Below are 219,606 nucleotides of genomic sequence, written 5' to 3'. Positions count from 1 at the left end.
ACCGTCGGCCGTAAGCCGCCACATCCGTGCGCTTGAACGAAATCTCGGCCAGGATCTGTTCGAGCGTGGCTTTCGCCAGATAACGCCGACCATCAGGGGGTCCTACTATGCGCGCGGCCTCTCCGAAGCATTCGAGGCGATCTGGCGCGCCACCGACGATGTCAGCGTCTCCGACGGCCCAAGCCACGGCAAGGCCCAACGTGTCAGGGTCTTGTGCGTACCGGCGGTTCTGAACCTTTGGCTGGCGGACCGGTTGCCAAACTTTCGCCGGCTGCATCCATCCGTGGATCTGGAGATTTCCACGTCCGGCAAGCGGGCCAACTTCGATTTGGCCATTGTCGACGAGTTCGTCTACAAGGCCGGCCCGGCGCTAACGCTGTTGATCCCGCTGTTGCTGACCCCGGTTTGCGCGCCCTCGCTGCTGGAGGGGCCGGTGCCGCTGCGGTCGCCCGCCGATCTGGTCAATCACCACCTGATCCATGAATGCGAGACCATGCGATGGAAGCGATGGCTGGAGCAGGAAGGCGTGTTGGACACCACGCCGAAATCGAGCACGACCCTTGATGACTGCACCTTGATCATGCGCGAGGCGATAAACGGCGCGGGTATAGCGCTGGCCGACACGATGATGGCGCAGGATCTTCTGCAGCAGGGAAAACTGATCGCCCCGTTCCGAGCCCGCCACACCTATCCGGCCGGCATCTATCTGCATCAGCGTCGCAGCATCGGCAACAAGCCGGGCACAGGCCTGTTCCAGGACTGGCTGTTCGCCGAGATCGACGATCACAAACGGACGATGGCTATCCCTTAGAACACCAGCAAAAAAGGCGGCGGCTATCCGAGCCACCGCCTTTCTCAATTCCCCGAAACGAAATCAGCCCTTGATGGCGGCAAGCACGTCGTCATAAGCCTTGCAGGCCTCGGCAGCCGTGGTGGCGCCGGAATATTTGGTGGTGACCGCCTGGACCTTGGCGGTGAGATCGGCCGCCTTGGACGGATCCTTCGTGATCGCCTCCTGCAGGGCGGTCGTCACATCCTGAGCCTTCTTGGTCAGCATTTCGGACGTGCACTCAGGCGCCTTCGAGCAGGCCGATGCGGCAAGCATGGCGACACCCACGCCAACGAGCAAAAACTTCTTCATGTCAGTCATCTCCTCACAAAGGCAGAACTTGATCGTCGCTGCCTTCCAACGGCCGAAGCCGAGCGTCCCTTAGCCGCCGATTGCGGCAAAACGCAACGCGCTCACCGCATAAACTTGTGTAACGCGGCTGCAACATCGCGGCGGCCCGGAGTTAGGCCGCCGCATAAGTTGAAGCAGGGTTCAGCTGCGAGGCTGCAGCAGCGCCAGCAAAGCTGTCGATGCGGCAAGGATGGCGGTCAGAGTCAAGGGCGCCGTGGCGCCGTAGTTATCCACGACAAAACCGCCGACAACCGCGCCGATGGTGATGGCGACCTGGAAAGAGACGACCATCAGGCTGCCCGCCGCTTCCAGCGCGTCAGGTGCCGCACGGGACAGATTGGTCGGCAGCACCACCGGTCCCATGCCGAAGGCCAAGCCCCAAAGCGTAACGAAGCCGAAGGCAGCGCCGATGTGCACACCCCAAAGCACCAAAGCGAGCGCCGCAAACGCCATCAACGCGGCAGTCACCACGAGAGCCATGCGGATATTGGCGTCGGCCAGGCGGCCGCCGGCAATATTGCCGACCACAGCGGCGATGCCAAATCCGAGCAGCGCGAGTGCAATCGGCCCGGTTGCAAGCAACGTCACGTGTTCGAGGAAGGGGCGCACATAGACCGAACCGGCGAAATGCCCGGTCATCAGCAAGACAATGGCAAGCATGCCGAGTTGAATGCCACGCCGCCGTGTCAGCCGAAATACGTCGGCAAGACTGTTGCTGGCTGCTGCAGGCAAGGTCGGCAGGCTAAGCAACTGCAGCAGCATGGCAACCACGGCCAGCCCCGCTGTCATGGCCATGGCGCTGCGCCATCCAAGCCAGTCGCTGATCAACGCACCCATCGACGGCGCGGCAATGGTGGCGAGCGAGACGCCGAGGGTGACGATGGCCATGCCTCGACCTGTCGCATTGGCGCCAACCAGCCTCGCGACGACGGCAACCGAAAGCGCCCAGAAAGCGCTGAGAGCGATGCCGAGCCCGGCCCGGCCTACCAGCAGCAGCCAGAAATTCGGCGCCAGCGCTGCAAGAATATTGGAAGCGACCGCCAGGGCCATGAGGCCAACCAGCACGGTCTTGCGGTTCAATCGGCCGATGAGAACATTGCTCAGCATGGCCGTCACGGCGCCGACCGAAGCGGTGGCGGTGACGACCTGCCCGGCCGTTCCCTCGCTGATGCCGAGATCGCGCGCCATTGGCGTCAACAGACCTGCCGGCAGGAATTCGGCGGACACCAGGGCAAAGCTGGTGGCCGCCAGTGAAATGACCGCGAACCAGGTGCCTGCGTTCCACGCGGTTGGCGCATCGGCGTCAAGGCCGATCGCGGCGTCTTCAAGCTGTAATGTTGTGTCAGTCACGGAAGGATCTCCAAAGTTTGGAGATCTTAGATAGGCGAGTCCGCTCGGATGATATGTACCTTAAAATCCGAAATTCATATCTATTCGTCCGGGAATTGTGCGACGCACAACACCTGGCGAAACATTGGTGATGCGCTTGAACGCGCGCGCGAAGGATGCCTCGGAATCATAGCCCAAACGGGTAGCCACTTCGGCAACCGACAAGCCGTTTTGCCCCAGCAACTCACGGGCAAGCTGCATGCGCATGCGGGCGAGATAGTGTGCGGCACCCTCGCCCAGGACAGCGCTGAAGCGCTCGGCGAAAATCGAGCGCGATTGGCCTGCCACGCCGGCCAGGCTTCCCAGCGTCCAGTTGTGGCCGGGGTCGCGGTGCATGGCTGCCAGAGCGCGGCCGATATGCGGGTCGCGGATGGCTGCGAGCCAACCGGTGGTCGAAGCGCCATTGCAGTTGACCCAGCAGCGGATGAGCCGAGCCGTCAGCAAGTCCGCCATACGCGACAGGATGGTGGCGCTGCCCATCTGCGGTTGCGCGGCCTCCACCGTCATGGCCGCCAGCAAAGGGCCGACGATCGGGTCATTGCCGGCCACGTCGCAACCCTTGATGATGGGCGGCATCAATGTGATCAATGGATTGAGCGCACAGGAGCCCAAGGCCATCGAGCCGCAGAAAAGCGTGCTCGTCGCGCCCGTTCCCTGCCTTACCACTTCGCAGACATTGCCGCCCAACTTGATCACCTGGCAACCCTCGAGCGAGTCGCCTTCAACGTCCGGCGCGCTCGCCAGGCGATGGGCGATGCCTTGCGGCAGCAGCACCAGATCGCCATCGCGCAACTCCTGCCAGCCTTGCACCTCGGTATGAATCCAGCATGGACCATGGCCGACAAAATGAAACCGGAGCAGCGGCTGTTGCGGAAAGTCTATGCTCCACGGATGCCGGAGCTCGCAGCGGCCATAGTTGACGCCACTCAAGCGAAAGTCCTGCAGAACTTCGCTGAGCGCATCCATCGGGATATGCGGCGGCGAAGACGGATGGGACGAATGGTCAAGCATTTGGCAAATATAGATGCCGAGCGTCCGACAGGCAAGCGGAGACCGTTGTTCCACCGGAGGAATCGCTGCAACGGCACCTACCCGTCCTGGCAGGCTTCCCACCCTTGCCTCTAGCTCCAACTGCATGCAAGGAGTGCTACTGAACACGGGGACAAGAGGCATGGCAGCGGAAGCATCGGGCAGCGATCTTATTCAGGTGGTGGCGCTGCTTGCCGCAGGCGTCGTCGCCGTTCCGATCTTCAAACGCATGGGCCTGGGCTCGATCCTCGGCTATCTCGCCGCAGGCGTAGTCATTGGCCCGTTCGGCATCCGCATCTTTTCCGAATCGGAAGCCATCCTGCATGTCGCCGAACTCGGCGTCGTCATGTTCCTGTTCATCATCGGGCTGGAGATGCAGCCGTCGCGGCTGTGGGGCCTGCGCCGCGAGATTTTCGGCCTCGGCGCGCTACAGGTCGGCGTCTGCGCGGTGCTTCTGACTCTCGTTGGACTAGCGGGCGGATTTCCGATCGCGCAGTCCTTCGTTGCCGGCGCCGGCTTCGTGCTGACCTCGACGGCGATCGTCATGCAACTGCTGGAAGAGCGCGGCGAGATGGCCAGCCCCAAGGGACAGCGCATCGTGTCCGTCCTGCTGCTCGAGGATCTGGCGATCGTGCCGCTGCTGGCGCTGGTCGCCTTCCTGGCGCCGGGCGGTGCCGAGATGACCCTGCAGCAAAGGCTGACCGAGGTCGGCATCGGCCTTGGCGCCATTGTCGGGCTGGTGGTGGCCGGCCGCTATCTGCTCAATCCGTTCTTCCGCATCCTGGCCGACGCCAAGGCGCGCGAAGTGATGACGGCGGCCGCACTTCTGGTCGTGCTGGGGTCGGCGCTGGTCATGCAGCTGTCCGGCCTGTCGATGGCGATGGGCGCCTTCCTGGCCGGCGTGCTTTTGTCCGAATCGACCTTCCGCCACCAGCTGGAAGCCGACATCGAACCGTTCCGCGGCATCCTGCTCGGCCTGTTCTTCCTCGCCGTCGGTATGTCGCTCGACCTGCATGTGGTGGTCGACAACTGGCGGCTCGTTGCCATCTATGTCGTCGCCTACATGGTGATGAAGGCGCTCGGCATCTATCTCGTTGCCCGCGTGCTGAAGAGCGGCCACCGCGAAGCGCTGGAGCGTGCCGTGTTCATGGCGCAGGGTGGCGAATTCGCCTTCGTGCTTTATTCCGCCGCGGCGGCGGTCGGCATCATCGATAGCCGGGCCAACGCCACGCTGACCGCGATCATCATCATCTCCATGGTGCTGACCCCGCTGGCCATCATTGCGCTCAAATATCTGACGCCGCGCGACGAGCAGTCGCTCGAAGGCGTCGACATCGCCGAAGGGCTGACCGGCAGCGTTCTGGTCATCGGCTTCGGTCGCTTCGGCCAGATTGCCAGCCAGCCGCTTTTGTTGCGCGGTATCGACGTGTCGATCATCGACAATGATGTCGAAATGATCCAGGCGGCCGCCGATTTCGGCTTCAAGGTCTATTATGGCGACGGCACACGGCTCGACATTTTGCGCGCCGCCGGTGCCGGGAGGGCACGCGCGGTGCTGATCTGCGTCGACAAGGCGGACGCTGCCGTTCGCATTGCCGAACTGATCAAGGCGGAGTTCCCGCTGCTGACGGTTCTGGCGCGCGCCTACGATCGCGGCACCGCGCTGTCGCTCATCCGCGTCGGCGTGGATTTCCAGCTGCGCGAAACCTTCGAATCGGCCCTCGTCTTCGGCGGCTCGGCGCTTGAAGCGCTTGGCGTCGAACCGGAAGACGTCGCCGACGTCATCGAGGATGTTCGGCGCCGCGACAACGACCGCTTCGAGACGCAGCTGGCGGAAGGCATACGGGCTGGCCGGCGCTTCCTCAGGGGCAATATCGGCACGCCTATACCGACGCCACTCGCCCCGCCACGCCGCCCCGGCCAGGCGCTGAATGAAGAAACAGCCGGTGTGTTGAACAAATCCGAACCCGCCCAGCCAGAGGAAGGCAGATGACCGCATTGGACGAGCGCGCACTCGCCGTCACAAAATTCTGGCGCGAAGCCGGCAAAGACGCCTGGTTCGAAAAGAATGACGCTTTCGATGCGGATTTTCGCGCCCGGTTTCTCGACCTGCATTATGCGGCCGCGCGGCGCGAATGCGACGCCTGGTCGGAGCATGCCGAGGGTTCGCTGGCGCTGATGATCCTGCTCGACCAGTTTCCGCGCAACTGCTTTCGCGGCAGCGGCCACATGTACGCCACCGATCCGCTGGCAAGGCATTTTGCCGCCAGGGCGATCGCCGCCGGCCACGACATGGCGCTGGAAGAGGACCTGCGCGTCTTCCTGTATTTGCCCTACGAACATTCGGAATCGCCCGCCGATCAGGACAGATCGGTCGAGCTCACAACCGCCAGCGCGCCGGAGTATATCAAATACGCGATCGAGCACCGCGACATCGTCGAGCGCTTCGGCCGCTTCCCGCATCGGAACAAGATGCTTGGCCGCGAGACGACGCCGGACGAACAGGCATTTCTCGATGGCGGCGGGTTTTCCGGTTAATTGAGCAAACGCGGATATTTGCCACATGGTTGAGCTAGCAGGACGGACCTATGCAGCCACCATTGGAAGCGATGTCCAACGCGACGGCATGTACCTGGAACTCGCGGACCAAGATGGTCACATCGTGGGCGAGATTTTCTTCTCGGATGTCGATGGGAAGATGACGGTTATCTTATCTCGGCCTGAAGTGCCCTTGGAAGTGGTTGAATGGATGATTGCCGCAGCCAAGGACCGTCTTCCACCAACAGATGGTGTTGTCGGCCAATCACAATAATCCGGTTAACCCAGCCACCAGTCGGGGCCGGAAGCCAGCCGCTCTATGCCTGACGTATCGACGGCGCTGAGCCGCTCGCTCACGCTGCGGCCGCCAACCGCCAGCTCCGGCGCGATCTCGGCCAGTGGCGCCAGCACGAAGGCGCGCTCCAGCATCCTGGGGTGTGGCACTTCCAACCCGGTCTCGTGGATGATGCGGTCGCCGAACACCAATATGTCGATGTCGATCAGGCGCGGCCCCCAGCGCTCCTCGCGCACCCGCTTCAGTTTGCGCTCGGCCTCGAGGCAGAGATCGAGCAGCGCCCTTGGCACCAGCGTGGTCGAGATTTCGGCGGCGGCATTCAAGAAATCCGGCTGGTCGAGCTTGCCCCAGGGCGGTGTGCGGTAAAGCGAGGAGACGGCGATGACGCGCGTGTTGTCGCCGGCGTCGAGCAGGCGCAGCGCCGTGGCCATCGAGGCCGCCGGATCGCCGAGATTGCCGCCAAGGCTGAGATAGACCTTGTTATTCGGGCCAGACAACGGTCACCTCGACATAATCGAGCACGCCGGGCACCGGCGCGTTCGGTTTGCGCACGGTGATCTCGGCCCTCCTGATCTGCGGGAACCGCGCCGTCAGCGCCTTCGCCACTTCGAGCGCCAGCGCCTCGATCAGGAACCGGCGATGTCCGGTGACGATCTTTTCAATCACCGTGAAGGCGATGCCGTAATTGACGGTGTCCTCGATGGAATCATCCTCCAGCGGGCGGCTGGGCTCGACCGTCAATTCGGCATCGACATAGAAACGCTGGCCAAGCGCCTCTTCCTCGTCCAGCACGCCGTGCCGGGCAAAGAAGGCGCAGTTCTTCATGCGGATGACGTACATTTCCTAGCTTCCTGGGCTCAGTGTCCCGGCTTTTCACGCGCCAGCATAGCATCCGCCATGGCCAGTGCGTCCACGTTGATTGCGACATCATGGACGCGAAAGAGATCGGCGCCCTTTAGCCTGAGGATGACGCTGGTGGCTGCCGTGCCGGCGCCACGCTCGGCGGCCTCGCGGCCGGTGACGGTGCCGATGAAGCGTTTTCTGGACGTGCCGGCCATCAGGGGAAAGCCCAGCGCCGTCAGTTCGGAAAACCGCGCCATCAGGTCGAGGTTTTCCTCCGCCGTCTCCTTGGCGAAGCCGAAGCCGGCATCGAGCACGATATGGTCGTTCTGGACGCCATTGCGCTTCGCGATTTCCAGCGAAGCCTTCAGGAAGAAAAACTGGTCTTCGATGACGTCGGGCAGTTTTTGCCGCTCGCGCCCTGTGTGCATGATGACCAGCCCGGCGCCGGTCTCGGCGGCGACGCGGGCAATGCCGGGTTCACGCTGCAAGCCCCAGACATCGTTGACGATATGCGCGCCGGCGGTAACGGCCAGGCGCGCAGTTTCCTCGCGATAGGTGTCGATAGAAATCAGGGCTTCATTGGTGGCGGCGAGCGTGGCGATCACCGGCAGGATGCGGGACTGCTCTTCTTCAGCGGTTACGGGAGAGGCGCCGGGGCGCGTCGATTCTCCGCCGATGTCGATGACGACAGCGCCCTCTTTCGCCATGCGGCGCGCCTGCGCGACCGCCTGGTCCGGCGTGACGAACTGCCCGCCATCGGAAAAACTGTCCGGCGTGACGTTGAGAATGCCGACCACTATGGCCTTCTCGCCAAGGTCGAGATGACGCCCATGCGCCAGTTGCCATCGCCTTGTCGTCATTGTCCTTCAACCATGTGGCTCATCGAGCACTTGCAATCCATCAACGATGCGTGATCGGTGGAAGATCAATTCCGTTGCGCCGGCAACGGCCGTAAAGCAAGGTGAGTGAAGAGGCAACATGATGAAACGACCCCTGCTCTGCGCCCTGATGCTGGCTTTGACCGTTTTGCCGGCGGGTGCTGCCAATCTGGTGAAGACCTACAGCTATTTTGGCATCGGCGGCAGCACGCTCGACGCCATCGAGACACAATTGTCGACACATGGACCCGAGGTGAAAAGCACCGGGATGCGGCATCCGGGCGCCACCCAGATGGCATTCACCACCCGCATCAGCTACGCGCAAACCGCCGATTCCTGCCGCATCGCCAAGGCCGCCGTCACCGTCAAGGTCAAGGTCATCCTTCCGCAGTGGCGCCGACCGCGCAAGGCCGACGCCGATGTCAGGCTGTTCTGGGATACGCTGTCAGCCGACATCAAGCGCCATGAGGAGCGCCATGTCGAGATCGCCAAGAACCACGGCCGTCTGCTCGAGGACGCGCTGAACGCCAGCTACCCGCAAAAGACCTGCGCCGACGCAAAGGCGAAGGCGGCTGAGATCACCGCGGCCGAACTCGCCAGGCACGACCAGGACCAGCTGCGCTTTGATCGCGTCGAAGGCGTCAACTTCGAAAGCCGCATCCTGCGGCTGCTGCGCTATCGTATGCAGCGCGTCGAAAACGGCCAGCTTCCGCCCGGCTGATCACAAGCCAAAATCGCCGAAGCATGAGGCCAGTCACGAAAAGTTTTCGGGCAAGGGTCGAAATCGGCCTATAGGAAACGACATATGTCAGGCTCGCACGACGCGAGCTTCGAGACACGAGATCAAGACCAATTGAGGCGGCGGACAGCGGAGCGGCCGTTTGGCGCTGCAGCCGCTCGCCAGGCATTGTGGATGAACTGATATGGACCAGGCTGTCGACAAGCCGGTGATGGCGGCGCCCGCCGCGCCGCTGACGGAGAGCGAGAAGAACGTCATCATCGCCGGCATCCTGCTGTCGATGCTGTTGGCGGCGCTCGACCAGACCATCGTCGCGCCGGCCATGCCGACCATCGGCCGTTCGCTCGGCCATGCCGACTATCTGCCGTGGATCGTGACCGGCTATCTCCTGACGGCGACCGCCATGGCGCCGCTCTACGGCAAGATCTCCGACGTCTATGGCCGCCGGCCGACCGTCTATGCGGCGATCCTGATCTTCCTCGCGGGATCGCTGGTCAGCGCCATGGCCCCCAACATGTTCGTGCTGGTCATCGGCCGGGCGATCCAGGGTGCGGGTGGCGGTGGCCTGTTCGCCCTGGCGCAGATCGTCATCGGCGACCTGGTGCCGCCGCGCGAACGGGCGCGCTATGCCGCCTGGATTTCGGGCACATGGGCCGTCGCCAGCATCGCCGGACCGCTGCTCGGCGGCGGTTTTGCCGAACATCTGCACTGGTCGCTGATCTTCTGGATCAACATCCCGCTTGGCTTGGTGGCCATGGCGATCATCAACAAGCCGCTGCGGAAACTGCCGGTCGCCTCTAAGCGGCATCGCATCGACGCCCTAGGCGCACTGCTTCTGGTGGTGGCGACGGCACTGCTGCTTCTGGCGCTCAACTGGGGCGGCAGCGCCTATCCTTGGGCTTCGCGCGAGATCCTCGGCCTGCTCGCGTGTTCGGCCGTCTTCTGGAGCGCGTTTGCACTGCGGCTGATGCGTGCGGCCGAGCCGCTGATCTCGCTTGAAGTGCTGAGCAATCCCATCGTGCTTGCCGGCACGGCGTCGATGTTCCTGCTGCAGGCCGCCAATATCGGCCTGTCCGTGTACCTGCCGGTCTATCTGCAGTCGATCATCGGCCTGTCGGTCAGCCAGTCGGGCCTTGCCATGCTCGGCCTGCTGCTCGGCACGGTCGCCGGCGCGACGTTCAGCGGCCGCACGATACCGCGCTTCTTCCACTACAAGCGCATCGCCATGATCGGCGTTCTTTTCGCCATCATCTGCCTTGGCGTGCTCAGCATGGTCGCCGGCCGCGCCTCGCTGCTGGTGGTCGAGCTCTTGACCATCTGCATCGGGCTTGGAAGCGGCACCACCTTCCCGGTCGCCACCGTGTCTGTGCAGAACGCCGTCGATCGCGCGCATCTCGGCGTCGCCACCGGCGTGCTGACCTTCCTGCGTTCGCTGGGCAGCGCGCTCGGCGTCGCGATGCTCGGCGCAGTCGCGCTCGGCTACGGCCTGCCGCTTGCCGGCGAAGGCGTGCCGGCCGCCGGACAGATCGTTTCGGCGACGCCCTTCATGATGATCTTCCTTGCCGCGGCTATCACGCTCGTCCTGGCGCTGATCACGCTGGCGCTGATGCCGGAGAAGTCGCTGCGCGGCCGCGACGAGGCCGAGGCGCCAGTCGTCCTGGTGGAGTGATCCGGAAAGCCCTGTAGGACCCTACTCGACGACGCCGAGCTTCTTCTGCAGGCTGGTGGAGGACGTGGTGTACTGGAAGACGATGCGCTCGCCGGGGCTGATGATGCGCTTGGCCGCCTGCGACATCAGCGCCACTTCATGAAAACCCGACAGGATCAGCTTCAGCTTGCCGGGGTACCAGTTGATGTCGCCGACGGCGAAGATGCCGGGCACCGAGGTCTGGAATTTCTCGGTGTCGACCGGAATGAGGTTCTCATGCAGGTTGAGCCCCCATTCGGCGATCGGGCCAAGTTTCATGGTCAGGCCGAAGAACGGCAGCATGCGCGTGCACGGCACCTCGATGTCGCCGTCAGGTCCGCCCTTGATGGTCGCTGACGCCAGCTGGCCGTCGGCGCCGGTCAGGCCGCTCACCTGGCCGACCCGGAAATCCAGCTGTTTCATCTCCTGCATGGCATACATCTTGTTGACGCTGTCGGGTGCCGCCCTGAATTCCGGGCGGCGGTGGACCAGCGTCACGCTTTTTGCCACCGGCTGCAGGTTCAGCGTCCAGTCGAGCGCGGAATCGCCGCCGCCGACGATGACGAGATCGTGGCCGCGGAAATCCTCCATGCGGCGCACCGAATAGAAGACGCTCTTGCCCTCATAGGCCTCGATGCCGGGAATGGGCGGCCGCTTGGGCTGGAACGAGCCGCCGCCGGCGGCGATCACCACCACCTTGGCCTCGAACACCTCGTTCTCGTCGGTGGTGAGGCGAAAGGAGCCGTCCTCCAGCTTTTCCAGGCTGGAGACCATGCGGTTGTAGGTGAAGTCAGGCTTGAACGGATGGATCTGCTCGATCAGCTTGTCGACCAGCCCTTGCGCCGAGATCAACGGCCAGCCCGGAATGTCGTAGATCGGTTTTTCCGGATAAAGCTCGGCGCACTGGCCGCCTGGCCTGTCGAGGATGTCGATCAAATGGCACTTCATGTCGAGGAGGCCGAGTTCGAACACGGCGAACAGGCCGACAGGCCCTGCCCCGACAATGAGTGCGTCCGTCTTGATTACATCGGTCATGCCAGGCGAGCCTCGTTGCCAGAATTGGGCCAAACTGCGGGCGAGACTGCATGAGCATTGGCCCGCTGCCAAGCGGCGGCGGCAAAAATCGGTTGGACCGGGAAATCAGCCCTGGCGGGCGGGCACGCGCACGACAAGACCGTCAAGGGCGTCGCGCACCTTGATCTGGCAGGACAGGCGCGAGTTCGGCTGGACGTCATAGGCGAAGTCCAGCATGTCCTCTTCCATCGCCTCAGGCTCGCCGACCTCCGCCGTCCAGGCTTCGTCGACATAGACATGGCAGGTTGCGCAAGCGCAGGCGCCGCCGCATTCGGCCTCGATGCCCGGCACCGCGTTGCGGATCGCATTCTCCATAACGGTCGAGCCGTTTTCGGCCTCGACATCGAAAGGAGTGCCGTCATGGGCGATGAAGGTCAGCTTGGTCATTTGTCACCTGAAGGGAGTCTCAGCCGAGATAATCACTCCGCCGGACAAGTCAACTGCGGCGCGAAAGCGCCGCTTTGTGACGTTTTTTCGGAAAGCTGGCTAAAGCGCGCCCTGGCCCGGCCGATTCATGCCGGTGGCCAACGACGAGCGGCCGCCATTACCGACTGATGGCGGCGATGAAATCGCGCACTTCCTCGATCAGGGCGCCGAGGCGCTTGAGGCTGCGCGTGTCTTCCGGCTGCTGTTCGATCAATGTGGCGCAGTCGGCGATGGCAAAAGCGCCGACGCCGCGCGCCGAACCCTTCAGCCCATGTGCCAGAAGCAGCCTCTCCCTGACATCGGCGTCGACTATTCTGTCGCGGACGGAAAGCGCGTGCTGTACGAACAGTGCCAATACCTCTTGTTCGAGGGCGCGATCGCCCATTGTCTGACGGGCCAGATGGGCCAGATCCACCGGCCGCGAACGGGCTGGACCCGACGCATCGCCACCCGGCATTGAGAAGGCAATGCCGCTTTCACCGCGTACCAATTTGAAACTCCCTTGTCCCGATCGCCAAAAAAACCTAGGCGATTTCCGTCGCCAACGCGTTAATGAATGGGCTGGAAAATTGTTGCCGTAGAGGCGGCGAAATCACGTTCTTGTTAACCTTATATTTAAAGTTTTACGTATCTCGCGGAATGCATGTTTTCTTTACCCCTGTGTGTCATTACGATACGAGGGTCCATTTTCAGCCTCCTGCGTGGGATAAGACAAGCCAGAATCAGGCCAAAATCATAATGTCCCTCGGCAGCTAGTACAGGGTAGCGAAGGCATGGCGAAGAAACCAACGACGACCAGAACTCTCGACAGCGACGTAGCCAGGGAACTCGAAAAGGCACTAGACCTAGACCTTAGCGGAGACGGCAGCGGCGATCTCGATATTGCGGCGTCGATGGAAGATCTGGAAGCGCAGATTTCACAGGCCGCGGACGAACTGGCGCGCGAAGGCCGCACCCAGAAACCCGCCCCCGCTCAAAGCGCACCCGTCCAACAAAATCAGAGTGCGACGCCGGCTGCCAAGCCCGCAGAGCTGCGCCCGGTTGAATCGCGCAACAGTTCCCAGCCTGCCGGTTTCAAGCCGGCCAACGACGACCGCCAGAAAGACTACAAGACGCTGTTGCACAGCCTCAACCGGCGTGCGTCGAGCACGATCTATTGGGTCGTGGCGTTCGTGTCGCTGGCCTGGATTGCCGGCGCCGGTGGCCTCGCCAATCTGCTGTTTGGCCCAAGCATCTGGAAAATCCGTACATTCGATCAACTCCTGGCCCGTCCCGAGCTGATCGGCCTCGCCATCGCGGCAATCATACCGGTTGTCCTGTTTTGGGCCTTCGCGGCGATGATCCGCCGCGCGCAGGAAATGCGCATCGCCGCCCAGTCGATGACGGAAGTGGCTTTCCGCCTGGCGGAACCGGAAAACCTCGCCCAGGACCGCGTCATGATGATCGGCCAGGCCGTTCGCCGCGAAGTGGCGGCGATGGGCGAAGGCATCGAGCGGACGCTGGCACGCGCCGTCGAGCTCGAAACGCTGGTTCACAGCGAGGTCAACCAGATCGAACGCTCCTATTCGGAGAACGAATCCCGCATCCGGCAGCTGGTCGACGGTCTGGGCAGCGAGCGCGAAGCCGTCGTCACCCATGCCGAGCGCGTGCGTGCCTCGATCACCGGCGCGCATGAGACGCTGAAGGACGAAATCGGCGCTGCCTCGGACATCATTCGCGACTCCATCCTCAACGCGTCGACCAAGCTGTCGATGACGATCACCAATTCCGGCGACACGCTGATCGACCGCATCAATGAAAGCTCGATGTCGATCTTCGACCAGGTGGAAGGCCGGCTCGATACGATCACCGACCGGCTGTCGACATCGGGCGAAGCCTTTGCGTCGCTGCTCGACACCCGCATCGCCAAGCTGACGGACACCACCGACGGCCTGACCCGCTCGCTGACCGACCTGCTCGACGACCGCACCACCGGCATGGTGTCGCTCTTGGGCGGTGCCGCGCGCACGCTGAGTTCGGAATTCGAATCCAGCCTCAACGGCATCGAGCGCACCTTGGCCGAACGCGGCCAGGCGCTGATCAGCGAATTCCAGACACGCGCCGAAGCGTTGGATACCGGCACGCAAAAACTCAACGCCGCGCTTGAGGCGCGTGCCCGCCAGATCAATGAAACACTGGTCGAGCGCGCCCGCGAGATCGCTCACACCTTTGCCGAGAGCAGGGACCATCTGTCGGCGATGATCGATCAGGGCAAGACCCAGATCGGCGCCGACATGGCCGACATCGTCTCGTCGACCTCGTCGATGCTCGAAGCCCGCGCCAGCGATTTCGCCGGCCGCATGGAAGCGGCCCGCCACGTCGTGTCGCGCTCCTTCGACACCGACATCCAGCGCCTCGCCGACGCCCGCGTCGGCATTGAGGACGCGGTCGAAAACCACAGCCGCAAGCTGTCCGAAAGCCGCGAGCGCATGGCGGCGGCCATGGAGGCCGACCTGGCGAAATTCGCCGAGGGCCGCGCCGGCATCGACGCCGCTGTGACCAACCAGGTGCAGAAGCTGGCCGAAGGTCGCAACCTGATTTCGCGCGCTCTGGAAGAGGATCTGCGCAAGGTCAACGAGTCGCGCGCCGCCATCGACGCGTCGGTCGGCAGCCATCTCGAGCGTCTCGAAGAGGGCCGGAACCGGCTCAACCAGGCCTTGCATGAAGACTCTGGAAAACTCGTGCAAGCCCGTACGATCATTGATGAAATGGTCGCCGGACATGTTGGGAAACTGGCTGAAGGCCGCAACATTCTGTCGCGCGCCCTCGAGGCCGACCTCGGCAAGCTGGCCGACAGCCGCGCCTCGATTGACGGGCTGGTCGCCGGCCAGGTCGAAAAGATCGCCGAAGGCCGTGCCGTCCTCACCAAGGCCTTGGAAAACGACATTATCGGCATCAAGGGCGTGATCGAGAACCACTCGGCGAAACTGGCCGAGGACCGGACCGAACTCAGCAAGGCGCTTGAGAATGACCTGTCCGGCATCAGGGGCCTGCTCTCCGACCATTCGAACCGGCTGGCCGATGATCGTGGCCTGTTGTCCCAAACACTTGAGGCCGACCTCGCCAAGCTGGCGGAAAGCCGGTCGAGCATCGACGGGCTGGTCGCCGGCCAGGTCGAGAAGCTGGCCGAGGGCCGCGATATCCTCAAGCGCGCGCTCGAAGCCGACATCAATACCATCAAGGGTGCCATCGTGGGTCATTCCGACCGGGTGGCGGAAGAGCGCAGCCAGCTTTCGAAGGCACTCGAAGCCGATCTGCAGAATGTGAACAGCCTGATCGCCGACCACACCAGCCGGCTTGTCCAGGATCGTTCGACGCTCTCCCAGGCGCTGCAAGATGATCTGCGCAATGTGAGCGGCATCATGGGCGACCATCAAAACAGGCTCGTCCAGGACCGTTCGGCCCTCTCAAAGGCACTGGAAGACGACATCGCCAAGCTGGCGGAAAGCCGCTCCAGCATCGATGGGCTGGTCGCCGGACAGGTCGAGAAGCTCGCCGAGGGCCGCGACATCCTCAAGCGGGCGCTCGAAGCCGATCTCAACACGATCAGGAGCGCCATTGTCGACCAGTCACAGAAGCTGAGCGAAAACCGTGGAGAGTTCGCACGGGTGCTGGAAGCCGATCTGGAAAATGTCAACAGCCTGCTCCAGGGTCACAGCGACAAGCTCGTCCAGGATCGTGCGACGCTGTCGAAGGCTCTCGTGGACGACCTCGCCAAGCTGGCCGAGAGCCGGTCGAGCATCGACGGACTGGTCGCCGGCCAGGTTGAGAAGCTGGCCGAAGGCCGCGACATCCTCAAGCGCGCGCTCGAAGCCGACCTCCAGAAGCTGTCGGCAAGCCGCGGCGAGGTCGACGACATCATCGCCGGCCATGTCGGCAAGCTGGCAGAAGGCCGCAACCTGCTGACCCAGGCGCTGGAAGACGATCTGTCGAAGCTCGCCGACACGCGCAAGGATGTCGACCGCTCGCTGTCGGGCCATATCGACCAGATCGCCGCCAGAAGCACCGATATCTCGGCCGCTATCGCAGCCGACGTCGAGAAGATCGAGCAGGCCTTCAGCAAGCAGACCGGCATCATCGAAGAGCGCGCCGGAACCATGGAGCGCGCGTTGTCGGTGGGTGTCGACAATGTCCGTAACGTGCTCGAAAAGAGCGCCGTCTTCGTTGCCGGCGCCCTGCGCGAGAAGGTGATGGAAGTCACCAGCGCCCTGCACGAACAGGCAGGTGCCGCCTTCAGCGATGCAGACCGCAAAATTGCCGAGCGCGCCGAACAGACCTCGGCCGCACTGCTGGCCCGGGCCGAGGACATCGCCCGCACCTTCGAGGATGCGGATCGCCGCCTGCACGCACGCGCCGAGGACACGACGAGCGCGCTGCTTGCTCGCACGGAGGACACGACGAACGCCTTGCTTGCTCGCGCCGAAGATACATCGAGCACGCTGCTTGCCCGGCATGACGAGACGTCTAGCTCGCTGCTCGCCCGCGCCGAAGAAACGGCCGGACGGCTGGCTGCCCGCGCCGGCGAAATCGCCGGCACGTTCGACGCCGCCGACCAGAAGCTCGTTGCCCGGGCGGTCGAGACGGCGCAGTCGCTCGCCGACCGCGCCGGCGACATCCTGCGCAACTTCGAGGGTGCCGACCAGCGGCTGAGCATGCGCATCGGCGAATCGGCCGAAGCGCTGGCCGCCCGCGCTTCCGACCTCGGCCGCATCTTCGATGCCGCCGACCAGCAGCTGATCTCGCGCATTGCCGAGGGTTCCGACGCCCTGTCGGCCCGCGCCACCGAGATCAGCCGCATCTTCGACGAGGCCGATCACCGCCTGGTGTCGCGCATCGCCGACTCCACCTCGACGATCGGCGAGCATGCCGACAACATCGTCGGCGCCTTCGCCAGCACCGAACAGCGGGTTGCCGAACGCGCACGCCAGACCGGCCAGGAACTTGCCGTCCACGCCCGCGAAATGGAGCAGGCTCTGGCCGGCGCCGACGAGCGGCTGGCGGCGAGTGTCGCGGCAGCAACCACCCGCGTCGAGGAACAGGTCGCCAATGTCGAGAACCGCCTCGTCTACACCACCGAGACGATGGGCCAGAAGCTCAACGAGCAGGTGTCCAGCGCGGAGGCTCAACTGATCTCGCGCGCCAACACGATTGCGGAGACCTTCACCGCAGTTGGCCAGCATATCGGCCAGAGCACCAACGACGCAGCCAAGACCATCGGCACCAACACCCGCGAGCTCAACACGATGCTGGCGGCGCGTTCGGCCGAGATGGCGAAGATCCTCGACGAAACCGCGCGGCCCTTGGTCGAGCGCTTCGCCCAGGGCGGCTCGGAACTGCAAAAGAGCATGGAAGACGTCACCGAACGCGCCACCGAGAAGCTGCGCAGCGAAAACGCCGCTCTCGTCAACGCGCTCGCCAGCCGCACGGCCGAAACGCTGTCGGCCGTCGAAGGCGCGCGCTCGTCGCTCGCCGACAGTGTCGCCGATCTCATCGGCCGCATGAGCGTCTCCTCTTCGCAGCTCGGTGAGCTGATCGAGCAGGCGGCGGTCAATCTCGGCCAGGTCGACGAACGTCTCAGCGGCAGCACGCAGAGCTTCGCGGCGACTACCGAAAAGGCCGCGCAGACTTTCGCAAGCTCGGCCCGCCTGGTCGATTCGAACACGACGCGGCTTACCGAACTGTCGTCTTCGACGCTGCGCGAAGTCGCCTCGATCGCCACCAAGTTCGACGAGCACAGCCGCTTGCTGTCGTCGGCTTCCGACCTGCTGAGCTCGGCGCAGAGCAATCTGGAACACACGCTGGAGCGGCAGTCGTCGCTGGAAGACCTCGCCGTCGGCCTGGTCAAGAAGTCGGAAGACCTCGAAAAGGTGATGCGTTCCTTCGAGAGCCTTGTCGGCCAGACGATGCAGAATGCCGAAGGCAGGACGCTGGCATCGGCCGACAAGATCCGTGTTGCCATTGCGGAAGTGGTCGATTCGGCAACCAACCGGTTCGCCGATGCGACCGAGGAGATGCGGCGCACCGCAAGCTCGATCAAGAGCGAGCTCGACCTCACCCGGGCCGAGCTCAAGAAGGGCGTCATCGAGATGCCGGAAGAGGCCAAGGAATCGACCTCGGCAATCCGCCGTGCCGTTTCCGAGCAGATCAACGCGCTCAAGGAACTTTCGGATATCGTTGCGAAATCGGGCCGCGGCGGTGGCGACAATTCCGAGCCGCGCAACCTGCGGCCGGCGCCCCAGGCGCCAGTCCAGCGCCCGGCCGAGCCTGTACGCCGCCCGCCGCCGGCACCGCAGGCCGAGCGTCCCGCTCCGCAGGCGCCGCTCGGCGGCCTGCGTGGCACGCTCGATATCGAACGCCCTGCCGAAGCACCGCGCCAGCGCGACGCCAACGCCCGCACGCCGCAAGGTGGTTGGGTGCGCGACCTGCTGACCGGCGCATCGCGCGAGGAGGAAGTCGCCGCCAAGCCGGCAGCGCCCGCGGAAGCACCGCGCGCGGCTCCCGCCCAGCGCTCGCCGCTGCATGTCATGGAGTCGCTCAACTCGCTGTCGGTCGATATTGCGCGGGCGATCGACCATGACGCCTCGATCGAGCTGTGGAACCGCTACCGGCGCGGCGAGCGTGACGTGTTCACGCGCCGTCTCTACACGCTCAAGGGCCAGCAGACCTTCGATGAAATCCGCCGCAAGTATCAGGGCGAAGCGGAGTTCCGCGCCGCCGTCGACCGCTATTGCGACGACTTCGAAAAGCTGCTCAAGGACGTCTCGCGCAATGACCGTGACAACATCATGGCGCAGACCTACCTGACTTCGGACACCGGCAAGGTCTACACCATGCTGGCCCACGCCAGCGGCCGGTTGCACTAAGTCCGATCCGCATGCGGGAGACCTCCGGGTCTTCCGCAGCGGACGCGGCAACGCAGCAAGCTGACCCCGGTGGAAGTCACATTCAACGGAATCTCTCGGGCGTACGAAGCCTTCGAAGAGTTTGCTCCAGCCTTGGGTCGCTTCGATCAGATTCCGCGGTTTGAGCTTTGGATCTCAGCCCCTGGTGGCCAGTCCATTTCCATGTTGCGAAATGGCGACAACGCCTGGCTCATGTATTTGCGCTTCGAAGGAGACAGCGGTTCGGTGACGCATGGGCCTCACCATGGAGATGAGACCTGCGCCTACACGCTCGCGAATGGTCAGGTCGACGAATACCCGCGCTCGTGGTGCGTCCCGATCGAGCAATGCTACGAGGCGATCGCGCACTTCTTTCGCAACGATGGTGCCCGATACGATTTGGTGGCGTGGCAGGATACTTGACGACCGATGCTCTGCTCGCCCGGACCAGCCGATTCTCTGATCGTCAGATAACCGAATCCGTCCAGCGCACGATATCCTTCGCCGCCTCGCCAAAGGCGCTGTCGAGCGCGCTGACATAGGCCGGATTGCCGCTGCCCGAGACGGGCGCGGATGCGATGAAGCTCTTGGAGGCGCGCACTTCACCATTCCGGTCGTTCAGGATGCGCACGAAGAGGTTGACCTCGGCATGCTCGCCGCCATTGACGCGGACTTCAAAGGAGCGGATCTCGACGATCACCTGATAGTCGATCGCCAGCCCCTCGCCCGGCTTGCCGACGCCGGCAAAGCTGCCCGAGCGCTGGAAGGTTTCGGCGAGCCTTGCCTGCACGATCAGCGGCAGGCGGTCGGCCCATTGCGCGCCCTTGAGGTACTGGATCGAGCGGTCGGACGGCTTGATGACGATGTTCTGGCTGTCCAGCGCCTTGAGCGCGGAAGGCTGGGCGATCAGGATCTGGCGGCGGCTGTGGCCATGCGCGTCGATCGACGGGGCGGACAGCTCGAACGTATCGAGCGGCGCCGGCTTGCCTCCCAATGCCGCGCAACCGGCAAGGGTCAAGCCAAGCAACACGACAGCAGATTTATACCCACCCAAACCGAACGTCACGCGCGATCCCCGTTGTCCCCGGATCGTAAGACCAACCCGCATTCGCGGTTCAACTTCTTGCGGCGGGCGGGAACGGAAGTCAACGCCGCGCCCTGCCATCGAACTGCCGAACCTCGCCGTCACCACCCGACAGGATGCGCTGCGGGTTGCGGCTGAGATCGGTCACCGCCTCTTCGATACGGCTGATCGAACGCCGGCTGTCCTGGACCAGCGCCTCGACATTCGACAGGCCCTGGCCGGAGAAGCGCGCCAGATTGTCGGTGATGGTGCCAAGCCGCGCGTTCAGCGTGTCGGCGACCTGCTTGAACGCCTTCAGCGTGTCCCGGGCATCGGCCATGACGCCGTCGGCCTGGCCAGAACCAAGCAGCGTGTCGACCCTTTTCAGGATGCCGTCCACGCGCACCGAGGCATCGTTGAGGCGTTGCGCCAGCTGTCTGGCGTACTTGATCGTCTGGTCGATATCGTCGGCCCGGTCGGCGAACTTGTCGGTCACCATGGCGATGTCGGCGGCGGCTTTGTTGGCGTTTTCGCTGGCCTTCTGGATGTTGGCGAGTGCGGTGCGCACCTGCGCCGGATCGATGCCGTCAAGCACATTGTCGACCTTGGCCAGCGTGCCTTGCGTGCGCGTGGCGAAATCATTGACCGAGCCGACCGCCGTATCGACATTCTTGATCACGCCGTCGAGCTGCTTCGAGGTTTCCTTGAGGTTCCCCGTAACCGTGTCGACATTGGCGACGATGCTCTTGATCTTGTCCTTGTCGACGGCATTGAGCAGGCCTTCGGCAGCCTTCAGCGTGCCGTCTAGCTTGCCGGAAACACCCTTCAACTCGTCAGACAGCGCGCTGACGGCGGTCAGGAACTTGTCGATGCCGTCGGCATTCTTGGCCAGCGCATCGGAAAATGTCTGGGCGTTCTTGACGGTCTGGGTCAGCGGCCCACGCACATCCCTGGTGAAACCTTCGAGTTCGGAAAGCACCTTGTCGGCACGGGTGAAGATGTTCTGCGCCGTTTGCAGCAGATTGTTGACCGCCGACGGGTTGGCGATGATCTCGGCGGTCTTGCCTTCCTTTTCCGCCTCTTCAAGCAACCTCGGCTCCTTGGGATCGGCGCCCTTCAGTTCGATGTTGACCTGGCCGGCAAGGCTGGCGATGCCGATATCGGCCTGCGTCGATTTGGTAAGCGGCGTTGTCTTGTCGATCTCGGTCGTGGCAATGGCAGCATTCAGATCGTTGCGGTCGAAAGCAACGCGCTTGACCACACCAACCTTGACGCCGTTGAACAGCACCAGACTGCCGGGGCCGAGGCCTGAGGCCGAACCCTGAATGCGCACGAGCAACAACGTCGTCTCGCCGCGATCGCCGATCGCGGCGGTCCAATAGACGAACCCGAAGGCCGCGAGGATCGCGACCAGGGTGAAAATGCCGACAATTACGTAGTTGGCTCTGGTTTCCATTGCCCCACTTATGGCTATGCGCGCGCTGCAAGATCAAGTTGCCGGGCGCGTTTTCCGCGGAAATAGGATTTCACCCACGGCTCCTCGCTCTTCAGCATGTCGTCGATCGTGCCCTCGACCAGGATTTTCTTGTTGCCGAGCACCGCCACCCGGTCGCAAGCGGTAAACAACGTGTCGAGATCGTGGGTGACCATATAGACTGTCAGATCCATCGTATCGCGCAGCTTCACCACCAATTCGTCGAACTCGGACGCACTGATCGGGTCAAGCCCGGAAGTTGGCTCGTCGAGGAAGACAATGTCGGGGTCGAGCGCCAGCGCGCGTGCCAGGGCGGCGCGCTTGATCATGCCGCCTGACAGTTCAGAGGGGAATTTTTGTGCGGCGTCGGGCGGCAGGCCGACCAGTTCGATCTTGAGCAAGGCCAGCTCGTCCATGAGCTTCCTCGGCAAATCGAGATATTCGCGCATCGGCACCTGCACGTTTTCCTGCACCGTCAGCGCCGAAAACAGCGCCCCGTGCTGGAAGAGCACACCAAGCCGCATATCGATGCGCAACCGCTCGATGTCGCTGGCCTTGTCGAGGTCGAGACCAAACAGTTTGATCGTGCCAGCCTGCTTGTGCAGCAGGCCGAGAATGGTGCGCAGCAGCACCGACTTGCCGGCGCCCGAGGCGCCGACGAAACCGAGGATCTCGCCGCGCTTGATGTCGAGCGCCAGTTTGTCGAGGATTAGCTTGTCGTCGAGGGAAACCGTGATGTCACGAACGGAGAGCACGATATCGCTCTCGTCCATTCCTTGCACAGCCGTTATCGCCTTCGAGTTCTTACCCATCATGTCAGAACTCGATCGAGGCATAGAAGATGGCGAAAAGGCCATCGAGGATGATGACGACGAAGATCGACTTCACCACCGAGGCGGTGACGTGCAGGCCCAGCGATTCGGCGCTGCCCCCGACCTTCATGCCTTCGACGGAAGCAATGGTGCCGATGATCATGGCCATGAACGGCGCCTTGATCAGCCCGGCAAAGATGGTGCTGATATCGATGGCGCCGCGCAGGCGGTCGATGAACGCGGACGGCGCAATGCCGGAATAGAGCCAGGCGGCGATGATGCCGCCGCCAAGGGCTGCAAAATTGGCGATGATGGTGAGACAGGGCAGCGCGATCACCAACGCCACCAGGCGCGGAAACACCAGCACGCCGATCGGGTTGAGGCCGATGACCTTCAGCGCGTCGACCTCCTCGCGCATCTTCATCGAGCCGATTTCGGCGGTGATGGCGCTGCCGGAGCGGCCGGCAATCATGATGGCGGTCATCAGCACGCCGAGCTCGCGCAGGATCAGCACGCCGACCAGGTCGACAACGAAAATGTTGGCTCCGAAATAGTTGAGCTGGTAGGCGCCCTGCTGGGCGACGATGGCGCCGACGATCGCCGACATCAGCACCACCACCGGTATGGCGCCGACACCCATGCGGTCGATCTGGTTGAAAATCGCCGCCGGGTTGATGGCATGGCCGCGCCCGAGCTTCATCTGCGCGCCGCCGATGGTGGCGCCCAGTATGTTCATCGAGGCGAGGAAATCGTCGCGCATCTCATAGACGCGGCGGCCGACTGCCTCCAGCCCGCGAAGGATGATGTTGGGGCGCCGGACACCACGCGATTCGGGCTCGCGCCGAACCGCTTCGCCGACGGCGCCAAGCAGGATGGAGGCAACATCGCTTTGCCCCTGCATCTTGATCTCGACGCCCTTCTTTTCGAAGACACTGACCAGGCGGTCGATTAGCCAGGCGCCGGCCGTATCGATCTTCTCGATGTGAGAAAGGTCCAAGGCCAGCGTCTGAAAGCCTTTGCGATGCTCGATCTTGCGCATCTCGGCGTCGATATGCGCCACGGTCGTTGTCGTCCAGATTCCGGAGAAAGCGCAGCCGAGGACCCCACCCTCCTCGCCGACCGCGACGCGGGGCTGGTGGTCGGCCTCCTTGGCGGCGTTGCCGCTTGCGTCGCGTTTGCCGATGGTCAACATGGCGTCCTGTTTAGCCTGACGGGTCGAACCTGTCGATTTGCCGACAGGCTGATGTTGCATAGCCGGAGCAGAAAAATATGGCGCGTGTCATTTCGGTTGAGGCCGAGCGTTTTCCCATCGCCGGCACCTTCACCATCTCACGCGGATCGAAGACCGAAGCCGAAGTCATCACCTGCACGATCAGCGATGGCGACAATCGCGGCTGGGGCGAATGCGTCCCCTACAAGCGCTATGGCGAGACCATGGACGGCGTGCGCGACGCCATCGAGGCGATGCGCCGGCAGATAGAAGGCGGCTTGAGCCGGAAGGACCTGCTCGATGCCATGCCGGCGGGTGCTGCCCGCAACGCCATCGACTGCGCCTTGTGGGACCTGGAAGCGAAGATGAGCGGCATGGCGGTGGCGGACGCCATCCACGCTGTGTCCTTGTCGGCGCTGGAGACGGCCTACACGCTGTCGCTGGGCGAGCCGGAGGCGATGGCGGCGCAGGCGCGTGCCAATGCCGGGCGGCCACTACTCAAAGTCAAGATCGGCGGCGACAATGACATAGCCCGCATCCGCGCCGTGACCGAAGCGGCGCCCGACAGCCGCATCATCCTCGACGCCAATGAAGGCTGGACCGATGCCAACATCGTCGAGAACCTCGCTTTCGCCGCCGAGCACGGCATCGCCCTGATCGAACAGCCGCTCCCCGCCGGCCATGATGCCATCCTGCGCCACATCGCGCATCCCGTGCCGATCTGCGCAGACGAGAGCGTGCACGAAGCGAAGGACCTTGAAGCGCTCGTCGGCCTCTATGACGCCGTCAACATCAAGCTCGACAAATCCGGCGGCCTGACGGCCGCGCTGACCCTGCGCGACCGCGCGCGTGAACTGGGTTTTGAGGTGATGGTCGGCTGCATGGTCGGGACGTCGCTGGCGATGGCGCCGGCGGTGCTGCTTGCGCAAGGCGCCGAGTTCGTCGATCTCGACGGTCCGCTGCTTTTGGCCCGCGACCGACACCCCGGCCTCGTTTACGAGGGTTCGCTGGTCTCACCGCCTGACAGGATGTTGTGGGGCTGAGCGCGCGGCGAGCCCAATCAGCGCCAGGCCGATGATGGCGATCGGGATCATCGCCAGGAAGCCGTCGACGCCGCAACGCTCGTAAAGCGGGCCGGAAGCAAGCGTCACCGCCGCCATGAAGAAGCCGTTGAAGAAATAGGCAATGCCTTGCGCGGCACCGGTGCGCTCTTCCGAAACGGTTTCGCCGATCATCTTCTGCAGGCCGATCAGCACCATCGCAACCGACACCGAATGCAAGGTCTGGACGCCGAAGAAGCCGGCAACGCCAAGCCCGAGCGGCCAGATCAGCGGAAAGGCGATCCAGCGCACGATGGAGCCGATGCCGGCGATCAGCATCACCTTGACGACCGAGACGGAGGCGAAAAGACGGTTGAAAAACAAAAACATGCAGACTTCGGCTACGACCCCCCAGGCCCACAGCAGCCCGATGACGGAGCCACTGATGCCGATCGACTTCCAGTAGATGGAGACGAAGCCGTAGAGAAAAGCATGGCTGGCGGTGATGATGCCAACGCCGAGGGTGAAGTAGAGAAAATAGGCATTGAACAGGCTCGGCGCCTGGTGCTGGATCTCAGTCGCCGAAAGCGGCGAGGCCTTGCGCGGCCGTCCCATCCGCGGCGCCAACAATCCGGCGACGAGGGCGACGGCAAGCGACACGAAAATGATCACCGGCACAGCCTGCACACTTGTCCAGTAGAGAATGAAGCCGCCAGCGGCATTGGCGCAGAGATAGGAGATCGAGCCCCATTTGCGCATCGCGGTGTAGTTGGAACCGAAGCGGCGCACGCCCGACAGAGCCAGCGAATCGGCGATCGGCGAATGCGGCGTCCACACCACCGTCAGCGCCAAGGATACGGCAAGCACCATGGCGTAGGTCGGCGAGAGGAAATAGCCGGCGGAAAGCACCATGGTCGCGGCCACCAGCGCGACATAGACATCGGCCCTGTCCTTGGCCCGGTCAGCGAGCGCGGTGAGCAGCGGCGTCGTCACCACACGCAAGAACATCGGCGCCGCCAGGATGATGGCGATCTGCTCGGCGTGAAACCCCTTGGCCTCGAGCCAAAGCGGAAAATACGGCAGATGCGTTCCCAGCGACACGAACAGTGTCGCGAAGATCAGGCTCATGCGCAGTTCGAAATGGCGTGGCTTGACGAGTTGTTCGGGCGAGAGCGGCGGCAGCGACATGAATCGATCCAATTACGCTGCACAAAGGGCTGCAACGCGCCTCGATCCCTTAACATGCAGGAAAGCGAGCCGAAACTGCTTGGCCTAACCGATTAACAGGGGTTCACGCAGCTTCGACGACCCGATCTTCGATCAGCATCGGGATGAAGGGTTCATCCGGCGCTTCGGGGAGGATTTTCGCCCAGTGGATGATCTCCATCCGGCCGTCGAAATGCTCGACCACCGCCGTGCAGCTCTCCACCCAGTCGCCGGTGTTGATGTACTGCACGTCCCCGTAATTCTCGATCGCGGCATGGTGGATGTGGCCGCAGATGACGCCGTCGACATGCGAGCGGCGCGCCTCCTCGGTGAGCACGGTCTGGAATGAGCCGATGAAGTTGACCGCCTTCTTGACCTTGACCTTGGCCCAGGACGAGAACGACCAGTAGGGAAGGCCGAGCAGATGGCGGAGCTTCGTCACCACGCGGTTCACCATCATGGCCGCGTCATAGGCGTAGTCGCCGAGATAGGCCAGCCAGCGCTGGTTGTGGACGACGGTATCGAACTGGTCGCCATGGATGACCAGCAAGCGCCTGCCGTCGGCAGTTTCATGGATGGCGCGGTCGGCGACGACGATGCCGCCGAAATGCACACCCTGGAACTGGCGCGCGAACTCGTCGTGATTGCCGGCGATGTAGGTGATCGAGGTGCCCTTGCGCGCCTTGCGCAGCAGTTTCTGGACAACGTCATTGTGGCTCTGCGGCCAATGCCAGCTGCGCCGCAGACGCCAGCCGTCGACGATATCGCCGACGAGATAGATGATATCGGCGTCGTGGTACCGCAGGAAATCGATCAGGAACTCGGCCTTGGCCGCCTTCGATCCGAGATGCAGGTCGGAGATGAACATGCTGCGGAAAGTGCGGGTTTCTGTGCTGGACATCAGATCGTCACCGTTGCTTTCGCGCAGGCTATGCCCCGATTCATGCAACAACCGTATGACGGTTGCGATTGGGCCAGCCAAAGGAGCTTTTTGCCTGACGCAATTCCGGACGGGAAACCGCTCACACTTTCCCTGGAATTGCTCTAGCGTGCCGCGCCAATCACAGGAGAAAATCGTCATGGATCTCGGTATCAGGGGCAAGAAGGCCATTGTCTGCGCTTCGAGCAAGGGGCTCGGCCGCGGCTGCGCCATGGCGCTGGCCGAAGCCGGCTGCGATCTCGTCGTCAACGGCCGCAACGCCGAGCTGGTGGCAAAAACCGCCGCCGAACTGCGCGAACGCTACGGCGTGAAGGTGACCGAGATCGTCGGTGACGTCTCGAAACCCGAGGTGCAGAAGGCGCTCCTGGCCGCCTGCCCCGACCCGGACATCCTGGTCAACAACAATGGCGGACCGCCCTTGCGCGATTTCCGCGAGCTCGACCGCGCAAAGATACTCGAGGGCGTGACGCAGAACATGGTGACGCCGATCGAACTGGTGCAGGCTGTCATAGACGGCATGGCCAAGCGCGGCTTCGGCCGCATCGTCAACATCACCTCGCTGTCGGTCTATGTCCCGATCCCCGGCCTCGACCTGTCGTCCGGCGCGCGCGCCGGCCTGACCTCGTTCCTGGCCGGGGTGGCGCGCACGGTGATCGACCGCAACGTCACCATCAACAGCCTGCTGCCGGGCAAGCTCGACACCGACCGGCTGCGCGGTCCGCACGAGGCCGGCACGACGGAAGATCCGGCTGCGGCCGCCGCCCGCAAGACGCGTATCAGTGCTGATGTTCCAGCCAAGCGGTTGGGCACGCCGGAAGAGTTTGGCCAGATCTGCGCCTTCCTGTGCTCGGTTCATGCCGGCTATCTCACAGGCCAGAACATCCCGGTCGATGGCGGCCTTTACGTCAGCGCCTTTTGATCGACGTTATACCAAAGCGGCAGGAGTCGTTTGCGAAAAAATCCATGTAAGCGTTTGATACGATACAACTTTCGACGCGCCGCGGTGTAAAGCTGCCGGCGCGTCATTTAGCGTCGCGAAAACCGTTGGCCGCATGCTAAAAGGACTCGAACACAGCAGGTTCGAGGGAGCGGCCGCATGGAAGGCGAGAACAAGAAAACGGCACGTTCGGACCTCGACGAAGCCGCCCTCTACTTCCACAAGCATCCAAGACCGGGAAAGCTCGAGATCCAGGCGACCAAGCCGCTCGGCAACCAGCGCGACCTGGCGCTGGCCTATTCGCCTGGTGTCGCCGCCCCTTGCCTTGAAATCCGAGACAATCCGGCGACCGCCGCCGACTATACGGCGCGCGCCAATCTGGTCGGCGTCGTCTCCAACGGTTCGGCGGTGCTCGGCCTCGGCAATATCGGACCTCTCGCCTCGAAGCCGGTGATGGAGGGCAAGGCGGTGCTGTTCAAGAAATTCGCCGGCATCGACGTCTTCGACATCGAGATCGACGCGCCCGGCATCGAGCGCATGGTCGAGACGATCTCGGCGCTGGAGCCGACCTTCGGTGGCATCAATCTCGAGGACATCAAGGCGCCGGAATGTTTCGAGGTCGAGGCGCAGCTGAAGGCCCGCATGGGCATACCGGTGTTCCACGACGACCAGCACGGCACCGCCATCATCGTCGCCGCCGCCGTGCTCAACGGGCTGGAATTCGCCGGCAAGACCATTTCCGACATCAAGATCGTCACCTCGGGTGCGGGTGCCGCCGCGCTCGCCTGCCTCAATTTGCTGGTCTCGCTCGGCGCCAAGGTCGAAAACATCTGGGTCACCGACCGCTTCGGCGTCGCCTACAAGGGCCGAACCGACGAGATGGATCGCTGGAAAGATCCCTATGTGAAGGACACCGAGGCGCGCACGCTGGCCGATGTGATCCCGGGCGCCGACGTCTTCCTCGGCCTGTCGGCCGCCGGCGTGCTGAAGCCGGAACTGTTGCAACACATGGCGCCGAAACCGCTGATCCTGGCGCTGGCCAATCCCAATCCCGAGATCATGCCGGAGGCGGCGCGCGCTGCCCGGCCGGACGCGATGATCTGCACCGGCCGTTCCGATTTCCCCAATCAAGTCAACAATGTGCTCTGCTTTCCTTACATCTTCCGTGGCGCGCTGGACTGCGGCGCCAGCGCCATCAACGAGGAGATGAAGATGGCTGCGGTCAGGGCGATCGCCGCCCTTGCCCGCGAAGAACCGTCCGACGTTGCCGCGCGCGCCTATTCCGGCGAGACACCGATCTTCGGGCCGGATTTCCTGATCCCCTCGCCCTTCGATCCGCGTCTGATCCTGCGCATTGCGCCGGCGGTGGCAAAGGCTGCCTGCGACACCGGCGTCGCGACGCGGCCGATCACCGATTTCGCCGCCTATATCGACCAGCTCAACCGCTTCGTCTTCCGCTCCGGCCTGGTGATGAAGCCGGTGTTTTCCTCGGCCAAGGCGTCGAGCGCCAAGCGCGTAATCTACGCCGATGGCGAGGACGAACGCGTGCTGCGCGCCGCCCAGGTGGTGCTGGAGGAAGGCATCGCCGAACCGATCCTCATCGGCCGCCCGCATGTCATCGAGGTCAGGCTGAAGCGCTACGGCCTGCGCATCAAGCCGGGCGTCGATTTCGGCCTTATCAACCCCGAGGACGATCCGCGCTACCGCCACTATGTCGACCTTTTGATCGAACTCGCCGGCCGGCGCGGCGTGACGACAGAGGCCGCGCGCACCATGGTGCGCACCGACAATACGGTGATTGCGGCTCTGGCGCTGAAGCGCGGCGACGCCGACGCCATGATCTGTGGCCTCGAAGGCCGGTTCGAGCGGCATTTGCGCAATGTGACCCTGGTCATCGGCGCTCGCCCCGGCGTCAAGGACCGCGATCTGTCGACGCTGTCGATGCTGATCTCGCAGCGCGGCATCATCTTCCTCACCGACACCCACGTCTCGGTCGATCCGACGGCGGAAGAGATCGCCGAAATGACCATTCTGGCCGCCGAGGAAATCCAGCGCTTCGGCATCGAGCCGAAGGCAGCATTGCTGTCGCATTCGGATTTCGGCTCGCGCGATTCTCCAAGCGCCCTGAAGATGCGGCAGGCGGCGGCGATCCTGGCGCGGGTGGCGCCCGATCTGCAATGCGACGGCGAGATGCATGCCGACACCGCCTTGTCGGAGCATCTGCGCCAGCGCGTCTATCCGCATTCACGGCTGAAGGGCGAAGCCAATCTGCTGGTGTTTCCGAATTTGGACTCCGCCAACATCACGCTGTCCGCGCTGCGGACGATGATGGACGCACTGCATGTCGGGCCGATCCTGCTCGGCACCGACAAGCCGGCGCATATTCTGACGCCATCGGTGACCTCGCGCGGCGTCGTCAATATGACGGCGCTGGCGGTGGTCGAGGCGGCGCACAAGGCGCAGGCGGTGGTCGATTTCGGTTGAGTTTCTCAGGCAGGCGCGAAGCGGTATCGCCCGGTCTGCCTGAAAGCGAACAGCGTGTCCTCTTGCCGGGCGCCCGCGCCGATATTGTGGATGACCAGCGGCCTTTCCGGCACGTCCGCAGAACGGTCGGACGAGACGATGACGATGTGCGGCAGGTTGCCGGGCAGCATCTGGGTGACGAGATCACCCGGTTGAAAGTCGGCAAGGTCCTCGCTGACGGCCAAGGAAACGCCCTTCCGCGCGAAAAAGGTCGCAAGGTTGCCGACCCGGCGGTGGTCGATGTTGCGGTCGGTCGCTTTCAGGCCCCAGGTCTTCGGATAGGCGGCGAAATTGGCCGCCATATCCTCGTGCACCAGCTTCTGCAGATCGAGATTGAAGGCGCGGCGATAGGCGCGCACGACGACGTCCGTGCACACGCCGCGATCCGGCGCGACATCGCCGCCCGGATAGTCGAGGCGGACATAGGTCGGGTCGTAGAAGGTGGTGACGCCGATCTGCTCACGGGCGGCTTCGACCAATTTGCTGCGCCAGTCCGGCGCGGCCGATGCCTCCTGCGCCAGGGCAGGTGCCGCCAGGCACAACAGACCGAATTGCAGGGCGGTTCGACGGCTAATCGCGGTCATGCAGGTCCCCCGGGCATTGCTGGATCGAGGGGATATTTCCCGAACGATTGCGCCTTTTTCATGCAGCGATGACGTCGCTCAGTTGCCGCCTTATCCGAGCGCCTCGTGCACCTCGTCTATGGGCTAAGACCATCTTTGGTTGTAGATTGAGGGAACGGTTAACCGCGAATCCGGTAGCATCGCGACAGGCAGGCAAGCGGGGTCTCTGGCAATGATGGGCGGAAGGTGGAAGCTGACGCACCTGGCTGCGCTGCTTGGCGCGCTGGTGCTTTCGGCCGTCACCACCACCGAGCCACAAGCCGCTTCGCGCGTTTGCCGGCAGCTGGAAGCCGAGCTCGCTTCTTCATCGAATGGCGGTGGCAAGTCCGGCATGGTGCGGAAATATGACAACGCCATCGCCCGCCAGATCGAACAGTTATCAAAGGTGCGCGGTCGTGCGAGCGATGCGAATTGCGGGTTTTCGCTGTTTTCGCGCAACGTCAGCCAATGTGCTGCGCTGAACAGCAGCATCGATCGCATGAATGCCAATCTCGACGCGCTGCAGGCCAAGCGCGCTCAACTTGCCGGCGGTGGCGGCTCGCGGCGCGACCGCGGCCGCATCCTGGCCGCGCTCGACGCCAATGGCTGCCGAGACGAGCCGTTTGCGCCACGCCGGCAGGAGCCGGTGCAGGAAGCCAGCCGCGAACCGGACGACGGCAATCTGTTCGACCAGCTTTTCGGCGGCAACCAGCCGGTCGACACGCTCGACGAGGCCGACGATGATCCCGGCGAGGAGGGCAATGTGCGCCGCGTGCTCAACCAGCCCGGCGTGCCGGATTTCCCGACGGTCGGCGGCGAGTTCCATACGAGCTGCGTGCGCACCTGCGACGGCTATTTCTTCCCGATGTCGAATTCGGCCTCGTTCGGCGATTTCGAGCGCGACCAGAAGAACTGCGAATCGAGCTGCCCCGGCACCGAGATGCAGGTGTTCTATTCGCGCGGCATGGATGATGACTCGGCCAACATGACCTCGTCGGTCACCGGCCAGCCCTACAGCGAACTGCCGACCGCCTATCTCTACAAACAGCCCAACATGTCGCGGCCGCCGGCCTGCGGCTGCAATGCGCAGGCCGGAAATTTCGAGATCATCGGCGGCAACCCGCCGCCCCCTGAACAGTCGCAGCCCGATGTTGAGACGACGCCGTTCATTCCGGTGCCGGCGGCAAAGCCCGATCCGGGCGCCGATCCGGAGACGCTGGCCAATATGCAAGGCGGGCTCGACCGCGCCGCCATCAAGCGCCTCGCCGTCAAACCGGTGGTGTCGCCGGTGTCGCTGATCCCGCCGGACCAGCGCAAGATCAGGGTCGTCGGGCCAGCGTTCCTTCCCGACCCAGCAGCGGCAATAGATCTGCAAGCTCCGGCCCGGAAGCAAGCCCGGTAAGCGCCAGCCTCAACGGCATGAACAGCGCCTTGCCCTTGCGGCCGCTGGCTTCCCTGATTTTGGCGGTCCAGTCTTTCCAGACCGTGCCGGTCCATGGTTCTTCCGGCAACAGGTCGAAGGCCTGCTGCAGGAAATCGCGATCCTCGTCGGAAAATTCCGGCGCGGGCTGCGGTCCGTCGGCAAGGATACGCCACCAGCCGACCGCGTCGCTCAGCAGGTCGATATTGCCGCGCACCGCCAGCCAGAAGGGCTCGGCCTTGTCGCCGGAGATACCGAGCACGATCAGCCGGTCCTGCGCCTCGGAAAACGGCATATGATGCATGAGCGCGCGGTTGAGCACGAACAGCTCGGCCGGGTCGAATTTGGCCGCCGATTTCGACGTCGCGGCGGGGTCGAAGTGCTCGGCCAGTGCCGGCATGTCATGCATGGCCGCAACATTTTCCGAGGTGCCGACAAGCACGGCCAGAGAAGCGACCGCCATCGGTTCGATGCCGTCCTCGCGCAGGCTCTCTATCGACAGCGCGCCGCTGCGCTTTGACAGGCCCTCGCCTGACGCCGTGGTCAACAGATTGTGGTGGCCGAAGACCGGCGGCTCGGCGCCCAGCGCCTTGAACAGCGCGATCTGCACGCCGGTGTTGGTGACGTGGTCGTCGCCGCGGATGACGTGACTGACCCCCATCTCGATGTCGTCGACCACCGAAGGCAGCGTGTAGAGATAGGTGCCGTCCTCGCGCCGCAGCACCGGATCGGACAGTGACGCCAAATCGACGGTTTCCTCGCCGCGCACCAGGTCGTTCCAGTGCACTTCGGTGCGCTCCGGCTGCAGCGGGTCGCTGGTGAAGTTGGGCAGCAGGAAGCGCCAGTGCGGCCGGCGGCCGTCCGACCGGTATTCGGCGATCTGCTGCTGCGACAGCGTCAGCGCCTCGCGGCCATAGACCGGCGGCAGACCGCGCGTGCGGCGTACCTTGCGGCGCAGGTCGAGTTCTTCAGGGGTTTCGTAGCAGGGATAGAGCACGCCGGCACTCTGCAGCCGTTCAACCACCTCGTCGTAAGCCTCGAAGCGCCGCGACTGGTATTCGGTGGCGTCGGGGAAAATCCCCAGCCAGTGCAGGTCATAGAGGATGGCGTCGGAAAATTCCTGCTTCGAGCGGGCGATGTCTGTGTCGTCGAAGCGCTGGATGAAACGGCCCTTGTTGTTCATGGCAAACAGCCAGTTGAACAAGGCGGTGCGGGCATTGCCAATATGAATGCGGCCGGTTGGTGAGGGGGCAAAACGGACGGTAACTGTCATGGGCGGGGCGTAACGGATGCTCTTAGGATTGACAAGACGCGCCCCCGCGCGACGCCAAAGACATAATGCACGCCAGCTAAAATGAAAAGGCTTCGAAACTATGGATTGGCGCGGCGCAGCAGCGCGGGCGATCAGCCCTCGCCGCGACGCCAGCCCAGGCGCGTCTCGATGCGGCTGGCGCTTTGCCTGACCAGGGCGGTCAAATCGGGGTCTTTCTGCCTGAGCTTCAGGTCGGGAACGACGATCGAGATCGTCGCCCGGCAGGCGCCCTGGCTGTCGCGGATCGGTGCGGCGATGCAGGCGACCGAAAAATCCGATTCGCCGGCCTGGATCGCCAGTCCCTGCGCCAGTGCTGCCTCCGATGCCTTGGCCAGCACATTCCTGTCGGTCTCGGCGCGCCCTGTCGGCGAAGCGGTGGCCGAGCGGGCAAAGATGGCGAGGCGGTCGGCCTCCGGCAGATGGCCGACGAGCAGCCGGCCCGACGCCGTCCAGTTGAGCGGCGTGCGCGTGCCGACACGCGAGGTCACCTGAAAATGATCCTTGCCCTCTTCCATGGCCAGCACGACCATATGGTCGCCGTCACGGCCGCAAACCTGGACGGTCTCCTTCGAGCCTTGCGCCAGTTCGTGCATCTCCTGTGTCGCCACATTGAGCAGGTCGAGCGTGCGGGCATAGGTCAGCCCATATTGGTAGAGGCGCGGCCCGAGCCAGAGCTGGCCGCTGTCCTTGCGGTCGAGCAGGTCCTTCTCGACCATGTCGTCGACGATGACGTAGACGGTCGACAGCGGCGCGCCGATGTCGCGCGCGATCTCATACGCGGTCGCCGGCCGACCCTGACGCTGCAGCGAGTCCAGTATCTGCAGCGCGCGGTCGATGCCGCTGGTGCGCGACCTCCGCGGTTCGGGGGCGACTTTTTCGCGGTTCAGCTCTTGATCAGGTGCGTCGGCTGTCATGAGACCTCAAGAGGTTGATCGCGATGATGTAAAGGGCAGCAGCATGGTGGCGGTCAACCTGATTTAATTTCATTGTGTCGGATGCAGGCCACGTGATGCCCGCCGCCGATCGGCTCGACGGGCGGAACGGTTTCAGCGCAGGCGGCAATCGCTTCCGGACAGCGGGTGCGGAAGACGCAACCGGAGGGCGGCGCGATCGGGCTCGGAATGTCGCCCTGCAAGGGGATGTGGGTGCGACGGCGCGTCGGATCCGGCACTGGAGCCGTTGCCAGTAGCGCCCTGGTATAAGGATGGCGCGGCGCGGCATAGACCAGCCGGCTCGGGCCGCGCTCCATGACGCGGCCGAGATACATGACCACCACCTCATCGCAGAGATATTCGACCACCGACAGATCGTGCGCGATGAACAGCAGGGTGAGCCCAAGCTTCTTCTGCAGGTCGCTGAACAGGTTGAGCACCTGCGCCTGCACCGAAACGTCGAGCGCCGAGACCGGCTCGTCGGCGACGATGAATTGCGGTTCGACGGCGAGCGCGCGGGCAATGCCGATGCGCTGGCGCTGGCCGCCGGAGAATTCGTGGGGATAGCGGCTGGCGTGATCCGGCGACAGGCCGACCAGCGTCAGCAGTTCAGCGACGCGCTCTGCGCGACGCTTGCCGCGGGGAAAGCCGCGCGCGTCGAGCGCCTCGCCGATGACGGCAGCAACCCGCATGCGCGGATTGAGGCTGGAGAACGGATCCTGAAAGACGATCTGCAGCTTCTGCCGGTAGGCGCGCATGTCGCGCGGCGACAGTGAAAACAGGTCGACGCCATCGAACAATGCCTTGCCGCCGGTGGGTTCGACTAGCCGCAGCAAGGCGCGGCCGGCGGTGGTCTTGCCGGAACCGGATTCGCCGACCAGCCCGACGGTCGCGCCGCGCTGGACGTCGAAACTGACGTCCTCGACCGCATGCACTATGCGGCCATTGCGGGCCGGGAAATGCTTGGTCAGGCCCTGGACGCTGAGCAGCGGCGCGCTCATAGCTCGGCACTCCTGATGCAGCGCGACGCGCCATGCGGGCCGGCCGGCACAAGTGCCGGCGGTGCGGCCCGGCACGGCGCGATAGCAAAATCGCAGCGCGGCTCGAAGGCGCAGCCCGGCGGCAGATCGGTGATCGGCGGCACGCTGCCACGGATCGAATAGAGCGAATGGCGCTCGCCGGCGGCATCGATGTCGCGCGCGGCTTTCGGCGTGCAGGCGAGCAGGCCCCTGGTGTAGGGATGACGCTGATGCGCGAAGAGATCGTTGACCGGCGCCTGTTCGACGACACGGCCGCCATACATGACGACGACATCATGGGCGATTTCGGCGACGACGCCGAGATTGTGGGTGATGAACAGGATCGACATGCCCATCTCGGCCTGCAGCCGGCGCAACAGGTCCAGGATCTGCGCCTGGATCGTGACGTCGAGCGCGGTGGTCGGCTCATCGGCAATCAGCAGCGAGGGGCTGCAGGACAGCGCCATGGCGATCATGACGCGCTGGCGCATGCCGCCAGACATCTGGTGTGGATAGTCGTCGAGCCGGGATTCGGCGTCGGGGATTTCGACATGCTTCAACATGGCCAGTGCCCGCTTGCGCGCCTCGCGGCGGTCGACCGGCTCGTGCAGCGCGATCATTTCGCCGATCTGGTCGCCGACGGTGAACAGCGGATTGAGGCTGGTCATCGGCTCCTGAAAAATCATCGCGATCTCGGAGCCGCGCATTTTCCGGAACTGTTTTTGACTGAAGCCGGCAAGATCATGGACGCGCTCCTGCCGGTCGCGAAACAGGATGCTGCCGCCGGCAATGGCGCCGGGCCGGGTCAGCAGCCCCATGATCGACAGGCTGGTGACGGATTTTCCGGAGCCGGATTCGCCGACCACGGCCAGCGTCTTGCCGCGCTTCAGGTCGAAGGTCACGCCGTCGACCGCCTTGGCCGTGACGCGGCGCGTCACGAACCAAGTCCGCAAATCACGAACCGACAGGATGATGTCGCTGGCGGGGGGCTCGGTCAAAACTTCCACCCGCAATGTGGGCAGGCGTGGGGACCGCCCTCGCCCTCCCTGGGTATGGGAACGTGACGATGCGCGGCAACGGCCTCAGCGCCGAGAATGGCGTGGCGCGGCTCGAACAGCCGGTGCAGTGTGCTCAACGCACCTTGTGAATCGCGTACGGTCAGGTCGGCATCGACGACGTCGAACAGCGTGAACTCCGCCGGCTTGCCCTTCTCCAGCAGCTTTTCCGTCGGCAGATGGATGGCGCGCCGCGGCGCCGTTGTCGACGCCGCCACCACATCCTCAAATTTCATGCCGAGCGACAGGAGCTTGGACATGGTGGTGGCCATGTCCCACACCGACGTGTCCATCGAGCGGTTGTGGAGATCGGTCGAGATCGTCGCCGGCGCCAGGCCGCGCTCGAGTGCGGCCTTGGCGACATCGAAGGAGAAGGAGGCGCCGCCATGGCCGACATCGAGCACGATGCCGCGCGCCGCCGCCTGCTCGGCCAGTTGGTAGAGGTCTTCGTCCTCGATGATCGAGCCGCCGGCCTTGCCGTTGAAGCAATGGGTGACGATGTCGCCTTCGGTCAGAAGACCGAGCACATCGTCATAGAGCGGCGGCGGCTCGCCGACATGCACCATGATCGGCAATTTTAGAATCCGGCTGAGTTTCTTCGCCAGCCGCACCGGCGTCAGGTCCCAGCCGCCGGTGATGACATGGCTGGCGCGGACCTTGAGCCCGACGATGACATCTCGGTTGGCCTCGACCGTGGCGATGGTGCGGTCGAAGTCGATCGAGCGCATGTCGATCAGTTCGCTGACGCGGTTGCAGGCGACGAGGCCGATCGAACCGATGTTGAGGAAGGCGTAGACATTCTCCCGCGCCGGTTCGACGATGAACTCGCGAAAGCCGTGGAAATTAGCCTCGCCGGCCGAGCCGGCATCGACCATGGTGGTGACGCCGCGCGCCGCGCCGCACTGTTCCGGCCGCAGCGAAATGTCGGTGCCGCCATACCAGACATGGACATGCAGATCGGTCCAGCCCGGCGACAGGAACGCGCCCTTGGCATCGACGACATTGACGCCCTCGCCCGCCTCGACCTTCGAAGCGATCTCGGCGATGCGGCCCTGCTCATCGACCAGCACATCGATCGCCTGATCAAAGGCGCCGAACCCGACTGGTCTGGCGCCCTTGATCAGCAGCGGCCGGTCCGCTCTAGGGAAACGATTGCCGAACATCAGATATCCTTTGCCAGACGGGGATCGAGAAGATCGCGCAGGCCGTCGCCGACCAGCTGCAGCGAGAGCACGGTGATGACGATGGCGGCGCCGGGAAACATCATCACCCAGGGGGCCTGATCCATATATTGGCGGCCGGTGGCGATCATCGTGCCCCAGGTCGGGATGTCGGGCGAAATGCCGACGCCGAGGAAGGACAGTCCCGCCTCCGCCAGTATGGCGTTGGCGAAGATGAAGGTGCCCTGCACCAGAAGCGGCGACGTGACGTTGCGCAGCACGTGGCGGATCAGGATGACCAGGGTTGGCACGCCGAGCGCACGCGCCGCCTCGACATAGGGCAGTTCGCGGATGACCAGCGTGGAGGCGCGCACGACGCGGGCGAGCCTGGGCGCATAGACGATGCCGAGGGCTATGACGACATTGACCGCCGTTGCGCCAAGGGCTGCGACCAGTGCGATGGCGAGCAAGATGTCGGGAAACGCCATCATCGCATCGATCAGCCGCGACACCGGCGCGTCCAAGCGTTTGAAATAGCCCGAGGTCAGCCCGAGAATGGTGCCGATGATCGAGGAGAAGATGACCACGGCGAAGCCGACGCTGAGCGAGGTGCGCGCGGCATAGAGCATGCGGGTGAAGACATCGCGGCCGAGATCGTCAGTGCCGAACAGATGCTCGAGGCTCGGCCCGTGCAGCCGGCTGGCGATGGACAGCTTTGACGGCGCATAGGGCGCGATGAAGGGCGCCAGGATCGCGGCCAACACGATGATGACCAGCACGGCGATGCCGGCGGCCGAGGTCGGCCGTCCGAGCAGCCTGGACAGGATGTTGGGCTCGGAGTGGATCGGGGCGGAGATCGCGGCCATCAGTAGCGCACCCTCGGATCGACGGCGAGGTACAGCATGTCGATGGCGAAATTGACCAGAACGTAGAGCCCGGCAATGACCAGCAGCGCGCCCTGGATGACAGGATAGTCGCGCCGCAGAACTGCCGACACGACCAGGCTGCCGACACCGGGCAGACCGAACACGGTTTCGGTGACCACCGCGCCGGAGATCAGCAAGGCCGCGGTCAGCCCGATGACGGTGAGGATCGGGATCAGCGCATTCTTGAAGGCGTGCTTCAGCACAACGCGCCATTCGCTCATGCCCTTGGAGCGCGCGGTGCGGACATAGTCGTCGTTGAGCACGTCGAGCATCGAGGCGCGGGTGAAGCGGGTGATCAGCGCCGAGCTGACGAGGCCAAGCGCCAGCGCCGGCAGCACGAGATGGCTCAGCCGGTCGGCGAAGGATGCGCCCGGCCCGCCATAGCCCGACGTGTCGAACCAGCCGAGTTTGACGGCGAAGAGCTGGATGAACAGCAGACCCAGCCAAAAACTCGGCACACTGGCCGCGAACATGGCGACGGTGGTCGTTGCCTGGTCGAAGATCGAGCCGCGCTTGTAGGCGGCGAGGATGCCGACAGGCAGGGCGATAAGCGTCGCGATCAACAGCGAGAAGATGGTGAGAAAGAAGGTCGGTTCGGCGCGTTGGGCAAGTGCTGTCGTCACCGGCTGGTTGAGGAAGATCGACTGACCGAAATCACCCTGAACGACGCCAAGGACGTAATGTGCAAACTGCTGCGGGATCGAGCCGTCGAGGCCGAGCCTCGAGCGCAGCGCGGCGATGTCGGCGGCGGACGCGTCCGGACCGAGCATGACGGCGGCCGGATCGCCCGGCGTCACGCGCACGATGACGAAGACGATGGTGACCACCAGCGCCATGACGACGATCATGCCGAGAAGCCTGTTGAGGATCGAGCGCAGCATTCTTCAGCAATCCATTGGATGCCGGGCGCCGGCCAACATGGCCGGCGCCCAAAAATGCCTGTCCCTACGCGGCGGGACAGGCGGGAGGATTCTCATTTGCCCTCGAGGTAGGCGTTCCAGAAGTATGGCCACGGCGCCGGCGTCACACCTTTCAGCGTCGGCGCCTGCGCGGCAAGCGCGTTGAAATCGCCGATCTTGACCGCCGGCACTTCGTCGAACACCGCTTTCTGCACATCAGCAAACAACGCAACGCGCTTGGCCGGATCGGCCTCGGCGTTGAAAGCGTTCAGCACCTGGTGTTTGCGGTCGGAAACCCACCAGCCCGGCGAAGAATCCGACATGATGCCGGTCAGCGACGGTTCGGGCAGGAACGGGCTGTGGGTGATGTAGACATCCCAGAGCGCCGGATCGGTGCGGTTCTTGGTCAGCGTCGCCCATTCGACGACGTCGAGCTGGACCTGGAAGCCGGCGGCCTTCAGATACTCCGCGGCAACCTGCGCCATCTTGTAGTGGAACTCATACTGGCGGCTGGTGAGGATGCGCAGCGGCTTGCCGTCATAGCCCGCCTCTTTCAGCAGCGCTGCCGCAGCCTCGGTGTCGCCATCGGGCTTGTAAGGTTCGATGCCGGCGTCGGTGTGCCAGGCATAGCCTTCGGGATAGAGGGCTGCGTTTGCGGCAAAGAAATCCTTGGAGCCGAAGGCGGCGAGCAGCATGTCGTTGGGCGCGAGCGCCGCCTGGATCGCCTTGCGGATGCGGATGTCGCTGTTCAGCCCCTGCTTGGTGTTGAGCACGAACACTGGCCAGCCGAACGGTTTTAGGATGACCGGCGCGGTCTTGCCGCCGGAAATCTTGTCGAAGGATTCGACGGGAATAGAATCGACATAGGCGAACTGGCCGGCGACCGCGCCCTCGACGCGGGTATTGGGGTCGGGAACCGGCACGAAGCGGATTTCGTCGAGATATTGCTTGCGCGCGCCGCCATAGCCGTTGGGTTCGCCGTCGCGCGACTTGTAGCCGTCGAAGCGGGCAAGCTGGATGAACTGGTCGGGCTTGCGCTCCTTCAGCATATAGGGGCCGGTGCCAACAAAGGAGGTCAGCGGGTCCTGCCCGGCATTCTCCGACGGAATGATGATGGCGGCGGCGTTGTTGAGCGACAGCAGCGCCAGCAGCGGCGCGAACGGCTTCTTCAGCGTGATCTTGACCGTCGCCTCGTCGACCGCATCGACCGAAGCGATGACTTCGGCGGCCTGCTTGCCGCGGGTGGCGATCTTCATCCAGCGCTGCAGCGAGGCGACGACATCGGCAGAGTTCATGTCGCTGCCGTCATGGAACTTCACGCCGGTCCGAAGCTTGATGGTGTAGACGAGGCCGTCGGGCGAAATCTCAGGCATGTCGGCGGCCAGAAGTGGCGTGATGCCCCAGTCCTTATCGAAGGTGTAGAGCGTCTCGTAGATATGCTGGGTGACGATGCCGACGAGGTCGGCGGTCGAGGCCATCGGGTCGAGCGTCGGCGGCTCACCAATAGTCGCCACATCGATGACACCGCCCTTGGCGGGCTCGGCCGAGGCGATGCCCGTCGCCGCCAGGAGAAGCGCGGCGAGCGAAGCAGCAATATGCAGAAAGCGCTTCATATGGGTTCCCTTCGTATATTCCATATTTATGGAATTTATATCTTAGTTACGGACTAATAAGTGCATCCGTCTGCCGCGGCGTCAAGTTTTTTTCAAAAGATCCGGAATCGGGTTGCGCTGATACGCCAACTCATCCGCTGCGGTCATGGGATGGTCGTTCGGTACGCCTGGACGGCCGCAAGTCGGGCGAAAGCCGGCTTCGGATCGGGGTCCAGCGAATTCGGCGCAGACGGTTTTCTGTCCCCGTTATCCACATATGTGACACACAAGATGTTGGGGTCACAAAAGCTACGCAAACGAATCCTTGACGACGCAAACCGAGTCGCCTTTTATGTGCCATGTGCTCTTGTTGAGGGCGCGACCGGAGAGTTTCGAGCCCGGTCTTTTTTCCCGGATTTTGTGCGTTTTTGCCCAGATTTCCGCCTGTTTACGAGGCTGGCGGAAGCGTTGGGATCGTGGGGCTTGGGGTGACGAAAGGGAGAATTGTCGGACTGGAAAAAATCATCTGTTAACACTATATTTAGTGTTTGCAGGCAGTCTCGACGCTAGATAGTGTGAACCTCCCTCGAACGAGGGAATCGATCAAAGTTTCAGTTGAGGGACCCGCAAGGGTCGGTCTGCAGCCCGGGCAAACGCTGGGGAAGGCGTATTGCTGTCTGCATGCCGGCACTTGCGAAAAGGAGAGTGCCGGCGTTGCTCGCAATGCCGGCAAACGGCGGACTGCGTTTTTCAGCTTGTGGGGCAGAAATCCCTGGGGAAAAGCGCTATATATAGACAAAAGGGATCGGACCAATGCGCATCGAGCGTCGCTTCACCAAGCCAGGGCAATCAGCTTACGCGGAGATCGAATTCCGCAAGGCGCTTTCGGAGATCAAGAATCCGGATGGCTCGGTGGTGTTCCGCTTGGACAATATCGATGTGCCGGCGCAATTCTCCCAGGTTGCCGCCGACATTTTGGCGCAGAAGTATTTCCGCAAGGCCGGCGTGCCTGCGCGGTTGAAGAAGGTCGAGGAGAACGACGTCCCCTCTTTCCTGTGGCGCTCCGTCGCCGACGAGGCCGAACTGGCAAAGCTGCCGGAAGCCGAGCGCTACGGTTCCGAGATCGACGCCCGCCAGGTTTTTGATCGCCTTGCCGGCACATGGACCTACTGGGGCTACAAGGGCGGCTACTTCAAATCGGAAGACGATGCGCTCACCTTCCGCGACGAGCTCGCTTACATGCTGGCAACGCAGCGCGTGGCGCCGAACTCGCCGCAATGGTTCAACACCGGCCTGCACTGGGCCTACGGCATCGATGGCCCAAGCCAGGGCCATTATTATGTCGATCCGTTCACCGGCAAGCTGACCAAGTCGAAGTCGTCCTACGAGCATCCGCAGCCGCACGCCTGCTTCATCCAGGGCGTGCAGGACGATCTCGTCAACGAAGGCGGCATCATGGACCTGTGGGTGCGTGAAGCGCGCCTGTTCAAATACGGCTCGGGCACCGGCTCGAACTTCTCGCTGCTGCGCGGCGAAGGCGAAAAGCTGTCCGGCGGCGGCCGCTCGTCGGGCCTGATGAGCTTCCTCAAGATCGGAGACCGCGCGGCGGGCGCCATCAAGTCGGGCGGCACGACGCGCCGCGCCGCCAAGATGGTCATTGTCGACGCCGACCATCCCGACATCGAGGAATTCATCGACTGGAAGGTCAATGAAGAGCAGAAGGTCGCTTCGCTGGTCACCGGCTCCAAGATCGTCAAGAAGCATCTCGAGGCGATCATGAAGGCCTGCATCAACTGCGAAGGCAATGCCGACGACTGCTTCGACCCGGCCCTCAACACCGCACTGAAGCGCGAGATCAAGGCGGCCAAGAAGTCGGCCGTGCCGGAGAACTACATCTACCGCGTCATCCAGTTCGCCAAGCAGGGCTACACCTCGATGTCGTTCAAGACCTACGACACCGACTGGGATTCCGACGCCTACCTCACCGTCTCCGGCCAGAACTCCAACAATTCGGTGTCGCTGAAGGACAATTTCCTGCGCGCCGTCGAGGACGACGCCGACTGGCACCTGACCGCCCGCAAGGACGGCAAGGTGTTGAAGACGCTGAAGGCACGCGACCTCTGGGAAAAGATCGGCTACGCCGCCTGGGCGTCGGCCGATCCGGGCCTGCATTTCAACACGACGATGAACGACTGGCACACCTGCGCTTCGGCCGGTGCGATCCGGGCCTCCAACCCGTGCTCGGAATACATGTTCCTCGACGACACGGCCTGCAACCTCGCCTCGATCAACCTGCTGCCCTACCGCAATGCCGACGGCACGATCGACATCGCTGCCTACGAGCACACGGTGCGGCTGTGGACCGTCGTTCTCGAAATCTCTGTGATGATGGCGCAGTTCCCGTCGAAGGAGATCGCCAAGCAGTCCTACGAATACCGCACGCTCGGCCTCGGCTACGCCAACATTGGCGGCCTCTTGATGACGTCGGGCATTCCCTATGACTCCGACGAGGGCCGCGCCATTTGCGCCGCACTCACCGCGATCATGACCGGCGTCGCCTATGCCACCTCGGCCGAGATGGCCGGTGAACTCGGCGCCTTCGCCGATTACGACCGCAACGCGCAGAACATGCTGCGCGTCATGCGCAACCATCGCCGCGCTGCCTACGGTGAAAAGGGCGGCTATGAGAAGCTCGCCGTCAATCCGGTGCCGCTGGTCGCTTCCGACCTCAAGCAGCAAGACCTGGCCGTGCATGCCAAGGCTGCCTGGGACCGCGCCATCGAGCTCGGTGAGGAGCATGGCTACCGCAATGCGCAGGCGACCGTGATCGCGCCGACCGGCACGATCGGTCTCGTCATGGATTGCGACACCACCGGCATCGAGCCCGACTTCGCGCTGGTGAAGTTCAAGAAGCTCGCCGGCGGCGGCTACTTCAAGATCATCAACCGCGCCGTGCCGGAAGCGCTGCGCACGCTGGGCTACTCCGAGAGCCAGATCGCCGAGATCGAGGCCTATGCGGTCGGTCACGGCAACATGAACCAGGCGCCGGCGGTCAACCCGGGCTCGCTCAAGGCCAAAGGCTTCACCGATGAGAAGATCGCCGCGCTTAACGCAGCGCTGAAGTCGGCCTTCGACATCAAGTTCGTCTTCAACCAGTGGACGCTCGGCGCCGACTGGGTGAAGGAGACCTTTGGCTTCACCGACGAGCAGCTCAACGACTTCTCGTTCGAGATGCTGCCGGCGCTGGGCTTCTCCAAGAAGGACATCGAGGCCGCCAACATCCATGTCTGCGGTGCGATGACGCTGGAAGGCGCGCCGTTCCTGAAGGCCGAGCACCTGGCGGTGTTCGACTGCGCCAGCCCGTGCGGCAAGATCGGCAAGCGTTCGCTTTCGATCAACAGCCACATCCAGATGATGGCGGCGGCGCAGCCCTTCATCTCCGGCGCCATCTCCAAGACCATCAACATGCCCAACGATGCGACGGTGGAAGACGCCAAGGGCGCCTACATGCTGTCGTGGAAGCTGGCGCTGAAGGCCAACGCGCTCTATCGCGACGGCTCGAAGCTGTCGCAGCCGCTGAATTCGTCGCTGCTCGCCGATGGCGAGGAGGACGAGGACGACATGGTCGAGCAGCTGATCGCGGCGCCTGCGGCGGCGCGTGCGGCGCAGATCACCGAGCGGATCGTCGAGCGCATCATCGAGCGCGTGTCGCGCGAGCAGGAAAAGCTGCCGGGACGCCGCAAGGGCTACACGCAAAAGGCCAAGATCGGTGGCAACACCATCTTCCTGCGCACCGGCGAATATGACGATGGCCGCCTCGGCGAGATCTTCATCGACATGAACAAGGAAGGCGCCACGCTGCGCGGCCTGCTCAACAACTTCGCCATCGCCATCTCGCTCGGCCTGCAATACGGCGTACCGCTCGACGAATATGTGCACGCCTTCACCTTCACCAAGTTCGAGCCGGCCGGCATGGTGCAGGGCAACGACGCCATCAAGAGCGCGACGTCGATCCTCGACTACGTGTTCCGCGAACTGGCCATCTCCTATCTCGGCCGCAACGACCTCGCCCATGTCGACCAGTCGGACTTCTCCAACACGGCACTGGGACGCGGCATCAGCGAAGGCAAGACGGATGCGGTCTCCAAGGGCCTGACCCGTGGCGCCTCGCCGGTGAAGCTGGTGTCGCGGGCAACGAGCAGCGATCCGAAGGGCTTTGCCGGCGCCGGCACCCCTGCCCGCTCGGCACCCACCGCCTTCTCCGGCTCCAACGTGCTGGCGCTGAAGCCGGCCAGCGACGAGGCCGTCGCCTACAAGCGCGACTATGAGGAGCGGGCCAAGGAATTGGCCGAGGACATCGCCTTCGAGGAGGTTGTGGACGCGGCCGACGCCACCGCGGCGCTGTTCACCGATGCCGCGGCCAACGAAGCAGCCGAGGCAAAGAAACTCGCCGCCGACCGCCGCGCCAAGTCGCTGCTGCAGGGTTACACCGGCAATTCCTGCTCCGAGTGCCAGAATTTTACCATGGTGCGGAACGGGACTTGCGAGAAGTGCGATACGTGCGGCGCCACGAGCGGGTGCAGCTGAGGAAAACCTAGCCGCTAAACCGTAACATCATCGGCCCGGTCGCAAGATCGGGCCGAAATGGCAAAGGGAACAAAAGAGGAAAGTCATCTAAAAAGTTTAGACCGCATACTTGCGCCTGAAATACCAAAGCCGACCCTTTCGGATCGGCTTTGGATACCGCGAATAAGCCGAAGCCCACGCGGGGCGAAGAGATCGAAATCCCCTCTCCTGTCGCAGGGATATCATATGGGGAGTCGGTTCTTGGAGTCGAGGTAGCTGAGGCACATAATGAACTAGGAGGCCGTCATGGCTAACAATATACACGTTTCATATGACCTTCATGCACCGGAAAAAAACTATCAGGCGGTAATCGCAAAGATCAAAACTCTCGGCTCATGGGCGAAAATCCAAAAGTCATTCTGGTATCTGGATACCTCTCTTTCGGCAGAGCAAGTTTGCAATGCCGTCTGGTCGGTTATGGATCAAGACGACAGCCTTTATGTGGTCGATTCCACCAATAATATCGCCTATTGGTACAATATCGATCCAGTCGCTTCGAGTTTCATTCAGTCCCATTGGTTCATGAAGGCAGCTTAGCCCAACTACACCACCTTCTCCCTAGGGAGAAGGTGGTGTAGTGAAACAAGGGTGTACGGGGAGTGCTGGATGTCGCCATTTTTGTCGCTCAGTCCTTACTCCGCCGGCAACACCCGAAGCGTCTGCTCGTCAAACAGCGGCTCGTCCTGCCCCACCCGGACGAACAGCAGCTTGCGCCCCTCACCCGCTGGCACCTCGAAATACTGGATGCCGTCCGGCATTTCGCCCCAGTCGCCGCAAGGTGGCTCGGGAACCTCGTCTGGCTTGGCGAGCGCCTTCAGCTCTTTCGCGTAGGCGGCGTCGGGGCTGAAGGTGAAGCGTTTAACGCCGGCGGGCACTGTTCCTTCCGTGTAGGGCGCCAGGACGCAGCGGGCGCTGACGGCCTTGTTGGTCTTTTCCAGCAACAGCCGGAGCACCGTAGCTTCGGCGGTTTCGCCTGCCTTGATGTCGAATACCTCGACCAGTGGATCGCGCGCGCCGCCGTCGCTGTATTTGATGGCAAGCGCGTGGCCGACAAATTCGAAATGGATCTGGCGAAAGCCGAAATCGCAGCGCTGCGCCCAGGCGGCCAGACCGACCGTCTTGTCGGCCAGTTTTTCCCAGACGCATTTGTCGATCGGAGAGCGCGACGGCGCCGGCTCATCCGCGTGTGCCGCAGCCGATATCGACGCGGCGGCAAACAGGACGGAAACCCAGAGGATCGATCTCATGGCGCTATTCATCGCTGCATCCTGTCAAAGCGTAGGTACGAGCCCGACCAGCCAGGCCGCAGCACCAATAAAGCCGATCGAACACACCCAAAGCAGCCACAGTCCGCGCGCCCTGCATTCGAGCACGGCGGAGGCTGGGTTGGCGGGGTCGTAGTGCACGTCAACCTTGCTGCCCTCGGCATAACGTTGCGACTGGCCTCGAACCAGGGCAGCCAGCGAGGCGGCGACCGCTGCGCCGAAGGTGACGCGACTGGAAGTGTAGCGCCGACCGGCAACCTCATAGCTGTAGACGATGCGGGACCGAAAGGCGCGGCGCCAGCGTTGGGAGCCGGCATCGATCCGGACCGTCTCAACTCCCGAAGCATCGATGCGGCCGGCGGCAACGGGCCATTTTGTCGCCCGCCTTGCAAGCACCTTCTGGGCTATCCCCATGAGCAGGATGAACAGGCCCATGAAAAACAGAACCATCGCGATGCCGAGGCTTTCCGGCTTGGGCAGGAACGGCCTGATCGCCTTCACAACACCACCGGTGGAAAACACCAGCACCGCGGAACCGATCACCAGCCCGGCAGACAGCTTGACCATGAATTTGAAGGCGCCGTCCGGCAAGGTGCGCTCGATCACCGCTTTGCTGGGATCGGCCGGGTTATAAAACACCGTCACCTCGGCGCCTGTGGGAAACTGCGCCAGGGTTTCATCGACTTCGAAATTGCCGAGATTTTCCTTCACACTGTAGCGCGAGCCGCGGTATTTCTTGCCGGCCACTTTGTATTCGAAGGTGATGGCGGGAAAATTTCGGATTTCGGTGACCTTCTCGCTGTCGGCGCCGACGCCCGAGACCCTCACCTTGCGCGCCTCGACGCGCGACGAGATGATCTTGCCCGGCGTCGGCAGCCAGTGGCTCATCGCCTGCACCTCGCGCCATTTGACGAAAGTGATGAGCGACAGCGCGGCCGCGACCACGCAGACAAACCCGACGATCAGAAATTGCAGTTCCACCCGTCCCCGCTCCCCCAGAATTGCAGGAAGCTTCAAATAGACAGCACGGCGACGGCATTGTCTTGTTTATTCGCAAAAGCCGAACCACCCTTCCTCGGGTATCGAAGCCCCGCCAACTTTGTTAAGAGTCGCCCCACCTCAAACTTGTCGGGAGCCACGAGACCAGGATGACAGCACTGCGCGTTCTTTCAGATGCCTTCATTCCGGAACTCCCGAACCACTACAAAGGCAAGGTCCGCGAAAATTACGATCTGCCGGATGGCCGCCGCATCATCATCGCCACGGACCGGCTTAGCGCCTTCGATGTCATCCTGACGGCGATCCCGCTCAAGGGCGAGCTGCTGACGCAGACGGCGCGCTACTGGTTCGAGGAAACGGCCGATATCTGCCCCAACCACGTGCTCGACTATCCCGATCCCAATGTCGTTGTCGGCACGAGGCTCGACATATTGCCGGTGGAGATCGTCGTTCGCGACTACCTCGCCGGCACCACCAGCACCTCGGTGCTGACGAAATACAAGAACGGCGAACGCGACATGTACGGCATCCGCCTGCCGGACGGGTTGCGCGACAATGAGAAGCTGCCTCAGGCCATCATCACGCCGACCAGCAAGGCGCTCGATGGCGGCCATGACGAGCCGTTGACGCGCGACGATATACTGACGCGCGGTCTGTTGTCGGAGGAGCAATGGGACACTGTCTCGCGCTATGCGCTGGCGCTGTTTGCGCGCGGCAAGGCGCTGGCCGCCCAACGCGGCCTGATCCTGGTCGACACCAAATACGAATTCGGCACGGACAAGGACGGAACCGTCATCCTTGCCGATGAAATCCACACGCCCGACTCCAGCCGTTACTGGCTGGCGGAAAGCTATGAGCAGCGCTTCAGGTCAGGCGAGCGGCCGCAGAGCTTCGACAAGGACTTTATTCGCGCCTGGGTCACGGCGCGCTGCGATCCCTACAAGGATCGTATCCCGAAAATCCCGGCCGAGCTCATCGAGCAGACGTCTCGGGTCTACACGCAGGCCTACGAAACCATCACGGGGAAGCACTTTGTTGCGGATACATCGGGAAAGACCGTGCTGGACCGCATTCGCGAGAATTTGAAGCCTTATTTCTGAGAGCGGCTGGCGGCCGCTATCAGCTTGCCGTGGTTGCAGAAACGGATGGCTCTTGCGGAGCGCGCCATGTGCCGAGATACGACCCGCACAGGATGAGTGCGAAGGCCGCGAGAATGCCGATATCGAGCGGCTCTGAAAGGACGAGCACGCCGGCTGCCACCGAGACGGCGGGCGCCACATAGGTGATGACGACTGCCCGCTCCGGGCCGATCTCCCGCACCAGCAGGAAGTAGGTGGCGAAGGCAATCGCCGTGCAAAACACGCCAAGGCCGACGATCGCGCTCACCGCCGTCATCGACGGCATGACCGTGGGCCAGGCCTGCGCTGCCGGCACGGCATAAATCACGGCGGCCCCGATCAGACAGACAGCGGTCAGCGCGCTGGCCGGCACATCGTTCAGCCAGCGCGACGCGATGATCGACCCCAAGGCATAGCAGGCTGCGGCCATGAGAATTTCGATGACCGCGAGCAGTCCGCCACCCAGTGTCGGCAGCGCCAGCACAAAGACACCGGCAAAGCCAAGGAAAAGACCGAGCCAGCGGCGCATCCCAAGCCGCTCATCCGAGCCCATCAGCTTGGAGAGCGCGACGGTTACGGCCGGCGTCATGGCAATCAGCAGCCCGGCAGTGGAACTGTCGATGCTGACTTCGCCATGAGCGATCAGCCCCCATGGCAAGACCATCTCGACCACACAGAATGAAGCGACCGCAAGCCATTGTGTCTTCAGCCATCCGAAGCTGCCCTGGGCAAGGGCGAAGGGCAACAGCGCCAGAGCCCCGACGGCTGCCCGGGCAAAGACCAGGAAGGGCACCGACACCTCGGCAACCGCCAGCTTGATCAACAGATAGGGAATGCCCCACAAAAGACTGAGCAGTGCAAACAGCAGCAGTCCGCGGCGAGTCATGAGGGCCTCACAGCCAGGAAGGTGGTCCATTCTTCGCGATCGCGGCCGACGTTGAATTCGTCCCCGACAAGGACCAGCCCGGCGCTTTCGAGACGGGCCGCAAAATCGTCCCTGCGCCAATAGACAGTATGATATTCGCCGCTCTTCTCGCCATCGCCAATGCGCATCGAGACGAGGAAGGCGCCGCCCGGCCGCAGCGACCCTACTATCTTCGCAAGAACCTGGTCGGTCTGCTCGCGCGGCACATGGATCAGGACGCACAAAGCGAGCACCGCGTCATAGGGGCCGCCGAGATCGTCGGTGATGAGATCGAGAAATTCACCGTGCTTGCCGCGTGCCGCCTGCAGCTCGAGAAACCGTTTTGTTGCGTCGGTGCGCCGAACGTGGACACCGAGCCCTTCGACGAAGTCCGCATCGTATCCGGGTCCTGACCCGACCTCCAGAATCTGGCCGCCTTTGCCGGTGATCGCGACCAGGCGCTTCAGCCATTTCTGTTCCCTCTGGTTGGGAACGTGCCGCACTAGTGCGTCGTAGCGTTCGGCATAGTCTTCATAGGCGTTGATGGTTTTGCGGCTCTTGGCCAGATCCTCGGACAGCACAGTCATCGTTCCCTCCCATGCATCTTTTTGGGTCAGAACAGCTTGATTAGCGAATGGTGCCGGGAGGCACGCGTCCGTCAAGCATACCGATATCCCTAAGGAAATGATCCGACAGCGAGCGGTGGTCGAGCAGGCCGCGCTTGCGGGGTCTGAACGGCGCGGTGAAGAGGTTGAGCACCGGGCGGCGAAGCGTGTTGTAGAGAGCGATTGTGGTGGTCATTGCCGTGTCCTCCAGGGTTTGGTCTGATGGACAAAGCATGCCGCTTTCCGGTCTTGGTTTCCAATCGAACGTCGCGTAGTATGCATCAGGAGGATTGATGCGTCATGAGCTGGGAACTACCGCCATTAGGTGCCATCAGGGTGTTTGAAGCCGCGGCGCGGCTGGGCAGTTTCACCAAGGCAGCCGAAGAACTCGGCATGACCCAATCCGCCGCCTCCTATCAGATCAAGGTGCTGGAAGAACGCGCCGGAACGCCGCTTTTCATAAGGAAAACAAGGCAGATTGCCTTGACCGAGGCTGGACAACAGCTGGCGCCGCACGCATCCGGCGCGTTCTCGGCGCTGGCCGATGCGTGGGTCGCCACCAAGGGCGGAGCGACCGGCGTGCTGTCGGTGACAACCATGGAGACCTTCGCAACGAACTGGCTTGCCGTGTGGCTTGGAACATTCCAGCTGATGCATCCCGACTTGGCCGTGAAGGTGAATACATCGCATGGCCTGGTCGATTTCACGCGCGGCGACATGGATGTCGGCATTCGCACCGGCAGCGGAAAATGGCCGGGTCTCACGGCCCATTATCTGTTCAAGGCCGACTACACGCCAATGCTCAGTCCAAAGCTCGCCGAAAGCGTCGGCGGCATCCACCGCCCCGAGGATCTGTACAAGGTGCCGCTATGCTGTGCCGACGATCCGTGGTGGAAAATCTGGTTCGAAGCGGCCGGCGTGCCGTTCGAGCCCGATCGCATCATGGCGGGCCCGAAGCTGGGTACGCAGGCCTATGATGCGATGGCGGCGCTGACCGACAAGGGCGCCGCGATCCTCACCAAAAACCTTTACAGCGCCCTTTTGGCAAAGGGCCAGTTGATACAGCCATTCGACGTGCTTGGATCGGATGGCGACGGCTATTGGCTGGTGCACCTGGAGAGCCGCCGCAACACCCCCAAGATCAAGGTGTTTCGCGACTGGGTGCTGGCGCAAACGGCGGAGATACGCGAGCACGAGCTGCGCGATGTCCCTCAAGGCGCCGCAATGAAGCTCGCGCGCGCCTAGGTCCTCAGTCCTTGAAGGTGAACCCGTATTTGGCGACCTGTTCCTTCGGCATGTCCGCAAGCGCCTGGCGGGTGGTGTAGCCGCCGTAGATCACCTTGCCGTTCTTGATCATCCAGTCCTCGACGTCGACCTCGGTCACCGTCATCCTGTCGCCCATCTTGTACTTGTTGCCGTTGACCGGCACGTCGGCGAGCAGGCCGATATAGGAGCCGTCGCTGTAGCCGACCAGTTGCAGCCAGATATGCTCGGTGGCGCCGTTCTGGGTCAGCGGGAATTTCACCGTGTAGGTGCCGGGCGTGCCGGCATCCATCAATTCGTGGAAGCGCTTGAGGGTAGAGCGGCCGCTGTTCTTGGCAGCCTGCATCGCCTTGTCCTCGGTGGAATAGGAAACGACGTTTTGCTTCGACTCCGCCAGCGTGTCGCCACTACTCGGCATATGCCAAAGCGAATTGAAAAAGCCGTAGCCGACAGCGGCGACAACAGCGATGGCCACAATTGGATTGCGCATGGAGCCCTCCGAAACCCGATCACGGACACGTTACCGGAAGGCTGTTGCGATACAGCTAAAGGACAGAGTGAGCGGATCGTTAGCGAGACGCTGAAAATTCAAGCCAAAGCGCCGCACGGCCGAAGGCGCAGGTGTGCCGGCGGCATCGTCGCCAGCCCTGCGGGAAGCCCTCAGTTGGCGTCGGCGACGGTCGTCTGTCCCCCGGCCCATGCCCGCCAGGCGCGCTCGTCGCCATGGAAGACGTTGAGGTCGATGCGGCCGCTCACACCGTGCGACAGGCCGGAACCGGAATACTGCCAGAACAGCCATTTGCGGCCGGGATAGACTTTTGAGGGATGCCGGGCCACGGCACGCAGCCAGAATGGGTAATCAAGAAAGGCGCCCTTGAGATTGTCGCGGTAGAAATCGGGGCTGGTGTAGATGATGGGCCGCTGGCCGTAATGGCGCTCGAGCTTGTCCATGAACACCTGCATCTTCTCCAGCACCGTCGCACGCGAAGGCCGCCGCTTGCAGGAGGATTCGCCGTTCCATTCGACATCGATCACCGGCGGCAGCGCGCCGTCCATCTTCGGCACATTGCGGATGAACCAGTCGGCCTGCTCGCCGGCGGTGCGGCACCAGTAGAAGAAATGATAGGCGCCGCGCTTCAGCCCGGCGGCGTCGGCATTGCGCCAGTTCTTCATGAACATCGGGTCGAGATGGTCGCCGCCATCGGTCGCCTTGATGTAGGCGAAGTTGGCGCCCTGGGCGCGCAGCTTGCTCCAGTTGACGTTGCCCTGCCAACGCGAGACGTCGACGCCATGCACGGCGAGATAGCGGGGCGATGCCTTGCCGAAATTGATCGGCTTGGCATCGCGAAAGCCGTAACGGGTGACCGGCGAGGCCAGCATGGCCGGCGCCGCGCGCGTCAGCCGCTTTGGCGGCGACATCAGCGCAACCGGCTCAAGCTGCGGGCTGGCGTTCCCATCGGCCGACGGCGTGTCCGCGACAATGGCCTCCTCTTCCTCGACCATGGAGAATGGAGGCGCATTGTCGGCCACCGCATTGTCGGCCGCAGCGTTGTCGGTCACCATGTCGGACCGCATCGGCGCGAGTTCGGCCGTCTCCACCGGGGCCGCCGCGACCGGCGCTCTTGGCCGCACGACCGAACTGGTCGTCTCGTTCGACGGCTGCAAGGCATCGACGCCTGCCGTGGACGAGCAGCCGGCAAGGCACAGCGATGCCACCATAAAACCGACGACGCCTGAAATCCGCATCTGGACCTGTACGCAAAACACAACAGACCGAAGGCAGAAGGACGCCGCCGGACAAACCGGCTTCGATTACTAACGATAAATTACCAATAAAGTTTGAATCAAGTTGTTAGGTATGTTTCTCCCTTCTCCTCTTGCAGGAGAAGGGAGAGCCTCGTCATCACCTGCCGAGCCAATGCTGCATGCAGCTTTTGGCCACCACATGCGCCGGTGGCACGGCGTCGACAGCAGGGCGACGCGCTCGTTCGAGCAGGAGACGCACCTGTTCGGGGCGCACGCGGTCGCGCTCCATCACGAGCAGGACCATCGGATCGCTCAAAAGCTCGTCCAGTGTGTTGATTCTGTCGCTCATCGGTCGTCTCCTCGAATACCAGACCCGCAGCCGATAAATAGGCAGCCAATCATGGCCCGCCAATGACGCTTTGCCGGCTATGTCGTGTTTTCGAGCTTAATTTTTTGTAAGGCCGGCGTCAGTTCGGAGGCGGCGCGCCTTCATGTTGCGGCAGGCCGTCATCGAGCCGCAGCCAGGGCTGCTTCGAGGCGGTCCACATATGCATCTCGGGCTTGAACAGCGAGGGATCGTCGAGCGAGCCGGTGGTGATGCCGACCATGCCGGCGGAGTCGCGCCTGGAAAACAGCGTCGTGCCGCAGGCCGCGCAAAAGCCGCGCTTGAGATCCGGCGAGGTGTTGACCGTCGCCACGTGCCCCTCGACGGTGACGTCGTCGATGCGAAACAGCAGACGCGCGTTGAAGGCCGCGCCGATCACCTTCTGGCAGCGCCGGCAATGGCAGACGCGCTGGTTGACCGGCGCCGCCTCGGTGCCGTAGCGCACCGCCCCGCACAGGCACCCGCCCTGATATTTCGCCATCACCTGAACCCCGTCGCGCTGAAGGTGCTTGTAAGGTAACGACAGGCACATTTCGGTCAATTGAAAAGCCCTGATGGCGCGATCGATTGCCTTGATACGACCGATGGACCGCCACTGGCCCAACCTCAGATACCGGCGAAGGATTGACACCCGGCCGGCCGCCGCGCCTGCTTGCCCTGGGATCGACCGGGAGGAAATCATGGTACAGGACATCGAAACCATAGCCGTCGCGGATCTGTTCGGGCCGCCCTCGCCCGGCCGCGAGCGTACCGACGCGCGGATCATGGCCGCAGCCTCCGGCATCGGCTTCATGGCGATCCGCGATTTTCCGGGTGACGACTGGCTGACGCGCGACAAGCGGGCGAAGCTGCTCAACATCTTCGCCTTGCCCGACGCCGAGAAGGCAAAGCTGCTGCGCTGGAATTTCGACCGCACCAAAAAGAACGTCTATCGCGGCTGGTTCCCGCTGCAGCCGACTGCCGTCTCCTACAAGGAAGGCATCGACATAGGGCCGGACATTGCGCATGCGCAAACCGCCGGCGCCGGCGACGCGGACGATCCTCTGCGCGAGCCGACGCCATTGCCAACCGAAGCCGTGCTGCCTGGTTGGCGCGCGGCGGCCGCACAGTACTATCTGGCCATGGAAGCGCTCGCCAATGCGCTCATGCGCTCGATCGCGCGCGGCCTCGGCCTGCCGGAGACAATCTTCGACGCGGATTTCGACGGCGGCATCTCGACGCTGCGGCTGATCCGCTATCCCTTGCGCGATGCCAGCAGCGGCGTCGATCTGAGCGGGCCGGAGTTTTCCGTCGTCCACAAGGGCGAGACGCGCACCATCATCGGACGCGAGCACGCCGATTCCGGCTTCGTCACCTTGCTGGCGCAAGACGGCGTCGAGGGACTGCAGGCAAAAAACCTTGCCGGCGAATGGATCGACGTGCCGCCGGCCGACGGCACGCTGGCGGTCAATTTCGGTCAGTTGCTCGAGCGCTGGACCGGTGGGAGGGTGCGGGCGACGCGGCACCGGGTGATCGCGCCGAAGACGGCGCGCTATTCGATCCCTTTCTTCTACGAGCCGCGTGTCGATGCCGAGATCGCGCCGCTGCCGCTGGCGGGTGCTGCCCCGTTCGAGCCGTTCCTCTATGGCGATTATCTCTGGGAACAGGCGACGAATTTCGTCGAGATGAGCGGCATCAAGCATTTGCGTGAGCCGCGCCGCGCCAAGGCTTCGTAGGCACAAAGCCGGCCGTCTCGCTGGAGACGGCCGGCTTCAAAATTCGACAGAACTATTTCGTTTCGCTGACGACTTCGTCCCAGGTCTTTACCTTGGTTTCGCCGTTGAGGAATGGCAGCGCCGCGGCCGTCAATTCCGGTGCGAAGAAGACGTCGTAGTGAGTGCGGTTGGGAATGATTGCCAGCCGGTTCTGCGACAGGTTCTCGCGCATCCAGCCGGCATCCTTCAAGCCGCCGCCGAGCATCTGGTAGAACTTGATCTCGTGCTCGGGCTTGTACATGTCGCTGTCGCCATAGGCGAGCATGACCGGCATCTTCAGTTTCGCGACATCGGCGGAATAGTCATAGTCCTTGCGCATGAAGTTGCCGAGCGCGTCGAGCAGTTTCGGGAAATCGTCAGGACGCGGCGCGACGGCGACGTAGGATTTGTACATCGGCGTGTCCTTCATGAAATCGGCCGCCGCCGCGCTCACCTGGGCCTGCTGCGGACGCATCTCGTCATAGAAGCCATTGGGAGAAAAGCCGGTCGAAACCAGAACCAACCGGCGCACGGCTTCGGGATGCTGGACGGCCATACGGAAGGCGACGCCGCCGCCCAGCGAATAGCCGAGCACGTCGACCTTGTCGTAGCCAAGCGCCTTGACGATGCCAGCCATGTCGTCGCCCATCCCTTCCAGGCTGAAGGGCCGTTCGCCGAGCGCGGTGCGGCCATGGCCCTGCAGGTCGACGGCAATGATGGTGCGATCCTCCGCCAGCTTCGGCAGCAGCGGTGCGAACATATCGGACGTGCCGAGGCCGCCATGCAGCAGAAGCAGCGGTTCGCCCTTGCCGTAGACGGCGTAGTAGTAATTCAGGCCGTCGATCGGCAGCAGGCCGGACTTTTCCGGCTTCGGCACGGCTGTTGCTTCGGTGGTCATGGCTGGCTTGGTCTCCTCTGCATTGGCTGGGCCGGGCCCTGCCAACAAGGCAGCGACCGAGGCAAGAATGGCGAAAAGGGTCGATCTGGACATGTCAGTCTCCTCCGGTGTCCGGGTCAAAAGGTATTCAAAGGCTCTTGGCGAGTTCTTCGAGCTGCTCGGTGCACTGGCCCCAGCCCTCGTGAAAACCCATCTTCTCGTGCTGCTCGCGGTCGGCAGCGCTCCAGTGCCTGACCCGTGCGATGTAGCGGGTCTTGCCGTTGCCTTCGTCCTCGAAGGTCAGCACGACAGTCATGAACGGCTTTTCGGACGGCTCCCAGGCGCTGGTGTAGGCATCGGTGAAGACGATTCTTTCGCCGGGGACGACGTCAAGGAAGACGCCGGGATTGGGAAACTCGTTGCCGTCGGGACCGGCCATGACGACCAGGGTGGAGCCGCCGCTGCGCACATCCATTTCGGCGCGCGGCGTCGTCCACGGCTTGGGCGCAAACCACTGCGTCACCAGCTTCGGCTCGGTCCAGCAGCGGTAAACGTTCTGGCGCGGCGCATCGATGATGCGGGCAAGCACCAGTTCGCGATCGTTGGTGGGGGCGACGTCGAGCTTGGCGGTCATGGGATCTCCTCGTTTTCATGGGCTGGATTTGGGTTATGCCCCAAGGACGAGCGAGCACGCCACATGCCGACACGGTCCGCGAAAAAATCTGCGGAACGACGATCGGCCGGCTGTTGTTGATCGGTCGGAGGGTGCGCCTCAGTGGCGCTTGGCTTGCACCAGATAGGCGTCGATTTCTGTCTCGCCGAGCCATTTGGCGGCTTCCAGCCGATGCAGGCCCTCGACCAGGATATGACGCTTGCCGTCATGGCGGACCTGGATCGGTGTCTTCATGCCGTTTTCCAGTATGTCTTCGGCCAGATGCCGGACCGTTTCGGGATGCAGCGTCTTCTTGCGCGCCGTCGGCACGTAGATGTCGTCGACCTTGACCTTCTGCACTCTCAGCATGCCGGCTCCCGAGGCGGAAAATACCGCCTCGCCTGAGATAGTCGGTTTGCCGGGTGCGGCCAAGGGCGGCTAAGCAATTGCTGGCCCGATCGTTTCCATTTGACGCTTGGCCGGGAGATAGCCGAAATGGCGGCCTGTCACGTTTCCGGTGTCCATGACCCATCTGCCGACCGAGTTTCCCGATTTCGGACTGACGCCCGAGCAGCGCCGCGAGGCGGTGCGCGGCCATTACTACGAATGGCCGGGGATGGATGGCGCGCGCGGCGAGATCTGGTGCTATTCGGACCGCTTCTCCTACCACGCCGGAGAGATTGTAACGCTCCACGTCAGTTCGACAGTGCCGCGCTTCAGCATTGTCGTCGTTCGAGACGGCGGCGCTGAAACCAAGGTCTTCGAGCAAACGGGTCTGTCGGCGCGCTGGCAGGACACGCCCGACCAGTGCTCGGTCGAAGGCTGCGGCTGGGAAGCGTCTTTCGGCTTTCGCATCGGCGATGACTGGCCGTCCGGCGCTTACCGGCTGACGCTGACGGCAGACGGCCGCGACGGCAAGCCTATCCAGTGCCACCACCTCATCATCGTCGTCCCTCTGCCCGGCAAGAAACCCGGCCGGGTGCTGCAGGTAGCAGCGACCGGCACCTGGCTCTCCTACAACACCTGGGGCGGCTCCAATGCCTATCAGGGCATCACCGGGCCGGGCCGGGACCAGTATGCACGCATGGTGTCGACACAGCGGCCGTGGTGCCGTGGCTTCGTCGTATTGCCCAAGGATGCGCCGCGCGTGCCGCTGGAGGTCGCGGTGCCGCCGAAAACGGTGCCGCGCTACCCCCATATGGAATGGGCGTTCGCCACGGGGCATTCGAAGAAATACACCTCGTCAGGCTGGGCCAGTTATGACAGCCACTTCTTCCGCTTTGCCGAGCGCGCCGGCTACGGCGTCGATCTCGCCAGCCAGCACGATCTGCATTTCGCGCCCGAAATTCTCGACGGCTATGACTGCGTCGCCTTTGTCGGCCACGACGAATACTGGACCTGGGAAATGCGCGACGCGGTCGATGCCTATGTGACACGCGGCGGCCACGCCGCGCGCTTTGCCGGCAATTTCATGTGGCAGACCAGGCTGGAGGACGAAGGCCGCCGGCAGGTCTGCTACAAATATCGCGCACGCGCCGAGGACCCTGCCTATCGCAGTGACGTCACCCGCGCCACCAATTCCTGGGAAGCGCCGGAGATCGGCCGTCCCGGTGCACTGACCTTCGGCCTCAACGCAACACGCGGCGTCTATGCCGGCTGGGGCGGTTGCGCGCCGCGCGGCGTGCGCGGCTTTCCGGTCTACCGTCCGGAGCATTGGGCCTTTGCCGGCACCGGCATCTATTATGGCGACCTGCTCGGCGCCGACAGCCATGTCTATGGCTATGAGGTCGACGGGCTCGATTTCGAGATCCGCGGCGGCCTGCCCTACCCGACATCGGACAGCGGCGCGCCCGACGGCCTGCAGGTGCTAGCGGTCGGCATGGCAAGCCAGGTCGAGGAAAGCACCGATATTCCGTTCGAAGACCAGTTCCTCGGCGACGAGGACGGCCGCTTCACCGCCGAAACGCTGTTCGGCGAGGCGAGCGACGCCAATCTGGAAAAGGTCAAACGCGGCAACGGCATGATCGTCATTTTCCCGCGCGGCAAGGGCGAGATCTTTCACGCCGGAAGCTGCGAATGGGTTGCCGGCCTGCTCAGGCAGGACCCGATGGTCGAACGCGTGACCAGAAATGTTCTCGACCGCTATCTCGGAAAGACCTGACATGCCGAAGCCCTCCACCGCCGTATCAGAAGCGCGCGCGCCCTCGCATCTGTTCTATCTCTCCAGCCTGCGCCGGCCGCTGATCGACCGCGCCGAAGGCATCTATATGTGGACGCAGGATGGCCGCCGCTTCATCGACGGGTCGAGCGGCCCGATGGTGGCCAATATCGGCCATTCCAACCGCAACGTGCTGGACGCCATGAAGCGGCAGATGGACCGCGCCACCTTCGCTTACCGGCTGCATTTCGAGAACGAGCCGGCGGAGGAACTGGCGCGCGAACTCGCCGGCAAATTGCCGGAAGGCATGGACCGCATCTTCTTTGTGTCAGGCGGTTCGGAGGCGACGGAATCCTGCATCAAGCTGGCGCGGCAATGGGCGGTCGCGACCGGTCAGCCCAAGCGCTGGAAGGTGATCACCCGTTTTCCCTCCTATCATGGCGGCACACTGGGTTCGCTGTCGATCACCGGCGATGACGCGCTGGCCGAAACCTTCACACCGATGATGCGGGTGATGCCGACCGTGCCGGCGCCGACAGCGTGGCGCGACCGCGACAACCTTTCGATGGACCAGCGCGGCATCCGCTATGCCGACATGCTGGAGGAGAAAATCCAGGCCGAGGGGCCAGAGAGCGTGCTCGCCTTCATCATGGAGCCGATCGGGGGTGCGGCGACATCCGCCCTGGTGGCGCCGGACAGCTATTATCCGCGCATCCGCGAGATCTGCGACCGCTACGGCATCCTGCTCATCCATGACGAAGTGATGAGCGGCGCCGGGCGCACCGGAAAATTCCTTGGCGGCGACCATTGGAACTGCAAACCCGACATCGTCGCGCTGTCGAAGGGGCTAGGCTCCGGCTATGCGCCGCTCGGCGCGCTCGCCGCTCCAATGCGGCTGGTCGAGCCGCTGCTGGCATCGGGCGGGTTCCAGCATGGCCACACCTACGCCGGCAATCCGCTCGCCTGCGCCGCAGGCCTTGCCGTGCTCGGGGAGATGGACCGCCTCGACCTGATTGCCAACGCCGCCGCCATGGGCGACGTTCTGATGGATGGGCTGAAAGGGCTGGCGAAACGTTTTCCGTTCATCGCCGATGTACGCGGCAAAGGCCTGCTCACCGGCGCCGAGATGGTTGCCGACCCCGAGACCCTGCGGCCGATCGAGCAGGGCAAGAAAGCCACGCAGCGCCTGCTCGACCTTGCCTATGAACGCGGGCTGATCATCTATGGGCGCAGGGTCAAGGGCGGCGTCGACGGCGACAATTTCATGGTAGCGCCGCCGATGATCGTCACCGCTGAACAGGTGGGTGAGATCATTTCCATCATCGGCGACTCGCTGGAAGTTCTGGCCGCCGAACTCGACCTGCCGGTCGAAGGCTGAGGGGCGAAAAATGGCGACGAGGAAAGTCATCATCACCTGCGCCGTCACCGGCTCGGTGCACACGCCGTCCATGTCGCCCTATCTGCCGCTGACGCCGGACCAGATCGCGACAGACGCCATCGCGGCAGCCGAAGCCGGCGCCTCGATCCTGCATCTGCACGCCCGCGATCCCAAGGACGGTCGCCCGACGGCCGATCCTGAGGTGTTCATGCAATTCCTGCCGCGCATCAAGCAAGCGACCGATGCGGTGATCAACATCACCACCGGCGGCTCGTCGCTGATGACGCTGGACCAGCGGCTGGCCGCGCCGCTGCGCGCAGAACCCGAAATGTGCTCGCTCAACATGGGCTCGATGAATTTCGCGCTGTTCCCGATGCTCGACAGACCGAGGGAATGGCAGCACGAGTGGGAGCCGAAGCTGCTGGAAGCGACCCGCGACACCATCTTCAAGAACACCTTTGCCGACATGGAGACGGTGCTCGATAAACTCGGCAAGGGCTGCGGCACGCGTTTTGAATTCGAATGCTATGATGTCGGCCATCTCTATTCGCTGGCGCATTTTCGCGACCGCGGCCTGGTGTCCGGACCGCTGTTCATCCAGTTCGTGCTCGGCATTCTGGGCGGCATCGGCGCCGACCCGGACAATCTCATCCATATGAAGCGCATCGCCGACAAGCTGTTCGGCGACAGCTACCAGTTCTCGGTGCTCGCCGCCGGCCGCAACCAGATGCCGCTGATCTCGATTGCGGCGGCCATGGGTGGCAATGTCCGCGTCGGGCTGGAGGATAGTCTCTACGATGGCCGCCAGTTGGCGAAATCCAACGCCGACCAGGTGCGCCGCATCCGCGCTATTCTCGATGGCCTGTCGCTGGACGTCGCCACACCGGCGGAGGCGCGCGACATGCTGGCGTTGAAGGGTGGCGACCGGGTGGCCTTCTAGGGCTTGCACGGGATCGCGTGGTAAAAGGAGGCTGACATGGAAAAGATTCTGGTCTCAGCCTGCCTGCTCGGCAGCCACGTCCGCTACAACGGCTCCTACCGTCTCGACAACCATCCCGTATTGACGCGGTGGCAGGCGGAAGGCCGGGTCGTGCAGATTTGCCCGGAGGTTGCCGCAGGTTTCTCCACGCCGCGTCCCCCGGCAGAAATTCGCGGCGCAGCCGGTGCTGTGCTGCACGGCCAAGGCCAGGTAGTCGAACAGACGGGAAACGATGTAACGGCACTTTATCTCGAAGCCGGGCAGATTGCGCTCGACCTCGCCCGGGAAACAGGATGTCGCTACGCGGTTCTTACCGACGGCAGCCCTTCCTGCGGCTCAAGCTTCGTCTATGACGGCAGTTTTTCGGGCAAACGTGTGGCCGGCCACGGCACGACCACTGCGCTTCTGGAAGCGAACGGCATTCGCGTTTTTTCTGAAGACACTATCGGCGAGCTCGACAAGCTCCTGAACGGTACAGCCGGAACCGCGGCCTGATCCATGGCAGACAAGATCCAGACCAGCGATACCATGCTCCGCCCCGGCACCATCGACGACGTCGACACCATCCACGCCGCGCTTCTGCGCTTCGGCGCCAATACCGGCGGGCATCAGCAGATCACCTCCACCGCCGAGGATTTCCGCCGCTATGGCTTTGGCGAAAGACCCGCCTTCTCCACCCTTATCGCCGAAGTCGGCGGCGAGTTTGCCGGGCTGTGCCTGCATTTTCCGATCTTCTCGACCTGGATGGGCCGACCCGGCGTCTATATCCAGGACCTCTATGTCGAGGATCGCTTTCGCGGCCGCAAGATCGGCGAAAAGCTGCTGCGCCGGGTCGCGCGCGACTGCCGCAGGAATGGCGGCGTCTATCTCAGGCTGTCGGTCGACACCGACAATGGCGGCGCCAAGGCCTTCTATGAGAAGCTCGGCATTGGCTGGGCGCATTACGAGCAGACGCAAAAAATCGTCGGCGAGGCGTTTTTTGCCTTTGCCGATGCCGTGCAGGACGGGGAAACGGAATGAAAGCCTTCTTTGCCGAGGAGCAGAAACGCCACGACCCGAAGGCCTTTCTGTCCAGCGGCGCACAGCAGCCCAATCCCGAACAGCCGGAACGCGCGGAGCGATTGTTAGCCGGCGCAAAATCCGCTGGATTGACGATTGAAAAGCCCAGGGATCATGGCCTCGGCCCGGTGGCGGCAGTGCATACGCCAGAGTATCTAGCCTTCCTCGAACACATTTTTGCACGCTGGCAGCGCATTGAAGGCGCTTCGGCGGAAGTGATCCCCAACATCCACCCGATTGCCCGCACAGGGTCCTATCCCGCCTCGGCGGTCGGCCAGGCCGGCTACCACATGGCCGACACCGCCTGCCCGATTTCGGCCGAGACCTGGCAGAGCGCGCTGTGGAGCGCCTGGAGCGCGGTGGAGGCAGTTGAAACCGTCATGGCAGGTGCGTCTTCAGCCTATGCTCTCTGCCGGCCGCCCGGCCACCACGCCTTTGCCGATGTCGCCGGCGGCTTCTGCTTCATCAACAATTCCGCGGTCGCAGCACAGGTGTTGCGCAAGCAGGCCACGCGGGTAGCGATCCTCGATGTCGACCTGCATCACGGCAACGGCACGCAAGGTATCTTCTATGCCCGGCCCGACGTGTTGACCGTGTCGCTGCATGCCGACCCGGTGCGCTTCTATCCGTTCTTCTGGGGCCATGCTGACGAGCGCGGCGAAGGGCCGGGTCTCGGCTATAATTTCAACCTGCCTTTGCCAAGAAAATCCGCCGACGCGGCCTTTCTGGAGGCACTCGCGGTGTCGTTCCAGCGTATCCGCGCCTTCTCGCCGGACGCGCTGGTCGTGGCGCTGGGCCTCGACGCGTTCGAGGGCGATCCCTTCGGCGGGCTTTCGGTGACCACGCCCGGCTTCGCGCGCATCGGCGAGGCGATTGCCAAGCTCGGCCTGCCGACGGTGATCGTCCAGGAAGGCGGCTATCTGTGCGACGCGCTGGGTGACAACCTCACCGCCTTCCTCACAGGTTTCGGCGGCAAGCAGCGCTAATTCAGCTTCGCTGCTGCCTCAGCATGGCGAGGATCCGGTGCACGCTTTCCAGCGTCTCGTCGATTTCGGCTGCCGTGTTGTAGTGCGCGATGCCGATACGCACGACGCCTTGCTCGGCCGGAATGCCGAGCTGATGGACGATCTCCCAGGCGTAGTTGTGGCCCGACCATAGAAAAATGTTTTCGGCATTCATATGTCGCACGATGGTTTCCGGCACGATGCCGTCGACGGTGAAGGACACCGTCGGCACGCGCTCGTTGACACGTGCGGGATCGGTAATCCCGCGGATGGTCAGGCCCTCAATGTCCGACAGCCCTTCGATCAGCTTGAGCGCCAGCGGGTTTTCATGGGCGATTGAGACTTCGAACGCCTTTGCGATCTTGCGTCTGCGCGAACCGCCCTCGCCGGCCGCAGCACCCAATTCGGCAAAGTAGTCGACTGCGGCGGTCAACCCGGCCATCAGTTCGATCTGCGGTGTGCCGAGCTCAAAACGCTCCGGCAGGCCGTTGGAGGAGCAGCGGCATTTGTAGGGTTGCAGCGCGTCGATGACATCATGACGGCCCCAAAGAATGCCCATATGCGGGCCGAAGAACTTGTAGGCCGAGCAGACCAGGAAATCGCAACCGAGATCCTGCACGTCGACCAGTCCATGCGGCGCGAACTGCACGGCGTCGACATAGACCAGGGCGCCGGACTGTTTGGCGATTGCCGTCAGCGCCTTGACCCGATTGATCGAGCCGGTGAGGTTAGAGGCGTAGTTGAGCGCAACCAGCCGCGTCTTGTCGGACAACAGGGCAACCAGCGCCGCCTCCTCGACCTGCCAGCTGTTCTCGTCGAACGGCAGAAAGCGCAGGACGAGGCCAATGTCTTCGGCCAGTTGCAGCCAGGGCGAGACGTTGCCCTCGTGATCCATGCGGGTGACGATGATCTCGTCGCCCGGCTTGAAATCGCGGCCAAGCGTGCGCGACATGTGATAGGTCAGCGTCGTCATGTTGGCGCCGATGATGACTTCCTCAACGCTCGCAGCACCCAGGAAATCGGCCATCGCCGAATGCGCGTCATCAACCACTTTTTGCGCGGCAAGCGTGGTTTCGAAATAGCCGCCGAGATTGGCGTTGGTGGTCAAGAGGCAGCGCGCCACCGCATCGGCAACCGCTTGCGGCACCTGCGTGCCGGCGGGATTGTCGAGATAGATGCGCCGGCGGCCTTTGTCGGTCAGGTCCAGCGCCGGAAATTTCCCCCTGACGGTGTCGATCGGAAAATCCATGGCTGTCCCCTTCCCCTTGTCTTGCTGGTAATTCCGTCCGACTTACGGGCAAGGATTGCCGACGCGCTGGTGGATCGCGTCGACACCCTTCTGCATCTCGTCGGTCCAGGTCACGTCGGCTGAAGACAACGCCATCTCAAGCTGGGCAATCGTCGTCGCGCCGATGATGCTGGAGGTAACGAAAGGCCGGCTGGCGACATAGGCATTGGCAAACAGCGCCGGCTCCAGGCCGAAGGAGCGCGCCAGCTCGTTGTATTCGAGCTGCGCCTCCGCGGCATTCGGCGTCTCGTAGCGCTGACCGCGGTTGAACAGCTGCGAGCGCGAACCTTGCGGGCGCGCGCCATGGTCGTATTTGCCGGTGAGATAGCCTTGCGCCAGCGGCGAATAGGCGAGAAAGCCAACCTCTTCGCGGTCGCAGACTTCGGCGAGGTTCACCTCAAAGGTGCGGTTGACGAGATTGTAGGCGTTCTGCAGCGAGACGACGCGTGGACCGACGCCCTTGTCGGCCTCGGCGATGAACCGCATGACGCCCCAGGAGTTTTCGTTGGACAGGCCGAGATGGCGGATTTTTCCCGCCTTCACCAGCTCGTCGAAGACGGCCAGCGTCTCGGCAATCGGTGTCTCGCCGGCCGGCGCGCCAACGGCGTCGGCACGACGCGCCGTGGCGCCGACGCGGGTCGGGTTAGCGCCCCAGGGGATGTCGCGCTCCGGCCAGTGGATCTGGTAGAGATCGAGATAGTCGGTGCCGAGCTTGGCCAGCGATTTATCGATGGCGTCGAAAATGTCGGCGCGCACGAGTTTCGATGGACGGTCGCCACGAAACCAGCGGTTGGCGGTGCGGCCGACCACTTTCGAGGCGAGGATGACCTTGTCGCGATTGCCCTTGGCCTTCATCCAGCTGCCGATGAACTTCTCCGTCCGCCCTTGTGTCTCCTCCTTGGGCGGGATCGGGTAGAGCTCGGCGGTGTCGATGAAATTCACGCCACGCTCAAAAGCCAGATCCATCTGCGCGTGGCCTTCGGCCTCGGTGTTCTGCTGGCCCCAGGTCATCGAACCCAGGCAGATCTGGGTAACAAGAAGATCGGTCCGACCGAGACGGCGTTTGTGCATGGAATTTCTCCGGCGGGAATTTTTGCGCGGCTGCGCGGGAAATGAAGCCGCATCTATAGGGAAAGGGGCGCCGCTCTCCAAGCCTCAGGGAACCCGACTTTTGCGTGAAGGAGAAAAAATCAGCGCCGGGCGCCGGCCAAAGCGCGCCGCTTGGCTTCGTCGATCAGCATGTTGGCGACCTGCATGCGGATCATGGCGCGCTGGCGCAGATGCGGCGCGACGCGGTCGGGATGGTTGGCGAAAGCAAAGCTGCGGCGCATGCGGCCGAGATCGGCAGTCTTGACGGGATGATCGAGGCCGAGTTCGACGGCGATCGCTTCGGGATCGATCGGCGGCAATCTTTCCTCGGGCTTTGCCTCCTCGCCGGCCAGTGCCAGCTTGGCCTGATCGAGCAACGCAGCGAATTCGGCGGCGAGATCGGACCCCGCCTCGCGATACTCGGCGGTGAAGGTTTCGCCGGAGACTTTTATGCGACCGGAATGAAGCTCGTCGGCCACCGAGAGATAGTCGAACGGAATCGACGGCCGCGCGCCTGTCTCGCCGCCCGCCTCGTCTTTTTCCGAGGCCACGAAGAGATCGTCGAGCAAGGAAGCGAAATCCCGCTTGGCGCCGATGTCAGCCTCCCCCTCGTTTTGCGCATGCGAACAGAGCCGGTCGCACCATAGAGCCGGCTCGTTAAAAATGAATGCCACTGATCTTAACCAGTTTAGGCGTTCGCCAGGCTTGCGCGGACCGGTTGATGTTGAGGGAAGCCCAACAAAAAGCCGGACTGCATTTTCATGCAGTCCGGAAATTCGCCAGGAGTGGCGAGGAAAAGCCGGCCATGTGCCAGCGTCTATGCGTACGGTCGGGACGTGCCAAGAGTTTCAGCAGATGAGCCATTTGTGCCGAAAAAAATTTGCATGGCATGGCTGCCATGCAATTGCTGCACTGCACAATCTTCACATTTTTCCTATATTCGGTGCCGTGGAGGATCAACTAGGGGCCGAATCATGGGGTTCTTCACTGAAATGTTTGCCCGTCCGCGTCCGCAGGAGCATCAGCGTTACCGCTCGGCACTGGCACTGCTGCATTCGATGAGCAATGCAGACCGCGCCGACATCGGCATCAAGCCGGCCGATTTCCCGCGCATCGCGCGCGAGATGTCTATGCGCTGAACCAGCGCAAGACGAGGTTTCCCGGCAGCGACCGGGAAACCTCATTGCATTCAAGACCTTCCGAGGAAGGTTGCCTTGCCCAGAGGTACGCCGTTGTGGCGCAGGATGTCGTACGCCGTCGTCACGTGGAAATAGAAATTGGGCATGGCGGCGTGCAGCAGATAGTGCAGGCCGGACAGCGAAACGTCCTTGCCCGCCAGCCTTAGTTCGATCCTCCGTTCGTCCGAGCCATCCAGATCGGCCGCCGAAAAGGTCGCGAGATGGTCAACGGTCTTGGCTATCCGCGCCTGAACGTCGGCGAAGCTCACCTCATTGTCCTCGTATTTCGGCACTTCGCGGCCGGCCAGCCGCGACGGCGCGCCCTTGGCGTGGTCGGTGGCGATCTGGACCTGCCTGACCAGCGCAAACATGTCCGGCGCCAGCCGCGCCGTCAAAAATACCTGCGGATCGATCTTGCGGTCGGCGGCATTCTGTTCGGCAGCCGACAGGATGGCGGACAGCGCCTTTAGCCTGGCCGAAAACACCGGCACGGAGGCCTCATACATCGATAGCGTCACTTTGAATCTCCATTAACGGCCCAAGCGCCGACGGCGGGAGGTAGCGCCTTCCCCGGCGATTTTTCAAGCGTCACCACGTCGCCGCAATCGATATGATAAATCCTTTTGTGGTGGAGATTCCCGATGAGACGCGTCTTTCTGGCGGCGGCCGCCTTGTTCTCCCTTGCCGTATCCGGCCAAGCTGTGTTCGCCGACGACGAACCGGCAGACCAACAGGCACCTTATGTCGATGACCGGTCGGATGCCGCCGCCGTCATCCGTTCGCTTTACAGCGCCATCAACCGGCACGAATTCGCCCGCGCATGGGGTTATTACGGCGATACAAAGCCGGCAAAGGATTTCGACACCTTCGTCAAGGGCTATGACGGTACCGGCAAGGTCGATGTCGAAACCGGGGCCATTTCCGACGAAGGTGCGGCCGGCAGCATCTATTACAGCGTCCCGGTCGCCATCCGCGCCACCGACAAGGACGGCAACGATGCAGTCTTTGCCGGCTGCTACACGCTGCGCCAGGTCAGCGCCCAGATCCAGGCCCCGCCGTTCCGCCCGATCTTCATCGACAAGGGCGCGTTGAAGCCGTCCAAGGCCGATTTCGAGGAGGCACTGCCGGCAAGCTGCGGCGACGGACCGCCGCCACCGAAGAAGGACGCCATACTGGAGCAGGCCAAGAAGGCTTTCCTGGCGACTTATGGCAAGCAGTGCGACGAGCAATTCCTGGCCGAGGAGCCGAACGCTTTTTCGATCAAATACAAGGACAAGAATGCGGCTGCCGGCGACCCCGACAAGGAGACACGGCTTTTCGAATTCTATTGTACGGCCGCAGCCTACAATGCCAGCTCGGTCTACTACATGACCGACGGGCTTGACGGCGTGCTGCAGTTGCAGTTTGCCGAGCCTGAACTGGATATACGTTACGAAAACAATGACAGCGACGGCAAATTGCTTGGTGTGACCGTCACCGGCTTTCACACGACCGGCTGGGCGACCAATTCCGAATACAACGAAGAAACCAGGACGCTCACCACGTTCGACAAATGGCGCGGCATCGGCGATGCCTCAGATACCGGCACATATCTGTTCCGCGACGGCAATTTCTCGCTCGTCCAGTACGACGTGGACGCCTCTTATGATGGCGAGGAGAATCCGCAGACCGTCGTCGACTACAACACGGCGCCTTGAGGCGTTTTAGCACGGCGCCTCAGGGCGCTTTCGACAGCATCCAGTTCAGCGTTTCGCGCCAGTCTACCATGCGGATCGGCGTGCCGTGTGTGCCCGTTTCAAAACGGACGAAGCGGGTGGGATAGGGATAGGCTTTCGAGTTCGCAATGATGGCGCGGAAGAAGGCCTCCTGCTTTTCCACGGGAAAGACCGGGTCCTTGCTGCCCTGGCCGAAGAACACCGGCACATGGCGCCTGTAGGCTGGGCTCGACAGGAAACTTTCATCCCACAGCGAGCCGAGCAGCAGTAGCCCGTTGATGCGCCGTCCCGTATCGTTGCGGCCGGCCAATTTCCAACACAACAAGCCGCCCATCGAGCCGCAGGCGACGAGAATCTTGGCGTCCGGCGAGGCTTCGGCATAGTGGCCGATCAGGGCTGCGACCTGCGCTGCGCCCTTGTCGCCGAAATCGGTGAAGTCGGGTGAGAGATAAAGGCCGCCATTGCCGGCCATCAGGTTCTTGATGCGGTTGAAATTGCCGCCGAAGGTGAAGTCGTCGACGCCCTGTTTGCGGCTGCCGCCCTGCCCATGCAGGTAAAGCACGATGATGCCGGCGCCCCCGGTCTTGCCGACCGCGACATGCCTGACATCGCCGGCATCGGTTTTCAGCAAGAGATCCTGCTGCACCTTGCGCACGCCGGTATCGGTATACTGCGCATGCACGCGCTTTTCCGGCACCTCGTCGCGGGCGTTGATGTCGCGCATCTCGCGGTAGTCGATGACGGTGTAGGCGCCTTTGTCCGTCGACGAGAGCGTCCCCGGATAGGCGAAGAGGTCGTCCTTGTAGGGTTTTAGTTCGAGCGCGTCGGCGTGGACGGCGGACAGCGAAAGCGCGATTGCGGTTAGCAGCGCGCGGGAGAGTTGGAAGCGAAGAGCCATGCCTCAGCCATGCGTTTTTCGGCTTCGGTTTGTCAATCCTGCAGCACGCCGCCGGCGTCTTCCATTGCCTCGCGGGTGTCGACATCGATCGATGCACCGTCGCCGATCTCGACGTCGATGATGTCCAGCCCTTCGGCCTCGACCAGATGACGGGCGCCGGTGTCGCCTTCGAGGTAGGCGATGGCTGGAAACAGCGCACGCGGCAAAAGCACCGGATTGCCGCGGCGGCCGTCGTGCGCGGCGCGCACCACCGAATGGCCGCCGTCCTTGCGGAAGGCCTCGATCAGCCTGTCGAGATCGGCCGAGGAGACGCCCGGCATGTCGCCGAGCACGATCATCGCACCGGCAGCCTCAGCCCCAACCCTGGCAATGCCGGCTTTGAGTGACGAGGAAAGGCCGTCGGCGAAATCCGGATTGTCGGCGAAGATCACGTCGAGGCCGCCCAAGGCCTTATGCACCCGCTCGCGCTGGTGACCGGTGACAACGACGGTGCTGGATGCCCTTGAGCCGAGCGCACGTTCAGCGGTGCGGCGCACCAGCGGCTTGCCGTCGAACAGGGCCAGCAACTTGTTTGGCCCGCCCATGCGGCTGGAACGGCCGGCGGCGAGAAGCACGATGTCGACCTTCAATCCGGCTCTCGCTGGCAAAGGCTCGCGCGGCTGCGGCCGGGTCGGGATTTCCATCAACAGCCCACCGACGCCCATGCCGGCAATATCCCCGGCCGTAACGTCGAGGCCGGCGATCAGCCGGTCGAGCACCCAGTCAAAACCGTTTTCCTTGGGGCTGCGGGCGCAGCCCGGGGCGCCGATGACTCGCTTGCCGTCCAGCGTGCCCAGCACCAGGAGATTGCCGGGATCGACAGGCATGCCCGCGCGGATGACTTTGCCGCCTGCGCGCTCGATCGCCGCCGGGACGACATCACTGAAATCGCTCATCGCCGAGGCGCCGAAGATCACCACCATGTCGTTGTCGCGCGCCAGCGCGGCCGCGGCCTCGGCGACGGGCGCAATTTCGTGCGGCGTGCGGCGCTCGGCGGTCAGCCGGGCGCCGGAACGCGCCAGCCGTGCCTCGGTGACGCGCAGCGTCTTGTCGAGCACACTGGCCTTGATGCCGGGCAGCACCGTCTGGATGACGCCGATGCGCACCGGCTGGTAGGCGTTGACAGCGAAGATCTCGCCGCCGGCGCAGATTCTTGTCACGGCATCGACCAGAGCTGAGGCAACGGCGAACGGGATGATCTTGACTGTCGCCACCATCTGGCCTTTCTCGACCGGCGCGTGCTGCGCCAGCGTGGCGATGGTGATAGTCGGATCGACCGCATTGATGGCATCGATCATCGTGGCATCGACGGTGAAGACGCCGGCAGCCTTGGCATGAAGATTGACGCGGCCGGTCGCGGCCGGCTTCGCCTCGATGTTGCGGTGGCGCATACCTGCAGCGATCTTTTCGGCCGCCGCATCCTCGCTGAGATCATCGGCGGCAAGCACCGCCACGACGATCTCGGCAATGCCGGCCGCCTTGAGCAGGGCGACATCATCGGCATTCAGCCGGTGCGCCTTGCGAAAACGCCGCTCGCCGGCCGAAGTGGCATGCGCCAGCACCGCGCCTTCGGCTTGATCGATCGGAACCGAGCCGAACTTCACGCTGCGGCGCCTTTCGCTTCAAGCCCGCGCGAACGAAAGGCATGGATCGTCTGCGCCAGGATGGCGACGGCGATCTCGGCCGGGCTTGCCGCACCGATGTCGAGGCCGATCGGCGCGTGGATGCGGCCGATCTGGTCGGCGCTGGCGCCCAGCGCCAGCAGGCGCTCGACACGCTTGGCGTGGGTTTTGCGGCTGCCGAGCGCGCCGACATAGAAGCAATTGGCGTCGAGTGCGGCCTTCAGCGCGAAATCGTCGATCTTCGGATCATGGGTGACGGCTGCGAGTGCGGTATAGCTGTCGAGCGGCTGCCGCTTCAGCACATCTTCGGGCCATTCGGCATGCAGCGCGACATCGGGAAAGCGATCCGGCGTGGCGAAAGCGGTGCGTGGATCGACGATTTCCAGGGGATAGCCAGCGATCTTGGCCATCGGCGCCAGCGCCTGGCTGATATGGACGGCGCCGATCACCACAAGGCGCGGCTGCGGCAGATGCGCGTTGAGGAAGAAGGTGCGCCCCTCGGCCTCGACCGAACCGGAATTGCCGGTGCGAAATGCCTTGGCAATCGCCTGGCCGAGTTCACCGGCGACAACATCGCCCTCACGCACGATGCGGTCGCGGCCGTCGCCGAGGTCCGTGACCAGGATCGCGGCGCGGCGGGCGCGGCGTTCGGCGTTGAGCATTTTGAGAGCGTAGGGATCCATGCCTAACCGAGCCGCTCCACATAGACCTTGATGCGGCCGCCACAGGACAGGCCGACCTGCCAGGCGGTTTCGTCGGCGACGCCAAATTCCAGCATCTTCGCTTTCCCGGAATCGATGACGTCGATCGCCTCGCTCACCACGGCACCCTCGACGCAGCCGCCCGAGACCGAGCCATGGAAATTGCCTTCGGCATCGATGACCAGATGGCTGCCGACCGGCCGCGGCGCCGACCCCCAGGTCTCGACCACGGTGGCAATGGCGACATCCTTGCCGTCCTTCATCCAGCCTTCCGCGATGATCAAGGGGTCGCGGGCCTCATCGAGATAGATGCTGTTGTCCATGATCGCTTCTCCAAGAGTCTGTTTTTCTGGGAGTCTGTTTTCCGGGATATCATATGGCTATGCCACTCGCCTGACACCAGCGTCCAGCCAACGGCGCGGATCGACCGAAGCGGCCGATTTCTTGTCCAGCGAGGCGCAGAGGTCGGCCAGCGCATCGAGATTGTGCACCGAGCGGAACTCATCGACATGCGGCAGCATCGCCTTGACGCCACGGGCGCGCGCTTCGAAGCCGCCGAAGCGCAGCAGCGGGTTGAGCCAGATCAGCCGCCGGCAGGATTTGTGCAGGCGCTCCATCTCTTCCGACAGGCCGGTGACATCGTCGCGCTCCAGCCCATCGGTGATCAAGAGCACTACGGCGCCCTGCCCGAGCACGCGGCGCGACCACTGCTTGTTGAACTCGGCCAGCGTGTCGCCGATACGGGTGCCGCCTGACCAGTCCTTGACCGCCGCCGAGCAGTCGGCAAGGGCGGCATCGGGGTCGCGATGGCGCATCTGCCGCGTCAGGTTGGTCAGCCTGGTGCCGAAGACGAAGGTGTGCACGCGCCGGCGCTTTTCCGTCAGCGCGTGCAGGAAATGCAGGAAGATGCGCGTGTACTGGCTCATCGAACCGGAGATATCGGCGAGCACCACCAAAGGCGGATGGACTTCGCGGGCCGAGCGAAATTTCGGCAGAATCAGTTCGCCGCCGGTGCGCGCCGCCGAGCGCATCATAGCGCGCGGATCGATGCGGCGGCCATGCGGATCAGCCCGGAAGCGCCGTGTCCTGACCATGTCGAAGGGCAGCCGAAGCTGGGCGATCGCCTTTTTGGCGTCAGCCATCTCGGCGGCGTTCATCTGGGCAAAATCCTTGCCGCGCAGCACCTCGTTGCCGGAGAAGGTGAAGCGCGCGTCGACTTCGAACTCGGGGATTTCCTTGACCGGCTGGTTCTTCTGGTGGCCGTCGAACATCGCCTGGCTGACGCGGTTCTCGGCCGCGCGCGGCTTTTGCTTCTCCCTGGTGTCGGGCGCCACCGGCGAAAACATCGCCAGCAATTTCTCGATCAGCTCGCGCGATTTCCAGAACAGCCGGAAGGCTTCGTCGAAGACGGGATGATCCTCGTGCCTGGACACCAGCACGGCATGCAGCGTCCAGTAGAAATCGTCGCGCGAGCCGATGCCGGCAGCCAGCACCGCCTCGATCGCGTCCTTGACCGAAGCCGGTCCGACCCGCATGCCTGACTTGCGCAAGGTGCGGGCGAAATAGACGATGTTGTCGGCGATGCGACCGTCTTCCGTCGCCTCTCTGGGGTCGGGACGCGGCGCCTTCACGGACCTACTCCGCCGCCGCCAGTTCGGCCTTGACCTCGTCGAGGATGCGCCGGCCCTCGCCCGCGCCGATGCGAGCAATATCGTCCTGGTATTTCAGCAAAACGCCGATCGTGTCCGATACTGTCTCGGGGTCGAGCGCCACCTTGTCGAGCTCGGTCAGGGCGCCGGCCCAGTCGATGGTTTCGGCAACGCCCGGCGCCTTGAACAGCTCGACCTGGCGCAGCTTCTGGATGAACGAAACCACTTCGGCCGAAAGCCGGCTGTTGGCCTGCGGCACCTTGCGGCGCACGATCTCCAACTCGCGCTCCGCATTGGGATAGTCGACCCAGTGATAGAGGCAGCGTCGCTTCAGCGCGTCGTGGATCTCGCGGGTGCGGTTGGTGGTGATGATGACGATCGGCGGCTCTTCCGCCTTGATCGTGCCGAGCTCGGGCACCGTCACCTGAAAGTCGGAGAGGATCTCGAGCAGGAATGCCTCGAAGGCCTCGTCGGTGCGGTCGAGCTCGTCGATCAGGAACACCGGGGCGGCACCCGCCTTACCGGTCAGCGCATCGAGAACCGGACGGCGGATCAGGTATTTTTCGGAGAAGACGTTGCGCTCCATGTCGGAGCGGTCGACCTTACCGGCCGCCTCCTCCATGCGGATTTCGATCATCTGCGCCGCGTAGTTCCACTCGTAGACGGCCGAGGAAACGTCGAGGCCTTCATAGCATTGCAGGCGGATCAGCCGGCGGCCGAGCGCCTGCGCCAGCACCTTGGCGATCTCAGTCTTGCCGACACCGGCTTCACCTTCGAGGAAGAGCGGCCGCTGCATGCGCAGCGACAGGAACAGAACGGTTGCCAGAGACCGGTCCGCGACATAGTCCGCGCCGGTCAGGAGATCGAGCGTTTCGTCGATCGTCCGCGGCGCGGGGCGCGGTTTCAGCTCGGTCATTCTTTCTCCGTTGACGCCTCTGCTCCGCTTTCCAGCACGTGGTAGTCGCGGGCATGGTAGATCAGCGGCCGCAAATTATCGCCCATGCGCAGGCCTGTCACCTTGCCAAAAAGCACACGATGGGTGTGGAGATCCTTGGTGTCGATCAATTCGCAGTCGAACACGGCGAGAGCGCCCTGCAAGGTCGGGGCGCCTGTCGATATGACATCCCACTCGCCGAGCGCGAAGCGCGCATCGGACGACAGGCCGGTCAGGCCTGAGAACGCCACCGATAGCGGCTGCTGATGCGAAGCAAGCGTGTTCAGCGCAAACCGGCCGTTTTGCACGAAGAGTTCGTTCTTGGCATTTTCGCGGTTGAGGCAGACCAGAACCGTCGGCGGCGTGTCCGAGACCGAACAGGCGGCGATCACCGTCGTGCCGCGTTTGCCGGCGGGACCGTCGGTGGTCACCACATGGACGTGACCGGCAAAATGCGCCATCGCGTCGCGATAGGCCTGCGGCCCTATGTCGTTCAACTTCAGCACCGATGATTTTCCATAAGCAGGAACCCAAGCGTTATATATGGCGGCACACAATAGGCCACAAGCGAAGTGCTTGACGCCAATCCGCAAATTCGCGTGTTGCGCCTGGGGCGGGCAGCCTTTAGGTCTTGGCGCAAGAGACGCTGGAAGCATGCGACCGGCACGGAGGAATTCTCGTAGGAATGCGACCCCTAACAGCTGTAATAGCGGCAATGCTCTGGCTGTTGCCGGCAAGCGCGGGCGCGCAGACGCTGCTTGTCGGCGTCGCCGCCCCCCTGTCCGGTCCATCGGCGATCCTCGGCAAGCAGATCGAGGCCGGCGCTGGCCTGGCAGCTGAAGCCAACGGCACCGAGATCAACACGGTCGACGATGCCTGCACCGCCGATGGCGGGGCTGCCGCCGCCAGGGAGTTCGCTGCAGCCAAGGTCAATATCGTCGTCGGCTTCCTCTGCACCGAGGCAATCCAGGCGGCGCTGCCGATCCTGAAGGATGCCGACATACCGGTCATCACGGTCGGCGTGCGCACGGAAAGCCTGACCGATCGCCGCGCCAAGACCGGCTGGCCGGTCTATCGGCTGGGGCCGCGCGGCGACGACGAGCGCAACGCGGTGGCCACCATCCTCACCCGGCTGTGGCAGGGCGAACTGTTCGCCATCGTCGACGACGGCACCATCTATGGCCGCGAGATCGCCGAGACGCTGCGGGCAGCGGCCGAACAGGCGGCACTGAAGCCCGTGTTCACCGACACGTTCCGGCCGCAGCTCGACAACCAGATCGGCCTGATCGGACGGCTGAAGAAGGCGGGCGCGACGCATGTCTTTGCCGGCGGCGACGGCGACGATATCGCCATTATGGGTCGCGACGCCGGCCAGCTCGAGGCCGGCATGACCTTTGCCGGCGGCGAGAATTTGCGCACGCCGCCCGGCGACGTGGCTTACGCCGTCGGTACGCTGATGATCGCGCCGCCGGAATGGGCCAATGTCGCCGATCCCAAGGTGCTGGCGGCATTTGCGGCCAAAAACATCGCGCCGGACGGCTATGCATTGCCGGCCTATGCGGCGGTAGAGATCGCCAAGGCGGCCTCGGCTGCATCCGGGAGTTCCGGCAAGGGGCTGGCCGATGCGCTCACCGGCCATGATTTCACCACCGCGATCGGACCGCTGCGGTTCGATGGCAAGGGCGATCTCAGCCAAAACCTCTATCGCGCCTTCCGCTTTGACGGGACACGTTTCGTGCCGGCGGAGACGAACTGATGTTTCGCACCGGCCCGCGCAATCTGATCACCGATGTCGCCGGCCTGCGTGTCGGCAACGCCAGCGATGCCAGGCTGAAATCCGGAGTGACGGCGGTGCTGTGCGACGAACCGGCGGTGGGCGGCGTGCAGATCCTGGGCGGCGCGCCCGGCACGCGCGAGACCGATTTGCTCGAGCCGCATAATTCCATCGAGGCGGTGCATGCCGTGGTGCTTTCCGGTGGCTCGGCCTTCGGCCTTGACGCCGCCTCGGGCGTGCAGGCAGCGCTGCGTGAAAAAGGCATCGGCGTCGACGTCGGCGGTTTTCGCGTGCCGATCGTGCCGGCGGCGATCCTGTTCGACCTGCGCAATGGCGGTGACAAGGATTGGGGTCGCTATCCCCCTTACCGTGATCTCGGCTATGAAGCTGCCCAGACCGCTGCGATCAATTTTCCGCTCGGCACAATCGGCGCCGGCACCGGCGCGCTAAGTTCAGGGCTGAAGGGTGGCCTTGGCTCGGCCTCGACCGTGCTCGACAGCGGCGTCACCATCGGCGCGCTCGCCGCCGCCAACCCGACCGGCTCGGTGACCATTGCCCGGACGCGGTATTTCTGGGCTGCACCGTTCGAAATCGGCAATGAGTTCGGCGGGCTCGGCTATCCCTCGCCGATGCCGGACGACGCCAGGCGGATTCTGCTGAAATACCGCGACAAGCGTGTGGGTGGAAACGAAGGGCCCGGCGGCAACACCACCATCGCCGTCATTGCCACCGACGCAGTCCTGACCAAGGCTGCTGCCAAGCGTCTGGCCATATCGGCGCATGACGGCTTCGTGCGCGCCATTTGGCCGGTGCACACGCCGGCCGACGGCGATCTGGTGTTCGCGCTGGCGACGGGCAAGAGCGGCATCGAGCTCAGCGCCGACGACGCCGTCGACTTCTTCGCCGCCGCCGGCGCCACCATGGCGCGCGCCATCAGCCGCGGCATCCATGCGGCAACGCCTGATGAAGGTGATCTGTTTCCGGTGTGGTCGTCGCGCTAAGCGCTGACACCAATCAGGTCGGGTCGGACTTTTCTTCCTCGAAGCTGACCGCCACATCCGAATTCGCCGACAGCCAGACTTTTTTGCCATCGACCTCGGCGAGCAGGCTCAGGGGAATGTAGTGGTGATGGCCTTTGTGCCCACCCATGCCGCTATCGGCCTTGGTCAGCTTGATCCGGTCGCCATCGACCTTGTCGACAGTGCCGATGTGAACGCCGTCGGCGCCGACCACTTCCATATGTTCGCGAATCTTGCTGGCCTCGGTCATGGGGTGTTCTCCTTTTGAAGACGATCGACGATAACAATCGGGGGCGCAATTGGATGCATCGCCTTTTGGATAGCACGATGTTTTGACTGTCTCATGATAGGGAACGATCGAACCATGGCGGCTGGAGCGGGAACCCGATGCGAAATCTTGTCCTGATTGCCGTTTGCCTGCTGGTGCAGCTGGCGTCCGGAATCGCTGCCCGGGCTGGCGATGTCGCCGAGCTCGAAATCCTCGGTTTCACTAAAGATGGTGGCGTCTTCGCCTTCGAGGAATATGGCGTTGCGGACGGATCGGGCTTCCCCTATGCCAACCGCTATTACATCGACACTGCCGACGACACGTTCCTGAAGGGCACGCCGATCCGGGTCCGGCTGGAGGACGAGACCGCCTCGCTCGACGCGGCCCGGCTGCAGGCCAGGCAAAAGGGTGAAGCAATCGTTGCCCAGGCAGAACTTGCCGCGAACCGCGGCATCACCGCCGGCTTCAACCCGGTGACCGAACTGTCGGCCGACCCGTTTCGCATGGTGGTCAACCCGCGGCCGATCTTCTCGCCGGTCGATCCGCCACTCGAATTCCGGCTCGACGAAATCGGCATGAACGACACCGAACGTTGCCAAAGCCTTGGCGAGATCAACGGTTTTCGTCTGCTGCGCATTGAGGCCACAGATGGAGGCCAGACCCATCTTTTGCATGAGGACAAATCGATCCCGCAAAGCCGCGGCTGCCCGAACGGCTACCGGATCGGCGCGGTGCAGACGTTTTCGATGGACAGTGTCAGCGCCTATGCGGTTCTGATCGCGGTGCGCGAATACGGCTTCGAAGGGCCGGATTTTCGTTGGATCGCCGTGACCGGCCGCCTGTGACAGCGCTTGATCAATCCAGCTGGCGCCAGCGCGCCGGCAATCGCGTCCGCCGCGCCGTGCCATCGACGGTCGCAGCTCTTCTCGGCGCCTTGTTGTGGGCGATGGCGATGGGCGCCAGCGCGCTCACCGGCCTTTGGCTCGACAATTGGGAGACGCCGGAAAAGATCCGCTTCGTCGTCCTGCTCTTTGCCATGGGTGCGGCAATTGCCTTCCCCATCGGCCTGTTTGCGGCGCGGCTGATTTCGCTCGGCCGGCCGTGGGAGGTAGCCTTCGCCGCCGCCTTCATCTGCCTGCTTGCCGCAACGCTTGCTTTCACCGGCGGGCTGTTTGCGCTGCAATACCGCTCCTATTACGCCGAATGGCACGCCGAGGCCTTCACTATCCGCTGGGCGTTCGAACTGGTGTTCACCTCGCTGACGGCGCTCTACCAGTTCGTGGTGCTGGGTATCAGGCTCTATTTTCCGCTCGGATTCGTCGCACTCGCCTGCGCCAGCGTGTGGTTTGCGCGCCAGCAGCGTTGAGCATTTGGTCCGCCTCTGATAGGAGGCGGACTTATTCACCGACATATCAGGACTGACGGATGATCCCTCGCTATTCCCGGCCGGAAATGGTCGCCATCTGGTCGCCGGAAACCCGCTTCCGCATCTGGTTCGAAATCGAGGCCCATGCCTGCGATGCGCTGGCCGAGCTTGGCGTCATCCCTAAGGAAGCGGCCAAAACCATCTGGGAAAAGGGCAACGCTGCCAAATTCGATGTCGGCAAGATCGACGAGATCGAAGCCGTCACCAAGCATGACGTCATTGCCTTCCTGACCCATCTTGCCGAATTCGTCGGGCCGGATGCGCGGTTCATCCATCAGGGCATGACCTCGTCCGACGTGCTCGACACCTGCCTTGCGGTGCAGCTCAGTCGTGCCAGCGATCTGTTGCTGGCCGATCTCGACGGGCTGCTGGCCGCTCTCAAGCGCCGTGCCTTCGAGCACAAGGACACCGTCACCATCGGCCGCAGCCATGGCATTCATGCCGAGCCGACCACCTTCGGCGTCAAGCTGGCGCAGGCCTATGCCGAGTTTTCGCGCTGCCGCGAGCGGCTGCTGCACGCACGCGAAGACATCGCCACCTGCGCTATATCAGGCGCAATCGGCACCTTCGCCAACATCGATCCCTATGTCGAAGAGCATGTGGCGAAGAAACTGGGGCTGAAGCCGGAGCCGGTATCGACGCAGATCATCCCGCGCGACCGCCATGCCATGTTCTTCGCCACGCTCGGCGTCATCGCCTCGTCGGTCGAGCGGCTGGCGACCGAAATCCGCCATCTGCAGCGCACCGAGGTGTTGGAAGCCGAAGAGTACTTTTCGCCGGGGCAAAAAGGCTCGTCGGCCATGCCGCACAAGCGCAATCCGGTGCTGACCGAAAACCTCACCGGCCTTGCCCGCATGGTGCGGTCCATGGCGCTGCCGGCGATGGAGAATGTGGCGCTCTGGCACGAGCGCGATATCTCGCACTCGTCGGTCGAGCGCATGATCGGGCCGGACGCCACGGTGACGCTCGATTTCGCGCTGTCGCGGCTTACCGGCGTCGTCGACAAGTTGCTGGTCTATCCGGACAACATGCTGAAGAACATGAACAAGTTCCGCGGCCTGGTGCATTCGCAGCGCGTGCTTCTGGCGCTGACACAGGCCGGCGTATCACGCGAGGACGCCTATCGTCTGGTGCAGCGCAACGCCATGAAGGTGTGGGAACACGGCGCTGATTTCCTTGAGGAATTACTGGCCGACAAGGAGGTCACCGCGGCGCTCCCCGAAGCCGAGATCCGCGAGAAATTCGACCTTGGCTACCACACCAAGCATGTCGACACGATCTTCAAGCGGGTTTTTGGGGAAGCTTAGCTTCCTTCTTCCCGTCACTATACGGGGAGAAAGACGCTCTCATCACGCCTTGCCTGGAACGGTTCTGATCACAGTGCCCCACGGGTCTTCCCGCGTGGTTTCGGCGGTAGCCTTGTCCGACCGCATTTCGACCCAGGCCAGACCCGAGCGAGACGGATCGCGGCGACCGGCGCCGGCGCTGTGCCACGAATTGCCACCGATGTGATGATGGTAGCCGCCGGAGGATAGAAACACGGCCTGGCCGCCATATTTGGCCACGGTGTCGAAGCCGAACTCCTGGTGCCACCAAGCCTCGGCGTCTTCCGGCCGGCCAACGCGGAGATGGACATGGCCGACAATGCTGTTTTCCGGCGCGCCCTGCCAGCCGGCGTCGCCTGCCGGAACGCTGGCGGCCACCGCAGCCAGATTCAGCCGCTCGGTCGCCATGGCGATCTTGTCGCCGTTCCACGTCCAGTCCTTCGGCAGGCGATCTGAATAGATTTCGATGCGATTGCCTTCCGGGTCGGTCAGATAAAGCGCTTCGCTGACCAGATGGTCGGAAGCGCCCTCGACGCGGATCTTGTTGGCGGCGGCATGGTTGATCCAGCGGCCGAGATCGGCGCGGCTGGGCAAAAGGAAAGCGGTGTGGAACAGGCCAGCGCTGCGCGGATCGTCGGGCTTGGCCGCCGCATCCGCCTCGATGACGAGCAGCGGGCGCTCGGCGGCGCCCAGCGTAATCGCGCCGTCGGCGCGGCTCAACTCCTGCAGGCCGACAACGGCACGGTAATAGGCTGCGAGGCTCTCGGCATCGCGCGCCTTCAACCCGACGCGGGAAACGCTGACTGGGGTCTTGGCGGCAAAAGGCAGTTCGCTCATGAAACTCTCCATTTCGGCGCACAATCCAAGGCGCCCCAGCAACTCTATCGATGGCTTCGATCTCACAACTCAGATCGTCGATCCTGGTCGTTCACACAAGACGCCAAAAACCGAACAGGTTGTTCACAATTGTGATGCATTGCGTGCATCAGCATGGTTGCACGAGACTGAGCCGCTCGCTATCTCAGCGGCATGAAAGTCAAAGACGCAGATATCTTGATCGTGCCGGGCTACACCAATTCCGGCCCGGAACACTGGCAGACACGCTGGCAGTCCAAACTGTCGACGGCGCGCCGGGTCGAGCAGGCCGAATGGACCAAGCCAGTGCGCGAGGACTGGACAGCGAGCGTGGCGAACGCGGTCAACGAAGCCGAGCGGCCGGTGGTGATCGTTGCCCATTCGCTCGGCGTGGCAGCCGCGGTGCAGGCCATTCCGCAGTTCAGGAAGCTGGTCGCCGGCGCCTTCTTTGTCGCGCCACCAGATGTCGCCAACCCGGAGATCAGGCCGAGGCACCTGATGACCTTCGGCCCCTATTCGCGCGAGCCGTTGCCCTTCCCGTCCATCGTGATCGCCAGCCGCAACGATCCGTTCTGCGCCTTCGAGGTTGCCGAGGACATTGCCGGCGCCTGGGGCTCGCTGTTCATCGATGCCGGCGAAACCGGTCACCTCAATGAGGACGCCGGCTTCGGCCCGTGGCCGGAGGGATCGATGACCTTCGCCAAGTTCCTGACCGACCTCAAGGCCTGACCCGAGGCACGTCGTGCCTCAGCCCTTGATCGAATCGTTCATGCTCTTGATCAGGGTCTTCGCGCCGAGCGAAATCAGCGCGTGGTCCGAGCCCATCGCCAGCAGCCGGTAGCCCATCGCCACGACGCGGCCGGCAATGGCCGGCTCGATGACGTAGATTGCCGCATGCTTGCCCACCTTGCGCGTGCGCTCGGCGATGGAGGCGACGGTTTCCATCATGCTTTCCAGCGTCGAATTAACGGTTGCGCCGTTCGACCAGGCGATCGAGAAGTCCGATGGGCCGAGGAAGATGCCGTCGATGCCGGGCGTATCGAGAATGCCGTCCAGCGCATCGAGCGCGGCGCGCGTTTCGACCATGGCAAAAGCCATGGTGCGCCGATTGGTATCGCGCAGCCACTCGGCATAGTCGCCCTTGCCGTGGCGCGGAAAGGCATAGGTCGGGCCCCAGGAGCGCTCGCCGAGCGGCGGGTACTTCATGGCGGCGGCAAACAGTTTTGCATCGGCCACCGAATTCACTATCGGCGCAATCACCGCCTCGGCGCCGAAATCGAGGGCGCGGCTGGCCATGTCGAAGCGGCCGACCGGAATGCGCACCAGCGCCGGCTTGTTGGCGGCGAGCACCGGCACGAGACCGCGCAGGACCGAGTCTTCGTGATGTCCGCCATGCTGCATGTCGAGCGTGACGGCGTCAAAACCCTGCTTGGCGATGATTTCGACCGTCAAAGCGTCCGGAACCCCGGACCAGGCGGTGAACAGCGTTTCATCGGCAGCGAGGCGAGATTTCAGGGACATCGAAACTTTCCTTGTTAACGATCCGCAGTTTCAGCTGGAAACAGTGGCGAAGGCAAAGAAAAACCGCCCGGCTTGGCCGGACGGTCGATTGGTCCAGAAGCGGCTGCGTGTTTTGGAGGATGATCCCGAAAACCGGCGGCCACTTTTCGGGATCATGCTCTAGGTGTTCTTGATCTGCTCGATCGCCTGCGCCATCAGTTCGTCCATGGTGCGGCGGATCTGATGGTCCGACTGGTCGACGCCGGCGGCATCGAAATCCTTGCGGATCTTGCGGAACACGTCGTGATCGCCGGCTTCCTCGATGTCGGAGACAACCACTTCCTTGGCGTAGGCGTCGGCATCAGCGCCGGACTTGCCCAGCTTTTCGGCGGCCCACAGGCCGAGCGCCTTGTTGCGGCGGGCCGCGGCCTTGAAGCGAAGTTCTTCGTCGAAGGCGAATTTGCGCTCAAAACCCTCTTCGCGGTCTTTCATGCTGCTCATGGCTTCCCTCCGGTGAAATCGATTCGCGTTGGCGGTGGATATGTGTGTTGCCGCAGCACAAACCAAAAGGGCGCGGGTCGGTCAATATGCTACATCACTTGCTGCGCTGCGGCATTTCATTCCTGAAAGCGGCCAACGAGAAGGATTTGCCGATTGAGCAAACGCTGTGATTGGGATAGACCCGGCATTGAACCCTACCCGTCGCCGCACTAATTTAGGCAGACGGACAGGAACTGGTCGCTTGCCGCCTGCCCGCAAATCCAGAGAAAAAATCAGATGAAAAATCGCCGCCGCATTTATGAAGGCAAGGCCAAGATCCTCTATGAGGGACCGGAACCGGGCACGCTGATCCAGTTCTTCAAGGATGATGCGACCGCGTTCAACAAGAAGAAGCACGAGGTCATCGACGGCAAGGGTGTGCTCAACAACCGCATTTCCGAGTACATCTTCAATCATTTGAACCGCATGGGCATTCCGACCCACTTCATCCGCCGGCTCAACATGCGCGAGCAGCTGATCAAGGAAGTCGAGATCATCCCGCTCGAAGTGGTGGTGCGCAATGTCGCCGCCGGTTCGCTGTCCAAGCGCCTCGGCATCGAGGAAGGCACTGTTCTGCCGCGCTCGATCATCGAATTCTATTACAAGGCCGATGCGCTGGACGATCCGATGGTGTCGGAAGAGCACATCACCGCCTTCGGCTGGGCAAGCCCGCAGGAGATCGACGACGTCATGGCGCTCGCCATCCGCGTCAACGACTTCCTCTCCGGCCTGTTCATGGGCGTCGGCATCCAGCTCGTCGACTTCAAGATCGAATGCGGCCGCCTGTTCGAAGGCGACATGATGCGCATCGTCGTCGCCGACGAGATCTCGCCGGATTCGTGCCGGCTGTGGGACGTGGCGACGCAGGACAAGCTCGACAAGGACCGTTTCCGCCGCGATATGGGCGGCCTCGTCGAAGCCTATCAGGAAGTGGCCCGCCGCCTCGGCATCATGAACGAGAACGAGCCGCCGCGCCCGACCGGCCCGGTGCTCGTCGCCTCGACCGAAGGCATCAAAGGCAAGCCGCACTAAGCCGCGCCAAGCAAACTATTCGAACAGGAACCTGTCCAGCATGATCAAGGCCCGCATCACCGTCACCCTCAAGAACGGCGTGCTCGACCCCCAGGGAAAAGCCATAGAGCACGCTCTGTCGGGCCTGGGTTTCGGCGGTGTCGGCCAGGTGCGGCAAGGCAAGGTGTTCGATCTCGAGCTTTCAGAAACCGACAAGGCCAAGGCCGAGGCCGATCTCAAGGCGATGTGCGACAAGCTGCTGGCGAATACGGTGATTGAGAATTATAGTGTGACGCTTACCTGAGGTTGTAGCGGAGGCACTATGGCGGAACCCACGAATGAATTGATGTTCGAGCTTTTGAAGCGCGTGCACCACGAAATCGGTGAACTTCGCCAGGATGTGTCCGAGACGAAGCGGGAACTGAATGTGATGCGAGGCCACATGGTGGCAACGCAAAGCGATATCCACAACATCTATGGCATTCTTGCCCGCCAGGACGAGCGGCTTGAGCGCATAGACAAACGACTGGATTTGCGCGAACTCGCCGAAGCTCAGAAGCCTTACGAACCCAAGTGACGCCGCCTCGGCATCAATGTAGACGCTGACTTTGAACGACACGCAAATCTCCAAATTCATGAGCTTGGTGCTGCGGCACGCGCCTGAAGAGGCCGGACTTTCGCTCGACGAAAACGGCTGGGCTGATTTCGACAAGCTGTGCGCTGTGCTGCAATCGAAGTTTGGCGCATCCGCGGCGGAGATTGTGCGCATCGTCGAGGAAAACCCGAAAAAGCGCTTTGCCATCGACGGCAATCGCATCCGCGCCGTGCAGGGTCACAGCATCGATGTCGATCTCGGCCTGCCGCCAAGCGTACCGCCGGCAATCCTTTATCATGGCACCAAGGAAGAGTTCCTGCCCAGCATTTTGCGCGAAGGCCTGACCAGTCAGTCGCGCCAGCATGTGCATTTGTCGAAAGACATGGAAACAGCGCTCATCGTGGCGCGGCGGCGCAAGGGAAAAGATGTTATTCTTCGGGTCGACTCGGCTGCTATGGCTGGGGACGGTGAGATATTCTTTCTCTCCGACAACGGCGTCTGGTTGACCAACCGCGTTGCGTCCCGGTATCTGCTTGAGATCAGCGAACAGGAATTGCCATGAAATCCGCCGTTGTCCTCCTGCCTGGCCTCAACCGCGACCGCGACATGATCGCGGCGCTGACCAAGATTTCGGGACAGGCGCCGGCTACCGTCTGGCAGACCGACACCGAGATCCCCGATGTCGACCTGATCGCGATCCCCGGCGGCTTTTCCTTTGGCGACTATCTGCGTTGCGGCGCCATTGCCGCGCGCATGCCGGTGATGCGGGCGGTTGCGGAAAAGGCGGCCAAGGGCGTCATGGTCATCGGCGTGTGCAACGGGTTCCAGATCCTGGTCGAGGCCGGCCTGCTGCCCGGCGCACTGATGCGCAACGCGTCGCTGAAATTTGTCTGCCGGCAGGTCAAGCTCGAGATCGCCAACGCCAACACCATGTTCACCCGCCGCTATCAGCCGGGTCAGATCATCCGCACGCCGGTTGCGCATCATGACGGCAATTACTTCGCCGATGCCGACACGCTTGCCCGCCTTGAAGGCGAAGGACAGGTGGTGTTCCGCTATGCAGAGGGCACCAATCCCAATGGCTCGATCAACGACATTGCCGGCATCATCAGCGAAAAGGGCAATGTGCTCGGCCTGATGCCGCATCCGGAGAACCTGATCGAGGCCGCGCATGGCGGCAGCGACGGCAGGGCGCTCTTCGAAGGCGCGCTCGGCATCGCCGCCTGATATCCTTTCTCGAAATTCCTTTCAAAGCGCGGGGGCGGCTGACCATGAGACTGACGATTGCCCGGATGGCTCTCCTGATAGCCGCCGGCCTTGCGCTGGCGTCCTGCCAGTCGAGCCCGAAGGGCACGCCGGCGCCGGCAGGCAAGAGTGCTTCGCTGCTCGCCATGGAGCAGGTGGCGATATCAGCCCACAAATGCTGGATCGCCAGCAAGGATCCCGCCTTCAAGTCCTATCAGATGGCCAATGAGCTGAATTCGTTCAGCGGCACTCCGCGCTTCCTGCTGGTGCCGGCCAAGCATTATGGCGGCAAGCCGCTGCTGGTTGTCCAGGCGCAGGGCAATTCCAGCCGCATCGACGTGTTCGGTCCGCTGATGGACGATCCGCTCGGCGCGCGTATCGGCTCCGACATTGCGCGCTGGCAGACGGGCAATCCGTCCTGTAACGCGGCCGCCTGACGCCATGGGCCGCTTCCTGCAGATTGCGGGATTGGCCATTGGCCTCATCGGCCTTGTCCTGCAGTTCTGCATCACTATCCCGGCGTCGATGGAAGCCGGCCGCAGCTTTCTCGGCTCCATCGTCTTCCTGTTCAGCTTCTTCACCATCCTGACCAATATCGGCGCGGTGCTGGTCCACACCTCGCTGCTGTCACCCAGCGGCTATGCCTGGCTGCCTGCCTTCGCCGGACCGCGGATGCGCGCGGGCGTCGCGGTTTCCATCGCGCTGGTCTTCATCGTCTATGCGACGGTTCTGGCGCAGCTCTGGCAGCCGCAGGGCCTGTTCCTGCTCTGCGACGTGCTGCTGCACTACGTGACGCCGGTGCTGTTCGTGCTGTGGTGGCTGGTGGCGGGCGCCGACGGCAGGACACGCTGGAGCGACATCTCCTGGTGGATGGCCTATCCGATCGCCTATCTCGCCTATGCGCTGGCCCGCGCCCCGATCGCGGGCGAAGTGCCCTACCCGTTCCTCGACGTCGCCAAGAACGGCGCGGTCAGCGTCGCGCTTTCGGCGCTGGCCGTCACCGGGGTCTTTCTGGTGCTGTGCATCCTCGCCGTGCTTGCCGACAAGGGTGTCGCACGCCTCAGGGCAGCGGGCGTCCGTCGCTGACCGGAACGGTTCCGGGTCAGTCCCAGAAGCGCCGGATCCCTTCGCGGTAGGCGTCGGAACGCGAAACACCGATATCCTTAAGCTGCTCGTCGGTCATTTCCAGCAGGGCCAGGCGACCGCGACGGCGCTCGATCAGCGCGCCGATCTGCTGCGCCAGCGACCTGACCACCTGCACGATGCGGCTGGCAAAGCCTCGCCGACTCGACGGTCCGACCAGTTCAACGCTCGTATGGCGGATTGTCTCGATTGTGCTCATTGTCTTTCTGCCAAGGTTGCAAATTGTACCCATTTCAGTACGGCGCTGATATGTATTGACTCCTAATTCGGTGCAATATACAAAATTGTCACCATGACAAATTGGCTTCCTGACCTCACCAGCGGCTCCGGCCCGCTTTATCAGCGTCTTGCCGACAGCATCGAGGCCGACATCGACAAGGGCGTCATCGACGCCGGGGCAAAACTGCCGCCACAGCGCGATCTCGCCTATGACATCGGCACGACGGTCGGCACGATCGGCCGGGCCTACCAGTTGCTGCGCGAGCGCGGTCTGGTCAGCGGCGAGGTCGGACGCGGAACCTATGTCCTGGCCCAGCAATCGGAAGCCGCGTCACCCGAATTCGCCGAGCCCGCCGTGCAAGGCACGCGCTATGTCGATGCGCCGCCCGGCAAACTGCGCTTCGACAGCACGGCCGCCCCCGACATCGGCCAGGGCACCGTTGTCGCCGAAACGCTTCAGCGCACGGTGCAGGATTATCCGCACGAGATCTCCAGCTACACCAGGGATTTTCCGGAGCGCTGGTTCGAGGCCGGCGCGCGCTGGCTGTCACGCAATTCGTTCCGCCCGGCGGCCGAGACCATTGTCCCCACGCTCGGTACCCATGCCGCCGTCATGGCGGCAATCGCGGCGCTGACCACGCCGGGCGACTATGTCGCCTTCGAGCACCTCACCTATTCGCAGATCGCCCGCAGCGCCGGGCTGATCGGGCGGCGCATTGCACTGGTGGCATCGGACGAGGAAGGCCTCGATCCCGAGGATTTCGAACGCGTCTGCGCGCAAAAGCACCCGAAAATGATCTTCCTGATGCCGACGGTGCAGAACCCGACGCTGGCGATCCTGTCGGTTTCGCGCCGCGAGGCGATTGCACGCGTCGCGCGCGCGTACAATGTCATCCTCATCGAGGACGATCTCTATGGTGGCTTGACCGACGACCCGACGCCGCTCATTGCCGAATATGCGCCCGAACGCACCATTGTCGCCGGCGGCCTGTCGAAATCGGTCGCGGCAGGCGTTCGCGGCGGCTGGCTCTCTTGCCCGCCTGCCTATCGCCATCGCATCCGCGTCGCCCACAAGATGATGACCGGCGGCATGCCGTTCCTGTTGGCGGAGGTCAATGCGCGGCTGGTTCTGTCCGGGCAGGCCGGAGATATCCGCAGGCGCTGTACCGCCGAAATCGCCGCCCGCATCGCCATTGTGCGCGAGACTTTGGCCGGCTTTGCCTTCAAGTCACACGACCGCGTGCCCTTCGTCTGGCTGACCCTGCCCGATCCCTGGCTCTCCGGCACCTTCAGGAGCGCCTGCCTCGAAAATGGCGTGCTCCTCGACGACGAGGACGAGTTCAAGGCCGGGCGCTCCGAGCAGGTTTTCCACGGTGTGCGTTTCGGCGTCTCGCAGCCAAGGCGGCGGGACGACATAGCCGGCGGCGTCGCGGTGATCCGCCGACTGCTGGAGGAAGGCCGCGCCGGCTACGACAGGTCTTCCTGACGCTTGACCTGGTCGGCCCCGATCTCGGATCAGCCCTCTGCCTTGAAGTTTTTGGCTTCCTTCGCGCCCTTGTCCTTGCCGTGCTTCTCGGCCAGGTCCTTGGCCTGCTGCGGCGAAACGTCGGTGATCTCGGCCAGATGCATAGCTTCCTTGTCCGAGAGGCGATTGTCCTTCTTGCCTTGCTTGGTGGCCATGTTGAAATCTCCTGATTGATTGGAGACCTAACGGCCGGCATGCCATAGCGTTCCCCAACGGCTCGCGACCGCCATCGTCACCTTGTGGCTTTCCGGCGTTTTTCATTATCCGATGGGGTGTATCGCGCCAAAGCTTGCGATAAGAGGGGACTCAGAAATCCCCCTCTCCCACGGATACCAATCGCTGCCCATGACCATTTCCAATTCCGTGCCGATCACTCCGGAACTCATCGCTGCGCACGGGCTGAAGCCCGACGAATACCAGCGCATCCTCGATCTGGTCGGGCGCGAGCCGAGTTTTACCGAACTCGGCATCTTCTCGGCGATGTGGAACGAGCACTGCTCCTACAAATCCTCGAAGAAATGGCTGCGCACGCTTCCGACCACCGGGCCGCAGGTCATCCAGGGTCCGGGCGAGAATGCCGGCGTGGTCGATATCGGCGACGGCGACTGCGTCGTCTTCAAGATGGAGAGCCACAACCACCCCTCCTACATCGAACCCTATCAGGGCGCTGCGACCGGTGTCGGCGGCATCTTGCGCGACGTCTTCACCATGGGCGCGCGGCCCATCGCGGCGATGAATGCGTTGCGCTTCGGCGCGCCGGACCATCCCAAGACGCGGCATCTGGTCAGCGGCGTGGTTTCCGGCGTCGGCGGCTATGGCAACGCCTTCGGCGTGCCGACGGTCGGCGGCGAGGTCAATTTCGACGCCCGCTACAACGGCAACATCCTGGTCAACGCCTTTGCCGCCGGCCTTGCCAAGACCGATGCGATCTTCCTGTCGGAAGCCAAGGGTGTCGGCCTGCCCGTCGTCTATCTCGGCGCCAAGACCGGCCGCGACGGCGTCGGCGGCGCCACCATGGCCTCGGCCGAGTTCGACGACAAGATCGACGAGAAGCGCCCGACCGTGCAGGTCGGCGATCCCTTCACCGAAAAATGCCTCTTGGAAGCCTGCCTCGAGCTGATGGCGTCCGGTGCGGTCATCGCCATCCAGGACATGGGTGCCGCCGGCCTCACCTGTTCGGCTGTCGAGATGGGCGCCAAGGGCGACCTCGGCATCGAGCTTCACCTCGACCAGGTGCCGGTGCGCGAAGAGCGCATGAGCGCCTATGAGATGATGCTGTCGGAAAGCCAGGAGCGCATGCTGATGGTGCTGCGCCCCGAGAAGGAAAAGGAAGCCGAGGCGATCTTCCACAAATGGGGCCTCGACTTCGCCATTGTCGGCAAGACCACCGACGATCTGCGCTTCCGTGTCATCCACCAGGGCGACGAGGTTGCCAATCTGCCGATCAAGGACCTTGGCGACAAGGCGCCGGAATATGATCGTCCCTGGGTCGAGCCGAAGAAGCCGGCGGCATTGGCGGCCGGCGATGCACCGAAGGCCGATGTCGCCGATGCGCTCTTGAAGCTGCTCGGCGGGCCGGACCTGTCGTCGCGCCGCTGGGTGTGGGAGCAATACGACACGCTGATCCAAGGCAATTCGCTGCAGCTTCCCGGCGGCGACGCCGGCGTTGTGCGCGTCGAGGGCCATGCGACCAAGGCGCTCGCCTTCTCCTCCGACGTCACGCCGCGCTATTGCGAGGCCGACCCCTATGAGGGCGGCAAGCAGGCGGTGGCCGAATGCTGGCGCAACCTCACCGCCACCGGCGCGCTGCCGCTGGCGGCGACCGACAACCTCAATTTCGGCAATCCGGAGCGGCCGGAAATCATGGGCCAGCTGGTCGGTGCGGTGAAAGGCATTGGCGATGCCTGCCGGGCGCTCGGCTTCCCGATCGTGTCGGGCAATGTCTCGCTCTACAACGAGACCAACGGCCAGGGCATCCTGCCGACGCCAACCATAGGCGGCGTCGGGCTGATTGCCGACTGGTCGAAGATGGCCCGTATCGGCTTTGCTGCCGAGGGCCAGATGATCCTGCTGGTCGGCGCGCCGGCGACATGGGGCAGCCATCTCGGCCAGTCCGCCTATCTCAGAGATATCCATGGCCGCACCGACGGCCCGCCGCCACCGGTCGACCTCGAGCATGAGAAGCGCGTCGGCGACCATGTGCGCGCGCTGATCGCGTCGGGTGTCGTTACAGCGGCGCATGACCTTTCCGATGGCGGCCTTGCCGTGGCGTTGGCCGAAATGGCGATGGCGTCCGGCATCGGCGCCACCATTCCGGGCCTTGCCGGCACCGACCCGATCCCGGTCTGGTTCGGCGAGGACCAGGGCCGCTATCTCCTCACGCTATCGGTCGATCCGCAGAGCAAGGAATGGGACGCCATCCGCGAGCAGCAGAGCAAGCTCGGCATCTTCGCGCCATGGATCGGCTCGACCGGTGGAACCGAGCTGAAGCTTGGCGATGCCAAAGCGATTCCGGTCAGCGAATTGACCGCCGCCCACGAAGGCTGGTTCCCACGCTTCATGGATCAGGCCAGTTGACCAGACTGGCAGCCCGGACGCTGATCGCAGTCGTCTTCTGGCCGTCGCTGTTCTTCTTCTGGTTCCTCGGGCCGTTCGTCTTCTTCCTGCTGTCGACGACATCGAGCGAGGTTTGCCCGCTGTTGGAAAGGCGTGAGCAGTTCCTAGAGGCGGCCAATGGCACGCTGCCGATGCTGGTGCTGCAGAACCTCCTTTATGCGGTGCCGATCATCTGCCTGGTGCTGTGGATCCGGCTTTTACCGGACCCGGCGCGAGCAAGGCATGTCGTCACCTGCATCAAGCTTTTCATTGCTGCTGCGACGATAGGGGCGCTGTGGGAATACGGCTCGTCGCTGGTCTGCGACGGCTACGGCCAGGCGTTCTTCTCGCCGCTCTGGCAGATGACCAGCTATCTCCCCATCGCCAACCTGGTGATCAACATTCCGCTCTATGTGCTGGTCTTCAGCCTTGGCAGGGGGTTCTCGACCCGCGACGACATCACCGAGGATGGTGTGGTCCACCCGCGGCAGGATGGCCCTTAGACACTGCGTCACCGACAGAACGGCTTCAACCCGAACCAGAAAGGCTTTAGGCTTACCCCCGAGTCACCCTCGTAGAAGCTGCCTAGCCGCCCAGAACAGGATTTTGCCATGGCAATGGATGCCCACGACATCGAAAAACTGATCAAGGACGGCATTCCGGACGCCAAGGTGACGATCCGCGACCTCGCCGGCGATGGCGACCACTATGCGGCCGAAGTGGTGGCCGAGAGCTTCCGGGGAAAGAGCCGCGTCCAGCAGCACCAGATGGTCTATGACGCACTGAAGGGCAATATGGGCGGCGTGCTGCACGCGCTGGCCCTGCAGACGAGCGTGCCGGACTGAAGGTTCACTGTTTCGCCGACACTGGTGCGATCGGCTTCGCCGACACCGGCGTGATCGGCTTCGCCGACACTGAGATGATCGGCCCTGCCGGGTATTTTCCGCCGACGATCATCCTCTCGCCGTCCGACAGCGCCGACACCGCGCCGTCGAGGAACAGCGCGTTGCGGCAGCCAAGCGCGTCACGGAACAGCCGCGCAAAGCTGCCGAAACTGACCTCCGAGCGCGAGATCGCCAGGACAACCGTGTTTTCGTCGCGCACGCCGACGCCATTGCGGATGTAGCGGGAGGTGCCATTCGGCTCGAACCTTGGGTGAATCTGGCCGTCGATAACCAGCATTGGGCCTGATTGCGTGGCGAAGGCGACATCGGGCTTCGCCGCGGCATAGGCGCTGCTTTCCATGACCGCGGCCCTGCCGTCCTTGCCGACCAGGAAGACGCCGTTGGGCTTCAGGAAGAAATTGCCTTCGCCGTCGGCACTGTTGAGCGGGGACTTTTCGCCGCCATCCTCCATCAGCAGTCCGACCGGCGACAAGTCCTCGTGATACATGCCGCCATTCATGGCGAGCAGCACCGGTCTGCCCTCGCCGGCCATTGCTTTGTCGAAGGCCTCCAGCGAGCCGAAGGCCTTGCCGTCGGCGCCGGCGTGAGAGACAGCAAGGTCATAAGTTCGCAGGTCGACCGTGCACACGACATAGGTCAGCGCCTCGAAGGCGACATTCCGGCAAGGGGCCGGCAGTTCTCCGCCGATCACCAAAGGTGGCGGCGCGGGGCGTCTCGGCCACAAGACAGTGGCAGTCGCTGCCACCAGGATGGCGATCAGAAGGGCGGCGCCATATCGTCTTTTCATCATGTCCCGGAGGCTGCAATCGGCTCGGATGCTTGGCCCAAGACAGGCGATCCTTTGCGCCATTTCCGCGGCAGCGGCGCAAACATCTTGTTTCGGCCCATCTATGGGTTTATTTGATGGCTATGCTTCGAGCCTGACTCCCACAGGCGTGAAAGGATATTCCATGAGCGGCATCAACGACTACATCGACAGCGAAGTGAAGGGCAACGACGTCGTCCTTTTCATGAAGGGCACGCCCGGTTTTCCGCAGTGCGGCTTTTCCGGCCAGGTGGTGCAAATTCTCGATTACCTCGGCGCCGACTACAAGGGCGTCGACGTGCTGACCTCGGCCGAACTGCGCCAGGGCATCAAGGAATACTCGAACTGGCCGACGATCCCGCAGCTCTACGTCAAGGGCGAATTCGTCGGCGGCTGCGACATCATCCGCGAAATGTTCCAGGCGGGCGAACTACAGACGTTCCTCGTCGAAAAGGGCGTCAGCGTCAAAGCCACCGCCTGATTCTGGCTTAGCTCGGGCAGCTCCGCCTCGGCAAACTGTTACCTCCCCTATCGGGGTGAGGACGAACCGATGCGCCGGCATGCCGGCGCATATTCGTTTTGAAGATCGGACCCGCCGTGGACCAGCAGTCACAAGCGCAGCAACAGGCAAGCAAATTGCCTATTCCGCGCTGGGAATTCATCGCGCTGTGCGCGGCGCTGATGGCGCTGAACTCGCTGGCCATCGATATCATGCTGCCGGCGCTGCAGCAGATCGGCGCCACGCTCGGCGTCGAGAATGAAAACCACCGGCAGTATGTCATCACCGCCTATATCCTGGGCTTCGGCGGCGGACAGCTTTTCTTCGGCCCGATCTCGGACCGGTTCGGGCGCCGCGCGCCGCTGGTCGTCGGGCTGGCGATTTACGTCGTGGCGGCGGCGGCTGCCGCCATCGCCCCGTCATTCGCTATCCTGCTCATGTGCCGGCTGGTGCAAGGCATCGGTGCGGCGGCCACGCGCGTCATCGCCGTCTCGATCGTGCGCGACACGTTCGACGGCCGGCGCATGGCCGAGGTGATGTCGCTGATCTTCATGGTGTTCATGGCCATCCCGGTGATTGCTCCGGGGATCGGCCAGTTCATCATGCTGTTCGCAAGCTGGCACTGGATCTTCGTGACCATGGCCGTCGGAGCGCTGATCGTGTCGGCCTGGTCGCTGCTGCGGCTGCCGGAAACGCTGCATCCGGAGTACCGCAGGCCGCTGACGGTCTCATCCGTCGTCGGCGGTTTCCGCATCGTGCTCACCAACCGCATCGCGCTTTGCTACGCCTTTGCAAGCACCTTCATTTTCGCCGCCATGTTCGGCTTCATTGCCTCGGCACAGCAGATCTATGTCGACATTTTCCATGTCGGCGAGATGTTTCCGGTCATCTTCGCGGGTGTCGCCGGCGTTCTTGCTTTTTCGAATTACCTCAACTCGCGGCTGGTCGGCCGCATCGGCATGCGCCGCCTGTCACAGAGCGCACTGCTGCTGTTCCTGGTGATCAGCCTTGCCTGGCTCACCGTTTCGCTTGAAATGAAGATGCCGCTCTGGTTGTTCATCACCTTCTTCGCCAGCGCGATGATCCCGTTCGGCGCGCTCGGCGCCAATTTCAACGCGCTCGCCATGGAGCCGCTCGGGCAACTGGCCGGCACGGCGTCGTCGATCCTGGGCTTCATGCAGACGTTTCTCGGCGGCATTCTCGGCACGCTGATCGGCCAGGCCTTCAACGGCACGGTGACGCCGCTGGCCGCCGGATTCTGCAGCGTCTCGGTCGCGGCCCTGCTGATGATCCTGATCGCCGAGCGCGGCAAGATGTTCCAGCCGCACAACCCACCCATTTCAGGGCACGTCACCGACCTGCATTGAGCGGCTGTTCTGCGCTTCGAGTTTTATTTGTCTCAAAACCGCAGCCACTATCAAGCGACGCGCTTCACGATGCGCCTCCAATCACTGCCGTGAAACGAGGAAACAGCGGGCGCCCTGCGATGGCGCCACCCATGCTGTCCGAAAGAGGCATCGGCAGAGCCTTGTCGAGAGCTTCGAGCACGGATGACACAAAGACCCGGTTGAGTGAGTCATCATCTCCCATGTGAGAGAACGTGGCGCGCGGCTTGCCCATCAGCGTGCCGTTTTTGCGAATTGAGAAACTCAGTGTCAGGGTCATGCCAGCACTTCCCGGCGGCGGCTGCCAGCAGGCAAAGATCGCGGAAAACATCTCGTCTATGGTATCGACGGGATCGCGACTGCCGCACGCGCGTTCCTGCGATCTTGCCTCGGTGGCGCCGGCGGCGGCCAAGGCAAGTGCAAGCGCAGTTGCAACAAGCGCGGGCCGAGTGTTCATCCCGAATCTCCGATTTCGCACAATCGACAAAGCAAATGCGATGAAGCCAACCGCCAGTTCCCAATATCGGAACCAGTTGATCTTCGGCTCGGACAAAATCCCGGTCAAGGGAGAAGACCGGTCCCGGTACTGCCGATTATTGCGCCCAGAGTTCCCTGCGTAACTCCTGCCAGCTTTCGCGGTCGGGCGCGACAAGAATGCCGCCATCGACATGCGACGGCAGATAGGCGCTGCCGTCGATGCGGGCGGTGTAGCCGCCGGCCTCGGCATGGATCAGCACGCCGACCAGATGGTCCCACGGCATCAGCTTGTTGTAGACGACGAAATGCGCGTGGCCGCTCGCCAGCAGCCGGTATTCATGCGCCGCGCAGCGATAGCCGAACTGCGACAGCGTCTTGGTCTGGTTGCGAGCCAGAAGCGAGCGCTGCGGTTCCGCCAGATATTGCCAGGACACCGAACCGGTCATTTGCGAGATCGGCACGGCATTGGCGACATGTACCTTCTCCAGCGCGCCATGCGCGTGGCGGATGTGGCTGCCGGCGCCCTTGGCGCCGATCAGCCAGTCCTTGCCGACAGGATCATGGATGATGCCGGCCACTGTCTCGCCCTTGATCACGACGCTTAGCATGACGCCGAACAGCGGCACGCCGGAGGCGAAGTTGAAGGTGCCGTCGACGGGGTCGACGACGAAGGCGAGATCGGCATCGCCGAGCCCCTGGAGCAGCGCCGGATTGTCGGAGCAGGCCTCCTCGCCGACGATCATCGCTTGGGGGTAGCGCTCGAGCAGTCTTGCCGTAATCAGCCGCTCGGCATTGACGTCGGCCTCGGTCACCAGATCGGCCGCCGAGGTCTTCTGGCGGACATCGCCCTCGCCCAGCCGGCGAAAGCGCGGCATGATCTCGGCTTTGGCTGCATCGGCGAGAAGCTCGGCCAGCCAGTCGATCGCACGGTCGTCAAATGTCATCGGAAAGGTCTTGTCCTGCGCTGAGGCTGCCGTTGAGGGCAGCGAAATCGAACAGTTTGCGGTCAAGCAGATGCGAGGGTCTGGTGTTGCACAGCGCGCGCAGCATCGTGTCCTTGCGGCCCGGCATGCGCTTTTCCATGTCGTCCAGCATCGCCTTCGTGGCGTTACGCTGCAGGCCTTCCTGGCTGCCGCAGAGATCGCAGGGTATGATCGGAAAATTCATCGCGGCGGCGAATTTTTCCAGATCCGCCTCGGCGCAGTAGCTCAACGGCCTCAGCACCATGACGTCGCCGTCGTCGTTGAGCAGCTTTGGCGGCATGGCGGCGAGCCGGCCGCCATGGAACAGATTCATGAAGAAGGTTTCGAGGATGTCCTCGCGATGGTGGCCGAGCACCAGCGCCGAACAGCCCTCCTCGCGCGCGATGCGGTAGAGATGGCCGCGCCGCAGCCGCGAGCACAGCGAACAATAGGTGCTGCCCTGAGGCAATTTGTCGGTGACCACCGAATAGGTGTCCTGGTACTCGATGCGATGGGCAATGTCATGCGCATCGAGGTAAGCGGGCAAAATGTGCTTCGGGAAATTCGGCTGGCCCTGGTCGAGATTGCAGGCCAGAAGGTCGACCGGCAGCAGCCCGCGCCATTTGAGATCGAGCAACACGGCGAGCAGGCCGTAGGAATCCTTGCCGCCGGATAGCGCCACCAGCCAGCGATCGCCGGGCCTGACCATGGCGAAATCCTCGATCGCCTGGCGGGTCAGCCGCAACAGCCGCTTGCGCAGCTTGTTGAACTCGACCGAGGACGGCACGTCGGCGAACAGCGGATGGAAGCCGCCTTCGGCATCGGCAGCCGGTTCAAGCAGATCGGCGTTTGGCAGCATGTTCATGGCGCGTCGGCCCAAATCCCTGTTGCGCCCGGATTAGCGCATTGGCCGCAAAATCGAAATCGGTTTTTGGTCGATGCCTCGCAGGTGCGATGCACAAAGAAAAAGGCCGCCTCGAGGGCGGCCTTCGATATCTGCGGCAAAGAGGCCGATCAGCGCGAATAGAATTCGACGACCAGGTTCGGTTCCATCTGCACGGCGAAAGGAACGTCCGCCAGGCCGGGGATGCGCGAGAAGGTCGCGACCATCTTGTTGTGATCGGCTTCGATGTAGTCCGGCACGTCGCGTTCGGCGAGGCCGACCGATTCCAGAACGATGACCAGCTGCTTCGACTTTTCGCGCACTTCGACGACGTCGCCCGGCTTGCAGCGGTACGAGCCGATGTTGACGCGCTTGCCGTTGACGTTGACGTGGCCGTGGTTGACGAACTGGCGGGCGGCGAAGATGGTCGGCACGAACTTGGCGCGGTAGACGACCGCATCCAGACGCGACTCGAGCAGGCCGATCAGGTTCTCCGAGGTGTCGCCCTTGCGGCGGTCGGCCTCTTCATAGACCTTGCGGAACTGCTTTTCCGAAACGTCACCGTAGTGACCCTTCAGCTTCTGCTTGGCGCGCAGCTGCAGGCCGAAATCGGAAAGCTTGCCCTTGCGGCGCTGGCCATGCTGGCCGGGGCCGTATTCACGCTTGTTGACCGGGGACTTCGGGCGGCCCCAGATGTTTTCGCCGAGACGGCGGTCGATCTTGTACTTCGCGGATTCGCGCTTGCTCATCGCATTCCCTTTCAAAACAAACCACCCGGAACCTCATGCTCCGGGTGAAGGAAACGCGCCCTCCTCTGGCCTCCGTTTTCGAGACCTGACAGGGTTTTCCACGCAATGCGATGAAAAACCCACGGGACACGTCAGTTTAACAAGACCAAGGAAACGATAAACCAGTTTTCCCTGGGTTCTTGCCATGCAAAAGAAACCACCGGGCATTGCGGCCCGGTGTTGGTGGGCTCGTTAAACGGAGATTTAACCGGTGTCAAGCTCGCTGCTGGCGGCGGCTGCGGCAACCATATAGCATTTCCGACGTTAAGTGCGGTGCCGGATGTGGCGGGGTCGTTACCGACGGCATTAGGAAGGGACTGGAGCCAGAGGAGCCAGAAGTCGTATGAAAAAATTCTTCCTTTCGTTGGTAAGTGCAGCCGTCCTGGCAGGATCGATGTCGATTGCCGTCCCCGAGCCGGCGATGGCCAGGCATTGGCACGGTCACAAACACCACCAGGTCTGCCGCATCGTGGTGAAGAAGAAGGTCGTCTGGCGGCACGGCCACAAGAAGGTCATCCGCTACACGGTGAAGCGCTGCTGGTGGCGCTGGTAGTTTCGGCTTCGGCCTGAACTGAAGAGCCCGCGGTCTCGGCCGCGGGCTTTTTGTTTGGATTGGTTCGGGGCTCAGTCAGCCGATTTCTTCTGAGGCAGGCCCTTGCGCTTGGTCTCGGCGAATTCCTCAAGCTGCTTTTCGCTCATCGATTCATACATTTCGCGTGCAGCGTCTATGAGTTCGCCTTTCTTGGTTTCACCGCGTTTGGCCGAAAGCGCGGCACCGGCGGCCTTTTGCTGCGCTTGTGATTTTGCAGGCATATCGGTTCCTCCTTTGCTGCCAGAAGAAGAAACGTTGCGCTTCGGTGACGGTTCCAGCCCCGGCGGTCACGTCCCGGCCAGCATCCGTGTCTGCCTATGGTCGGCCAGGCTGCCGGCAAATCGGCCTTCCCGTGCCCGGAACGCCAGTGTAGGACGGCGCCATGAAATCGTTGACCGATCCCTCGCAGGCACTCGCTGACGGCCTTTCAAAAATCCGCACCGAGTTCCATGTGCCGGACGGATTTCCACCCAACGTCATGGCTCTGGCGCAGACGGCGGCCAAGCGCGTGCCCAGCCAGCATGCCGACCGAACGGCGATGCCTTTCGTGACACTCGACCCGGCGACCTCCACCGATCTTGATCAGGCGTTTTCGATCGAGGCGAGCGGCGGCGACCTTCTGTTGCACTATGCCATTGCCGACGTGGCCTGGTTCGTCGAGGACGGCGACGCAGTGGACCTCGAAGCCTGGGCGCGCGGCGAGACCCTGTATTTGCCGGACGGCAAGGCCGGGCTCTATCCCCCGGTGCTTGCCGAGGGGGCCGCCAGCCTGTTGCCCAGCGGACCGCGCGCCGCTGTTATCTTCACGGTTCGGATCGCTGCGGACGGCGCGGTAAAGCTGGATGGCGCCGAACGCGCAATCATTAAAAGCCGCGCCAAGCTCGCCTATGACAGCGTACAAACCTCCGACGTTCCGCCGGGCTTCTCGGAAATAGCGCGACGCATGGCGGCAGCCGAAGAGCGTCGCGGCGCTTCCCGCGTCGACCCGCCCGAACAAGAGGTGGAACAGCTTGCCAATGGCACATTCCAGCTTGCATTCAGGCCGCTGCTGCAATCCGAACAAGATAACGCCGCCCTTTCGCTGGCCGCCAACATGGCGATTGCCGACGCCATGCTGGCACACCGGACCGGGCTGTTCCGGGTGATGGCGCCACCGGATGCTGACAAGGTGCAAAGGCTGCGCAACGCCGCACAGGCTCTCGGCCTGTCCTGGCCGACTTCGACCAGTCTGCGCGACTATCAGCGAACTCTCGACCCCAGCAACAGGCAACAGGCAGCGCTGATGCTGGAAATTCGCCGTGCCGGTTCCGGCGCATCCTACCAACCCTATGAGGACGGCGTTGTGCCGTGGCACGAGGCGATGGCTGCGACCTATGCCCACGCCACCGCGCCACTGAGGCGGCTGGCCGATCGTTACGTCGTGCGCTGCGCGCTGGCAATCGCCAACGGCCAGCCGGTGCCGCAGGCCGTTACCGATGCGTTCGCCAGATTGCCCAGGGTGATGGGGCGCGCGGATGCCCGCGCCTCGCAGATCAACCACGCGGCCATCGATCTTGCCGAGGCGGTGATGCTTAGGGGACGCGAGGGTGAAATGTTCAAGGCCGTCGTCACCGACGTCGCCGACCAGCGCATGCGCGTTCAGCTCTCGGACATGCCTGTCGTTGCCAATGTGAAGGCCTCCGGGTTCGGCCAAGGTGACGGGCTGATGCTAAGGCTGGTTTCGGCCGATCCGGATCAACGAAGCGTCGTCTTCCAACCTGCCTAGCCTGTCTGAGCGACGAATGTCCGCAAGCCATAGAATGCCCTAGCGCGCGCTCAGGCCAAAACCCTGCATCAGCCGGCTGATGGCTAAATCCGGCTTTCCCGAGGTAAAGACGGCAATGTCGGGCTCTCCTTGCGGCAACGGCCCATCGACGGCTGGCAGCAGTGACAAGGCACGGCGGGCAATCGCCTCGGCCGGGTCAATCCAGTCGACCGGCCAGGGTGCGGTCTTGCGCATGCGGTTGGCCAGGAACGGATAGTGCGTGCAGGCGAGTACGACGATATCGGTGCGCTGGCCGTCGCGCTCGATAAAGCATGGCGCGATCTCGGCGCGCACGGCTTCCTCGTCGACAAAGCCTTCGCGCATGTAGACCTCGGCCAATCCGGCCAGATTGTTGCTGCCGACCAGGCGGACGTGGCATTTCTGCGCCCATTTGCCGATCAGGTCGCGCGTGTACTGGCGCTTCACCGTGCCCGGCGTCGCCAGCACCGAGACCAGCCCGGAGCGGGTTCGCTCGGCCGCCGGCTTGATCGCCGGCACGGTGCCGACAAAAGGATGGCCGGGAAATCTGTCACGCAGCGCATCGATCACCAGCGTCGAGGCGGTGTTGCAGGCGATGACCGAAATCGCCGGCTGAAACCGGTCGAGAAGCGTTGCGAAGAGATCGAGTATATGGGTCTGCAGCGCCGGCTCTTCCCAGGCGCCGTAGGGGAAAGCCGCATCGTCGGCGACATAGATGAAGCGCCGGTCGGGCATCAGCACGCGCGCTTCGCGCAGCACGGTCAATCCGCCAACGCCGGAATCGAACATCAGGATCGGGCGGTGGTTTGATCGATCGCTCATTGATGTCGGACCATGGAAAGAGGCTGGAGATCAGAAGGGCTGGCCGGTGATGTGGCCGATGCCGTTCTATCCGCAACGATCATGGTCTTGAAGTGGCGAATTCACCCAAGTTTTGCGCAGCGCCAGCGAAGATCGCTTCTCGCGATCGCTCTACAGCCCGCGCTTGCCGAAGCCGGCGGGCTTTGGCCGGCCCATCGGCTGGACAGATGGCACCGGGCGTGTGGCCGGCGCGGCGGCGCGCGCAGGGGATGGCGCAGCGCTGGTGGCCATGCGGCCGCCGGTCGAGGGAACAGCGCCCTCGAAATCGAAAACCGATGTCAGCTCATCGATATTGCTGCCCGCCACCGGCTTTGCCACCAGGATCGTGCACCAAAGGCCAAAGATCGACAGCGCAAGCAGGTTGAGACCGCCCGACGTGCTTTCCGGATTGTTGAAATCGATGACCAGAAGCGTGCCGGCCTGCAGGAAGGCGTAGATGGCGCAGAACACGATGTAGGACCACAGGATCCAGCCTTTGCCGTTGGCGTCGCGGCTGCGCCGCCAGGCAATATTGCCACGCATGACCACAGCCAGCAGCGAAACGACGAGGACCGCGCCGGCCATGCCTTGCCGCGACGGACCAGGCGCGGAGTTGACGAAGCCCTCAAAGCCCATCGTGCCTACAATACACACCAAAGCAGCCATGGCTTCGAGGAAAGCCACCCCGAGGGAGTAGAAGAAGAAGCGCATGCGGCCGATATTGGAGGTGAACATGAGCGACCCACCGTTTTCGCAACAATAGATCAGCACCAGATAATATTCGGTTACGCCGGACGTTCGAAGCTTATTGATCTTAACCTTCTTGGTCTGTCTTCCGGTTTCGCGCGGCGGCCGGAAGCCGTCTCGGATCGTCTCCCGGCGAACCGTCGCCGCGCGGCATCGCCGGCGAAAACCGGTCGAGCGACGAAATGATGCCGCGCAGCACCTTCAGTTCCGGCTCGGCAAACCCGGCGCGCGTCAGGACAGCGCGCAGGTTGTCGACCATCTTCGGCTTCTTCGGCGCCGGGCGGAAATAGCCGCGCGCTTCGAGCGCGCCTTCGAGATAGGCAAACAGGCCGTGCAACTCTTCCTTGCTCGCCGGCTTCATTTCCGGGTTGGAGAAATTGGTCGTCGTCTCATCCTCCAGGCCCGACTTCATCCACTCATAGGACATCAACAGCACGGCCTGGGCGATGTTGAGCGACGAAAAGCCGGGATCGACCGGGAAGGTGACGATCTCGTCGGCCAGCCCGACCTCGTCATTGTAGAGCCCAAAACGTTCGCGGCCGAACAGGATGCCGGTGCGCTGGCCGGCTATCTGACGTGCTCGCAGTGCCCTGCCCGCCTCGACCGGCCCGCGCACCGGCTTGAAGCCGTCGCGTTCGCGCGCCGTGGTGGCGAAGACGAAATTGAGGTCGGCCACCGCCGAAGCCAGGTCGCCAAACACGGTGACAGCATCGATGACATGGTCGGCGCGGCTGGCGGCGGCGCGCGCCTTCTCGCTTGGCCAGCCGTCGCGCGGATTGACGAGGCGCAGCTCGGACAGGCCGAAATTGGCCATGGCGCGGGCAACCATGCCGATATTCTCGCCGAGCTGCGGCTCGACCAGAATGATCGCCGGGCCGGTTATCCTAAGGCCGCCCTGAGAATCAGCTTCCGCCATCTGTTCCGTGTGATTGCGCTACGAAGTTCGCTTCTTGCCATATCGATGCGGTTTTTTGAAGGGACCATGCTGGACGAACAAACCTGTGCATACCTTTCCGCGCTGACGATATTTTGCAGCCATACAAGTGATCTACAGCCAAGGGCCGACATCATCAGCCTTCGGCGTTTCATGAAAAGCGATCCATTTGATTCCCTGCGTCAGCCCTATTTTGCCATGGCATTTTCCGCATAAAGTGCCAGCACCCTGTTAGGTTACGTCAAAAGGAAATTGACCCTTGAACTATTTGGAAGCTTTGGGGTTGACCCATGAAACACTCCGGCCGGCCAATTATTGTGAGATCGGCTGCAGGCTAGGTCACAGCCTGGCATTGTCGACTGCCCCTGCCATCGGCGTCGATCCCAACTACGAGATCAAGGTGGCGTTGGCCACACCGACACGATTGTTCAATACCACCAGTGACAGCTTTTTTGCACAGGACGACGTGGCGCAAACTCTCGGCGCCCCTATCGATCTGGCCTTCATCGACGGCTTGCACCTTGTTGAATTCGCTTTGCGCGATTTCATGAATCTGGAGAAGCATGCCGCTGCGAATAGCGTCATTGCGATTGACGACCTCCTGCCGCAGCACATGGACTACACATCACGCGAACGAAATACCAGAATCTGGACCGGTGACGTCTATCGTCTGATACCGATTCTTCGGCACTACCGACCCGACCTCGAAATCCGAATCTATGACATCGAGATGAAAGGTTTCGGCTTAGTGAGCCAGCTCGATCCATCGTCGGGTGTGCTCGCCGCCAACTATGCTGCCATCGAAGCCGACATCCACGCAGGAAAATGGGCCTTCCCTACCGTGGAGGCTATCCGCGAGCACATGCAGCCGCGCTCCACGGACATGTTGGCTGGCGACCTTCAAGCTCTGGCGGCGTGGCGTGCGGGCAAAAGAGGCGTAGCCATCCGGTCGGCCTCGCAAACAATGCCTGCATTGCCGCAGCAAAGGCCGCGCCTCTCGGTCGTCATATGTGCCTATGAAATGCAGCGCGAGGCGCCCCGCACGATTCTGTCTGCGACAGCGCCTTACCAGAAGGGGCTGCGACAAGACGAATACGAAGTTATCGTCGTGGACAATGGTTCACGCACGCCGCTCACTTACGAAAACCTGCCGTCGAACGCGTCGATAGTGCGAGCGCCATCGCCTAGGCAGTCACCCGTGTTCGCGCTGAATTGGGCCGCTCGCGACATCGCGAAGGGGGACATATTGCTTCTTGCCATCGACGGCGCCCGCATCTTCTCTGAACGGCTGCTTGAGGAAAATCTGAAGGCACATGACAGGCTAGAGGACGCTTTCGTGTTTTCCCTAGCCTGGCATATTGGTCCTAAGGTGCAGACGGAGTCGGTGCCGGAAGGATATGGACCGGATATCGAAGATGCATCGATCAGTGCCTCGCGGTGGCCAGACGCGCCGGACGCGCTGTTCGGGATCTCAGTTTTCGCCGGATCCTCAGGCAATGGTTTCTTCAGCAACATCGCGGAAAGCAATTCCTTCTCGATGAGCCGAAAACTATTTAACCGGTACGGCGGCTTCGACGAACGTTTTACATCCCCTGGTGGCGGCCTCGCCAACTTGGAGATATTTCATCGCTACGTGACCCGCCCAGACGCGCGCAATGTCTGCCTGCTCAGCGAGGGGACGTTTCATCAGGTCCATGACTCCGTGGCTACTTCGGGCAAAACGAAATGGGATGTGTTTTCCCGCGAATACGAGGCCATTTTCGGCCGTCCTTATGCCGGTCCAGTCTACGACGCGTTCTACCAGGGAAAGCCGCGCGCCGCGGTGGTTCCATTCCTTTCGCAATCGCTCCAATGCCGATAGGCGGTCGCGGAGAAGTATAATGAAACGCAACTTCCGGATCTTCTTTACCCTAACTCCGAGCGGCACACGGATACGAGTGCATGGGCTCCAGCATCTAAATTAGGCGTTTTCGATGACCTTGCTGCGATTCGCCAATGGCATCGCTGCCAGGCCGTTCCGACCGACATCCAACTCCGTGCCCTATAACGCCGGCAGCTTTGTCATGTGCTGATCGGTCGCTTTTATTTGCAACCTTGCGTCGTATCGCTGGAAAATCAATTTAGAAAGGTATAATATCCGAATTGCTTGGGTTCTAAGTGTATTAGCAAATGGTAATTTGGCGACTGGACTGCGTCACGCATCCGTCCATTATCTGTATGCGCCCCAAGCATGTTTAACAGGTTCACCAGCCGGCAAGGGCTGCCGGCTAATCTTTTTAGGAGGGGCAAATGAAGATAGTACGGTTCTTCTTTTCATTCGCAATATTGATTCTGGCGTCGGGCTTCCTGATTGCGCCAGCTTCCGCGCAAGCTACGAGAACGTGGGTTTCCGGTGTTGGCGACGACGCCAATCCCTGCAGCCGCACGGCGCCTTGCAAGACCTTTGCCGGCGCGATTTCCAAGACGGCGACGGCAGGCGAAATCAACTGTCTCGATCCAGGCGGTTTCGGCACGGTCACCATCATCAAGTCGATCACCATCGACTGCTCGGAGACCCTTGGCGGCGTGCTATCAGCAGGCGTAAACGGCATTATCGTCAACACGCCCGCGGGCTCGGCGGTGCATCTCCGCGGTCTCGACATCAACGGCGTGAACACCGGCCTCGATGGGGTCCGCATGATCGGCCAGGGCCAGTTGCATATTGAGGACAGTGTCATCCAGGAGGTTACCAGCAACGGCGTCGAGTTTGCTCCCAATGCGGCCAGCGAGCTGTATATAACCAACACGCTGATTTCCGAGACTGGCGCTGAAGCTGTCCTGATCAAATCGACCGTTACCGCTGGAAGCAATTCCGTCCTTTCGCGCGTTGAGATTACAAACAGCGCCAGCGGCGTTGTTCTCGATGGTGCGGGTAACACTCTTCCGATGAACCTTACTCTGACAGACAGTATAGTGAGCGGTAACAGTGGCAATGGCGTTACCGTCAAGACCGTGGCCGCCGCATCGCAGGTGCGTGCGACGATTGTTAACTCTACGGTCAGTTCCAATGCGGGTGTTGGCGTTAATGCAAATGGTGCCGCCGCCAGCGGGGCAGGTAGTGCGATTGCGTTTCTCGGCGGTTCCACTGTTTTTGCCAATATCACAGGTGTCAGCAACACCGGCAGCGGCGTGGTTCAGTCTTTCAAAAGCAATATGATCTCCAGCAATGGGACCGACGGCACTCCGCTCACGGCATTCCCAGGCCCTGGCGGTACGCCCCTGCAATAAGTATCCGCCGCCGTCCACGGCAGCATCAACCGAGGCGATGCCCGCAGCTTTGAAAGGCTGTGGGCATCGCTTTTTCACGCATTTTCCGCGGCGCCGGTGTCTGGACACCGCACCTGGTTTGCACCGCAGGGATCGCTTTGCTATAGGCGGGGTTCCTGTCACGGCGGGGCCAACCCGCCTCACCCAACTTGTTGAACGAGGCATTCTTTCCATGGCGAAGATCAAGGTGGCGAACCCGGTCGTCGAACTCGACGGCGACGAGATGACCCGCATCATCTGGCAGTTCATCAAGGACAAGCTGATCCACCCTTATCTCGACCTCAAGCTTGAATATTACGACCTCGGCGTCGAGCACCGCGACGCCACCAACGACCAGGTGACCATCGATTCGGCCAACGCCATCAAGAAATGGGGCGTCGGCGTGAAATGCGCGACGATCACCCCCGACGAGCAGCGCGTCGAGGAATTCAAGCTGAAGAAGATGTGGAAGTCGCCGAACGGCACCATCCGCAACATCCTCGGCGGCACCATCTTCCGCGAGCCGATCATCATGAAGAACGTACCGCGCCTGGTGCCCGGCTGGACCAAGCCGATCATCGTCGGCCGCCACGCCTTCGGCGACCAGTACCGCGCCACCGATTTCCGCTTCCCCGGCAAGGGCAAGCTGACGATCAAGTTCGTCGGCGAGGACGGCAAGGTGATCGAGCATGACGTATACGACGCGCCCGGCGCCGGTGTCGCCATGGCCATGTACAATCTCGACGACTCGATCCGCGAATTCGCGCGCGCCTCGCTGAATTACGGCCTGCTGCGCAATTATCCGGTCTACCTCTCGACCAAGAACACCATCCTCAAAGCCTATGACGGCCGCTTCAAGGACATTTTCCAGGAAGTCTACGAGCAGGAATTCGAAGCCGAGTTCAAGTCGAAGAAGCTTTGGTACGAGCATCGGCTGATCGACGACATGGTGGCCTCCGCCCTGAAATGGTCTGGCGGCTATGTCTGGGCCTGCAAGAACTATGACGGCGACGTGCAGTCCGACACGGTGGCGCAAGGTTTTGGCTCGCTCGGCCTGATGACCTCGGTGCTGATGACGCCGGACGGCAAGACGGTGGAAGCCGAAGCCGCGCACGGCACAGTCACCCGCCACTACCGCCAGCACCAGAAGGGCGAGGAAACCTCGACCAATTCGATCGCGTCGATCTTCGCCTGGACGCGCGGGCTCGCCCACCGCGCAAAGCTCGACGACAATGCCGAATTGAAGCGGTTTGCCGACACGCTGGAGAAGGTCTGTATCCAGACGGTCGAGAGCGGCTTCATGACCAAGGACCTGTCGCTGCTGATCGGCCCCGACCAACCCTGGCTGTCGACCACCGGCTTCCTCGACAAGATCGACGAGAACCTGCAGAAGGCGATGGCATAAGCCGACAACGAAGGCTCCGAGATGAGCCTTCTTTTTTGGACGACAATGCGAGCAGCAGCGAAGGGCTGATCGATGACCAAGCCGATCCTCTATGGCGCTGATTACAGCGTCTATGTCCGCATCGCTCGGCTGACGCTCGCGGAAAAAGGCGTCGGCTATGAGTTGGTGCCTCTCGACATCTTCGCGGCCGAGGGCATTCCGGCCTGGTATCTGGAGCGTCACCCGTTCGGCCGCATTCCGGCCTTCGAGCATGACGGCTTTCGCCTGTTCGAGACCAGCGCAATCGCCCGCTATGTCGACGAGGCGTTCGACGGTCCGGCGCTGCAGCCGAAAGACCCGCACGGCCGAGCAACCGTGAACCAGATCACCGGCATGCTCGACGCCTATGGCTACAGGTCGATGGTCTGGGATGTCGCCGTCGAGCGGCTGGAGAAGGAGGCGCCCGACGAGGCGCTGATCTCCAACGGACTGCGCCAGGCCGAAACGGTGCTCAAAGTACTGACCGCCCTCAAAGCGCCCGGGCCTTGGTTGCTGGGCGATCTGCTGACGCTGGCCGACCTGCATGCAGCAGCCATCATCGCCTATTTCCTCAAGGCTCCCGAGGGGCAAAAGCTGCTCGCTGACTTCGCCGCTATCCAGGCCTGGTGGGACCGAATTGCTACCCGGCAGGCCGTTGCCGTGACCGAAAAGGCCGATTGAGCAGCCGCAGATGACGGCGGGCTAAAACGCTATTGCCGGCCTTGTGACCATCAACCAGAGAATGGCAAGCACGGCGGCGAAAGCCGGGAAGCCGAGCGCAAACCAGATGCGAAACAGGCGCTTTTCCTCTGGCGGAAGCGGCGCGTTTTCGCTGGCCGCCTTTCGCGCCAGGTTGCGGATCCGGATCTGAATCCAGACCACCGGCAGCCAGAACAGGCCGGTCACGACATAGAGCAGCAGGGACAGCACGATCCAGCCCTCGGAGAGCGGCCAGCCGATTGCTTGCGCCAAAAGCACGCCGGTGATGGGCTGGACGATGACGGCGGTCGCCGTGAAAACGGAGTCGGCGATGACGACCGTGCCGGCGACATGGGCGACGATGTCGGCGCGACCCGTGCGCTGCGCCATCAGCATGAAGAAGGCGATGCCGGCGCCGGTGCCGAACAGAACCGTGGCGCCGATGATATGCAGCCAGCGCAGGAGGTCGGCCCACATGCTCATCGCTCGTCCAATATCGCGAGGGCCACCAGGGCAAGGCACAGTGCGGGAACAGCCTTGACCATCGCCCCCAACGGATCGAGCCACAGATCGGGCGCAAGTGCGGTTGCTGCGCCAAGATAAGCCAAGGTAATGGCAATCATCCCCAGCAGCGCGAGGCGCGCCAAGGACCGCACGAGAACTGCGGCGCCGACAGCGATGTCGGCGACACTTCCAGCCAGCACCATTACGAGTGCGAGCGTGGGCGACAGACCATGCGAGACCAGAATGCCGGCAGCCGCATCGTGCCTAGCAAAGCCGACAATGCCGGAGATCAGCCAGAACAGCGAGAGGACACCGAACACGGCCGGTTTCAGCAGCCAGAGGCGGGCGAACCAGCGCTCCTGGACATGAGCGGGCATGGCGGCCAGCGTTGCCTCCAGCGGCTGCAGTTGTTGATCCGAAATCTCGTTCCAGGATTTGGCATTGCCGGTCACGCCGCGCGCCAGGGCGGCAAGGGCGGCGCTGCGCAGAGGCGATCGCCAGCCGAGCAGGCCAAGGCCATCGGCAAAGACACCCGCGATCCGGCCGAGAAACGCCGGCATTGGCACCACACGAGCAGGCGGCAGGCCGAGCCAGGCCCGGAAGGCAACCAGCACATCGGCGAGCGAGCGCGGCTCGGCTTCAACGAGATCGACGGAAAGACGCGGCGGCAGGGATCCGGCAACTCCATGCGATACGGCTTCGGCAACATCAGTGCCGGCCACGGTCTGGATCGGCTGGCGCGCCATCACGGCAGGAATGAACCCGGGAAAGGCCGCAAGGGCGCGCAAAAGCGCCGTGCCGCCATAGGCGGCGGGCGCGATCACCAGGCCCGGGCGCAGGATGGTCCAGTCCAGCGAGGAGTTTGCGACGGCCCTGTCGCCTTCACCTTTGGTGCTGAAGAAAGCATCTGATGAGGTGGGATCGGCACCGATGGCGGAGATCTGCACGATGCGGCTGACACCGGCCTGTTCGCAGGCGGTGACCAGCGCCACGACCGCGCCGCGATGGATGGCGTCGAGGCGGTCGCGTGGGCCGTCCTGCAAGGCGCCTGCGGCATTCACCACCGCATCCAAGCCGGCGACCAGCGGCAGCCAGTCTTCAGCGGCCAGCAGCCGGGCCATGTCGGCCGCGACCCAGCGCACCGCAGGCCAGCGCCGTTCGGCGTCCCTGATATCGCGACCCAGGCCGGTTACCTGATGCCCGTCGCCAAGCAGGCGCTCGACGACGGCTTCGCCGATCAGTCCATAGCCGCCGAGGACGAGCACCTTCTTGGCAGGACGATCGGGCATGGGATGGCTATCAGGCTGCCTCCACCGCCGCCCTGACCGCGGCGATCGCATCATTGGCCTTCGAGGCATCCGGACCGCCGGCCTGAGCCATATCAGGCCGTCCGCCGCCGCCCTGCCCGCCCAAGGCGGCCGAGGCGACGCGCACCAGGTCGACGGCGCTGAAGCGGCCGACGAGGTCGTCGGTGACGGCGACGACGACGCTTGCCTTGTTGTCCTCACCGGCGCCGACAAAGACCACGACACCGGAGCCAAGCGAGGTCTTGCCGGCATCGGCCAGCGGCTTCAGATCTTTTGGCGAGACGCCGGAGACCGCCTTGCCGAGGAAGCCGACCCCGGCCACCGTCTCGTTCTCGGACGGAGCACCTGCAGCAGCACCGCCGCCCAGCGCCAGTTTCTTGCGCGCCTCGCTCAGTTCCTTTTCGAGCTTCTTGCGCTCCTCGAGCAGCGTCTCGACACGCGCCGGCACATCGGCCGGCGATATCTTCAGCACGGCTGCCGTCGCCTTCAGACGCCTGTCCTGCTCGTCGAGATGTTTGCGCGCGGCTTCCCCGGTCAGCGCCTCAATGCGGCGCACGCCGGCGGCGACCGCGCTGTCGGAGACGACGCGGACCAGACCGATATCGCCGGTCGCCCGGACATGGGTGCCGCCGCAGAGTTCGACTGAATAGGGCCGGTTGGCCTTGGCGCCATGCAGGCCGGTGCCCATCGACACGACGCGCACCTCGTCACCATATTTCTCGCCGAACAGCGCCATGGCGCCCTCGGCGATGGCGTCGTCGACCGACATCAGGCGCGTCGTCACCGGGCTGTTCTGGACGACGATTTCGTTGGCCATGCGCTCGACCTCTTCGAGGTCTTCCGCCGAGATCGGCTTGTTGTGCGAGATATCGAAGCGCAGCCGCTCGGGCGCTACCAGCGAGCCCTTCTGCGCGACATGGGTGCCCAGCACCTCGCGCAGCGCCTCGTGGATCAGATGCGTCGCGGAGTGGTTGGCGCGCAACCGGGTGCGGCGCGCATGGTCGACCTTGAGCTCGACCGCGGCACCCGTCTTGACCGTGCCGCTCACCACCTTGCCCAGATGCACGAACAGCCCGTCGGCCTTCTTCTGCGTGTCCGAGACCTCGATCGAGAACCCCTCGCCGGAGATCACGCCGGTGTCGCCCATCTGGCCGCCGGACTCGCCATAGAACGGCGTCTGGTTGACGACCACCGCCACCGCATCGCCCTTTCCGGCGCTGTCGACGGTCTTGCCGTCCTTGACCAGCGCCTGGACGAGGCCTTCCGCAGCTTCAGTCTCGTAGCCGAGGAATTCGGTGGCGCCCGCCTGCTCGCGCACCGAAAACCAGATGGTCTCGGTGGCCGCATCGCCGGAACCAGCCCAGTGCTTGCGCGCCTCCGCCTTCTGCTGCTCCATCGCATGGGTGAAGCCGGCAAGGTCGACCGAGATGCTGCGCTGGCGCAGCGCATCCTGCGTCAAATCGAGCGGGAAGCCGTAGGTGTCGTAGAGCTTGAAGGCGGTCTCGCCATCCAGCATGTCACCGGCATGCAGCGTTTCGGTCGCCTCCGAAAGCAGGCCGAGGCCGCGCACGAGCGTCTTGCGGAAGCGGGTCTCCTCGAGCTTCAGCGTCTCGGTGATCAGCTGTTCGCCGCGCAGCAGCTCGGGATAGGCCTGGCCCATCTCGCGCACCAGCGCCGGCACCAGCTTCCACATCAGCGGTTCCTTGGCGCCGAGCAGCTGCGCATGGCGCATGGCGCGGCGCATGATGCGGCGCAGCACATAGCCGCGGCCTTCGTTGGACGGCAGCACGCCGTCGGCGACCAGGAAGGAGGACGAGCGCAAATGGTCGGCAATGACGCGGAAGGAGGCGACCGTCTCCTTGTCGGGCCCCTGGCCGAGCGCCGACGACGCCGCATCGATCAGATGGCGGAACAGATCGGTTTCAAAGACGCTCTCCACGCCTTGCAGGATCGACGCCATGCGCTCCAGGCCCATGCCGGTGTCGATCGACGGCCGCGGCAGGTCGATGCGCTCTTCCTTGGTGACCTGCTCATACTGCATGAACACCAGGTTCCAGAATTCAAGAAAACGGTCGCCATCCTCTTCCGGGCTGCCGGGAGGGCCGCCCCAGATGTGCTCGCCGCGGTCGATGAAAATCTCCGAGCACGGACCGCATGGCCCGGTGTCGCCCATCGCCCAGAAATTGTCGGATGTCGGGATGCGGATGATGCGGTCGTCGGAAAAGCCGGCGATCTTTTTCCAGAAGCCGGCCGCCTCATCATCGGTGTGATAGACGGTGACCAAGAGCTTGTCCTTGTTCAGCCCGAACTCCTTGGTGATCAGGTTCCAGGCAAGCTCGATGGCGCGCTCCTTGAAATAATCGCCGAAGGAGAAGTTGCCGAGCATCTCGAAGAAGGTCAAATGGCGTGCGGTGTAGCCGACATTGTCGAGGTCGTTGTGCTTGCCGCCGGCGCGCACGCTCTTCTGCGCGGTCGTGGCGCGCGAATAGGGCCGCTTCTCCAGGCCGGTGAAGACGTTCTTGAACTGCACCATGCCGGCATTGGTGAACATCAATGTCGGGTCGTTACGCGGCACCAGCGGGCTTGAGGCGACGACCTCGTGGCCTTCCTTGCGGAAATAGTCGAGAAATGTCGACCGGATGTCGTTCACGCCACTCATGACTGCTGCCTTTTCGCGAAAACCGCCGGCACGGCCGGCGGAAACTGGTCTCTGCTTTTAGAAGATCGACTTGGCCTTTTAGCGGGCAGGCTTCACCCTGTCCAGAAACACGGAATTGGGCCAATCCTGCAGCCGCCAGGCCGGCTCCACGCCTGCCCAAAAACGAAAACCGCCGGCGCGAAGGCCGGCGGTTTGGAACGCGATACTAAGGAACTCTGTTACTTAAGCATCAGATAATGGACCGGATTTATGGCCGAACTCTGGCAGCTGCCTTACATGGCGCCGGATTCTTCCTCGAAGCCGTCGTCTTCGCCGCGCTCGGGGCCGCCATTCTCGAGGAACTTTTCTGCAATCAGCCCGGCATTCTGCCTGAGCGCCAGTTCGATCTCGCGCGCCGTGTCGGGATTGTCGCGCAGGAACAGTTTGGCGTTCTCGCGGCCCTGGCCGAGGCGCTGCGAATTGTAGGAGAACCAGGCGCCTGACTTCTCGACCACGCCGGCCTTGACGCCGAGGTCGACCAGTTCGCCGGTCTTGGACACGCCCTCGCCATACATGATGTCGAACTCGACCACCTTGAAGGGCGGTGCCAGCTTGTTCTTGACCACCTTGACGCGGGTCTGGTTGCCGACGACCTCGTCGCGGTCCTTGACCGAGCCGATGCGGCGGATGTCGAGACGCACCGAAGCGTAGAATTTCAGCGCGTTGCCGCCGGTCGTGGTTTCTGGCGAACCGAACATGACGCCGATCTTCATGCGGATCTGGTTGATGAAGATAACCATGGTGTTGGAGCGCGAGATCGAGGCGGTCAGCTTGCGCAGCGCCTGGCTCATCAAACGCGCCTGCAGGCCGGGTAGCGAATCGCCCATTTCGCCCTCGATTTCAGCGCGCGGCGTCAGTGCCGCAACCGAATCGACCACCAGCACGTCGATGGCGCCGGAACGCACCAGCGTGTCGCAAATCTCCAGCGCCTGCTCGCCGGTGTCCGGCTGTGAGATCAGCAGGTTTTCGAGGTCGACGCCAAGCTTGCGGGCATAGACCGGGTCCAGCGCATGTTCGGCATCGACAAAGGCGCAGATGCCGCCCTTCTTCTGAGCTTCGGCAACTGTGTGCAACGCCAGCGTGGTCTTGCCCGAGCTTTCCGGCCCATAGATCTCGACGATGCGGCCCCGCGGCAGGCCGCCGACGCCAAGCGCGATGTCGAGGCCGAGCGATCCGGTCGGCACGGTTTCGATCTCGACGACCTGCTCATTGGCGCCCAGCCGCATGATCGAGCCCTTGCCGAAGGCGCGCTCGATTTGCGACAGCGCCGCGTCCAGAGCCTTTGATTTGTCCACCGCTTTGTCCTCTACAAGCCGCAAAGAATTCTGAGCCATGATACATCACCCCTTGGTCGTCAATGAAGGCCGGACAATCCGTAATCCCTGCCCCAGTTTGTACCTTTTTTGTTCTCGTTTGGCAAGAGGGGTCAAATATCTGAAAAGCAATCTTTATCCGGATTTGTTCTTTTTTTGTCTCATGGTTTGGTTTTCGGGCGCGCCCCGCATTGGGCCAAGCGCTCCGGCGGTTTGGCTCCGCCCGAATCGCTGGCTTGCCTGCGAAGCTCCGCCGCACAGCCTAGCGCTTGTATGGTTCGAATAACAAAGGTCATATCGCCCGCATGGTGAAATCTGCAAAAATCCTCGCGGTGGGCGGCGCCCATATCGACCGGCGCGGCCAGGTGTCGGGCGCCTACGTGCCGGCGGCGTCCAACCCCGGCACGATGCGCGAGGATGTCGGTGGCGGCGTCTTCAACGCGCTGCGCAGCCTTGCGCGGCTGGGCGTCTCGGCCTCGCTGATGTCGATGCGCGGCGGCGATGCGGCGGGCGAGACGGTGTCGCGCGCTATCGCAGATGCCGGCATTGCCGATCTGTCGGCGGTGTTCCTCGACCGCACGACGCCGAGCTACACCGCGCTCATAGACCGCGACGGGGAGCTGATCACCGGCTTTGCCGACATGGCGCTCTACGACCTGGCGTTTCCCAAGCAGCTCCGCCGCTCCAAGGTTCGCGAGGTGGTCGCCGAGGCCGACGCGGTGCTGTGCGACGCCAATCTGCCGTCATCGGCGCTGGAGCGGCTGGTGGGGCTCGCTGCCGGCAAGCCGGTCTACGCCATCGCCATTTCGCCAGCCAAGGTGGTGCGGCTGATACCCGTGCTGAAGGAGCTCGCGCAGGTCTTCATGAACCGGCGCGAGGCCATGGTGCTGGCCGGTGTCGGCGCCAATGCCACCGAGCGCGAGACCGTCGACGGTTTGCGCTGCAGCGGCCTCAGGAGTGGCGTGGTGACAGCCGGCGATGGCCCGGTGCTGGGCTTCGACGAAGCCGGCGCCTTCTCGATCCTGCCGCCGGCGCCGAGAAAGGTCGCCGACGTCACCGGCGCCGGCGATGCGCTGGCCGGTGCCACCATCGCTGCCCTGCTGCGCGGCCTGCCCCTGCGCCAGGCCCTGCGCGAAGGCGTGGCCGCCGCAACGCTCGCCATCGAAAGCGCGGACGCGGTGCCGGCCTTCACCACCGCGACCTTTGCCGAGGCGCTGGCTCTTGTGCCCGACGCGCAGGAAATGGCATGAGGGCGGCCAATTGCCATTGCCGGAGCGCGCCGTCCAAGGGGACGGGCGGCGCGCCGGACCGGAGACCGTCATGACCCCGCAAAGCGCCCGCCCCTTCATCGACATCCACCCACCGGTGGCCGACGCGCTTGCCGCCGGCCGGCCGGTGGTGGCGCTGGAGAGTACCATCATCACCCATGGCATGCCCTATCCCGACAATGGCGCCATGGCCGCCAATGTCGAGAAGATCATTTTGGACCATGGCGCGGTGCCGGCGACGATCGCCGTGGTTGCCGGCCGCATCAAGATCGGGCTGTCCGACGGCGAGCGCGAATCGCTGGCGATGACCGGCGACGCCATGAAGCTGTCGCGCGCCGATCTCGGCTTTGCGGTTGCTGAGGGTCGCACCGGCGGCACCACGGTCGCCGCCACCATGATCGCGGCTGACATGGTCGGGATCATGGTGTTCGCCACCGGCGGCATTGGCGGCGTCCACAAAGGCGCGGAAAAAAGCTTCGACATCTCGGCCGACCTGGACGAGCTGGCGCGCACGCCGGTCATCGTCGTCTCGGCCGGCGCCAAGGCCATCCTCGACATCGAAAAGACGCTGGAGGTGCTGGAAACGCGCGGCGTGCCGGTGATCGGCCATGGCTGCGAAACCATGCCCGCCTTCTGGTCGCGCCAGTCGCGCTTCCGCGCGCCGCTGACGCTGCACAAGCCCGAAGAGATCGCGCATTTCTACAAGACCCGGGCGGCGCTGGGGCTCGGCGGCGGCATGCTGATCGCCAATCCGGTGCCGCAGGATGACGAAATCCCGGCCGACGAGATGGCCGGCTACATCGAGGCCGCGCAGAAGGCGGCGGAGGCGCAGAATGTGACCGGCAAGGCCGTGACGCCGTTCCTGCTGGGAAAAATCCTCGAACTGACCGGCGGCCGGAGTTTGAAGACCAACATTGCGCTGGTCGAGAACAATGCGCGGCTGGCGGCGAAGATCGCGAAGGCGCTGTAGGGATTGGCGTTCGGCAATGCATGCCAAGCGCGACCGCCGCGATCCTTCACACCCCCCTCTGTCCTGCCGGACATCTCCCCCTCAAGGGGGGAGATTGGATGTCATCGCGGCCTTCGCCAATCTTCAACGGAGAAGCGGAGCACAGAAGCTGCTAATCTCCCCCCTTGAGGGGGAGATGGCCGGCAGGCCAGAGGGGGGTGCTGTCCCGCCCAGCGTTCCCAGTTATTGGGCGTTACTTCCCCGCCCGCCGTCCCGCCTCATAGGCCCGGCGCGCCCACACCCGCATCTCGTCGGGATCATCAAACGCGTCGTCGGGAATGCTCCAATACGGCATCGCGACCAGCTTGCCGTGGCGGGTGCCGGTGTAGGTCCATTGCTTGCAGCCGGCGGCTTCGAAGTCGGGCGCGCTTTGCTCGTCGGCCTTGAGCAGCAATTCGCCGCGCAGCACGATGGCGACGATGACACCGTCGAAATAGATGCCCTTGCCGCCGAACAGCCTGCGGATCGAGACCGGGCCGAGGCCCTCGAACAGTTCGGCGATGCGTTCATTGTCCATGCCGCGATCATGTCACCGGGATTTGGCCTTGTCATCGCCGCAACCAAAACCATGCTGACAGGTTGAGAACGAGATTCGTCGGAGTTTTGCCATGCCGCTTCTGCTCAAAGGGTCCTGCCGCTGCGATGCCGTCCATTTCGAGGTGGAAAGCCACACGCCGGTGCCGTTCATGCTGTGCTACTGCTCGATCTGCCGCAAGCAGCAGGGCGGCGGCGGCTTCGCCATCAATCTCGGCGCCAACTACGAGACACTGAAGATCAAGGGGAAGCGCGACCTCGGCGTGTTTCGCGCCGAGATCCAGGATGACGAGCACCCCACGTGCGAGATTTCGACCGGCGAGCGCAATTTCTGCAAGAAATGCGGCTCGGCGCTGTGGCTCTACGATCCGACCTGGCCGGAACTGGTGCACCCTTTCGCCTCGGCGATCGACAGCGAGCTGCCGAAGCCGCCGGAAAAGGTGCATCTGATGCTGAAATACAAAGCGAACTGGGTCGAGCCGGAGATCGGCAGACAAGACAAGGCGTTCGACGCCTATCCCGAGGAATCGATCGCCGACTGGCACAAGCGGACGAAGATGTGGGTGAAGTAGCCTTCGTCGTCCCGTAAACGGGGCGAGGGAAGATCAGGCCGACTCGCGCGCTTCGGCCAGCTTCTTCAAATCCGCCGGCTTCAGCTCGACCGATTCGCCGCAGCCGCAGGCCGAACTCTGGTTCGGGTTGTGGAAGGTGAAGCCGGTGCGCAGCGTCGTCTGTTCGAAATCCATCTCGGTGCCGAACAGGAAAAGCGCCGCTTCCGGGGCGACATAGACATGGGCACCGTCGCGCTCGATGTGGTCGTCCTTGGTGTTGGGCTCGGTCACCAGGTCGACCGTGTATTCCATGCCGGCGCAGCCGCCTTTTTTGATGCCGAGGCGAATGCCATGCGCGTTGTCACGCGTAGCAACGATCTCGCGCACCCGGTCGGCGGCCTTTTCGGTCATCGTGATGACGGCGAAGCGTCCCATTCTTTTTCCTCTTCCATTCCATGCAGGTTCAAGGCCTGCCGAATGATTCCTCACCTAAAATGGTGAAGTTTTACCACTGGTGCAAGTGCGCCAGTCTCTACCGGGCTAGTACCAGCCGACCGCCACCTGCGCCTCTTCCGACATGCGGTCGGGCGACCAGGGCGGGTCGAAGGTCATGTTGACCTCGACGCCTGACACGCCTTCGACGGCGCCGACAGCGTTCTCCACCCAGCCCGGCATTTCGCCGGCCACCGGGCAGCCGGGCGCGGTCAGCGTCATGTCGATCTTGACCGAGCGGTCGTCCTCGATGTCGATCCGGTAGATCAGGCCGAGTTCGTAGATGTCGGCCGGGATTTCCGGGTCATAGACCGTCTTCAGCGCCGAGACGATATCGTCGGTCAGCCGCGCCAGTTCATCGGCCGGAATGGTCGAAGCGGAAACTAGCGGATTGATGGCTGCTTCCGGCGCGGTCTCTGTGGTGTGGCTCGCATCATCCATGGTCGTCATCCAAAGAACTTGCGCGCTTTTTCAAGCGCTTCGGCCAAAGCGTCGACTTCGGCCCTGGTATTATACATGCCGAACGATGCCCTGCATGTGGAGGTTACGCCAAAGCGTTTCAACAGCGGCTGGGCGCAATGGGTGCCGGCGCGGACCGCCACGCCCTGCCTGTCTATCACCATCGACACGTCATGGGCATGAATACCCTGCAATTCGAAGGAAATGATGGCGCCTTTGCCCGGCGCGTCGCCGAAGACGCGCAGCGAGTTGATCGCGCGCAGCCGCTCATGCGCATAGGTCTTGAGATCGGTCTCATGCGCGGCGATGCGCTCGCGGCCGATTTTTTCCATGTATTCCAGCGCTGCACCGAGACCGATCGCCTGGACGATCGGCGGCGTGCCGGCCTCGAAACGGTGCGGTGGGTCGTTGTAGGTGACGATGTCTTCCGTCACCTCCTCGATCATCTCGCCGCCGCCCATGAAGGGGCGCATGCCCGAGAGAATGTCCTTCTTTCCGTAGAGCACACCGATGCCGGAGGGGCCATAGACCTTGTGGCCGGTGAAGACGAAGAAGTCGCAGTCGAGGTCCTGGACGTCGATCGGCATATGCACGGCGCTCTGGCTGCCGTCGACCAGCACCGGAATGCCACGGGCATGGGCGATGCGCACGATCTCCTTGATCGGCGTCACCGTGCCCAGCGCATTCGACATATGGGTGATGGCGACGAGCTTGGTCTTGTCGGTCAGGCGCTTTTCGAATTCCTCGATATGGAAGACGCCGAGATCGTCGACCGGCACCCAGACCAGCTTGGCGCCCTGCCGCTCGCGGATGAAATGCCATGGCACGATGTTGGAGTGATGCTCCATGATCGACAGCACGATCTCGTCGCCCGCGCCGATGTTGGGCATGCCATAGCCGTAGGCGACGGTGTTGATGGCGGCCGTCGTGTTCGAGGTGAAGACGATGTTGTCGGTGCTTGGTGCATTGAGAAAACGACGGACCGTCTCGCGCGCCTTTTCATAGGCATCGGTCGCCGCGTTGGACAGGAAATGCAGGCCGCGATGGACGTTGGCGTATTCCTGGGAATAGGCGTGCTGGATCGTATCCAGCACCACCTGCGGCTTCTGTGCCGAGGCGCCATTGTCGAGATAGACGAGCGGTTTGCCATAGACTTCGCGCGACAGGATCGGGAAGTCGCGGCGGATTGCCTCGACGTCGTAGGGGGTGTTTTCGACTTTCTGGTCCATTACAAGCTCTCTTGAGGCACCGCCTCACTTCGTCACGCACCCCTCATCCGTCTCGGCGCTGCGCGCCGATCCACCTTCTCCCACAAGGGGAGAAGGTCATGCGCTACCCATGCGCCAAGAACCACTCGTCCAGCCTTGTTTCCAGGGCCTCGACGATCGTCTCGTCGTCCAGTTCCTCGATCACTTCGGCGACGAACGCCTTTACCAGCAGACCACGCGCGCTCTTTTCGTCGATGCCGCGCGCCATCAGATAGAACAGGTGGTTGTGGTCGATCTCGGTGACGGTGGCGCCGTGGCCGCAGACGACGTCGTCGGCGAAGATTTCCAGCTCCGGCTTGGTCGAGAACTCACCGTCGTCCGACAGCAGCAGCGTGTTGCAGGCCATCTTGGCGTTGGTCTTCTGCGCATACTGATGGACGTTGATACGGCCCTGGAAGACGCCACGCGCCTTGCCGGTCACCACATTGCGGATCACTTCCGTCGAGGTCGTGTGCGGCACGGCATGGTCGAGCACCATGGTCACGTCGGTATGGGTGTCGCCGGCCAGAAGGTTGATGCCGCGCAGCTTGAAGTCGGCGCCTTCGCCCGTTGTCCGAACCACGATCTCCTGGCGCACGAGCTTGCCGCCGGCATTCATGAAGAACAGCGTCAGCTTCGAATTCTTGCCGAGATGCGCCTTGAACTGGGCAAGATGCGTGGCCGTTTCCGGCTGTTCCTGCACGATCAGCCAGGTTACCTCGGCGCCTTCGCCGAGCACCAGCTGGCTGACCGAACTGCCCAGTGCCGCCCCCTCGCCGGCCTGACGCTCGACGATAGCAGCTTTGGCGCCGGCGCCGACACGCACGGGGAAGCGCACATGGGCCTGGCCGCCGGCCTGCAGGTTCTGCAATTCGATCGGCTTTTCCAGTGCTGCGCCATCGGCGATGTCGACGAAATAGCCGTCGGCGACAAAGGCGGTGTTCAGCGCACCGATGGCGTCATCGCTGCCATAGGGGTCGAGGCCTGGTGCAATCGAGCCATCGGTCAGCTTTTCCGACAGGCGCTGGACGGTCACGCCCTCGATGGCGGGGAATTTCGCATTCGAGACGCCGTTCAGCACGGCCAGGACGGCGGAGCCTTCGACGATAGGCGCGAGCGCCTTGGTGGCGGCCGTGGAATCGAAAGCCGGCACCGTCGTCAGCAGCCGGCGCAGGTCCGTATAGTGCCAGGATTCCAGGCGCCGGGTCGGCAGGCCGTGCTTGATCGCCTCGATGGCGTCGTCGCGCTTCAGCGTCACCGCGCCGTCGCCCGGCAGCAGCGACAGCCGCTCGCCGAAGGCGTCGATCAGCGCGGTTTCAGCCTGGGTGCGCTGGGGTGTCGAGTGCATGTTCATAAGCTTCGCCTCTGGCATCTCACGCGGCTTCGCCGATCACGCCGGCATAGCCATTGGCCTCGAGATCGAGCGCCAGCGACTTGTCGCCGGACTTGATCACCTGACCTTTGTAGAGGACGTGCACACTGTCCGGCACGATGTGCTCGAGCAGGCGCTGGTAATGGGTGATGACGATGATGGCGCGGTCGGGCGAGCGCAGCGCATTGACGCCGTCGGAGACGATCTTTAGCGCATCGATGTCGAGGCCGGAATCGGTCTCGTCGAGCACGCAGAGTTTCGGCTCGAGCAGCTTCATCTGCAGGATCTCGGCGCGCTTCTTCTCGCCGCCGGAGAAGCCGACATTGAGCGGCCGCTTCAGCATCGCCATGTCCATGTTGAGCGAAGCCGCCGCTTCCTTCACCCGCTTCAGAAATTCCGGGATCTTCAGCGGTTCCTCGCCGCGCGCCTTGCGCTGCTCGTTCATCGCCACTTTCAGGAATTCCATGGTCGCGACGCCTGGTATCTCCATCGGATACTGGAAGGCGAGGAAGATGCCGGCAGTGGCGCGCTCGGCCGGATCCATTTCCAGGATCGACTGGCCGTTGTAGAGGATGTCGCCTTCGGTGACCTCATAATCCTCGCGGCCGGCGAGGATGTAGGACAGCGTCGACTTGCCCGAGCCGTTCGGGCCCATGATGGCGGCGACCTCGCCGGCTTTCACCGTCAGGTTGAGGCCGCGGATGATCTCGGTGCCGTCATCGACGATGCGGGCATGCAGGTTTCTGATTTCAAGCATTCTTTTCTTTCCTGAATATCTTGTCCGGTCAGCCGACCGAGCCCTCGAGGCTGATGCCGATCAGCTTCTGCGCCTCGACCGCGAACTCCATCGGCAGCTGCTGAATGACATCCTTGACGAAGCCGTTGACGATCAGCGCGATCGCCTCTTCCTCAGGAATGCCGCGCTGCATGACGTAGAACTTCTGGTCTTCGGAAATCTTCGACGTCGTCGCCTCATGCTCGAACTGCGCCGTCGAGTTCTTGGCTTCCATGTAGGGCACGGTGTGCGCGCCGCACTGGTCGCCGATCAGCAGACTGTCGCAATTGGTGAAGTTGCGGGCGTTGGTCGCCTTGCGGTGCGCCGAGACCTGGCCGCGATAGGTGTTCTGCGAGAAGCCGGCGGCGATGCCCTTGGAGATGATGCGGCTCGACGTGTTCTTGCCGAGATGGATCATCTTGGTGCCTGAGTCGACCTGCTGATAACCGTTCGACACGGCGATCGAATAGAACTCGCCAGAGGAATCGTCGCCGCGCAGGATGCAGCTCGGATATTTCCAGGTGATGGCCGAACCGGTCTCAACCTGTGTCCACGAGATCTTCGAACGGTCGCCGCGGCAGTCGCCGCGCTTGGTGACGAAATTGTAGATGCCGCCCTTGCCCTCGGCGTCGCCGGGGTACCAGTTCTGCACCGTCGAATATTTGATCTCGGCGTCATCGAGCGCCACCAGTTCGACGACGGCGGCATGCAGCTGGTTCTCGTCGCGCTGCGGTGCCGTACAGCCTTCGAGGTAGGAGACATAAGCCCCCTCCTCGGCGATGATCAGCGTGCGCTCGAACTGGCCGGTGTTCTTCTCGTTCATGCGGAAATAGGTCGACAGCTCCATCGGGCAGCGCACGCCCTTGGGCACGAAGACGAACGAGCCGTCAGTGAAGACAGCCGAATTCAGCGTGGCGTAGAAATTGTCGGAGGTCGGCACGACCGAGCCAAGATACTTCTGCACCAGTTCGGGATGCTCGCGGATGGCTTCCGAGATCGAGCAGAAGATGACGCCGGCCTGCGCCAGCTCCTTCTTGAAGGTGGTGACGACGGAGACGGAATCGAACACGGCGTCGACGGCGACACGGCCCGACTTGTAGACGTTGTCGCTGGGCTCCTCGAGATCGGACACGTCGGTCTTCTGCACGCCGGCGAGGATTTCCTGTTCCCTGAGCGGAATGCCGAGCTTCTCGTAGACCTTCAAGAGCTCGGGATCGACGTCGCTGAGCGACGTCGGGCCGGGCGTGCTCTTGGGCGCCGCGTAGTAATAGAGGTCCTGGAAGTCGATCTTGGGATAGTGGACGCGCGCCCAGGTCGGCTCTTCCAGCGTCAGCCAGCGCCGATAGGCTTCAAGACGCCATTCCAGCATCCAGGACGGTTCATCCTTCTTGGCCGAGATGAAGCGAATAATGTCTTCGCTCAGGCCCTTGGGGGCCTTGTCCATCGCGATCTCTGTCTGGAATCCGTATTTGTACTGGTCGACGTCGATCTTTCGGACCCGATCGATCGTGTCCTGCACAGCAGGCATAAGCGTTCTCCATCCACGCCGGGGTCAAGGCCCGACAGTTTTCAAACTATGGCATCGCCAAGGCTGCCCCGTGAGGCGCCGAAGGCGGCGTAAGTTCCATATAGTGCGTCTCGACCGGGAATTCACCCGGCCACTTCTCAACGCACGGCTCTACCAGGCCATAAGGCCTGAATGGTCTTTCTTTGAGCATTGGATCGTCCGAAAACCGCTTGCACACTTTTCGGTCCAATGCTCCCCACCGCCTCAGGCGGCTTGTTCCCTGCCCGCCCGGCGCTGGGCAATCCCCGCCAGCGCAGTACGAAACAGTTCGATATCCCCAGCGCTCGTCGCGTGGCCGATGGACACGCGCAAAGCGCCGAGGCTTTCGCCATAACCCATGGCTTTCAGCACATGGCTTGGACCGACCTTGCCCGACGAGCAGGCCGATCCCGCAGACAGCGCGACGCCCGCCAGATCGAAAGCGATCTGCGCCGTCTCGGCCTTGACGCCGGGAATAGCGAAGAATGTCGTATTGGCAAGCCTTGGCGCGCCGGTTCCGAAGATTTCTGCGTCCGGCACCAACGTTTTGATGATCGCCTCGACCTCGTCGCGGCGCTGCGCAATCGCGTCCATGCCCTGCAATCCAACCAGAGCCTGGCGCGCCGCCGTGCCGAAACCGGCAATCGCCGCCAGGTTTTCCGTGCCGCCGCGATGGCCCTTTTCCTGGCCGCCGCCATTGATCAGCGGCTTCGGCATCATCAGATCGGCCGCGGCGACAATCGCGCCTACGCCCTTGGGGCCGCCGATCTTGTGCGAGGACAGAATCAAATAGTCGGCGTAAGGCGCTGACATATCGATGGAAATGCGACCCGCCGCCTGCACCGCGTCGACCACCAGAATGCCGCCCGCTGCCTTGACGATTGCAGCGATGGCCTCGACCGGCTGGATGACACCGGTCTCGTTGTTGGCGGCGTGGATGGCCACCAGCGGCAGGCCGTCGGCCTTGTCGTGAGCACCGAGCGCCGCCGTCAGTTGAGCGAGATTGGCGATGCCGTTGGCATCGACGCCGATCCGCGTCACCGGCGCAGTGGGAAAACGGCCGCCATTGAGCAGGCACGGGTGATCGGCCTCGGACACATAGAGCCGGCTCATGCGCACCGTGCCACGGCCCATCTGCCAATCCGGCGTCAAAAGCGTCGACGCAGCCTCGGTCGCGCCGGAGGTGAAGACGACATGTTCGGGTTTCGCGTTGACCAGCAGCGCCACGTCGCGCCTGGCGTTCTCGATCAGCCGGCGCGCCGCGCGGCCCTCGGCATGCACCGACGACGGATTGGCGACGAGATCGAGCGACGCAATCATCGTCTCGCGCGCCTCGGGGATGAGCGGCGCGCTGGCATTGTAGTCGAGATAGGCGCGTGTTGCGGCCATTTTCGCTCAATCGATCCCGTCAAAACCCATTCCGCAGGGATAGCGCGTTATTTCCTTGAAATTGCAAGGCAAGACGTCCTATTTACGCGGCTTGCGGCGGGGATGGCCGGGCCGTCACGGCTGGCCATCCAGTTTTGAACAATTCTAAACTAGCTTCTAAGAAGACGCTCGCCCTGCGTCAAGGCCAGAGGAAAGAGTTGTTCCGGGCGCCGCGCATTCTTATGCCACGTGGAGTATTTTATGCCTGAGGTCATTTTCACCGGTCCGGCCGGCCGCCTGGAGGGCCGCTACCAGCCTTCCAAGGAAAAGAGCGCGCCGATCGCCATCGTGTTGCATCCGCATCCGCAATTCGGCGGCACGATGAACAACAAGATCGTCTATGACCTCTTCTATATGTTCCAGAAGCGCGATTTCACCACGCTGCGCTTCAATTTCCGCGGCATTGGCCGCAGCCAGGGCGAATTCGACCACGGCACCGGTGAATTGTCGGACGCGGCCGCGGCGCTGGACTGGGTGCAGTCGCTGCATCCGGATTCCAAGAGCTGCTGGGTCGCCGGCTACTCCTTCGGCTCGTGGATCGGGATGCAGCTTCTGATGCGCCGGCCCGAGATCGAGGGTTTCATCTCGATCGCGCCGCAGCCCAACACCTACGATTTCTCGTTCCTGGCGCCCTGCCCGTCATCGGGCCTGATCATCCATGGCGACGCCGACAAGGTTGCGCCGCCCAAGGACGTGCAAGGCCTGGTCGACAAGCTGCACACGCAAAAGGGCATCACCATCACGCAGAAGACCTTGCCCGGCGCCAACCACTTCTTCGCCAACGACGCCGACCTGCTGCTCGAGGAATGCGCCGACTATCTCGACCGGCGACTGGCCGGCGAATTGTCCGATCCGCGGCCGAAGCGGCTGCGCTAAGAGGCCTGGCCCTGCCAGTCGGATGTTGTGCCATGCACATTCGCGCCCGTGACGGGCGCGAATGCCGTTTCCGCTGATCCATATGAACAGCGCGCCTGACATGTGGCACGGCCGGCCTGAACGGTGCAGAATGCCGGGTTCTGGAAGCCGAAGAAGGCGTGACCGATCATGTACCAACCTCCTCATTTCGTAGAGACGCGCCAAGACGTCCTGCACGGGCTGATCCGCTCGCACCCGTTGGGATTGCTGATCTCCAACGGCGCTGACGGCCCGATCGCCAACGCCATTCCGTTCCTGCTCGATGCCGAGGCAGGGCCGAACGGCAGGCTGCGCGCCCATCTGGCCAGGGCCAACCCGCAATGGCGCCAGTTGGCCGACAACCCGGCATTACCCGTGCTGGTCGTCTTCCAGGGCGCCGACGCCTATGTAACGCCGTCCTGGTACGAGACCAAGCGCGAGACCGGCAAAGTCGTTCCGACCTGGAACTATGCCATTGTCCAGGTGCGCGGAACGGTCAAGGTGATCGAGGATGCGGAATGGATCGCACAGCAGATCACCGAGCTGACGCTATCGCAGGAAGGCAACCGCAATGAGCCCTGGGCGGTGACCGACGCACCGCCGACCTTCATCCAGTCGCAGATCAAGGGCATTATCGGGCTGGAGATCGAGATCGTCGAGATCAGCGGCAAGTGGAAGGTCAGCCAGAACCGCCCTGTCGCCGACCGTGTCGGTGTCGCCGAAGGGCTGGAGAAGGAAGCCGCCGGCGCGCCTGATATGGCACGGCTGGTGCGGAACTGGGGCGGCATCGACAGCCAATAGCCGCAGCGCCTGTATTCGGCTGGACGCAATGACGGAGGCAATTCAAGGGTTTGCCCGGGTTGCACCAACGCCGAGATTCGTTTGCCGCGGGGCGCCGTTGCGGTCTGGTATGCGAGCCCGACGGAACAGCCGGAACGTCGTTTTAGGAACCGGCAATCCGATCGGAGTATGGCGGAAGATAAACCCCAGCCGTGTAAAGACCAGCGCGCTAGCGATGGCAACGGCACAACCGAGACCGAAGCCGGCGACGGTGTCGCTCGGATAGTGTGCGCCGACAAAAATCCTGGTCGACGCGATAGCCAGGGTCACGGCCAGCAGCACCCATTTGCGCTGCGGTAACATCAGCAACGCCAGTCCGAAGATGACGCCCATCGTCGTGGCATGGCCCGACGGGAAACTGGCAAAGCTCGCCTCCATGGCAAACGGATGCAGCGACAGATCGCCGAGCTTGCTGAAATTCATCGGCCTGGCCCTTCCCACGCCATATTTCAGCACATTGACAACCACGGCGGACACCGCGATCGAACCCACCACTATGAAAGCGAAAGAGGTCCAGTTGTAGAGGGTCATCCGCGCGCGCCTGGAAAGACTGCGCCAATCCGTCAGATTCGCCGCAAGCAGCACCACTGCCGACGGGATGAGATACCAGCCGCCCAGGCCGAAGACGGTGAAAAATTCTGCGAAGCGTTTGAAGCCCGGCGACCACTGCCGCACCATCGCCCCTGCCGCGTCGTCAAAACGGATCGAGACCGCGATCGTCAGCACAAGCCAGGCCACAGCCCAGACCGACCACAGGACTTTCGGGTAGCGGGCCGGGCGCGTCGCCAGGCGCCGCCGCACGATCCGCATCGTGTCGAGGAGATTGTCGCGCGACCGGCGAAACACCACAGGTGGCGTCACTGGGGTTTTCACTTGGCCACCCGGTAGAGGCCAAGAGACAGCCTGTCGCCCGAGGAATAGTTGAGGCCGTCGATCTCGGCCAGACGGTTCGCCGTCTTGCCTTGCACCGCCAGCATGTCGTTCAGCTTCTTCTCGTCGGCGACAGGCGCCAGCCCGAGCGCGCAGGCCGGATCGCCGAGCAGGTGTGCGGCGACGCCGTCGACATCGGTCAGGATCGTCCTGGTTCCGACCAGGAAGACAAGGCTCGGTTCGTGATAGGGCGCCGAGGCAAGCACGGTCGTGTCGCAGGGACGGTTCGCGTCGACCGCGGCCTTGATCGCCGGGCTCAGCCAGATCGGCTTCAGCGACGGCGCAATCATCCCGAACAGCAAGCCAAGGGTGATGCCGGCACCAGCCGCGATTGCGCCGATGCGCGGCAGCGGCACCTGCAAGCGGCGTGGGAAGGCGAGATAGCCGGTGACAAGCGCGGCAAGTGCGGCCGGGATGCTCCACCACGAGAATGCCTTGGCGAGATAGATCGGCGCGCCGACGCAGACAACGGCCAGGCCGATGCTGACCAGGCCAAGACCGAAGGCGGTCGACCACCAAAGCCATGACTGCCAGCGCTTGAGCGGCGCATTGGCGTCCTCAGGCTGCAGAGTCAGAAGCCAGCCGACCAGCAGCGCCATGCCGGGATAGGCCGGCAGCACATAATGCGGCAGCTTGGTCGGGATCAGCTCGAACACCAGCCAGAACGGAATGTACCAGGCAAGGCAAAAGCGCAGGCGCGGATCGTCACGCAAACGGTTGAGCGCCTGCAGCCCGGCGCCGACGGCGATCAGCCCGAACGGCCACATGAACAGCGAATAGGTCAGCACATAGAAACCGGGCGGGATGCCGTGCGATTCCTCGCCGGAGGCGACCTTGCCCAGCATGTCCTTGCCGACCGCTTGCTGCAGGAAGGCGCCGTGGCTCTTCCAGGTGATCAGCGCGAGCCAGGGCAGTGCGATCAACAGCACGATCAAAAGGCCGCGGCCGACTTTCAGGTTTTTCAACCAGCGCCCATCGCGCTCGAAAGCAAACAGCGCGGCAATTGTCAGCGCCGACAACAGAGGCGCGATCGGTCCCTTGATCAGGATCGCAATGCCCTGCGCCACCCAGAATATCCACCAGAGATGGCCGGCCACCGGTTCGTTTCGCCGCGAGGCGGTGTAGATCCGCGCCAGGGCGCCTTGCGCCGCGACGCAGCAGGCCAGAAGCATGGCATCGGTCTTGGCGTCGCGGCCTTCGAAAGCGGTGGCGAAGATCGCTGCCATGATCAGCCCGGTCGCGAGGCCGGCATTGGCGCCGAAAAGACTGGTGCCTGTCCAGGCGATCGCCACGACAGCAATGGCGATGCCCAGCGCCGAGACCAGGCGATAGACCCAGATCGGCGCCCCGGCCCCCTCGCCGCTCAGCGCCACGGACGCCGATTGCAGCCAGTAGATGCCGACCGGCTTCTGATACCGCGACATGTCCTGGAAGCGAATGTCGACATAATCGCCGGTTTCGACCATCTGCTTGGTGGCCTGGACGAAACGCGATTCATCGCGGTCGATCGGCGGCAGCGAAGCCAGCCCACTGGCCGTCAGCAGCAGGCTGAACAGGAAAAGCAGGACGTAGTTCCTGTTCATTGCGACCACCGGATCCTGCCTTGACCAGACGTTCTTCAGTCGACCCCAGACTTCTTCAGTCGACCCCAGACTTTCTTCAATCGACCTTTGTCATCGCCGCTGCTTTGCGCTCATTGGCAATGAGCCAGAGATTTCTGACATAAATCAGCATGCCCATGGCCTGGCCGGCGATGAACACCGGGTCCTGGCGCACGATGGCATAGATCAGCAGCAGGCCGCCGCCGAACAGCGAAAAGAACCAGAAAGCGACCGGCACCACGCTGCGCTTGGCTTTTTCCGAAGCGAGCCACTGCACGACGAAGCGCATGGTGAAGAAGAACTGGGCGACGAAACCGAGCAGGATCCAGGCATCGAACTGCTTGATGAAAACCTGATGCAGCCAGGTCGCCAGTTCCTGAAACACGTTAGCCATGCGTGATTTCCTCTACCTTTGGCATCCTGCGGCGCCTGCGCCGAAGCCACCAGACGCCGGCGAGATCGAGCGCGCCTTGCAGGCCGCGGTCGAAGATGCCGTAATTCGACTTGCCGTGGCGCCGCGAGCGGTCGACGACGTCGCAGTGGACAACGCGGTAGCCTTCCTGGATGACCAGCGCCGGAACAAAACGGTGCGTGCCGTCGAAGAACGGCAGTTTGCGCAGGATATCGGTGTGGATCGCCTTCAGGCCGCAGCCGGTGTCACGGGTGTCGTCATGCAGGATCGCGCCACGCAGCCAGTTGGCGAAGCGCGACGCCAGCTGCTTGATCTTGCTGTCGCGGCGCTTCAGCCGCTGCCCTTGCGCGGCGCCGACATCAGGCCCGGCCTGGCGCAGCGCGTCAACCAGCACGGGGATATATTGGGGGTCGTTCTGGCCGTCGCCATCGATGGTGGCGACGATGGCGCCGCGCGCCGCCCAGGCGCCCGAGCGCACCGAAAGCGACTGGCCGGCGGATTTTTCGTGGCGCAGCTGACGAAGCGGAAACGGGCGTTTGGCGGCCTCGGCGGCAAGCACGGAAGCCGTGTCGTCGGTCGAACCGTCATTGACGACGATGATTTCGAAGTCGCGTCCGGTCATCGCGGCCTCGATCTCGTCGATCAGAAGCGGCAGGTTCGCCGCTTCGTTGCGGCAGGGAATGACGATGGATATCAATGCGTCCGGCATATGTCGCGTCGGGCTCTGTCACAGGATATGGCATTTTGGCGGATGCCGTGCGGTGCCGTTCCAGCGGATCTAACCCCGTTGGCGCGGCGCCTCATTACGCCAGCCGGCACGATGAAGCAAGCACGCGCGGCAGCGCAGCATATGCCGTCTCTGCGGACGCAAAACCGGAAACCACTTTTGCTTCGGCCGCTTGGATGCTAAACGCCCGCGTTCAAATCACGCCGGGCGGTTGGGGCCCGGCGCTTTCGGGAAGAAACAATGTCCGCCTTCAAATCCGATTTCCTGCGCGTCATGAGCGAGCGCGGTTTCATCCACCAGATCTCGGATGAGACCGGGCTGGATCAACTTTTCGCGAAGGAAACGGTGACCGCCTATGTCGGTTACGACGCCACCGCGACCAGTCTGCATATCGGCAATCTGATTTCGGCGACCATGCTCTACTGGATGCAGGAGACCGGGCACCGGCCGATCGCGCTGATGGGCGGCGGCACCTCGATGATCGGCGATCCGTCCTTCCGCGACGACCAGCGCAGCCTTTTGACGCCCGAGGCGATCGCCACCAACATCGAAGGCATCAAACGCATTTTTGGCCGCATCCTGCGTTTCGGCGACACCGGCAACGACGCCATCATGGTCAACAATGCCGACTGGCTGATGAAGCTCAACTATGTCGAGTTCCTGCGCGATGTCGGCCGCCACTTCTCGGTCAACCGGATGCTCACCTTCGACAGCGTGAAGCTCAGGCTCGATCGCGAACAGTCGCTGTCGTTCCTCGAATTCAACTACATGATCCTGCAGGGCTATGACTTCGTCGAGCTCAGCCGCCGCCACGACTGCCGGCTGCAGATGGGCGGTTCGGACCAGTGGGGCAACATCATCAACGGCGTCGATCTCGGCCACCGCATGGGCACGACGCAGCTTTACGCGCTGACCACACCGCTTCTGACGACATCGTCGGGCGCCAAGATGGGCAAGTCGGCCAAGGGGGCGGTCTGGCTGAACGGCGATCTCTTTTCGCCCTATGATTTCTGGCAGTACTGGCGCAACACCGAGGATGCCGACGTCGAGCGCTTCCTGAAGATCTTCACCCGCCTGCCGCTGTCGGAGATCGCGCGGCTGGCCGCTCTTGGCGGTTCCGAGATCAACGAGGCCAAGAAGGTGCTGGCGACGGAAACCACGGCCATCGTGCACGGCCGCGAGGCGGCGCTCGCGGCCGAGGAAACCGCGCGCAAGACGTTCGAGGAAGGCGTGACCGCCGAAACCCTGCCGACCGTCGAGGTGGATGGCGCGGCGCTGGGGGCCGGCATCGGCATCCTGTCGCTGCTGGTCACCGCAGGCCTTGCCGGGTCCAACGGCGAGGCGCGCCGGCATATCCAGGGCGGCGCCGTGCGCCTCAACGACCATCCGGTGGCGGACGATCGGCGCATGGTGACGCCTCAGGATCTCAGTCCGGAAAACGTCGCAAAGCTTTCATTGGGCAAGAAAAAACACGTTCTGGTGCGGCCAGCCTGACCGGACACATCAGGCGGAAACATAGTCTCAGCCGTAACGACATTTGGCTGAAACACACCTCTTGCTACTTCCTGCCGCCGAAGCGCTACCGGATCGTGCAGGAGGCATCCATGGATCAGTCGGCTGTTGTCATTCGTCGCGCGACGGAGCGAGACCACCAGGCAATTCGCGCCTTGGTGCGTTCCGAGCGCCTGAACCCAACCGGCATCAACTGGCCGAACTTCCTGGTCGCGATAGCAGAGGGCCGGATAATCGGCGCAGTGCAGATGCGCAAACATACCGATGGCTCGCGCGAAGTCGGATCGCTCGTCGTGGCCAAGGAAGCGCGAGGCCACGGACTCGCTTCGCGGCTGATCGATACGCTGCTTACCGACGATCGGAAGCCTATCTGGCTGATCACGGCCGCGGCCAATGCCGGCGCCTATTCACGATGGGGCTTTAAGCAAATCGAGGTACGAGCGGCACCGGCGAAGATAAGACGCAACCATCTGATGGGCAGCATGGCGCGCGTCATCTCCTTCTTCAAGCGGCGACCGATGCGACGGCTGGTGGTTCTCGAACGTCGCCCGATAGACAGACGGATGACTGCGCGAAAATCCGCCCCGAGCCTTCAGGGCGAAAGCGGTCAGGGCGAACGCGCACCTGCTTGGAATCGAATTCGGTCTTTCGGCGGGCTGTTCTAGCGATATTCGAAGATCGACCGGAAAATGCCCGGCGCGATCACCGATAGCGGATTGATGTCCAGCACCGGCTTGTTGGCGTTGCCCTTGAGCCGGTAAGTGACACCGATCAGGCCGCGGTCGCGGCCGTTGCCGAGCAGCGCGCCGACCAGCGGCAATTCGCCGAAGATGCGGTTGAGGCCATAGGCCGGCATGAACGTTCCGGTCATGTCCATATTGTTGTTCTGGTCGTAGAGCGTGCCCTGGAAGGTCGTGCCGATGCGCGGACCGCGCAGCACGCCATTGGCCAGCTTCAGATAACCCGACCCCTTGTCGATCTCGGTAAAGCCGCGCTCGAACTTTACCCGCGAGGTGTCGATCTTGCCTTTGACCGCTTCGTTGAGGCTGCGGTTGTCGCCCACCGGCGTGGTGGAGACGATCGAGGCGAGCTTCGGTTCGTCGACGATGAAAAAGTTGCTGGAATCGACCTGGCCCCGCATCGGCCCATCGGCCGCACCGCTGAGCGCCAGCGTGATCGATCCGCCTTCCATGTGTTCGTAGATGTTGAGGAAGCGCAATATGGCGCCGGCGTCGGCCGATTTCATGTTGAGCGTGCGCGCGCCGTTTCCTGTGGTGTTGCTGATGGTGATGGCGGCGCCCGAGCTTGCCGTGGCGCTGACCTTGAGCCCGTTTACCTTGGAACCGGCGGCGCTGTAGTCGAGCTTCAGATTGGACAGGACCTCGTCGTGGAACCCGGTCAGCGAATTGACATCGGCGCTGACCGAAACCGCATCCGTGCCAGTGGTCTTGGTGGCGGTGTCGACGTCGGAGGTGAACTGCTTGATCAGCGAGCGGGCGTCGAGCGCATTGCCGCTGACGTCGACCGCAAAGCCCTTGCCCGACCGCTTCACCGTCACGGCTACGTCGTCGCCCCTGTTCAGGGCGACCTTGCTAAGGCGCGCCGACGACAGCGCGCCCTTGACCAGCACAACATCGCCTTCGACGGAAAAGCTCTTTCCGTCGAGGTCGAAGTCGGACAGCGTCGTGGTATCGCCGGACTTCTCCATAATGAAAGTGGCATCGGCAGGAATGCCCGGCCCCTTGCTCCAGCCGGCCCAGGGAATGTCCAGCCTGGCGCTCGTCAGGTCGACCGCGACGTTCTGGCTGCCGCCTTCGCCGCTCTTGTCGATCGCCACCTTGATGGTGCCGGAAATCAGCGGCGACAGGCCTGGCATGGCGCTGGCGCGTGTCTTGTCGTCGAGCACAAGGGCCACCTTGCGGCTGCGCGGCGGTCCGTCATCCCTGAGCGGCTCGACCAGATCGAGCTCGGCCGGAATGCCGTTCAGCTTCGCGTCGGCCGAGATCACTGCCTTGTCGGGCCCGACTTCGATCGAACCGTCGGCATCGGTCACCGTCTGGTCTTCGAACGGCTTGGCGAGCGACAGGTCCTTGTAGTCGAGCGACACCAGCCAATCGAGCTTCGAAGTATCGACACCGGACTGCAGCGGAATGTCGGCCTTGACGTGGCCGGTCACCGTGCCGGACAGATCGTCCGGCGCAATACCGACATGGCGCATGGCGTTGATCGGTTCGTAGGAGGCGAGCTCGGCCACGGCCGGCGCCTCACCTGCGATGTCGATGTCGAGCGCACCGATCACCGGCGGGTGGTTCGCCGCCTTCACCGCCAGCGTGCCATTGCTTGCCGCAACGGTGCGGCCGCTCGGCATATAGACGCTGCCGGAGGACAGCGCGATGTCGACGTCGTTGCCGTGGAAGGAAACCTCGCCGACGGCGTCGCGGATCGGCGGGATGCGGCCGGCGGTGTCGAAGCGCGAGCCCTCGATCTGGAACCGGCCGAACACCTCGCCGGCCGAAAGCGGCACGCCGTTGCCGAGACGCCCCGGGACGACCTGGAACTGCAAATTGGCGTCGACGACGCGGCCGCCAAACAGGTTCTGCAGCACCCACAGCCGGGCATTCTTGGCGGAAAACCACGGCCACAATTGCTTGACGTGCGAGACCGGCATGTCGTGGACGTTGAGCGACAGCGAAATGCCCGGCGGCCCATTGTCGATGAAGGCAAGTGCGGCTGTGCCCAGCACCTCGCTGCCCGATGCCGACCTGACGCCGATCTGCTCGGCGACGAGCCTATGGCTCCTGGTCTGGTAGACGCCGGCGATGCGGGCAAAGAAATTCAACGCCGGCTCAGGCGATTCCGCAGGCGCCAGCGTCGAGCCGTCGCTGGTCAGGTCGTAGCGGTAGGAAGGCTCCTCGCCGGCCGCGCCGGTCGCCGGCTTGGGCCCGATCGAGCCGGCGAAATTGAATGTCGAACGGCCGGTCTTCAAAACCAGCTTGCCGACATCGATCTTGTTGGAGCCGGAAACAAGATTGGCGTCGACGTGGACATCGGCTGGCAACAGCCCGCGTGTGCCGAGGTCGAGCACCGAGCCGGTCAGCGACAGCGAGGCCGTCAGCCGGGAATCGCTCTCGCCAGAACCTTCAGCCCCCGTCAGCTTCAAAGCGATCGCGCCGGTTTTCCCACCGGCCTCTGGCGTTGTCTCTGGAATGGCCGCCATGTCGATGGCCGCATTCAATGCAGTGACCCGCTGGGAGGTCGTATCGCGGGTAGCGGTTGCAGTGACAGTGAGCGCCCGGCCATCGATATCCGCGTCGGACGAAAACTCCATGCTGCCGGGGCCAGACTGCAGCACGGTGGCGTTGGCGATCGTGACCAGCTTGATCGAGCCCGACTCGGGCAGTTCGAATGCGACATTCTTGAGATCGATCCGGCGCATCGAATCCTCGCGCACGGCATCGAGCGCATGGTTGACGTGGCCGAAGACTGCGGCGGCCAGTTTTTCCGGATCGATGAGGCCGTCTTGATTGCGCAGCTCGGCTGTCCAGTCGCCGCCCGACGGCATGGAAGCGGTGACGATATGAGCATCGGAAATCCTGGCGCTGGTCAGCCGCACCTCGCCCGACAGCAGCGGGATCAGCCTAATGCCGAAACGGACGCGCCCGGCATCGGCCATCGGCTTGCCGTCGGCAGTCTTGACGCTGACATCGCTGACCTGCAGCGCAATGAAGCTCGAGCCGTCCAGTGTCAGGCGGGCCGGACCGACGGCGACATTGACGTCGAAACCGGCGAGTTTTTCGATCGCCGTTTCGGCTTCCGCCCGCAGCCGCTCGCTGCCGATGCCGGTGGCGCCGATGACATAGACGGCAACGGCGGCCAAAACCACCAGGGCGACGACGCCGGCAAACATTCGGCCAAGGATGCGAAAGCCACGGCCGATCCGCGCCTTGCCGAGCGGCGGCACGCTGCAGGCAGACGGGAAAGTCCCCAGGTCGGTGATCTCGTCACGCCTGAACCGGATTTTCTCGTGCTGCGGTTCTTCCTGATCCACGCAATTTTCCGTTGGACTAATTCGATCGTGGACGAATCCCCGCTCGACACTATAACGATGCAGCCTGGCGCGTAACCTCAAACAAGGGCATCGATATGGCTGATCTCGACATTGGCGACGCCGCCCCGCAATTCGACCTTCCGCGCGATGGCGGCGGCTCGCTCAGCCTTGCCGCGTTGCGCGGAAAACCCGTCGTACTTTACTTCTATCCGCAGGACGACACCACAAGTTGCACCACCGAGGCGATCAGCTTTTCGCAGCTGAAGCCGGAGTTCGAAAAGGCCGGCGCCGTCGTGATCGGCTTGTCGCCGGACAGCGTCAAGAAGCACGACAAGTTCAAAACCAAATACGATCTCACTGTCGACCTGGTTGCCGACGAGGAGCGCAAAGTGATCGAGGCCTACAATCTGTGGGTCGAAAAGACGATGTATGGCCGCAACTATATGGGCGTCGAACGGGCGACGTTCCTGATCGGCAAGGACGGCCGGATCGCCGGCATCTGGCGCAAGGTCCGGGTCAAGGGCCATGCCGAAGCGGTGCTTGAGGCGGTGCATGCGCTCTAATCTCGCTGCGCGCAGTTTGACGGACTGATCCGCACGAGGCACGGCGAAACCCTGCCTCGCCTTCAGCCCATGTCTCGTCCCGACAAGGCCGCAACCGTCGCGTTGCAGGCGGCTGAGTAAAGTCACCGACCGTTAACCTTAATGATGTGTAATCAGGCTTCGTTGGTGTCGTAACGAAAGCTTGGTCCCGTGAACCCAACCGGTCAGTCAACGGTCTTCGGCAGGCGCAAGGAGCCCCATACGGTCATCATTGCCCGGGGCAATGAAATCCGACATTTCACCATCCGGCCGTGGCTCGTCGCCTTTCTCGGCTCGGCACTGGCGGCGATCGCCATCGGCTATCTGCTGGCGACCTCCTATCTCGTGCTGCGCGACGATCTCATTGGCGCCACCACGGCCAGGCAGGCGCGCATGCAGCAGGCCTATGAGGATCGCATCTCGGCATTGCGCGCGCAGGTCGACCGCATCACCAGCCGCCAGCTTCTCGACCAGAAACTGATGGAAACCAAGGTCAGCGAACTGCTCGAGCGGCAGAGCCAGCTCAGCCAGCGCCATGGCCGCCTCGGTCCGATCCTCGAACGAGCTGAAAATGAAGTCGGAACGCCGCCCGCCGCGGATGTGGCGGCAAAGCCCGACGAGCATGCCGAACTGACCGGGAGCGAGCCGCTGGCCTATTCGGTCGCCAGCCTCGGTTCGGCCGACACCAGGCCGTTCTCGCTGTGGTCGACCCGCTCCGATCCTTTGCCCAGCGAAACGGCGGCGGACCGTGCCGACAAACTGTTCGTCTCGATCAACGATTCGCTGAAGGCCATCGAAAGCCAGCAGCTCACCCGTATCGCCACGCTTGCCGACAATGCCTACAAGAATGCGGATGCCATCACCCAGGCGCTCGAGGCGGCCGGCCTGCCGGTCGACAGCGATTTCGGCAAAAACGAAAGCGATGTCGGCGGGCCGCTGATCCCGCTGGACTCCTCGATGATGTTCGATAGCAAGGTCAAGGAACTCGACGAGGCGCTGGATACGCTCGACCAGCTGAAGAAAGAGGCGCGGCGGCTGCCGCTGGCCAATCCCGCCCCCGGCCACTCCGTCACCAGCCCGTTCGGCGTGCGCACCGATCCCATTCTCGGCACCGCGGCCCTGCATTCGGGCATGGATTTCCGCGCACCGATCGGCATGGCGGCCAAGGTCACGGCGGCCGGCGTCGTCACCAAGGCCGGCTGGAACGGCGGCTATGGTCGCATGGTCGAGGTCGACCACGGTAATGGCTTTGCTACCCGCTATGGCCATTTGAGCGAAATCGACGTGGCCGTCGGGCAGAAGCTGGCGGCCGGCGACATCGTCGGCAAGACCGGCAGCAGCGGCCGCTCGACCGGCCCGCATCTGCACTACGAAGTCCGCCACAATGGCGAGGCCATCGATCCGCTGCGCTTCCTGACCGTCGGCAAGAAGGTCGAGCAGTACCTCTGAGGGTCAAGCGACCCGGTTGGTCACCAGCTCCTCGTTCGGCGCCCTGCTCACTGACTTTCCCGTTCGGACGTCGCGCTATCCTGGCGCCGTGACAGTCCGCCAAGCCTCTCCCGCGTGAATACATCCAACTGCAGACAGCCGCCAAAGCACCCGTCCCGTTGTGACTTGTCCACCGTTCGCAGCACAGCCTCGTTGACTCAACGCCAGTTGTAGGATGATATGCATCACCCTATAGCCCAACATCATCTGACGGCCGCTGATGACCATGCATGCTCTTTCGCCAGACGCTCTGGGTGCCCTCCAAGGCGCGCTCGGGCCGAATGGCGTGTCCGTCGATGCCGCCGGCATGGCGAAATATCTCGGCGACTGGTCGGGCGATCATCATGGCGCAGCACTGGCCGTGCTGCGGCCGGCTTCGGTGACCGAAGTCCAAGCCGTGGTTCGGCTCTGCGCCTCGCTGGGTCTGGGCGTCATCCCGCAAGGCGGCAACACCGGGCTGGTGGCGGGGGCGATCGACATCGAGACCAAAAACTCGGTGGTCGTCAGCCTGGAGCGGCTGAACACCATCCGCCGCGTCGACGCCGACAATTTCGTGCTGCAGGCCGATGCCGGCTGCATCCTGCAGACGGTGAAGGATGCTGCCGACGCTCAGGACTGCCTGTTTCCGCTGGCGCTCGGCGCCCAGGGCAGCTGCCAAATCGGCGGCAATGCAGCCAGCAACGCCGGCGGCATCAATGTGCTGCGCTACGGCATGGCGCGTGACCTCATCCTCGGCCTCGAAGTGGTGCTGCCGGACGGCGAGTTGTGGAACGGCTTTTCCAGCCTTCGCAAGAACAACACCGGCTATGACCTGAAGCAGCTGTTCATCGGCTGCGAAGGGACGCTCGGCATCATCACCGGCGTCGAACTAAAACTGTTTCCAAAGCCGGTCCGGACCGAGACCGCCTATCTCGGCCTTGCTTCGTTCGAAGCGGCGATCGCGCTGTTTAGGCAAGCGCGCCGGGCCTCGGCCGATCTGATGTCGGCCTTCGAGATCATTGGTTTGGAATGCATTGCGCTGGCGCGGCTGATCGACCCGAAAATGGTCTCGCCGGTCGAGGCGCCTGTCCATGTGCTGATCGAACTGTCGGCCAGTGCGGCCATCGACCTGCGCACCCTGCTGGTCGATTTCCTCGCCGAGGCCATGGAAAGCGGCCAAGTCATCGATGCCGTGCTCGCCGAAAGCAGCGCCCATGCAAAATCGTTCTGGGCTATCCGCGAAGGGCTGGTCGAGGGCCAGGCCAAGCGCGGCTACCACGTGCGCACCGATCTTTCGGTGCGGATCTCGGATATCCCTGCCCTCATCGATCAGGCGCGGCGCTTCGTTGCTGAGGACCATCCCGGCTGGGTGGCGCTGGCCTACGGCCATGCCGGTGACGGCAACATCCATTTCAACGTGCTGCCGCCGGAAGGCCTTGCCGAAAGCGAGGCCCGCACCCGAGGCACAGAGATCACCGCGGGGCTTTACCAGATCGTCCATGAACTCGGCGGCTCGATCAGTGCCGAGCACGGCATCGGCCGCACCCGCCACCGCACTTTCGTGGCTGGCCTGTCGCCTGTCCATCGCCGCCTCATCGGCACGCTGAAAGACGCGCTCGACCCGCAAGGGCTGATGAATCCCGGCTGCCTTCTGCCGGCAACGGAGACCGCTCTATGAAGCAAAGACTGGCCGCCATCGGTACCGTCGAGACGCTGCCGCACCGCGTCGCGACTTTTCTCGGCCGCGAGATCGAATCCGGTGACCTCAGCCCGGGCACAAGGCTGCCGACGGAACAGGAGCTGTCGGAAAAATTCGGCGTCAGCCGCAATGTCGTCCGGGAAGCAATCGCCCAGCTCAGGGCCGACGGCATGATCGAGGCGCGGCAAGGCATCGGCGCCTTTGTGCTGGCGCCGGAGCAGCGGGCATCGATCCGCATCGACGGCGAGGCGCTTAGAGAAGGCCAGAACATGGAGCGGCTGTTCGAGCTGCGCTGCATCCTGGAAGCTGAGTCCGCGGCCCTTGCCGCCGAGCGGCGCGGCCAGGACCATCTCGACGCCATTAAGGCCGCACTCGACCGCATGAGTGGCGAGGAGCGCTGGGAGGAAGGCAGCATCGACGCCGACCTTCTGTTCCATCGCGAGATCGCGCGCGCCACCGGCAACAGCTACATCCACACCTTCATCTCCTTTGTCTGCGAGCAGATCCGCCGCTCGATCTATTACGCGCGGCAGACCAACCCGCTGCACGATCTGGTCGAGGTCAATGTCGGCGAGCATGTGCGCATCTACGAGGCGCTGGTTGCTGGCGATCCCGCAGCCGCGGAAGCGGCCATGCGCGCTCACATCATCGGCGCGGCCGAGCGCGTTGGCGTCACGCTGCCGGCCGCGCGGCGCCTGACGACCAGCAGGGGGATTTAGCCATGCCGCTCGGGGGTGATTACGCGATTTCGGATGTCTGCCTGCTGGTCGAGGACATCGGGCGCACCGTGGACTTCTATGTCGACAAACTCGGCTTCCGGCTGCGCCGACGCGCCGAAGGCTTTGCCGATTTCCACGGCGAGGGCGTGACGCTGGCGGCGTGGGAGATCGACCACATCAGCCAGCATACCGGCGTATCGAAGCTCCGGTCGCCGCGCCACGCGCACAAGGTCTGCGTGGCGGTCAAGCTCGACAAGCCCGCCGACATCGACCGGCTGCATGGCGAGCTCAGCGCCAAGGGCGTGCCCTTTTACGGCCCGCCGGAAGACTATGTCTGGAATGCGCGCTGCGCCTATTTCACCGACCCGGACGACACGCTCTGGGAACTATACGCCTGGCTCGACGGCGGCCCCGGCGACTACCACGACGAACAGCCGTAGACGACAGCGCGCCGTGGGAGCGGTGCGCAATGAACAGAGCAACGCTTGCAACAGGAGCGAAAAATGAGTGGGAACAAGCATTTCGAAATGAACCGCCGCAGCTTCGTGACATCCGGCATCGCCGCCGTGGCGGCCGCATCGGCCGGCATGCAGCTGGTGCTGACGCCCGGCGCCAGGGCCGCGGGCAAAGTCGTCATCCAGTACGACTGGCTGGTGTCGAACGGACAGATCGGCGACATCGCCGCTGTCGCCAATGGCTATTTTAAAGACGCCGGCCTCGACGTGGAGTTCAGCCCGGGCGGACCGAATTCCGCGACCGTGCCGCCGGTGGTCTCGGGTTCGGCCCAGCTCGGCCAGTTCTCCGAAACGCCGCAGCTGTTTGCCGCGCGCGCCAGCGGCGTGCCGGTGAAAATAATCGCCTGCGGCTTCCGCACCGGCCCCTATGCCTTCACCTCCAAGCCCGCCAAGCCGATCCGTGGCGTTGCCGACCTCAAGGGCAAGAAGATCGGCATCCAGCCGACGGCACGCTTTGTCATCGACGAGATTCTGGCCAAGAACGGCATCGATCCGGCTGACGTCACCGTCGTCAATGTCGGCTTCGACAAGGCGCCATTGGTGCGCGGCGACGTCGACGCTATCGGCGGCTGGATCACCAATACGCAGGCGCTGAGCGTCGTCGGCGACGACCGCATCGACCTGCTGGTGCGCGATCTCGGGCTCTCCTCCTACGCCGATGTCTATTTCGCCACCGATGCAGCCATCGAAAAGGATCCCGAGACGCTGGCCAAATTCATCGGCGCCGTCGGCAAGGGCTGGGGCTGGGTGCACGCCAATCCGCAGGAAGCGGTGAAGAAAATGGTCGCCGCCTATCCGGAAATGGATCTCGGCTGGGAAGAAAAGACCGTCAATCTGGTGCTGAAACTGTCCTTTGATGGCGCGACGGCCAAGGATGGCTGGGGGACGTTCGACCCGGCCTCGATCGAGGAGCAGCTGGCACTGCTCGACAAGGTCGGGCAGTACCCGAACGGACGCCCGGCCGCGGCGGATGTCTACACGACCAAGATCCTCGAATTGTCGGCCGCCGACCGGCCCAAGCTCGACGCGCCTGCTGCCTGATGGTGAGTGCGATCGAGGCGAACAGGCTGGATGTCGGCTATGGCGGCCGGCATGCGGCCGTCAAAGTGCTCTCCGGCCTCGACCTGACCGTCGCGGCCGGCTCGTTCCTGTCGATCCTGGGACCATCGGGCTGCGGCAAGTCGACCTTGCTCAGGGTCGTTGCCGATTTGCTCGACCCGCTCGGCGGCACGATCAGCGTGCTTGGCGACACACCGCATGCGGTGCGTTCGCGCCGGGATGTCGGCTTCGTCTTCCAGGATTCCACCCTGCTGCCTTGGCGCAGCGTGCGCGACAATGTGCGTTTGCCGCTCGGTGTCGGGCAAGGCAGCCTGACCCGCCAGATCGAAGACCGCTCAGAGGAACTTTTGGAGCTGATGGGGCTTGGCGGCTTTGGCGAGCGGCTGCCGCACCAGCTTTCCGGCGGCCAGCGGCAACGCGTCGCGATCGCCCGCGCCCTGCTCGGACAGCCAAAGCTGCTGTTGATGGACGAGCCGTTCGGCGCACTGGACGAAATCACCCGCGACCGCCTCAATGACGAGTTGCTGGCGCTGTGGCGGCGCACCGGCACGACCATCCTGTTCGTCACCCATTCGATTGCCGAAGCGGCCTATCTCGGCGAGCGCGTCATCGTGCTCGCCGCCAATCCGGGGCGGCTGGTGAAGGATCTCGACATGCGGCCGTTCAAGCAGGACGGCAACCGCTGCACGCGCGAAGACCCGGCAATCGTCGCTGCCATGGCTGAATTACGCAAAGCCCTGGAACTGGCCTCATGAGACAGGAGCCCTTGCCGCCGACGCTGGCGATCGCCCTGCCCGTCCTGGGCGCCGTTTCCATCCTGGTGACCTGGCAGTTCCTGCTGCCCTGGCTCGGCGTACCGGCCTATATCGTGCCGACGCCGACAGCCATACTCGGTGTGTTCCAGAAGAGCTTTTCCCTGCTCGTCAACAATCTCTGGCCGACGCTGATCGAGGCGCTCGCCGGCTTTGCCATCGGCAATCTCGCCGGCGTGCTGCTGGCGGTGCTGTTCGTGCACAACCGTGTGCTGCAGGCCGCCTATTTCCCGATCGTGCTGTTCTTCAACACCATCCCGATCCTGGCGCTGTCGCCAATCATCATGCTGATCTTCGGGCTGGGCATGACGCCGAAGATCGTCATTGCGGCGGTGATCTGCTTCTTCCCGACGCTGGTCAACATGATCCGCGGGCTGGATTCGGCCAGCAGCAACGAGCACGAGCTGTTTCGCGTGCTGTCGGCGACGCGCTGGGAAGTGTTCTGGAGCCTGCGCCTGCCGCGCGCTTTGCCGATGCTGTTCTCGTCGCTGCGAATCGCATCGGCGACCGCCGTGATCGGCGCCATCGTCGGCGAATGGATCGGCTCCGACAAAGGGCTCGGCGCACTGATCATCCAGGCGTCCTTCAACTACCAGTCGGATCGCCTCTATGCGGCGATCGTGCTGTCGTCGGGCCTGTCGATCGTTCTTTTCTGCGCCGTGGTGCTGATCGAACGCCGGGCGATCAAGTACTGAGTGCCGTCAAGCGGCATCGTCCGACGGTGTCGACAAGAACATCGTCGCTGCTGAAACCATGGTGGCGACGCCGACTTTCAGGGCAGCCTCGTCAACGCGAAACCGGGCGTGGTGGAGCGGATAGACCGAACCGACCGCTTCGTTGCGAATGCCGAGCCGGAAATACACTGACGGACGTTTTTCGCTGTAATAGGCAAAGTCGTCGGCAATGCTCCATCCCGGCAGGTTAAGGACATTGTCGGCGCCGATAGCGGCTTTGGCACCGGCCAGGATCAGTTCGGTCATCTCGGCATCGTTGACCACGCCGGGCTCGCCTTGGTGGATGTCGACCTGCACCGTGGCGCCGTGGCTTGCCGCGATCCCCTCCACGATTTCTCGAAGCCGGCGCCGGGCGCGCTCGCGGGTGGCGTCGCTGCCACTGCGGATGGTGCCTTTCAGCGTGACCTTGCCTGCGGTGACATTATAGGCGTTGCCGCCATTGATGGCGGTGACCGAAATGACCAGCGGGTCGTAAGGGTCGGTCTCGCGCGCAACGAGCTTCTGCAGTTCGCTCACCATCGAGCAGGCGACAGTCAGCGCGTCGATGCCCTCATAGGGTTTTGCTGCATGCGCCGCCGAGCCGGTGACCAGCACATCGAACGTATCGCAGGCCAGCGTGTAGGGACCGGCACCGACCGCGACCTTGCCGGATGCGGTGTATGGATCGACGTGGACGCAGATTGCCGCGTCGACATCGTCGAGCAGTCCCTCCTCCACCACCCGCTTGCCGCCCGACGGCTCGTCCTCCTCGGCCGGCTGGAAGATGAGGCGAACGGTGCCGCCAAAAGTGTCGCGCATGCGATGCAGATGGGTCGCCACGGCAAAACCCATTGCGGTGTGAGCGTCGTGACCGCAGGCATGCATCACGCCGGGGTTTTCCGAGGCAAAGTCGACGCCGGACTCTTCCTCGATCGGCAAGGCATCGATGTCGGCGCGGATGACCAGCTTGCGGTTCGACGGCCGGCCAGTGCCGACGACATCGACGGCGAGGCCGTAACCGGCAACGTCGCGGATGTCTGATATCCCCTGCCCGGTCAGCATCTGCCGGAGATAGGCCTGCGTGCCCGCCTCGCGGTTCGAAAGCTCGGGATGGCGATGCAAATGACGACGGATTTCGATCATCCGCTCAAGGAGTGCGGCATCGATGTCGGTCGTGGCTGCCGGCTGGTCAGGATTTGACATAAATATCGCGCGGGAACTTCGTCAGCGTCTCATTGCCGGTCTCGGTCACGAGAATGGTCTCACTGACCTCGATGCCCCAGCCATCCATCCACATACCGAGAATGGAATGCACGACATTGCCGGGCTGCAGCACCGTCTTGTCGCCGGGCCGCAGGCTGATCGTGTGCTCGCCCCAATCCGGCGGATAGGCGACGCCGATGGAATAGCCGATGCGCGATTCCTTCTTCAGCCCGTAGCGCTGGATGACCTTGCGCCAAGCTGCTTCGACCGCTTCGGCTGATGTGCCTGGTTTCACCGCATCGAGCACGGCGTCCATGCCTTCGATGACAGCCTTTGCGGTGTCGGCGACGCGCGTCGGCGTCTTGCCCAGCTGCATCGTCCTGGCGAGCCCGGCGGCATAGCGGCGGCAGACGCCGGCGAGTTCCAGCGCGATCGTCTCGTCTTTTCCGAACCGCCTGTCGCTCCACATAATGTGCGGGGCGGAGGCATTCTCGCCGCCGAGGATGGTCGGCGGCAGTGCCGTGATGTCGCCGGCGAAATCCAGACTGCCGGCGATCTGCGCCGCCTGGATGGCGGCGATCGCATCGCACTCGCGCACGCCTGGCGCGATGACTTCGAAGGCACGCGCAACAGCTGCTTCGGCCAGCGTCGATGCCTTGCGCAGATAGGCTATTTCGGGCGCGGATTTGACCGCGCGGATCCAGTTCACCAAGAGGTCTGCGTCGTGCCATTTCGCGTTGGGCAGGCCGGCGACCAGCCGGGCATGGGCCTTGGGCGAGAAATAATAGGCTTCGAGCTCGACGCCGATATGTCTGGCGCCCCAGCCCTTGGCAACGATCCAGGCCGCGATCCAGTCCATCGGATGACGGTCGGCGCGCTGAACGTGGTCTTCGGGAAAACCGACCACATTTTCAGGCTTCATCCAGGCCGTCAGCAGGCCGCCGGCCGCATCCATGGCGCGGCCGATCCAGGCCGGCTCGGCCTCCTCTTCGATCGGAACCAGCACCACCTGCGGCGTGTAGAACGACCAGCCGTCATAGCCGGTGATGTAATGCTGGTTGGCGACATCGTTGACGACAAGAAGCTCGAGCCCCCGCTTTGCCATCTCGGCGCGGATTTTCGTGAGCCGCTGCCGGTACTCGCCGCGCGCAAAAGGCAATTCGATCATCGGTTTTCCCTGCTGGATCATCGGCCGGGCGAGCCCCGCGCCGCCTGACGTCATGCACCAATGCGGTGGTTTTAACGCCGCTGCAATCGGCCAGCGCGGCGCATGGGACAGGTCCTGCATCTTGAGCCAGATCTGTCACAAATTATTTTTGAATTCCATTTGACTGAATAAATTGCGTGTGCAAGTCTTGCCTCTCCCACGGGAGAGGGAAAATGGCACTGCGGGGAACCAACCAGGAGTTCGGACGGCCCTACAACCGGCGCATCGTGCTGGAGTCCATCCGTCTTCACGGCCCCATTGCCCGCGGCGACATTGCCAGCCGCGTCGGTCTCACTGTCCAGACCGTGTCGACCATCGTTCGCGAGCTCGAAGAGCACGGCTATGTGCTGTCGCTGCGCGAAGAGCCGCGCGGGCGCGGCCTGCCGCCGGCGACGCTCCGGATCAACCCTGAAGGCGGCTATGCCGTTGGGGTCCATCTCACCCCGCTCGGCATCGACGCTGCGCTGATCAATCTGAGCGGCGATGTCATCGAGAGCACGCATCGCGAGGCGCCGCACGCGACGCCCGACCATGCCTTCGAGCTGATCGGCGCCATAGTGCCGGAATTGACCGCGCTGCGGCCCGGCGGCCGCGTACTCGGCATCGGCATGGCGCTGCCTGGGCCTTTCGGCGTGGAATCGATGAGCTTTGTCGGCCCAACGACCATGGCCGGCTGGAAGGATGTGGCGCTGCCGGAACGGCTGACGGCCTCGACGGGGCTGCCGGCCTTCTTCGAAACCGACATGGCGGCGGCCGCCATGGGCGAGCGCCTCTATGGCCTCGGTGCCGGCTATTCTGAATATTACTATCTCTATTTCGGCGTCGGCCTTGGTGGCGCCATCGTCCATGACGGCGCGGTGATGCGCGGCGCCTGGGGCAATGCCGGCGAGATCGGGCACATCCCCGCCGTTCCCGGCGGCGAACTCTGTCCGTGCGGCAATCACGGCTGTCTCGAACGCTACCTCTCGCTGGAAGCGCTGCGCCGCCGCAACATCGGCGAAGCCGCCTGGGTGGCCGAAGTCGCGCCGGTCTTCCGCAACGCCATCGTCACCATCGAGAACCTGTTCGACCCCGAAACCGTCATCCTCGGCGGGCTCGCCCCCACCGACCTCCTGGAAAGACTGGTCGGCGCGGCGGCGCAGCTTCCCAATTCGATCTCGGCGCGACGCGACCGCAAGACCCCGCGCGTGATGGTCGCCACCGGCGGCCAGCATTCCGTGCTGCGCGGCGCCGCCGCTTTGGCCGTGTCCGGTGTGCTCTCGCCGCGCTTCGGCCAGATGTTCATTGCCGAGCGCGAGCGCCGGTCAGATCTCATGCACAGCAAGGGAGTGGCGGCATGACCGAACCGCTGCTGGTACTCGAAAACGTCACCAAGAATTACGGCGCCATCCAGGCGCTGAGAGGCATCAGCTTCTCGATCGGCAAGGGCGAGGTCGTGGCGCTGCTTGGCGACAATGGCGCCGGCAAGTCGACGCTGGTCAAGATCATCGCCGGCGGCCTCGAGCCGAGCTCGGGCCGCATGTTGTTCGAGGGCAAGGAGTTTCTGGCGAAATCGCCGGCGGAGGCCAAGGCGGCGGGGATCGAAACCGTCTACCAGGACCTGTCGCTGTGCACCAATGTTGATGTCGTCGCCAATTTCTTCATGGGCCGCGAGATCACCCGGAAAGTGCTCGGCATCCCGATCCTTGACGAGCGCGCCATGGAGGCCGTCGTCGGCAAGGCGCTGGCAAGTGCGGGCACCCGCATTCCATCGCTACGCACCAATGTCGAGCACCTCTCGGGCGGCCAGCGCCAGGCCATCGAGCTCAACCGCTTCGTGCATTGGGGCGGCAAGCTTGTGCTGCTGGACGAGCCGTTTGCAGCCCTTGGCGTCGAGCAGACGCGACGCGGTCTCGATATGATCCGCCAGGTGGCCAACCAGGGCATCGGCGTCGTCATCATCACCCACATCATGCAACAGGCTTTTCAGGTCGCCGACCGGATCGTGGTGATCCGGCAAGGCGTCGTGGCCGGCGATGTCGCACGCAACAAAACAAGTCCCGATGCGGTGATCAACATGATCACCGGTGAGACGCTTGCCGGTGCCGGACCGGCCAGTTGAGGGACAAAAGAGGGGTCCGGTATAAAAGAGGAGCGAACGACATGAAGCGAATATTAGTTCTTGTCTTCGGTATCCTGGCACTGGCTCTTGCCTCGCTCACGCCGGCAATGTCCCAGACCAAGGGCACCGTCTACTACATGGTCCCGACCCTGCTCGACGAATTCCAGACCGGCTCGGTGAGCGCGCTGGAGCTGTTCCTCAAGCAGGTCGGCTATGAGGTGAAAACACTCAACGCCGACAACAAGACCGATGCGCAGCAATCGCAGATGAACGACGTCATTGCGCTGAAGCCTGCGGCGATCATCCTCGCCGCCGTCGATTTCAACGCGCTGAAACCGTCCATCGAAGCCGCGCGCGCGGCCGGCATTCCGGTGGTCGAGTTCGACCGCCAGATCACCTCGACCCCGTCGGACTTCACCTCGGTGGCGGGCACGGTCGAGATCGGCTACGTCGCTGCGGACCAGGCGGAAAAACTCCTGAAAGCCAAGCACGGTTCGGTGAAGGGCAAGGTGTTGCAGGTGCTGGGCGATCCCGGCGATCCCTACACGCTCGACATCCAGAAGGGTTTCGAGGAGAAGATGAAGGCGTTTCCGGACGTCAAGATCATCTCGCTGCCGGCCATGCAATGGGCAGCCGATGCAGCCGGGACCATCGTCAACGACCAGATACTTGCGAACCCCGACATTGACCTGATCTTCAGCCATGCCGCACACCTCTCGGTCGCTGCCGTCGCCTCGCTCGAGGCTGCCGGCAAGAAGCCGGGCGACGTCATGCTGATGAGCTCGAACGGTGCTCCGGTCGGTCTCGACCTGATCCGCAAGGGCTGGCTCAATGTCGAAGTCGAACAGCCGCTCTACGCGCAGGCCGCGGCCGTCGCCATGTTCATGGACAAGGTCGTCAAGAAGGAAGAAATCAAGCCCGGCGAATATGATGTGCTCGGCCTGAAGTCGACCGTGACCAAGGAAGCCTGGGGACCGAACATCAAGATCCCGGGTGCGGCCATCACCAAGGAAAACGTCGACAATCCGGCTTTCTGGGGCAACCAGAAGCCGCCGACGGACACGATCAAGTCGGTCGAATAGTCATTTGCCGAGCGCTCCGGGCCATTGTCGGCCCGGAGCCTGCCCTTTCACAACGCCGCGTCCCGTGGACGCTTTGGCGAACTTGAATCCGCGCCTGAGCCCGACGAAGTCAGTTTGATTTCTCAGCCTGATTTCTTTGGGGGCGCCAACCGGATCGGCCCATGAACCCGCGTACCCGCAAAGCCCTGGAGTTCGCCCTCGACAACCTCGTCTGGTTCATGCTGGTCTTTGTGTTGATCGTCTTTTCCCTCTTGATCCCGAACTATTTCCAGCTCGGCATCCTCGCCAACATCGTGGAGGCATCGAGCGTACTCGGCGTGATGTCGATCGGCCTGTCGCTGGTTATCATTGCCGGCCATATGGACCTGTCGGTGGAATCGGTGGCGGCACTCAGCGCCATGACGGTCGGCATCCTGTTCTGCTCGTCGGGCATCGGCATAGGCATACAGCTCACTCCGCAATGGCTGATGGTTCCGGTCTCGCTGCTGATTGCGCTGGCCGTCGGCGGCCTTATCGGCGCCTTCAACGGCTTCCTCGTGGTCAAGGTGAAGATGAGCGCGTTCATCATCACGCTGGCGTCCTTCATCTGGGTGCGTGGGCTGGTGCTGGTCATCTCCGGCGGCCGCTCGGCACAGGATCTGGCGCCGTCCATCCGCTGGTTCGCCATTCAGCGCCTGATCGGCCTGCCGCTGACCGCCTGGATCGCGATCGCCTGTTTCGCCATATCTTCGCTGATCATGGCCAAGACGCCCTTCGGCCGTCACCTGACCATGATCGGCGGTAACGAGACCGCAACCTTCCGCGCCGGCATCCGCGTCAACCGCAATCTGATCATCGCCTTCATGCTGGCCGGCGCCATTGCCGGGCTCTCCGGCTGGCTGCTCGCCATCCGCACTTCCGGCGCCAGCGCCAATCTCGGCACCGGGCTGTTGTTCAACGCCTTTGCCGCCGTCGTCATCGGCGGCGTCAGCCTGAAAGGCGGTGTCGGCACCTTGCCCGGCGTCTATGCCGGCGTCCTGCTGCTGTCGGCTATCAACACGGCGATCAATCTGATGGGCTTGCCGGCCAATTTCACCCTCGTGATCCATGGCCTGCTGGTGCTCGCCGCGGTGCTGCTCGACGCCTTCAAGCAAACCATTCGCCAAAGACTGGCATGACAGGAGTGCTCGCATGAGCGGACGGCTGCAAGACAAGGTCGCGCTGATCGTTGGCAGCGCGCGCGGCATTGGCAAAGGCATTGCGCAGCGCTTTGCTGAAGAAGGCGCAAGGCTGGTGCTGGCCGACAGCGAGGCCGAGGCAGGTCAGGCGACAGCAGACGAGCTCGGCGCTGCCTTTATTCGCACAGACATCTCGCAAATGAACGATGCCGAGGCCGCGGTGGCATTGGCTTTGAAGCATCACGGCCGCCTCGACATAGTCGTGCAAAATGCCGGCATCTACCCTTGGCAGCTGATCGAAAACACCAGTCCGGACGACTGGGACCGGGTGATGGCGGTCAATCTGCGCGGCACCTTCAACGCCACGCTGGCAGCGCTGGCGCCGATGAAGGCGCAAAGTTACGGGCGCATGCTTTACACCTCGTCGATCACCGGCCCGCACGTCACCAGCCCCGGCCACGGCCACTATGCCGCCAGCAAGGCCGGCATCAACGGCTTCATTCGTTCGGCGGCGCTGGAATTTTCGGGCTACGGCATAACCGTCAATGGCGTCGAGCCCGGCAACATCCTGACCGAGGCGATCGAGCTGCATCGCGGCGCCGCCTACATCAAGAACATGGAGGATTCTATCCCGTTGGGACGCCTCGGCAGCCCGCGCGATGTCGCCAACGCCTTCCTGTTCCTCGCCTCCGACGATGCCAGCTACATCACCGGCACCACCATTATTGTCGATGGCGGCCAGCTGCTGCCTGAAGGCAAGGATTTCCGTCTGCTGCCGCCGTAATCTTTGCGTTGATGGGCAACGGACCGGGCAGCGCCTCCTGGCGACGAGAGGTCATTTCAGCGAAAGATACAGCGTTCCCTGCGTTGGCGATCCTACCTCCCCTATAAGTTGTATGGAACCCGAATACTTCTCGAAAGTTGTTCATCAAGTGCCGATCAAGGGAGGTACTTGTGAATGCCAGACAAAATCAGAGCCAGCTACATCTTCCAGCGGGCGCATGCTTTGGCAGAAGACGGTTTCCATCAGTCGCCGGCCGAGATTGTTGCCACGTTGCTGGCCGAGGGCTTTCCGGAGGCAACCGAGCTGCTGAACTCCGAAAACATCCGTGCCGACCTTCGCCGGGTTTGTGGTGCCGCGACCGCCAACGGGCGGCAAGTCGCCAAGAATCTGGGGCTTCGATATTGACGCGCATAAATATCGGCGGGTTTCGCCCCGGCGCATGTGCCTTACGGCTGACTGCCAGCGCGATCAGCCGGGTTTCTTGTACAGCAGCAATTCGGGCCGGTACTCGAAATGCATGGTGTCGTAGTGATACCAGCGCCCGCCCCAGATGAAGCCGTTTTTCTCAAACAATTCCACGATTTCCAGCGGAATCCGGTTCTTGAACGGGATGTGTGCCTTGGGGTCGGCCTTGTTTCTGTTGTTATACCAATAGTCGGAGAAACCGACATTGATGTCGAAGGCTGCGCCGAAAGAGTGGACGCTCAGACGGTTGGTTCCGGCGATGGGCCGCCAGACAAAGCCGCCGCCGGGCTTGAGCCCGTAACGGCTTAGCTCCGCCGGCATGGCCTCCATCGCATCGGAGATCTTGCCCAGCCGGACGTTGATGCCGAAAATTTTGGTCACCTGCACGGTTTTCTTGCCGAGTTTCGGCAGCCATTTGACGTTGGCGATGTGCTTGCCGACCTCCGCGGCGCTTGCCCCGTAAAGCTTCTCGAAGAAGGCTTCGTTGCGGATACGACCGGGGTCGAAATCCTCCGCCGGGACCAGCGCGCCCTCCGCTGCCGTCGGATAGACGTAGCGAAACATGTCTTCGATGTCGGGGCTTTCCAGCAGCGCCTCGGCGTCGCGCGCCTTGCCGTCGTCCCACACCATGGTGGTGCCGTCAGTCCAGGTCAGGACATTGCCCGAGATGGTGAAAAGTCCGGGATAGGCCTCGAGCAAGGCCGCTTTGGCGGCCGGCTTGTCGACACCGTCGCCCGCCTTTGCCGCAGAAGCGAGGTGCCCGCTGCCGCTGATTGCGAAGACGACCATCAGCTGAAACAGCAGGCGCTTGGGATGGTCGATCATTGTCCTGCCTCTCCGGAGAGCAAATCGATTGCTGGCCAAGACCCCTTATCAAATCCGGGTCGATGGCGGCAGCTCCCTGGCCCGAAAACAGGAATTCAGCTCATCCCGATTGTTGGCAATGGCTTTCGTTCATCTTGCATTTGGCTAGGCTGCTGTAAGATGGCGCGTGAATCAATAAGGGAGACAAGTCGTGTCAAAAACCTCCAGCACCCTGATCCGGATGGTGTTCACATTCATTTGCCTGGTCGGGTTGGCCTCAGCCGCTTCTGTTCTTTTCCCGGCCACAGCCTCGGCTCAGCGGATGCAGCGATGCGCTGACGAAGGTGGCATCTGCCGCCTGCCCTATCCAGCCGAAGTGGTCTATGGCGCGCGCGGCCAGACCACTTCCCGCTTTTTCGACCGCCGCGCGGTGCCCTGTTCAAACCGCGTCTTTGGCGATCCCGCGCCCGGCCGCGACAAGGCTTGCTATATCGTGACGCGGCGCGGCGGTGACGATTATGGCGACAATGACGACGACAATTACGGGGACGACGACTACGGCCAGGGCCGTGGCCGCTGGGTGCCCTGCGCCAGGGAGAATCAGTACTGTGATTTCCGTGGCCGCAAACTGGTCCGCTACGGCGCGCGCGGCCAGTACGTCCAAGGCGTTTTCAGGAATGGCGTTATGTGCAACCTCGACAGCTTTGGCGAGGACCCCATCCGCCGCGTGAAGAAGGCCTGCTACGTCAAGCAGTAGTCTGTCAGCAGCAGAAAGGCGGGCGTGGCTGGTTGCGGCCGCGCCCGCGCCACCGATCATACGCGGCTGACTTGCGGACATGAAAGGCGATTGAAGCCGACGACTGGACTGGCATCCGGGAGAATGGTGGGCGATGACGGGCTCGAACCGCCGACATCTTCGGTGTAAACGAAGCGCTCTACCAACTGAGCTAATCGCCCGCTCCGGGCCGGACCTTTAAGCGGTCGCAACCGGCTTCGCAAGGCCAAATGAGCAGCGGCGAGCTTAGCCGCATAGCGGTTTTCCCGGGCAAAACGCCGCCTGTCAAAAAACCTTCTCATGTTTGCGTTTATGCTGCCCAGCTGCGCTTGACACCCGGTGGCGAACCCCTTATCCACCGCCCCAACGACGAACACGGCTGACACGTGCTCGTCAAATGCGCGGGTGTAGCTCAGTTGGTTAGAGTGCCGGCCTGTCACGCCGGAGGTCGCGGGTTCGAGCCCCGTCACTCGCGCCATTTCTCTTCAAGGGTCACGATCCTTGGTGCCGGAGAAATGTCGACGTCGATGTCAAAAATGTCTCCTTGAATGCAATAATTCAGATTGATCGCCTTGCAGCGATCAATGGCAGCGACCGGTGTAGCTCAGAGTGCCGGCCTGTCACGCCGGAGGTCGCGGGCTCGAGCCCCGCTCGCAGCATTTCCCTCGATGCCTGCCGATTCCCGCCTGTAGATCAGGCGGACGACGAGGCCGACGTATCCAAGCTGAAGAATGACCATCGCAAGAACAGCCCAGCCGAGCGCCTTCCAGACGGATCCAGTTGCCATGTCGGCCCAGATCGCTACGACGAACGACGTTGCGAGCATGCCCACCAGAAATTGCGGAAAATACATAATGGCCCAGCACCCAATGTTTCGGCGATTCAGGCTGCTTTCAAATCGGCAGATAAAGAGCCCGCAGCTTCATTTTGAGAAGCCGCGGGCCCCAATCGCCCCCCGGCTGCCTGGAGCGATGGATGCTCCCGGCGTTGCTGACAGTGCAAATGCGGTGCCAAACCGTCGGCCCATTACGGGACACCTATGCCAGCGGCGCAAGACCGGATTGCCGATTAACATTATCTGTGGCTAATATGCCACCCTGGTCGGGAAGGACCAAAGTGGAGAGGTTGTCGGCAGGCATGGTGGCCGCGATGCTGGTAGCGTCGGCAGGGCGATGTTGGTCCGAGGACAGCCACAAACCGATCTCCGAAGAAGCGTTGAGAACGGTCAGCGCCGAGATGTATTCCGACATCCTGGCCCAGGAATGCCTGCATGGGCGACGCTACTCGCAAAGCCGGATCGAGAACGGTTTCAAAAGGCACTTCGAGGAAATGAGGCTGCAACTGGTCGCGAGTGGATATACCATCGTGCCCAATTCGAACGAGAACAGCGCTCTCTGGACACGTTCGCAGATGGCGTTTGACGCGGAGCGGCGGCTTGGCCTCCGGCGCCAACTCGGCTGCCTTGGCGCATACTGGCTGGACGACAATCGGGACTGGTGAGGCCGTGCAAGAACGCTGCGGCCTCAAATCCTCTCCAGCAGCGCCTCGACCTCCTGCAGCGTTGGCATGGACGGCGCCGTGCCCGGCCGCGTCATTGAAATGCCGCCGGAGGTCACGGGTTCGAGCCCCGTCACTCGCGCCACTTCTCAATAAGTTCGCTGATTTGAAGTGGCCGAAAGTCTGAATGCCAAGGCATTCTTTCACAGATATCGCGCAATATCGGGTCGAGCGGCAAGCAGCCGGCCCATCATCTCCACCCGGCTGGGATGGGTCAACAACGTGAATGCCGCGCTCCTTAAGTAGACGATCGACCCTCGGCGCGGTGGCACCGCCACGTTGAAAATCGCAGGCAGGGCGATCGCAGCAGTCAGCGCGACGAGGCCAGGGATCCATCCCTCAAAATACCAGATGCCGCAAACCGCTCCGACCAGTTCGATGAAGCAGATGCCCATCAAACCCATCAGCCAGTCCGGGGTCATGTCGGCCTGACAAGAATTGGGCTCGGGCGCGGAGCCGGCCATTTTCGCCGCTGTGTCGGCAAGCGTCGCGACGAATGACAGGCACTTGCCGGCAAGCAAGGCGCCGATGACCAGTGCAACCCAGAGCATCGAAGACCTCCTTGCGCTGTCCTGCAATCACCCCTTGGCCAGCAGCGCCTCGACCTCCTCCAGCGTCGGCATGGATGGCGCCGTGCCCGGCCGCGTCACCGAAATGCCGGCGACGGCACAGGCGAAGCGCACCGCTTGCAGCGGCTCCACGCCTTTGGCGAGTGCGGCGGCCAGGCCGCCATTGAATGCGTCGCCCGCACCTGTGGTTTCGACCACCGGGCCGGCGCTGACCACGGGGACATGGTCGGAACGGTTCGCGGTGTGCAGCAGCGCGCCCTTTTCGCCAAGCGTGATGATGACCGAGCCGACGCCCTTTTGGAGCAGGCTGTCGGCGGCGCGGCGGGCATCGTCGATGGAGGCGACCTTGATGCCGGTCAGTTCCTCGGCCTCGGTCTCGTTGGGGGTGACATAGTCGCAAAGCGTGTAGATGCGGTCCGGCAGCTTTGCCGCCGGCCCCGGGTTGAGGATGGTGGTCACCCCCGCCCCGCGCGCGATCTCGAGCGCCTTCAGCGCCGCGTCGATCGGCTGCTCAAGCTGGGTGACGAAGACGCCGGCCCCGCCAATCAGGCCGGCATTGGCTTCGATGTCGGCGGGCGAGATCAGCATGGCCGCACCGGGACTGACGATGATGGCGTTGTTGCCGGTCGTCTCCTCGATAAAGATATAGGCGGCGCCCGTATAGCTCTGCGGCGTGTCGATGACGGCGGATTTCACGCTCGCCTCTGCCCAGGTCGCCTTGGCCATCTCGGCGAAAGCATCGATGCCGAGCCGGGTCAGGAAGGTGACGTCGGCGCCGAGTTTGCCGGCCGCCACCGCCTGGTTCGAGCCCTTGCCGCCCGGCCCCAGCTTGAAGGAATTGCCAAGGATCGTCTCACCCATGCGCGGCTGGCGATCGGCGCGGTAGGCGGTGTCGGCGACGAAGACGCCCAATATGACGACAGGCTTTGTGACAACAGATTGGCCGGATGCCATGGGTTACTCCGCATCCGGCGGCACGACGCCTTTGCGGAAGGCGAAGCAGCCATAGAAGCGGCGCTCGCCAGTCTGGATGACGCAATAGGCTTTCTTGGCGCGTTCGTAGAAAGCGTAGCGCTCGACCGAAATCATCGGCCAGGCCTTGCCCTCGGCCTTGTCGATCTGTTTCTGCACCTCTTTTTGCACCGGCGGAATTTCGGCCGGCTTGCCGACGATCTCCATGCGGGCGGCAGCGTCGTCGACGAACGTGTCCAGCGGATAGAGCGACAGCACCGCCTTGACCACATCGGCCGCCGGCGCATCGATGCGCAGCAGTCTGCCGAGCACGGTCTGGCGTGCCACCGAATCGGCGGGGAAATTGGTGTCGGCGATGATCAGGTCGTCACCGTGCCCCATTGCCCGCAGCGCCTGAAGCACATCGGCGTTCAGCAATGGGTTGATCCCTTTGAGCATGGCAGTCCTCGTCAAACAGGTTTGGTCAAAGTCGATTGGAAAATCAGAGCCGGTTGCCGGTCTCGGCGTCGAAGAGATGGACCTGGTCGAGGCGCGGCTTGAGATTGAGCGTGTCGCCGGGCTTGAAGTCGTGGCGCTCGCGAAACAGCGCCACCATCTCGCCGTCGCCGAAGCGCACGAAGACCAGCGTTTCGGAGCCGGTCGGTTCGACCACCGAGATTTTCGCCGGCACGCCGTCGGCGTGGATTTCAAGATGCTCGGGCCGCACGCCGTAGACCACGGCCTGGCCCTCTTTGGCGGCGCTGCCGGCAGCGATCGGGAACAACGTGCCGGCTATCTCGACCTTGTCGCCCTTCCTCACCACACCCTTGAGCAGGTTCATCGACGGCGAGCCGATGAAGCCGGCGACGAACAGATTGGCCGGCCGGTCGAACAATTCCAACGGCGCGCCGACCTGCTCGATGCGGCCATCGCGCATGACGACGATCTTGTCGGCCATGGTCATGGCTTCGATCTGGTCGTGGGTGACGTAGATGGTGGTGGTCTTCAGCCGCTGGTGAAGCTCCTTGATCTCGGTGCGCATTTGTACGCGGAGCTTCGCATCGAGATTGGAGAGCGGCTCGTCGAACAGGAACACTTGCGGGTTGCGCACGATGGCGCGGCCCATGGCGACGCGCTGGCGCTGGCCGCCGGAGAGCTGGCGCGGATAGCGCTTCAGGTAGGGATTGAGGTCGAGAATGTCGGCGGCGCGCTTGACCCGCTCGGCGACCACGGCCGGGTCGGTGCCGCGCAGCTTCAGCGCAAAGGCCATGTTCTGCTCCACCGTCTTGTGCGGATAGAGCGCATAGTTCTGGAACACCATGGCGATGTCCCGCTTAGCCGGCGGCAGATTGTTGACGATGCGCTCGCCGATGGCGATCGTGCCGCCGGAGACGGTTTCCAGCCCGGCCACCATTCTGAGCAGCGTGGACTTGCCGCAGCCCGACGGGCCGACCAGCACCACGAACTGGCCGTCGGCGATATCGACGCTGACCTCATGCAGGACCTTGACGGTTCCGAACGCCTTGGCCACATTGGTGATCGCGACTTGAGCCATCGTCCCCCCTTTCCTCGCGGTGAAGCTAGCCATTGCCAACGGCAAGGGCAAGTCAGTATGTTATCGATAAAAAGGCATTCGTGTTGACAAGGTAATCGATTACGCGAATAGTGGCGAGTGCCAATCCGACAGTCGGATTTTTTCCCGAAAATCGGAGCTCCAGGCGACGCAGGGTGGGGTCCCACGTCCCCGTATGATAAAAGGAGAACCGCCGACGTTCGGCGTCCGAGGATTGGCATTTCAATTCACGACTGTTGTTCTGGGAGGAATAGATGAGAGTCGGTCTGTACGAAAAACTCGTCCGCGCGGGTGCGACCCGGCGTGACATTCTCAAAGGCGCGGCCTCGATGGCCGCGCTCTCCGCTGCATCTGGCGCGGGTCTGGGCGCATTGACGCGTCCAGCTTTCGCCGCCGACGATCTGCGCGCGCAGATCCTGCAGGTCCCTGGCGTCGGCAAGGGTCAACCAACCGACGCCGACTTCCAGAAGGTCGGCGAGATGTGCCTTGGCGCCACCAAGGCCAGTGTCAAGCAAGGCGAGTTCGCCGGTGTCGAACTCACCTTCATGGGTCTGAACAATCAGAACCTGCACAATGTGCTGTACCGCGGCTTCTTGAAGGCGTGGGAAGACTATACCGGGGCCAAGTTCACCTGGATCGATCTGGCACAGGCCGATTACGGCGCGCGCCTGCAGCAGTCGATCGCCACCGGTACCGTCGACTTCGACGTCATCGAGATGGGCGCGCCGTTCGAAGGCGACGTCTGCGGCAAGGGGCTGGCCTCAGAGATGCCGGACTGGGTCAAGAAGCAAATCGAAATGGACGACCTAGTCAACTATCTCAAGCCGCCCGTCGGCACCTGGGACGGCAAGCAGTATCGCGTGACCGTCGACGGCGATGCGCACAACTTCAACTATCGCACCGATGTTTTCTCCGACAAGGGTCTCGCCGACGCCTGGAAAGCCGCCGGCAATGCAACGCCGTGGGGCGTGCCGACCACCTGGCAGCAGGTGCAGGCCGTTACCAAGTTCCTCAAGGGCCAGAAGTTCAACGGCCAGGACGTCTACGGTTATCTCGACGCCCCCAAGGCCTGGGGCGGTTTCGGCTTCTATTTCCTCGGCAGCCGCGCCACCGCCTATGCCAAGCATCCAGACGACAAGGCCTGGTTGTTCGACGCCGACACGATGAAGCCGCGCATCAACAATCCGGCCTGGGTGCGCGCCATCCAGGACGTGATCGACGCGCTGCCCTTCGAGCCGGCCGACCAGATCAACGCCGACCCGAACACCACCGGCTTCAGCCAGTTCCTCGCCGGCACCGGCTCGATGATCCCGTGGTGGGGCGACATCGGCTCCAACGCCAAAACCAACGATTCCTCGGTCATCGGCGACACGGTCGGCTTCTCGATCCTGCCCGGCTCGGACGATGTCTACAATTCCAAGACCGGCAAGTGGGACACGCTCGCCAGCGGCCCGAACTTCTCGCCGAACTGCGCCTATCTCGGCTGGGGCGTCTATGTCATGGCCCGTGTCGACAGCGACGAAAAGAAGAAAAAGGCGGCCTGGTCGGCAGCTGCCCATCTCGGCGGCAAGGACCTGTCGCTGTGGTGCGCGGCGTATCCGTCGGGCTTCCAGCCCTACCGCAACAGCCATTTCAACATTCCGGAATGGGTGGCGGCCGGCTACGACGAGGCGTTCATCACCTCGTATCTCAAGTCGGAGGCCGACAGCTACAACCATCCGAACGCGGCGATCGAGCCGCGCATCCCCGGCATCTTCCAGTACTATTCCGCTGCCGAGGACATTCTGGCCAACACCTTTGCCGGCAAGATGAAGGCGCAGGAAGGCGCTGACGCCATTGCCGCCGCCTGGGAGAAGCTGACCGATCAACTCGGCCGCGAGAACCAGATCAAGCTCTACAAGGCCTCGCTTGGCGTGTAGGCTGATCGTGTCGTGATAACAGGTCCGGCGGTGCAAGCCGCCGGATCTGACCGGCTCGGGCCGGTCGCAGGCATAGTTTTGAACGGACGGGACGCGTGGCTGACCAGACCACCACTGCATGGCCGGCAAACGCCGGTCCAGCCGATCTGATCTCGCCAAGCCGCAAGCGGGCGGGTTTTGCCCTGATGGCCGCCGCCACGCTTGCCCTGCTGGCGGTGATCGCGCTGGAGATTCTCTACAAGAGTGAAGTCACTACGCTCGGTTTCGAGACCTGGCGCCCCATCGTCTACGCCTATGTGCTGTGGGGTGTGGCGCTCGGCGCCGGCCAGGTGCTGACGCGCGGCGAAGATGGCCAGCGCGCGCTGTTCCTGCTGCCGGCGTTGTTGTTCACCATCGCCATGGTGATCTTTCCAACGCTGTTCGGGTTCTACATCGCGCTGACCGACTGGAATCTCAGTTCCATCACCGGCCGGAAATTCAACGGGCTCGACAATTTCTGGCAGATGCTGGCCGACCCCTACTACCGCAACGCGCTGTTCAACATGGTGCTCTATGTGCTCGCCGTGCTGGTCGAATATGCTATCGCCTTCGGCCTGGCGCTGCTGCTCAACGCGCAGATCCGGGCACGCAAATTCTTCCGCGTCGTCTTCCTGATGCCCTTGATGCTGTCGCCGGTCGCGGTGTCGTGGATGGTCGGCAAATCGATAATGGAATACCGCTTCGGGCCGGCCGCGACGCTGGCGCGCTATCTCGGCTGGGAAAACCCCGCCTTCTTCTCCGACCCGATCACCGCCCGCATCTCGATCATGGTGCTCGACGCCTGGACCTTCATCCCGTTCATGATGATCATGCTGCTTGCCGGCCTGCAGGCGATGTCGCGCGATGTCCTGGAAGCGGCGCGCGTCGACGGAGCTACGACCTGGCAGACCTTCTGGCAGGTCACCTTCCCGCTGATGCTGCCGGTATCGGTGACGGCGGTGATCCTGCGCATCATCTTCAAGCTGAAGCTCGCCGACATCATCATCACCGTCACTTCCGGCGGCCCCGGCGGCGCCACGGATTCGGTGTCGAGCTTCATCTACCGCGAATATCGCGACCGATCGAATGTCGGCTACGGCACCATGCTGGCGATGGCCTATCTCGTCATCATCGTCGTGTTTGTGACCTGGCTGCTGAAATTCGCCAACCGCTTCGTGCGCAACGTGAACTGACGGGGGATAATGAGCGTCCAGACCACCGACTATGTCGCTTCCGAAATCCGCTCACCGGTGGGCTTTTTGGCCAATCGCGTGTTCATCTATGGCGCGCTGGCGTTCTGGGCCTTCATTTGCCTGTTCCCGATCTACTGGACGATCTCAACCTCATTCAAAACAGCGGTCGACGTAACCCAGGGGCACCTCATTCCCTTCGTGGACTTCCAGCCGGACTGGAAGGGTTGGCGCTCGCTCGGCCTGTCGCCGGACTCGATCTTGCGGACCTCGACGGTGCGCGACGAGTTCCTAAAGCGCTTCATGAATTCGGTCATCACCTCGGTCGGCGCATCGAGCCTTGCCATCATCATCGGCAGCCTCGCCGCCTATGGGCTGACCCGCTATCGCTATCACTTCGCCTGGTTCAAGAACGAGGACATCTCCTTCTTCTTCCTGTCGCAGCTGATCCTGCCGCCGGTGGTGCTGGCCCTGCCCTTCCTGGTGCTCTACCGCGAGGTCGGCCTGCTCGACACCCGGATCGGGCTGATCCTGCTCTACACGCTGATGGTGCTGCCGATCGTCATCTGGATCATGCGCGACCAGTTCAACTCGATCCCGGTCGAGCTCGAGGAGGCAGCCCTTGTCGACGGCCTGTCGATCTGGGGCGCCTTTTTCCGCATCGTCATGCCGATCGCGCTACCCGGCATGGTCGCCGCCTTCATCCTGGCCATGGTGCTGTGCTGGAACGAGTATTTTTTCGCAGCCCTTCTGACCTCGACCGATGCCAAGACCATCCCGGTGATGGTGGCGAGCCAGACCGGCTCGCAAGGCATCAACTGGTGGTCGATGGCAGCGCTGGCCACCGCCGCAATCGCCCCGCTGGCAGTGATCGGGATTGCGCTTGAGCGCTATCTGATCATGGGCATGACGGCAGGAGCGGTGAAGTAGGATCCAATAGAGGGAAGCGCGGCAAGGCCGCTTATGTCCCCATGAGCACCGATTTTATCCGGTCGCGGAACATCTCCGCGGTCTTGGCGGTGCCGAAGTCCCGTGTCTCAAACCGCTCGCCCTTCACCGTCGTCAGGACGACCGTGTAGGTTGGGCCTCCACTGTCCCACTCGATCGTCCTCAGGCTGAAATCGGCTATGTCCCCTGGCAACACATGATGCCTGCGCAGAAAGATCGGGTTGCGCAGCACGATGTCGATGCGCCCGCGCCTTACGATCCAGCGCACCGCCGGGCTGAAGATGGCCGCATATACAAACGGAATGCCGACGGCATAGGCGCCGAAAATGATGAACAGAAAGAACGGGCTGGCGACGCTCAACGGCCAGACGCCGCGATAGAGCTCCCATGTCGGCATGACAATGCAGAACAGGCCGGCAAGCCCGAAAAACAGGCGCTTGGCGACATGCATCGGAATGTCGTGCCGCAACCGCCCGTCCCTGCTGATATCGTCCATTCCATGCCTCCAAGCCGACGATGGCGGCGGAAGGTGAAAAAGCCGTAACGACGCCAAAAGCGGCAGATGGTCAGGGCTTCAAAATGGAGCGCAGGTGATCAAGGATCATGGCGACACCCTTTTGCCCGAGTTCGGCGGACGCCTCCGGCGCGCTTGCCGTGTACCAGCTTGTGTTGTCTGCGAAATGGCTGGTGTCGACGGCTTCCGGACATAGCGCCAGCATCAGCGAGGTCTCACCGATGCCGGCATGATCGAACGGGTATTTGCCGTTCATTTCGGCCGACATCAGCGGGTGCACCTGCACCCAGTTGAAGAAATTTTCGCCCGCCGCATGGCCGGCATAATAATCGGCCATCTCGTTTGCGCCCCACCAGCCCTCGCCGCGCTGCTTCTCCAGGAAGCGGAAGATCGCCTGGCGGCCGGCGGTCTTGAAGGCGAGATCGGTCGGCATCCCAGCCGCGAAATTCTCGGTCTGGTGGTGGATGATGGCGTGGATGTTGCGAAAGCCGATGCGCAGCAGGCTGTAGAACAGTTCCTCGGCGAATGGCGCCAGCTGATTGCCGCCGACCTGCACCGAACCGCTGCCTTCCGGCACCGCCGCCGCATAGCTCGCCGCGCCGTAATAGAAAGGCGGCAGGATGACGATGTCGGCCTCCCTTTCGTAGAGCTCCAGCGTCTTGATGACGGCCAGCGTGTCCATGCCGACGGCCATGTGTTCGCCGTGATATTCGAGCACGCCGAGCGGGAGTGCGACAGGCCAGTTCTCGGCAATCGCCTTGCGGATCTGGTGCGGCAGCATCAATTCGTAGCGCATCGCGCCTACTCCATGTTGGTGTGGCGGGTGCGCATGGCCTCGGACGACTGGCCGGTCAGCCCCTTGAGCTTCAGCACCATCACCTCGAACAGCAGGAACAGCGCGCCTTCGAAGACCGAGCCCATCGGCAGCAGCGATGTCTTTTGCGGACCCTGGTCGCGCGCCATGGTCTGCGCCGGGATAAGCAAGGTGAAGTCGGCGAGTGCGGTCGCACTGCCCCCAGCCTCGGCGGTGAGCAGCAGCACGGTGGCGCCGGCGTCACGGGCGACCTGCATGAGGGTCAGCACCGTCGTGGTCTCGCCAGGGCCGGAACTGACCAGGAAGACATCGCTGGGGCCAACAGGCGGCGTGTTCATGTCGCCGACCACCGAGACCTCGAGCCCGAGGTGATAGAGCCGCATGGCGAAGCCCTTGAGCTGCAAGGCTTCGCGGCCGCAGCCATAGACGACGATCTTTTGTGCGCGGGCAAGCGTTTGGCAAGCGGTGCCGATGCCGGCTTCGTCGACGCCCGCCAGCACGGCGCCCAGCTCCTGCAGGGCGGTCGCGAACATATCCGGGCCGGCATTCGTCATCAGGGTTTCGCCAGGGGTTGTTGCCGAGAATTTCCGGTACCGCTTTTCCGTGGAAAGGCTTGTTTTTGTTTATGCTATCACCGCGAAAATGCGTGTCCAACAGCCGCCGCGGCTTTTGCTGTGCCAGCGGCGTGATAGTGTCATGTCAGACAAATCAATCCAGGACATCTCAAGCGACATGAAGACACGGCATTTCGACCGCATCGGCAATGGCGGCATCGACTTCACCGAACTTGGCTTCGGCAGCGCGCCGCTCGGCAACCTCTACCGTGCCGTCCCCGACGAGGATGCAAATGCCACCCTGGAGGCGGCCTGGGCGACCGGCTGCCGCTACTACGACACTGCGCCGCTCTATGGCTTGGGCCTCGCCGAAACGCGGCTCAACGCCTTCCTGCGCGGCAAAAGCCGAGACGACTATATGCTGTCGAGCAAGGTCGGCCGCCTGCTGCGCGCCTGCTCGCCGGAGGAGCGTACCGGCATCGGCAAATTCTTCGACACGCCGACGCGCCGCGAGGTCTACGACTACAGCTATGACGGCGTCATGCGCTCGTTCGAGGCCTCGCTGGAACGGCTCGGCGTCGACCGCATCGACATCCTTTTCGTCCATGACCTCGACATCTTCACTCATGGCAGCAAGGAAGCGTCAGACCAGCGTATCGAGGAGTTCATGGCCTCCGGCTATAACGGCCTGCTGGCGCTGCGCGACCAGGGCGTGATCAAAGCGTTCGGCGGCGGCATCAACGAATGGGAGGTCTGCCAGACACTGGCCGAGCGCGGCGATTTCGACCTGTTCCTGCTGGCCGGTCGCTACACGCTGCTGGAACAGGAGGCGCTTGCCACCTTCCTCCCGCTCTGTGAAAAACGCGGCATCGGCATCGTGCTCGGCGGCCCCTACAATTCCGGCATACTGGCGACCGGGCCGAAGCCAGGCGCCTACTACAATTACTCCGAGGCGCCACAGGACATCATGGATCGCGTCGGGCGCATCGAAGCCGTCTGCAAGCGCCATGGCGTCAAGCTGATCGAGGCGGCGCTGCAGTTTCCGCTGCTGCACCCGTCCGTTGTGTCGGTCATTCCCGGCGGCCAGCGTCCGGGCGAGGTTGAAAGCAACCGCGCGCTGCTCGACGCCAAGCTGCCGGCGGCACTTTGGGCCGATCTCAAGCAGGAAGGTCTGATGAGGGCCGACGCGCCGGTGGGCTGAAGGCTCGCCTCGGCGGGCTGACGGCCTGTCGCGTCGCGTTGCCGTCAAAAAGAAAAGCCGGGCGAGCCCGGCTTTTCAACATTCTCTGAAAAGAAAAAATGGTCTTAGTTGACCGCGTCCTTGAGGCCCTTGCCGGCCGAGAACTTTGGCACGGTACGCGCCGGAATCTTCACTTCCGCGCCAGTCTGCGGGTTGCGGCCAGTCGACGCCGCGCGCTTGGAGACGGTGAAATTTCCGAAGCCGACGAGCCGTACATCGCCGCCCTTCTTCAGTTCGCCAGTGATGACGGAGAACACCGCATCGACCGCCGACTGTGCGTCACCCTTCGAAATGCTCGCGGATTCAGCGACAGCGGAAACCAGTTCGTTCTTGTTCATAAAAATTCCCTTCCATGAGAAAAACCGGAACTCTTCGACTCATCCGGCAGGAAACGGACTTTAGAAAGAAGCGTTCCCGCAACCAAGTCGAAAAGCGCGGAAAAAGTTGGAAAAAGCCCGGAAAAGGTGGGTTTTTCACATGAAAAAGCCGGGCGCAAGGCCCGGCTCTCTCTTTGTGCACTGCAACTTTAGCAAAAACTAATGTGCAAGCGACTTTCCGGCATCGTCGGCGCTGTCGGTCGTGGCCGGCGGATTGACCGGCTCGACCCACTCGATCGGCTCCGGCATACGCACCAGCGCATGCCTCAGAACCTCGCCGACGCGTGAGACCGGAATGATCTCCATGCCGTTCTTCACATTGTCCGGAATCTCCGCCAGATCCTTGGCGTTGTCTTCCGGGATCAGCACCTTCTTGATGCCGCCGCGCAGTGCGGCGAGCAGCTTCTCCTTGAGGCCGCCGATCGGCAAGATGCGGCCGCGAAGCGTTATCTCGCCAGTCATCGCCACATCGGCCCGAACCGGAATACCCGTCAGTATCGACACAATGGCTGTCGCCATGGCGGCGCCTGCGGACGGTCCGTCCTTCGGCGTGGCGCCCTCCGGCAAGTGGACGTGGATGTCGCGCTTGTCGAACAGCGGCGGCTCGATGCCGAAATCGACGGCTCTCGAGCGGACATAGGAGGCCGCCGCGGAGATCGATTCCTTCATCACGTCGCGCAGATTGCCGGTCACCGTCATGCGGCCCTTGCCGGGCATCATGACGCCTTCGACCGTCAGCAGCTCGCCGCCGACTTCCGTCCAGGCAAGACCAGTGACGACACCGACCTGATCGTCAGCCTCGACCTGACCGAAGCGGAAGCGCTGAACACCGAGGTAGTCGGCGAGGTTCGCTGCCGTGATGCTCACCGTCTTCTTCTTCGTCTTCAGGATCTCGGTCACCGCCTTGCGCCCGAGCTTCATCAGCTCGCGCTCCAGGCTTCTGACGCCCGCTTCACGGGTGTAGGTCTGGATGATGCCGCGGATCGCGTCCTCGCTGACCGAAAACTCCTTCGGCTGCAGGGCGTGATCGCGAACCACCTTAGGCATCAGGTGACGCTTGGCGATCTCGATCTTCTCGTCCTCGGTGTAGCCGGCGATACGGATGATCTCCATGCGGTCCATCAAGGGCGCAGGGATATTCAGCGTGTTCGCCGTCGTCACGAACATCACGCTCGACAGGTCGTATTCGACCTCGAGATAATGGTCCATGAACGTCGAGTTCTGCTCGGGATCGAGCACCTCGAGCAAGGCCGATGACGGATCGCCGCGGAAGTCCTGGCCCATCTTGTCGATCTCGTCGAGCAGGAAGAGCGGATTGGACTTCTTGGCCTTCTTCATCGACTGGATGACCTTGCCGGGCATCGAACCGATATAGGTGCGGCGGTGACCACGGATCTCGGCCTCGTCACGCACGCCGCCAAGCGCCATGCGGATGAATTCGCGGCCGGTCGCCTTGGCGATCGACTTGCCGAGCGAGGTCTTGCCGACGCCGGGAGGGCCGACGAGGCACAGGATCGGCCCCTTCAGCTTCTTTTGGCGGCTTTGCACGGCGAGATACTCGACGATGCGATCCTTGACCTTGTCGAGGCCGAAATGATCGGTGTCGAGCACGTTCTGCGCAAACGCCAGGTCCTGCTTGACCTTGGAGTTCCTGCCCCACGGGATCGACAGGATCCAGTCGAGATAGTTGCGCACGACGGTCGATTCAGCCGACATCGGCGACATCGTCCTCAGCTTCTTCAGTTCGGCTTCCGCCTTTTCGCGGGCCTCCTTGGAGAGCTTGGTCTTCTTGATGCGCGCCTCGATCTCGGCGGCCTCGTCGCGGCCGTCCTCGCCTTCGCCGAGCTCCTTCTGGATCGCCTTCATCTGCTCGTTGAGGTAGTATTCGCGCTGCGTCTTCTCCATCTGGCGCTTGACACGCGAGCGGATGCGCTTCTCCACCTGCAGGACGGAGATTTCGGCTTCCATGAAGCCCATCGCCTTTTCCAGCCGCTCCTTGACGGAAAGCGTGGCCAGCATCTCCTGCTTCTCGGGGATCTTGATGGCGAGGTGCGAAGCGACCGTATCGGCGAGCTTGGAATAGTCGTCGATCTGGCTGGCAGCGCCCACCACTTCGGGCGAAATCTTCTTGTTCAGCTTGACGTAGTTCTCGAAGTCGGTGACGACCGAACGGGCGAGCGCCTCGACCTCAACCTCTTCCTCTTCCGGCTCGACCAGCGCCGCAGCGCGGGCTTCGTGGAAGTCCGGACGGTCGGTGAACGAGACAATTTTGGCGCGCGAAGCGCCTTCGACCAGCACCTTGACGGTGCCGTCGGGCAGCTTCAGCAATTGCAGCACATTGGCGAGCGTGCCGATGTCGAAAATCGCATCGGGCTCGGGATCGTCATCGGCGGCATTCATCTGGGTGGCAAGCAGGATCTGCTTTTCCTGACCCATAACCTCTTCCAGCGCCTTGATCGACTTTTCACGCCCGACAAAGAGCGGAACGATCATGTGCGGGAACACCACGATGTCGCGCAGTGGGAGGACTGCGAAGACGCCGTCGCTGGGAGCCTTGGATATTTTGGCCATTGTCCAACCTTTCATGTCGCGGCCGCTAATTGAGCCAACCGCGAATCTCATATTAACGACCGTGGGTCGTTCCGCCTACCACCGTTTGTGACGGGAGTTTTACAGCACAGAATTCGGCACCACGGCCTTCCAGTGTTAGTTGGATGCACAAGGGGCAAAGATCAAGGGTTAACACCGGCGGTTCCTCTGTATTGCGGCTCGTTTGCCTGCAACGCGCCTCGTCCACAACAGCAAAGGGGCGCAACATCAAGGCAGCGTTGCGGCAACACGGTAAAAATCCGCCCTGGAAGGGCTGATTTGCCGGTCAAACACGGGGCTTTGGAAAGAGCGGATTGCTGAGCAGGTTGGCCTCGATCTTGTCCCAGCCCTTGCGTGCCGCCCAATCGAACGCCGCCAAACCCTTTTCCGTGCGCTCCTCGGCATCGGTGAAATCCCGGAACACCAGCGCCTTGCCGACGCGGAAATAGGAAAACCAGACCCAGGGGCGGCGGCAGAACCAGCATGCCAATTCCCAATGAAATTCGTCGATTGCAGCCTGGACCAGCGGCCCGACGACCACGACCTGCTCCCACCTGAAATAGTCCTGGTAGACCCGGCGCTTGTCGTCCTTGTCCGGTTCGCGGCCCGCCAGAGCCTGCTTCTGGGCGTCGGCTATCGCATACCTAAGCGGCTTTGGCATGCGATCGGCCAGATGCGGATGGTCAGGGTCGAGCCGCAGCAAATGCAGCGTCACCCAGGTTTCCATGAACACCACGCGGTTGATGTCGCGAAACTTGTCGACGAACCTGTCGTAGGAGGCGATCCGTTCCGCACGGGGCAGGGTCGAGGTGACATCGATCACCGCAAGCACCCTCGCCGCGGCATCGGCCAGCTTGAGGTACCAGCGCGCCCACAAGGCGCCATGGGCGGCGATGATGGTAAAGGGGAAGCTGCGGCCGCTGCCGGTGTACAGCTCGTAGTAGGATGCGGCGCGCAAAGCCATATCGTCCAGCGAGCCAGCCCGCGCTTCAGCCTCTGTCCTTAGCCGCGCGACTTCAGACGAGGTGTCGTCGTCCGCAACCGGTCGGAAATCAACGTCAAGGATTGCCATCCGCTACCCCACTGCCCGCCGAGAGCTTAGTGGCGTCGGAATAACATCTCACAAATTTGCTAATTCAAATGCGACCCAACGTTGCAGGCGCCAGCCCTTTCAATCCGCCAAAAGCAAACGGCGCCCGCAGGCGCCGTTCAAAATCAAAGGCTTCAGGCCTCAAACAGCTTACGCGCTGACGTTGCCCTTCTTTTCCTTCTGCTCGGAATAGATGTAGAGCGGCCGGGCGCTGCCGGTCACAACTTCTTCCGAGATCACCACTTCGCGCACGCCTTCCAGCGCCGGCAGTTCGAACATGGTGTCGAGCAGGATCGCTTCCATGATCGAGCGCAGGCCACGGGCGCCGGTCTTGCGCTCGATGGCGCGCTTGGCGATCGCCGACAGCGCATTCTCGTGGAAAGTCAGGTCGACACTCTCCATCTCGAACAGCCGCTGATACTGCTTGACCAGCGCGTTCTTCGGCTCGGTCAGGATCTGGATCAGCGCCGGCTCGTCGAGGTCTTCCAGCGTCGCCAGAACCGGCAGACGGCCGACAAACTCGGGGATGAGGCCGAATTTCAGGAGATCCTCGGGCTCGACCAGGCGGAACACGTCGCCGGTGCGGCGATCCTCGGGCGAAGCGACGATGGCACCGAAGCCGATCGAGGTTTTCCGGCCGCGATCCGAGATGATCTTGTCCAATCCGGCGAAGGCGCCGCCGCAGATGAACAGGATGTTGGCGGTGTCGACCTGCAGGAACTCCTGCTGCGGATGCTTCCTGCCGCCCTGCGGCGGCACGGAGGCAACCGTGCCTTCCATGATCTTCAGCAACGCCTGCTGCACGCCCTCGCCCGACACGTCACGGGTGATCGAGGGATTGTCTGACTTGCGCGAAATCTTGTCGATCTCGTCGATGTAGACGATGCCGCGCTGGGCGCGCTCGACATTGTAGTCGGCCGACTGCAACAGCTTCAGGATGATGTTTTCGACATCCTCGCCGACATAACCGGCTTCTGTCAGGGTCGTGGCGTCGGCCATGGTGAAGGGCACGTCGATGATGCGGGCCAGCGTCTGGGCAAGAAGCGTCTTGCCGCAGCCGGTCGGGCCGATCAGCAGGATGTTGGACTTCGCCAGTTCGACGTCGTTGTTCTTGCCGGCATGCGCCAGGCGCTTGTAGTGGTTGTGGACGGCCACCGACAGCACGCGCTTGGCGTAGGGCTGGCCGATGACATAGTCGTCGAGAACCTTCAGGATCTCCTGCGGAGTCGGCACGCCCTCGCGCGACTTCACCATCGACGTTTTGTTTTCCTCGCGGATGATGTCCATGCAGAGCTCGACGCACTCGTCGCAGATGAACACCGTCGGGCCGGCGATCAGCTTGCGCACCTCGTGCTGGCTTTTGCCGCAAAACGAGCAATAAAGCGTGTTCTTGGAATCACCGCTGTTGTTGCCGACCTTGCTCATTTTCCTGTCCTTTCATCGCCGCCCGCCGATCGTCTGGCCGGAACGGCGCATATTCTATCTATCGCGGGAATTCGCCGCCGCCAGTGTCCCGGCTCCCGCAACGCAATCCGTACGAAACACAAATCAGAAAACGTAGCAATGATTCGCGACAACCCCGCACAAAGCTAAGCCGTCGAAAATCAACATAGCATTAACGTAGGCAATCCCATCCGCCGAGGGAACAGCCAATTGTGGCCGAAATGCCGCAAATCCCAGCAAAAGCGCGTTATACCGCCATCCAACTGCCATGCAGCCTTATGCGGCGGCGCCTTCGACCGGCTCGCGCGACGAAATGACCTTGTCGATGAGGCCAAAATCCCTGGCTTCGTCGGCGGTCATGAAATGGTCACGGTCGAGCGTCTTTTCGATCTCTTCGTAGCTCTTGCCGGTGTGCTTGACGTAAACCTCGTTGAGGCGGCGCTTCAGCTTGATGATGTCCTGGGCGTGGCGCTCGATGTCGGAAGCCTGCCCCTGGAAGCCGCCGGAAGGCTGGTGCACCATGATGCGGGCGTTCGGCGTGGCAAAACGCATGTCCTTGTGACCGGCGGTCAGAAGCAGCGAACCCATCGACGCCGCCTGGCCGATGCACAGCGTCGACACCGCCGGCTTGATGAACTGCATGGTGTCGTAGATCGCCATGCCCGAGGTCACCACGCCGCCCGGCGAGTTGATGTAGAGGTTGATCTCTTTCTTCGGATTTTCGGCCTCGAGGAACAAAAGCTGCGCACAAACCAGCGTCGCCATGCCGTCTTCGATCGGGCCGGTGATGAAAATGATGCGCTCTTTCAGCAGGCGCGAGAAAATGTCGTAGGCCCGCTCGCCGCGATTGGTCTGCTCGACCACCATCGGAACGAGGTTCATGTAGGTTTCGACGGGGTTCTTCATGACTATCCCTTTTTGGAGATGGGGATTCCGGCGCCGGGAATATGAGCAATCGGGCAGAATCGGTTCTGGACGGTTAGGATGTAAATAGGATGCCGGCTCACCCTAGCGCAAGGCCGCCTTCTCCTAGCCATCTGGTTAAGTCGAATCAAGGTTTCCGCGCAAGGGGAAGCCAGGACGCGGCTGGCCCCGTTGAGTGTAGCAATTCCTTAACCGCATCGCTTAACGAAATGCGGTGAAACCGCTTTCCCCAGGAGAACCATACCCTACAATTCAACGTTGAACCTCACGTTTTCGCGTTCAAACAGGGGGAGTGCCATGATCAGGAAAACAGCTTCCTTGGCCATTGCCGGCCTTGCCGGTCTCGGCATGGTGTCCGAAGCGGTCGCCGGCGGCCGCGCCGTCGAGTGCTACGAGCCGGTGCACAGGCCAGCGCTCTATGACACGGTCTATGAAGACGTCATGGTCAGCCCTGGCGGGCAGTTGGTCGATTATGACCCGCCGATCTATGGCACGTACGAGCGCGTCGAGCAGATCGCACCGCCTCGCGTCACCTATGAGGTCGTGCCGGCCAGAACCCGCACCGTTTACCGCACGGTCCAGGTCGACGATGGCGGCTATGCCTGGGAATGGCGCGTCATTCACGGCCGCCGGGTGCTGTGCAAGGTCTGGCGCAAGGCCCGCTATGCACGTGTCGCCGAAACGGTGGAGATTGAACCCGCGCGTACCCGCCGGGTCGTGCTGCCGGCCGAATATGAGAGCGTTGCGCATGAGGTGCTGGTGCGGCCCGAGCGGCGGCACGTCACCGAGATTGCGCCGTCATACCAGCGGGTGGCGCGCCGTGTGGTGGTGCAGGAAGGCTCGACCAGCTGGCGCCGCGTGCATATTGCGCGCCATTGCCAGGATTAGGTCACCCGGCCCGCAGCCATTTCTTGAGACCGGCAACATCGCCGTCGCCGACTGCAGTTGCAGCACGCCGACCGACGGCCGCGCCGAATTTGTAGCCATGGCCGGAGCAGGCGGAGACGATCAGGCATCTGCCTTTCTCGTGTGCGAAAAATTTCTCGTCCGCCGTGAAGGTGTAAGCGCAAGTGACGACGTCGGTCACCCTGTACTCTCCGATGCGGGCGATCGGCGGCGAAAACAGGTTGCGGATCGCCTCCCCCTCGCCCGGTACCGGCTCGCGGTTCCAATCGGCGTCGCTGGTCGGCACCTTGTGCAGGGCTGAGCCGAATTTCATGCCGGCGCCGCGCGACAGCGGGATCATGTAGCCGTTGGTGCCGCCACCGACATCGAAAAAGATTGGGGCCGCTTCCCATGCCGCCTTGAGGTCCGCCGGCGGTTCGACATAGGCGAGCGCGTTGCGAAAGGTTTTCAAGTCGCCGCCGAGTTCCGGAAACAGTTTCAGCACCCAGGCGCCGGCGGTGACGACGATACGGTCGGCCTGCATGGTTTCGCCGCTGGCCAGCACAATGTGGCCGACCTCGGCGTCGACTTTCACAACCCTGGCGTTTTCATAGACGTTGGCGCCGTTTGTCCGCAGCCATTCGGCCAGGCCGGAAGCGATCTTGCGGCAATGCAGCGCGCCGCCTTCGGGCGAGACATAGGCGTAACGGATCGAACCCGGTTCGAGGAACGGCCAGCGTTCGACGGCTGCCTCGGGTTCAAGCAGTTCGAACGCGAAATTCGCCTGTTCGCGGTATTGCTCGGCCTTGTCGCCCGGCTCGCGCGAAACGCAGAGGAAGCCCCTGACATCGAGATGGCTTTCGCCGAGATCGGCCCACATCTCGTCCCAGGCCGCATAGGCCTCAGTGATCAACCTGCCATAGCCTGCCCCGGGCAGGTAGGCGCGGCGGATGATGCGGTGATGGTCGCCCGAGGCGGCGAGCGGATTGGGGATCGGCCCTTGTTCGACGATGGAAACGCTATGGCCTGCCTTGACGAGCGACCATGCCGTCGAAAGCCCGGCAATGCCTGCACCGACCACGATCACATTCATCGCACCGTCTTTCCGCAGCCCGTTCGGCTGGCTCAATCCATTGGCTTCGGGTGGGCAACATACGGTCTGGCACCAGGCTGGCAAGCCGCGCTAATGGTCTGGCATGACCAAATCCATGCCGCCCTATCTCTCCTTTGATCCAGCCGCGCGCCGCCTTCGGCTCGATCCGCACGAGCCGGCGTTTTTCCAGAACCCTTACGACGCCTACGCCTTCCTGCATGGCCGATCGAACGCCTTCTTCTGGGAAGAATTCGGCTTCTGGTGTTTTGGCGGCTTCGACGACGTCAACCGGCTGTTGCGCGACCGCCGCTTCGGCCGGCAGAGCCCGACCGGTGTTCCCGACAGACGCGGCGTCGGCATGGATCGCTCGCATCTTGCCGCCTTCGATGGCATCGAGACCAATTCGATGCTGGAGTTGGAACCACCCGTGCACACCAGGCTGCGGACGCTGGTCAACCGCGCCTTCGTCTCGCGGCAGGTCGAACGGTTGAGACCCCGCGTCGAAGCGCTCGCCAATGAGCTTATCGACCGCTTCGAACCGGACCAGGTCGATCTGCTGCCTGCCTTCGCCTCGCCATTGCCGATCACCATCATCGCCGAAATGCTTGGCGTGCCGGTGGAGATGGGGCCGCAACTGCTCGACTGGTCGCACCAGATGGTGGCCATGTACATGCACAGCCGCACGCGCGAGATCGAGGAAACGGCCAATCGCGCCGCGCGCGACTTTTCCGACTTCTTGCGCGGCTATGTCGCCGAGCGGCGCAAAAAGCCGGGCGACGATCTGTTGTCGCTGCTGATCGCGGCGCAGGAGGATGGCCAGAGATTGTCGGAGGACGAACTGGTCTCGTCCGCCATTCTTTTGCTCAATGCCGGGCACGAAGCGACGGTGCACCAGACAGGCAACGCCGTGCGTGCCCTGCTGACGCAAGGCGGCGACCCCGGCCGCTTCTTCACCTCGCCGGAGGCGACTGCGGCGACGGTCGAGGAATGCCTGCGCTTCGACGCGCCGCTGCATATGTTCACCCGCTACGCCTATCAGGAGATCGAGGTGACATCAGGGGTTGTCGTACAACCGGGCGAGACGATCGGCCTGCTGCTCGGCATGGCCAACCATGATCCGCTTGCCTTTGCCGAACCAGGCGCCTTCCGGCCCGGCCGGGCGGACCAAAAAAATGTGTCGTTCGGCGCCGGCATCCATTTCTGCATCGGCGCGCCGCTGGCGCGGCTGGAATTGCAGGTGTCGCTGAAAACCCTGTTCGAACGGCAGCCGCACCTCCATCTTGCGGAGGAGCCGCGCTTCCGCGACACTTACCACTTCCATGGGCTGGAAAGGCTCGCCGTCGGGTTCTGACGCGAGGCCGGGGTGGCGGTATGAAATTGTTTTCGACACGGGCGATGGCGTTCGCCCTCGCATTTGTGTGCGCCAGCATAACCAGCGCATGGGCGCAGCAACACAACATCCCGCAGGAAAACAGCGATGCCATCGCTCGCGCCCTGGCCGGGCCCCTGCTCCAACGCCAGACGGGTGCTGCGGTGCCCGCGGACAAGTTCTGGGCCTATGAGGTCGATTTCAATCTCGACGGGTTCTCCGAACTCTATGTCTATGTCTCGGATCCCGCCTGCGACGGGGTGAAGTGCGGACTGTTCCTGTTCGTGCTGGAAGGCGACAGCTATCGTGAGGTTCTCGGCGACATTCCGGGTGCCAGGCTGACGCCCCCGGACAGGGTCGGGCTCGGCGCTTTCAAGCGCAACAGCTTCATCGACCTGCAGCTCGACCAGAAGCAGTTTGGCTGGACGGGCGATCGCTATGCTGATGTCTCGACCTTCCCTGCCACCTCGCTCGACGGTGCCGGCTTCATCGCTGCCTGCCAGAAAAGCAGGTCAAACGAGCAGCCCGAAGAGGGCGAGGCCGAAAGGGTCGCCGGCGAATGTCAGTGCCAGTTCAATCGCTTTCAGGCGATCGGTTTCGCACAGGCCGACCTCGATCAATATGCCGCCTCTCTGGGCGAGAAGTTCGACTATCCGACGGGCGACAAGGAGAAGGCCTGGCAGGCCATCGCCACCAGCGCAAGCGACACCGCAACCGGCTGCGATATCATCGGCGGCAAGAGCCAGTGGCAGCCGGCTTACTTCAACCATGGCGACCAGACGCAAGAGAAACTCGAATTCAATGAGTTCATCAGCGCTTGCCCCACGCAGGATTTCATCCTGGGCAACCGCAAGGTCGGGACGCCCGACCGGGCGCTTGGCCTCTGTGGCTGCCTTGCCCGCGAAATGCCGACACAAGGCGTGAGGCAGGAAGGGCTGGACCTGCTGACGCAATATTATCGCGATGAGATATCCGATAGTGATGTCGACTCCGGAAACGCCGACCTTTTGGCCGAGCACGACAAGGCCTCCGACGCATGTCTCAGCCAATTTCCGGCGAAATAGTCGACCGCCAGCTACAAGCGCCGGAATGATAGGGTCGAGCCGATGAGATTCGCGTTCCTGCAAGAACCTCCCTTCTGCTTTACCGATCCCTCCGAGGCACTTAACGGTTGCGACGCCAAGCTGGCGGAGAAAGTCTGCGCACTGCTGGCGGAGGCATTTTCACCGGCCGAGACTGAGTTTGCCGAATTGCTCCCCGGGCTGGTCGATGGTCGATGGGACATGACGACGGGCCTGTTCGTGTCGGAAGAGCGCAGGATGCTTGTCGACTTCAGCCGGCCGATCTGGTTGCTGGCTGACGGGCTGCTGGTCGCCAAGGGCAACCCGCGTGCCTTCGACGGCTACCGGTCCGTTGCCGAGGATCAGGCAGCCTTGATCGGCATCATATCAGGCCAGATCCAACACCAGACAGCCCTGCAAAACGGTGTTCCGCCCGAGCGCATCAAGGTCTTCGCCACGCAGGCTGAAGCGGCTGACGCCGTCGCTGCCGGTGCGGTGCATGCCTATGCCAGCGTCGCCATGGCGCATCGCGGCTATCTCGGCCGGCACCCCGATGCGCCGCTCACCGTCATCGACGTTCCGGGGCGGAAAAACAGCCGGCCGCCGGTGCCTTTGCGCTGGCCAAGGGCAATGCGGCGTTGCGCCGGCGCATCGATTCCTGCCTCGACGATGTGCTGGGCAGTTCCTGGCACCGCGAGATGATGAGCGAGCACGGATTTTCCGGCGCCGACATCGATCGCCTTCTGTGAATCCGACCGCTGGCTAGAGCTTGATCACATACTCCTTGCGAGTCGTTTCAAGCACTTCCCAGCTGCCTCTAAAGCCCGGCCTCAGCACGAAACTGTCGCCGGCGCGCACCGTACGCGCCTCGCCGCCATCCTCGGCAACCACCGAGACGCCGGACAGGATGTGGCAGAACTCCCACTCATCATAGACGATGCGCCATTTGCCGGGTGTGGCTTCCCATATCCCGGCATAAAGGCCGCCATCGCGCTCCTCGACATTCCAGGTGCGGAATTTTGGATCGCCCGCAATCAGGCGATCCGGCGCCGGCGCGCCATGCTCGGCGTCGACGCTGTCGATCGATATTGTCTGGTAATGCGCGGACAAGAATTGCCTCCATGAAAGAGCTGGCTTGCGCCGGCTCACCCCCACCCCGGCGCTACGCGCCGACCCTCCCCACAAGGGGGAGGGTAAAGATCAAACCTTGGCCAGGGCCTGTTCGAGATCGGCGACGATGTCGTTGACATCCTCGATGCCGATGGAAAGCCGGACCGTGTCCGGACCCGCGCCCGCCTTGACCTTCTGCTCGTCGGAAAGCTGGCGGTGCGTGGTCGAGGCCGGGTGGATGACCAGCGATTTGGTGTCGCCGACATTGGCCAGATGCGAAAACAGTTCGAGCGCCTCGACAAATTTGACGCCCGCCTCGTAGCCACCCTTCAGGCCGAAGGTGAAGACAGCGCCGGCGCCGAGCGGCGAGTATTTCTTCTGCAGCGCATTGTTCTTGTCGCTGGGCAGGCCGGGATAATTCACCCAGGCGACCTTGGGGTGGTTGGACAGCCAGCCGGCGACGGTGACCGCATTGTCGCAATGGCGCTGCATTCTGAGCGGCAAGGTTTCCAGCCCGGTCAGGATCAGGAACGCATTGAAAGGCGAGATCGCCGGGCCGAGATCGCGAAGGCCGAGCACGCGCGCGGCAATGGCGAAAGCGAAATTGCCGAAGGTTTCGTGCAGGACGATGCCGCCATATTCGGGGCGCGGCTCAGACAGCATCGGGTACTTGCCCGATTTCGACCAGTCGAAAGTGCCGCCGTCGACAATGGCGCCGCCGATCGAATTGCCGTGACCGCCGATGAATTTGGTCAGCGAATGGACAACGATGTCGGCGCCGTGCTCGATCGGCCGCACCAGATAGGGCGAGGCCAGCGTGTTGTCGACGATCAGCGGCAGGCCGTGCTTGCGGGCAATGTCGCCGATCTTCTCGATGTCGACGAAGACCCCACCCGGATTGGCCAGGCTCTCGATGAAGATCGCCTTGGTCTTGTCGTCGATCTGGCTCTCGAAGGTCGAGATGTCATTGGTGTCGGCCCAGCGCACCTCCCAGCCGTAGTTCTTGAAGGCGTGGCCGAACTGGTTGATCGAGCCGCCGTAAAGCCTTGTCGCAGCGACGAAATTGTCGCCGGGCGTCAGCAGATTGTGGAACACCAGCACCTGAGCGGCATGGCCGGAGGCGACGGCAAGTGCTGCCGTGCCGCCTTCAAGTGCTGCGATCCGCTCTTCCAGCACCGCCTGGGTCGGGTTCATGATGCGGGTGTAGATGTTGCCGAACGCCTTCAGCCCGAACAGCGAGGCGGCGTGGTCGGCATCGTCGAAGACGAAGGAGGTCGTCTGGTAGATCGGCGTGGCGCGTGCGCCGGTCGCCGGGTCGGGCTTGGCGCCGGCATGGACGGCGAGCGTGTTGAAACCGGGCGTACGGGTCATCGAAACCTCCCTCTCCTGAACCTTCTGAAAATCGTGGGCATTCTTGGCGAACCGCAGCCACGAATGCAAAGAAGAAAATACCTTTCGGCAAGCGATCTACGATGAACGCGCGGGGAACTTCATCGCTTCCCGGAATAATTTTGCTCGCCTGGGAACCGAGCATGGCTTTCGGGATCGCGGTCTATTTCTGGCGCACGCCAAAACTCTGGTATCCCGACCGCATCAGCGGCTTCTTCGATGACAGCACACCCGAGTTGACACCGGTCCAGCCGATCTCGCCCGACAGCTTGCCATATTCGATCTTGGGGCAGCGGTTCATCACCACCTTGATGCCGGCCGCTTCGGCGCGCGCCGCCGCCTCGTCATTGCGCACGCCAAGCTGCATCCAGATCACCTTCGGCAAGGGATTGAGCTTCAGCACCTGATCGAGAATGCCGGGCACTGCAGCGGAGGCCCGAAAAATGTCGACCATATCGACCGTATCAGGCAGATCGGCTAGGCTGGCATAGACTGTGCGGCCAAGGATTTCCTTGCCGGCCTGTCCGGGATTGATCGGGAAGACCAAAAAACCCTTGGCCAGCAGGTATTTCAGCACGAAAAAGCTCGGCCTGACGTCATTGGCCGACGCGCCGACCATGGCGATGGTCTTCACCGAATTGAGGATGCCACCGATATAGGCATTGTCGTACGCGTCGTGGTTCATCCGGCAATTGCCTTCCTGCGGTAGTGATAGCGGTAGAGTTCTTTGGTGAACCCAAGCGAAGCATAGAGCGCGCGGCCCGGCGCATTGTCGGCGACGACCTGCAGGCAGGCCGCCGAGGCCCCTGCCCGCCGCGCCCAGCCGATCAGGCTGCCGACCGTCCTGCGGCCGAGGCCTTGCTGCCTGAACCGGCTGTCGGTCTCGACCGACTCCACCACAAGCAGGCCATCACGGATGACGCCATAGGCCAAAGCGGCAATTTCGCTGTCACGCTCGCAGGATACGAACGCCTTGTCGCCGATGATCAGACCGGGCATTTCGCGAAAGACGCGGCGATCAGCCTCGTCATAAGCACCCATGCGGAACCGCGCCGCGAACCAGTCCTCGCTGGGCGTCGGCGACACGGTGACGTGCTCGTCGCTGATATCCACCAACTCATCAATCCCGCCATAGAGGTGGATGGTTCCGCCTTCGAAATCGTAGCCGCGGCGGCCGAGCAGCGTGTCCATTTCGGCGGCGATGTCGGGAACCCGGAACAGCGGCGTCTGGCCATGATCGAGATAGAATGCCTCGGCAACATCGAGCACGCTCTCAGGCGTGCCGCGCTTGCCCCGCAGGGGATTTACCGAATTGCTGCGCCGGATCCGGCCGCCGGAGCGCCTGAGAAGCCAGCCGTCGAAAACCGTCTCCACCGCTGCCGGCCAGGCTTCGCGGCAAGCCTGTTCGCTCTGCCAGTTGAGATCGTCGCTCATGCCCGCACCGTCACTTGTCGTCTTCCCGCAGCGCCTCTTCCATAAACGCCTGCGGGTCGGTGCAGAAGTCGCGCATCATGCGAAAATGGTCGGTGTCGCTGAAATCGGTCGGGTCGAGGCCGAAACGGCTGATGCGGAACAGCCTAGCGCCCGGACAGGCCATCAACAGCGGCGAATGCGTGGCCATGATCACTTGCGCGGTCCCCGACTGGTCCATGCGCCGCAGCATCTTCAAGAGTTCGATCTGCCGCGACGGCGACAGCGCGCTTTCGGGCTCGTCGAGGATGTAGATACCTTGCCGGCGGCAGCGCTCCTCGAAGAAGCGAATAAAGCCCTCGCCATGCGACCAGGACAGGAAATCCGGCGGCGTCCCGCCGGATTCTCTGGCCGCCTCGTCGAGGTAACGGGCAACAGAATAGAAGGATTCGGCGCGAAAGAACCAACCGGCTGTAACCTTCGGCAGCCAATGGCAACGAAAGCTGTTGGCCAGCCCAGCACCGCTCTTGTCGATGGCACGAGAATGGTCGACCGGCATGTAGCCCTTGCCGCCGCCGGCTTCGTCGTAACCGGCCAGCGCGCCGATGGCTTCCAGCAGCGTCGATTTGCCGGTGCCATTTTCACCGACGATGATGGTGATCGGCGTGGTGAATTCGAGCGAGAATTCCTGGCCGCGAAACAGCGGCAGGTTCCACGGGTATTTTTCCCAGTCGGCCACTCGTTCGGGGTCGAGCAGGATGCGCTTGAGGTAAGGCGCCTTGAGCCGCGTCAGTTGCTTGCGGTACGCCATGCGGGATCAGTCGGGCAGCGAGATTGTACCGTCTTCCGCGATCGGGAAGGCCGGATTGTGGGCGACTTCCCAGACATGGCCGTCAGCATCGGCGAAATAGCCGTACCAGCCGCCCCAGAAGGCGCGGCCGGCCGGCTTGACGATCCTGCCGCCGGCCCTCTCTGCCATGGCAAGCACCTCGTCGACCTCGGCATCGGAGCGGGTGTTGTAGGCGAGATAGACCGCCGACGGCGCCTTGGCGAAGCTGACGCCTGAATCTTCCTCGGCGCTTGGCCGCGGAAACAGGCCGAGAATGGCGCCACCCATCTGGAAGAAGGCAACGCCGTCGGTGATGCCGGCGTGACGCTTGAGGCCCATGCCCTCATAAAAGCGCACGGCGCGGTCGAGATCGTCGGTGGCTACGGTTATGATGGAGATGCGCGGTTCCATGGGTCGAAAAACCTATTCGTCCGTCCATTCCGGTTTGCGTTTGCCGATGAAGGCGCCAATGCCTTCTTCCGCATCGCGCGCCAGCATGTTCTCGACCATGACGCGTCCGGTATAGGCGTAAGCGTCGGCCAGCCCCATTTCGGCCTGCGCGTAAAAGGCTTCCTTGCCGGTCTTGACCACCAAAGATGATTTGGAAGCAATGGTTTGCGCGTATTTGGTGACGATCTGATTCAGGTATTCGCGCGGCACGACGCGGTTGACGAGGCCGAACTCCTTGGCCGTCGCGGCATCGATGGTCTCGCCGGTCAGCAGCATTTCCATCGCCTGCTTGCGCGAGACGTTGCGCGACAGCGCCACCATCGGCGTCGAACAGAATAGGCCTATATTGACGCCCGGCGTGCAGAAGGTGGCCTCATGCGAGGCAATGGCGAGATCGCAGCTGGCAACCAGTTGCAGCCCTGCCGCGGTGGCGAGCCCGTCAACTTCAGCGATTATCGGCAGGGGATGGCGAACAATTGCCTGCATCAACGCCGCGCAAGCCGAAAATGTCTGCTCGAAGAACGCCTTGCCTTTGTCGGCGTCGGCGCGGCGCGCGGTCATTTCCTTGAGGTCGTGGCCGGCGCAAAAGACCTTTCCGGCCGCCGCCAGGACGATGACCCGGACGGATTTGTTGGCCTTGGCCTGATCGAGCTCGGCGCTCAGCGCCGCCATAACGGAAAGCGACAAAGCGTTGGCGGGCGGATTGGCGAGGGTCAGGCGCAGCACGCCCTTGTCCAGCCTGGCAGTGACCGGCCCATCTATGGCAGCAGGTTTGATGGCAAGGATTTCGGCCATGATAAGGTCTCCGCGATTCCGCTGGGCGCCACCAGACTATCTAATATCGGATTGGGTTTCATCAACACCCATCGCTTGCGCCAGTGGGCTGAAGGTGTTGCCAGAAACGCGCCATTGCGTTCATACAGGCCCGGCATAGAACGAGAGACCGACATGCCCGCCCAGGACAATCTCAAGCCAGTGCTGAATGCGGCTGAAGTCAATGCGCTGATGGCCAGCGTCTACCCGCAGCTCAACGACGAGTTCACCTTCTATGAGGCAATCGACGTGTTCCCGGGCGGCTGCATGGTGCGGCTCAATGCCGACGAGCGGCATTTGCGGCCCGGCGGCACGGTGTCCGGACCGTCGCTGTTCACGCTGGCCGACATTGGCGGCTATGTCTGCGTGCTCAGCCATGCCGGGCCGGACGCGCTCTCGGTCACCGTCAACCTCAACATCAATTTCATGCGCAAGGCCGAGGCCGGGCCGATCGACGGCCATTGCCGCATCCTGAAGCTGGGCAAGAGCCTGATGGTGTTCGATATCGACATCGTTGCCGGGCCGGAGGGCCACACGGTAGCCCATGCCACGGGCACCTATTCGATCCCGCCGAAGCGGGCTCCATCCTGACGATTGAATTTTTCAGTGTTGTGTATATATATGCGCATAGGTGACTTTTGCTGGAACGTGACAGCCGCAAGATCGTAAAGCGCCTCAGGGATGAGGGCTTCGAACTGATTTCCGTGCGTGGCTCGCACCACAAATTCCGCAAGGGTCCAATCGTGTTGATTGTTCCCCATCCTGAAAAGGATCTGCCAACGGGTACCGTTCGTGCAATCGCCAAGCAGGCAGGCTGGACAAGAACGGGCTGAAGCGCACAGGAAAGACGGCCATGAAAAACTACTTCGCACTGGTCGACAAAGACCCTGACAGCGCCTTCGGCATCCGCTTCCCCGATATTCCCGGCTGTTTTTCAGCTGCGGACGAAGCAGAGGATATCGTGCCGAATGCGGTTGAAGCCTTGCAATTGTGGGCGGAAGACATGCCTGTCCCCGAACCGTCGAGCCATGAAGCCATCCTTGCCCTCCCCGATATTCGCAGCGCGCTCGCCGAAGGCGGCTATCTTGTCTCGGTACCGCTCATCGACAATGACAGCGCGGTCGTGAGAGCGAACGTAACTTTTGAGCGCGGGGTTTTGCGTGCGATCGACGCTGCAGCCCGCGAGCGCGGCATCACGCGATCTGCATTTCTGTCCAGTGCAGCCCGCAAGGAAATCGAAGCCAAGCACTAGAATTGCCGCGGTCAGGTAGCCAAGCGGCGTGATTTCGATGTGGTAAAATAATACCTTTCTATCAAGCTATTGTTTTTATTGATATTTCCGGATCACTACGCTTTTCCTACGCCTTGACGCCCAAAGTCCCCTCGCCTATAAGCCCTCCCGAAGCAGCGGCCCGCAAAGGCCGCCGTTTTGTTATTGGCGGCGGGCAAGTGCCTTGTCGCCAATCCAAGCAACAAGAAACGCCTTCTCCATCATTGGAGTAGGTCCTAACCGAAAGCAGAAATCCATGGCAACCTTTTCGCAGAAGCCTGCGGATGTGGTGAAGAAGTGGGTGCTGATCGACGCCGAGGGTCTCGTCGTTGGTCGTCTCGCCACCGTCATCGCCAATCATCTTCGCGGCAAGCATAAGCCCACCTTCACCCCGCATGTCGACGATGGTGACAACGTCATCGTCATCAATGCCGACAAGGTGGTGTTCACCGGCAAGAAGTTCACCGACAAGGTCTACTACTGGCACACCGGTCACCCCGGCGGCATCAAGGAGCGCACCGCGCGCCAGCTGCTCGAGGGTCGTTTCCCCGAGCGTGTCGTCGAGAAGGCCGTCGAACGCATGATCCCGCGCGGCCCGCTCGGCCGTCGCCAGATGAAGAACCTCCGCGTCTATGCAGGCACGGAACATCCGCATGTCGCCCAGCAGCCCGTCACCCTCGACGTGGCCAAGCTGAACGCCAAGAACAAGAAGGTTGCATAAGATGGCTGAGCTTTCCTCGCTCGCAGAATTGGGCGCCGCCACCGGCAACACCAATACCCAGCCGGCAGCACCCGTCCATGTCCAGAAGCTCGACAAGTCGGGCCGCGCCTATGCCACCGGCAAGCGCAAGAACGCCATTGCGCGCGTCTGGGTGAAGCCGGGTTCCGGCAAGATCGTCGTCAACGACAAGGAATTCGCGACCTATTTCGCGCGTCCGGTCCTGCAGATGATCCTCAACCAGCCGATCATCGCCTCCAACCGCGCCGGCCAGTACGACATCGTCGCCACCGTCATCGGCGGCGGCCTGTCCGGCCAGGCGGGTGCTGTTCGTCACGGCATCTCCAAGGCGCTGACCTACTACGAGCCGGCGCTGCGCGCCGTTCTCAAGAAGGGCGGCTTCCTGACCCGCGACAGCCGCGTCGTCGAGCGCAAGAAGTACGGCAAGGCGAAGGCCCGCCGCAGCTTCCAGTTCTCGAAGCGCTAAGCGCGACGAAACTGCCAATCTCCAAAGGCCGCCTCCGGGCGGCCTTTTTGTTTGGGTTTCGGCAGTCACCCCACCCGGCGCGACCTCCCCATCAAGGGGAGGTAGAAGGTCGCGTGTTTTCGCCGTGCGCCCAGGCAGCGGCCTTGTTGGTCACTTCAGGTTGGCCGCACAGCGAATGCGTGGAGAAGCAGATCAAGATAGGCTCGACGATCAAGCCAGCACTGTCAATCAGGAGAACTTGATGGGTTTCCCGTTACTTACACACTGGTTACGCAATCTTTGTGTAAACATGGCGAACCTCCCTTCGAGGTACTCTCTCTTTTCTTGCAACGAAGAGAATGCATGCTCGCTATAAAGATCACTTTCTAGAGTGTAATCCCGCAACTTTATTATTTGAGATTTGTTTTTTATAGCCGCCTGTACAAAGATATTAAAGATGGGTCCGTTCTGCAAAATACCTTTTGAAACTCTGTACGCACAATTGCAATAATCTTCACCGTATCGAGTTTCCTTCTTACAGTCCTCTAATGTTTGTGAAGATTCCTCATAATTCTTTGGATCGACATGATGTGTTATGGCATGTGCGCTGTCGGCCAGCATGAGCATGGTAGCCATCGACGCCATTAGCAGAATCTTGCTCATTCGAGTCTTTCGTCAGCGGTTTTCTCAGCTTCATTCACGACACTACGTGCACAATCAATACATGGAGCGCAGGGTAGGTCTACCGGCTTCAAAGCGCTTCTCGCAAATGTGACTGATGGGTTCCCCTGCATTGTGTCATTCCACCCACCTAGGGCTGAACTGGTTTTAGGGCGGACATAATCATTGAAGCCTGTCCCGGGCCACGGTGCCTCGCAAACGAAGGTTTTGGAGATGGAGACACAAGTCACGATGTGATGGCGCCGGCGCAGTACATGTCCGGCGACAGATCTCAGGGCTCGCCGGCCTTGATGAAGTCGATGAACGCCCTGAGCGGCGCGGGCACGAGGCGCCGGCCAGGGTAGTAGAGAAACGGACCGGAGAAGCTCTGCCACCATGGCTCGAGCACAGGTTCGAGCGCACCACTCTCGAAATGCGGGCGCAGCCAGTCTTCAAACAGCCAAAGAATGCCCAGGCCGGCGATCGCCGCATCGACGACGAGATCGACTCCGCCACCGATCCCAACGATCAGCGGACCCGTAGGATCGACCAGCACCACCTCGCCGTCACGCTCGAATTCCCACGACGGCATCGCCCCGCTGGGGAAACGGCCGCGCAAACAGGCATGGCCGAGCAATTCGCTGGGGTGTTGAGGCCGACCATGGCGATCTAGGTAGGCCGGCGAAGCGGAGGCGGTGAAGCGCTGGATGCGTGGTCCTATCGGCACAGCAATCATGTCTTGTTCCAACCGCTCGTCGTAGCGGATGCCGGCATCGCAACCAGCCGCCAGCACATCGACGAAACTCTCCTCATTGACCACCTCCAGCTGGATGCCGGGGTAGGCAAGGAGAAACCTCGGAACGATGCTGGGCAACACCAGCCGCGCCGCGCTGACCGGCACGTTGAGGCGCAACGTGCCCGTCGGCCGGTCGCGGAAGCCATTCACCACGTCAAGTGCCGCCTGGACTTCGTTCAAGGCTGGGCCAAGCCGCGCCAGTAACCCGGCACCCGCGTCGGTCAAGGCGACGCTGCGCGTCGTACGATTGAGCAGCCGGACACCGAGCCGTGTTTCCAGGCGGCGGACCGCCTCGCTCAGACCCGAGGCGCTTCCGCCGCTGGCGCGCGCGGCTTCGCGAAAGCCCCCGGCACGTGCCACCGCTAGGAAGGCGTTGAGATCACTCAGTTCGACATTCACTGTTCGCTATCCTGTACAGCCCGTGCAGATTATATAGGGTTATCAGGACAGCGGACAGCGCCTATTTCTGCTTGGTCATTCAAGGAGAAAGATCATGGCCAACATAGACCAGTCCGGCACGTTCACCCTCGGCAGCCACACCGTAAGGCGGCTCGGCTACGGCGCCATGCAGCTCGCCGGGCCGCACGTTTTCGGTCCGCCGAAGGATCATGACGCGGCCATAGCGGTACTACGCGAAGCGATTGCGAATGGGGTCAACCACATCGACACCAGCGACTATTACGGTCCGTATGTCACCAATCAGCTGATCCGTGAGGCGCTGGCGCCCTATCCCCAGGATCTCGTCATCGTCACCAAGATCGGCGCGCGGCGCGGCAGCGATGCCTCCTGGCTGCCTGCCAATTCGCCCGGGGAACTTGAGCAAGCTGTGCACGACAACCTCAGGAATCTCGGACTTGAGGTTCTGGACGTCGTCAATCTGCGCATCATGTTCGGGACGATGGGGCCGTCGGAAGGCTCGATCGAAGGGCAGCTGACAGCGCTTGCCGAACTGCAGCGCAAAGGGCTGGTGCGCCATATCGGCCTGAGCAACGTCACCGCAGCGCAGGTCAAGGAAGGCCGGGGGATTGCCGAGATCGTCTGCGTGCAGAACATGTACAATCTGGCGCACAGGCACGACGACGGATTGATCGACGAGTTGGCGCGCGCCGGTATCGCCTACACTCCATTCTTCCCGCTCGGCGGTTTCAGCCCGCTGCAATCGTCGACCTTGTCGGAGGTGGCGGCGCGGCTCGGCGCCACGCCGATGCAGGTGGCGTTGGCGTGGCTGTTGCGCCGCTCGCCGAACATCTTGCTGATCCCGGGGACGTCATCGGTTGGACATTTGAGAGAGAACTTGGCAGCGGCGGAGCTGGAGCTGTCGGCTGATGTGCTGGCCGAGCTGGATGGGGTGGCGAAGGCGGCGTGAGACGCGGTTAATCTCCCCCCTTGAGGGGGAGATGTCGCCAAAGGCGACAGAGGGGGTCGGTCCGGCCGGGCTCAACCTTCCTGCGGCAGATGGAGGCTAGCGCTCTGTGCGCGGCGACCCCCTCTGGCCTACCGGCCATCTCCCCCTCAAGGGGGGAGAGCGCAGCTTCTGCGTCGCTCTAATTGATACTCGCCGTGCTCGCCGGCTCGGCCGGCTTTGCCTCATCGGCATAAGGCACCCGAAACCCGTTCGCCGCCAGCCAGTCAATCGCAACCTTCGGTTCGTCGGTCTGGATGATGGTGGCGCCGCGGTCGGCCCAGAAGCCGTAGGTCTCGGCCGGCAGGCTGGCCGCAACCGCCAGTTCGTCGCCGCGGCCGCCTGAGAGGAAGCCGCCGGGCTTGTTGACGATGGCGTAGGTGTCGGCCCAGATGTGCCAGCCGCCCCGTACCGACATCGCCCGCATGCGCGTGCTGAACAGTGGTCCGCCAGTCTGCGTCAGCGTCGCAGCCCCTGCCCGCCAGTTGATCAGTTCGATCGCGCCGGGCGCAAAAGCCTTGCCGACCTTTTCGGCGAAGGCGGCGTCACGCACCGCGTCGTCGGCGATGATCGGCATGAACTGGAAGCCGCCGCCGGCAGCATCGAGCGTCGCCTTGACGGTGTCGATGCGCTGCTGGTTCCAGAGGTTCTCCTTGACGATCACCTGTTCGGCCATGCCGAGCTCGCGAGCGATGGCGATCATGCCGGGCAGCGCCTGAACATCGAGCTTGTTGTCGAGGTTGATGAGGATGCGATCTCTGGTCGCTAGCAACATTTCGCGCAGCGTGGAAACCGCCTCATTGGTCACGGCACCTGTGCCTTCGACCACCAGCCTGCAGCGTTTGAGCTCCGCCAGCGTGTAGTTGACCACCTCGCCCTTGCAATTCGTGGTGCGGTCGAGCCAGCTGTCGTGCATGACGACGAATTCGCCATCCTTCGAGCGCCTGATGTCGACCTCGACGATTTCGGCGCCCATCGCGATCGCGCCCTCGACGGCGGCGAGCGAGTTTTCGGCGTAGAGCGTCTTGGCGGCCTGCATGCTGCCGGCGCGGTGCGCGGCGACCATGACATGGTCGCGCCACTGGTTGGCATGTTCGAAGCGGTCGAGAATCTGCCTGGCGCGGGTTTCCCCTGCCGAGGCCTGGCCGGTGAAAGCGCCAAGTGCTGCGCAAAGCAGAAGGCAGATGGTCCGCATCGAGAATCGCTCCTTGCCGGATCGGACCGGGGATAGGCGACGTCAGTGACATCCCGGTGAACGAAGCCGGCTAGTGGATTGTCGTGCCGCTGCAACAAAGTCGTGCTGAAACCATGCCGGCAGCGCGCCCGGGCGGACTTGAGAAGGCAGCCTGTAGAGCGCCACGTCGTTTCGCCAAGCTGTGACTGGCATCTTGCGTGCCGGTTCTGTAGTTGTGGCAGCCCGATGAACAAAGAGGACCCGTAATGGCGAACCAGACCATCGACAACGCCTTCACCGCCCGCTCCAAGACGGGGGCATCCTTCGAGCCGACCTATGCCGGCGCGCTGTCGTTCATGCGGCGCAAATACACCAAGGACGTAAAGGGCGCGGACGCCGTCGTATGGGGCATTCCCTTTGACGCCGCCGTCACCAACCGGCCGGGCGCGCGGTTTGGGCCGCAGGCGATCCGCCGCGCTTCGGCGATCCTCGACAACGATCCGCAATATCCGTTCTCGCGCGACCTGTTCGAGCATCTCTCGGTCGTCGACTATGGCGATTGCCTGCTCGATTCGGGCAATCACCAGAAGACACCCGGCACGATCGAGCGCGAAGCGGCGAAAATCCTGAAATCAGGTGCCTTCCTGCTGTCGCTCGGCGGCGACCATTTCGTCACCTGGCCGCTGCTCAAGGCGCATGCCGCCATCCACGGGCCGCTGGCGCTGGTGCAGTTCGACGCCCATCAGGACACCTGGCCGGATGACGGCAGGCGCATCGACCACGGCTCCTTCGTCGGCCGCGCCGTCAATGAAGGCATCATCGATCCCGACCGCTCGATCCAGATCGGCATCCGCACCCATGCGCCCGATACGTTCGGCATCAAGATCCTCTACGGTCACGAGATCGAGGAGATGCGGGCGTCAGACATAGCCTATGCCATTGTCGACCGCACCGGCGGCAGGAAGACCTATCTCACCTTCGACATCGACTGCCTCGACCCGGCCTTCGCGCCTGGCACCGGCACGCCGGTCGCCGGCGGACCGTCTTCGGCGAAAATCCTGTCGACGCTGCGCCAGCTCGGCCAGGTCGATATTGTCGGCGCCGATGTCGTCGAGGTTGCGCCGGCCTATGATCACGCCGATATAACGGCGATCGCAGGCTCCATGGTGGCCATGCACTATCTCGGCCTGGTGGCGGAACGTAAGGCGCGGGCCGAAGAGTTGAACAACGGGAACCATGGCGCTACGAACCACGGCCAAGGCATATAGGTTTGAACTAGCAGGGAATTTGGCAGGGATATGAAACCGAAAATCTTCATCGACGGCGAACACGGCACCACCGGCCTGCAGATCCGGGCGCTGCTGGCCGAGCGCGGCGACCTCGAGATCATCTCGATCCCGACCGAGCGCCGCAAGGAAACGGCGGCGCGTGCCGAGTTCCTCAATGCCGCCGATGTCGCCATCCTGTGCCTGCCGGATGCGGCCGCCAAGGAAAGCGTGTCGCTGATTGCCAACGACACCACCAAGGTGATCGACGCCTCGACGGCGCATCGCGTCGCCGAGGGCTGGGAATATGGCTTTGCCGAACTGGACAAGGGACAGGCGAAGACCATCGCCAACGCCAAGCGCGTCGCCAATCCCGGCTGCTGGCCGCAAGGACCGATCGCAACGCTGCGGCCGCTGGTGGCGGCAGGCCTGCTGCCGCCGGACTTCCCGGTTACGGTCAACGGCATTTCGGGCTATTCGGGCGGCGGCCGGCCGATGATCGAGGACTACGTCGCCCAGGGCGAGGATGCCTCGGAATTCCTGCCCTATGGGCTGACCCTGCAGCACAAGCACGTGCCGGAGCTCAGGACCTACGCAAAGTTGTCGCACGATCCGATCATGCAGCCGGCGGTCGGCAATTTCGCCCAAGGCATGATCACGGTGGTGCCGCTGCAGCTCGGCGGCCTCGACCATGTGCCGACCGGCGCTGAACTGCATGCCGCGATCGCCGACCATTTTGCAGCCATCAAGGGCGGCGTGGTCGAGGTGGCGCCCTATGCGCATATGGAGCGCATGCCGGAGATCAATCCGGAGGTCTATAACGGCACCAATCGCATGAAGGTCTATGTCTTTGCCAATGACGACAGGGCACAGGCGCTGCTGATCGCCGTCTATGACAATCTCGGCAAGGGCGCCTCGGGTGCGGCCGTGCAGAACATGGACCTGATGCTCGGCCTTTAAGTCAGAAGGAGAGCGAGCGCGACGATCTCTGCCTCGATCCGGAGCGCATCGCGCATATGGCGGAAGTCTTCACCGCAACGCTCGGCCAGACGCCGCCCGCCATTCTGGACCACGCAATCGCCTGGGGTTGCCTGTCGGCCGCGTGGCACCACGAAGACGAGAATGCGGTCGATGAAAACCGCGAGTTGTCGGTGGCCGAAGCGATCCGGAAGGTGCGGCTCAGCTTCTGACTTCTATCTCGTGCGGCAGCGGATAGGCGCCCTTGGTGCCGCGCCAGTGCGCGGCGGCAAAACCCAGCAGGACAAGGGCGAAGGCCTGATGCGTCAGTGCCATGTGCAACGGCACCTGCATTAGCAGCGTGCCGATGCCGATCGAGGCCTGGACCAGAACCAGCAGGAACAGCAGCGTCGCGCGCCGCGCATGCGTCGTTCCCGGCTGGCGCATCCGTGTCGCGATCATATGCCAGAGCGCGACGGCAAAGACCGTATAGGCGCCCAGCCGATGGACGAATTGCACCGTCTTCGGATTCTCGAAGAAATTGCGCCAGGCCGGTTCGAGCAGCAGCAGGTCGCTGGGGACGATCTTGCCGTCCATCAGCGGCCAGGTGTTGTAGCTCAGGCCGGCATCGAGGCCGGCGACCAGGCCGCCGAGATAGATCTGGACCAGCGCAAGAAACACGATGAAACCGGCCAGTCGTTGCGTCGACCGATCGGCGGCAGGTTCTGAGTGCGGCGCCAGCCCACGCGCGACCACCATGGTCGCGGTGAAGATCAGCGCGGCAAGCGTCAGATGCGTCGCCAGCCGGTACTGGCTGACGGAGACGCGGTCGACCAGGCCGGAGGCCACCATCCACCAGCCGATGGCGCCTTGCAGGCCGCCGAGCAGAAGAATGCCGAGCAGTTTTGGCCCAAGGCCGCGCTCGATGCGCCGCGTCGCCCACAAGACCAGCAGCGGCAGGCCGAAGACCAGGCCGACACTGCGCGCCAGGATACGGTGCGCCCATTCCCACCAGAAGATCGACTTGAAGGCGTCCAGGCTCATGCCCTTGTTGAGCTCGGCATATTGCGGGATCTTTTGGTAGAGCTGGAATTCCTCCTGCCACTCGGCGTCGTTGAGCGGCGGTATCACACCATGGATCGGCTTCCACTCGGTGATCGACAGGCCGGAATTGGTGAGCCTGGTGGCGCCGCCGACCAGCACCAGCGCAAACAGCACCAGAAGCACGACATAGAGCCAGCCGCGCACCAGCGCCCGGTTGGAGAGGTCACGGTCGCGGGCCGTGTAAGGCGCGGCAGCTGAGATGGCGGCCATGGATTTGTCCCGGCGTTGCAAGTGGCGGATTGGTGAACCATCGCAACCCGGCTGACAAGACCGGGCGGCGCGGCACGCCGTCGCGCCGCAACTGCCGGGTTGCGCGCGCCGCCGGTTGGGCCTAAGCGAAGGCGATCAACGAGAACGCCTCATGCCCATCCGCCTGAAAAAGCTGATCGGAACCTTCCTGCTGGTGGCGCTGGTCATCATCTATGCGCTGGTCGCGTCGATCATAGCGGTGGCGCAGCTGTCGGAATCCGGCCCGCTGGTGCATTTCCTGTTCTTCCTGTTCAGCGGCCTGTTCTGGATACTGCCGGCGATGGGCATCATCAAATGGCTGATCCTGGAGCCGCGGCCGAAGGGCTGAAGCGGGCCAGGCTAAATTGTCACGACCATCTTGCCGGCATTGGCCAGCGGCGTCGTCACGCCCGACAGCATGGTGCGGATATGGGCGACGCTCTGGTAGCGGCCGTTGACCGAAATGCGCGGCAGTGCGTGCAGGAAGCCGGCATGCTCGGCATGCAGCACGCCATGGCGGGTGGTCACCGCCGAGGCGTAGCCGGCATCGCGGGCAAAGCCGACTTCACGGCAGCCGACAGCGCTGGCATAGCCATAGGGATAAGCGAGATGGCGCGGCTCTTCGCCGAGCTGCGCCTGTAGCTGGCGCCTGACGTCGCCGATCTCATGGCGCGCATCGGCTTCGTCGAGCCGCTTCAAATTGCGGTGGTTGACCGTATGCGCGCCGATGGTCACCAGCCTGTGCGCCGCCATGGCGCGTATATCGTCCCAGGTCATCAGCGTGCTTGAGCGCAAGCCATCGAGTTCGATGCCGTTCGAGCGCGCGAGCTCGCGCAGCACGGCGCGCTGATCCTCCTCGCGCACCTCGAGCGTCAGATAGGCGTGCAGGCGCGCATTGGCCTGGAGTTTCTTGCCGTGGGTCGAGCAGTCGATCGTCACCGGACCCTTCGGCGTCGCTAGCGTCAGCCGGTCGCGTGCGTTGACGATGTCCTCGACGACGTCCCACCACAAATCGGCGCTGCCGTCGATCAGGCCCGGCGCGACATAGATGGTGATCGGCGCGTCGTGCTTTTCCAGCACCGGCAGCGCTTCGGTCATGTTGTCGCGATAGGCGTCATCGGCGGTGATGGTGGCGAACTGGCCGTCCTTGCCGCCAGCCTTGATGCGCTCGATCGCCTCGTCGAACGTAACGAAGGCATAGCCCCTCGCCTTCATATCGGCGACCAGAGCGTCGAGGAAACGCGGGGCGATGTTGAGGTGGCGGTTGACGCCGTCGGGCTTTTCCGGCGTGGCGGTGACCCGGTGCAACATCAGGATGGCGCCGATGCCGCCGACGAAGGGTTTGGCCAGCGGTGCGAGGCCGGTAAAGCGGGCGATGTTAAGCGCCAGTTTCCGAACTGCCTCCCCGCCGTCGATCATTCATTCACCTTTTGCGCCTAGGCTCAATCCAAGCACGGAACGCGCCGACGCGAACTCCCTGATCGCGACGAATACGCCTTAAGGATTGAGGTATGGTTGACGCCACCGCGTCATTTGACGGCAATCGGCTCGCCGCAAGCAAGGCGTCTGCGCGCGCAACGGCTGCCGACCAGACCAGCCTGTCGGTGTCGATCGCAGACGCTGCCGCGCTCGCCTCTTACGGGGAATTTTGCCGGTCGGCCTTGTTTGCGCCGGCGCAGAGCGCGGCCTGGGCCCGTGCCTGGACAGCGCAGGCCAATCCGGATGCCATCGTCGCCACGCTGAAAATCGAGGACAGGCCGGTCTTCTCGCTGGCGCTGGAAATCACGCGAACCGGTCCATTTTGCGTCGCCCGCTTCATGGGCGGACGTCACGCCAACGGCAATTTCGCCGCCGCCGATCCGAACTGGCTGGCAAAGACCGATGCCGGGGCGATCCGCCGGCTGGTGACGGCGATCGGCAAGGCGCGCCGCGACATCGACCTCGTTGCGCTGGAAAGGCTGCTGCCCGATCTCGAAGGCGTTGCCAATCCGCTCGCGACGTTCTCTAATTTTCCAAGCCCAAACCTGTCGCTCGCCGTCGACCTCGATGGTGGTTTCGATGCTTTGCTGTCGCGCGCGAGCGGCAAGCGCAAACGCAAGAAGCACCGTTCGCAGACGCGCAAGTTCGAGGCGGTCGGCAGTCATCGCCGCTTCGAAGCACGGACACCGGATGAGGTGAACAGGCTGCTCGATGCTTTCTTCGAGATGAAGGAATTCCGCTTCGCCAAGATGGGCATCGCCAATGTCTTCGGCGAGCCGGAGGTGCGTGCATTCTTCCGCACGCTGTTCGCCGGCGCGCTGGCCGATGAAAAACCGGCCTTTGTGCTGCATGGGCTCGAAGTGGCCGGCAAGCTGCGCGCCATCACCGGTTCGAGCCGCTCGGGCAGACGCCTGATCTGCGAATTCGGAGCCATTGCCGAGGACGATCTCGGCCACACCAGTCCCGGCGATTTCCTGTTCTTCGACAACATCCAGGAAGCCTGCGAGACCGGCTTCGAGGTCTATGATTTCTCGGTCGGCGACGAACCCTACAAGCGGCTCTGGTGCGATATCGAGACCCAGCATTTCGAGGTGCTGGTGCCCCTGACGCTGAAGGGACGAGCGCTCGCATCGGCGCTGCGGCAAGGCGCGCGGGCGAAAGCTTTCATCAAGAACAGCCCGACGATCTGGAAGCTGACCAAGATACTGCGCCGCAAGGCGGCCGGACAGGCAGCGCCCGCCGCCACGGAAGACGAAAATTAGCCGTCAGAAATTGAGAGCTTCGCGCAGCGCGGGACCAGCCCTGACACGCAGATCGAGATCAGCCTCGATGTGGTCGATGTGATGCAGCATCAAGCGGCTCACCAGCCCGCAATCGCCCGCCTCCAGCGCGCCGACAATCCCCGTGTGCTCGCTATGCCCGCAGGCTGACACGCCGGAGCGTCCGTAAAGGGCGATAACGAGTGAGGAGCGCGCAACCAGTTCCTCCATAAAGCGCTGCAGGATGGCGTTGCCGGCGACGGAGGCGAGCAGCAGATGGAAATCACCTGACGCCTTGATTTCGGAGCGCCGCGCGGTCGGACCGCGTTCGGCGATGAAGCGGCCTTCCTCATCGAGTTGGGCGCGGAAGGCGGCGATATCGGTGGCAGTGACCCGCCCGCAGGCGGCAATGGCAAGGCCCGGCTCGATCAGCCGGCGCGAGGCGAACACCTGGCGCGCCTCCTCGGGCGACGGGTTGGCGACGAAGGCGCCACGGTTGCGCTCGGTACGTACCAACCCCTCGAAGGACAGCATCTGCAGCGCCGCGCGCGCGACGGTGCGCGAGACGTCGAACAGCGTGCCGACCTCGCCCTCCGACAGCTTGGTGCCCGGCGCCAGCCGACGGTCGACGATGGCGTCTCGCAGATTATCGCGGATCGCCTGGGCGCGATCCTGATTGGCGCTGTCGGCGGAATAGATCTGATCGGCTATGTTCATGGCGATGATGGTTCCCGCCCCCTTCTAGCGCGACTCGTCGGCTGCGCACGAGAGGCAAAGTGGACACGAAGCTAAAAAAGATTGCATACGATTCTTGTGCAAATCGCGCACAATCGCCCATAATTTGTGCAATGCACAAGGCAGCTCGCTAGATAGGCAGCGCTGCCGAAGCCTGATTTTTCAGACAATTCAACTGCTTGGCCGCTGACCCGCAAACTGGCACGCATGATGCTTTGGTTAATGCGACCAAACGGGAAAGCCTGAATGTCCAAAGCCGCCGAGATCGACATCGTGTCCGTTTCGAAAGTGTACGGAACGACGACTGCCGTCGAGGCCATCAGCCTGAAAATACCGGCAGGCACCTATTGCTGCCTGCTGGGTCCCTCCGGCTGCGGCAAGACCTCGACGCTGCGCATGATCGCCGGCCATGAAAGCATTTCGTCGGGCGATGTCCGGCTTGGCAACACTGTCGTCACCGACCTGCCGCCCGCCAAGCGCGGCACGGCGATGATGTTCCAATCCTATGCACTGTTCCCGCATCTCGACCTCATCGACAATGTCGCTTTCAGCCTGAAGATGAAGGGCGTCGACAAGGAAAAGCGCCGCGCCAAGGCGCTCGACATGCTCAAGCTGATGCAGATGGAGGCCTATGCGACGCGCCGCCCCGCGCAGCTTTCCGGCGGCCAGCAGCAGCGCGTGGCGTTGGCGCGGGCGCTGATCACCGACCCCGAGGCGCTGCTGCTCGACGAGCCGCTGTCGGCGCTCGACCCGTTCCTGAAAATCCGTATGCGGGCCGAGTTGAAGAAGCTGCAGACTTCGCTCGGCATCACTTTCGTCCACGTCACCCACAGCCAGGAGGAGGCCATGGCTCTGGCGGATCTGATCGTGGTCATGAATGACGGCCGCATCGAACAGGCGGCACCTCCGCGCGATGTGTTCGAAAGGCCGGCCACGGCGTTTGTCGCGCGCTTCATGGGTGACCACAATGTCATCTCCGGCCGGGTCAGCGGCGCGCGCGACGGCATGGTCGTTTTCGACGTCAATGGCGGCGCCTCGCTCGCCGCCTGCGGTCAGGGCCAGGACGTGGGGACGCCAATCGATATCGCCATCCGCACCGACCATGTGCGCATGGGTGAAGCGCCCTCGCCCGGCCTCGGCTTCACCGGCATCGTCTCCAACATCGAATATCGCGGCGCCACGGTGAAGCTGTCGGTGACCGGCGCCGGCATCGACGATTTCACGGTCATCGTCGACGATTCCGACTTCTTCGCCAAACCCGTCGCCATTGGCGACGCCGTACCGCTCGCCTGGGATTCCGAGGATGCGATCGTCCTCGGGCGCCTTCATTCATGAATTCAACGAAGCAAAACAAAACAGGGGAATAAGCATGACAAACACACCGCAAACCAAGACTGGCATTTCGCGCCGCTCGCTACTCAAGACTGGCGCCGCCGCCGTCGGCCTCGCCGCCGGCTCCGGCGTCATCACCGGCTTCCCGACCATCTGGGCGCAGTCCAACATCACGCTGCGCCAGTTCGGCACCGGCGTGTCGAACCTCAACGCCATCGCCGACAAGTGCAAGGCCGACCTCGGCATCACGCTTGAGATGACGGCGACCGATTCCGACGCAGCCGCCCAGCGCGCCGTGACGCAACCGGACAGCTACGACATCGCCGACATCGAATACTGGATCTGCAAGAAGGTATTCCCGAGCGGCGTGCTGCAGCCGATGGATGTCAGCAAGCTGAAATACTACGACGAGCTGGTGCCGCTGTTCAAAACCGGCAAGCTCACCCCCGATAGCGTCATCGCCCAGGGCACCGCGCCGCACACGGTCGGCTATGTCGAGGCGCAGGACTCAAAGACCTTCGCCAAGGCGCCGACCAACTGGTTCACCATGGTGCCGACGATCTACAACGCCGACACGCTGGGCATCCGCCCCGACCTCGTCGGCCGCGACATCACCACCTGGGCCGACATCATGGACCCGGCCTTCAAGGGCAAGACCGCCATTCTCAACATCCCGTCCATCGGCATCATGGATGCGGCCATGATCATGGAGGCCACCGGCAACATCAAATATGCCGACAAGGGCAACATGACCAAGGAAGAAATCGACAAGACGATCGACTTCCTGATCAAGGCCAAGCAGGCCGGCCAGTTCCGTGCCTTCTGGAAGTCGTTCGACGAGAGCGTCAACCTGATGGCGTCGGGCGAAGTGGTCATCCAGTCGATGTGGTCGCCGGCCGTCGCCGCCGTGCGCTCCAAGGGCATCGCCTGCCGCTTCCAGCCGCTCAAGGAAGGCTACCGCTCATGGGGCGGCGGCCTTGGCCTCGCCGCCCATCTCAAAGGCGCCGAGCTCGACGCGGCTTACGAATACATCAACTGGTACACGTCGGGCTGGGTCGGCGGCTATCTCAATCGCCAAGGCTACTATTCGGCCAACATGGTCTCGGCCAAGAAGTTCATGTCCGAGGACGAATGGGGCTACTGGATCGAGGGCAAGCCGGCCAAGGGCGAGATCAAGGCGCCCGACGGCACCGTCATGGAAAAGGCCGGCGCCGTGCGCGACGGCGGCTCGTTCGAGGAACGCATGGGCAAGGTCGCCTGCTGGAACTCGGTCATGGACGAGGACCGCTACATGGTGAAGCGCTGGAACGAGTTCATCGCGGCGTAAAGCGGACGCGTTCACTATGATGTTGCGATCCTTCGCGCCCCCCTCTGTCCTGCCGGACATCTCCCCCACAAGGGGGGAGATTGGCAGCTTCATGGCCGGCTCAGCAACGTTGGAGATTGGCGAAGGCAGTTATGAGAGTTCAATCTCCCCCCACGTGGGGGAGATGTCCGGCAGGACAGAGGGGGGCGCGAAGGATTGCGAGTCATCACGATCGCGCGGAGGATTTTCCACATGACCGTCGCGCTCGAGCGCCCCGCAATCGCAGCCGCCACATCTGGCAAGCGGCGCCGCTTGTCACTCAGTGCCGTCGCGCCCTATCTCCAATCGGCACCGCTGGCACTCATCCTCGGCGGGTTCCTGCTTCTGCCCATCATCATGATCGCCGTCGTGTCCTTCTGGGATTACGACTTCGCCGCCATGTATCCGGATTTCCTGACGACGAACTATTCCGACGTGCTTGGCTCCTGGGTGACGTGGAAGACCTATCTCAACACCATCAAATTCGCTGCCATCGTCTGGGCGCTGACCTTGTTCATCGGCTTCTGGGTCGCCTATTTCCTCGCCTTCCACATCCGCACCACGGCTATGCAGATGGTGCTTTTCTTGGTCTGCACCGTACCGTTCCTGACCTCCAACATCATCCGCATGATCTCGTGGATCCCGGTGCTCGGCCGCAACGGGCTGATCAACTCGACGCTGGTGCAACTGGGGCTGGTGCCAAAACCCATCGAATGGCTGCTCTATTCCGAATTCGCTGTCGTGCTCGCCATGGTGCATCTCTACACGCTGTTCATGGTGACGCCGATCTTCAACACGCTGATGCGTATCGACCGCTCGTTGTTCGAGGCCGCGCGCGATGCCGGCGCTTCCGGCTGGCAGGTGCTGTGGAACGTCGTCATTCCGCTGGCCAAGCCCGGCATGGCGATCGGCACCATCTTCGTCGTCACCTTGGTGATGGCCGATTTCTCCACCGTGCAGGTGATGTCGGGCGGCCAGAGCGCATCGGTGGCGCTGATGATGAAAAACCAGATGTCGCTGCTGCAATATCCCGCCGCCGCCGCCAACGCCGTGGTGCTGCTGGTGTTGGTGCTGCTGATGGTCGCCGGCATCCTGCGCATCGTCGACATCCGCAAGGAGCTTTGAGGTGAGCCGCGAAAAACGCACCCTCGAATTCTACGCGCTGGCGGCCTTCTTCACGCTGTTCGTCCTGTTCCTCTACGGCCCGCTGTCGGCGATCCTGATCCTGTCCTTCCAGGGCGAGACCGGCGGCCTCACCTTCCCGCTCAATGGCGTGTCGCTGCACTGGTTCGCCAATCTGTTCGAGCGCCAGGCGGTCGGTGATTTCGGCGGCAGCTTCAAGCGCTCACTGGTGCTCGGCCTGATGGTGATGGTCGTCACCCTTGTGGTGTCGCTGCTGGCGGGGCTTGCTTTCCGGCAGAAATTTCGCGGCGCCACCGCATTGTTCTATCTGGCGGTCGCCAGCCTCGTCGTACCCTCGATCATCATTTCGCTGGGCATCGGCGTCGTCTTCCAGCAGATCGGCTTCCGCCCGGCCTGGTACACGTCAGCCTTCGGCGCGCATCTGACCTGGACCCTGCCGTTCGGTGTGCTCATCATGTTCGCCGTCTTCAACCGCTTCTCCCCGGCCTACGAGGAAGCCGCGCGTGACCTGGGCGCCTCGTCCTGGCAGACCTTTGCCCATGTCGTGCTGCCGATGATCGCGCCAAGCCTGATCGGCGTCGGCCTGTTCGGTTTCACGCTGTCCTATGACGAGTTCGCCCGCACGCTGATGACGTCGGGCACCTTCAACACGCTGCCGCTCGAGATCTACGGCATGACCACCAATGTCACGACGCCGGTGCTTTACGCCCTGGGCACGGTGACCACCGTGTTCTCTTTCCTGGTGATCCTGGCGACATTGGGCGCCATCCTCTATGTCGGCCGCCGCCGGGCGAGAACGTGATCGTGCAAATACTGGTTGTGAACCCCAACACGACGGCGAGCATGACCGAGACGATCGCGGCGGCCGCGCGCGGCGTCGCCGGCGCCGGAACAGAGGTGGTGGCCGTCACCTCCTCCATGGGTCCGGCGTCTATCGAGGGCTATTATGACGAGGCTTTGGCCGTGCCCGGTCTTTTGATGGAGATCGCCGCCGGCGAACGTGCCGGGGCGCAGGCCGCCATCATCGCCTGCTTCGACGATACCGGCCTGGATGCGGCACGCGCCATGGCCTCCATTCCGGTCATCGGAATCTGTGAGGCCGCACTCAGTGTCGCCTCCTACATTGCCCAGCGCTTCACAGTCGTAACGACCACCGAACGCTCGCGTGTCCCTGTCGAGGGGCTGGTGCAGCGCTACGGCATGGCCGGGCGCGCCCGCGTGCGCGCCGCGGACATTCCCGTGCTCGCCCTCGAAGACACGACATCCGGCGCGGTCGAGAAACTGCGCGCCGAGATCGCCCGCGCCATCGAGGAGGACCGAGCAGAGGCCATCGTGCTCGGCTGCGCCGGCATGGCCGACCTGGCCCATCGGTTGCAGGAGGAATTCGACCTGCCGGTCATCGACGGCGTCGGCGCGGCGGTCAAGCAGGCCGAGGCGTTGATCGCACTGGGGCTCTCAACCTCGAAGCGCGGCGCCTATGCCAGCCCGCTGGCCAAGCCCTATCGCGGCGTGCTGAAATCCTTCTCGCCCGGAACGATCGCCGCGGAGTGAGCCATGAAGCCGACCATCCGTGCACTGTCGCTGCAAGAACTGGCTGTTCTTATCGACTGGGCTGCCGCCGAAGGCTGGAACCCCGGCCTTGACGATGCCGCCGCGTTTCAGCCAACCGACCCTGAAGGCTTCATCGGCGCCTTCGTCGGCAACGAGTTGGTCGCCGCCATCTCGTCTGTCGCCTATGGCAGTAGTTTCGGTTTCATCGGTCTCTACATCTGCCGACCAGATATGCGCGGCCAAGGCCATGGCAAAGCGGTCTGGAGCGCCGGCATGGCCAGACTGGCCGGCCGAACAGTCGGCCTCGATGGCGTCGCAGCGCAGTTGGCCAACTACCGGCGTAAGGGATTCAGGCCGGCTTACGAAACCATCCGCTTCAGCGGCCGTACCGCGATCCCGTCCATCCGAAGCGAAGGGGTGCGGGTGATAAGCACGCAACTCGTGCCTGACATCATCGCCTATGACGCCCAATGCTTCCCCGCACCTCGGCGAGCCTTCCTGCACCGTTGGTCGCAACCACCGCATGTCGGGTTCGCCGCGATCAGTTCACTCGGCACCATCGGTTACGCCGTGGCTCGTCCCTGCCGTTCGGGTTACAAGATCGGCCCGCTGTTTGCCGACGACACCGAGACGGCGATGCAACTGTTGGGCAGTCTGGCTGGCGCATGCCAAGGCGGCGACCTGCATATCGACGTTCCAGCCGGCAATAGCGATTTCACTGCGGCGCTTACGGCGATTGGTTTCACGCCGACCTTTTCCACCACCCGCATGTACAAAGGCCCGCCTCCGAAGGTCGACTCGCGCCGAACATTTGGCGTGACGACCCTGGAGCTAGGGTAGATCCCGGCGCAGCCTGACAGGCCTGGCCAGGCGCGTGCGCTTCTTCATACCGCGCAGCTGAGAGCTTTGGTTTTGGAAACCGGCGAGCAACGGACGACCGGCTTTGCAAGAAATCGGTGGGGCAAGAAACTGGCAGGCGCCGCCTAAGTAGAAGTGTCGGATGACTCAGGCGGCGCTACGTCGTCCCGGCACGGGGTTTCCCGGCGTCTCATGGCCAATCGGTGTCACCAGAGTGAGATCGGGATAGCCGCTTTCGATCAGCTTGACGGCGGCCTGCGCCACCTCGTCGTCGGCTTGCAGCATGGAGAGAAAGACCTCGGTGCTGTCGCCGACCAGTCGGCTGATGCCGTGCGCGTCGGCCGGTCCGCATTCGACAATGACCAGATCATAAGCGGTGGTCAGCGACTGCATGATGATCGGCAGACGGTCGGCGGCGCGCATAGCGCGGACCGGATCGGCGGTGCCGACGGGAACGACATGGCAGTCGGAATAGAGGTCGGCGTGGATGACGTCGCTGAACTGCGCTTCCGATGCCAGCAGATTGGTGATGCCGGGAAACAGCCCGCTGTCCAGCATCGGTCGCGAAGCAGCGCCCGATGCAGTCAGGTCGAGCAGCAGCACGCGCAGGCCGGCGTCGGAGACTTCGCGCGCCACCAGCACGGCCGAGGCCGCAGCCTCGTCGCCTTCAGGCGAGACGAAGATGGCGCGCGCGGCACCACTGGCGATCAGCTTTTCCGCCGCCTTCTCGACATCGATTTCGCCAAGGCTGGAGCGTACCGGTTGGGGTTCGGGGTCTGCGACCACTGGTTCTTCCAGCGCTGGTTCTTCCAGTGCTGTGGGAGCCGACTCTGGGACCGCTTTCGGCTCCAGTTCAGCTTCCATGTCCGCCGGTCGGTCTTCCGCCTCGTCGACCGCAGCCGCCGGTTCCGGCTCGACGACCGGCGCCGACGCGACTGGCATGGCAACCTGTTCGATGCGCTCGTATCGGGCGCCAGGCGCCGGACGCATGGCGCGGCCCGAAAACAGCTCCTGCAGAAGCGTGATGATCGACATCAGCAGCAGCGAGCCGACGAAAGCGGCGCCGACGATCGGGACCAGTTTGGGGAAATAGGGCTCCGAAGGCACGCGCGCCTCGGAAAACACGCTGGCATCGACCGGCAGATAGTTCTTGCGCGAGGACACCTCGCGGAAACTTGTCATATAGGATTCAAGCTGCTGGCGCCGGACGTTCGCCTCACGCTGCAGCGCATCCAGCTGGACCTGCTCCTCGCCGGCGCGCGACGACGCCGCCTTCAGCTTGTTGACGTCCGATATCAGCTGGTTTTCGCGTGCCTGGGCGGTCTGCGCCTGGGTCAGCAATCCGCGCATGATTTTTTGCGCCTCGTTGCGGATCTGGCCGTCGAGATCGGCAAGCTGCGATCGCATCGCCCGCAGGCGCGGATGGTTGTCGAGCAAGGTGGTGGAGAGATCGGCGATGTTGGTCCTGAGCTCGATCTGACGCTCACGCAGCCGCTGGATCAGATCGGAAGAAAGCACTTCGGGTACAGCGTCCAGCGAGCCGCCATTCTGCAAAGCCTGGCGCACCCTTTCGGCCGTCGCCTCGGCCGAGGCGCGGTTGGCGCGCACACGCGACAGTTCGGTCGACAGTTCGGACAATTGTTGTGTCGCCAGCACCGAATTGTTGCCGCCCATCAGCAGGTCCGACTGGGCAGAGCGGAAGGCCGCTACCTTGGCTTCGGCATCCCTGACCTGCTTCTGCAACTCATCGATCTCCGGCCCCAGGAAGGCGGTCGCGGCGGCGTTCGACTTGGTCTTGGCATCCGCCTGGTAGGCCAGGTAGCGGGCGGCAATGGCGTTCGGAATGTCGGCGGCAAGCTTGGGATCTTCCGAGGAAAATTCGATGGCGATGGCGCGCGTCTTTTCCACGCCATAGACGTTGAGCTTGTCGCGCATCTTCATCAGCACGCGCTCTTCAAGCGGAATTTCTTGCGGGTCGCTCTTCAGCCCGGCAATGACCAGAAGCCGGCTCACCGGCGACATGCCGAGCGCATCGTTGAACTCGGGCTTGTCGCCCAGATTCAGATCTTCAGCCACCTTGTTGAGAATGTCGGACGAGGAAATGACCTGGACCTCGGTTGCTACACCTTCCGCATCGAGCACGGGTTTGTCGTCGTCATTGGTGCCGGCAGGCCGGGTATAGGCCGATTCGCTCAACTGGATTTTCAGCTGCGTCGTCGCCTTGTAATGCGGCGTGGCAAGCCAGGCGAAGGCGAAGGCAAGACCGGTGACGATGAGCGTGACCAAGAGGATGCGCAGCCAGTTCCTCGCCAGGCTGGCGAAGAGCTGTCTCAGGTCGACATCGACATCTGCGGCCGCGGACTGAACGGACATGCATTCCTGCTCCGGAACATGAGTCTAGGAAGTACCGTAAACAACTATGGTAACTCAGGCGTTAAGATGGCGGTAAGCAGCCGTTAGGGTTTGCTGCCGGCGAGTAAACAAAGGCCGTGAAACTACTCGGCTTTTTGTCGATTGCCGCCAAATCGGCCGCGTCCCTTTACCGGCCATTAACCCTAACAGGATGATAACCAACCCAGATCCTTAAGGTTTGCCGCCGCGCCATGGCGGCCACAGCGACGAAGGTATGTGTCCGATCATGAAAAGCGCTGCTGGTCTGTTTCGCGCTCTGCTGGCCGTGTCGATGCTCGCCGGCTGCTCCAGCTACCGGCCGACGCCGGCGGCCTTCCACGAAGTGCTCGACCAGCCCTACCGGCTCGGCGCCGGCGACCGCGTCCGCGTCACCGTGTTCGAGCAGGACGGGCTGACCAACACCTACAGCGTCGACCAGTCCGGCTACATGTCCTTCCCGCTGGTCGGCGCCGTGCCGGCACGTGGCCACACGGCCCAGCAGCTGGAAAAGGAGATCGCCGACAAATTGCGCCAAGGCTATCTGCGCGATCCCGACGTGTCCGTCGAGATCGACCGCTACCGGCCGATCTTCGTCATGGGCGAAGTGGGTGCGGCTGGCCAGTATTCCTATGTCCCGGGCCTGACCGTGCAGAAGGCGATTGCTATTGCCGGCGGCTTCTCGCCGCGCGCCAACCAGGAAAGCGTCGACATCACCCGCGACATCAACGGCAAGGTGATGACCGGCAGGGTGGTCACCTCCGACCCCTTGCTGCCTGGCGATACCGTTTACGTTCGCGAACGCCTGTTCTGACATCAACGTGGCGGACCAACTCAGGATCGTCCACTGCTTTCGCTCACCCGTCGGCGGGATCTTCCGACATGTGCGCGACCTGACGGAGGCACAACTTGCCGCCGGGCACGTCGTGGGCATCGTCTGCGATTCGACCACAGGCGGCGAATACGAGGAACGCCTGTTCGACCAGATGAAGGACAGCCTGGTGCTGGGTATCCACCGCACACCAATGCAGCGCCATGTCGGGCCGGGCGACCTCGCCTCTGCATGGCGCACCTACAGAATCATCAAGGAATTGCGGCCGGACGTATTGCATGGACATGGCGCCAAGGGTGGTGCCTATGCCCGTCTGTTCGGCTCATTGTTGCGGGTATCAAGGTCTCGCGTAGCCCGCCTTTATTCGCCGCATGGTGGCTCCCTCCACTATGACGAAACGACGACGACCGGAAAGCTGTTCTTCGCGCTGGAGCGCTTCATGGCGCGCTTCACCGACTGCCTGCTGTTCGTCTCCGACTATGAGCGGCGCACCTATCGCAGGAAGGTCGGCGAGCCGCCGATCCCGAACACGCTGGTCTACAACGGCCTGCGCGCCGCCGAGTTCGAGCCGGTGGTGACGGCGCCCGACGCTGCCGATCTGCTCTACATCGGCATGATGCGCGACCTTAAAGGGCCCGACATCTTCATCGAGGCACTGGCGCTGGCAGGCCCCCAGCTTGAGCGTCGCCTGACCGCGGTCATGGTCGGCGATGGCGACGACCTGCCGCGCTACCACGCGCAGGTGAAGCGACTGGGGCTGGAAAAACAGGTCCGCTTCCTGCCACCAATGCCGGCCCGGGAAGCCTTTGCGATGGCCCAGCTGGTCGTCGTGCCGTCGCGCGCGGAAGCCATGCCCTACATCGTGCTGGAGACGCTGGCAGCCGGTAGGCCGATGATTGCGACCGCTGTCGGCGGTATCCCCGAAATTTTTGGTGAAGACTCCCCTGCCCTGATCCGTCCTGATCCGCGCCAACTCGGCGACAAGATGCGTGAGGCGCTGGGCGACTTCGACGCCTATCGACGCGTCATGCCCGATACCGCCAGCCTCAAGGCGCGCTTCGGCGTCGATGTGATGGCCGCTGCCATCGAAAAGGCCTATTTCGCCGCGCTTAGCAAATAGCTACTTCCCGAAACCACAGGTTGTCTCAAGGTTTTTTTAGCTCTCTTTCTGCTATGGTCATGGCGGAAGCTTGTGGGAAACCCGATGAACGAGACCGACCCCACGCGCCGCTTCTCAGCCGATGCGGTGCGCAAATTCGACGGTCCTGCCGAGCCCCCTTCGCCCGGCGGCATGAACAGTGTCGCCCGCCAGGTCGCCTCGCAGTACAGGCGGGATACGATGTCGCCGGTCATGGTCAGCGGCGTGCTGCGCATCGTTGAATTCGCCTTGCTGTTCCTGTCGGGGCTCGTGCTCTACTTTTATTTTGTCGGCTTCTTCACTTACCTCGCCTGGCAATATCCGCTGACCATCGCCGCCGCCTCGTTCGTGGCCGTGGTTCTGCTCGACGTCTCCGACTGCTACCAGATCTCCGCCTTGATGCGGCCGATCTCCAACCTCGGCCGCGTGCTGATGGTCTGGGCCGGCACCTTCGCGCTGATGGCGCTGACGGCCTTCATCATGAAGATGTCGGAGGATTATTCACGCCTGCTGTTCGGCACATGGTTCGTTGTCGGCCTGCTTCTGCTGTTCGGCCTCAGGCTGGTGATGTCGAAGCTGATCCGGCGCTGGGCGCGCGACGGCCGCATGGAACGCCGCGCCGTCATCGTCGGCGGCGGCAAGGCGGCCGAGATGCTGATCCGCTCGGTCGAAAAGCAGCCCTACAACGACATCCGCATCTGCGGCATCTTCGATGACCGCGGCGACAAGCGCTCGCCGCCGATCGTGGCCGGCTATCCCAAGCTCGGCACCATTTCGGAGCTGATGGAATTCGCCCGCATCGCGCGCATCGACATGCTGATCGTGTCGTTGCCGCTGACTGCCGAAACGCGCGTGCTGCAGTTGCTGAAGAAACTCTGGGTGCTGCCGGTCGACATCCGGCTGTCGGCGCATTCGAACGCGCTGCAGTTTCGCCCGCGCGCCTATTCCTACATCGGCTCGGTGCCGATGCTCGACATCTTCGACAGGCCGATCAACGACTGGGATTCGGTCGCCAAGCGCGCCTTCGACATCGTCTTCTCGCTGATCGGCATCATCCTGTTTTCGCCGGTGATGCTGGTGACCGCCATTGCCATCAAGCTCGACAGCAAGGGGCCGGTGCTGTTCAAGCAGAAGCGGCACGGCTTCAACAACGAGATCGTCGAAGTCTACAAATTCCGCTCCATGTACACCGACCGCTCGGACCCGAGCGCCAAGCAGACGGTGACCAAGAACGATCCGCGCGTCACCCGCGTCGGCCGCTTCATCCGCAAGAGCTCGATCGACGAACTGCCGCAGTTCTTCAACTCGCTGTTCGGCTCGCTGTCGCTGGTCGGTCCGCGCCCGCATGCGATCGCCGCGCAGTCGCACAACCTTCTCTACAACGAGGTGGTCGACGGCTATTTCGCCCGCCACAAGGTCAAGCCCGGCGTCACCGGCTGGGCGCAGATCAACGGCTGGCGCGGCGAGATGGACACCAATGAAAAGATCCGCATGCGCACGGAGTACGACCTCTACTATATCGAGAACTGGTCGATGCTGTTCGATTTGCGCATCCTGATCCTGACGCCGCTGCGGCTGCTCAATACGGAAAACGCCTATTGAGCGCGATTTCCCATGAGGTGCCGCGGGCCGCGGTCAGCACGTTGCCGCCTTCGGTGGTCAACACGTTGCCGCCTTCGGTGGTCAACGCCAAGCTGATCGCATTGATATCTTCAGGCGCGGTGTTTCTTGGCGTCTTCCTCTCGGGCTTCGTCATCGACGAACCGGCGCCTTACGATCTCTTCATGGTCGGGCTGATCGGCGTGTGGGCGCTGTTTGGCCTGCGCATATCGCGCGCGGCCGTGCCGCTGCTGGTGCTGCTGATCGCGATGAACATCGGCGGCATGATTGCCATGACGCAGATGGCCGATCTCGCCAACACGCCGCTCTATCTCGCTGTGTCGCTGTTCCTCGCCTTCACCGCGGTGTTTTTCTCGTCGGTGACGGCGGTGCAGCCCGGCCTCTACCGGCTGATCTTCATCGCCTATGTCTTCTCCGCGGTGGCCACGGCGCTGCTCGGCATTGCTGGCTATTTCCACGTCTTCCCCGGCGCCGAGATCTTCACCAGATACGACCGTGCCCAGGGCGCCTTCCAGGATCCGAATGTGTTCGGGCCGTTCCTGGTGCTGCCCGGCATCTATCTGCTTTATCTCATGTTGACCGGGTCGATCGCGCGCATGCCGCTTTTGGCGGTGCCGCTTTTGATCATCACCGCCGGCATCTTCTTTTCCTTCTCGCGCGGCGCCTGGGGCATGTTCGCCGTCTCGGCGATCCTGCTCACCGGCGCGCTGTTCCTGCAGAGCAACAGTGGCAAGTTCCGGCTGCGCGTCGTCATCATGACCATCGCGGCTGTCGCGCTGCTGGTGGTCGCCATGATCGTCATCCTGCAACTGCCGGGCGTCAGCGAGATGTTTTCCAGCCGCGCCCAACTGGAACAGAGCTACGACACGGCCCGGCTTGGACGTTTTGCCCGCTACACAATCGGCTTCCAGATGGCGCTCGAGCATCCGCTCGGCATCGGTCCGCTGGTGTTCGGCACCATTTTTGGCGAAGACACGCATGACATCTGGCTGAAGACGCTGATGGACTATGGCTGGCTCGGCTTCGTCTCGTTCCTGTCGCTGACGCTGTGGACGATCGCTGCCGGCTTCCGCATCCTTTTGCGCGACCGGCCATGGCAGCCTTATCTGCTCTGCGCCTACGTCGCTTTCATCGGCAATATCGGGCTCGGCACCTTCATCGACATCGACCACTGGCGCCATCTCTACCTGCTGCTCGGCCTGATCTGGGGCGCGATCGCGCTGGAATACAGGCATCAGCGGGGGTTGCGGGCGGTGGCGCAGCCCATGCTAACCGAGTAATCCTGAAGGACAGGAATAGCCGCGCATGCCAATACCGGGCTGTGCAGGCCCCGCAGGCTTTGATCTGCTTGCTTCCAACCTGGTCAAATTGAGCACGGCTGCTGGCAGCGCATTTATGTTGTGATGGTGAGAAAACGTCGCTAAACGCGACTGACAAAATTCGAATTGAGTTGGCGTGCTTGCCAGGCTGGATAATGTTCGGCGCTGGTGGCGGCCACTAATCTGACGGGCCTGGTTATGCTGAGGGAAAGCTATTTCGAATTCATGCTGCGCTGGTACGCGTATCGCCGGTGGCACAGGCCGCCACGGCGTGTGCGGCAGGCTGAATACGATTTCCATCAGCTTATGAAAAAGCTTCCCGCCGATAGCCTGTTCATCGATCTCGGTGCCAATATTGGCGACGTCACGGGACATGTCCTTGCCTATGGGATGCGGGTGATTGCTTTCGAGCCTGACCCCGTTGCCCGCCAGGTTTTGACGAAAAGATTTAGCGACAACGATCGGGTAACAATCATTCCGAAAGCTGTCGGCGGATCAGCGCGAAAGGCCACATTCCATCAGAGGCCGGATGTCAGCGATCTCCGCAGGACCGAATCGTCGTCCCTGATTCAGACACATGAACACACGAACGGGAAAACCTTTGAAGTTGAAGTGGTTGACCTGGTGCAGTTCCTGCAAGGTCTCCATGAGCCGATCGCCATCGTCAAGATGGACATAGAAGGGGCCGAAGCGGAATGCATCGAAGCCATGCTGGATGCGGGCATTCATCGTTCGATTGGACAAATCCTGGTCGAGACACATGAACGGTTCTCGCCAGACCTGGCTGACCGGATCGGCAAGCTGCGGGGCCGGATCGCGCGCGAAGGCATCCGCAACATCAATCTGGATTGGAGTTAAGTTCCGGCTCGGCCTCGAACGTCCTTGCCGGGAGGGCATCAACCAGCGAGGCATAGACTTCACGAGGAAGATTGGCAGGAATGAATTGCGCCCGGCGGAGCGTTAGATTCTATCTTGCGATGCCGGCAACCTGCTCGGGGTATTGCACGGCCAACATCAAATTGTCAGCGTGGCCGGCAAAGATGCCGCTGACCTTTTCGGCATCGAACCTCGCCCTTCGTTTGCGCTTCTCATCGTTCAGCAAAATCCCGCTGATGGCGTCGAACTTGCGACCGAGATTCTTCAACAGGCCTCTCTTGACCGGCCAGCTACGGCTGAAGCGGCTGGCCCAGGGCGTGTCTTTCGCCAGATCGCGATAGATTGCCATGGCGTCGAGCTCGACCCCGATCGGCGGACGGTCCCAGGGCTTGCCCCATGCGAAGTGGCGGGCGTAGCACCGGCTGAAAGGAATCTGGCTGGTGTAGTTGGTCATCACGTTCCAGAATGGATGCATCGTCTGCCACCTGCCCTCGAAAGCCAGATTCAATGCGCCTTGATCCATCCCGTAGACCTGCTCGGACGCCAACTGCCGGGTACGCTCCAGAAGCCTCTCCTGCCTGATCAGCGGCATGTTGAACACCAGCACGCCGGCATTGAACTTCGGCGCCCCGGGCTGCATCGGCAGATGCTGTCGATATTTTACGTCGAAATAGGTCTGCTCATCGTGTGCGGCCAGCAGTGGAGCGTTGAGCGGGACATTGCTGAGGTCGGCTATCGATCGGTTGAAAAGTACATCGGCGTCTGAATAGGCGATGCGATCATATGGTTCGAATTCAGGCAACTGGTCGGCGAACAGCCTGATATAGGTCGCGAGAGTTGGGTGCGTTCCGCGGTTGAAGTTTGTCGCTTCCATGAATTTCGTGACATCCAGGATGCGAATCTTCCCACCGAGCAAATGCTCGCCGATCGCTCGGTCTTCGCTGGAGATGACACCGGTGTGCAAAATAAATCCGTCGATCTGGTCCGACACGTTCAACACGCGGCGCGCCGCCAGACTGGCATACGGGAAATATCTCTGGTCAGTGGCGAAAAAGAAACACGATTTTTGCGACATGCTACGACCTGTTGCCTGACCCATTCGCGGGAGCTCTGTTGGAGGTCTCAGGCGAAACCACCGAGTACTTCTGGAAACTGCACGGCCATCGCACCCGCATCAGCATGCTCGGCATATATCTTATGCACCTTGCTGCCGTCGTACCGTGCGCGCCGCCGATACCGATCCTTGTTCGGCAGCATCCCCATGATGCCGTCGAACCTGCGGGCGAACCGCCTCATGATGCCCCGCTCGAAGGGAATGCGCTGCCGGAACGGCTGAAGCCAAGGCGTATCCCTTGCCAGATCGCGCCAGACGGCAAGCGCCTCGGGCTCCACGTCGACCTGGTTCCCCCACGGCTTGCCGCCGGCGAAATGCCGCGCATAGGCCTGGGCGAACCGAAACTCCTTCGTATCGTTGGACATCAAATTCCAGTTCGGATGCATCGTCTGCCACTTGCCCTCGAAGATGATGTTCAGCGCGTTCTGATCGTTCATCTGCCCGGCAACGGCCACGTCCCTGGCGCGGTGCAAAAGTCCCTGTTCACGCACCGGCGGCATGTTGAAGACGATTATGCCGGCATTGAAGTAAGGTGCCCCCGGCTGCATCGACAATTTGTTCCGGTAGCCCGGGCGGAAATACATATAATCGTCGTGAGCGGCCAACAACGGAGCATGAAGTGTCTGGCCCACCAAGTCGCCGATATCTCGATTGAAGAGAACATCACAATCGACATGGGCGATGCGGTCATAGTCCGCGAACTGAGGCAGTTGGTCGGCGAAAAGCCGAACAAAAGTGCCGACATTGCTTGGCCGGAAAGTATGACCGGCCTGCGCAAACAACGCCGATACGTCCATTATGCGAAGGCGGTTCTTCAGCAGGCGGTCAGCAACACGCATATCGGCATCACGTGCGCCGACATGCAGGATGAAGCCTGGCGTTGCGTCTCCCGAAACGTCCAGAATTCTGCGCGCCGCCAAGCATGCATACGGAAAATAGTTGGCGTCAGCCGCCAGAAAAAAACAGGAATTTGCCACGCGCAACCCTTCTTATCGGTATTGGGCGAGCCATATCGCCTTGGCGTTGCGCCGACAAGGCCGGATGCCTGATGACTTTTCGGGTCCAACGCGCCGTTTTAGCGCTTGCACCATAACCCTTGAAAATATATGGCTTTGCGCGGTCCGGAGTGTAGCGCAGCCCGGTAGCGCACTTGACTGGGGGTCAAGGGGTCGTCGGTTCGAATCCGGCCACTCCGACCATTTTTTGACAGGACTTGCCCCCAAAGTCCCTTCTTCTCAAATCCCCCTCAACGATCTCTACTGACAAACATCAACCCATTCGGCGCCGACGATCTCGGCCATGCGCTGCGGGCTGAGTCGTACGGCGGCGTTGGTGGCGCCGGCGGCGGGGACGACTTCATCGAAGACACGCAGCGAGACGTCGCAATAGACCGGCAGCGGCGCCGGCAGGCCGAACGGGCAGACGCCGCCGACCGGATGGCTGGTAGTGGCGACAACCTCATTGGCGTCAAGCATGCGCGGCTTGCCGCCGAAGCGGTCCTTGAATTTGCGGTTGTCGAGCCTCGACATGCCGCCGGCCACGATCAGCATGGTCTGTTCGCCGACGCGCAGGCAGATGGTCTTGGCGATCTGCGCCGGTTCCACGCCGTGCGCTGCCGCTGCCAGCGCCACAGTCGCCGAACTCGCTTCGGTGACCAAAACTTCGACATCGGGCGCATGGGCAGCCAGAAAGGCACGCACGGTCTCAAGGCTCATCTCGCTATTTCTCCCCTGCCCAAGACGGGCAACAGACACTTGTTTTTCGCAGTTCCCAAGGGAGGCGCTACGCGCTTCCCGGAAACCGCTCACGCTTTTCCTGGAATTGCTCTCGCCACTCGAACATGAAAAAGCTCGCCAGGGCAAACCATGGCGAGCTTGTCGACAGACGCCTTGGCGTCGCTGTTATGAAACGGACCGGTTTTCCACAGGCGCTGTTGGCGCCGGGGCGTCGATCAGGGCCGTTTCCGGCAATTGCAATGCTGCGGCGATCCGGCGAAGTTTCGACGGATCGGTGTCCTTGCCGCTCTCTATGTCGGCAATCTCGCTGGTCGACAGACCGCAGGTCAGGGAAAGCTCTTCAATACTGTATCCCTTTGTTTCCCGGATGGCTTTAAGGCCGGGATGCTCAAGCGCAACATCGGCCGCCAGCCTGGAGAAGGGTTCGTGTCTTGCATTTTGGGGCATTGGCAACTCCATGGGCTAAAGAGTTTTGGATCAAATGATAGGGTGTTGCCTGAGAGCCGGGACAATGCCCGCTCAAGGGCGATTTGCCAAGACCCAAACCGACCGTCACGGCATCGTGAACCGGCGTCAAAATCGCTGGCGCCAGGCACATATGGGATCTCCGCCCCGATCCTCCCAATCAAGTTCTTTTGAAGGGTTGCACGCCGAAGTGTTCAGCGGTTTCGGGCCGCTCGCGCGTTAGCCTGATGTCGCTGGCAACCGCATCGGGCCAGCTTTCCCCAAGAGGATCATACCCATGACATTGAAGACATCAGCCATTGTGCTCGCCACGATCTCAGGCCTCGCCTGCGCCAGCCTGGTCGAGGCGCAAGCCGCCGACGCCGTGCGCATTCGTGGCACCGTTACCGCCTTTGCCGGATCAACGCTGACGGTGAAGACCCGAGAAGGCGCCACCGACGCCATCGCGCTGGCTGACGGCTGGAAGATTTCCGGTGTCGCCAAGGCGGACGCCGGGGATATCAAACAAGGCGATTTCCTCGGAATCGCCTCGGTTTCAAAGGCCGATGGCGGCAGCGGCGCGCTGGAGGTGGTGATCTTCCCGGCTGCGCTCAAAGGCACCGGCGAAGGCGACCGTCCGTGGGATCTCGAGCCCAACAGCCGGATGACCAACGGCACGGTTGCCGATGTCACCGAGATTGCGGGCCGCTCGGTGACGCTGACCTACGACAATGGTCAGAAGAAGCAGATCGCGATCCCGCAGACGACACCGGTGGTGACCTTCGCTCCGGCGACACCGGCCGACCTTCAGCCCGGTGCCGTGGTGTTCGTCAACGCCGAGCGTGGCAGCGACGGCACGCTGACTTCCGGCCGGGTCGTGGTTGGCAACAACGGCATCGTTCCGCCGATGTGAGCGGTTGCTGCGCCTGCGAAGGCGCCAGACACAATCCAGAAACAAAATTCTACAGTCGGGAAAAACTGTCGAAAAATTCGGAGGCGATAGTCATGGCTGCGGGGTTCACGTCACCGATCTTGCCCGGTGGCGGTCAAATTCAGCCCGCGCAGAAAAGGAAACGAAGTCATGAAGAAGTCCCTCCTGTCGGCTCTCGGGCTCGCTTTCGCCCTGGCTGTCTCGCTGCCGATTATCGGCGCCAGCAGCGCGGACGCAGCTCCGATGGCGAAGAAGCATCACCACCACCATCATCATCACTACAAGCATCACAAGAGGCATCACCGCCATCATCACCACCACCACCATCACCACAAGATGGTGGAAGCCAAGAAGGCCTGAGCCGGCTGACTTGCGCGATGGGAAGGTTGGCCTTGGAGTCCTCGCCAATGCCGCCTTCCCATTGGTTTTTCCCATGCGGGCGTGGCAAGGTGGCGGCAGGGTTCGATGACGCCCATGCGCCCGCGCGAGCAACCACAGTGCAGCCCAACGAACTGACCAGGGGCAAGGCCGAGGCAGCACAGGGGTTGCGACCTGCAGGACGCCGCGGGTGTCTCAGTGTCGCCGAAACCCGCTAGGATGGCGCCGCGAACGCGAGCACGATCGCGATCAAAATCAACAGCGGTCCCATCCATTTGAAATGCTTCGCGACCTGCAGCCACCACGGCTGCTGACCCGGCTGAGCCTGAAAAGGACTTTGGAGCAGTCCAAAGCCAACGCCTGTCATCCACAGCCCGACGCAGAACATGATGAACTCATCGATGTAGTTTGCGATCACGCGCCGCCTCCTGCGCCGATATCTTTGGATTGGGGTTATAGCCGCAGCCGGATGGGGCAGTAAGTGCGGTGCCAAGGTGGCGACAATGACTGCTGCCGCCACCTGACAAGAGCCGGACGGTCTTGGCCGGCCATTTTCCAAGGATTCTGGCAAATTTAACAATGAGATTGCCCATGACCGAGGTGCAAAACCTCCCGTGAGGTCGCCGTTTATTCGGCGGCAGGCTGTGGAACCTGGGATATACGGGGCATGATACCGCCTGGATAATTTATGCTATGGGGACAAGTGCGGGTCGATCGGTCCGCTTGCCGGCCTGACAGGGATTTTCCTGAGAGGTATCCCTCATGAAGGCCACCATCGCGGCCAGACACCGACTCGTTCTGGCTGTTGCGCGCCTGCTCATCACGCTTCGCCACCCGGCCCTGGTGGTTCGATTCGTCATGAAACTGGGCTATCTGCCCAATCCGGCCGCGCCTGAGAGCTATCATGAGCTGGTACTGTGGCGAAAAATCTTCGACCGCAATCCGCTGTTCGTGACCCTGACCGACAAGCTCGCTGCCAAGGCTCATATAAGCAGCGCCTGCCCCGAACTGGCCTTACCACGGACGCTGTGGTCCGGGCGCGACGCCATAGACATTCCTCTCAACCTGCTGGCCGGCGATGTCGTCGTCAAGACCAACCACGGCTGCGCGATGAACATATTCGTTGCCGGTGGCGACCCCGGTCGCGGCTTCATCGTCGCCAAGGCGAGGCACTGGCTGAGAAAGCGCTATGGCCGTCGCGATGGCGAGTGGGCCTATTGGCCTGTCGTTCGCACCGTGTTCGTGGAAGAGCGGCTGGCGCTCGCCGGCGCCAGGATCGCGACCGACATCAAGGTGCATGTCTGCGGCGGCGCGGTGACGCATGCCTGGGTCGAGGACAAGGTCGCAAAGCGCTCACTGCTTCTCGATCGGCACTCCAATCCGGTACCCGGGCGCGATCCGGATTATCCGCGCGAGGATCAGGCGGTGTCGGTCAATGCGCAGCTTCTCGACTATGTCCGTCAGGCGGTATCGATCGCCCCTGTCATCGCCGGCGACCTCGACTACATCCGCATCGACTTTCTGGTCACCGATTATCGCCTCTACGCCGGCGAGATCGTCGTCTATCCCGGCGCCGGCTATGGCACCACCACCAATCCCGCGTTCGCCGGCGAAATCGAGCGGCTCTGGCGGCTCGATCGGTCGCATTATCTGCAGCGGCGGCACAGCGGCCTGGCGCGCGTCTACGCCAGCGCACTTCACGCCAAATGCATGATCCATGTCGGCCGTTCCCGCCAGGCGACGGCTGTTGGCGAAGGCTAAAAATCGCCGCCGCGAAAAAACGCGAAGAAAATTCGAACCACGCATGAACCTTTGTTCTGGGCGCCGCACTAACCCGGCATGGACGCCAAGAAGGCGATCCCCAACCCAGAAGGACGCCATGATGGCGATCCTCGATCCAGAGAAGGAAATGCTCAAATGACCAACTTCAAGCGCATCACGCTCGCCGCGGCTTTCGTCGTCTCGGCCTTCGGCTCGGCTTCGCTTTCGACCTCGGCTTTCGCCGGCGGCACGCATCCCACGGGCGACGGCGGCGCGGTTTGCAAGGGCGCCGGCCATTGCCTGGTGCTCTCGATCGAGTGCAAGGGCACCTATACCGACGCCACCGACAAGAACGGCACGGTCTATGGCAAGTGCAGCCAGACCGCGCAGGTTTCGCCGCAGGGCAAGATCAAGCTCGCTAAGTAATCGGCCGCGGATCAGGGAAATGGCGGCCGTCCACGTGACGGCCGCCATTTCCTTTTATTTTCCTGGAATTGCTCTAGCGCCGGCTGAGCAACAGGCTGGCGACCAGACCTACCACCACCAACCCGACAGCAGCCGCCGTCGCCGGATGATCGCGCGCCGTCTTTTCGATCGCCCTGCTCTGCTTCCTGATTGCCGGCAGCGCGTCGCTGATGCGGTCGGCAAGCTGCCCATAATAGTCCGACGCGGCATCGCGCCCGTCCTCGTAGTAAGCGCCGCCGCGTTTGGCCACGACTTTGCGCAAGGCGGCAAGCTCCTTGGAAAGGGTCGCGACCTGCTTTTCGAGATCAAGATCGGAGAGGGTCGAAAACGAAACCATGATTGTTTTCCTTCTTTTCAGAGAAGGCCAAACGCATGGCCGCAGAACCGGTTCCGATTTTGCTTGGGCCTGTCAATCGCCTAGAGGTTTAGCGCACCTGGTCGAGCAGGCGCTTGCACTCCAGGAGGTCGAACAGCGCCTCCTGCAGCAAGGCGCGGTTGTCGCGTGACAGTTTGGATGCGCCGGGCTGGACCGGACCTTCCTCCTCGGTCTTGCCCAGGCCGAAAAAACGGCGGCTGGGTTTTACCTTGGGCTGGCCGACCAGCATCTCGTCATCCATGCCGCGCGGCTGCGCTGCCGGCGTCAGCGGCACCTGATCGGCCTGCTTGCGCTGCGAGATCGCCTCGACGGCAGCCATGTCGCCATTGCCGATGGCGACGAGGAAATGGTTGCCGTTCTCGCGCAGCAGTTTTTGCACGCCCTTGATCGTGTAGCCCTGGTCGTAGAGCATGTGGCGGATGCCCTTGATCAGTTCGACATCCTGTGGCCGGTAATAGCGACGGCCGCCGCCGCGCTTCATCGGCTTGATCTGGTTGAAACGGGTTTCCCAGAAGCGCAGCACGTGCTGCGGCAGATCGAGATCCTCCGCAACCTCGCTGATGGTGCGGAAAGCGTCGGGGCTCTTGTCCATGGGCGAAATCCTCACGCTGGACGGCGATCCGGCTCATTGTGCCGAATCGAGCTTTATTTCAGCGGTTTATGAAACAACATTCAAGCCCGGCGTCAAAGAGGACCACCGTTTTCAACCAGCGTCGTGCATCCTTGACGCAATCCCGGACGGAAAACCGCTTCACACTTTTCCTGGAATTGCTCCGGAGCCTATTTGCTGCCCTTGGCCTTGCTGTTCTGGTGGGAGCGTAAGATGCGGCTCTTCAGCACGTTCGACGACTTGAAGGTCATCACCCGGCGCGGCAGGATCGGCACTTCCTCGCCGGTCTTCGGGTTGCGCCCGATGCGCTCATTCTTCGAGCGGACGTGGAACGTCGCAAAGGACGATAACTTCACCGTCTCGCCGCGAACGATCGCTTCGCAAATCTCATCCAGAACCGCTTCGACAAGCTCAGCCGATTCCGTGCGCGACAAACCGACCTTGCGGTAAACAGCTTCGGCAAGGTCGGCGCGCGTAAGTGTCTTTCCCCCCATGCGACCGTCCCATCAGCTCAAAAACATAAATCGATACAAGCAAAGGCAGAGCCTAAGTAATTGATCCGGCAAGGTCAAGGACCGAACCAGCCAGTTCGGCACTTACCAGCGGACCAGAACCGCGCCCCAGGTGAAACCTCCGCCCATCGCCTCGAGCAGCACCAGATCACCCTTCTTGATGCGGCCGTCGGCGACCGCCACTGAGAGAGCCAGCGGCACGGAAGCAGCCGAGGTGTTACCGTGCAAATCGACGGTGACCACCACCTTTTGTTCAGCAATCCCGAGCTTCCTGGCCGAAGCGTCAATAATGCGTTTATTGGCCTGGTGCGGCACGAACCAGTCGAGGTCGTCGGCGGTGATGCCGGCCTGCGAAAACGTTGCCTCGATGACGTCGGTGATCATGCCGACAGCGTGCTTGAACACTTCGCGGCCCTCCATCCTGAGATGCCCGACCGTGCCGGTGGTCGACGGGCCGCCATCGACGAACAGCTTGTCCTTGTGGACGCCGTCGGAGCGCAGGCTCATCGCCAGCACGCCACGGTCGGCAATGCCGCCGGTGCCTTCATCCGCTTCCAGCACCAGCGCACCCGCGCCGTCACCGAACAGAACGCAGGTCGAGCGATCGCTCCAGTCGAGGATGCGCGAAAACGTCTCCGCGCCGATCACCAGCACGCGCTTGGCGAGGCCGCCTCTGATGTAGAGGTCGGCGGTGGTCACCGCATACACGAAACCCGAGCACACCGCCTGCATGTCGAAGGCGAAGCCGTGATGCATGCCGAGCCGGTGCTGGATCTCGACGGCGGTCGCCGGAAAGGTGTTGTTGGGCGTCGATGTCGCCAGCACGATCAGGTCGATGTCGGCGGGCGTCAGGCCGGCGCTGTCGAGCGCGGCGCGCGCAGCGGCCTCGCCGAGCGATGCCGTCGTCTCGTCATCAGCGGCGATATGGCGCTGGCGGATGCCGGTGCGCTGGGCAATCCACTCATCGGAGGTCTCGACCATGCCTTCGAAGTCGGCATTCTTCATGATGCGGCGGGGCAGCGCGGCACCGGTGCCGCGCACGAC

226 protein-coding genes, 3 tRNA genes and 2 pseudogenes (1 of these 231 cut by a window edge) are annotated in these 219,606 nt (G+C 62.9%); 110 read left to right on the top strand and 121 right to left on the bottom strand.

All coding sequences use genetic code 11. The annotated features are described in order from the left end of the window. A protein-coding gene (locus AC1DZ8_RS16965) for a LysR family transcriptional regulator (protein WP_477401246.1) crosses the window boundary here: on the top strand, window positions 1–811 show its 3' portion. 239 nt of this gene lie to the left of the window's left edge; the window shows 811 of its 1,050 coding nt (coding positions 240–1,050); its start codon lies beyond the left edge, outside the window; the stop codon is at window positions 809–811. Window positions 812–874: 63 nt separating this feature from the next. On the opposite strand, the gene AC1DZ8_RS16960 is transcribed toward AC1DZ8_RS16965, so the two are convergent. The 3 genes from AC1DZ8_RS16960 to AC1DZ8_RS16950 form a co-directional block, all read right to left on the bottom strand. Further along, window positions 875–1,141 carry a hypothetical protein gene (locus tag AC1DZ8_RS16960; protein WP_477284470.1) on the bottom strand — a complete coding sequence of 89 codons (267 nt, stop codon included), beginning with the start codon at window positions 1,139–1,141 and terminating at the stop codon, window positions 875–877. 180 nt (window positions 1,142–1,321) lie between these two features. Continuing rightward, window positions 1,322–2,530, bottom strand: coding sequence for an MFS transporter (locus AC1DZ8_RS16955; protein WP_477304062.1), 1,209 nt, complete (start codon window positions 2,528–2,530; stop codon window positions 1,322–1,324). Window positions 2,531–2,590: 60 nt separating this feature from the next. Then, window positions 2,591–3,580 carry an AraC family transcriptional regulator gene (locus AC1DZ8_RS16950; RefSeq protein ID WP_477304348.1) on the bottom strand — a complete coding sequence of 330 codons (990 nt, stop codon included), beginning with the start codon at window positions 3,578–3,580 and terminating at the stop codon, window positions 2,591–2,593. Between the two features lie 160 nt (window positions 3,581–3,740). On the opposite strand from AC1DZ8_RS16950, the gene AC1DZ8_RS16945 reads away from it, so the two are divergent. The 3 genes from AC1DZ8_RS16945 to AC1DZ8_RS16935 are packed head-to-tail and all read left to right on the top strand — an operon-like array spanning window position 3,741 to window position 6,410. Beyond that, complete coding sequence (locus AC1DZ8_RS16945; RefSeq protein ID WP_477304060.1) at window positions 3,741–5,591, top strand: monovalent cation:proton antiporter-2 (CPA2) family protein; 1,851 nt, start codon at window positions 3,741–3,743, stop codon at window positions 5,589–5,591. After that, window positions 5,588–6,136 (top strand): DUF924 family protein, encoded by a 549-nt coding sequence (locus AC1DZ8_RS16940; RefSeq protein ID WP_477304059.1) that lies wholly within the window; start codon window positions 5,588–5,590, stop codon window positions 6,134–6,136. The genes AC1DZ8_RS16945 and AC1DZ8_RS16940 overlap by 4 nt, the downstream gene beginning before the upstream one ends. 25 nt (window positions 6,137–6,161) lie before the next feature. Continuing rightward, window positions 6,162–6,410 (top strand): hypothetical protein, encoded by a 249-nt coding sequence (locus AC1DZ8_RS16935; RefSeq protein WP_477304057.1) that lies wholly within the window; start codon window positions 6,162–6,164, stop codon window positions 6,408–6,410. A 5-nt stretch (window positions 6,411–6,415) separates the two neighbouring features. Here the strand turns inward: AC1DZ8_RS16935 and folK are convergent, their stop codons facing one another. The 3 genes from folK to folP are packed head-to-tail and all read right to left on the bottom strand — an operon-like array spanning window position 6,416 to window position 8,134. Beyond that, window positions 6,416–6,928, bottom strand: coding sequence for a 2-amino-4-hydroxy-6-hydroxymethyldihydropteridine diphosphokinase (gene folK, locus AC1DZ8_RS16930; protein WP_477304055.1), 513 nt, complete (start codon window positions 6,926–6,928; stop codon window positions 6,416–6,418). After that, window positions 6,912–7,271, bottom strand: coding sequence for a dihydroneopterin aldolase (gene folB / locus AC1DZ8_RS16925; RefSeq protein WP_352586785.1), 360 nt, complete (start codon window positions 7,269–7,271; stop codon window positions 6,912–6,914). The genes folK and folB overlap by 17 nt, the downstream gene beginning before the upstream one ends. Window positions 7,272–7,288: 17 nt before the next feature. Then, window positions 7,289–8,134 carry a dihydropteroate synthase gene (folP, locus tag AC1DZ8_RS16920; RefSeq protein WP_477401242.1) on the bottom strand — a complete coding sequence of 282 codons (846 nt, stop codon included), beginning with the start codon at window positions 8,132–8,134 and terminating at the stop codon, window positions 7,289–7,291. Window positions 8,135–8,252: 118 nt separating this feature from the next. On the opposite strand from folP, the gene AC1DZ8_RS16915 reads away from it, so the two are divergent. Next, window positions 8,253–8,873 (top strand): DUF922 domain-containing Zn-dependent protease, encoded by a 621-nt coding sequence (locus tag AC1DZ8_RS16915; RefSeq protein WP_477401241.1) that lies wholly within the window; start codon window positions 8,253–8,255, stop codon window positions 8,871–8,873. A gap of 202 nt (window positions 8,874–9,075) precedes the next feature. Then, window positions 9,076–10,560, top strand: a complete 1,485-nt coding sequence (locus tag AC1DZ8_RS16910) for an MDR family MFS transporter (RefSeq protein WP_477304050.1) — start codon at window positions 9,076–9,078, stop codon at window positions 10,558–10,560. Between the two features lie 21 nt (window positions 10,561–10,581). On the opposite strand, the gene AC1DZ8_RS16905 is transcribed toward AC1DZ8_RS16910, so the two are convergent. The 3 genes from AC1DZ8_RS16905 to AC1DZ8_RS16895 all read right to left on the bottom strand — a co-directional run bounded on the left by AC1DZ8_RS16905 (window position 10,582) and on the right by AC1DZ8_RS16895 (window position 12,535). After that, on the bottom strand, window positions 10,582–11,613 hold the full coding sequence (locus AC1DZ8_RS16905) for an NAD(P)/FAD-dependent oxidoreductase (RefSeq protein WP_477304048.1): 1,032 nt from the start codon (window positions 11,611–11,613) through the stop codon (window positions 10,582–10,584). Window positions 11,614–11,718: 105 nt separating this feature from the next. After that, window positions 11,719–12,039, bottom strand: a complete 321-nt coding sequence (locus tag AC1DZ8_RS16900; protein ID WP_023707481.1) for a 2Fe-2S iron-sulfur cluster-binding protein — start codon at window positions 12,037–12,039, stop codon at window positions 11,719–11,721. Window positions 12,040–12,196: 157 nt separating this feature from the next. Further along, window positions 12,197–12,535, bottom strand: coding sequence for an Hpt domain-containing protein (locus AC1DZ8_RS16895; RefSeq protein WP_477304346.1), 339 nt, complete (start codon window positions 12,533–12,535; stop codon window positions 12,197–12,199). 316 nt (window positions 12,536–12,851) lie between these two features. Here AC1DZ8_RS16895 and AC1DZ8_RS16890 point away from each other — a divergent pair, with 316 nt between their 5' ends. Both AC1DZ8_RS16890 and AC1DZ8_RS16885 read left to right on the top strand, forming a co-directional pair. Next, the gene (locus AC1DZ8_RS16890; protein ID WP_477401238.1) at window positions 12,852–18,980 is read left to right on the top strand and encodes a kinesin; all 6,129 of its coding nucleotides are present in this window, start codon (window positions 12,852–12,854) and stop codon (window positions 18,978–18,980) included. 69 nt (window positions 18,981–19,049) lie between these two features. After that, entirely contained in the window at window positions 19,050–19,421 is a 372-nt protein-coding gene (locus AC1DZ8_RS16885; protein WP_477304043.1) for an Imm1 family immunity protein, read from the top strand. Between the two features lie 43 nt (window positions 19,422–19,464). On the opposite strand, the gene AC1DZ8_RS16880 is transcribed toward AC1DZ8_RS16885, so the two are convergent. From AC1DZ8_RS16880 to AC1DZ8_RS16865, 4 genes are read right to left on the bottom strand one after another with little or no spacing between them, the layout of a single operon-like run. After that, window positions 19,465–20,106 carry an ABC-type transport auxiliary lipoprotein family protein gene (locus tag AC1DZ8_RS16880; protein ID WP_477304344.1) on the bottom strand — a complete coding sequence of 214 codons (642 nt, stop codon included), beginning with the start codon at window positions 20,104–20,106 and terminating at the stop codon, window positions 19,465–19,467. A gap of 37 nt (window positions 20,107–20,143) precedes the next feature. Beyond that, window positions 20,144–21,517, bottom strand: coding sequence for an MlaD family protein (locus AC1DZ8_RS16875; protein WP_477401236.1), 1,374 nt, complete (start codon window positions 21,515–21,517; stop codon window positions 20,144–20,146). A gap of 14 nt (window positions 21,518–21,531) precedes the next feature. Continuing rightward, entirely contained in the window at window positions 21,532–22,347 is an 816-nt protein-coding gene (locus tag AC1DZ8_RS16870) for an ABC transporter ATP-binding protein (RefSeq protein WP_477304342.1), read from the bottom strand. A gap of 4 nt (window positions 22,348–22,351) precedes the next feature. Further along, window positions 22,352–23,539 carry an MlaE family ABC transporter permease gene (locus AC1DZ8_RS16865; protein ID WP_477304041.1) on the bottom strand — a complete coding sequence of 396 codons (1,188 nt, stop codon included), beginning with the start codon at window positions 23,537–23,539 and terminating at the stop codon, window positions 22,352–22,354. A gap of 77 nt (window positions 23,540–23,616) precedes the next feature. On the opposite strand from AC1DZ8_RS16865, the gene dgcA reads away from it, so the two are divergent. Beyond that, window positions 23,617–24,600, top strand: a complete 984-nt coding sequence (gene dgcA / locus AC1DZ8_RS16860; protein ID WP_477304039.1) for an N-acetyl-D-Glu racemase DgcA — start codon at window positions 23,617–23,619, stop codon at window positions 24,598–24,600. On the opposite strand, the gene AC1DZ8_RS16855 is transcribed toward dgcA, so the two are convergent. Both AC1DZ8_RS16855 and AC1DZ8_RS16850 read right to left on the bottom strand, forming a co-directional pair. Next, a complete protein-coding gene (locus AC1DZ8_RS16855; protein ID WP_477304037.1) occupies window positions 24,571–25,785 on the bottom strand; it encodes an MFS transporter in 1,215 nt (404 codons plus the stop codon). The genes dgcA and AC1DZ8_RS16855 overlap by 30 nt on opposite strands. A gap of 103 nt (window positions 25,786–25,888) precedes the next feature. Beyond that, a complete protein-coding gene (locus tag AC1DZ8_RS16850; RefSeq protein ID WP_477304035.1) occupies window positions 25,889–26,704 on the bottom strand; it encodes a UDP-2,3-diacylglucosamine diphosphatase in 816 nt (271 codons plus the stop codon). Window positions 26,705–26,882: 178 nt separating this feature from the next. On the opposite strand from AC1DZ8_RS16850, the gene AC1DZ8_RS16845 reads away from it, so the two are divergent. Both AC1DZ8_RS16845 and AC1DZ8_RS16840 read left to right on the top strand, forming a co-directional pair. Beyond that, window positions 26,883–27,662 carry an SDR family oxidoreductase gene (locus AC1DZ8_RS16845; RefSeq protein WP_112561491.1) on the top strand — a complete coding sequence of 260 codons (780 nt, stop codon included), beginning with the start codon at window positions 26,883–26,885 and terminating at the stop codon, window positions 27,660–27,662. 177 nt (window positions 27,663–27,839) lie between these two features. Next, a complete protein-coding gene (locus AC1DZ8_RS16840) occupies window positions 27,840–30,164 on the top strand; it encodes an NADP-dependent malic enzyme (protein ID WP_477304033.1) in 2,325 nt (774 codons plus the stop codon). Between the two features lie 5 nt (window positions 30,165–30,169). On the opposite strand, the gene AC1DZ8_RS16835 is transcribed toward AC1DZ8_RS16840, so the two are convergent. Then, window positions 30,170–30,787: a DUF1287 domain-containing protein gene (locus tag AC1DZ8_RS16835; RefSeq protein WP_477304031.1), complete on the bottom strand. Its 618-nt coding sequence runs from the start codon at window positions 30,785–30,787 to the stop codon at window positions 30,170–30,172. A gap of 211 nt (window positions 30,788–30,998) precedes the next feature. Here AC1DZ8_RS16835 and AC1DZ8_RS16830 point away from each other — a divergent pair, with 211 nt between their 5' ends. Further along, window positions 30,999–32,207 carry a DUF2865 domain-containing protein gene (locus tag AC1DZ8_RS16830; protein ID WP_477304029.1) on the top strand — a complete coding sequence of 403 codons (1,209 nt, stop codon included), beginning with the start codon at window positions 30,999–31,001 and terminating at the stop codon, window positions 32,205–32,207. Here the strand turns inward: AC1DZ8_RS16830 and gltX are convergent. From gltX to AC1DZ8_RS16790, 8 genes are all read right to left on the bottom strand, one after another. Next, window positions 32,125–33,498, bottom strand: coding sequence for a glutamate--tRNA ligase (gene gltX, locus AC1DZ8_RS16825; protein ID WP_477304027.1), 1,374 nt, complete (start codon window positions 33,496–33,498; stop codon window positions 32,125–32,127). The two genes, AC1DZ8_RS16830 and gltX, sit on opposite strands and share 83 nt — an antisense overlap. A 131-nt stretch (window positions 33,499–33,629) precedes the next feature. After that, on the bottom strand, window positions 33,630–34,451 hold the full coding sequence (locus tag AC1DZ8_RS16820; protein ID WP_477304025.1) for an IclR family transcriptional regulator: 822 nt from the start codon (window positions 34,449–34,451) through the stop codon (window positions 33,630–33,632). Between the two features lie 53 nt (window positions 34,452–34,504). Then, a complete protein-coding gene (locus tag AC1DZ8_RS16815; RefSeq protein ID WP_477304023.1) occupies window positions 34,505–35,470 on the bottom strand; it encodes an ABC transporter ATP-binding protein in 966 nt (321 codons plus the stop codon). Beyond that, window positions 35,467–36,486 carry an ABC transporter ATP-binding protein gene (locus AC1DZ8_RS16810; protein WP_477401231.1) on the bottom strand — a complete coding sequence of 340 codons (1,020 nt, stop codon included), beginning with the start codon at window positions 36,484–36,486 and terminating at the stop codon, window positions 35,467–35,469. Before AC1DZ8_RS16810 ends, AC1DZ8_RS16815 begins: the two co-directional genes overlap by 4 nt. Then, the gene (locus AC1DZ8_RS16805) at window positions 36,483–37,706 is read right to left on the bottom strand and encodes an amidohydrolase/deacetylase family metallohydrolase (RefSeq protein ID WP_477304019.1); all 1,224 of its coding nucleotides are present in this window, start codon (window positions 37,704–37,706) and stop codon (window positions 36,483–36,485) included. The genes AC1DZ8_RS16810 and AC1DZ8_RS16805 overlap by 4 nt, the downstream gene beginning before the upstream one ends. Beyond that, on the bottom strand, window positions 37,706–38,569 hold the full coding sequence (locus tag AC1DZ8_RS16800; RefSeq protein WP_477304017.1) for an ABC transporter permease: 864 nt from the start codon (window positions 38,567–38,569) through the stop codon (window positions 37,706–37,708). The genes AC1DZ8_RS16805 and AC1DZ8_RS16800 overlap by 1 nt, the downstream gene beginning before the upstream one ends. After that, window positions 38,569–39,510: an ABC transporter permease gene (locus AC1DZ8_RS16795; RefSeq protein ID WP_477304015.1), complete on the bottom strand. Its 942-nt coding sequence runs from the start codon at window positions 39,508–39,510 to the stop codon at window positions 38,569–38,571. Before AC1DZ8_RS16795 ends, AC1DZ8_RS16800 begins: the two co-directional genes overlap by 1 nt. A gap of 92 nt (window positions 39,511–39,602) precedes the next feature. Continuing rightward, window positions 39,603–41,141, bottom strand: coding sequence for an ABC transporter substrate-binding protein (locus AC1DZ8_RS16790; protein WP_477304013.1), 1,539 nt, complete (start codon window positions 41,139–41,141; stop codon window positions 39,603–39,605). Between the two features lie 792 nt (window positions 41,142–41,933). On the opposite strand from AC1DZ8_RS16790, the gene AC1DZ8_RS16785 reads away from it, so the two are divergent. After that, window positions 41,934–45,707, top strand: a complete 3,774-nt coding sequence (locus tag AC1DZ8_RS16785) for a vitamin B12-dependent ribonucleotide reductase (RefSeq protein ID WP_477304011.1) — start codon at window positions 41,934–41,936, stop codon at window positions 45,705–45,707. A gap of 285 nt (window positions 45,708–45,992) precedes the next feature. Further along, on the top strand, window positions 45,993–46,283 hold the full coding sequence (locus AC1DZ8_RS16780; protein WP_477304009.1) for a hypothetical protein: 291 nt from the start codon (window positions 45,993–45,995) through the stop codon (window positions 46,281–46,283). Between the two features lie 95 nt (window positions 46,284–46,378). On the opposite strand, the gene AC1DZ8_RS16775 is transcribed toward AC1DZ8_RS16780, so the two are convergent. Continuing rightward, window positions 46,379–46,993 carry a hypothetical protein gene (locus AC1DZ8_RS16775; protein ID WP_477304007.1) on the bottom strand — a complete coding sequence of 205 codons (615 nt, stop codon included), beginning with the start codon at window positions 46,991–46,993 and terminating at the stop codon, window positions 46,379–46,381. Window positions 46,994–47,017: 24 nt separating this feature from the next. Beyond that, window positions 47,018–47,992 carry a DUF3592 domain-containing protein gene (locus AC1DZ8_RS16770; protein ID WP_477304005.1) on the bottom strand — a complete coding sequence of 325 codons (975 nt, stop codon included), beginning with the start codon at window positions 47,990–47,992 and terminating at the stop codon, window positions 47,018–47,020. A gap of 176 nt (window positions 47,993–48,168) precedes the next feature. Between AC1DZ8_RS16770 and AC1DZ8_RS16765 the strand changes: the two genes are divergently transcribed. Then, window positions 48,169–49,110 carry a phosphoribosylaminoimidazolesuccinocarboxamide synthase gene (locus tag AC1DZ8_RS16765; RefSeq protein ID WP_477401382.1) on the top strand — a complete coding sequence of 314 codons (942 nt, stop codon included), beginning with the start codon at window positions 48,169–48,171 and terminating at the stop codon, window positions 49,108–49,110. Window positions 49,111–49,129: 19 nt separating this feature from the next. Here the strand turns inward: AC1DZ8_RS16765 and AC1DZ8_RS16760 are convergent, their stop codons facing one another. Genes AC1DZ8_RS16760 through AC1DZ8_RS16750 form a run of 3 tightly spaced genes read right to left on the bottom strand, consistent with a single transcriptional unit; the run spans window position 49,130 to window position 50,833 of the window. After that, window positions 49,130–50,014 carry a DMT family transporter gene (locus AC1DZ8_RS16760; protein WP_477304003.1) on the bottom strand — a complete coding sequence of 295 codons (885 nt, stop codon included), beginning with the start codon at window positions 50,012–50,014 and terminating at the stop codon, window positions 49,130–49,132. Then, a complete protein-coding gene (locus tag AC1DZ8_RS16755; protein WP_477304001.1) occupies window positions 50,011–50,619 on the bottom strand; it encodes a class I SAM-dependent DNA methyltransferase in 609 nt (202 codons plus the stop codon). Before AC1DZ8_RS16755 ends, AC1DZ8_RS16760 begins: the two co-directional genes overlap by 4 nt. A 40-nt stretch (window positions 50,620–50,659) precedes the next feature. Beyond that, on the bottom strand, window positions 50,660–50,833 hold the full coding sequence (locus tag AC1DZ8_RS16750) for a hypothetical protein (protein WP_477303999.1): 174 nt from the start codon (window positions 50,831–50,833) through the stop codon (window positions 50,660–50,662). Window positions 50,834–50,937: 104 nt separating this feature from the next. Here AC1DZ8_RS16750 and AC1DZ8_RS16745 point away from each other — a divergent pair, with 104 nt between their 5' ends. After that, window positions 50,938–51,882, top strand: a complete 945-nt coding sequence (locus tag AC1DZ8_RS16745; protein WP_477303997.1) for a LysR family transcriptional regulator — start codon at window positions 50,938–50,940, stop codon at window positions 51,880–51,882. A gap of 4 nt (window positions 51,883–51,886) precedes the next feature. Here AC1DZ8_RS16745 and AC1DZ8_RS16740 read toward each other — a convergent pair whose 3' ends face one another. The 4 genes from AC1DZ8_RS16740 to AC1DZ8_RS16725 all read right to left on the bottom strand — a co-directional run bounded on the left by AC1DZ8_RS16740 (window position 51,887) and on the right by AC1DZ8_RS16725 (window position 54,512). Next, window positions 51,887–52,390, bottom strand: coding sequence for a DUF2314 domain-containing protein (locus AC1DZ8_RS16740; RefSeq protein ID WP_477303995.1), 504 nt, complete (start codon window positions 52,388–52,390; stop codon window positions 51,887–51,889). Window positions 52,391–52,560: 170 nt separating this feature from the next. Next, a complete protein-coding gene (locus tag AC1DZ8_RS16735; RefSeq protein WP_477303993.1) occupies window positions 52,561–53,646 on the bottom strand; it encodes a glycoside hydrolase family 25 protein in 1,086 nt (361 codons plus the stop codon). A gap of 157 nt (window positions 53,647–53,803) precedes the next feature. Then, entirely contained in the window at window positions 53,804–53,995 is a 192-nt protein-coding gene (locus AC1DZ8_RS16730; protein ID WP_477303991.1) for a hypothetical protein, read from the bottom strand. Between the two features lie 118 nt (window positions 53,996–54,113). Further along, window positions 54,114–54,512 (bottom strand): GFA family protein, encoded by a 399-nt coding sequence (locus AC1DZ8_RS16725; RefSeq protein ID WP_477303989.1) that lies wholly within the window; start codon window positions 54,510–54,512, stop codon window positions 54,114–54,116. A gap of 199 nt (window positions 54,513–54,711) precedes the next feature. Between AC1DZ8_RS16725 and AC1DZ8_RS16720 the strand changes: the two genes are divergently transcribed. After that, complete coding sequence (locus tag AC1DZ8_RS16720; RefSeq protein WP_477303987.1) at window positions 54,712–55,746, top strand: isopenicillin N synthase family dioxygenase; 1,035 nt, start codon at window positions 54,712–54,714, stop codon at window positions 55,744–55,746. Window positions 55,747–55,798: 52 nt separating this feature from the next. On the opposite strand, the gene AC1DZ8_RS16715 is transcribed toward AC1DZ8_RS16720, so the two are convergent. From AC1DZ8_RS16715 to AC1DZ8_RS16705, 3 genes are all read right to left on the bottom strand, one after another. Continuing rightward, on the bottom strand, window positions 55,799–56,755 hold the full coding sequence (locus AC1DZ8_RS16715; RefSeq protein ID WP_477303985.1) for an alpha/beta fold hydrolase: 957 nt from the start codon (window positions 56,753–56,755) through the stop codon (window positions 55,799–55,801). A 34-nt stretch (window positions 56,756–56,789) separates the two neighbouring features. Then, window positions 56,790–57,275 carry an SRPBCC family protein gene (locus AC1DZ8_RS16710; protein ID WP_477303983.1) on the bottom strand — a complete coding sequence of 162 codons (486 nt, stop codon included), beginning with the start codon at window positions 57,273–57,275 and terminating at the stop codon, window positions 56,790–56,792. Between the two features lie 138 nt (window positions 57,276–57,413). Continuing rightward, window positions 57,414–57,662 carry a ParB N-terminal domain-containing protein gene (locus AC1DZ8_RS16705; protein WP_008875526.1) on the bottom strand — a complete coding sequence of 83 codons (249 nt, stop codon included), beginning with the start codon at window positions 57,660–57,662 and terminating at the stop codon, window positions 57,414–57,416. 154 nt (window positions 57,663–57,816) lie between these two features. Between AC1DZ8_RS16705 and AC1DZ8_RS16700 the strand changes: the two genes are divergently transcribed. Genes AC1DZ8_RS16700 through AC1DZ8_RS16675 form a run of 6 tightly spaced genes read left to right on the top strand, consistent with a single transcriptional unit; the run spans window position 57,817 to window position 63,853 of the window. Beyond that, window positions 57,817–59,454 carry a N,N-dimethylformamidase beta subunit family domain-containing protein gene (locus AC1DZ8_RS16700; protein WP_477303981.1) on the top strand — a complete coding sequence of 546 codons (1,638 nt, stop codon included), beginning with the start codon at window positions 57,817–57,819 and terminating at the stop codon, window positions 59,452–59,454. A gap of 1 nt (window position 59,455) precedes the next feature. Next, window positions 59,456–60,829, top strand: coding sequence for an aminotransferase family protein (locus tag AC1DZ8_RS16695; protein WP_477303979.1), 1,374 nt, complete (start codon window positions 59,456–59,458; stop codon window positions 60,827–60,829). Between the two features lie 10 nt (window positions 60,830–60,839). Beyond that, the gene (kce, locus tag AC1DZ8_RS16690) at window positions 60,840–61,769 is read left to right on the top strand and encodes a 3,5-dioxohexanoate:acetyl-CoA acetone transferase (RefSeq protein ID WP_477303977.1); all 930 of its coding nucleotides are present in this window, start codon (window positions 60,840–60,842) and stop codon (window positions 61,767–61,769) included. A gap of 36 nt (window positions 61,770–61,805) precedes the next feature. Beyond that, window positions 61,806–62,303: a 2-thiouracil desulfurase family protein gene (locus tag AC1DZ8_RS16685; RefSeq protein WP_477303975.1), complete on the top strand. Its 498-nt coding sequence runs from the start codon at window positions 61,806–61,808 to the stop codon at window positions 62,301–62,303. Between the two features lie 3 nt (window positions 62,304–62,306). Further along, entirely contained in the window at window positions 62,307–62,828 is a 522-nt protein-coding gene (locus tag AC1DZ8_RS16680) for an N-acetyltransferase family protein (protein ID WP_477303973.1), read from the top strand. Next, window positions 62,825–63,853, top strand: a complete 1,029-nt coding sequence (locus tag AC1DZ8_RS16675) for a histone deacetylase family protein (protein WP_477303971.1) — start codon at window positions 62,825–62,827, stop codon at window positions 63,851–63,853. The genes AC1DZ8_RS16680 and AC1DZ8_RS16675 overlap by 4 nt, the downstream gene beginning before the upstream one ends. A 1-nt stretch (window position 63,854) precedes the next feature. Here AC1DZ8_RS16675 and AC1DZ8_RS16670 read toward each other — a convergent pair whose 3' ends face one another. The 3 genes from AC1DZ8_RS16670 to AC1DZ8_RS16660 all read right to left on the bottom strand — a co-directional run bounded on the left by AC1DZ8_RS16670 (window position 63,855) and on the right by AC1DZ8_RS16660 (window position 66,817). After that, window positions 63,855–65,120, bottom strand: coding sequence for a cysteine desulfurase-like protein (locus AC1DZ8_RS16670; protein ID WP_477303969.1), 1,266 nt, complete (start codon window positions 65,118–65,120; stop codon window positions 63,855–63,857). 42 nt (window positions 65,121–65,162) lie between these two features. Then, window positions 65,163–66,230, bottom strand: coding sequence for an aldo/keto reductase (locus AC1DZ8_RS16665; RefSeq protein WP_477303967.1), 1,068 nt, complete (start codon window positions 66,228–66,230; stop codon window positions 65,163–65,165). Window positions 66,231–66,349: 119 nt separating this feature from the next. After that, window positions 66,350–66,817, bottom strand: a complete 468-nt coding sequence (locus AC1DZ8_RS16660) for a hypothetical protein (protein ID WP_477304338.1) — start codon at window positions 66,815–66,817, stop codon at window positions 66,350–66,352. Between the two features lie 405 nt (window positions 66,818–67,222). Between AC1DZ8_RS16660 and AC1DZ8_RS16655 the strand changes: the two genes are divergently transcribed. After that, entirely contained in the window at window positions 67,223–67,387 is a 165-nt protein-coding gene (locus tag AC1DZ8_RS16655; RefSeq protein ID WP_477303965.1) for a hypothetical protein, read from the top strand. A 50-nt stretch (window positions 67,388–67,437) separates the two neighbouring features. Here AC1DZ8_RS16655 and AC1DZ8_RS16650 read toward each other — a convergent pair whose 3' ends face one another. Further along, entirely contained in the window at window positions 67,438–67,944 is a 507-nt protein-coding gene (locus AC1DZ8_RS16650) for a DUF1993 domain-containing protein (protein ID WP_477303963.1), read from the bottom strand. A 123-nt stretch (window positions 67,945–68,067) separates the two neighbouring features. On the opposite strand from AC1DZ8_RS16650, the gene AC1DZ8_RS16645 reads away from it, so the two are divergent. Next, window positions 68,068–69,123, top strand: coding sequence for a DUF1176 domain-containing protein (locus tag AC1DZ8_RS16645; RefSeq protein WP_477303961.1), 1,056 nt, complete (start codon window positions 68,068–68,070; stop codon window positions 69,121–69,123). 19 nt (window positions 69,124–69,142) lie between these two features. Here AC1DZ8_RS16645 and AC1DZ8_RS16640 read toward each other — a convergent pair whose 3' ends face one another. The 7 genes from AC1DZ8_RS16640 to AC1DZ8_RS16610 are packed head-to-tail and all read right to left on the bottom strand — an operon-like array spanning window position 69,143 to window position 75,490. Beyond that, entirely contained in the window at window positions 69,143–70,039 is an 897-nt protein-coding gene (locus AC1DZ8_RS16640) for an alpha/beta hydrolase family protein (RefSeq protein ID WP_477303959.1), read from the bottom strand. Window positions 70,040–70,071: 32 nt separating this feature from the next. After that, entirely contained in the window at window positions 70,072–71,682 is a 1,611-nt protein-coding gene (locus tag AC1DZ8_RS16635; RefSeq protein ID WP_477401222.1) for an NTP transferase domain-containing protein, read from the bottom strand. Continuing rightward, the gene (locus AC1DZ8_RS16630; protein WP_477303955.1) at window positions 71,679–72,383 is read right to left on the bottom strand and encodes an XdhC family protein; all 705 of its coding nucleotides are present in this window, start codon (window positions 72,381–72,383) and stop codon (window positions 71,679–71,681) included. The genes AC1DZ8_RS16635 and AC1DZ8_RS16630 overlap by 4 nt, the downstream gene beginning before the upstream one ends. Before the next feature lie 2 nt (window positions 72,384–72,385). Then, window positions 72,386–72,724, bottom strand: a complete 339-nt coding sequence (locus AC1DZ8_RS16625) for an XdhC family protein (RefSeq protein ID WP_023734542.1) — start codon at window positions 72,722–72,724, stop codon at window positions 72,386–72,388. Between the two features lie 57 nt (window positions 72,725–72,781). Beyond that, window positions 72,782–74,032 (bottom strand): vWA domain-containing protein, encoded by a 1,251-nt coding sequence (locus AC1DZ8_RS16620; RefSeq protein WP_477303953.1) that lies wholly within the window; start codon window positions 74,030–74,032, stop codon window positions 72,782–72,784. A 4-nt stretch (window positions 74,033–74,036) separates the two neighbouring features. Next, complete coding sequence (locus tag AC1DZ8_RS16615) at window positions 74,037–74,966, bottom strand: AAA family ATPase (RefSeq protein WP_477303951.1); 930 nt, start codon at window positions 74,964–74,966, stop codon at window positions 74,037–74,039. After that, window positions 74,963–75,490 (bottom strand): flavin reductase, encoded by a 528-nt coding sequence (locus AC1DZ8_RS16610; RefSeq protein WP_477303949.1) that lies wholly within the window; start codon window positions 75,488–75,490, stop codon window positions 74,963–74,965. The genes AC1DZ8_RS16615 and AC1DZ8_RS16610 overlap by 4 nt, the downstream gene beginning before the upstream one ends. Window positions 75,491–75,669: 179 nt before the next feature. Here AC1DZ8_RS16610 and AC1DZ8_RS16605 point away from each other — a divergent pair, with 179 nt between their 5' ends. Together AC1DZ8_RS16605 and AC1DZ8_RS16600 are read left to right on the top strand one after the other, a co-directional pair. Then, window positions 75,670–76,740, top strand: a complete 1,071-nt coding sequence (locus tag AC1DZ8_RS16605; protein WP_477303947.1) for a branched-chain amino acid ABC transporter substrate-binding protein — start codon at window positions 75,670–75,672, stop codon at window positions 76,738–76,740. Continuing rightward, on the top strand, window positions 76,740–77,759 hold the full coding sequence (locus AC1DZ8_RS16600; protein ID WP_477303945.1) for a P1 family peptidase: 1,020 nt from the start codon (window positions 76,740–76,742) through the stop codon (window positions 77,757–77,759). The genes AC1DZ8_RS16605 and AC1DZ8_RS16600 overlap by 1 nt, the downstream gene beginning before the upstream one ends. A gap of 13 nt (window positions 77,760–77,772) precedes the next feature. On the opposite strand, the gene AC1DZ8_RS16595 is transcribed toward AC1DZ8_RS16600, so the two are convergent. Continuing rightward, window positions 77,773–78,027 carry a DUF2171 domain-containing protein gene (locus tag AC1DZ8_RS16595; RefSeq protein ID WP_352586696.1) on the bottom strand — a complete coding sequence of 85 codons (255 nt, stop codon included), beginning with the start codon at window positions 78,025–78,027 and terminating at the stop codon, window positions 77,773–77,775. 137 nt (window positions 78,028–78,164) lie between these two features. On the opposite strand from AC1DZ8_RS16595, the gene AC1DZ8_RS16590 reads away from it, so the two are divergent. Genes AC1DZ8_RS16590 through purB form a run of 3 tightly spaced genes read left to right on the top strand, consistent with a single transcriptional unit; the run spans window position 78,165 to window position 80,778 of the window. Beyond that, window positions 78,165–78,890, top strand: coding sequence for a DUF2259 domain-containing protein (locus tag AC1DZ8_RS16590; RefSeq protein ID WP_477303943.1), 726 nt, complete (start codon window positions 78,165–78,167; stop codon window positions 78,888–78,890). Between the two features lie 56 nt (window positions 78,891–78,946). Beyond that, window positions 78,947–79,411: a hypothetical protein gene (locus AC1DZ8_RS16585; protein WP_477304336.1), complete on the top strand. Its 465-nt coding sequence runs from the start codon at window positions 78,947–78,949 to the stop codon at window positions 79,409–79,411. A 59-nt stretch (window positions 79,412–79,470) separates the two neighbouring features. Next, window positions 79,471–80,778, top strand: coding sequence for an adenylosuccinate lyase (gene purB / locus AC1DZ8_RS16580; protein ID WP_477303941.1), 1,308 nt, complete (start codon window positions 79,471–79,473; stop codon window positions 80,776–80,778). A gap of 42 nt (window positions 80,779–80,820) precedes the next feature. Here purB and AC1DZ8_RS16575 read toward each other — a convergent pair whose 3' ends face one another. Continuing rightward, window positions 80,821–81,633 carry a VOC family protein gene (locus tag AC1DZ8_RS16575; protein ID WP_477303939.1) on the bottom strand — a complete coding sequence of 271 codons (813 nt, stop codon included), beginning with the start codon at window positions 81,631–81,633 and terminating at the stop codon, window positions 80,821–80,823. Between the two features lie 192 nt (window positions 81,634–81,825). Here AC1DZ8_RS16575 and AC1DZ8_RS16570 point away from each other — a divergent pair, with 192 nt between their 5' ends. Continuing rightward, window positions 81,826–82,380 (top strand): RBBP9/YdeN family alpha/beta hydrolase, encoded by a 555-nt coding sequence (locus tag AC1DZ8_RS16570; protein ID WP_477303937.1) that lies wholly within the window; start codon window positions 81,826–81,828, stop codon window positions 82,378–82,380. Between the two features lie 18 nt (window positions 82,381–82,398). Here AC1DZ8_RS16570 and AC1DZ8_RS16565 read toward each other — a convergent pair whose 3' ends face one another. Further along, window positions 82,399–83,172 carry an HpcH/HpaI aldolase family protein gene (locus AC1DZ8_RS16565; RefSeq protein ID WP_477303935.1) on the bottom strand — a complete coding sequence of 258 codons (774 nt, stop codon included), beginning with the start codon at window positions 83,170–83,172 and terminating at the stop codon, window positions 82,399–82,401. Between the two features lie 159 nt (window positions 83,173–83,331). Continuing rightward, window positions 83,332–83,652, bottom strand: a complete 321-nt coding sequence (locus AC1DZ8_RS16560; RefSeq protein WP_027028128.1) for a DUF1476 domain-containing protein — start codon at window positions 83,650–83,652, stop codon at window positions 83,332–83,334. Between the two features lie 47 nt (window positions 83,653–83,699). Between AC1DZ8_RS16560 and AC1DZ8_RS16555 the strand changes: the two genes are divergently transcribed. The 8 genes from AC1DZ8_RS16555 to AC1DZ8_RS16520 all read left to right on the top strand — a co-directional run bounded on the left by AC1DZ8_RS16555 (window position 83,700) and on the right by AC1DZ8_RS16520 (window position 87,628). Then, window positions 83,700–83,822, top strand: a complete 123-nt coding sequence (locus AC1DZ8_RS16555; RefSeq protein ID WP_281401896.1) for a hypothetical protein — start codon at window positions 83,700–83,702, stop codon at window positions 83,820–83,822. Window positions 83,823–83,928: 106 nt separating this feature from the next. Continuing rightward, entirely contained in the window at window positions 83,929–84,723 is a 795-nt protein-coding gene (gene purC / locus AC1DZ8_RS16550; RefSeq protein ID WP_056594372.1) for a phosphoribosylaminoimidazolesuccinocarboxamide synthase, read from the top strand. 40 nt (window positions 84,724–84,763) lie between these two features. Next, window positions 84,764–85,006 carry a phosphoribosylformylglycinamidine synthase subunit PurS gene (purS, locus tag AC1DZ8_RS16545; protein WP_181057212.1) on the top strand — a complete coding sequence of 81 codons (243 nt, stop codon included), beginning with the start codon at window positions 84,764–84,766 and terminating at the stop codon, window positions 85,004–85,006. Window positions 85,007–85,024: 18 nt separating this feature from the next. After that, complete coding sequence (locus AC1DZ8_RS16540) at window positions 85,025–85,279, top strand: hypothetical protein (protein ID WP_477303932.1); 255 nt, start codon at window positions 85,025–85,027, stop codon at window positions 85,277–85,279. A gap of 25 nt (window positions 85,280–85,304) precedes the next feature. Further along, window positions 85,305–85,859 carry an RNA 2'-phosphotransferase gene (locus tag AC1DZ8_RS16535; RefSeq protein ID WP_477304334.1) on the top strand — a complete coding sequence of 185 codons (555 nt, stop codon included), beginning with the start codon at window positions 85,305–85,307 and terminating at the stop codon, window positions 85,857–85,859. Then, on the top strand, window positions 85,856–86,524 hold the full coding sequence (gene purQ / locus AC1DZ8_RS16530; protein WP_112561440.1) for a phosphoribosylformylglycinamidine synthase subunit PurQ: 669 nt from the start codon (window positions 85,856–85,858) through the stop codon (window positions 86,522–86,524). Before AC1DZ8_RS16535 ends, purQ begins: the two co-directional genes overlap by 4 nt. Before the next feature lie 44 nt (window positions 86,525–86,568). After that, complete coding sequence (locus tag AC1DZ8_RS16525) at window positions 86,569–86,979, top strand: hypothetical protein (RefSeq protein ID WP_477303930.1); 411 nt, start codon at window positions 86,569–86,571, stop codon at window positions 86,977–86,979. 4 nt (window positions 86,980–86,983) lie between these two features. Continuing rightward, on the top strand, window positions 86,984–87,628 hold the full coding sequence (locus tag AC1DZ8_RS16520) for a Pr6Pr family membrane protein (protein ID WP_477303928.1): 645 nt from the start codon (window positions 86,984–86,986) through the stop codon (window positions 87,626–87,628). Between the two features lie 16 nt (window positions 87,629–87,644). Here AC1DZ8_RS16520 and AC1DZ8_RS16515 read toward each other — a convergent pair whose 3' ends face one another. Beyond that, window positions 87,645–87,884 carry a DUF1127 domain-containing protein gene (locus AC1DZ8_RS16515; protein WP_477303926.1) on the bottom strand — a complete coding sequence of 80 codons (240 nt, stop codon included), beginning with the start codon at window positions 87,882–87,884 and terminating at the stop codon, window positions 87,645–87,647. 93 nt (window positions 87,885–87,977) lie between these two features. On the opposite strand from AC1DZ8_RS16515, the gene AC1DZ8_RS16510 reads away from it, so the two are divergent. After that, the gene (locus AC1DZ8_RS16510; protein ID WP_477401216.1) at window positions 87,978–89,390 is read left to right on the top strand and encodes an aminotransferase-like domain-containing protein; all 1,413 of its coding nucleotides are present in this window, start codon (window positions 87,978–87,980) and stop codon (window positions 89,388–89,390) included. 29 nt (window positions 89,391–89,419) lie between these two features. Here AC1DZ8_RS16510 and AC1DZ8_RS16505 read toward each other — a convergent pair whose 3' ends face one another. After that, window positions 89,420–89,584, bottom strand: coding sequence for a hypothetical protein (locus tag AC1DZ8_RS16505; RefSeq protein ID WP_477303922.1), 165 nt, complete (start codon window positions 89,582–89,584; stop codon window positions 89,420–89,422). A gap of 190 nt (window positions 89,585–89,774) precedes the next feature. On the opposite strand from AC1DZ8_RS16505, the gene purL reads away from it, so the two are divergent. The 3 genes from purL (at window position 89,775) to AC1DZ8_RS16490 (ending at window position 92,869) form a co-directional block, all read left to right on the top strand. Continuing rightward, a complete protein-coding gene (gene purL, locus AC1DZ8_RS16500; protein WP_477303920.1) occupies window positions 89,775–92,006 on the top strand; it encodes a phosphoribosylformylglycinamidine synthase subunit PurL in 2,232 nt (743 codons plus the stop codon). Then, window positions 92,003–92,527 (top strand): hypothetical protein, encoded by a 525-nt coding sequence (locus AC1DZ8_RS16495; protein WP_477401214.1) that lies wholly within the window; start codon window positions 92,003–92,005, stop codon window positions 92,525–92,527. Before purL ends, AC1DZ8_RS16495 begins: the two co-directional genes overlap by 4 nt. A 108-nt stretch (window positions 92,528–92,635) precedes the next feature. Further along, on the top strand, window positions 92,636–92,869 hold the full coding sequence (locus tag AC1DZ8_RS16490) for a BolA/IbaG family iron-sulfur metabolism protein (RefSeq protein WP_010909092.1): 234 nt from the start codon (window positions 92,636–92,638) through the stop codon (window positions 92,867–92,869). Window positions 92,870–92,873: 4 nt separating this feature from the next. Here the strand turns inward: AC1DZ8_RS16490 and AC1DZ8_RS16485 are convergent, their stop codons facing one another. Then, window positions 92,874–93,719, bottom strand: a complete 846-nt coding sequence (locus AC1DZ8_RS16485; RefSeq protein ID WP_477303916.1) for a phosphodiester glycosidase family protein — start codon at window positions 93,717–93,719, stop codon at window positions 92,874–92,876. 160 nt (window positions 93,720–93,879) lie between these two features. Here AC1DZ8_RS16485 and grxD point away from each other — a divergent pair, with 160 nt between their 5' ends. After that, a complete protein-coding gene (gene grxD, locus AC1DZ8_RS16480; protein ID WP_477284628.1) occupies window positions 93,880–94,215 on the top strand; it encodes a Grx4 family monothiol glutaredoxin in 336 nt (111 codons plus the stop codon). A gap of 116 nt (window positions 94,216–94,331) precedes the next feature. Next, window positions 94,332–95,600: a multidrug effflux MFS transporter gene (locus AC1DZ8_RS16475; RefSeq protein WP_477303914.1), complete on the top strand. Its 1,269-nt coding sequence runs from the start codon at window positions 94,332–94,334 to the stop codon at window positions 95,598–95,600. Between the two features lie 64 nt (window positions 95,601–95,664). Here the strand turns inward: AC1DZ8_RS16475 and AC1DZ8_RS16470 are convergent, their stop codons facing one another. The 4 genes from AC1DZ8_RS16470 to rpsD form a co-directional block, all read right to left on the bottom strand. After that, window positions 95,665–96,183, bottom strand: a complete 519-nt coding sequence (locus tag AC1DZ8_RS16470; RefSeq protein WP_477303912.1) for a hypothetical protein — start codon at window positions 96,181–96,183, stop codon at window positions 95,665–95,667. A 28-nt stretch (window positions 96,184–96,211) separates the two neighbouring features. Further along, window positions 96,212–97,039, bottom strand: coding sequence for an inositol monophosphatase family protein (locus AC1DZ8_RS16465; RefSeq protein WP_477303910.1), 828 nt, complete (start codon window positions 97,037–97,039; stop codon window positions 96,212–96,214). Continuing rightward, the gene (gene ttcA / locus AC1DZ8_RS16460; protein ID WP_477303908.1) at window positions 97,029–97,922 is read right to left on the bottom strand and encodes a tRNA 2-thiocytidine(32) synthetase TtcA; all 894 of its coding nucleotides are present in this window, start codon (window positions 97,920–97,922) and stop codon (window positions 97,029–97,031) included. Before ttcA ends, AC1DZ8_RS16465 begins: the two co-directional genes overlap by 11 nt. Window positions 97,923–98,071: 149 nt before the next feature. Then, window positions 98,072–98,689: a 30S ribosomal protein S4 gene (gene rpsD / locus AC1DZ8_RS16455; protein WP_013895883.1), complete on the bottom strand. Its 618-nt coding sequence runs from the start codon at window positions 98,687–98,689 to the stop codon at window positions 98,072–98,074. A 433-nt stretch (window positions 98,690–99,122) separates the two neighbouring features. Here rpsD and AC1DZ8_RS16450 point away from each other — a divergent pair, with 433 nt between their 5' ends. Further along, on the top strand, window positions 99,123–99,281 hold the full coding sequence (locus AC1DZ8_RS16450) for a hypothetical protein (protein ID WP_477303906.1): 159 nt from the start codon (window positions 99,123–99,125) through the stop codon (window positions 99,279–99,281). Window positions 99,282–99,352: 71 nt separating this feature from the next. On the opposite strand, the gene AC1DZ8_RS16445 is transcribed toward AC1DZ8_RS16450, so the two are convergent. Beyond that, window positions 99,353–99,541, bottom strand: coding sequence for a DUF3008 family protein (locus tag AC1DZ8_RS16445; protein ID WP_477303904.1), 189 nt, complete (start codon window positions 99,539–99,541; stop codon window positions 99,353–99,355). A gap of 161 nt (window positions 99,542–99,702) precedes the next feature. Between AC1DZ8_RS16445 and AC1DZ8_RS16440 the strand changes: the two genes are divergently transcribed. Next, complete coding sequence (locus AC1DZ8_RS16440; RefSeq protein ID WP_477303902.1) at window positions 99,703–101,085, top strand: RNB domain-containing ribonuclease; 1,383 nt, start codon at window positions 99,703–99,705, stop codon at window positions 101,083–101,085. A 39-nt stretch (window positions 101,086–101,124) separates the two neighbouring features. Here the strand turns inward: AC1DZ8_RS16440 and murI are convergent, their stop codons facing one another. From murI to AC1DZ8_RS16425, 3 genes are all read right to left on the bottom strand, one after another. Next, window positions 101,125–101,925, bottom strand: a complete 801-nt coding sequence (gene murI / locus AC1DZ8_RS16435) for a glutamate racemase (protein WP_477303900.1) — start codon at window positions 101,923–101,925, stop codon at window positions 101,125–101,127. Window positions 101,926–102,075: 150 nt separating this feature from the next. Next, window positions 102,076–102,678 carry a DUF805 domain-containing protein gene (locus tag AC1DZ8_RS16430; protein WP_477401210.1) on the bottom strand — a complete coding sequence of 201 codons (603 nt, stop codon included), beginning with the start codon at window positions 102,676–102,678 and terminating at the stop codon, window positions 102,076–102,078. Between the two features lie 79 nt (window positions 102,679–102,757). After that, entirely contained in the window at window positions 102,758–103,606 is an 849-nt protein-coding gene (locus tag AC1DZ8_RS16425; RefSeq protein ID WP_477309273.1) for an RNA methyltransferase, read from the bottom strand. A gap of 277 nt (window positions 103,607–103,883) precedes the next feature. On the opposite strand from AC1DZ8_RS16425, the gene AC1DZ8_RS16420 reads away from it, so the two are divergent. The 4 genes from AC1DZ8_RS16420 to AC1DZ8_RS16405 all read left to right on the top strand — a co-directional run bounded on the left by AC1DZ8_RS16420 (window position 103,884) and on the right by AC1DZ8_RS16405 (window position 109,013). Continuing rightward, window positions 103,884–105,485: a class I SAM-dependent methyltransferase gene (locus AC1DZ8_RS16420; protein ID WP_477309272.1), complete on the top strand. Its 1,602-nt coding sequence runs from the start codon at window positions 103,884–103,886 to the stop codon at window positions 105,483–105,485. 428 nt (window positions 105,486–105,913) lie between these two features. Continuing rightward, on the top strand, window positions 105,914–106,891 hold the full coding sequence (locus tag AC1DZ8_RS16415) for a right-handed parallel beta-helix repeat-containing protein (RefSeq protein ID WP_477309271.1): 978 nt from the start codon (window positions 105,914–105,916) through the stop codon (window positions 106,889–106,891). 211 nt (window positions 106,892–107,102) lie between these two features. After that, window positions 107,103–108,314, top strand: coding sequence for an NADP-dependent isocitrate dehydrogenase (locus AC1DZ8_RS16410; protein ID WP_477284648.1), 1,212 nt, complete (start codon window positions 107,103–107,105; stop codon window positions 108,312–108,314). Between the two features lie 72 nt (window positions 108,315–108,386). After that, window positions 108,387–109,013, top strand: coding sequence for a glutathione S-transferase family protein (locus AC1DZ8_RS16405; protein ID WP_477309270.1), 627 nt, complete (start codon window positions 108,387–108,389; stop codon window positions 109,011–109,013). 21 nt (window positions 109,014–109,034) lie between these two features. On the opposite strand, the gene AC1DZ8_RS16400 is transcribed toward AC1DZ8_RS16405, so the two are convergent. The 4 genes from AC1DZ8_RS16400 to recA form a co-directional block, all read right to left on the bottom strand. Then, window positions 109,035–109,508, bottom strand: coding sequence for a DUF2269 family protein (locus tag AC1DZ8_RS16400; protein ID WP_477309275.1), 474 nt, complete (start codon window positions 109,506–109,508; stop codon window positions 109,035–109,037). 2 nt (window positions 109,509–109,510) lie between these two features. Beyond that, window positions 109,511–110,824 (bottom strand): SDR family oxidoreductase, encoded by a 1,314-nt coding sequence (locus tag AC1DZ8_RS16395; protein WP_477401207.1) that lies wholly within the window; start codon window positions 110,822–110,824, stop codon window positions 109,511–109,513. A gap of 10 nt (window positions 110,825–110,834) precedes the next feature. Continuing rightward, on the bottom strand, window positions 110,835–113,501 hold the full coding sequence (alaS, locus tag AC1DZ8_RS16390) for an alanine--tRNA ligase (protein WP_477309268.1): 2,667 nt from the start codon (window positions 113,499–113,501) through the stop codon (window positions 110,835–110,837). 272 nt (window positions 113,502–113,773) lie between these two features. Continuing rightward, on the bottom strand, window positions 113,774–114,874 hold the full coding sequence (gene recA / locus AC1DZ8_RS16385) for a recombinase RecA (RefSeq protein WP_112561417.1): 1,101 nt from the start codon (window positions 114,872–114,874) through the stop codon (window positions 113,774–113,776). Window positions 114,875–115,158: 284 nt separating this feature from the next. Between recA and AC1DZ8_RS16380 the strand changes: the two genes are divergently transcribed. Both AC1DZ8_RS16380 and AC1DZ8_RS16375 read left to right on the top strand, forming a co-directional pair. After that, on the top strand, window positions 115,159–116,103 hold the full coding sequence (locus AC1DZ8_RS16380; protein ID WP_477309267.1) for a carbohydrate kinase family protein: 945 nt from the start codon (window positions 115,159–115,161) through the stop codon (window positions 116,101–116,103). 70 nt (window positions 116,104–116,173) lie between these two features. Next, window positions 116,174–117,091 carry a pseudouridine-5'-phosphate glycosidase gene (locus AC1DZ8_RS16375; protein WP_477309266.1) on the top strand — a complete coding sequence of 306 codons (918 nt, stop codon included), beginning with the start codon at window positions 116,174–116,176 and terminating at the stop codon, window positions 117,089–117,091. 232 nt (window positions 117,092–117,323) lie between these two features. On the opposite strand, the gene AC1DZ8_RS16370 is transcribed toward AC1DZ8_RS16375, so the two are convergent. Continuing rightward, the gene (locus AC1DZ8_RS16370) at window positions 117,324–117,647 is read right to left on the bottom strand and encodes a TfoX/Sxy family protein (protein ID WP_477309265.1); all 324 of its coding nucleotides are present in this window, start codon (window positions 117,645–117,647) and stop codon (window positions 117,324–117,326) included. Window positions 117,648–117,738: 91 nt separating this feature from the next. Here AC1DZ8_RS16370 and AC1DZ8_RS16365 point away from each other — a divergent pair, with 91 nt between their 5' ends. Beyond that, window positions 117,739–118,236 (top strand): GFA family protein, encoded by a 498-nt coding sequence (locus tag AC1DZ8_RS16365; protein WP_477309264.1) that lies wholly within the window; start codon window positions 117,739–117,741, stop codon window positions 118,234–118,236. A gap of 33 nt (window positions 118,237–118,269) precedes the next feature. Here the strand turns inward: AC1DZ8_RS16365 and sufA are convergent, their stop codons facing one another. The 7 genes from sufA to AC1DZ8_RS16330 all read right to left on the bottom strand — a co-directional run bounded on the left by sufA (window position 118,270) and on the right by AC1DZ8_RS16330 (window position 125,495). Beyond that, entirely contained in the window at window positions 118,270–118,650 is a 381-nt protein-coding gene (sufA, locus tag AC1DZ8_RS16360; RefSeq protein ID WP_477309263.1) for a Fe-S cluster assembly scaffold SufA, read from the bottom strand. Between the two features lie 105 nt (window positions 118,651–118,755). Next, window positions 118,756–119,148, bottom strand: a complete 393-nt coding sequence (locus tag AC1DZ8_RS16355) for an SUF system Fe-S cluster assembly protein (RefSeq protein ID WP_192253517.1) — start codon at window positions 119,146–119,148, stop codon at window positions 118,756–118,758. A 5-nt stretch (window positions 119,149–119,153) separates the two neighbouring features. Beyond that, a complete protein-coding gene (locus AC1DZ8_RS16350) occupies window positions 119,154–120,395 on the bottom strand; it encodes a cysteine desulfurase (RefSeq protein WP_477309262.1) in 1,242 nt (413 codons plus the stop codon). Window positions 120,396–120,498: 103 nt separating this feature from the next. Further along, a complete protein-coding gene (gene sufD, locus AC1DZ8_RS16345; RefSeq protein WP_477401203.1) occupies window positions 120,499–121,767 on the bottom strand; it encodes a Fe-S cluster assembly protein SufD in 1,269 nt (422 codons plus the stop codon). A 19-nt stretch (window positions 121,768–121,786) separates the two neighbouring features. Next, window positions 121,787–122,542 (bottom strand): Fe-S cluster assembly ATPase SufC, encoded by a 756-nt coding sequence (gene sufC, locus AC1DZ8_RS16340; RefSeq protein WP_477309260.1) that lies wholly within the window; start codon window positions 122,540–122,542, stop codon window positions 121,787–121,789. Between the two features lie 28 nt (window positions 122,543–122,570). Beyond that, window positions 122,571–124,088 carry a Fe-S cluster assembly protein SufB gene (gene sufB / locus AC1DZ8_RS16335; RefSeq protein ID WP_023684859.1) on the bottom strand — a complete coding sequence of 506 codons (1,518 nt, stop codon included), beginning with the start codon at window positions 124,086–124,088 and terminating at the stop codon, window positions 122,571–122,573. 243 nt (window positions 124,089–124,331) lie between these two features. After that, on the bottom strand, window positions 124,332–125,495 hold the full coding sequence (locus tag AC1DZ8_RS16330) for a cysteine desulfurase family protein (protein WP_477309259.1): 1,164 nt from the start codon (window positions 125,493–125,495) through the stop codon (window positions 124,332–124,334). A gap of 240 nt (window positions 125,496–125,735) precedes the next feature. On the opposite strand from AC1DZ8_RS16330, the gene AC1DZ8_RS16325 reads away from it, so the two are divergent. Both AC1DZ8_RS16325 and AC1DZ8_RS16320 read left to right on the top strand, forming a co-directional pair. Continuing rightward, complete coding sequence (locus tag AC1DZ8_RS16325; protein ID WP_023669128.1) at window positions 125,736–126,410, top strand: alpha/beta hydrolase; 675 nt, start codon at window positions 125,736–125,738, stop codon at window positions 126,408–126,410. Window positions 126,411–126,578: 168 nt separating this feature from the next. Continuing rightward, a complete protein-coding gene (locus AC1DZ8_RS16320; protein ID WP_477309257.1) occupies window positions 126,579–127,229 on the top strand; it encodes an FMN-binding negative transcriptional regulator in 651 nt (216 codons plus the stop codon). Window positions 127,230–127,271: 42 nt separating this feature from the next. On the opposite strand, the gene AC1DZ8_RS16315 is transcribed toward AC1DZ8_RS16320, so the two are convergent. The 4 genes from AC1DZ8_RS16315 to AC1DZ8_RS16300 form a co-directional block, all read right to left on the bottom strand. Next, window positions 127,272–128,078: a phosphatase PAP2 family protein gene (locus AC1DZ8_RS16315; protein ID WP_477309256.1), complete on the bottom strand. Its 807-nt coding sequence runs from the start codon at window positions 128,076–128,078 to the stop codon at window positions 127,272–127,274. A gap of 59 nt (window positions 128,079–128,137) precedes the next feature. Beyond that, window positions 128,138–129,781, bottom strand: a complete 1,644-nt coding sequence (locus AC1DZ8_RS16310) for an ArnT family glycosyltransferase (RefSeq protein WP_477309255.1) — start codon at window positions 129,779–129,781, stop codon at window positions 128,138–128,140. 76 nt (window positions 129,782–129,857) lie between these two features. Beyond that, window positions 129,858–130,193: a lipid-A-disaccharide synthase N-terminal domain-containing protein gene (locus AC1DZ8_RS16305; RefSeq protein WP_142868074.1), complete on the bottom strand. Its 336-nt coding sequence runs from the start codon at window positions 130,191–130,193 to the stop codon at window positions 129,858–129,860. Continuing rightward, window positions 130,186–130,920 carry a glycosyltransferase family 2 protein gene (locus tag AC1DZ8_RS16300; RefSeq protein WP_477309254.1) on the bottom strand — a complete coding sequence of 245 codons (735 nt, stop codon included), beginning with the start codon at window positions 130,918–130,920 and terminating at the stop codon, window positions 130,186–130,188. Before AC1DZ8_RS16300 ends, AC1DZ8_RS16305 begins: the two co-directional genes overlap by 8 nt. Before the next feature lie 258 nt (window positions 130,921–131,178). On the opposite strand from AC1DZ8_RS16300, the gene tyrS reads away from it, so the two are divergent. Further along, window positions 131,179–132,432 carry a tyrosine--tRNA ligase gene (gene tyrS / locus AC1DZ8_RS16295; RefSeq protein WP_477309253.1) on the top strand — a complete coding sequence of 418 codons (1,254 nt, stop codon included), beginning with the start codon at window positions 131,179–131,181 and terminating at the stop codon, window positions 132,430–132,432. A gap of 110 nt (window positions 132,433–132,542) precedes the next feature. Then, window positions 132,543–133,115 carry a GNAT family N-acetyltransferase gene (locus AC1DZ8_RS16290; protein WP_477309252.1) on the top strand — a complete coding sequence of 191 codons (573 nt, stop codon included), beginning with the start codon at window positions 132,543–132,545 and terminating at the stop codon, window positions 133,113–133,115. Here AC1DZ8_RS16290 and AC1DZ8_RS16285 read toward each other — a convergent pair. Then, on the bottom strand, window positions 133,112–136,498 hold the full coding sequence (locus AC1DZ8_RS16285; protein WP_477401198.1) for a hypothetical protein: 3,387 nt from the start codon (window positions 136,496–136,498) through the stop codon (window positions 133,112–133,114). The genes AC1DZ8_RS16290 and AC1DZ8_RS16285 overlap by 4 nt on opposite strands. Before the next feature lie 95 nt (window positions 136,499–136,593). Here AC1DZ8_RS16285 and AC1DZ8_RS16280 point away from each other — a divergent pair, with 95 nt between their 5' ends. From AC1DZ8_RS16280 to AC1DZ8_RS16245, 8 genes are all read left to right on the top strand, one after another. Then, the gene (locus AC1DZ8_RS16280) at window positions 136,594–137,061 is read left to right on the top strand and encodes a peroxiredoxin (RefSeq protein WP_477309250.1); all 468 of its coding nucleotides are present in this window, start codon (window positions 136,594–136,596) and stop codon (window positions 137,059–137,061) included. A 189-nt stretch (window positions 137,062–137,250) separates the two neighbouring features. Continuing rightward, window positions 137,251–138,528, top strand: coding sequence for a M23 family metallopeptidase (locus AC1DZ8_RS16275; protein ID WP_477401196.1), 1,278 nt, complete (start codon window positions 137,251–137,253; stop codon window positions 138,526–138,528). A gap of 259 nt (window positions 138,529–138,787) precedes the next feature. Beyond that, complete coding sequence (locus AC1DZ8_RS16270) at window positions 138,788–140,224, top strand: FAD-binding oxidoreductase (protein WP_477301505.1); 1,437 nt, start codon at window positions 138,788–138,790, stop codon at window positions 140,222–140,224. After that, a complete protein-coding gene (locus AC1DZ8_RS16265) occupies window positions 140,221–140,964 on the top strand; it encodes a FadR/GntR family transcriptional regulator (protein WP_477301507.1) in 744 nt (247 codons plus the stop codon). The genes AC1DZ8_RS16270 and AC1DZ8_RS16265 overlap by 4 nt, the downstream gene beginning before the upstream one ends. A 2-nt stretch (window positions 140,965–140,966) precedes the next feature. After that, window positions 140,967–141,404, top strand: a complete 438-nt coding sequence (locus tag AC1DZ8_RS16260; RefSeq protein WP_477301508.1) for a VOC family protein — start codon at window positions 140,967–140,969, stop codon at window positions 141,402–141,404. Window positions 141,405–141,491: 87 nt separating this feature from the next. Then, entirely contained in the window at window positions 141,492–142,520 is a 1,029-nt protein-coding gene (locus tag AC1DZ8_RS16255; RefSeq protein ID WP_477301960.1) for an ABC transporter substrate-binding protein, read from the top strand. Then, window positions 142,520–143,293, top strand: a complete 774-nt coding sequence (locus tag AC1DZ8_RS16250; RefSeq protein WP_477301510.1) for an ABC transporter ATP-binding protein — start codon at window positions 142,520–142,522, stop codon at window positions 143,291–143,293. The genes AC1DZ8_RS16255 and AC1DZ8_RS16250 overlap by 1 nt, the downstream gene beginning before the upstream one ends. Beyond that, window positions 143,290–144,045 carry an ABC transporter permease gene (locus AC1DZ8_RS16245; protein WP_477301512.1) on the top strand — a complete coding sequence of 252 codons (756 nt, stop codon included), beginning with the start codon at window positions 143,290–143,292 and terminating at the stop codon, window positions 144,043–144,045. The genes AC1DZ8_RS16250 and AC1DZ8_RS16245 overlap by 4 nt, the downstream gene beginning before the upstream one ends. Window positions 144,046–144,051: 6 nt before the next feature. Here the strand turns inward: AC1DZ8_RS16245 and AC1DZ8_RS16240 are convergent, their stop codons facing one another. Both AC1DZ8_RS16240 and AC1DZ8_RS16235 read right to left on the bottom strand, forming a co-directional pair. After that, complete coding sequence (locus tag AC1DZ8_RS16240; RefSeq protein ID WP_477301514.1) at window positions 144,052–145,266, bottom strand: M20 metallopeptidase family protein; 1,215 nt, start codon at window positions 145,264–145,266, stop codon at window positions 144,052–144,054. Then, on the bottom strand, window positions 145,253–146,434 hold the full coding sequence (locus AC1DZ8_RS16235; protein WP_477301962.1) for a M24 family metallopeptidase: 1,182 nt from the start codon (window positions 146,432–146,434) through the stop codon (window positions 145,253–145,255). Before AC1DZ8_RS16235 ends, AC1DZ8_RS16240 begins: the two co-directional genes overlap by 14 nt. A gap of 212 nt (window positions 146,435–146,646) precedes the next feature. Between AC1DZ8_RS16235 and AC1DZ8_RS16230 the strand changes: the two genes are divergently transcribed. The 6 genes from AC1DZ8_RS16230 (at window position 146,647) to AC1DZ8_RS16205 (ending at window position 152,002) form a co-directional block, all read left to right on the top strand. Next, window positions 146,647–147,813, top strand: a complete 1,167-nt coding sequence (locus AC1DZ8_RS16230) for an ROK family transcriptional regulator (RefSeq protein WP_477301516.1) — start codon at window positions 146,647–146,649, stop codon at window positions 147,811–147,813. After that, window positions 147,810–148,574: an ATP-binding cassette domain-containing protein gene (locus AC1DZ8_RS16225; protein WP_477301518.1), complete on the top strand. Its 765-nt coding sequence runs from the start codon at window positions 147,810–147,812 to the stop codon at window positions 148,572–148,574. The genes AC1DZ8_RS16230 and AC1DZ8_RS16225 overlap by 4 nt, the downstream gene beginning before the upstream one ends. A 41-nt stretch (window positions 148,575–148,615) precedes the next feature. After that, window positions 148,616–149,656: a sugar ABC transporter substrate-binding protein gene (locus AC1DZ8_RS16220; RefSeq protein WP_477301520.1), complete on the top strand. Its 1,041-nt coding sequence runs from the start codon at window positions 148,616–148,618 to the stop codon at window positions 149,654–149,656. Between the two features lie 161 nt (window positions 149,657–149,817). Then, window positions 149,818–150,813, top strand: coding sequence for an ABC transporter permease (locus AC1DZ8_RS16215; protein ID WP_477301523.1), 996 nt, complete (start codon window positions 149,818–149,820; stop codon window positions 150,811–150,813). Between the two features lie 13 nt (window positions 150,814–150,826). Continuing rightward, entirely contained in the window at window positions 150,827–151,597 is a 771-nt protein-coding gene (locus AC1DZ8_RS16210) for an SDR family NAD(P)-dependent oxidoreductase (RefSeq protein WP_477301525.1), read from the top strand. 174 nt (window positions 151,598–151,771) lie between these two features. Further along, window positions 151,772–152,002 (top strand): hypothetical protein, encoded by a 231-nt coding sequence (locus tag AC1DZ8_RS16205; RefSeq protein WP_477301527.1) that lies wholly within the window; start codon window positions 151,772–151,774, stop codon window positions 152,000–152,002. 63 nt (window positions 152,003–152,065) lie between these two features. On the opposite strand, the gene AC1DZ8_RS16200 is transcribed toward AC1DZ8_RS16205, so the two are convergent. Further along, window positions 152,066–152,887, bottom strand: coding sequence for a M15 family metallopeptidase (locus AC1DZ8_RS16200; protein WP_477301529.1), 822 nt, complete (start codon window positions 152,885–152,887; stop codon window positions 152,066–152,068). Between the two features lie 190 nt (window positions 152,888–153,077). Between AC1DZ8_RS16200 and AC1DZ8_RS16195 the strand changes: the two genes are divergently transcribed. Continuing rightward, a complete protein-coding gene (locus AC1DZ8_RS16195; protein ID WP_477301531.1) occupies window positions 153,078–153,623 on the top strand; it encodes a hypothetical protein in 546 nt (181 codons plus the stop codon). A gap of 124 nt (window positions 153,624–153,747) precedes the next feature. Here the strand turns inward: AC1DZ8_RS16195 and AC1DZ8_RS16190 are convergent. Beyond that, window positions 153,748–153,823: transfer RNA gene (locus AC1DZ8_RS16190), tRNA-Val, on the bottom strand. A gap of 219 nt (window positions 153,824–154,042) precedes the next feature. Between AC1DZ8_RS16190 and AC1DZ8_RS16185 the strand changes: the two genes are divergently transcribed. Next, window positions 154,043–154,119 (top strand) — tRNA-Asp (locus AC1DZ8_RS16185). 126 nt (window positions 154,120–154,245) lie between these two features. Here AC1DZ8_RS16185 and AC1DZ8_RS16180 read toward each other — a convergent pair. Continuing rightward, window positions 154,246–154,494, bottom strand: a complete 249-nt coding sequence (locus AC1DZ8_RS16180) for a hypothetical protein (RefSeq protein WP_477301533.1) — start codon at window positions 154,492–154,494, stop codon at window positions 154,246–154,248. A 284-nt stretch (window positions 154,495–154,778) separates the two neighbouring features. Here AC1DZ8_RS16180 and AC1DZ8_RS16175 point away from each other — a divergent pair, with 284 nt between their 5' ends. Beyond that, window positions 154,779–155,141, top strand: coding sequence for a hypothetical protein (locus AC1DZ8_RS16175; RefSeq protein WP_477301535.1), 363 nt, complete (start codon window positions 154,779–154,781; stop codon window positions 155,139–155,141). A gap of 23 nt (window positions 155,142–155,164) precedes the next feature. Here AC1DZ8_RS16175 and AC1DZ8_RS16170 read toward each other — a convergent pair. From AC1DZ8_RS16170 to AC1DZ8_RS16150, 5 genes and pseudogenes are all read right to left on the bottom strand, one after another. Beyond that, window positions 155,165–155,269, bottom strand: a pseudogene (locus tag AC1DZ8_RS16170) (ribokinase); the annotation flags it as partial. Between the two features lie 72 nt (window positions 155,270–155,341). Further along, window positions 155,342–155,749 carry a hypothetical protein gene (locus AC1DZ8_RS16165; protein ID WP_477301537.1) on the bottom strand — a complete coding sequence of 136 codons (408 nt, stop codon included), beginning with the start codon at window positions 155,747–155,749 and terminating at the stop codon, window positions 155,342–155,344. Between the two features lie 27 nt (window positions 155,750–155,776). Further along, a complete protein-coding gene (gene rbsK, locus AC1DZ8_RS16160; RefSeq protein ID WP_477301539.1) occupies window positions 155,777–156,721 on the bottom strand; it encodes a ribokinase in 945 nt (314 codons plus the stop codon). 3 nt (window positions 156,722–156,724) lie between these two features. After that, window positions 156,725–157,177, bottom strand: a complete 453-nt coding sequence (locus AC1DZ8_RS16155; RefSeq protein WP_477301541.1) for an RbsD/FucU family protein — start codon at window positions 157,175–157,177, stop codon at window positions 156,725–156,727. Between the two features lie 43 nt (window positions 157,178–157,220). Next, a complete protein-coding gene (locus AC1DZ8_RS16150; protein ID WP_477301542.1) occupies window positions 157,221–158,273 on the bottom strand; it encodes an ABC transporter ATP-binding protein in 1,053 nt (350 codons plus the stop codon). A gap of 272 nt (window positions 158,274–158,545) precedes the next feature. Between AC1DZ8_RS16150 and AC1DZ8_RS16145 the strand changes: the two genes are divergently transcribed. From AC1DZ8_RS16145 to AC1DZ8_RS16135, 3 genes are all read left to right on the top strand, one after another. Next, window positions 158,546–160,210 carry an ABC transporter substrate-binding protein gene (locus tag AC1DZ8_RS16145; RefSeq protein WP_477301544.1) on the top strand — a complete coding sequence of 555 codons (1,665 nt, stop codon included), beginning with the start codon at window positions 158,546–158,548 and terminating at the stop codon, window positions 160,208–160,210. A gap of 95 nt (window positions 160,211–160,305) precedes the next feature. Further along, window positions 160,306–161,421 carry a carbohydrate ABC transporter permease gene (locus AC1DZ8_RS16140; RefSeq protein WP_477301546.1) on the top strand — a complete coding sequence of 372 codons (1,116 nt, stop codon included), beginning with the start codon at window positions 160,306–160,308 and terminating at the stop codon, window positions 161,419–161,421. Between the two features lie 9 nt (window positions 161,422–161,430). Next, on the top strand, window positions 161,431–162,348 hold the full coding sequence (locus AC1DZ8_RS16135; protein ID WP_477301547.1) for a carbohydrate ABC transporter permease: 918 nt from the start codon (window positions 161,431–161,433) through the stop codon (window positions 162,346–162,348). 31 nt (window positions 162,349–162,379) lie between these two features. Here AC1DZ8_RS16135 and AC1DZ8_RS16130 read toward each other — a convergent pair whose 3' ends face one another. From AC1DZ8_RS16130 to AC1DZ8_RS16120, 3 genes are all read right to left on the bottom strand, one after another. Then, complete coding sequence (locus tag AC1DZ8_RS16130; RefSeq protein ID WP_477301548.1) at window positions 162,380–162,862, bottom strand: hypothetical protein; 483 nt, start codon at window positions 162,860–162,862, stop codon at window positions 162,380–162,382. Between the two features lie 70 nt (window positions 162,863–162,932). Beyond that, entirely contained in the window at window positions 162,933–163,676 is a 744-nt protein-coding gene (locus AC1DZ8_RS16125) for a creatininase family protein (protein ID WP_477301550.1), read from the bottom strand. Window positions 163,677–163,681: 5 nt separating this feature from the next. Further along, window positions 163,682–164,248, bottom strand: coding sequence for an SIS domain-containing protein (locus tag AC1DZ8_RS16120; RefSeq protein ID WP_477301552.1), 567 nt, complete (start codon window positions 164,246–164,248; stop codon window positions 163,682–163,684). A gap of 178 nt (window positions 164,249–164,426) precedes the next feature. On the opposite strand from AC1DZ8_RS16120, the gene AC1DZ8_RS16115 reads away from it, so the two are divergent. Then, window positions 164,427–165,449, top strand: a complete 1,023-nt coding sequence (locus AC1DZ8_RS16115; protein WP_477301964.1) for an aldo/keto reductase — start codon at window positions 164,427–164,429, stop codon at window positions 165,447–165,449. Between the two features lie 104 nt (window positions 165,450–165,553). On the opposite strand, the gene AC1DZ8_RS16110 is transcribed toward AC1DZ8_RS16115, so the two are convergent. The 5 genes from AC1DZ8_RS16110 to clpP all read right to left on the bottom strand — a co-directional run bounded on the left by AC1DZ8_RS16110 (window position 165,554) and on the right by clpP (window position 171,893). Then, on the bottom strand, window positions 165,554–165,826 hold the full coding sequence (locus AC1DZ8_RS16110; protein ID WP_112392385.1) for an HU family DNA-binding protein: 273 nt from the start codon (window positions 165,824–165,826) through the stop codon (window positions 165,554–165,556). 198 nt (window positions 165,827–166,024) lie between these two features. After that, window positions 166,025–168,436: an endopeptidase La gene (gene lon / locus AC1DZ8_RS16105; protein ID WP_477301554.1), complete on the bottom strand. Its 2,412-nt coding sequence runs from the start codon at window positions 168,434–168,436 to the stop codon at window positions 166,025–166,027. 304 nt (window positions 168,437–168,740) lie between these two features. Continuing rightward, on the bottom strand, window positions 168,741–169,526 hold the full coding sequence (locus tag AC1DZ8_RS16100) for a hypothetical protein (RefSeq protein ID WP_477301556.1): 786 nt from the start codon (window positions 169,524–169,526) through the stop codon (window positions 168,741–168,743). Window positions 169,527–169,694: 168 nt separating this feature from the next. Continuing rightward, a complete protein-coding gene (gene clpX, locus AC1DZ8_RS16095; protein ID WP_023682305.1) occupies window positions 169,695–170,969 on the bottom strand; it encodes an ATP-dependent Clp protease ATP-binding subunit ClpX in 1,275 nt (424 codons plus the stop codon). 294 nt (window positions 170,970–171,263) lie between these two features. Further along, the gene (clpP, locus tag AC1DZ8_RS16090; RefSeq protein ID WP_477301559.1) at window positions 171,264–171,893 is read right to left on the bottom strand and encodes an ATP-dependent Clp endopeptidase proteolytic subunit ClpP; all 630 of its coding nucleotides are present in this window, start codon (window positions 171,891–171,893) and stop codon (window positions 171,264–171,266) included. Between the two features lie 315 nt (window positions 171,894–172,208). Here clpP and AC1DZ8_RS16085 point away from each other — a divergent pair, with 315 nt between their 5' ends. After that, window positions 172,209–172,799 (top strand): hypothetical protein, encoded by a 591-nt coding sequence (locus AC1DZ8_RS16085; RefSeq protein ID WP_477301561.1) that lies wholly within the window; start codon window positions 172,209–172,211, stop codon window positions 172,797–172,799. Window position 172,800: 1 nt separating this feature from the next. Here the strand turns inward: AC1DZ8_RS16085 and AC1DZ8_RS16080 are convergent, their stop codons facing one another. Then, window positions 172,801–173,889 carry an NAD(P)/FAD-dependent oxidoreductase gene (locus AC1DZ8_RS16080; RefSeq protein WP_477301563.1) on the bottom strand — a complete coding sequence of 363 codons (1,089 nt, stop codon included), beginning with the start codon at window positions 173,887–173,889 and terminating at the stop codon, window positions 172,801–172,803. A 103-nt stretch (window positions 173,890–173,992) separates the two neighbouring features. Here AC1DZ8_RS16080 and AC1DZ8_RS16075 point away from each other — a divergent pair, with 103 nt between their 5' ends. From AC1DZ8_RS16075 to AC1DZ8_RS16065, 3 genes are read left to right on the top strand one after another with little or no spacing between them, the layout of a single operon-like run. After that, window positions 173,993–175,240, top strand: coding sequence for a cytochrome P450 (locus AC1DZ8_RS16075; RefSeq protein WP_477301565.1), 1,248 nt, complete (start codon window positions 173,993–173,995; stop codon window positions 175,238–175,240). Between the two features lie 20 nt (window positions 175,241–175,260). Beyond that, on the top strand, window positions 175,261–176,322 hold the full coding sequence (locus AC1DZ8_RS16070) for a hypothetical protein (RefSeq protein WP_477301567.1): 1,062 nt from the start codon (window positions 175,261–175,263) through the stop codon (window positions 176,320–176,322). Between the two features lie 42 nt (window positions 176,323–176,364). Beyond that, window positions 176,365–177,021: a transporter substrate-binding domain-containing protein gene (locus tag AC1DZ8_RS16065; protein ID WP_477301569.1), complete on the top strand. Its 657-nt coding sequence runs from the start codon at window positions 176,365–176,367 to the stop codon at window positions 177,019–177,021. 60 nt (window positions 177,022–177,081) lie between these two features. Here the strand turns inward: AC1DZ8_RS16065 and AC1DZ8_RS16060 are convergent, their stop codons facing one another. The 7 genes from AC1DZ8_RS16060 to AC1DZ8_RS16030 form a co-directional block, all read right to left on the bottom strand. Continuing rightward, window positions 177,082–177,429 carry a cupin domain-containing protein gene (locus tag AC1DZ8_RS16060; protein ID WP_477301571.1) on the bottom strand — a complete coding sequence of 116 codons (348 nt, stop codon included), beginning with the start codon at window positions 177,427–177,429 and terminating at the stop codon, window positions 177,082–177,084. 90 nt (window positions 177,430–177,519) lie between these two features. Continuing rightward, complete coding sequence (locus tag AC1DZ8_RS16055) at window positions 177,520–178,800, bottom strand: O-acetylhomoserine aminocarboxypropyltransferase (protein WP_477301573.1); 1,281 nt, start codon at window positions 178,798–178,800, stop codon at window positions 177,520–177,522. A 181-nt stretch (window positions 178,801–178,981) separates the two neighbouring features. Beyond that, on the bottom strand, window positions 178,982–179,503 hold the full coding sequence (locus AC1DZ8_RS16050; protein ID WP_477301575.1) for a CoA-binding protein: 522 nt from the start codon (window positions 179,501–179,503) through the stop codon (window positions 178,982–178,984). Beyond that, a complete protein-coding gene (locus AC1DZ8_RS16045; RefSeq protein WP_477301577.1) occupies window positions 179,500–180,252 on the bottom strand; it encodes a GNAT family N-acetyltransferase in 753 nt (250 codons plus the stop codon). The genes AC1DZ8_RS16050 and AC1DZ8_RS16045 overlap by 4 nt, the downstream gene beginning before the upstream one ends. Window positions 180,253–180,262: 10 nt before the next feature. After that, on the bottom strand, window positions 180,263–181,039 hold the full coding sequence (locus tag AC1DZ8_RS16040; protein ID WP_477301579.1) for an AAA family ATPase: 777 nt from the start codon (window positions 181,037–181,039) through the stop codon (window positions 180,263–180,265). Window positions 181,040–181,045: 6 nt separating this feature from the next. Then, window positions 181,046–181,468 carry a VOC family protein gene (locus AC1DZ8_RS16035; RefSeq protein ID WP_477301581.1) on the bottom strand — a complete coding sequence of 141 codons (423 nt, stop codon included), beginning with the start codon at window positions 181,466–181,468 and terminating at the stop codon, window positions 181,046–181,048. Between the two features lie 12 nt (window positions 181,469–181,480). Beyond that, window positions 181,481–182,302: an enoyl-CoA hydratase gene (locus AC1DZ8_RS16030; RefSeq protein WP_477301583.1), complete on the bottom strand. Its 822-nt coding sequence runs from the start codon at window positions 182,300–182,302 to the stop codon at window positions 181,481–181,483. Between the two features lie 153 nt (window positions 182,303–182,455). Between AC1DZ8_RS16030 and AC1DZ8_RS16025 the strand changes: the two genes are divergently transcribed. The 5 genes from AC1DZ8_RS16025 (at window position 182,456) to rpsI (ending at window position 184,795) form a co-directional block, all read left to right on the top strand. Beyond that, window positions 182,456–182,911 (top strand): PaaI family thioesterase, encoded by a 456-nt coding sequence (locus AC1DZ8_RS16025; RefSeq protein ID WP_477301585.1) that lies wholly within the window; start codon window positions 182,456–182,458, stop codon window positions 182,909–182,911. A 50-nt stretch (window positions 182,912–182,961) separates the two neighbouring features. Continuing rightward, entirely contained in the window at window positions 182,962–183,153 is a 192-nt protein-coding gene (locus tag AC1DZ8_RS16020) for a type II toxin-antitoxin system HicA family toxin (protein WP_477301966.1), read from the top strand. A gap of 20 nt (window positions 183,154–183,173) precedes the next feature. After that, window positions 183,174–183,572, top strand: coding sequence for a type II toxin-antitoxin system HicB family antitoxin (locus AC1DZ8_RS16015; RefSeq protein ID WP_477301587.1), 399 nt, complete (start codon window positions 183,174–183,176; stop codon window positions 183,570–183,572). Between the two features lie 274 nt (window positions 183,573–183,846). Next, window positions 183,847–184,311: a 50S ribosomal protein L13 gene (gene rplM / locus AC1DZ8_RS16010; RefSeq protein ID WP_192253381.1), complete on the top strand. Its 465-nt coding sequence runs from the start codon at window positions 183,847–183,849 to the stop codon at window positions 184,309–184,311. 1 nt (window position 184,312) lies between these two features. Then, on the top strand, window positions 184,313–184,795 hold the full coding sequence (rpsI, locus tag AC1DZ8_RS16005; protein WP_023669408.1) for a 30S ribosomal protein S9: 483 nt from the start codon (window positions 184,313–184,315) through the stop codon (window positions 184,793–184,795). A gap of 228 nt (window positions 184,796–185,023) precedes the next feature. On the opposite strand, the gene AC1DZ8_RS16000 is transcribed toward rpsI, so the two are convergent. Further along, on the bottom strand, window positions 185,024–185,437 hold the full coding sequence (locus AC1DZ8_RS16000; RefSeq protein WP_477301590.1) for a hypothetical protein: 414 nt from the start codon (window positions 185,435–185,437) through the stop codon (window positions 185,024–185,026). Between the two features lie 289 nt (window positions 185,438–185,726). Next, a complete protein-coding gene (locus AC1DZ8_RS15995) occupies window positions 185,727–186,629 on the bottom strand; it encodes a LysR family transcriptional regulator (protein WP_477301592.1) in 903 nt (300 codons plus the stop codon). A 94-nt stretch (window positions 186,630–186,723) separates the two neighbouring features. Between AC1DZ8_RS15995 and AC1DZ8_RS15990 the strand changes: the two genes are divergently transcribed. Then, entirely contained in the window at window positions 186,724–187,596 is an 873-nt protein-coding gene (locus AC1DZ8_RS15990; protein WP_477301594.1) for an aldo/keto reductase family oxidoreductase, read from the top strand. 178 nt (window positions 187,597–187,774) lie between these two features. Here the strand turns inward: AC1DZ8_RS15990 and AC1DZ8_RS15985 are convergent, their stop codons facing one another. After that, the gene (locus tag AC1DZ8_RS15985) at window positions 187,775–188,827 is read right to left on the bottom strand and encodes a glycerophosphodiester phosphodiesterase family protein (protein WP_477301596.1); all 1,053 of its coding nucleotides are present in this window, start codon (window positions 188,825–188,827) and stop codon (window positions 187,775–187,777) included. Window positions 188,828–189,072: 245 nt separating this feature from the next. Between AC1DZ8_RS15985 and speB the strand changes: the two genes are divergently transcribed. From speB to AC1DZ8_RS15970, 3 genes and pseudogenes are all read left to right on the top strand, one after another. Then, window positions 189,073–190,074 carry an agmatinase gene (gene speB / locus AC1DZ8_RS15980; protein ID WP_477301598.1) on the top strand — a complete coding sequence of 334 codons (1,002 nt, stop codon included), beginning with the start codon at window positions 189,073–189,075 and terminating at the stop codon, window positions 190,072–190,074. A 30-nt stretch (window positions 190,075–190,104) separates the two neighbouring features. Continuing rightward, window positions 190,105–191,031, top strand: coding sequence for an N-acetyl-gamma-glutamyl-phosphate reductase (gene argC, locus AC1DZ8_RS15975; RefSeq protein WP_477301600.1), 927 nt, complete (start codon window positions 190,105–190,107; stop codon window positions 191,029–191,031). 14 nt (window positions 191,032–191,045) lie between these two features. Next, window positions 191,046–191,261, top strand: a pseudogene (locus AC1DZ8_RS15970) (aminoglycoside phosphotransferase family protein); the annotation flags it as partial. On the opposite strand, the gene AC1DZ8_RS15965 reads toward AC1DZ8_RS15970, so the two are convergent. Beyond that, entirely contained in the window at window positions 191,251–192,342 is a 1,092-nt protein-coding gene (locus tag AC1DZ8_RS15965; RefSeq protein WP_477301602.1) for a COX15/CtaA family protein, read from the bottom strand. The pseudogene AC1DZ8_RS15970 and the gene AC1DZ8_RS15965 sit on opposite strands and share 11 nt — an antisense overlap. A 151-nt stretch (window positions 192,343–192,493) precedes the next feature. On the opposite strand from AC1DZ8_RS15965, the gene AC1DZ8_RS15960 reads away from it, so the two are divergent. Beyond that, window positions 192,494–192,709, top strand: coding sequence for a DUF2842 domain-containing protein (locus AC1DZ8_RS15960; RefSeq protein WP_477232828.1), 216 nt, complete (start codon window positions 192,494–192,496; stop codon window positions 192,707–192,709). Window positions 192,710–192,720: 11 nt separating this feature from the next. On the opposite strand, the gene AC1DZ8_RS15955 is transcribed toward AC1DZ8_RS15960, so the two are convergent. Beyond that, on the bottom strand, window positions 192,721–193,779 hold the full coding sequence (locus AC1DZ8_RS15955) for a polysaccharide deacetylase family protein (protein ID WP_477301604.1): 1,059 nt from the start codon (window positions 193,777–193,779) through the stop codon (window positions 192,721–192,723). A gap of 92 nt (window positions 193,780–193,871) precedes the next feature. Here AC1DZ8_RS15955 and AC1DZ8_RS15950 point away from each other — a divergent pair, with 92 nt between their 5' ends. Continuing rightward, complete coding sequence (locus tag AC1DZ8_RS15950; RefSeq protein WP_477301606.1) at window positions 193,872–195,101, top strand: GNAT family N-acetyltransferase; 1,230 nt, start codon at window positions 193,872–193,874, stop codon at window positions 195,099–195,101. 3 nt (window positions 195,102–195,104) lie between these two features. On the opposite strand, the gene AC1DZ8_RS15945 is transcribed toward AC1DZ8_RS15950, so the two are convergent. Beyond that, window positions 195,105–195,815, bottom strand: coding sequence for a GntR family transcriptional regulator (locus AC1DZ8_RS15945; protein ID WP_477301608.1), 711 nt, complete (start codon window positions 195,813–195,815; stop codon window positions 195,105–195,107). A gap of 264 nt (window positions 195,816–196,079) precedes the next feature. Here AC1DZ8_RS15945 and AC1DZ8_RS15940 point away from each other — a divergent pair, with 264 nt between their 5' ends. The 6 genes from AC1DZ8_RS15940 (at window position 196,080) to AC1DZ8_RS15915 (ending at window position 202,044) form a co-directional block, all read left to right on the top strand. Then, window positions 196,080–197,168, top strand: coding sequence for an ABC transporter ATP-binding protein (locus AC1DZ8_RS15940; protein WP_477301610.1), 1,089 nt, complete (start codon window positions 196,080–196,082; stop codon window positions 197,166–197,168). Window positions 197,169–197,202: 34 nt separating this feature from the next. Next, window positions 197,203–198,492: an ABC transporter substrate-binding protein gene (locus tag AC1DZ8_RS15935; RefSeq protein WP_112561348.1), complete on the top strand. Its 1,290-nt coding sequence runs from the start codon at window positions 197,203–197,205 to the stop codon at window positions 198,490–198,492. Window positions 198,493–198,723: 231 nt separating this feature from the next. Further along, window positions 198,724–199,635, top strand: a complete 912-nt coding sequence (locus AC1DZ8_RS15930; protein ID WP_477401182.1) for an ABC transporter permease — start codon at window positions 198,724–198,726, stop codon at window positions 199,633–199,635. A 1-nt stretch (window position 199,636) separates the two neighbouring features. Beyond that, window positions 199,637–200,455 carry an ABC transporter permease gene (locus AC1DZ8_RS15925; protein ID WP_477301613.1) on the top strand — a complete coding sequence of 273 codons (819 nt, stop codon included), beginning with the start codon at window positions 199,637–199,639 and terminating at the stop codon, window positions 200,453–200,455. 2 nt (window positions 200,456–200,457) lie between these two features. Beyond that, window positions 200,458–201,204: an aspartate/glutamate racemase family protein gene (locus tag AC1DZ8_RS15920; protein ID WP_477301615.1), complete on the top strand. Its 747-nt coding sequence runs from the start codon at window positions 200,458–200,460 to the stop codon at window positions 201,202–201,204. Window positions 201,205–201,207: 3 nt separating this feature from the next. Further along, entirely contained in the window at window positions 201,208–202,044 is an 837-nt protein-coding gene (locus AC1DZ8_RS15915; protein WP_477301617.1) for a GNAT family N-acetyltransferase, read from the top strand. A 165-nt stretch (window positions 202,045–202,209) separates the two neighbouring features. Here the strand turns inward: AC1DZ8_RS15915 and AC1DZ8_RS15910 are convergent, their stop codons facing one another. Further along, on the bottom strand, window positions 202,210–204,435 hold the full coding sequence (locus AC1DZ8_RS15910; RefSeq protein ID WP_477301619.1) for a GumC family protein: 2,226 nt from the start codon (window positions 204,433–204,435) through the stop codon (window positions 202,210–202,212). A gap of 265 nt (window positions 204,436–204,700) precedes the next feature. Here AC1DZ8_RS15910 and AC1DZ8_RS15905 point away from each other — a divergent pair, with 265 nt between their 5' ends. The 5 genes from AC1DZ8_RS15905 to AC1DZ8_RS15885 all read left to right on the top strand — a co-directional run bounded on the left by AC1DZ8_RS15905 (window position 204,701) and on the right by AC1DZ8_RS15885 (window position 210,217). After that, window positions 204,701–205,264 carry a polysaccharide biosynthesis/export family protein gene (locus AC1DZ8_RS15905; RefSeq protein ID WP_112561792.1) on the top strand — a complete coding sequence of 188 codons (564 nt, stop codon included), beginning with the start codon at window positions 204,701–204,703 and terminating at the stop codon, window positions 205,262–205,264. A 7-nt stretch (window positions 205,265–205,271) separates the two neighbouring features. Continuing rightward, window positions 205,272–206,402, top strand: coding sequence for a glycosyltransferase (locus AC1DZ8_RS15900; protein WP_477301621.1), 1,131 nt, complete (start codon window positions 205,272–205,274; stop codon window positions 206,400–206,402). Between the two features lie 84 nt (window positions 206,403–206,486). Further along, window positions 206,487–208,022, top strand: coding sequence for an undecaprenyl-phosphate glucose phosphotransferase (locus tag AC1DZ8_RS15895; protein ID WP_477301623.1), 1,536 nt, complete (start codon window positions 206,487–206,489; stop codon window positions 208,020–208,022). Beyond that, window positions 208,019–209,320 carry an O-antigen ligase family protein gene (locus AC1DZ8_RS15890; RefSeq protein WP_477301625.1) on the top strand — a complete coding sequence of 434 codons (1,302 nt, stop codon included), beginning with the start codon at window positions 208,019–208,021 and terminating at the stop codon, window positions 209,318–209,320. The genes AC1DZ8_RS15895 and AC1DZ8_RS15890 overlap by 4 nt, the downstream gene beginning before the upstream one ends. Window positions 209,321–209,557: 237 nt before the next feature. Continuing rightward, entirely contained in the window at window positions 209,558–210,217 is a 660-nt protein-coding gene (locus AC1DZ8_RS15885) for an FkbM family methyltransferase (protein ID WP_477401178.1), read from the top strand. A gap of 109 nt (window positions 210,218–210,326) precedes the next feature. On the opposite strand, the gene AC1DZ8_RS15880 is transcribed toward AC1DZ8_RS15885, so the two are convergent. Further along, window positions 210,327–211,310 (bottom strand): glycosyltransferase family 8 protein, encoded by a 984-nt coding sequence (locus tag AC1DZ8_RS15880; RefSeq protein ID WP_477301629.1) that lies wholly within the window; start codon window positions 211,308–211,310, stop codon window positions 210,327–210,329. Window positions 211,311–211,357: 47 nt separating this feature from the next. Further along, window positions 211,358–212,326 carry a glycosyltransferase family 8 protein gene (locus AC1DZ8_RS15875; protein WP_477301631.1) on the bottom strand — a complete coding sequence of 323 codons (969 nt, stop codon included), beginning with the start codon at window positions 212,324–212,326 and terminating at the stop codon, window positions 211,358–211,360. A 145-nt stretch (window positions 212,327–212,471) separates the two neighbouring features. Between AC1DZ8_RS15875 and AC1DZ8_RS15870 the strand changes: the two genes are divergently transcribed. After that, window positions 212,472–212,548: transfer RNA gene (locus AC1DZ8_RS15870), tRNA-Pro, on the top strand. Window positions 212,549–212,605: 57 nt separating this feature from the next. Here AC1DZ8_RS15870 and AC1DZ8_RS15865 read toward each other — a convergent pair. After that, on the bottom strand, window positions 212,606–213,064 hold the full coding sequence (locus AC1DZ8_RS15865; RefSeq protein ID WP_477301633.1) for a YbaK/EbsC family protein: 459 nt from the start codon (window positions 213,062–213,064) through the stop codon (window positions 212,606–212,608). A 186-nt stretch (window positions 213,065–213,250) separates the two neighbouring features. Then, window positions 213,251–213,532: a helix-turn-helix domain-containing protein gene (locus tag AC1DZ8_RS15860; protein WP_477301635.1), complete on the bottom strand. Its 282-nt coding sequence runs from the start codon at window positions 213,530–213,532 to the stop codon at window positions 213,251–213,253. 295 nt (window positions 213,533–213,827) lie between these two features. Here AC1DZ8_RS15860 and AC1DZ8_RS15855 point away from each other — a divergent pair, with 295 nt between their 5' ends. Together AC1DZ8_RS15855 and AC1DZ8_RS15850 are read left to right on the top strand one after the other, a co-directional pair. Continuing rightward, entirely contained in the window at window positions 213,828–214,442 is a 615-nt protein-coding gene (locus AC1DZ8_RS15855; RefSeq protein ID WP_477301637.1) for a hypothetical protein, read from the top strand. 168 nt (window positions 214,443–214,610) lie between these two features. After that, window positions 214,611–214,820, top strand: coding sequence for a hypothetical protein (locus tag AC1DZ8_RS15850; RefSeq protein ID WP_477301639.1), 210 nt, complete (start codon window positions 214,611–214,613; stop codon window positions 214,818–214,820). Window positions 214,821–215,052: 232 nt separating this feature from the next. On the opposite strand, the gene AC1DZ8_RS15845 is transcribed toward AC1DZ8_RS15850, so the two are convergent. Next, the gene (locus AC1DZ8_RS15845; RefSeq protein ID WP_477288985.1) at window positions 215,053–215,256 is read right to left on the bottom strand and encodes a hypothetical protein; all 204 of its coding nucleotides are present in this window, start codon (window positions 215,254–215,256) and stop codon (window positions 215,053–215,055) included. Between the two features lie 344 nt (window positions 215,257–215,600). On the opposite strand from AC1DZ8_RS15845, the gene AC1DZ8_RS15840 reads away from it, so the two are divergent. Together AC1DZ8_RS15840 and AC1DZ8_RS15835 are read left to right on the top strand one after the other, a co-directional pair. Continuing rightward, window positions 215,601–216,599, top strand: a complete 999-nt coding sequence (locus AC1DZ8_RS15840; RefSeq protein WP_477301641.1) for an ATP-grasp fold amidoligase family protein — start codon at window positions 215,601–215,603, stop codon at window positions 216,597–216,599. Window positions 216,600–216,755: 156 nt separating this feature from the next. Beyond that, on the top strand, window positions 216,756–217,025 hold the full coding sequence (locus tag AC1DZ8_RS15835) for a hypothetical protein (protein ID WP_477301643.1): 270 nt from the start codon (window positions 216,756–216,758) through the stop codon (window positions 217,023–217,025). Between the two features lie 73 nt (window positions 217,026–217,098). Here AC1DZ8_RS15835 and AC1DZ8_RS15830 read toward each other — a convergent pair whose 3' ends face one another. From AC1DZ8_RS15830 to AC1DZ8_RS15815, 4 genes are all read right to left on the bottom strand, one after another. Further along, window positions 217,099–217,401, bottom strand: coding sequence for a hypothetical protein (locus AC1DZ8_RS15830; RefSeq protein WP_477301645.1), 303 nt, complete (start codon window positions 217,399–217,401; stop codon window positions 217,099–217,101). An 88-nt stretch (window positions 217,402–217,489) separates the two neighbouring features. Continuing rightward, on the bottom strand, window positions 217,490–218,032 hold the full coding sequence (locus tag AC1DZ8_RS15825) for a MerR family transcriptional regulator (protein WP_142868005.1): 543 nt from the start codon (window positions 218,030–218,032) through the stop codon (window positions 217,490–217,492). A 188-nt stretch (window positions 218,033–218,220) separates the two neighbouring features. Then, window positions 218,221–218,544, bottom strand: a complete 324-nt coding sequence (locus AC1DZ8_RS15820; RefSeq protein ID WP_477242842.1) for an integration host factor subunit alpha — start codon at window positions 218,542–218,544, stop codon at window positions 218,221–218,223. Between the two features lie 102 nt (window positions 218,545–218,646). Next, window positions 218,647–219,603, bottom strand: coding sequence for a beta-ketoacyl-ACP synthase III (locus AC1DZ8_RS15815; RefSeq protein WP_477401174.1), 957 nt, complete (start codon window positions 219,601–219,603; stop codon window positions 218,647–218,649). Between the last annotated feature and the right edge of the window lie 3 nt (window positions 219,604–219,606).

The sequence above is a fragment of the Mesorhizobium sp. P2_F7 genome (assembly GCF_056403695.1).
The sequence above is the reverse complement of the archived record's forward strand: the minus strand, read 5'-3'. Positions and strand labels throughout refer to the sequence as shown.

What these genes read in the sequence shown, in the direction of transcription:
- AC1DZ8_RS16960 (WP_477284470.1), bottom strand. Translation starts at nt 1,141, where the DNA reads ATGAAGAAGTTTTTGCTCGTTGGCGTGGGTGTCGCCATGCTTGCCGCA.
- AC1DZ8_RS16950 (WP_477304348.1), bottom strand. Translation starts at nt 3,580, where the DNA reads ATGCTTGACCATTCGTCCCATCCGTCTTCGCCGCCGCATATCCCGATG.
- AC1DZ8_RS16945 (WP_477304060.1), top strand. Translation starts at nt 3,741, where the DNA reads ATGGCAGCGGAAGCATCGGGCAGCGATCTTATTCAGGTGGTGGCGCTG.
- AC1DZ8_RS16940 (WP_477304059.1), top strand. Translation starts at nt 5,588, where the DNA reads ATGACCGCATTGGACGAGCGCGCACTCGCCGTCACAAAATTCTGGCGC.
- AC1DZ8_RS16935 (WP_477304057.1), top strand. Translation starts at nt 6,162, where the DNA reads ATGGTTGAGCTAGCAGGACGGACCTATGCAGCCACCATTGGAAGCGAT.
- folB (WP_352586785.1), bottom strand. Translation starts at nt 7,271, where the DNA reads ATGTACGTCATCCGCATGAAGAACTGCGCCTTCTTTGCCCGGCACGGC.
- folP (WP_477401242.1), bottom strand. Translation starts at nt 8,134, where the DNA reads ATGACGACAAGGCGATGGCAACTGGCGCATGGGCGTCATCTCGACCTT.
- AC1DZ8_RS16915 (WP_477401241.1), top strand. Translation starts at nt 8,253, where the DNA reads ATGATGAAACGACCCCTGCTCTGCGCCCTGATGCTGGCTTTGACCGTT.
- AC1DZ8_RS16910 (WP_477304050.1), top strand. Translation starts at nt 9,076, where the DNA reads ATGGACCAGGCTGTCGACAAGCCGGTGATGGCGGCGCCCGCCGCGCCG.
- AC1DZ8_RS16905 (WP_477304048.1), bottom strand. Translation starts at nt 11,613, where the DNA reads ATGACCGATGTAATCAAGACGGACGCACTCATTGTCGGGGCAGGGCCT.
- AC1DZ8_RS16900 (WP_023707481.1), bottom strand. Translation starts at nt 12,039, where the DNA reads ATGACCAAGCTGACCTTCATCGCCCATGACGGCACTCCTTTCGATGTC.
- AC1DZ8_RS16895 (WP_477304346.1), bottom strand. Translation starts at nt 12,535, where the DNA reads ATGCCGGGTGGCGATGCGTCGGGTCCAGCCCGTTCGCGGCCGGTGGAT.
- AC1DZ8_RS16890 (WP_477401238.1), top strand. Translation starts at nt 12,852, where the DNA reads ATGGCGAAGAAACCAACGACGACCAGAACTCTCGACAGCGACGTAGCC.
- AC1DZ8_RS16880 (WP_477304344.1), bottom strand. Translation starts at nt 20,106, where the DNA reads ATGCGGGTTGGTCTTACGATCCGGGGACAACGGGGATCGCGCGTGACG.
- AC1DZ8_RS16875 (WP_477401236.1), bottom strand. Translation starts at nt 21,517, where the DNA reads ATGGAAACCAGAGCCAACTACGTAATTGTCGGCATTTTCACCCTGGTC.
- AC1DZ8_RS16870 (WP_477304342.1), bottom strand. Translation starts at nt 22,347, where the DNA reads ATGGGTAAGAACTCGAAGGCGATAACGGCTGTGCAAGGAATGGACGAG.
- AC1DZ8_RS16865 (WP_477304041.1), bottom strand. Translation starts at nt 23,539, where the DNA reads ATGTTGACCATCGGCAAACGCGACGCAAGCGGCAACGCCGCCAAGGAG.
- dgcA (WP_477304039.1), top strand. Translation starts at nt 23,617, where the DNA reads ATGGCGCGTGTCATTTCGGTTGAGGCCGAGCGTTTTCCCATCGCCGGC.
- AC1DZ8_RS16855 (WP_477304037.1), bottom strand. Translation starts at nt 25,785, where the DNA reads ATGTCGCTGCCGCCGCTCTCGCCCGAACAACTCGTCAAGCCACGCCAT.
- AC1DZ8_RS16850 (WP_477304035.1), bottom strand. Translation starts at nt 26,704, where the DNA reads ATGTCCAGCACAGAAACCCGCACTTTCCGCAGCATGTTCATCTCCGAC.
- AC1DZ8_RS16845 (WP_112561491.1), top strand. Translation starts at nt 26,883, where the DNA reads ATGGATCTCGGTATCAGGGGCAAGAAGGCCATTGTCTGCGCTTCGAGC.
- AC1DZ8_RS16840 (WP_477304033.1), top strand. Translation starts at nt 27,840, where the DNA reads ATGGAAGGCGAGAACAAGAAAACGGCACGTTCGGACCTCGACGAAGCC.
- AC1DZ8_RS16835 (WP_477304031.1), bottom strand. Translation starts at nt 30,787, where the DNA reads ATGACCGCGATTAGCCGTCGAACCGCCCTGCAATTCGGTCTGTTGTGC.
- AC1DZ8_RS16830 (WP_477304029.1), top strand. Translation starts at nt 30,999, where the DNA reads ATGATGGGCGGAAGGTGGAAGCTGACGCACCTGGCTGCGCTGCTTGGC.
- gltX (WP_477304027.1), bottom strand. Translation starts at nt 33,498, where the DNA reads ATGACAGTTACCGTCCGTTTTGCCCCCTCACCAACCGGCCGCATTCAT.
- AC1DZ8_RS16820 (WP_477304025.1), bottom strand. Translation starts at nt 34,451, where the DNA reads ATGACAGCCGACGCACCTGATCAAGAGCTGAACCGCGAAAAAGTCGCC.
- AC1DZ8_RS16815 (WP_477304023.1), bottom strand. Translation starts at nt 35,470, where the DNA reads ATGAGCGCGCCGCTGCTCAGCGTCCAGGGCCTGACCAAGCATTTCCCG.
- AC1DZ8_RS16805 (WP_477304019.1), bottom strand. Translation starts at nt 37,706, where the DNA reads ATGTTCGGCAATCGTTTCCCTAGAGCGGACCGGCCGCTGCTGATCAAG.
- AC1DZ8_RS16800 (WP_477304017.1), bottom strand. Translation starts at nt 38,569, where the DNA reads ATGGCCGCGATCTCCGCCCCGATCCACTCCGAGCCCAACATCCTGTCC.
- AC1DZ8_RS16795 (WP_477304015.1), bottom strand. Translation starts at nt 39,510, where the DNA reads ATGCTGCGCTCGATCCTCAACAGGCTTCTCGGCATGATCGTCGTCATG.
- AC1DZ8_RS16790 (WP_477304013.1), bottom strand. Translation starts at nt 41,141, where the DNA reads ATGAAGCGCTTTCTGCATATTGCTGCTTCGCTCGCCGCGCTTCTCCTG.
- AC1DZ8_RS16785 (WP_477304011.1), top strand. Translation starts at nt 41,934, where the DNA reads ATGCGCATCGAGCGTCGCTTCACCAAGCCAGGGCAATCAGCTTACGCG.
- AC1DZ8_RS16780 (WP_477304009.1), top strand. Translation starts at nt 45,993, where the DNA reads ATGGCTAACAATATACACGTTTCATATGACCTTCATGCACCGGAAAAA.
- AC1DZ8_RS16775 (WP_477304007.1), bottom strand. Translation starts at nt 46,993, where the DNA reads ATGAGATCGATCCTCTGGGTTTCCGTCCTGTTTGCCGCCGCGTCGATA.
- AC1DZ8_RS16760 (WP_477304003.1), bottom strand. Translation starts at nt 50,014, where the DNA reads ATGACTCGCCGCGGACTGCTGCTGTTTGCACTGCTCAGTCTTTTGTGG.
- AC1DZ8_RS16755 (WP_477304001.1), bottom strand. Translation starts at nt 50,619, where the DNA reads ATGACTGTGCTGTCCGAGGATCTGGCCAAGAGCCGCAAAACCATCAAC.
- AC1DZ8_RS16750 (WP_477303999.1), bottom strand. Translation starts at nt 50,833, where the DNA reads ATGACCACCACAATCGCTCTCTACAACACGCTTCGCCGCCCGGTGCTC.
- AC1DZ8_RS16745 (WP_477303997.1), top strand. Translation starts at nt 50,938, where the DNA reads ATGAGCTGGGAACTACCGCCATTAGGTGCCATCAGGGTGTTTGAAGCC.
- AC1DZ8_RS16740 (WP_477303995.1), bottom strand. Translation starts at nt 52,390, where the DNA reads ATGCGCAATCCAATTGTGGCCATCGCTGTTGTCGCCGCTGTCGGCTAC.
- AC1DZ8_RS16735 (WP_477303993.1), bottom strand. Translation starts at nt 53,646, where the DNA reads ATGCGGATTTCAGGCGTCGTCGGTTTTATGGTGGCATCGCTGTGCCTT.
- AC1DZ8_RS16730 (WP_477303991.1), bottom strand. Translation starts at nt 53,995, where the DNA reads ATGAGCGACAGAATCAACACACTGGACGAGCTTTTGAGCGATCCGATG.
- AC1DZ8_RS16725 (WP_477303989.1), bottom strand. Translation starts at nt 54,512, where the DNA reads ATGGCGAAATATCAGGGCGGGTGCCTGTGCGGGGCGGTGCGCTACGGC.
- AC1DZ8_RS16720 (WP_477303987.1), top strand. Translation starts at nt 54,712, where the DNA reads ATGGTACAGGACATCGAAACCATAGCCGTCGCGGATCTGTTCGGGCCG.
- AC1DZ8_RS16715 (WP_477303985.1), bottom strand. Translation starts at nt 56,755, where the DNA reads ATGTCCAGATCGACCCTTTTCGCCATTCTTGCCTCGGTCGCTGCCTTG.
- AC1DZ8_RS16710 (WP_477303983.1), bottom strand. Translation starts at nt 57,275, where the DNA reads ATGACCGCCAAGCTCGACGTCGCCCCCACCAACGATCGCGAACTGGTG.
- AC1DZ8_RS16705 (WP_008875526.1), bottom strand. Translation starts at nt 57,662, where the DNA reads ATGCTGAGAGTGCAGAAGGTCAAGGTCGACGACATCTACGTGCCGACG.
- AC1DZ8_RS16700 (WP_477303981.1), top strand. Translation starts at nt 57,817, where the DNA reads ATGACCCATCTGCCGACCGAGTTTCCCGATTTCGGACTGACGCCCGAG.
- AC1DZ8_RS16695 (WP_477303979.1), top strand. Translation starts at nt 59,456, where the DNA reads ATGCCGAAGCCCTCCACCGCCGTATCAGAAGCGCGCGCGCCCTCGCAT.
- kce (WP_477303977.1), top strand. Translation starts at nt 60,840, where the DNA reads ATGGCGACGAGGAAAGTCATCATCACCTGCGCCGTCACCGGCTCGGTG.
- AC1DZ8_RS16685 (WP_477303975.1), top strand. Translation starts at nt 61,806, where the DNA reads ATGGAAAAGATTCTGGTCTCAGCCTGCCTGCTCGGCAGCCACGTCCGC.
- AC1DZ8_RS16680 (WP_477303973.1), top strand. Translation starts at nt 62,307, where the DNA reads ATGGCAGACAAGATCCAGACCAGCGATACCATGCTCCGCCCCGGCACC.
- AC1DZ8_RS16675 (WP_477303971.1), top strand. Translation starts at nt 62,825, where the DNA reads ATGAAAGCCTTCTTTGCCGAGGAGCAGAAACGCCACGACCCGAAGGCC.
- AC1DZ8_RS16670 (WP_477303969.1), bottom strand. Translation starts at nt 65,120, where the DNA reads ATGGATTTTCCGATCGACACCGTCAGGGGGAAATTTCCGGCGCTGGAC.
- AC1DZ8_RS16665 (WP_477303967.1), bottom strand. Translation starts at nt 66,230, where the DNA reads ATGCACAAACGCCGTCTCGGTCGGACCGATCTTCTTGTTACCCAGATC.
- AC1DZ8_RS16655 (WP_477303965.1), top strand. Translation starts at nt 67,223, where the DNA reads ATGGGGTTCTTCACTGAAATGTTTGCCCGTCCGCGTCCGCAGGAGCAT.
- AC1DZ8_RS16645 (WP_477303961.1), top strand. Translation starts at nt 68,068, where the DNA reads ATGAGACGCGTCTTTCTGGCGGCGGCCGCCTTGTTCTCCCTTGCCGTA.
- AC1DZ8_RS16640 (WP_477303959.1), bottom strand. Translation starts at nt 70,039, where the DNA reads ATGGCTCTTCGCTTCCAACTCTCCCGCGCGCTGCTAACCGCAATCGCG.
- AC1DZ8_RS16630 (WP_477303955.1), bottom strand. Translation starts at nt 72,383, where the DNA reads ATGGATCCCTACGCTCTCAAAATGCTCAACGCCGAACGCCGCGCCCGC.
- AC1DZ8_RS16625 (WP_023734542.1), bottom strand. Translation starts at nt 72,724, where the DNA reads ATGGACAACAGCATCTATCTCGATGAGGCCCGCGACCCCTTGATCATC.
- AC1DZ8_RS16615 (WP_477303951.1), bottom strand. Translation starts at nt 74,966, where the DNA reads ATGACCGAGCTGAAACCGCGCCCCGCGCCGCGGACGATCGACGAAACG.
- AC1DZ8_RS16605 (WP_477303947.1), top strand. Translation starts at nt 75,670, where the DNA reads ATGCGACCCCTAACAGCTGTAATAGCGGCAATGCTCTGGCTGTTGCCG.
- AC1DZ8_RS16600 (WP_477303945.1), top strand. Translation starts at nt 76,740, where the DNA reads ATGTTTCGCACCGGCCCGCGCAATCTGATCACCGATGTCGCCGGCCTG.
- AC1DZ8_RS16595 (WP_352586696.1), bottom strand. Translation starts at nt 78,027, where the DNA reads ATGACCGAGGCCAGCAAGATTCGCGAACATATGGAAGTGGTCGGCGCC.
- AC1DZ8_RS16590 (WP_477303943.1), top strand. Translation starts at nt 78,165, where the DNA reads ATGCGAAATCTTGTCCTGATTGCCGTTTGCCTGCTGGTGCAGCTGGCG.
- purB (WP_477303941.1), top strand. Translation starts at nt 79,471, where the DNA reads ATGATCCCTCGCTATTCCCGGCCGGAAATGGTCGCCATCTGGTCGCCG.
- AC1DZ8_RS16575 (WP_477303939.1), bottom strand. Translation starts at nt 81,633, where the DNA reads ATGAGCGAACTGCCTTTTGCCGCCAAGACCCCAGTCAGCGTTTCCCGC.
- AC1DZ8_RS16570 (WP_477303937.1), top strand. Translation starts at nt 81,826, where the DNA reads ATGAAAGTCAAAGACGCAGATATCTTGATCGTGCCGGGCTACACCAAT.
- AC1DZ8_RS16565 (WP_477303935.1), bottom strand. Translation starts at nt 83,172, where the DNA reads ATGTCCCTGAAATCTCGCCTCGCTGCCGATGAAACGCTGTTCACCGCC.
- AC1DZ8_RS16560 (WP_027028128.1), bottom strand. Translation starts at nt 83,652, where the DNA reads ATGAGCAGCATGAAAGACCGCGAAGAGGGTTTTGAGCGCAAATTCGCC.
- purC (WP_056594372.1), top strand. Translation starts at nt 83,929, where the DNA reads ATGAAAAATCGCCGCCGCATTTATGAAGGCAAGGCCAAGATCCTCTAT.
- purS (WP_181057212.1), top strand. Translation starts at nt 84,764, where the DNA reads ATGATCAAGGCCCGCATCACCGTCACCCTCAAGAACGGCGTGCTCGAC.
- AC1DZ8_RS16540 (WP_477303932.1), top strand. Translation starts at nt 85,025, where the DNA reads ATGGCGGAACCCACGAATGAATTGATGTTCGAGCTTTTGAAGCGCGTG.
- purQ (WP_112561440.1), top strand. Translation starts at nt 85,856, where the DNA reads ATGAAATCCGCCGTTGTCCTCCTGCCTGGCCTCAACCGCGACCGCGAC.
- AC1DZ8_RS16525 (WP_477303930.1), top strand. Translation starts at nt 86,569, where the DNA reads ATGAGACTGACGATTGCCCGGATGGCTCTCCTGATAGCCGCCGGCCTT.
- AC1DZ8_RS16520 (WP_477303928.1), top strand. Translation starts at nt 86,984, where the DNA reads ATGGGCCGCTTCCTGCAGATTGCGGGATTGGCCATTGGCCTCATCGGC.
- AC1DZ8_RS16515 (WP_477303926.1), bottom strand. Translation starts at nt 87,884, where the DNA reads ATGAGCACAATCGAGACAATCCGCCATACGAGCGTTGAACTGGTCGGA.
- AC1DZ8_RS16510 (WP_477401216.1), top strand. Translation starts at nt 87,978, where the DNA reads ATGACAAATTGGCTTCCTGACCTCACCAGCGGCTCCGGCCCGCTTTAT.
- AC1DZ8_RS16505 (WP_477303922.1), bottom strand. Translation starts at nt 89,584, where the DNA reads ATGGCCACCAAGCAAGGCAAGAAGGACAATCGCCTCTCGGACAAGGAA.
- purL (WP_477303920.1), top strand. Translation starts at nt 89,775, where the DNA reads ATGACCATTTCCAATTCCGTGCCGATCACTCCGGAACTCATCGCTGCG.
- AC1DZ8_RS16490 (WP_010909092.1), top strand. Translation starts at nt 92,636, where the DNA reads ATGGCAATGGATGCCCACGACATCGAAAAACTGATCAAGGACGGCATT.
- AC1DZ8_RS16485 (WP_477303916.1), bottom strand. Translation starts at nt 93,719, where the DNA reads ATGATGAAAAGACGATATGGCGCCGCCCTTCTGATCGCCATCCTGGTG.
- grxD (WP_477284628.1), top strand. Translation starts at nt 93,880, where the DNA reads ATGAGCGGCATCAACGACTACATCGACAGCGAAGTGAAGGGCAACGAC.
- AC1DZ8_RS16465 (WP_477303910.1), bottom strand. Translation starts at nt 97,039, where the DNA reads ATGACATTTGACGACCGTGCGATCGACTGGCTGGCCGAGCTTCTCGCC.
- ttcA (WP_477303908.1), bottom strand. Translation starts at nt 97,922, where the DNA reads ATGAACATGCTGCCAAACGCCGATCTGCTTGAACCGGCTGCCGATGCC.
- rpsD (WP_013895883.1), bottom strand. Translation starts at nt 98,689, where the DNA reads ATGAGCAAGCGCGAATCCGCGAAGTACAAGATCGACCGCCGTCTCGGC.
- AC1DZ8_RS16450 (WP_477303906.1), top strand. Translation starts at nt 99,123, where the DNA reads ATGTCGATTGCCGTCCCCGAGCCGGCGATGGCCAGGCATTGGCACGGT.
- AC1DZ8_RS16445 (WP_477303904.1), bottom strand. Translation starts at nt 99,541, where the DNA reads ATGCCTGCAAAATCACAAGCGCAGCAAAAGGCCGCCGGTGCCGCGCTT.
- AC1DZ8_RS16440 (WP_477303902.1), top strand. Translation starts at nt 99,703, where the DNA reads ATGAAATCGTTGACCGATCCCTCGCAGGCACTCGCTGACGGCCTTTCA.
- murI (WP_477303900.1), bottom strand. Translation starts at nt 101,925, where the DNA reads ATGAGCGATCGATCAAACCACCGCCCGATCCTGATGTTCGATTCCGGC.
- AC1DZ8_RS16430 (WP_477401210.1), bottom strand. Translation starts at nt 102,678, where the DNA reads ATGTTCACCTCCAATATCGGCCGCATGCGCTTCTTCTTCTACTCCCTC.
- AC1DZ8_RS16425 (WP_477309273.1), bottom strand. Translation starts at nt 103,606, where the DNA reads ATGGCGGAAGCTGATTCTCAGGGCGGCCTTAGGATAACCGGCCCGGCG.
- AC1DZ8_RS16415 (WP_477309271.1), top strand. Translation starts at nt 105,914, where the DNA reads ATGAAGATAGTACGGTTCTTCTTTTCATTCGCAATATTGATTCTGGCG.
- AC1DZ8_RS16410 (WP_477284648.1), top strand. Translation starts at nt 107,103, where the DNA reads ATGGCGAAGATCAAGGTGGCGAACCCGGTCGTCGAACTCGACGGCGAC.
- AC1DZ8_RS16405 (WP_477309270.1), top strand. Translation starts at nt 108,387, where the DNA reads ATGACCAAGCCGATCCTCTATGGCGCTGATTACAGCGTCTATGTCCGC.
- AC1DZ8_RS16400 (WP_477309275.1), bottom strand. Translation starts at nt 109,508, where the DNA reads ATGTGGGCCGACCTCCTGCGCTGGCTGCATATCATCGGCGCCACGGTT.
- AC1DZ8_RS16395 (WP_477401207.1), bottom strand. Translation starts at nt 110,824, where the DNA reads ATGCCCGATCGTCCTGCCAAGAAGGTGCTCGTCCTCGGCGGCTATGGA.
- alaS (WP_477309268.1), bottom strand. Translation starts at nt 113,501, where the DNA reads ATGAGTGGCGTGAACGACATCCGGTCGACATTTCTCGACTATTTCCGC.
- recA (WP_112561417.1), bottom strand. Translation starts at nt 114,874, where the DNA reads ATGGCTCAGAATTCTTTGCGGCTTGTAGAGGACAAAGCGGTGGACAAA.
- AC1DZ8_RS16380 (WP_477309267.1), top strand. Translation starts at nt 115,159, where the DNA reads ATGGTGAAATCTGCAAAAATCCTCGCGGTGGGCGGCGCCCATATCGAC.
- AC1DZ8_RS16375 (WP_477309266.1), top strand. Translation starts at nt 116,174, where the DNA reads ATGACCCCGCAAAGCGCCCGCCCCTTCATCGACATCCACCCACCGGTG.
- AC1DZ8_RS16370 (WP_477309265.1), bottom strand. Translation starts at nt 117,647, where the DNA reads ATGGACAATGAACGCATCGCCGAACTGTTCGAGGGCCTCGGCCCGGTC.
- AC1DZ8_RS16365 (WP_477309264.1), top strand. Translation starts at nt 117,739, where the DNA reads ATGCCGCTTCTGCTCAAAGGGTCCTGCCGCTGCGATGCCGTCCATTTC.
- sufA (WP_477309263.1), bottom strand. Translation starts at nt 118,650, where the DNA reads ATGGGACGCTTCGCCGTCATCACGATGACCGAAAAGGCCGCCGACCGG.
- AC1DZ8_RS16355 (WP_192253517.1), bottom strand. Translation starts at nt 119,148, where the DNA reads ATGGATGATGCGAGCCACACCACAGAGACCGCGCCGGAAGCAGCCATC.
- AC1DZ8_RS16350 (WP_477309262.1), bottom strand. Translation starts at nt 120,395, where the DNA reads ATGGACCAGAAAGTCGAAAACACCCCCTACGACGTCGAGGCAATCCGC.
- sufD (WP_477401203.1), bottom strand. Translation starts at nt 121,767, where the DNA reads ATGAACATGCACTCGACACCCCAGCGCACCCAGGCTGAAACCGCGCTG.
- sufC (WP_477309260.1), bottom strand. Translation starts at nt 122,542, where the DNA reads ATGCTTGAAATCAGAAACCTGCATGCCCGCATCGTCGATGACGGCACC.
- sufB (WP_023684859.1), bottom strand. Translation starts at nt 124,088, where the DNA reads ATGCCTGCTGTGCAGGACACGATCGATCGGGTCCGAAAGATCGACGTC.
- AC1DZ8_RS16330 (WP_477309259.1), bottom strand. Translation starts at nt 125,495, where the DNA reads ATGGCCGCAACACGCGCCTATCTCGACTACAATGCCAGCGCGCCGCTC.
- AC1DZ8_RS16325 (WP_023669128.1), top strand. Translation starts at nt 125,736, where the DNA reads ATGCCTGAGGTCATTTTCACCGGTCCGGCCGGCCGCCTGGAGGGCCGC.
- AC1DZ8_RS16320 (WP_477309257.1), top strand. Translation starts at nt 126,579, where the DNA reads ATGTACCAACCTCCTCATTTCGTAGAGACGCGCCAAGACGTCCTGCAC.
- AC1DZ8_RS16315 (WP_477309256.1), bottom strand. Translation starts at nt 128,078, where the DNA reads ATGCGGATCGTGCGGCGGCGCCTGGCGACGCGCCCGGCCCGCTACCCG.
- AC1DZ8_RS16310 (WP_477309255.1), bottom strand. Translation starts at nt 129,781, where the DNA reads ATGAACAGGAACTACGTCCTGCTTTTCCTGTTCAGCCTGCTGCTGACG.
- AC1DZ8_RS16305 (WP_142868074.1), bottom strand. Translation starts at nt 130,193, where the DNA reads ATGGCTAACGTGTTTCAGGAACTGGCGACCTGGCTGCATCAGGTTTTC.
- AC1DZ8_RS16300 (WP_477309254.1), bottom strand. Translation starts at nt 130,920, where the DNA reads ATGCCGGACGCATTGATATCCATCGTCATTCCCTGCCGCAACGAAGCG.
- tyrS (WP_477309253.1), top strand. Translation starts at nt 131,179, where the DNA reads ATGTCCGCCTTCAAATCCGATTTCCTGCGCGTCATGAGCGAGCGCGGT.
- AC1DZ8_RS16290 (WP_477309252.1), top strand. Translation starts at nt 132,543, where the DNA reads ATGGATCAGTCGGCTGTTGTCATTCGTCGCGCGACGGAGCGAGACCAC.
- AC1DZ8_RS16280 (WP_477309250.1), top strand. Translation starts at nt 136,594, where the DNA reads ATGGCTGATCTCGACATTGGCGACGCCGCCCCGCAATTCGACCTTCCG.
- AC1DZ8_RS16270 (WP_477301505.1), top strand. Translation starts at nt 138,788, where the DNA reads ATGACCATGCATGCTCTTTCGCCAGACGCTCTGGGTGCCCTCCAAGGC.
- AC1DZ8_RS16265 (WP_477301507.1), top strand. Translation starts at nt 140,221, where the DNA reads ATGAAGCAAAGACTGGCCGCCATCGGTACCGTCGAGACGCTGCCGCAC.
- AC1DZ8_RS16260 (WP_477301508.1), top strand. Translation starts at nt 140,967, where the DNA reads ATGCCGCTCGGGGGTGATTACGCGATTTCGGATGTCTGCCTGCTGGTC.
- AC1DZ8_RS16255 (WP_477301960.1), top strand. Translation starts at nt 141,492, where the DNA reads ATGAACCGCCGCAGCTTCGTGACATCCGGCATCGCCGCCGTGGCGGCC.
- AC1DZ8_RS16250 (WP_477301510.1), top strand. Translation starts at nt 142,520, where the DNA reads ATGGTGAGTGCGATCGAGGCGAACAGGCTGGATGTCGGCTATGGCGGC.
- AC1DZ8_RS16245 (WP_477301512.1), top strand. Translation starts at nt 143,290, where the DNA reads ATGAGACAGGAGCCCTTGCCGCCGACGCTGGCGATCGCCCTGCCCGTC.
- AC1DZ8_RS16240 (WP_477301514.1), bottom strand. Translation starts at nt 145,266, where the DNA reads ATGTCAAATCCTGACCAGCCGGCAGCCACGACCGACATCGATGCCGCA.
- AC1DZ8_RS16235 (WP_477301962.1), bottom strand. Translation starts at nt 146,434, where the DNA reads ATGATCGAATTGCCTTTTGCGCGCGGCGAGTACCGGCAGCGGCTCACG.
- AC1DZ8_RS16230 (WP_477301516.1), top strand. Translation starts at nt 146,647, where the DNA reads ATGGCACTGCGGGGAACCAACCAGGAGTTCGGACGGCCCTACAACCGG.
- AC1DZ8_RS16225 (WP_477301518.1), top strand. Translation starts at nt 147,810, where the DNA reads ATGACCGAACCGCTGCTGGTACTCGAAAACGTCACCAAGAATTACGGC.
- AC1DZ8_RS16220 (WP_477301520.1), top strand. Translation starts at nt 148,616, where the DNA reads ATGAAGCGAATATTAGTTCTTGTCTTCGGTATCCTGGCACTGGCTCTT.
- AC1DZ8_RS16215 (WP_477301523.1), top strand. Translation starts at nt 149,818, where the DNA reads ATGAACCCGCGTACCCGCAAAGCCCTGGAGTTCGCCCTCGACAACCTC.
- AC1DZ8_RS16210 (WP_477301525.1), top strand. Translation starts at nt 150,827, where the DNA reads ATGAGCGGACGGCTGCAAGACAAGGTCGCGCTGATCGTTGGCAGCGCG.
- AC1DZ8_RS16205 (WP_477301527.1), top strand. Translation starts at nt 151,772, where the DNA reads ATGCCAGACAAAATCAGAGCCAGCTACATCTTCCAGCGGGCGCATGCT.
- AC1DZ8_RS16200 (WP_477301529.1), bottom strand. Translation starts at nt 152,887, where the DNA reads ATGATCGACCATCCCAAGCGCCTGCTGTTTCAGCTGATGGTCGTCTTC.
- AC1DZ8_RS16180 (WP_477301533.1), bottom strand. Translation starts at nt 154,494, where the DNA reads ATGTATTTTCCGCAATTTCTGGTGGGCATGCTCGCAACGTCGTTCGTC.
- AC1DZ8_RS16175 (WP_477301535.1), top strand. Translation starts at nt 154,779, where the DNA reads ATGGTGGCCGCGATGCTGGTAGCGTCGGCAGGGCGATGTTGGTCCGAG.
- AC1DZ8_RS16165 (WP_477301537.1), bottom strand. Translation starts at nt 155,749, where the DNA reads ATGCTCTGGGTTGCACTGGTCATCGGCGCCTTGCTTGCCGGCAAGTGC.
- rbsK (WP_477301539.1), bottom strand. Translation starts at nt 156,721, where the DNA reads ATGGCATCCGGCCAATCTGTTGTCACAAAGCCTGTCGTCATATTGGGC.
- AC1DZ8_RS16155 (WP_477301541.1), bottom strand. Translation starts at nt 157,177, where the DNA reads ATGCTCAAAGGGATCAACCCATTGCTGAACGCCGATGTGCTTCAGGCG.
- AC1DZ8_RS16150 (WP_477301542.1), bottom strand. Translation starts at nt 158,273, where the DNA reads ATGGCTCAAGTCGCGATCACCAATGTGGCCAAGGCGTTCGGAACCGTC.
- AC1DZ8_RS16145 (WP_477301544.1), top strand. Translation starts at nt 158,546, where the DNA reads ATGAGAGTCGGTCTGTACGAAAAACTCGTCCGCGCGGGTGCGACCCGG.
- AC1DZ8_RS16135 (WP_477301547.1), top strand. Translation starts at nt 161,431, where the DNA reads ATGAGCGTCCAGACCACCGACTATGTCGCTTCCGAAATCCGCTCACCG.
- AC1DZ8_RS16130 (WP_477301548.1), bottom strand. Translation starts at nt 162,862, where the DNA reads ATGGACGATATCAGCAGGGACGGGCGGTTGCGGCACGACATTCCGATG.
- AC1DZ8_RS16125 (WP_477301550.1), bottom strand. Translation starts at nt 163,676, where the DNA reads ATGCGCTACGAATTGATGCTGCCGCACCAGATCCGCAAGGCGATTGCC.
- AC1DZ8_RS16120 (WP_477301552.1), bottom strand. Translation starts at nt 164,248, where the DNA reads ATGACGAATGCCGGCCCGGATATGTTCGCGACCGCCCTGCAGGAGCTG.
- AC1DZ8_RS16115 (WP_477301964.1), top strand. Translation starts at nt 164,427, where the DNA reads ATGAAGACACGGCATTTCGACCGCATCGGCAATGGCGGCATCGACTTC.
- AC1DZ8_RS16110 (WP_112392385.1), bottom strand. Translation starts at nt 165,826, where the DNA reads ATGAACAAGAACGAACTGGTTTCCGCTGTCGCTGAATCCGCGAGCATT.
- lon (WP_477301554.1), bottom strand. Translation starts at nt 168,436, where the DNA reads ATGGCCAAAATATCCAAGGCTCCCAGCGACGGCGTCTTCGCAGTCCTC.
- AC1DZ8_RS16100 (WP_477301556.1), bottom strand. Translation starts at nt 169,526, where the DNA reads ATGGCAATCCTTGACGTTGATTTCCGACCGGTTGCGGACGACGACACC.
- clpX (WP_023682305.1), bottom strand. Translation starts at nt 170,969, where the DNA reads ATGAGCAAGGTCGGCAACAACAGCGGTGATTCCAAGAACACGCTTTAT.
- clpP (WP_477301559.1), bottom strand. Translation starts at nt 171,893, where the DNA reads ATGAAGAACCCCGTCGAAACCTACATGAACCTCGTTCCGATGGTGGTC.
- AC1DZ8_RS16085 (WP_477301561.1), top strand. Translation starts at nt 172,209, where the DNA reads ATGATCAGGAAAACAGCTTCCTTGGCCATTGCCGGCCTTGCCGGTCTC.
- AC1DZ8_RS16080 (WP_477301563.1), bottom strand. Translation starts at nt 173,889, where the DNA reads ATGAATGTGATCGTGGTCGGTGCAGGCATTGCCGGGCTTTCGACGGCA.
- AC1DZ8_RS16075 (WP_477301565.1), top strand. Translation starts at nt 173,993, where the DNA reads ATGACCAAATCCATGCCGCCCTATCTCTCCTTTGATCCAGCCGCGCGC.
- AC1DZ8_RS16070 (WP_477301567.1), top strand. Translation starts at nt 175,261, where the DNA reads ATGAAATTGTTTTCGACACGGGCGATGGCGTTCGCCCTCGCATTTGTG.
- AC1DZ8_RS16065 (WP_477301569.1), top strand. Translation starts at nt 176,365, where the DNA reads ATGAGATTCGCGTTCCTGCAAGAACCTCCCTTCTGCTTTACCGATCCC.
- AC1DZ8_RS16055 (WP_477301573.1), bottom strand. Translation starts at nt 178,800, where the DNA reads ATGACCCGTACGCCCGGTTTCAACACGCTCGCCGTCCATGCCGGCGCC.
- AC1DZ8_RS16050 (WP_477301575.1), bottom strand. Translation starts at nt 179,503, where the DNA reads ATGAACCACGACGCGTACGACAATGCCTATATCGGTGGCATCCTCAAT.
- AC1DZ8_RS16045 (WP_477301577.1), bottom strand. Translation starts at nt 180,252, where the DNA reads ATGAGCGACGATCTCAACTGGCAGAGCGAACAGGCTTGCCGCGAAGCC.
- AC1DZ8_RS16040 (WP_477301579.1), bottom strand. Translation starts at nt 181,039, where the DNA reads ATGGCGTACCGCAAGCAACTGACGCGGCTCAAGGCGCCTTACCTCAAG.
- AC1DZ8_RS16035 (WP_477301581.1), bottom strand. Translation starts at nt 181,468, where the DNA reads ATGGAACCGCGCATCTCCATCATAACCGTAGCCACCGACGATCTCGAC.
- AC1DZ8_RS16030 (WP_477301583.1), bottom strand. Translation starts at nt 182,302, where the DNA reads ATGGCCGAAATCCTTGCCATCAAACCTGCTGCCATAGATGGGCCGGTC.
- AC1DZ8_RS16025 (WP_477301585.1), top strand. Translation starts at nt 182,456, where the DNA reads ATGCCCGCCCAGGACAATCTCAAGCCAGTGCTGAATGCGGCTGAAGTC.
- AC1DZ8_RS16015 (WP_477301587.1), top strand. Translation starts at nt 183,174, where the DNA reads ATGAAAAACTACTTCGCACTGGTCGACAAAGACCCTGACAGCGCCTTC.
- rplM (WP_192253381.1), top strand. Translation starts at nt 183,847, where the DNA reads ATGGCAACCTTTTCGCAGAAGCCTGCGGATGTGGTGAAGAAGTGGGTG.
- rpsI (WP_023669408.1), top strand. Translation starts at nt 184,313, where the DNA reads ATGGCTGAGCTTTCCTCGCTCGCAGAATTGGGCGCCGCCACCGGCAAC.
- AC1DZ8_RS16000 (WP_477301590.1), bottom strand. Translation starts at nt 185,437, where the DNA reads ATGAGCAAGATTCTGCTAATGGCGTCGATGGCTACCATGCTCATGCTG.
- AC1DZ8_RS15990 (WP_477301594.1), top strand. Translation starts at nt 186,724, where the DNA reads ATGGCCAACATAGACCAGTCCGGCACGTTCACCCTCGGCAGCCACACC.
- AC1DZ8_RS15985 (WP_477301596.1), bottom strand. Translation starts at nt 188,827, where the DNA reads ATGCGGACCATCTGCCTTCTGCTTTGCGCAGCACTTGGCGCTTTCACC.
- speB (WP_477301598.1), top strand. Translation starts at nt 189,073, where the DNA reads ATGGCGAACCAGACCATCGACAACGCCTTCACCGCCCGCTCCAAGACG.
- argC (WP_477301600.1), top strand. Translation starts at nt 190,105, where the DNA reads ATGAAACCGAAAATCTTCATCGACGGCGAACACGGCACCACCGGCCTG.
- AC1DZ8_RS15965 (WP_477301602.1), bottom strand. Translation starts at nt 192,342, where the DNA reads ATGGCCGCCATCTCAGCTGCCGCGCCTTACACGGCCCGCGACCGTGAC.
- AC1DZ8_RS15960 (WP_477232828.1), top strand. Translation starts at nt 192,494, where the DNA reads ATGCCCATCCGCCTGAAAAAGCTGATCGGAACCTTCCTGCTGGTGGCG.
- AC1DZ8_RS15955 (WP_477301604.1), bottom strand. Translation starts at nt 193,779, where the DNA reads ATGATCGACGGCGGGGAGGCAGTTCGGAAACTGGCGCTTAACATCGCC.
- AC1DZ8_RS15950 (WP_477301606.1), top strand. Translation starts at nt 193,872, where the DNA reads ATGGTTGACGCCACCGCGTCATTTGACGGCAATCGGCTCGCCGCAAGC.
- AC1DZ8_RS15945 (WP_477301608.1), bottom strand. Translation starts at nt 195,815, where the DNA reads ATGAACATAGCCGATCAGATCTATTCCGCCGACAGCGCCAATCAGGAT.
- AC1DZ8_RS15940 (WP_477301610.1), top strand. Translation starts at nt 196,080, where the DNA reads ATGTCCAAAGCCGCCGAGATCGACATCGTGTCCGTTTCGAAAGTGTAC.
- AC1DZ8_RS15935 (WP_112561348.1), top strand. Translation starts at nt 197,203, where the DNA reads ATGACAAACACACCGCAAACCAAGACTGGCATTTCGCGCCGCTCGCTA.
- AC1DZ8_RS15930 (WP_477401182.1), top strand. Translation starts at nt 198,724, where the DNA reads ATGACCGTCGCGCTCGAGCGCCCCGCAATCGCAGCCGCCACATCTGGC.
- AC1DZ8_RS15915 (WP_477301617.1), top strand. Translation starts at nt 201,208, where the DNA reads ATGAAGCCGACCATCCGTGCACTGTCGCTGCAAGAACTGGCTGTTCTT.
- AC1DZ8_RS15910 (WP_477301619.1), bottom strand. Translation starts at nt 204,435, where the DNA reads ATGTCCGTTCAGTCCGCGGCCGCAGATGTCGATGTCGACCTGAGACAG.
- AC1DZ8_RS15905 (WP_112561792.1), top strand. Translation starts at nt 204,701, where the DNA reads ATGAAAAGCGCTGCTGGTCTGTTTCGCGCTCTGCTGGCCGTGTCGATG.
- AC1DZ8_RS15895 (WP_477301623.1), top strand. Translation starts at nt 206,487, where the DNA reads ATGAACGAGACCGACCCCACGCGCCGCTTCTCAGCCGATGCGGTGCGC.
- AC1DZ8_RS15885 (WP_477401178.1), top strand. Translation starts at nt 209,558, where the DNA reads ATGCTGAGGGAAAGCTATTTCGAATTCATGCTGCGCTGGTACGCGTAT.
- AC1DZ8_RS15880 (WP_477301629.1), bottom strand. Translation starts at nt 211,310, where the DNA reads ATGTCGCAAAAATCGTGTTTCTTTTTCGCCACTGACCAGAGATATTTC.
- AC1DZ8_RS15865 (WP_477301633.1), bottom strand. Translation starts at nt 213,064, where the DNA reads ATGAGCCTTGAGACCGTGCGTGCCTTTCTGGCTGCCCATGCGCCCGAT.
- AC1DZ8_RS15860 (WP_477301635.1), bottom strand. Translation starts at nt 213,532, where the DNA reads ATGCCCCAAAATGCAAGACACGAACCCTTCTCCAGGCTGGCGGCCGAT.
- AC1DZ8_RS15855 (WP_477301637.1), top strand. Translation starts at nt 213,828, where the DNA reads ATGACATTGAAGACATCAGCCATTGTGCTCGCCACGATCTCAGGCCTC.
- AC1DZ8_RS15850 (WP_477301639.1), top strand. Translation starts at nt 214,611, where the DNA reads ATGAAGAAGTCCCTCCTGTCGGCTCTCGGGCTCGCTTTCGCCCTGGCT.
- AC1DZ8_RS15840 (WP_477301641.1), top strand. Translation starts at nt 215,601, where the DNA reads ATGAAGGCCACCATCGCGGCCAGACACCGACTCGTTCTGGCTGTTGCG.
- AC1DZ8_RS15835 (WP_477301643.1), top strand. Translation starts at nt 216,756, where the DNA reads ATGACCAACTTCAAGCGCATCACGCTCGCCGCGGCTTTCGTCGTCTCG.
- AC1DZ8_RS15830 (WP_477301645.1), bottom strand. Translation starts at nt 217,401, where the DNA reads ATGGTTTCGTTTTCGACCCTCTCCGATCTTGATCTCGAAAAGCAGGTC.
- AC1DZ8_RS15825 (WP_142868005.1), bottom strand. Translation starts at nt 218,032, where the DNA reads ATGGACAAGAGCCCCGACGCTTTCCGCACCATCAGCGAGGTTGCGGAG.
- AC1DZ8_RS15820 (WP_477242842.1), bottom strand. Translation starts at nt 218,544, where the DNA reads ATGGGGGGAAAGACACTTACGCGCGCCGACCTTGCCGAAGCTGTTTAC.